This is a genomic window from Occallatibacter sp., from assembly GCF_035317045.1.
Classification (GTDB): domain Bacteria; phylum Acidobacteriota; class Terriglobia; order Terriglobales; family Acidobacteriaceae; genus Telmatobacter.
The window spans coordinates 1-230686 of the sequence record NZ_DATHHT010000018.1 but is presented as its reverse complement, the minus strand read 5'-3'; the positions used below and the strand labels follow the sequence as shown (position 1 = coordinate 230686).

General features: G+C 58.4%; 193 protein-coding genes, 2 tRNA genes and 1 riboswitch (1 of these 196 cut by a window edge). Of the genes, 122 read left to right on the top strand and 73 right to left on the bottom strand.

Annotated features, from left to right (window positions below; genetic code table 11):
• On the top strand, positions 1 to 850 hold the 3' portion of the coding sequence (locus VK574_RS08205) for a hypothetical protein (protein ID WP_472799350.1). It extends 104 nt beyond the left edge of the window; 850 of the gene's 954 nt are visible here — the last part of the coding sequence; its start codon lies off the left edge, out of view; it ends in the stop codon at positions 848 to 850.
• Between the two features lie 70 nt (positions 851 to 920).
• Here the strand turns inward: VK574_RS08205 and VK574_RS08200 are convergent, their stop codons facing one another.
• The 4 genes from VK574_RS08200 to VK574_RS08185 all read right to left on the bottom strand — a co-directional run bounded on the left by VK574_RS08200 (position 921) and on the right by VK574_RS08185 (position 4871).
• Positions 921 to 2735: a bifunctional diguanylate cyclase/phosphodiesterase gene (locus VK574_RS08200; RefSeq protein ID WP_472799349.1), complete on the bottom strand. Its 1815-nt coding sequence runs from the start codon at positions 2733 to 2735 to the stop codon at positions 921 to 923.
• Positions 2736 to 2864: 129 nt separating this feature from the next.
• Positions 2865 to 3245, bottom strand: coding sequence for a hypothetical protein (locus tag VK574_RS08195; protein WP_472799348.1), 381 nt, complete (start codon positions 3243 to 3245; stop codon positions 2865 to 2867).
• Positions 3242 to 4384, bottom strand: a complete 1143-nt coding sequence (lpxD, locus tag VK574_RS08190) for a UDP-3-O-(3-hydroxymyristoyl)glucosamine N-acyltransferase (RefSeq protein WP_472799347.1) — start codon at positions 4382 to 4384, stop codon at positions 3242 to 3244. Before lpxD ends, VK574_RS08195 begins: the two co-directional genes overlap by 4 nt.
• On the bottom strand, positions 4335 to 4871 hold the full coding sequence (locus tag VK574_RS08185) for a DUF6982 domain-containing protein (protein WP_472799346.1): 537 nt from the start codon (positions 4869 to 4871) through the stop codon (positions 4335 to 4337). Before VK574_RS08185 ends, lpxD begins: the two co-directional genes overlap by 50 nt.
• Before the next feature lie 164 nt (positions 4872 to 5035).
• Between VK574_RS08185 and VK574_RS08180 the strand changes: the two genes are divergently transcribed.
• Together VK574_RS08180 and VK574_RS08175 are read left to right on the top strand one after the other, a co-directional pair.
• Complete coding sequence (locus VK574_RS08180) at positions 5036 to 7033, top strand: tRNA nucleotidyltransferase/poly(A) polymerase family protein (protein ID WP_472799345.1); 1998 nt, start codon at positions 5036 to 5038, stop codon at positions 7031 to 7033.
• Between the two features lie 87 nt (positions 7034 to 7120).
• Complete coding sequence (locus tag VK574_RS08175) at positions 7121 to 8563, top strand: C45 family autoproteolytic acyltransferase/hydolase (protein WP_472799344.1); 1443 nt, start codon at positions 7121 to 7123, stop codon at positions 8561 to 8563.
• A 13-nt stretch (positions 8564 to 8576) separates the two neighbouring features.
• Here the strand turns inward: VK574_RS08175 and VK574_RS08170 are convergent, their stop codons facing one another.
• The 5 genes from VK574_RS08170 to VK574_RS08150 form a co-directional block, all read right to left on the bottom strand.
• On the bottom strand, positions 8577 to 9596 hold the full coding sequence (locus VK574_RS08170) for an alpha/beta fold hydrolase (protein ID WP_472799343.1): 1020 nt from the start codon (positions 9594 to 9596) through the stop codon (positions 8577 to 8579).
• 7 nt (positions 9597 to 9603) lie between these two features.
• Positions 9604 to 10356, bottom strand: a complete 753-nt coding sequence (locus VK574_RS08165) for an outer membrane lipoprotein-sorting protein (protein ID WP_472799342.1) — start codon at positions 10354 to 10356, stop codon at positions 9604 to 9606.
• Positions 10353 to 11015, bottom strand: coding sequence for an ABC transporter ATP-binding protein (locus VK574_RS08160; protein ID WP_472799341.1), 663 nt, complete (start codon positions 11013 to 11015; stop codon positions 10353 to 10355). The genes VK574_RS08165 and VK574_RS08160 overlap by 4 nt, the downstream gene beginning before the upstream one ends.
• Positions 11008 to 12075: an ABC transporter permease gene (locus VK574_RS08155; RefSeq protein WP_472799340.1), complete on the bottom strand. Its 1068-nt coding sequence runs from the start codon at positions 12073 to 12075 to the stop codon at positions 11008 to 11010. Before VK574_RS08155 ends, VK574_RS08160 begins: the two co-directional genes overlap by 8 nt.
• Positions 12076 to 12432: 357 nt before the next feature.
• Positions 12433 to 12756: a zinc-ribbon domain containing protein gene (locus VK574_RS08150; RefSeq protein ID WP_472799339.1), complete on the bottom strand. Its 324-nt coding sequence runs from the start codon at positions 12754 to 12756 to the stop codon at positions 12433 to 12435.
• 486 nt (positions 12757 to 13242) lie between these two features.
• On the opposite strand from VK574_RS08150, the gene VK574_RS08145 reads away from it, so the two are divergent.
• The 7 genes from VK574_RS08145 (at position 13243) to VK574_RS08115 (ending at position 19079) form a co-directional block, all read left to right on the top strand.
• Positions 13243 to 13545, top strand: a complete 303-nt coding sequence (locus tag VK574_RS08145; protein WP_472799338.1) for a hypothetical protein — start codon at positions 13243 to 13245, stop codon at positions 13543 to 13545.
• A gap of 118 nt (positions 13546 to 13663) precedes the next feature.
• The gene (locus VK574_RS08140) at positions 13664 to 14527 is read left to right on the top strand and encodes a ferritin-like domain-containing protein (RefSeq protein ID WP_472799337.1); all 864 of its coding nucleotides are present in this window, start codon (positions 13664 to 13666) and stop codon (positions 14525 to 14527) included.
• A 200-nt stretch (positions 14528 to 14727) separates the two neighbouring features.
• The gene (gene bufB / locus VK574_RS08135; protein ID WP_472799336.1) at positions 14728 to 15636 is read left to right on the top strand and encodes an MNIO family bufferin maturase; all 909 of its coding nucleotides are present in this window, start codon (positions 14728 to 14730) and stop codon (positions 15634 to 15636) included.
• A complete protein-coding gene (locus VK574_RS08130) occupies positions 15633 to 16541 on the top strand; it encodes an HvfC/BufC family peptide modification chaperone (RefSeq protein WP_472799335.1) in 909 nt (302 codons plus the stop codon). The genes bufB and VK574_RS08130 overlap by 4 nt, the downstream gene beginning before the upstream one ends.
• Positions 16542 to 16611: 70 nt before the next feature.
• Positions 16612 to 17322, top strand: a complete 711-nt coding sequence (locus tag VK574_RS08125; protein ID WP_472799334.1) for a YqjF family protein — start codon at positions 16612 to 16614, stop codon at positions 17320 to 17322.
• A gap of 77 nt (positions 17323 to 17399) precedes the next feature.
• Complete coding sequence (locus tag VK574_RS08120) at positions 17400 to 17906, top strand: DoxX family protein (protein ID WP_472799333.1); 507 nt, start codon at positions 17400 to 17402, stop codon at positions 17904 to 17906.
• Between the two features lie 51 nt (positions 17907 to 17957).
• A complete protein-coding gene (locus VK574_RS08115) occupies positions 17958 to 19079 on the top strand; it encodes a glycosyltransferase (protein WP_472799332.1) in 1122 nt (373 codons plus the stop codon).
• 59 nt (positions 19080 to 19138) lie between these two features.
• On the opposite strand, the gene VK574_RS08110 is transcribed toward VK574_RS08115, so the two are convergent.
• The 5 genes from VK574_RS08110 to mutS form a co-directional block, all read right to left on the bottom strand.
• Entirely contained in the window at positions 19139 to 22093 is a 2955-nt protein-coding gene (locus VK574_RS08110; protein ID WP_472799331.1) for a TonB-dependent receptor, read from the bottom strand.
• A gap of 100 nt (positions 22094 to 22193) precedes the next feature.
• Complete coding sequence (locus VK574_RS08105; RefSeq protein WP_472799330.1) at positions 22194 to 23375, bottom strand: DUF5666 domain-containing protein; 1182 nt, start codon at positions 23373 to 23375, stop codon at positions 22194 to 22196.
• A gap of 370 nt (positions 23376 to 23745) precedes the next feature.
• Positions 23746 to 24915 carry an anhydro-N-acetylmuramic acid kinase gene (locus VK574_RS08100; RefSeq protein ID WP_472799329.1) on the bottom strand — a complete coding sequence of 390 codons (1170 nt, stop codon included), beginning with the start codon at positions 24913 to 24915 and terminating at the stop codon, positions 23746 to 23748.
• A complete protein-coding gene (gene nagZ, locus VK574_RS08095) occupies positions 24912 to 26078 on the bottom strand; it encodes a beta-N-acetylhexosaminidase (RefSeq protein WP_472799328.1) in 1167 nt (388 codons plus the stop codon). Before nagZ ends, VK574_RS08100 begins: the two co-directional genes overlap by 4 nt.
• The gene (gene mutS / locus VK574_RS08090; RefSeq protein ID WP_472799409.1) at positions 26075 to 28726 is read right to left on the bottom strand and encodes a DNA mismatch repair protein MutS; all 2652 of its coding nucleotides are present in this window, start codon (positions 28724 to 28726) and stop codon (positions 26075 to 26077) included. The genes nagZ and mutS overlap by 4 nt, the downstream gene beginning before the upstream one ends.
• Positions 28727 to 28945: 219 nt before the next feature.
• On the opposite strand from mutS, the gene VK574_RS08085 reads away from it, so the two are divergent.
• Positions 28946 to 29596: a class I SAM-dependent methyltransferase gene (locus VK574_RS08085; RefSeq protein ID WP_472799327.1), complete on the top strand. Its 651-nt coding sequence runs from the start codon at positions 28946 to 28948 to the stop codon at positions 29594 to 29596.
• Here the strand turns inward: VK574_RS08085 and VK574_RS08080 are convergent, their stop codons facing one another.
• Positions 29597 to 30601: a Vgb family protein gene (locus tag VK574_RS08080; protein WP_472799326.1), complete on the bottom strand. Its 1005-nt coding sequence runs from the start codon at positions 30599 to 30601 to the stop codon at positions 29597 to 29599.
• Positions 30602 to 30706: 105 nt separating this feature from the next.
• On the opposite strand from VK574_RS08080, the gene VK574_RS08075 reads away from it, so the two are divergent.
• The 5 genes from VK574_RS08075 (at position 30707) to VK574_RS08055 (ending at position 36213) form a co-directional block, all read left to right on the top strand.
• Positions 30707 to 31543, top strand: a complete 837-nt coding sequence (locus VK574_RS08075) for a cytochrome C assembly family protein (RefSeq protein WP_472799325.1) — start codon at positions 30707 to 30709, stop codon at positions 31541 to 31543.
• Entirely contained in the window at positions 31540 to 32919 is a 1380-nt protein-coding gene (gene hemA / locus VK574_RS08070; protein WP_472799324.1) for a glutamyl-tRNA reductase, read from the top strand. Before VK574_RS08075 ends, hemA begins: the two co-directional genes overlap by 4 nt.
• A complete protein-coding gene (gene hemC, locus VK574_RS08065) occupies positions 32916 to 33869 on the top strand; it encodes a hydroxymethylbilane synthase (RefSeq protein WP_472799323.1) in 954 nt (317 codons plus the stop codon). The genes hemA and hemC overlap by 4 nt, the downstream gene beginning before the upstream one ends.
• Before the next feature lie 140 nt (positions 33870 to 34009).
• Complete coding sequence (locus tag VK574_RS08060) at positions 34010 to 34801, top strand: uroporphyrinogen-III synthase (RefSeq protein ID WP_472799322.1); 792 nt, start codon at positions 34010 to 34012, stop codon at positions 34799 to 34801.
• A gap of 17 nt (positions 34802 to 34818) precedes the next feature.
• Entirely contained in the window at positions 34819 to 36213 is a 1395-nt protein-coding gene (locus VK574_RS08055) for a PQQ-dependent sugar dehydrogenase (RefSeq protein WP_472799321.1), read from the top strand.
• Positions 36214 to 36224: 11 nt separating this feature from the next.
• Here the strand turns inward: VK574_RS08055 and nth are convergent, their stop codons facing one another.
• A complete protein-coding gene (gene nth / locus VK574_RS08050; RefSeq protein ID WP_472799320.1) occupies positions 36225 to 36983 on the bottom strand; it encodes an endonuclease III in 759 nt (252 codons plus the stop codon).
• A 93-nt stretch (positions 36984 to 37076) separates the two neighbouring features.
• On the opposite strand from nth, the gene VK574_RS08045 reads away from it, so the two are divergent.
• On the top strand, positions 37077 to 37886 hold the full coding sequence (locus tag VK574_RS08045) for a TIGR03435 family protein (protein ID WP_472799319.1): 810 nt from the start codon (positions 37077 to 37079) through the stop codon (positions 37884 to 37886).
• 28 nt (positions 37887 to 37914) lie between these two features.
• On the opposite strand, the gene hemQ is transcribed toward VK574_RS08045, so the two are convergent.
• The gene (gene hemQ / locus VK574_RS08040) at positions 37915 to 38742 is read right to left on the bottom strand and encodes a hydrogen peroxide-dependent heme synthase (RefSeq protein WP_472799318.1); all 828 of its coding nucleotides are present in this window, start codon (positions 38740 to 38742) and stop codon (positions 37915 to 37917) included.
• Between the two features lie 332 nt (positions 38743 to 39074).
• Between hemQ and VK574_RS08035 the strand changes: the two genes are divergently transcribed.
• The 4 genes from VK574_RS08035 (at position 39075) to VK574_RS08020 (ending at position 42154) form a co-directional block, all read left to right on the top strand.
• A complete protein-coding gene (locus VK574_RS08035) occupies positions 39075 to 39713 on the top strand; it encodes a DedA family protein (RefSeq protein ID WP_472799317.1) in 639 nt (212 codons plus the stop codon).
• A 108-nt stretch (positions 39714 to 39821) separates the two neighbouring features.
• Positions 39822 to 41165 (top strand): inositol-3-phosphate synthase, encoded by a 1344-nt coding sequence (locus tag VK574_RS08030; RefSeq protein ID WP_472799316.1) that lies wholly within the window; start codon positions 39822 to 39824, stop codon positions 41163 to 41165.
• Between the two features lie 266 nt (positions 41166 to 41431).
• Complete coding sequence (locus VK574_RS08025) at positions 41432 to 41632, top strand: Flp family type IVb pilin (RefSeq protein WP_472799315.1); 201 nt, start codon at positions 41432 to 41434, stop codon at positions 41630 to 41632.
• A gap of 324 nt (positions 41633 to 41956) precedes the next feature.
• Entirely contained in the window at positions 41957 to 42154 is a 198-nt protein-coding gene (locus VK574_RS08020) for a hypothetical protein (RefSeq protein ID WP_472799314.1), read from the top strand.
• 23 nt (positions 42155 to 42177) lie between these two features.
• Here VK574_RS08020 and glgX read toward each other — a convergent pair whose 3' ends face one another.
• Both glgX and VK574_RS08010 read right to left on the bottom strand, forming a co-directional pair.
• Positions 42178 to 44319, bottom strand: a complete 2142-nt coding sequence (gene glgX, locus VK574_RS08015; RefSeq protein ID WP_472799313.1) for a glycogen debranching protein GlgX — start codon at positions 44317 to 44319, stop codon at positions 42178 to 42180.
• 65 nt (positions 44320 to 44384) lie between these two features.
• Positions 44385 to 46478: a PP2C family protein-serine/threonine phosphatase gene (locus VK574_RS08010; protein ID WP_472799312.1), complete on the bottom strand. Its 2094-nt coding sequence runs from the start codon at positions 46476 to 46478 to the stop codon at positions 44385 to 44387.
• Between the two features lie 302 nt (positions 46479 to 46780).
• On the opposite strand from VK574_RS08010, the gene VK574_RS08005 reads away from it, so the two are divergent.
• From VK574_RS08005 to accC, 7 genes are all read left to right on the top strand, one after another.
• Positions 46781 to 48193: a M48 family metallopeptidase gene (locus VK574_RS08005; protein ID WP_472799311.1), complete on the top strand. Its 1413-nt coding sequence runs from the start codon at positions 46781 to 46783 to the stop codon at positions 48191 to 48193.
• A gap of 213 nt (positions 48194 to 48406) precedes the next feature.
• Complete coding sequence (locus VK574_RS08000) at positions 48407 to 49432, top strand: tetratricopeptide repeat protein (RefSeq protein WP_472799310.1); 1026 nt, start codon at positions 48407 to 48409, stop codon at positions 49430 to 49432.
• Positions 49433 to 49689: 257 nt separating this feature from the next.
• Complete coding sequence (locus VK574_RS07995) at positions 49690 to 49953, top strand: helix-turn-helix domain-containing protein (protein ID WP_472799309.1); 264 nt, start codon at positions 49690 to 49692, stop codon at positions 49951 to 49953.
• A gap of 43 nt (positions 49954 to 49996) precedes the next feature.
• Complete coding sequence (locus VK574_RS07990) at positions 49997 to 51148, top strand: FG-GAP repeat domain-containing protein (RefSeq protein WP_472799308.1); 1152 nt, start codon at positions 49997 to 49999, stop codon at positions 51146 to 51148.
• An 81-nt stretch (positions 51149 to 51229) separates the two neighbouring features.
• A complete protein-coding gene (locus tag VK574_RS07985) occupies positions 51230 to 52297 on the top strand; it encodes a M24 family metallopeptidase (RefSeq protein WP_472799307.1) in 1068 nt (355 codons plus the stop codon).
• 38 nt (positions 52298 to 52335) lie between these two features.
• Positions 52336 to 52818: an acetyl-CoA carboxylase biotin carboxyl carrier protein gene (gene accB / locus VK574_RS07980; RefSeq protein ID WP_472799306.1), complete on the top strand. Its 483-nt coding sequence runs from the start codon at positions 52336 to 52338 to the stop codon at positions 52816 to 52818.
• 138 nt (positions 52819 to 52956) lie between these two features.
• Entirely contained in the window at positions 52957 to 54309 is a 1353-nt protein-coding gene (gene accC / locus VK574_RS07975; RefSeq protein ID WP_472799305.1) for an acetyl-CoA carboxylase biotin carboxylase subunit, read from the top strand.
• A gap of 147 nt (positions 54310 to 54456) precedes the next feature.
• Here accC and VK574_RS07970 read toward each other — a convergent pair whose 3' ends face one another.
• Positions 54457 to 55878 (bottom strand): pyridoxal phosphate-dependent decarboxylase family protein, encoded by a 1422-nt coding sequence (locus VK574_RS07970; RefSeq protein ID WP_472799304.1) that lies wholly within the window; start codon positions 55876 to 55878, stop codon positions 54457 to 54459.
• Between the two features lie 202 nt (positions 55879 to 56080).
• Between VK574_RS07970 and VK574_RS07965 the strand changes: the two genes are divergently transcribed.
• The 6 genes from VK574_RS07965 (at position 56081) to VK574_RS07940 (ending at position 64501) form a co-directional block, all read left to right on the top strand.
• Positions 56081 to 58441, top strand: coding sequence for a c-type cytochrome (locus VK574_RS07965; protein ID WP_472799303.1), 2361 nt, complete (start codon positions 56081 to 56083; stop codon positions 58439 to 58441).
• Between the two features lie 55 nt (positions 58442 to 58496).
• Positions 58497 to 59942 (top strand): MBL fold metallo-hydrolase, encoded by a 1446-nt coding sequence (locus tag VK574_RS07960; RefSeq protein WP_472799302.1) that lies wholly within the window; start codon positions 58497 to 58499, stop codon positions 59940 to 59942.
• 74 nt (positions 59943 to 60016) lie between these two features.
• Positions 60017 to 60514, top strand: a complete 498-nt coding sequence (locus VK574_RS07955) for a DinB family protein (RefSeq protein ID WP_472799301.1) — start codon at positions 60017 to 60019, stop codon at positions 60512 to 60514.
• 117 nt (positions 60515 to 60631) lie between these two features.
• Positions 60632 to 61273, top strand: coding sequence for a thiamine phosphate synthase (locus VK574_RS07950; RefSeq protein ID WP_472799300.1), 642 nt, complete (start codon positions 60632 to 60634; stop codon positions 61271 to 61273).
• A 79-nt stretch (positions 61274 to 61352) separates the two neighbouring features.
• Complete coding sequence (locus VK574_RS07945) at positions 61353 to 62921, top strand: APC family permease (RefSeq protein ID WP_472799299.1); 1569 nt, start codon at positions 61353 to 61355, stop codon at positions 62919 to 62921.
• 41 nt (positions 62922 to 62962) lie between these two features.
• Positions 62963 to 64501 carry an amino acid permease gene (locus VK574_RS07940; RefSeq protein ID WP_472799298.1) on the top strand — a complete coding sequence of 513 codons (1539 nt, stop codon included), beginning with the start codon at positions 62963 to 62965 and terminating at the stop codon, positions 64499 to 64501.
• 71 nt (positions 64502 to 64572) lie between these two features.
• Here the strand turns inward: VK574_RS07940 and VK574_RS07935 are convergent, their stop codons facing one another.
• Positions 64573 to 65001, bottom strand: a complete 429-nt coding sequence (locus VK574_RS07935) for a BrxA/BrxB family bacilliredoxin (RefSeq protein WP_472799297.1) — start codon at positions 64999 to 65001, stop codon at positions 64573 to 64575.
• A gap of 109 nt (positions 65002 to 65110) precedes the next feature.
• On the opposite strand from VK574_RS07935, the gene VK574_RS07930 reads away from it, so the two are divergent.
• The 4 genes from VK574_RS07930 (at position 65111) to trxA (ending at position 69328) form a co-directional block, all read left to right on the top strand.
• Positions 65111 to 66172 carry a UDP-N-acetylmuramate dehydrogenase gene (locus VK574_RS07930; RefSeq protein WP_472799296.1) on the top strand — a complete coding sequence of 354 codons (1062 nt, stop codon included), beginning with the start codon at positions 65111 to 65113 and terminating at the stop codon, positions 66170 to 66172.
• 95 nt (positions 66173 to 66267) lie between these two features.
• Entirely contained in the window at positions 66268 to 67623 is a 1356-nt protein-coding gene (gene thrC, locus VK574_RS07925) for a threonine synthase (protein WP_472799295.1), read from the top strand.
• Positions 67620 to 68546 (top strand): homoserine kinase, encoded by a 927-nt coding sequence (gene thrB / locus VK574_RS07920; protein ID WP_472799294.1) that lies wholly within the window; start codon positions 67620 to 67622, stop codon positions 68544 to 68546. The genes thrC and thrB overlap by 4 nt, the downstream gene beginning before the upstream one ends.
• A 422-nt stretch (positions 68547 to 68968) precedes the next feature.
• Entirely contained in the window at positions 68969 to 69328 is a 360-nt protein-coding gene (gene trxA / locus VK574_RS07915; protein WP_472799293.1) for a thioredoxin, read from the top strand.
• Positions 69329 to 69383: 55 nt separating this feature from the next.
• Here trxA and lexA read toward each other — a convergent pair whose 3' ends face one another.
• Positions 69384 to 69989, bottom strand: coding sequence for a transcriptional repressor LexA (gene lexA, locus VK574_RS07910; RefSeq protein WP_472799292.1), 606 nt, complete (start codon positions 69987 to 69989; stop codon positions 69384 to 69386).
• Positions 69990 to 70292: 303 nt separating this feature from the next.
• Between lexA and VK574_RS07905 the strand changes: the two genes are divergently transcribed.
• The 16 genes from VK574_RS07905 (at position 70293) to VK574_RS07830 (ending at position 85373) form a co-directional block, all read left to right on the top strand.
• Positions 70293 to 71288, top strand: a complete 996-nt coding sequence (locus tag VK574_RS07905; RefSeq protein ID WP_472799291.1) for a GGDEF domain-containing protein — start codon at positions 70293 to 70295, stop codon at positions 71286 to 71288.
• A 269-nt stretch (positions 71289 to 71557) separates the two neighbouring features.
• On the top strand, positions 71558 to 72298 hold the full coding sequence (locus VK574_RS07900) for a response regulator transcription factor (protein WP_472799290.1): 741 nt from the start codon (positions 71558 to 71560) through the stop codon (positions 72296 to 72298).
• Positions 72299 to 72377: 79 nt separating this feature from the next.
• The gene (locus VK574_RS07895; RefSeq protein ID WP_472799289.1) at positions 72378 to 73697 is read left to right on the top strand and encodes a sigma-54 dependent transcriptional regulator; all 1320 of its coding nucleotides are present in this window, start codon (positions 72378 to 72380) and stop codon (positions 73695 to 73697) included.
• 27 nt (positions 73698 to 73724) lie between these two features.
• On the top strand, positions 73725 to 74081 hold the full coding sequence (locus tag VK574_RS07890; RefSeq protein ID WP_472799288.1) for a flagellar basal body rod protein FlgB: 357 nt from the start codon (positions 73725 to 73727) through the stop codon (positions 74079 to 74081).
• A 27-nt stretch (positions 74082 to 74108) separates the two neighbouring features.
• The gene (gene flgC, locus VK574_RS07885) at positions 74109 to 74576 is read left to right on the top strand and encodes a flagellar basal body rod protein FlgC (protein WP_472799287.1); all 468 of its coding nucleotides are present in this window, start codon (positions 74109 to 74111) and stop codon (positions 74574 to 74576) included.
• 16 nt (positions 74577 to 74592) lie between these two features.
• The gene (gene fliE / locus VK574_RS07880; RefSeq protein WP_472799286.1) at positions 74593 to 74910 is read left to right on the top strand and encodes a flagellar hook-basal body complex protein FliE; all 318 of its coding nucleotides are present in this window, start codon (positions 74593 to 74595) and stop codon (positions 74908 to 74910) included.
• 65 nt (positions 74911 to 74975) lie between these two features.
• Positions 74976 to 76604: a flagellar basal-body MS-ring/collar protein FliF gene (fliF, locus tag VK574_RS07875; RefSeq protein WP_472799285.1), complete on the top strand. Its 1629-nt coding sequence runs from the start codon at positions 74976 to 74978 to the stop codon at positions 76602 to 76604.
• A 95-nt stretch (positions 76605 to 76699) separates the two neighbouring features.
• Entirely contained in the window at positions 76700 to 77752 is a 1053-nt protein-coding gene (gene fliG, locus VK574_RS07870) for a flagellar motor switch protein FliG (RefSeq protein ID WP_472799284.1), read from the top strand.
• Positions 77749 to 78537 (top strand): FliH/SctL family protein, encoded by a 789-nt coding sequence (locus VK574_RS07865; RefSeq protein WP_472799283.1) that lies wholly within the window; start codon positions 77749 to 77751, stop codon positions 78535 to 78537. The genes fliG and VK574_RS07865 overlap by 4 nt, the downstream gene beginning before the upstream one ends.
• A complete protein-coding gene (locus VK574_RS07860; protein WP_472799282.1) occupies positions 78534 to 79847 on the top strand; it encodes a FliI/YscN family ATPase in 1314 nt (437 codons plus the stop codon). The genes VK574_RS07865 and VK574_RS07860 overlap by 4 nt, the downstream gene beginning before the upstream one ends.
• A 3-nt stretch (positions 79848 to 79850) precedes the next feature.
• On the top strand, positions 79851 to 80336 hold the full coding sequence (locus VK574_RS07855; protein ID WP_472799281.1) for a hypothetical protein: 486 nt from the start codon (positions 79851 to 79853) through the stop codon (positions 80334 to 80336).
• Positions 80337 to 81242: 906 nt separating this feature from the next.
• On the top strand, positions 81243 to 82118 hold the full coding sequence (locus VK574_RS07850) for a hypothetical protein (protein ID WP_472799280.1): 876 nt from the start codon (positions 81243 to 81245) through the stop codon (positions 82116 to 82118).
• A 65-nt stretch (positions 82119 to 82183) separates the two neighbouring features.
• Positions 82184 to 82660 (top strand): flagellar hook capping FlgD N-terminal domain-containing protein, encoded by a 477-nt coding sequence (locus VK574_RS07845; RefSeq protein ID WP_472799279.1) that lies wholly within the window; start codon positions 82184 to 82186, stop codon positions 82658 to 82660.
• 73 nt (positions 82661 to 82733) lie between these two features.
• On the top strand, positions 82734 to 83744 hold the full coding sequence (locus VK574_RS07840) for a flagellar hook-basal body complex protein (RefSeq protein ID WP_472799278.1): 1011 nt from the start codon (positions 82734 to 82736) through the stop codon (positions 83742 to 83744).
• Positions 83741 to 84268 (top strand): flagellar hook-basal body complex protein, encoded by a 528-nt coding sequence (locus VK574_RS07835; RefSeq protein WP_472799277.1) that lies wholly within the window; start codon positions 83741 to 83743, stop codon positions 84266 to 84268. Before VK574_RS07840 ends, VK574_RS07835 begins: the two co-directional genes overlap by 4 nt.
• A gap of 241 nt (positions 84269 to 84509) precedes the next feature.
• Positions 84510 to 85373 (top strand): alpha/beta hydrolase family protein, encoded by an 864-nt coding sequence (locus tag VK574_RS07830; protein WP_472799276.1) that lies wholly within the window; start codon positions 84510 to 84512, stop codon positions 85371 to 85373.
• A 17-nt stretch (positions 85374 to 85390) separates the two neighbouring features.
• Here VK574_RS07830 and VK574_RS07825 read toward each other — a convergent pair whose 3' ends face one another.
• Entirely contained in the window at positions 85391 to 85831 is a 441-nt protein-coding gene (locus tag VK574_RS07825) for a PaaI family thioesterase (protein ID WP_472799275.1), read from the bottom strand.
• Complete coding sequence (locus tag VK574_RS07820) at positions 85828 to 86802, bottom strand: threonine dehydratase (RefSeq protein WP_472799274.1); 975 nt, start codon at positions 86800 to 86802, stop codon at positions 85828 to 85830. Before VK574_RS07820 ends, VK574_RS07825 begins: the two co-directional genes overlap by 4 nt.
• A gap of 41 nt (positions 86803 to 86843) precedes the next feature.
• Here VK574_RS07820 and VK574_RS07815 point away from each other — a divergent pair, with 41 nt between their 5' ends.
• Complete coding sequence (locus tag VK574_RS07815) at positions 86844 to 87197, top strand: c-type cytochrome (RefSeq protein WP_472799273.1); 354 nt, start codon at positions 86844 to 86846, stop codon at positions 87195 to 87197.
• A gap of 32 nt (positions 87198 to 87229) precedes the next feature.
• On the opposite strand, the gene VK574_RS07810 is transcribed toward VK574_RS07815, so the two are convergent.
• Together VK574_RS07810 and VK574_RS07805 are read right to left on the bottom strand one after the other, a co-directional pair.
• Positions 87230 to 89710: an ABC transporter permease gene (locus VK574_RS07810; RefSeq protein WP_472799272.1), complete on the bottom strand. Its 2481-nt coding sequence runs from the start codon at positions 89708 to 89710 to the stop codon at positions 87230 to 87232.
• Positions 89703 to 92144 carry an ABC transporter permease gene (locus VK574_RS07805; protein ID WP_472799271.1) on the bottom strand — a complete coding sequence of 814 codons (2442 nt, stop codon included), beginning with the start codon at positions 92142 to 92144 and terminating at the stop codon, positions 89703 to 89705. The genes VK574_RS07810 and VK574_RS07805 overlap by 8 nt, the downstream gene beginning before the upstream one ends.
• A 319-nt stretch (positions 92145 to 92463) precedes the next feature.
• Between VK574_RS07805 and miaB the strand changes: the two genes are divergently transcribed.
• The 23 genes from miaB (at position 92464) to VK574_RS07690 (ending at position 109427) form a co-directional block, all read left to right on the top strand.
• On the top strand, positions 92464 to 93783 hold the full coding sequence (gene miaB, locus VK574_RS07800; RefSeq protein WP_472799270.1) for a tRNA (N6-isopentenyl adenosine(37)-C2)-methylthiotransferase MiaB: 1320 nt from the start codon (positions 92464 to 92466) through the stop codon (positions 93781 to 93783).
• Positions 93784 to 93805: 22 nt separating this feature from the next.
• Positions 93806 to 94294, top strand: a complete 489-nt coding sequence (locus tag VK574_RS07795) for a bifunctional nuclease family protein (protein ID WP_472799269.1) — start codon at positions 93806 to 93808, stop codon at positions 94292 to 94294.
• A gap of 846 nt (positions 94295 to 95140) precedes the next feature.
• Entirely contained in the window at positions 95141 to 95416 is a 276-nt protein-coding gene (locus VK574_RS07790) for a hypothetical protein (protein WP_472799268.1), read from the top strand.
• 429 nt (positions 95417 to 95845) lie between these two features.
• Positions 95846 to 96025 carry a hypothetical protein gene (locus tag VK574_RS07785; protein WP_472799267.1) on the top strand — a complete coding sequence of 60 codons (180 nt, stop codon included), beginning with the start codon at positions 95846 to 95848 and terminating at the stop codon, positions 96023 to 96025.
• Between the two features lie 202 nt (positions 96026 to 96227).
• Positions 96228 to 97034: a helix-turn-helix domain-containing protein gene (locus tag VK574_RS07780; protein WP_472799266.1), complete on the top strand. Its 807-nt coding sequence runs from the start codon at positions 96228 to 96230 to the stop codon at positions 97032 to 97034.
• Between the two features lie 28 nt (positions 97035 to 97062).
• Positions 97063 to 97404: a hypothetical protein gene (locus VK574_RS07775; protein WP_472799265.1), complete on the top strand. Its 342-nt coding sequence runs from the start codon at positions 97063 to 97065 to the stop codon at positions 97402 to 97404.
• Positions 97405 to 97631: 227 nt separating this feature from the next.
• The gene (locus tag VK574_RS07770; RefSeq protein ID WP_472799264.1) at positions 97632 to 99017 is read left to right on the top strand and encodes a protein rep; all 1386 of its coding nucleotides are present in this window, start codon (positions 97632 to 97634) and stop codon (positions 99015 to 99017) included.
• A complete protein-coding gene (locus VK574_RS07765) occupies positions 99014 to 99451 on the top strand; it encodes a hypothetical protein (protein WP_472799263.1) in 438 nt (145 codons plus the stop codon). The genes VK574_RS07770 and VK574_RS07765 overlap by 4 nt, the downstream gene beginning before the upstream one ends.
• 259 nt (positions 99452 to 99710) lie before the next feature.
• Positions 99711 to 100478, top strand: a complete 768-nt coding sequence (locus VK574_RS07760) for a hypothetical protein (RefSeq protein ID WP_472799262.1) — start codon at positions 99711 to 99713, stop codon at positions 100476 to 100478.
• A gap of 10 nt (positions 100479 to 100488) precedes the next feature.
• Positions 100489 to 100926 (top strand): lysozyme, encoded by a 438-nt coding sequence (locus VK574_RS07755; RefSeq protein WP_472799261.1) that lies wholly within the window; start codon positions 100489 to 100491, stop codon positions 100924 to 100926.
• Positions 100926 to 101468, top strand: a complete 543-nt coding sequence (locus tag VK574_RS07750) for a hypothetical protein (RefSeq protein ID WP_472799260.1) — start codon at positions 100926 to 100928, stop codon at positions 101466 to 101468. The genes VK574_RS07755 and VK574_RS07750 overlap by 1 nt, the downstream gene beginning before the upstream one ends.
• Position 101469: 1 nt before the next feature.
• Positions 101470 to 102138 (top strand): hypothetical protein, encoded by a 669-nt coding sequence (locus tag VK574_RS07745; protein WP_472799259.1) that lies wholly within the window; start codon positions 101470 to 101472, stop codon positions 102136 to 102138.
• Positions 102138 to 102794, top strand: a complete 657-nt coding sequence (locus VK574_RS07740) for a hypothetical protein (protein WP_472799258.1) — start codon at positions 102138 to 102140, stop codon at positions 102792 to 102794. Before VK574_RS07745 ends, VK574_RS07740 begins: the two co-directional genes overlap by 1 nt.
• A 294-nt stretch (positions 102795 to 103088) precedes the next feature.
• Positions 103089 to 104096 (top strand): hypothetical protein, encoded by a 1008-nt coding sequence (locus tag VK574_RS07735; protein WP_472799257.1) that lies wholly within the window; start codon positions 103089 to 103091, stop codon positions 104094 to 104096.
• 9 nt (positions 104097 to 104105) lie between these two features.
• Positions 104106 to 104429, top strand: a complete 324-nt coding sequence (locus VK574_RS07730) for a hypothetical protein (RefSeq protein ID WP_472799256.1) — start codon at positions 104106 to 104108, stop codon at positions 104427 to 104429.
• Positions 104429 to 104806, top strand: coding sequence for a hypothetical protein (locus VK574_RS07725; RefSeq protein WP_472799255.1), 378 nt, complete (start codon positions 104429 to 104431; stop codon positions 104804 to 104806). The genes VK574_RS07730 and VK574_RS07725 overlap by 1 nt, the downstream gene beginning before the upstream one ends.
• Positions 104807 to 105257: 451 nt before the next feature.
• Positions 105258 to 105617: a hypothetical protein gene (locus VK574_RS07720; protein ID WP_472799254.1), complete on the top strand. Its 360-nt coding sequence runs from the start codon at positions 105258 to 105260 to the stop codon at positions 105615 to 105617.
• A gap of 5 nt (positions 105618 to 105622) precedes the next feature.
• Complete coding sequence (locus VK574_RS07715) at positions 105623 to 105880, top strand: hypothetical protein (protein WP_472799253.1); 258 nt, start codon at positions 105623 to 105625, stop codon at positions 105878 to 105880.
• Between the two features lie 8 nt (positions 105881 to 105888).
• Entirely contained in the window at positions 105889 to 106596 is a 708-nt protein-coding gene (locus tag VK574_RS07710) for a hypothetical protein (RefSeq protein ID WP_472799252.1), read from the top strand.
• Positions 106596 to 106844 (top strand): hypothetical protein, encoded by a 249-nt coding sequence (locus tag VK574_RS07705; protein WP_472799251.1) that lies wholly within the window; start codon positions 106596 to 106598, stop codon positions 106842 to 106844. Before VK574_RS07710 ends, VK574_RS07705 begins: the two co-directional genes overlap by 1 nt.
• A gap of 43 nt (positions 106845 to 106887) precedes the next feature.
• Positions 106888 to 107067 (top strand): hypothetical protein, encoded by a 180-nt coding sequence (locus tag VK574_RS07700; protein WP_472799250.1) that lies wholly within the window; start codon positions 106888 to 106890, stop codon positions 107065 to 107067.
• A 17-nt stretch (positions 107068 to 107084) separates the two neighbouring features.
• Positions 107085 to 107684, top strand: a complete 600-nt coding sequence (locus VK574_RS07695; RefSeq protein ID WP_472799249.1) for a hypothetical protein — start codon at positions 107085 to 107087, stop codon at positions 107682 to 107684.
• Positions 107685 to 107750: 66 nt separating this feature from the next.
• The gene (locus VK574_RS07690; RefSeq protein WP_472799248.1) at positions 107751 to 109427 is read left to right on the top strand and encodes a glycosyl hydrolase family 28-related protein; all 1677 of its coding nucleotides are present in this window, start codon (positions 107751 to 107753) and stop codon (positions 109425 to 109427) included.
• A 517-nt stretch (positions 109428 to 109944) separates the two neighbouring features.
• Here VK574_RS07690 and VK574_RS07685 read toward each other — a convergent pair.
• The 7 genes from VK574_RS07685 to VK574_RS07655 all read right to left on the bottom strand — a co-directional run bounded on the left by VK574_RS07685 (position 109945) and on the right by VK574_RS07655 (position 120103).
• Positions 109945 to 111837 (bottom strand): winged helix-turn-helix domain-containing tetratricopeptide repeat protein, encoded by a 1893-nt coding sequence (locus VK574_RS07685; protein WP_472799247.1) that lies wholly within the window; start codon positions 111835 to 111837, stop codon positions 109945 to 109947.
• Between the two features lie 609 nt (positions 111838 to 112446).
• Positions 112447 to 113502 carry a dihydrodipicolinate synthase family protein gene (locus VK574_RS07680; protein ID WP_472799246.1) on the bottom strand — a complete coding sequence of 352 codons (1056 nt, stop codon included), beginning with the start codon at positions 113500 to 113502 and terminating at the stop codon, positions 112447 to 112449.
• 53 nt (positions 113503 to 113555) lie between these two features.
• Entirely contained in the window at positions 113556 to 116843 is a 3288-nt protein-coding gene (carB, locus tag VK574_RS07675) for a carbamoyl-phosphate synthase large subunit (RefSeq protein WP_472799245.1), read from the bottom strand.
• A gap of 21 nt (positions 116844 to 116864) precedes the next feature.
• On the bottom strand, positions 116865 to 117275 hold the full coding sequence (locus VK574_RS07670; RefSeq protein WP_472799244.1) for a carboxypeptidase-like regulatory domain-containing protein: 411 nt from the start codon (positions 117273 to 117275) through the stop codon (positions 116865 to 116867).
• Between the two features lie 80 nt (positions 117276 to 117355).
• The gene (gene carA / locus VK574_RS07665) at positions 117356 to 118489 is read right to left on the bottom strand and encodes a glutamine-hydrolyzing carbamoyl-phosphate synthase small subunit (protein WP_472799243.1); all 1134 of its coding nucleotides are present in this window, start codon (positions 118487 to 118489) and stop codon (positions 117356 to 117358) included.
• A gap of 74 nt (positions 118490 to 118563) precedes the next feature.
• On the bottom strand, positions 118564 to 119172 hold the full coding sequence (gene lepB / locus VK574_RS07660; RefSeq protein ID WP_472799242.1) for a signal peptidase I: 609 nt from the start codon (positions 119170 to 119172) through the stop codon (positions 118564 to 118566).
• Positions 119173 to 119203: 31 nt separating this feature from the next.
• Positions 119204 to 120103, bottom strand: coding sequence for a TraB/TrbI/VirB10 family type IV secretion system protein (locus VK574_RS07655; protein WP_472799241.1), 900 nt, complete (start codon positions 120101 to 120103; stop codon positions 119204 to 119206).
• Positions 120104 to 120229: 126 nt separating this feature from the next.
• On the opposite strand from VK574_RS07655, the gene VK574_RS07650 reads away from it, so the two are divergent.
• The 4 genes from VK574_RS07650 (at position 120230) to VK574_RS07635 (ending at position 123856) form a co-directional block, all read left to right on the top strand.
• On the top strand, positions 120230 to 121384 hold the full coding sequence (locus tag VK574_RS07650) for a serine hydrolase domain-containing protein (RefSeq protein ID WP_472799240.1): 1155 nt from the start codon (positions 120230 to 120232) through the stop codon (positions 121382 to 121384).
• Between the two features lie 101 nt (positions 121385 to 121485).
• Entirely contained in the window at positions 121486 to 122466 is a 981-nt protein-coding gene (murQ, locus tag VK574_RS07645) for an N-acetylmuramic acid 6-phosphate etherase (protein WP_472799239.1), read from the top strand.
• A 286-nt stretch (positions 122467 to 122752) separates the two neighbouring features.
• The gene (locus tag VK574_RS07640; RefSeq protein ID WP_472799238.1) at positions 122753 to 123268 is read left to right on the top strand and encodes a hypothetical protein; all 516 of its coding nucleotides are present in this window, start codon (positions 122753 to 122755) and stop codon (positions 123266 to 123268) included.
• Between the two features lie 255 nt (positions 123269 to 123523).
• A complete protein-coding gene (locus VK574_RS07635; protein WP_472799237.1) occupies positions 123524 to 123856 on the top strand; it encodes a hypothetical protein in 333 nt (110 codons plus the stop codon).
• Positions 123857 to 123935: 79 nt separating this feature from the next.
• Here the strand turns inward: VK574_RS07635 and VK574_RS07630 are convergent, their stop codons facing one another.
• The gene (locus VK574_RS07630; protein ID WP_472799236.1) at positions 123936 to 125168 is read right to left on the bottom strand and encodes a dipeptidase; all 1233 of its coding nucleotides are present in this window, start codon (positions 125166 to 125168) and stop codon (positions 123936 to 123938) included.
• Between the two features lie 379 nt (positions 125169 to 125547).
• Here VK574_RS07630 and VK574_RS07625 point away from each other — a divergent pair, with 379 nt between their 5' ends.
• Positions 125548 to 126039, top strand: coding sequence for a hypothetical protein (locus VK574_RS07625; RefSeq protein ID WP_472799235.1), 492 nt, complete (start codon positions 125548 to 125550; stop codon positions 126037 to 126039).
• A gap of 120 nt (positions 126040 to 126159) precedes the next feature.
• On the opposite strand, the gene VK574_RS07620 is transcribed toward VK574_RS07625, so the two are convergent.
• Complete coding sequence (locus VK574_RS07620; protein WP_472799234.1) at positions 126160 to 127602, bottom strand: sialate O-acetylesterase; 1443 nt, start codon at positions 127600 to 127602, stop codon at positions 126160 to 126162.
• A 363-nt stretch (positions 127603 to 127965) separates the two neighbouring features.
• On the opposite strand from VK574_RS07620, the gene VK574_RS07615 reads away from it, so the two are divergent.
• From VK574_RS07615 to VK574_RS07600, 4 genes are all read left to right on the top strand, one after another.
• The gene (locus VK574_RS07615) at positions 127966 to 128397 is read left to right on the top strand and encodes a hypothetical protein (RefSeq protein WP_472799233.1); all 432 of its coding nucleotides are present in this window, start codon (positions 127966 to 127968) and stop codon (positions 128395 to 128397) included.
• Positions 128390 to 128821, top strand: a complete 432-nt coding sequence (locus tag VK574_RS07610) for a DUF6526 family protein (protein ID WP_472799232.1) — start codon at positions 128390 to 128392, stop codon at positions 128819 to 128821. The genes VK574_RS07615 and VK574_RS07610 overlap by 8 nt, the downstream gene beginning before the upstream one ends.
• 138 nt (positions 128822 to 128959) lie before the next feature.
• Positions 128960 to 129103 (top strand): hypothetical protein, encoded by a 144-nt coding sequence (locus VK574_RS07605; protein WP_472799231.1) that lies wholly within the window; start codon positions 128960 to 128962, stop codon positions 129101 to 129103.
• A 41-nt stretch (positions 129104 to 129144) separates the two neighbouring features.
• On the top strand, positions 129145 to 129717 hold the full coding sequence (locus tag VK574_RS07600) for a hypothetical protein (RefSeq protein ID WP_472799230.1): 573 nt from the start codon (positions 129145 to 129147) through the stop codon (positions 129715 to 129717).
• A gap of 53 nt (positions 129718 to 129770) precedes the next feature.
• Here VK574_RS07600 and VK574_RS07595 read toward each other — a convergent pair whose 3' ends face one another.
• Both VK574_RS07595 and VK574_RS07590 read right to left on the bottom strand, forming a co-directional pair.
• Positions 129771 to 130478 (bottom strand): metallophosphoesterase family protein, encoded by a 708-nt coding sequence (locus VK574_RS07595; protein WP_472799229.1) that lies wholly within the window; start codon positions 130476 to 130478, stop codon positions 129771 to 129773.
• Positions 130475 to 131296 carry a nucleotidyltransferase gene (locus VK574_RS07590; RefSeq protein WP_472799228.1) on the bottom strand — a complete coding sequence of 274 codons (822 nt, stop codon included), beginning with the start codon at positions 131294 to 131296 and terminating at the stop codon, positions 130475 to 130477. The genes VK574_RS07595 and VK574_RS07590 overlap by 4 nt, the downstream gene beginning before the upstream one ends.
• A 175-nt stretch (positions 131297 to 131471) precedes the next feature.
• Here VK574_RS07590 and VK574_RS07585 point away from each other — a divergent pair, with 175 nt between their 5' ends.
• Both VK574_RS07585 and VK574_RS07580 read left to right on the top strand, forming a co-directional pair.
• Positions 131472 to 132239 (top strand): hypothetical protein, encoded by a 768-nt coding sequence (locus VK574_RS07585; RefSeq protein ID WP_472799227.1) that lies wholly within the window; start codon positions 131472 to 131474, stop codon positions 132237 to 132239.
• A 135-nt stretch (positions 132240 to 132374) separates the two neighbouring features.
• Positions 132375 to 133256 carry a hypothetical protein gene (locus VK574_RS07580; protein ID WP_472799226.1) on the top strand — a complete coding sequence of 294 codons (882 nt, stop codon included), beginning with the start codon at positions 132375 to 132377 and terminating at the stop codon, positions 133254 to 133256.
• Between the two features lie 10 nt (positions 133257 to 133266).
• Here VK574_RS07580 and VK574_RS07575 read toward each other — a convergent pair whose 3' ends face one another.
• The 3 genes from VK574_RS07575 to VK574_RS07565 all read right to left on the bottom strand — a co-directional run bounded on the left by VK574_RS07575 (position 133267) and on the right by VK574_RS07565 (position 137565).
• Positions 133267 to 135231, bottom strand: coding sequence for a cytochrome b/b6 domain-containing protein (locus tag VK574_RS07575; protein WP_472799225.1), 1965 nt, complete (start codon positions 135229 to 135231; stop codon positions 133267 to 133269).
• A 206-nt stretch (positions 135232 to 135437) separates the two neighbouring features.
• Positions 135438 to 136301 carry a formate dehydrogenase subunit gamma gene (locus VK574_RS07570; RefSeq protein WP_472799224.1) on the bottom strand — a complete coding sequence of 288 codons (864 nt, stop codon included), beginning with the start codon at positions 136299 to 136301 and terminating at the stop codon, positions 135438 to 135440.
• Positions 136294 to 137565: a cytochrome c3 family protein gene (locus VK574_RS07565; protein WP_472799223.1), complete on the bottom strand. Its 1272-nt coding sequence runs from the start codon at positions 137563 to 137565 to the stop codon at positions 136294 to 136296. Before VK574_RS07565 ends, VK574_RS07570 begins: the two co-directional genes overlap by 8 nt.
• A gap of 324 nt (positions 137566 to 137889) precedes the next feature.
• Between VK574_RS07565 and pyrF the strand changes: the two genes are divergently transcribed.
• Complete coding sequence (gene pyrF, locus VK574_RS07560) at positions 137890 to 138660, top strand: orotidine-5'-phosphate decarboxylase (RefSeq protein ID WP_472799222.1); 771 nt, start codon at positions 137890 to 137892, stop codon at positions 138658 to 138660.
• Between the two features lie 125 nt (positions 138661 to 138785).
• Here the strand turns inward: pyrF and VK574_RS07555 are convergent, their stop codons facing one another.
• The 4 genes from VK574_RS07555 to VK574_RS07540 form a co-directional block, all read right to left on the bottom strand.
• Positions 138786 to 138965 (bottom strand): hypothetical protein, encoded by a 180-nt coding sequence (locus VK574_RS07555; RefSeq protein WP_472799221.1) that lies wholly within the window; start codon positions 138963 to 138965, stop codon positions 138786 to 138788.
• Positions 138966 to 139114: 149 nt separating this feature from the next.
• A complete protein-coding gene (locus VK574_RS07550; RefSeq protein WP_472799220.1) occupies positions 139115 to 140473 on the bottom strand; it encodes a hypothetical protein in 1359 nt (452 codons plus the stop codon).
• Positions 140474 to 140584: 111 nt separating this feature from the next.
• Positions 140585 to 141625, bottom strand: a complete 1041-nt coding sequence (locus VK574_RS07545) for a lysostaphin resistance A-like protein (RefSeq protein ID WP_472799219.1) — start codon at positions 141623 to 141625, stop codon at positions 140585 to 140587.
• 94 nt (positions 141626 to 141719) lie between these two features.
• Positions 141720 to 142565, bottom strand: a complete 846-nt coding sequence (locus VK574_RS07540) for an acetyl-CoA carboxylase carboxyltransferase subunit alpha (protein WP_472799218.1) — start codon at positions 142563 to 142565, stop codon at positions 141720 to 141722.
• Between the two features lie 218 nt (positions 142566 to 142783).
• On the opposite strand from VK574_RS07540, the gene VK574_RS07535 reads away from it, so the two are divergent.
• Positions 142784 to 144607, top strand: a complete 1824-nt coding sequence (locus tag VK574_RS07535; protein WP_472799217.1) for an amidase — start codon at positions 142784 to 142786, stop codon at positions 144605 to 144607.
• Between the two features lie 7 nt (positions 144608 to 144614).
• Here the strand turns inward: VK574_RS07535 and VK574_RS07530 are convergent, their stop codons facing one another.
• The 4 genes from VK574_RS07530 to VK574_RS07515 form a co-directional block, all read right to left on the bottom strand.
• A complete protein-coding gene (locus tag VK574_RS07530; RefSeq protein WP_472799216.1) occupies positions 144615 to 145292 on the bottom strand; it encodes a TetR/AcrR family transcriptional regulator in 678 nt (225 codons plus the stop codon).
• A gap of 2 nt (positions 145293 to 145294) precedes the next feature.
• Positions 145295 to 146044, bottom strand: coding sequence for an ABC transporter permease (locus VK574_RS07525; RefSeq protein WP_472799215.1), 750 nt, complete (start codon positions 146042 to 146044; stop codon positions 145295 to 145297).
• The gene (locus VK574_RS07520; RefSeq protein ID WP_472799408.1) at positions 146041 to 146820 is read right to left on the bottom strand and encodes an ABC transporter ATP-binding protein; all 780 of its coding nucleotides are present in this window, start codon (positions 146818 to 146820) and stop codon (positions 146041 to 146043) included. The genes VK574_RS07525 and VK574_RS07520 overlap by 4 nt, the downstream gene beginning before the upstream one ends.
• Before the next feature lie 121 nt (positions 146821 to 146941).
• Complete coding sequence (locus VK574_RS07515; protein WP_472799214.1) at positions 146942 to 150805, bottom strand: alpha-amylase family glycosyl hydrolase; 3864 nt, start codon at positions 150803 to 150805, stop codon at positions 146942 to 146944.
• A 463-nt stretch (positions 150806 to 151268) separates the two neighbouring features.
• On the opposite strand from VK574_RS07515, the gene VK574_RS07510 reads away from it, so the two are divergent.
• Both VK574_RS07510 and VK574_RS07505 read left to right on the top strand, forming a co-directional pair.
• Positions 151269 to 151358: transfer RNA gene (locus VK574_RS07510), tRNA-Ser, on the top strand.
• Positions 151359 to 151495: 137 nt separating this feature from the next.
• The gene (locus tag VK574_RS07505) at positions 151496 to 153286 is read left to right on the top strand and encodes an ABC transporter ATP-binding protein (protein ID WP_472799213.1); all 1791 of its coding nucleotides are present in this window, start codon (positions 151496 to 151498) and stop codon (positions 153284 to 153286) included.
• 7 nt (positions 153287 to 153293) lie between these two features.
• On the opposite strand, the gene VK574_RS07500 is transcribed toward VK574_RS07505, so the two are convergent.
• Positions 153294 to 154349, bottom strand: coding sequence for a hypothetical protein (locus tag VK574_RS07500; protein ID WP_472799212.1), 1056 nt, complete (start codon positions 154347 to 154349; stop codon positions 153294 to 153296).
• A gap of 146 nt (positions 154350 to 154495) precedes the next feature.
• On the opposite strand from VK574_RS07500, the gene VK574_RS07495 reads away from it, so the two are divergent.
• Genes VK574_RS07495 through VK574_RS07485 form a run of 3 tightly spaced genes read left to right on the top strand, consistent with a single transcriptional unit; the run spans position 154496 to position 157147 of the window.
• On the top strand, positions 154496 to 155614 hold the full coding sequence (locus VK574_RS07495) for a phospholipase D-like domain-containing protein (RefSeq protein WP_472799211.1): 1119 nt from the start codon (positions 154496 to 154498) through the stop codon (positions 155612 to 155614).
• Between the two features lie 17 nt (positions 155615 to 155631).
• Positions 155632 to 156219, top strand: a complete 588-nt coding sequence (locus VK574_RS07490) for a hypothetical protein (RefSeq protein WP_472799210.1) — start codon at positions 155632 to 155634, stop codon at positions 156217 to 156219.
• 19 nt (positions 156220 to 156238) lie between these two features.
• Positions 156239 to 157147, top strand: coding sequence for a metallophosphoesterase (locus tag VK574_RS07485; protein WP_472799209.1), 909 nt, complete (start codon positions 156239 to 156241; stop codon positions 157145 to 157147).
• Between the two features lie 17 nt (positions 157148 to 157164).
• Here VK574_RS07485 and VK574_RS07480 read toward each other — a convergent pair whose 3' ends face one another.
• Positions 157165 to 158541, bottom strand: a complete 1377-nt coding sequence (locus VK574_RS07480) for an FAD-containing oxidoreductase (RefSeq protein ID WP_472799208.1) — start codon at positions 158539 to 158541, stop codon at positions 157165 to 157167.
• A 165-nt stretch (positions 158542 to 158706) separates the two neighbouring features.
• Between VK574_RS07480 and VK574_RS07475 the strand changes: the two genes are divergently transcribed.
• On the top strand, positions 158707 to 159231 hold the full coding sequence (locus VK574_RS07475; RefSeq protein ID WP_472799207.1) for a Dps family protein: 525 nt from the start codon (positions 158707 to 158709) through the stop codon (positions 159229 to 159231).
• Between the two features lie 92 nt (positions 159232 to 159323).
• Here the strand turns inward: VK574_RS07475 and VK574_RS07470 are convergent, their stop codons facing one another.
• Together VK574_RS07470 and VK574_RS07465 are read right to left on the bottom strand one after the other, a co-directional pair.
• Positions 159324 to 161780 (bottom strand): ADOP family duplicated permease, encoded by a 2457-nt coding sequence (locus VK574_RS07470; protein WP_472799206.1) that lies wholly within the window; start codon positions 161778 to 161780, stop codon positions 159324 to 159326.
• 388 nt (positions 161781 to 162168) lie between these two features.
• Positions 162169 to 163398, bottom strand: coding sequence for an amino acid deaminase (locus VK574_RS07465; protein WP_472799205.1), 1230 nt, complete (start codon positions 163396 to 163398; stop codon positions 162169 to 162171).
• A 120-nt stretch (positions 163399 to 163518) separates the two neighbouring features.
• On the opposite strand from VK574_RS07465, the gene VK574_RS07460 reads away from it, so the two are divergent.
• The 5 genes from VK574_RS07460 (at position 163519) to groL (ending at position 170117) form a co-directional block, all read left to right on the top strand.
• The gene (locus VK574_RS07460) at positions 163519 to 164973 is read left to right on the top strand and encodes an N-acyl-D-amino-acid deacylase family protein (RefSeq protein ID WP_472799204.1); all 1455 of its coding nucleotides are present in this window, start codon (positions 163519 to 163521) and stop codon (positions 164971 to 164973) included.
• Positions 164974 to 164994: 21 nt separating this feature from the next.
• Positions 164995 to 166344, top strand: coding sequence for a GntT/GntP/DsdX family permease (locus VK574_RS07455; protein ID WP_472799203.1), 1350 nt, complete (start codon positions 164995 to 164997; stop codon positions 166342 to 166344).
• 192 nt (positions 166345 to 166536) lie between these two features.
• Complete coding sequence (locus tag VK574_RS07450) at positions 166537 to 167502, top strand: glycosyltransferase family 2 protein (protein WP_472799202.1); 966 nt, start codon at positions 166537 to 166539, stop codon at positions 167500 to 167502.
• Positions 167503 to 167988: 486 nt separating this feature from the next.
• Positions 167989 to 168300: a co-chaperone GroES gene (locus tag VK574_RS07445; protein ID WP_472799201.1), complete on the top strand. Its 312-nt coding sequence runs from the start codon at positions 167989 to 167991 to the stop codon at positions 168298 to 168300.
• A gap of 146 nt (positions 168301 to 168446) precedes the next feature.
• Positions 168447 to 170117 carry a chaperonin GroEL gene (gene groL, locus VK574_RS07440; RefSeq protein ID WP_472799200.1) on the top strand — a complete coding sequence of 557 codons (1671 nt, stop codon included), beginning with the start codon at positions 168447 to 168449 and terminating at the stop codon, positions 170115 to 170117.
• A 160-nt stretch (positions 170118 to 170277) separates the two neighbouring features.
• Here groL and VK574_RS07435 read toward each other — a convergent pair whose 3' ends face one another.
• From VK574_RS07435 to VK574_RS07425, 3 genes are all read right to left on the bottom strand, one after another.
• Positions 170278 to 170442 (bottom strand): hypothetical protein, encoded by a 165-nt coding sequence (locus tag VK574_RS07435; RefSeq protein ID WP_472799199.1) that lies wholly within the window; start codon positions 170440 to 170442, stop codon positions 170278 to 170280.
• 371 nt (positions 170443 to 170813) lie between these two features.
• Entirely contained in the window at positions 170814 to 174953 is a 4140-nt protein-coding gene (locus VK574_RS07430; protein ID WP_472799198.1) for a carboxypeptidase-like regulatory domain-containing protein, read from the bottom strand.
• 307 nt (positions 174954 to 175260) lie between these two features.
• The gene (locus tag VK574_RS07425) at positions 175261 to 177774 is read right to left on the bottom strand and encodes a TonB-dependent receptor (RefSeq protein WP_472799197.1); all 2514 of its coding nucleotides are present in this window, start codon (positions 177772 to 177774) and stop codon (positions 175261 to 175263) included.
• A 30-nt stretch (positions 177775 to 177804) separates the two neighbouring features.
• Positions 177805 to 178059: riboswitch (cobalamin riboswitch) on the bottom strand.
• 437 nt (positions 178060 to 178496) lie between these two features.
• On the opposite strand from VK574_RS07425, the gene VK574_RS07420 reads away from it, so the two are divergent.
• The 3 genes from VK574_RS07420 to VK574_RS07410 are packed head-to-tail and all read left to right on the top strand — an operon-like array spanning position 178497 to position 184354.
• The gene (locus VK574_RS07420; RefSeq protein WP_472799196.1) at positions 178497 to 179714 is read left to right on the top strand and encodes an efflux RND transporter periplasmic adaptor subunit; all 1218 of its coding nucleotides are present in this window, start codon (positions 178497 to 178499) and stop codon (positions 179712 to 179714) included.
• 3 nt (positions 179715 to 179717) lie between these two features.
• Positions 179718 to 182942, top strand: a complete 3225-nt coding sequence (locus tag VK574_RS07415; RefSeq protein ID WP_472799195.1) for an efflux RND transporter permease subunit — start codon at positions 179718 to 179720, stop codon at positions 182940 to 182942.
• Positions 182939 to 184354 (top strand): efflux transporter outer membrane subunit, encoded by a 1416-nt coding sequence (locus tag VK574_RS07410; protein ID WP_472799194.1) that lies wholly within the window; start codon positions 182939 to 182941, stop codon positions 184352 to 184354. Before VK574_RS07415 ends, VK574_RS07410 begins: the two co-directional genes overlap by 4 nt.
• A gap of 44 nt (positions 184355 to 184398) precedes the next feature.
• Here VK574_RS07410 and VK574_RS07405 read toward each other — a convergent pair whose 3' ends face one another.
• From VK574_RS07405 to VK574_RS07395, 3 genes are read right to left on the bottom strand one after another with little or no spacing between them, the layout of a single operon-like run.
• The gene (locus VK574_RS07405) at positions 184399 to 185454 is read right to left on the bottom strand and encodes a hypothetical protein (RefSeq protein ID WP_472799193.1); all 1056 of its coding nucleotides are present in this window, start codon (positions 185452 to 185454) and stop codon (positions 184399 to 184401) included.
• On the bottom strand, positions 185429 to 185899 hold the full coding sequence (locus VK574_RS07400; protein WP_472799192.1) for a hypothetical protein: 471 nt from the start codon (positions 185897 to 185899) through the stop codon (positions 185429 to 185431). Before VK574_RS07400 ends, VK574_RS07405 begins: the two co-directional genes overlap by 26 nt.
• A complete protein-coding gene (locus VK574_RS07395; RefSeq protein ID WP_472799191.1) occupies positions 185874 to 186710 on the bottom strand; it encodes a winged helix-turn-helix domain-containing protein in 837 nt (278 codons plus the stop codon). The genes VK574_RS07400 and VK574_RS07395 overlap by 26 nt, the downstream gene beginning before the upstream one ends.
• A gap of 213 nt (positions 186711 to 186923) precedes the next feature.
• On the opposite strand from VK574_RS07395, the gene VK574_RS07390 reads away from it, so the two are divergent.
• From VK574_RS07390 to VK574_RS07375, 4 genes are all read left to right on the top strand, one after another.
• Complete coding sequence (locus VK574_RS07390; RefSeq protein ID WP_472799190.1) at positions 186924 to 187715, top strand: hypothetical protein; 792 nt, start codon at positions 186924 to 186926, stop codon at positions 187713 to 187715.
• Positions 187716 to 187763: 48 nt separating this feature from the next.
• Entirely contained in the window at positions 187764 to 188093 is a 330-nt protein-coding gene (locus tag VK574_RS07385; RefSeq protein WP_472799189.1) for a hypothetical protein, read from the top strand.
• 39 nt (positions 188094 to 188132) lie between these two features.
• On the top strand, positions 188133 to 190145 hold the full coding sequence (locus tag VK574_RS07380) for a hypothetical protein (protein ID WP_472799188.1): 2013 nt from the start codon (positions 188133 to 188135) through the stop codon (positions 190143 to 190145).
• Positions 190146 to 190240: 95 nt separating this feature from the next.
• A complete protein-coding gene (locus tag VK574_RS07375; protein WP_472799187.1) occupies positions 190241 to 190621 on the top strand; it encodes a DUF3592 domain-containing protein in 381 nt (126 codons plus the stop codon).
• A 16-nt stretch (positions 190622 to 190637) separates the two neighbouring features.
• Here the strand turns inward: VK574_RS07375 and VK574_RS07370 are convergent.
• Positions 190638 to 190714 (bottom strand) — tRNA-Arg (locus VK574_RS07370).
• 120 nt (positions 190715 to 190834) lie between these two features.
• Between VK574_RS07370 and mtgA the strand changes: the two genes are divergently transcribed.
• The 3 genes from mtgA (at position 190835) to VK574_RS07355 (ending at position 194331) form a co-directional block, all read left to right on the top strand.
• The gene (mtgA, locus tag VK574_RS07365; RefSeq protein WP_472799186.1) at positions 190835 to 191542 is read left to right on the top strand and encodes a monofunctional biosynthetic peptidoglycan transglycosylase; all 708 of its coding nucleotides are present in this window, start codon (positions 190835 to 190837) and stop codon (positions 191540 to 191542) included.
• Positions 191543 to 192116: 574 nt separating this feature from the next.
• On the top strand, positions 192117 to 193256 hold the full coding sequence (locus VK574_RS07360) for a tetratricopeptide repeat protein (RefSeq protein WP_472799185.1): 1140 nt from the start codon (positions 192117 to 192119) through the stop codon (positions 193254 to 193256).
• Positions 193240 to 194331, top strand: a complete 1092-nt coding sequence (locus VK574_RS07355; protein WP_472799184.1) for a multiheme c-type cytochrome — start codon at positions 193240 to 193242, stop codon at positions 194329 to 194331. The genes VK574_RS07360 and VK574_RS07355 overlap by 17 nt, the downstream gene beginning before the upstream one ends.
• Before the next feature lie 169 nt (positions 194332 to 194500).
• Here VK574_RS07355 and VK574_RS07350 read toward each other — a convergent pair whose 3' ends face one another.
• Together VK574_RS07350 and VK574_RS07345 are read right to left on the bottom strand one after the other, a co-directional pair.
• Entirely contained in the window at positions 194501 to 198049 is a 3549-nt protein-coding gene (locus tag VK574_RS07350) for a carboxypeptidase-like regulatory domain-containing protein (RefSeq protein WP_472799183.1), read from the bottom strand.
• 531 nt (positions 198050 to 198580) lie between these two features.
• Complete coding sequence (locus VK574_RS07345) at positions 198581 to 198805, bottom strand: DUF2905 domain-containing protein (protein ID WP_472799182.1); 225 nt, start codon at positions 198803 to 198805, stop codon at positions 198581 to 198583.
• A gap of 89 nt (positions 198806 to 198894) precedes the next feature.
• On the opposite strand from VK574_RS07345, the gene VK574_RS07340 reads away from it, so the two are divergent.
• The 4 genes from VK574_RS07340 to VK574_RS07325 all read left to right on the top strand — a co-directional run bounded on the left by VK574_RS07340 (position 198895) and on the right by VK574_RS07325 (position 208387).
• The gene (locus VK574_RS07340; protein WP_472799181.1) at positions 198895 to 200055 is read left to right on the top strand and encodes a potassium channel family protein; all 1161 of its coding nucleotides are present in this window, start codon (positions 198895 to 198897) and stop codon (positions 200053 to 200055) included.
• A 128-nt stretch (positions 200056 to 200183) separates the two neighbouring features.
• On the top strand, positions 200184 to 202025 hold the full coding sequence (locus tag VK574_RS07335; RefSeq protein WP_472799180.1) for a phosphoenolpyruvate carboxykinase (GTP): 1842 nt from the start codon (positions 200184 to 200186) through the stop codon (positions 202023 to 202025).
• 328 nt (positions 202026 to 202353) lie between these two features.
• Positions 202354 to 206949, top strand: coding sequence for a glutamate synthase large subunit (gene gltB / locus VK574_RS07330; protein WP_472799179.1), 4596 nt, complete (start codon positions 202354 to 202356; stop codon positions 206947 to 206949).
• Positions 206942 to 208387: a glutamate synthase subunit beta gene (locus tag VK574_RS07325; RefSeq protein WP_472799178.1), complete on the top strand. Its 1446-nt coding sequence runs from the start codon at positions 206942 to 206944 to the stop codon at positions 208385 to 208387. Before gltB ends, VK574_RS07325 begins: the two co-directional genes overlap by 8 nt.
• A gap of 224 nt (positions 208388 to 208611) precedes the next feature.
• On the opposite strand, the gene VK574_RS07320 is transcribed toward VK574_RS07325, so the two are convergent.
• The 7 genes from VK574_RS07320 to VK574_RS07290 form a co-directional block, all read right to left on the bottom strand.
• Positions 208612 to 209322 (bottom strand): VTT domain-containing protein, encoded by a 711-nt coding sequence (locus VK574_RS07320; RefSeq protein WP_472799177.1) that lies wholly within the window; start codon positions 209320 to 209322, stop codon positions 208612 to 208614.
• Positions 209319 to 211118, bottom strand: coding sequence for a glycoside hydrolase family 15 protein (locus VK574_RS07315; protein WP_472799176.1), 1800 nt, complete (start codon positions 211116 to 211118; stop codon positions 209319 to 209321). Before VK574_RS07315 ends, VK574_RS07320 begins: the two co-directional genes overlap by 4 nt.
• Before the next feature lie 8 nt (positions 211119 to 211126).
• Positions 211127 to 211897, bottom strand: a complete 771-nt coding sequence (locus tag VK574_RS07310; protein ID WP_472799175.1) for an SDR family NAD(P)-dependent oxidoreductase — start codon at positions 211895 to 211897, stop codon at positions 211127 to 211129.
• 272 nt (positions 211898 to 212169) lie between these two features.
• On the bottom strand, positions 212170 to 212508 hold the full coding sequence (locus VK574_RS07305; RefSeq protein ID WP_472799174.1) for a DUF1634 domain-containing protein: 339 nt from the start codon (positions 212506 to 212508) through the stop codon (positions 212170 to 212172).
• Between the two features lie 62 nt (positions 212509 to 212570).
• The gene (locus VK574_RS07300) at positions 212571 to 213413 is read right to left on the bottom strand and encodes a sulfite exporter TauE/SafE family protein (RefSeq protein ID WP_472799173.1); all 843 of its coding nucleotides are present in this window, start codon (positions 213411 to 213413) and stop codon (positions 212571 to 212573) included.
• A 36-nt stretch (positions 213414 to 213449) separates the two neighbouring features.
• A complete protein-coding gene (locus VK574_RS07295; RefSeq protein WP_472799172.1) occupies positions 213450 to 214559 on the bottom strand; it encodes a hypothetical protein in 1110 nt (369 codons plus the stop codon).
• A 64-nt stretch (positions 214560 to 214623) separates the two neighbouring features.
• On the bottom strand, positions 214624 to 214959 hold the full coding sequence (locus VK574_RS07290) for a DUF3175 domain-containing protein (protein WP_472799171.1): 336 nt from the start codon (positions 214957 to 214959) through the stop codon (positions 214624 to 214626).
• Between the two features lie 338 nt (positions 214960 to 215297).
• Between VK574_RS07290 and ku the strand changes: the two genes are divergently transcribed.
• Both ku and ligD read left to right on the top strand, forming a co-directional pair.
• Positions 215298 to 216182 (top strand): non-homologous end joining protein Ku, encoded by an 885-nt coding sequence (gene ku, locus VK574_RS07285; protein WP_472799170.1) that lies wholly within the window; start codon positions 215298 to 215300, stop codon positions 216180 to 216182.
• Between the two features lie 2 nt (positions 216183 to 216184).
• Positions 216185 to 218905: a DNA ligase D gene (ligD, locus tag VK574_RS07280; RefSeq protein WP_472799169.1), complete on the top strand. Its 2721-nt coding sequence runs from the start codon at positions 216185 to 216187 to the stop codon at positions 218903 to 218905.
• Positions 218906 to 218963: 58 nt separating this feature from the next.
• Here the strand turns inward: ligD and VK574_RS07275 are convergent, their stop codons facing one another.
• Both VK574_RS07275 and VK574_RS07270 read right to left on the bottom strand, forming a co-directional pair.
• A complete protein-coding gene (locus tag VK574_RS07275) occupies positions 218964 to 219962 on the bottom strand; it encodes an oxygenase MpaB family protein (RefSeq protein WP_472799168.1) in 999 nt (332 codons plus the stop codon).
• 49 nt (positions 219963 to 220011) lie between these two features.
• The gene (locus VK574_RS07270; protein WP_472799167.1) at positions 220012 to 220791 is read right to left on the bottom strand and encodes a S24 family peptidase; all 780 of its coding nucleotides are present in this window, start codon (positions 220789 to 220791) and stop codon (positions 220012 to 220014) included.
• Between the two features lie 156 nt (positions 220792 to 220947).
• Between VK574_RS07270 and VK574_RS07265 the strand changes: the two genes are divergently transcribed.
• The gene (locus VK574_RS07265) at positions 220948 to 221505 is read left to right on the top strand and encodes a response regulator (RefSeq protein WP_472799166.1); all 558 of its coding nucleotides are present in this window, start codon (positions 220948 to 220950) and stop codon (positions 221503 to 221505) included.
• 53 nt (positions 221506 to 221558) lie between these two features.
• Here VK574_RS07265 and uvrA read toward each other — a convergent pair whose 3' ends face one another.
• The 3 genes from uvrA to VK574_RS07250 all read right to left on the bottom strand — a co-directional run bounded on the left by uvrA (position 221559) and on the right by VK574_RS07250 (position 227311).
• On the bottom strand, positions 221559 to 224531 hold the full coding sequence (gene uvrA / locus VK574_RS07260; protein ID WP_472799165.1) for an excinuclease ABC subunit UvrA: 2973 nt from the start codon (positions 224529 to 224531) through the stop codon (positions 221559 to 221561).
• A gap of 865 nt (positions 224532 to 225396) precedes the next feature.
• On the bottom strand, positions 225397 to 225576 hold the full coding sequence (locus tag VK574_RS07255) for a hypothetical protein (RefSeq protein WP_472799164.1): 180 nt from the start codon (positions 225574 to 225576) through the stop codon (positions 225397 to 225399).
• A gap of 172 nt (positions 225577 to 225748) precedes the next feature.
• Entirely contained in the window at positions 225749 to 227311 is a 1563-nt protein-coding gene (locus VK574_RS07250; protein WP_472799163.1) for a glycoside hydrolase family 1 protein, read from the bottom strand.
• Positions 227312 to 227773: 462 nt separating this feature from the next.
• Here VK574_RS07250 and VK574_RS07245 point away from each other — a divergent pair, with 462 nt between their 5' ends.
• The 3 genes from VK574_RS07245 to VK574_RS07235 all read left to right on the top strand — a co-directional run bounded on the left by VK574_RS07245 (position 227774) and on the right by VK574_RS07235 (position 230009).
• Positions 227774 to 228196 carry a tetratricopeptide repeat protein gene (locus tag VK574_RS07245; protein ID WP_472799162.1) on the top strand — a complete coding sequence of 141 codons (423 nt, stop codon included), beginning with the start codon at positions 227774 to 227776 and terminating at the stop codon, positions 228194 to 228196.
• A gap of 199 nt (positions 228197 to 228395) precedes the next feature.
• Positions 228396 to 228878, top strand: a complete 483-nt coding sequence (locus VK574_RS07240) for a hypothetical protein (RefSeq protein WP_472799161.1) — start codon at positions 228396 to 228398, stop codon at positions 228876 to 228878.
• Positions 228879 to 229106: 228 nt separating this feature from the next.
• Positions 229107 to 230009, top strand: coding sequence for an energy transducer TonB (locus VK574_RS07235; protein WP_472799160.1), 903 nt, complete (start codon positions 229107 to 229109; stop codon positions 230007 to 230009).
• Positions 230010 to 230686 lie beyond the last annotated feature (677 nt).

Here is a 230686-nt window from a genome sequence, read left to right as displayed (position 1 = left end):
GCACGAAGTACAGCAGCTTGTCGTGATTGACTATCGCGCGATGCAGAACTCCAACACTGCCATGGAACTGCGCGACCGCGTCATGCCTCCGGATCTGAAACAGTTTGACGAGGCCATCCGCAAGTCTGGTCTGAACGACAATCACGACGTGGACGAACTGGCGTTTGCGCTGTTTCGTACCGGTACGTCCAATGACAGCCTCGAGACTGTGGGCATTGCGCAAGGGCAGTTCGACGTGCAGGGCATCATGGCGAATTTTCGCAAGCAGAAGGTCCAGCCCAAGCTCGTGCGCACCAACCGCGTCTTTCCGCTGGCGCACACCGGCATGGTTTTGTGCTTCTTCGATCCCTCAACCATGGTGTTCGGAAGCATGGAGGCGGTGAGGGCCGCGCTCGATGTGCGCGACGGATATGCTGCGGGAATGCTGACCAACGGGCCGATGATGGAAGCGATGCAGTCGGTCGATTCGGAGCCATTGTGGAGCGTGTTGGACAAAGCCGGCACCGAGATCATGATGAAGGCGGTGCTGGGAGAAGCGGGATCAGTAGCGGATTATGAATCGGTGCGGAAGCGGCTGGATTCGTCGTGGTACGGCATGAATTTTCAGCACGGTGTGAAGTTCGACCTGACCATCTCAACGGGCGATTCATTTGCCGCGGCCACGGTTTCATCGCTGCTCTCTGCAGCGATCGTCTACAAGAAAATGAGCGGCGACGAAACGGAAAAAGCGGCGCTGGCGGCGACGGACATCAGCTCGAGCGCCGGGCAGCTCAGCATCCACTTTGCCACTTCGGACAACGACTTCAACAGCTTGTTGAAGTCCTCGTTGTTTCAGAGCATGGTGCACTGATTCTCACGATTCGGCTGGGAAAAGCAGTTTTGGAAACGGGGGCTTCGGCTCCTGTTTTGCTTTGACTTTGTCAGCTGGCTTTGCGTGAGGTTTCAGGCTCGTCCTCAAGGTAGGCACCGCAGACCCAATTACGCCCCGCGTGCTTTGCCGCATAGAGAGCCTTATCGGCGAGTTGCATCAGAGTTGAGGGACGCTGGCCAGGGGATGGAACGATGGTCGAGCAGCCGACCGAGATCGTGACGCAGCCGAGCGGATTGGTGTTATGGGGAAGTTTTCGGTGCCGCACTTGCGAGCCGATTTGCTCCGCGACCTCGATTGCGCCGGCGGCAGGGGTATTGGGAAGGATGACGGCAAACTCCTCGCCCCCGATGCGCGCCACGAGGTCGCCAGGCCGGAATACAACGTCCTGCGCAGCTTCTGCAATTTGCTTGAGACAGACGTCACCGCGCGGATGCCCGTACGTGTCGTTGTAAGACTTGAACCAGTCGACATCCAGCAAAAGGAGCGACAGAGGCAGCTTCTCACGCAGGCAACGCCGCCATTCGCTTGAGAGGCACTGGTCGTATCGACGTCGGTTGGCGAGATGTGTAAGGGCGTCTGTAAGGGACAGCGCCTCGAGAGCGGCATTGGCAGTCTTCAACTCCAGTTCTGCTTTCTTGCGGCGTGCGATATCGCGCACGACGTTGAGAATCCCTATCGAAGCGCCGGTCGTGGGATCGCGCACCGGGCGAAGATTCGCTTCGACCCAGACGAAGTCCCCGCGTTTGTTTCTCGCGCGGCACTCCAGCAAACCGCCGTTGCCCCCCGATCGCAGATCGCGAAGCATTCTCTCAGCCCTGCCGCGATCATCGGGATGCACCAGAGAGAGACTGGTCGTCCCCATTAATTCATCGCGCCGCCATCCACCCCACGTAGCAGCGGACGCTGATACGTAACTCCGATTTCCATCAAAGTCGGCCAGGATGATCACATCCCTTGAATTCTCGGTGACAAGATTGTGAAGCGACACGATCTCGCGGAGGCGATGCTCCGTAGAGCGCAGCGCATCCAGCACCGATGCGGCGGCGAGGACGAGAAACATTCCCGACGCAATATAGAGCTGCAGCAGGATTGTCGGCCCAACTGAAAATGCCGAGCCCATCTGCGCGAAGGGTCCGAGCCCGTGGATGGTGAACCAACTTCCCACTGCATTCACATACAGGGTGCTGATCGAAGCCCAGCCAAGGCCAAATCGAAAAAGAATCAGTGCCACGGTGGGATAGATGAGAATGATAACCGGCACACGCACCTGGCAGAACGAGACAAGAGTGATCGGGATCAAGGCGGCGGGCAAGCACCAGTAGCTCTTCCAGCGTCCCGGCTGCTTCAGGTGCGATGAGAAAAGAGAAACACATGCAGGAGCGACGACAGCGGTTCCGAGTCCGTCTGTCGTGATCCACGAGAGCAGGGGATACCAGGGCGACCCTCTCATCCAAAGCCAATATGCTGTCGCGAACACGATGGCGGCCGCAGTCGGAGCCGCCAAAACCGCGCATGCTGTAAACCGGAAGAGATAGCGCTGATCGGTGAAGCGTGGCAATTGTGTTGAGCGTTTGCGGAGCAGGAAAGCGGACAACGCAACTTCGGCCACATTGAGGACGCTGAGCGCGATGCATTTCGGCCAACCGTCGGGATTTACGGCAAGCCCGCCCAAGAGTATTGCCGCAAAGCCCGCGGTGAAGTAGTGCTTCCACAGCCACCTTGGTGCGAGAAGGAGGTAAGAAAGCAAAAGGCCGTTGGCTACCCAGACAAGGTTTCCGCTATCATCCAGACCGACGGCGACGGTTGCCGCGAAGATCGCTCCGAAGCATCCACTCAGGCGCAGGGCAAGACCATGTCGACGCAAGAAACGCCGAGCATTCGTATGAGTGCGAAGCTTGAGGTGCCGACTCAAATTGATCCCCACTGGACTTATCGGCCTTAGTCGAACGGGAATGAATGAGCTTGAGGAGAGCCTGCGATGACAAGTGATTCGTTAGTGTCGCGGATTTAAAGCTGGATGAAATTCTGCTTTCCCGTCGGGCAGCAAAACAATCTGAATGCTGCCTTCCTGCTCTTCGTAGAGGGTCGGTCCTTTCACGAGTACCTGGCGGCCGTGGGCAGCCGTGTACTGCACGGTGATGGGTGCGCTGTCGCGGGTTTGAATTCGATGATGGACTACGGCGTCCGCCGCCAGCGTATCCACTCCAAAACTTGCGGTGGGGTAATCAACTTCAAGTAGTGTGATGGTGCCGCCGGTGCGATTTTCGACGGTGGCTTCGATGTGATAGGAGTGGCATCCGGCTGCGACGATCAGTAGTGCCGACGCCGATAGTGCCGTGCCGACTTTTTTCCGGAACCGCGCAATACTCTTCATCCCTTTTCCTCGCCAGGGCTCGAAGTGCTGTCTGCGGGAGTTGTTGCCGCGACGCGCTTTTCCAGCCGGTCCAGGCGTTTCAGCAATTCGGGGAGGCGCTGAAAGACCGCTACGGCACGCAGCCAGATGCGATTGTCGAATCCCGGCGATCCGGAGATCATTTTGCCCGGCGGCACATCGTGGCTCACTGCCGACTGCGCGGTCAGAATGACGCCGTCGCCCACGCTGCAGTGCCCGGCGATACCGGTCTGCCCGGCCAGAATGACGTTGTTGCCGATGATGGACGATCCGGCGAGACCAGTCTGCGCGCAGACGAGTGTATCGTTGCCGATGCGCGAGCCGTGGCCGACCTGCACGAGGTTGTCGATCTTGCTGCCATTGCCGATCTCTGTTGCGCCGACGGTCGCGCGATCGACGCAGGCATTGGCCTGGATGTCGACGCGATCGCCGATGCGCACCGGACCAGACTGCGGAGTCTTTTCCCACTGGCCGTGATCGTTTTTCGAAAAGCCAAAGCCGTCGGCACCGACGATCGCGCCGTTTTCCAGCGTGACGTTGTCGCCTAGTTCGCAGTTTTCGCGTACGACGGCATGCGCGTGGGCGAAGAATCGGCTTCCTGCTTTCACACCAGGATAAAGCACCACATGGGGCAGCAGAGTCGCATGTGATCCAAGTTTCACGTTTGGACCGATGACGACGTAGGCCCCGATATGCGCTCCATCGCCGATCTGCGCGGTCGGGTCGATGACGGCGGTGGCGTGAATGCCGGGCGGATAGGATGGTGGCTGGTAAAAGAGGGCCAGAGCACGGGAAAACGCGTGGTAGGGATTTTTGATGCGGAGGGTCGCCGCAGTTATCTCAGGAAACTCCGGGTCGACCAGAACGGCTGCGGCGCTCGTTTTGCGCGCGAGCCCGGCGTATTTTGGATTGGCAACGAAGGTGATTTCGGAGGCTCCGGCATCCTCAATCCCTTTTACGCCAGTAATTTCCAGTTCCGCGTCGCCGCGCAGTTCCGCGCCCAGCCGACTTGCAAGCTCGCCAAGTTTCATCGTGGAGATTGTAACGGAGTTGGCTGATTGTTCTGCGCGGCTACTCGGATTCGGGTTCAGCAGGGAACAGCTCGGGCTGGCCTTCGGCATCGCCGGTCTCTGGCTTGCGCTTTCGGCCGGTCGCGCCGATCAGGCCCACAACCTCGAGGGTCTGGATTGCCTGGCGGGGGACATAAATGCGCTGGGTGTTCGAACGCGTGTCGGGGGGCGTTAGCAGGAGACCGGCGCCTGAGACCAGTGAACGGTCGTTGGCGGTGATGCCCTCCAGCTCGTCCCCGTCGTTCAGGGTCATGCGCAGCCATAGCCCCGCCGCCCGGGGTCTGACAGTGAACTTTTTCTGCAGCAGGCGTTCTGGATTGGTTAAGTCAGAACTTGAGGAAAAATCACGCACATAGCAGACCCACTTCACCGCGTCCCAGGCAACGGTAAGCACCTTGCCCGAGAGGTCGAGGACCTCCAGAGCCGGAGCGTCCTGCGCAAAAACGGCACCTGCATAGCCGGCATACCACTCGCGGGAGAACTTGCGCACAATCACCGGCTTACGAGCGGAGCCCATGGCATGGATTGTCGCATGCAAGCGCGCATCCGCGCTCTCAAAAGTCGCAGAAATGGTGCTGTTCCTGCTGGCCAATCGAAGAAGATTGTGATAAGGTACTGGTTTGCAACCTCTGCCATGGCCTGCCATAAGCATAACGTCATCAGAGACTTGCCTTTGGTTTTGCGTGTGGAAGCAGGAACGGAATGCCCGACTACATTTACCTTCTTGAGAACCGGCTTTCAGCCGATCAGCAGAATGCTCTGCGGCAGTTACGCGAAGTGTGCCGGGAAGCCGGAAACCTCCTTTTTTTGACCGGCGACGCAGTCCGCGATCTGACCAGCGGCCACGCGGTTCGTGACATTGAAGTCGCAGTCCAGGGCAACGCGCTCAAGCTGAAAAAGGCGATCGAAAAGCTCGGCGGCAAGACCTGGGGTGAAGACGACGCATCGCACTCGCTGTACCTCTGTTTTCCCGGAACAGTCAGGGTAGACGTGGTGAGCACCCATCGCCGCGAGTATCCCAAGCCGGGAAAGCCCGCCTACCACTTTGCTTCGATTCAGGACGACCTGCGCCGACGCGATTTTACGGTCAACGCCATGGCGATTTCTCTGAACGAGGGCTCGTTCGGGCTTCTGATGGACCCCTTGAACGGAGCCGCCGACATCGAGGCGCGCACCCTTCGTCTGGTTTCAAATTACGGATTTCTGGAAGAGCCGGCGCTGTTGATCCGCGCCACGCGCTACATTGCCCGCCTCGGGTGGGACCTCGATCCTCGCACGCTGCAGCGCTATGAGAATGCGAAGGCTGAGAACGTAATCGAGGCCCTTTCGACGCACGACCACAGCCAGGAACTCGAGCAGATCGGACATGAGGATGAAGCACTGAAGGTGCTGCGCGCGCTCGAAGCCGAAGGCTGGATGAAGATCCTGTGCGCCACGTGGACCGCGGCCAAGGCGGATGAAGAAAAGCTGACGGCGTTGCACGATCTGCGCATCCAGCTGCAGATGCAGGGCGTACACCCCGATATGTCGGCGGGGCAGATGCAGTTGCTGACGGCGAAGATGGCACCGAAGGATGTTTCTGGGCTGAAGAAGCAGTTGCTGCGGCCGGGATTTGTGGAGGAATGGAACAGCCTGGACGCGCTCGCCAGCGGCTTTGCCAAGGTGCTGCTGAACAAGTCCAATGCCACGCCTTCGGCGAGCTACAAACTTTTCACCACCTACGATCCCGAGGCGGTGCTCTGGCTGGGCTTCACCAGCAAGGAGAATGCCGTCAAGGCAAAGTACGAACTCTTCCTGAAGACATGGCCTGAAGCGCGGCAGCGGATTCCCTATGCGCAAATGCAGGAGATGCGGATTACGCCGGATCTGGCGACGTACAAAGATATTCTTCACCAGATTTTCCTGCAGTTGATCGATGGCGGGTTGAACACGCCGGAGGAGATCAAGGCTTTTCTGGAACCGCATTCTCCGCCCGCTCCGCCACCGCAGATCACGATCAAGCGCACGCGCGCGAAGCGCAACGTGGAGAAGGTCAAGGAAAAGGCTTTCGACGAAGACGACGAGTCTGAAGACGGAGCCGAAGAGGATGACCTCGACGATATTGGCGGCGGCGATGAAGAAGAGATCGATCTCGGCCTGCCGATGATCAAGGGCGATGCGCTCGACGAAGAACTGGGTGAGGAGGACGAAGCGGAATCGGACGAAGGCGACGCGGGCGACGACGAAGATGAAGAACCTGTGCGCAAAGGACGCGGCAAGCAGGCCCCGAACGCGAAGCCCGACAAAGCAGCACACAAGGCTGAGGATGCGAAGGGCAAAGCGGGCGGTCAAAAAGCTGCGCCTGTGGCAAAGTCTGCAGCGACGGCTAAGCCCGCACCTGCACTGAAAGTGAAGCCCGAGCCTCCTAAGGCGGAGAAGGCCAAGATAGCCACGCCTCCACCGGCAGCGAAAAAGCCGGTTCCAGTGCCAGCCAAGCCTGCGACTGTCGCGAGGCCGGCACATGCGGCCAAGCCCGCAGCAAAGGCTCCTCAAAAAGCGCCCGTCAAGGCAGCCCAGGTAAAGGCGCATGCCAAGCCCGCGCACAAAGCGGTTCCCGCAAAGAAGGCTGCTCCAGTCGCCAAGGCAAAGCCGCATGCAGCCACCAAGCCCGCTAAAGCGATTGCGAAGAAGCCGGCGCCCAAGGCCGGTAAGAAGCGCTGATCAGAAATGGTGCGGGCAGGCAACGGCGCTTGCCCGCGCGGCAAGCTGCTATTCTCGATGCACAATCTCGACATCGGGAGAACCCGGATGGCACGACTGCTTCCCCGCATCTCATTTCTCTGTCTGCTCTGCATGCTGCTCACGTCGGCTGCTCCCACGTTTGCGAAGCGCATCGCCCCCGCTAGTTCTTCGGTGGAAAGCAGCGGTGCGGGTTATCGCTTCGATCGCGGCGGATGGAAGTATGTGCATCTTGAAGGGACACCGGAAGAGATTGGGTTTCAGCATGGGCAGTTGCTCGCTGCGGAGATCGCCGACCTGGTGAATGTGTTGAAGGTCGAGTCGAAGCATGACACGAAGCGGGATTGGAGTTTCTATCGCGACGCAAGCCGCAAGATGCTCTGGCCGCATGTCGGCAGCGAATATCAGCAGGAGCTGACAGGCATCGCAAAAGGCGCGCAATCGAAGGGCGTGAAGCTCGACGTGTGGGACATCGTCGCGCTGAATGGCGGCATCGAGCTGCCAGAATATTACGTTCCGTGGCTGAACAAGAACGAGCACGCGATGAATGCACCGGTGATTCGCCCGGAGGGGCACTGCTCCGCTTTCATTGCGACGGGCAGCTATACCAAAGGCGGCAAGATTGTTATCGCGCACAACAACTGGTCGAGCTATGCCGACGGTGAACGCTGGACCGTGATGTTCGACATCAAGCCCGCGCACGGCCACCGCATGGTGATGGATGGAGAACCAGGCGTCATCACCAGCCAGGACGACTTTGGCGTGAACGATGCGGGTCTCATCATCACCGAGACGACGATCACGCAGTTTATCGGATGGAATCCTGAGGGCGTGCCGGAGTTTGTGCGCTCGCGCAAAGCGATGCAATATGCGAGCTCGATTGATGAGTATGTGTCCATCATCAAAGAGGGCAACAACGGCGGCTATGCCAATGACTGGCTTGTTGGCGACCGCAATACGGGCGAGATTGCATACCTCGAGCTGGGGTTGAAGAATACTCCGCTGTGGCGCACAAAAGACGGCTACTTCATCAGTTCGAATTTCCCGCGAGATCCTGCATTGATCAAGCAGGAGACGGATGGTTTTGATTCGTCCAACAAGTCTTCGTCGATGAATGCACGGCATTTGACCTGGGAGCGGAAGATTGCAGCCAGCAAAGGCCAGATCGATGTGGATCTGGCGGAGCAGTTTCTTGCGAATCACGATGACAGTTATACCGGCAAGACGGGCGCGGATGCGCGCACGCTCTGTGGACACATTGACGTGGATCCTAAAGGTGTTCCTGAATGGGGCGATCCGCCGTACTATCCCGATGGGGCTGTCACGGGAAAGGTGACGGACTCAGATCTCGCGGCGAATCTCTCACTGATTGCGCGCGCGGGGCACCCGTGCGGTGAGGATTTCCAGGCCGCGCCATTCTTTGCCGCGCATCACGAGTTCGACTATCTGAAGCCGGTTCTCAAGGATATGAAAGCGGGCCCGTGGACTAAGTTTTCAGCGGGCGAGAAGTAGTCTTGCTACCATCTCAACTTACGGCTTGAGGATCGTGCGCCATCACCATTTCGAAGATGGATTGAACGACAAGGTCGGGCTGGTCGAGATGAACCCAATGACCGCTCTCCGCGGCGATCACCTGCTTCACATTGCTACCGATCCTGTTGATTTCTTCGTCGTCCAGGGGCGTTGATTGTCCCGGCGTCAGCACGAGCACGGGAATGCGTTCGATGGGATCGGCGTTGCACATTTCGACCACGGTTTCAGGGACGGCCTGGATATGGCGGCGCATTCCTTTGTAGAAGTCGGGCCTTGACCAATGCGCGGCGATGCGGGGCCGGATTTCGCCTGGCATCTTCGCCAATTCACCGGTTACGCGACCCAGCACATGTCGACCGCCGTCGCCGGCAGCGTTTGCCATGCGGCGTGCGAGGAATCCGGAACCGCAAAGAGCAGAGGTTACCGCAAGACGAGCCAGTCCGATGTGCGCAACCGGGACCGCATAGCGCAGCCATCGAATCGCACGATTGAGAGTGGCCTGCTGCCCGGCATTGATCGGCGGCCACTCGCAACAGCGCATCGGATCGACGAGCACAACTCCGGCAACCTGGTCGGGATAGAGAAGCGCGAAACGGCGCATCACCATGCCGCCAAAGGAATGGCCGACCAAAACGTACGGTGGGTAAATGTGCGCGCCTTCGAGCATCCGGTGAAGCTCGGATGCGACGTTCGCGGGCGTGCGCTCAGTGCGCGCTGGGCTGCTCCATCCAAGGCCGCAGCGATCGTATCCCACGGCACAACCGAATTGAGAAACTTCCTCCTGGATGGTGCACCAGTTGAGATGAGTGGCGGCGATTCCGGACTCGAAGACTACGGTGGTGCTTCCACTCCCTCTCTCGACTACAAACAGGCTTTGGCGATTTCCGATTTCGATCCATCTGCCGCGGCTTGCGTAACGCAGGCGATCGCGGCGCGTGGCGACGAATTGATAGGCGCAGCCGAGAATGAGGAGCGCCGCGAGAAGGCCGATTATCAAGAGAAGTATGTGCATAGCGACGCTAAAACTTCAGAAGGCTCTCCGCATTGAAATCTGTTGCCTTGAGATTCGCTTTCGCAGCACCCCGTTCGAGCAGGAACAACGTTGATCCATTTTGTCCCTTCAGCTTGCTTTCAATCTGGCTGGCGGACCAGACTCCGCTCACATGCCGCAGACCGATAAAGTCGATCTCCTCGATCGCGCCGGTTCCGTTCAACGTTTTCTCTTCGTGCACGGGGAATGCGATGGTGTGGTCAAGCCAGGTACGCACTTTGGAATAGCGGGTGCGATCTTCCGTGCCAGGGCTGCTCGTGAGCAGATCGCAATCGCGTGCGCCGTATTTTGCGTTTTCCATTGTCTGGTCGGGCCAGTAGAACTGTGGATCGAGCAGATCCTCGTAGCTGAAGGCTGGGCCGAAGAGTTCGCTTGTCCATCGGGCGAAGGGGAGACTTGCAAATTCCTTGTCGCCCTGATGCGCGATCTTCATCTGGACTTGTCCGTTTGCCCGCAGTTCCATCAGGACGCGCAAGCGCTGGGGCGGCGGGGAAGTGACGTCGAGCAGTACTCGCAGGACACCGGGAAACCAATGCGCCTTCACGGTAACGGAGAAGTTGGTACGGGCGCCTTTGGCGTCGACGCGCACGATGTGCCCGACAATGCGATAGTCGGCAGCTTCGATGCGCTGTCGGGATGCGGCCAATACCGGCCGCGCATCCGCGCCGTGCGCCAGAGTCGGCAGCAGGAGGGCAAGGACCGCAGCCCAGAGAATCTTCATGCTTCGATCCTGCCGTCGCGAATGCGAATGTGGCGCGGTGCCGATGCGGCGATTTCGTTCTCATGGGTTACAACGATCAGCGTCATGCCTCGATCCTGCTGGATCCCGGTAAGGATTTTCATGATGCGTGCGGAGTTCTCGGAATCGAGATTTCCCGTTGGCTCGTCGGCGAGGAGGATGCCGGGAGAATTGGCGAGAGCCCTGGCGATTGCCACGCGCTGGCGTTCGCCGGCTGAAAGCTCACTGGGCCGATGATCGAGCCGGTTCTCCATTCCGACTTCGCGCAGCAGGGTCTCCGCTCGTTCTACGTGGTGATCTGCTCCTTTCGCTGCCAGCATTGGCACCTGTACGTTCTCGATGGCACTCAACGTGGGGAGCAGATGGAATGCCTGAAAGATGAAACCGACATGACGCGACCGATAGTTATCGGTGTCGGACGCGGAGCCCAGGGGGGAATTCTGGAAGAGCACTTCGCCGGTTGTAGGGGAATCCAGCCCTCCGAGCAGGTGCAGAATCGTGGACTTGCCGCTTCCGCTAGGGCCGCTGATCGTGACAAACTCTCCGGCGGTGATGGAGAGGCCCACACCGCGCAGCGCTTCGATGCGTCCGCCATCGTAATGCTTGGTTACCGCGCGCAGTTCGAGCTGCGGACTACTCATAGCGAAGCGCCTCAACCGGAGACAATCGAGCGCCGCGCCACGCCGGGATAATGCCGGCAAGAAGCCCGGCGGCAATCGCGATGGCGAGAGCTTCAGCCAGGACGGGGAAGGGAAATGAAGCGGAAACGATGCTTGCGGTCTGCGGGAGGTGCGCGAGTATGCGCAGAGCCAGCCATCCGAATCCAATGCCCAAAAGTCCTCCTGCCATCCCAAGCGCAGCGGCTTCTAGTTGAATGAGGAGCAGAACACGCCGGCTGTTCCATCCAAGAGCGCGCAAGACTCCTATTTCGCGCGTGCGTTCGAAGACCGACATAGCCATGGTGTTTGCGATACCGAGAATGCCGATCAGCAATGCAATGGACGATGTGCCCCAGGCGGTGGCATGTGCCAGCAAGACGAGCTGATTGTTGCTGGCGCGCTCAGCGGCGGGAACGGCGCGAACTCCTGGCAGCGCCGACTCGATCAGACCTTGCGCTCGCGCCATGTAGTGTTCTGGGGATTCTCCGACAGGCGCGGGTTTGAGCCGGACATGGAACGCGGTGACCTTGCCTTCGAGGCTGCTGAGCTTCTGCATCTGATCGAGCGGCATGATGACTGCGCCCGCCTCGAGCGCTGAGCCGCCATGAAACACGCCGACTACGTTGAAATTGGCTCCCTGAATCTCGAGAGAGTCGCCTACATGCTTTTTCAGGCTGTCTGCGAGCAGGTCTCCGAGGAGGATCTCGGGCTGGCCGTCGTGGAAGCGCGTGCCCGCGGTTATCGATATCGCCGAGAACTCAAACGAATCGGCCTTCCACCCATAAGCGATGGCGTTCACGTCGGCTGTGAGACCCATGAAGTTGAATGTCATGGGTGCGGCCTCAGCAATGACGGGCAGCGTCTGCAACTTTGCTCCGACGGATTGGTCAATCGTAGTGTTGAGAAACGTTTCTGCAACGACCGCGATGTCGGTTCCGCTGTTGGCGTACATCTGACGCCACGCTTGTTCGAACGCGCGCGAGAAGCCTACAAGGCAGACAAACGCACCCATGGCCATGCCGATGCCGGCCAATGTCAACACGGTTCGCAGGCGCCTACGCCAAAGGTTCTTCCAGGCGAACCGGACAAAAGTCAGTTGAGTGGCCATGCTGGTTGAAGGATATCGGGGAATGAGTCGAGTCGGCACGGAATTCTGCTGTTTAGCGGCCGCTTCCGCAACGATGCGCGATCCGCGGTTCCGCCGAAGCGCAGATCCACGCGGTCAATGGATTGTTAAAGGTTTATAAAAACGGAAAAAGCGAACACAAGGACGGTCCTCAAGAAACAGCAACCGAGACCGTAGCCGGTCCTGCTGTTTGCATTGTGTCTCAACTTGCGTTGTCGGGCAACCAAGAGAGCCGGCTCCGACACCCCAATGGAGGCATCGGAGCCGGGATCTCTAATAGCGTCCCGAGCGGGCGCCGCTGCTGCTGCCTTTACGTGCCTGGTAGCAGTCCCGGCAAAACACCGGGCGATCGCCGCGTGGTTCAAATGGAACAGTGGTTGGCTGGCCACAGCCGGAGCAGATGACAGGTGTTCCATGGGATGGAGCCGGACGATACCCGGAGCCTCCCCCACCTTGTTCGCTCTTCTTTGCCTGACGGCAAGGCTTGCAGCGCTTGGGGGTCGAATAACCGCGTTCCTGAAAGAACGCCTGATCCGCAGCGGTGAACGTAAAATCTTGTCCACAATCACTGCACGTAAGTTGAATATCTCCGGCCATGGCTCTCCTCGTCGCGATTGTACATACGGGTTGGTAAATTTTATATAAGAATCTTGCTGAATGCCAAAAACTTACCGTTGCCATTTAAACGATTTAGCGGGTCGGCGTGCCCCTGCCGCTACAGGCATTCGCGGCTCAGTCGCAGGATCCTTGCCGGCAAATCCTTACTCTTTCTCCTGGAATTGCAGTTTATTGACCTTGCCTTCCTGAATCGTCAGTCTGGTTTTCGCCGAGCGTCTCCCACGGTTCAAAGCAGCGCGACAAACCGGCCAATCCAAAGTCCTGCCTGGCCCGTTCATAAGACAAAGGAACCGGTGCAAAGAATTTCATTTTCAGCGAGCCCCCTTTCCTTGTAACCTTTCGCGCATGCCCGCACGCCTAGAGTGCGTGCCCCAGATTGTGCGGCATTTGTGCTTCCCGGTAGGTGCCGCGTTGTGACAACCCGGCGGATTCCCCGCCTTAACCCCCCAGCGAGGTCTATCTCACATGAAGAATCAATTCAGTGCAATGCTGCTCACCGCTGCTCTCACCGGTCTGATGGGTGGAACCGTCGCGGCTCACGCGGCCACCACGAGCTCGAATACAAACAACCCGACAGTCAAGGCGGCCAAGGCCGGCTTGCGCTATGCCGGACAAGACAAGCCTGCCAAACACTCCTGTAAAGGCAAGAACGATTGCAAGGGTCAGGGCGGCTGCAAGTCCAGCGACAACGGCTGCAAAGCCAAGAACAGCTGCAAAGGCAAGGGCGGCTGCGCAACCGACGGCTCCAAGATGCCGAAGTTCGTCTAAACAGTTCTCCATCGCCGACGCGGCGGAGAGGCCGGAGCATCTCCGCCGCATCATCTCAAGCGATTCCTTGGTAGGCACTGGGCTTGCGCGAAACCCAACCTAGCGAAGGAGAACCAACATGAGTGTTTCTGAAAACAGCATTGAAATCCCAGTTGAAACGTGTTCCCCCGGACTTTCGAGGCGTTCTTTCTTTGAGCACGCAACTCTCGCGAGTACGGCGACCGCCTTGGGGCTCTTCGGACTTGCCGGTACCGTACGCGCATTTGCAGATCAACCAAATCCGGGCCATGATCACATCAAAGGCGCGACCGGTACCAGCGGCGACGTGGATATCCTTTCAGCTGCAGCTATTGCCGAGGCTCTCGCGGTTGCAACCTACACCGGCATCGTCCGCGATTCCGGGTGGTTTACCCGCATTCCCGATGACGACCAGGGTTACTTTCATGCGGCACGCGAGGAAGAGATGTCGCACTATCTGCTGGCCTCATCGGCAACTGGGAAAGATTCTCCATTTACCACCTTCTACTATCCGAAGGGCATGTTCTCAAACGCACAGGTCTCACTGAATACGTTGGTCAGTCTTGAAGATGCGTTCATTGCTGCCTATCTCGTGGGGGTGCGCTACTTCAGTACTGCCGATTTGCGCGTTACGGCTGCACGCATCATGGGAATTGAAAGCGATCATCGCACGCTGGCGCGCGCTGTTTCAGGCGATGTTGCCACGCAGGATGGCGGGCCGATTAAAAGAATCACAGGGCTCCAGGGAGTCCCGGAGAAGGTGGATCCACCGAACAATAACGGATACGAACGAACGCTGTGCCTGACCAATATCAGCCAGGCAGTAACAGCGCTGCTTCCATTTGTTGACAAGGCACACGCACATGCAGCGGGATTTGACATCGATCGTCCACGCACCTTTGAACCCTTCAACCCTCATTTGGCCACGCCGCTTGGTGACTTTTTCTCGTTCACCGGCTGCTGAAGAAGCTGTCATGAAAAATTGCGAGAAATCGAGGTCAGCGTTTGCGGTTCCAGCGTGGCGTTGCCCTCGAATCTCTTCACTTACACCGTTTCAATGTAGTAGGATTCGAGAATCCTCAAGGAACGTCAAATGAATTGAGGTCAGTCAATCTTCAAAGAAAGCTGAGACTTTTGTTCAGCTATTCCCCTTGACGAATATCTATGGCCGGCAATCGTTTCAATGCATTCCAGAACCACGGCGTCGGAATTGGTTTGCGCATTCCGCATTACCAGCACATTTTTTCGCGGAAGCCCGTGGTCGACTGGTTTGAAGTCATCTCGGAAAACTTCATGATCGATGGTGGCCGACCGCTGGCTATGCTCGATCAGATACTCGAGCGCTATCGGGTCGTGCAGCATGGCGTTTCGATGTACTTCGGATCGGTGACCGAACCCGATCCGGAACACCTCAAGCGGCTCAAGACGCTTGTGCGGCGTACCGGCACTCCGTGGCTCAGCGATCATCTTTGCTGGGGCTCAGTCGACGGCACCTATACGCATGACCTGCTGCCGCTGCCGTACACCTGGGAAGCCGTGGCGCGGACGGTCGAGCGCGTTCGCAAGGTGCAGGACTTCCTCGAGATTCCCGTCGCCGTTGAGAATGTCAGCTCCTACGCTGCTTTCACGGCTTCGCAGATGACGGAGTGGGAGTTCCTGAATGAAGTGGTGGAACGCGCGGACTGCGGCATTCTGCTCGACGTGAATAATATTTATGTCTCCTCGGTCAATCACGAATTCGATCCGATGGTGTATGTGAATGCCATACCGGCGCATCGCGTTGCGCAGATTCATATCGCGGGTCACTCGAAATACGAGAAATACATTCTGGACACGCACGACCATCCGGTCATCGATCCGGTATGGAAACTGTATGCACGCGCGATCGAACGCTGCGGCCCGATGCCGACGCTGCTGGAATGGGACGATCACATTCCAAGTTTCGACGAGGTGCACGCAGAGGCCCTGAAGGCGAATCGCTACCTGCAGAAATTTGCAAGGACGGGAAGCACGACTGCTGTCGCTGGACATGATCCAAAGGCATGGGAAACACATGTGGAGGCGGCTCAATGAATTCCCAAGCCATGAGCCTCGCCCAACTGCAGCGCGAAATGGCGCGCGCTGTCATGATGCCGCTGACCCCCGATGAAGAGATGCGTCGGGAATCGCCCGATGGCCGCTCGATGGACCAGGTGGCCGCATCCATCATTGCACCAAACAGCCGGCTCAGTTCCTTTGAGCGTCTCGAGATTTACAACCGGCAATACTGGTATCGTGTGCTGGGCGCACTGGCCGAGGATTTTCCGGCGTTGCGTTCGGTCATCGGCGCCCGTGCGTTCGAAGCGATGTCTGTGGCGTACCTCTCCGAGCATCCCAGCCGATCGTTTTCGCTGCGCAATCTCGGCTCGCATCTTTCGGAATGGCTCAAGAAGAATCCGCACTTTGCCGGCAGGCGCGCGCGCCTTGCGGAAGACGTGGCGCGGATTGAGTGGGCATTCGTGGAAGCTTTTGACGGCGCCGAACGCGATCCGCTTACCCTGGAACAAATCTCCACACTTGACGGCGACTCGCACCTCGCGCTGCAACCGCATCTACGGCTGGTCGCACTGGATTTTCCTGTCGACGAACTGGTGCTGAATCTTCACAAGAACGAGAAGCGCCAGACGAGCGAAGCGGGCGTTCGCCATGAGGACGATGAAGAGGCTCCGGCGAAGCTGCCGGCCCTGCGATACAAGGCGACCTGGCTGGCAGTCCACCGGGTAGATTTTTCGGTCTACTATCTGCGTATTCGACGCGAGGAATTCCTGACACTCGCCGCCATCCAAGCTGGAATTCCGCTTGCGCAAGCCATCGAGACGGGTGTTACCAGTTCACGCGTACCCAGCGGGAAGCGGCCACAACTGGTCGGGCAGTGGTTCAAGAGCTGGTCAGAACTTGGCTGGATGTGCGCACCCGATATTGAGGGGCTGCATTCCTGAGCATCAATGCTGCGAGAAATTTCTGGTAACTCATCGGCGGGCACAGATTGCCCTTAAAAGCAGAATGACGATGGCCCGGCAACGCACCTTCCTCACTGCGGAATGGAAGAACCTGTTGATGCTGAACTATGCCGTCGATCCGGCGCTGCTGCAGCCGCTCGTTCCGGCGGGTACCGAACTGGATCAATTTGAGGGCAAGACGTATGTCAGCCTCATCGGTTTCGAATTCAATAAGACACGCGTATTTGGCAGGGCAATTCCATTTCACCAGTCGTTCGAAGAAGTGAATCTACGATTTTATGTGCGGCGCTCCGGGAGGAGAGGCGTTGTCTTCATTGGCGAACTGGTTCCCAAGTTTGCGGTGACGGCGATCGCGAAGTTCGTGTATGGTGAGCGCTATTCGTGCGTGACGATGGCGCATCGGATCGACAAGAGCAACGGAATCACGACCGCGGCGTTCTCATGGGGATCGAGTTCAGATCGGTGCACGATCTCTGCCGAGACATTGGGCGATGGCTACCTGCCGCAGGAGGGTTCGCTTGGCCAGTTCATCACCGAGCACTACTGGGGATACGCGGCGCAAGGGACGGGCGGCACGCTGGAGTACCAGGTGGAACACCCGCAGTGGAATGTGAGCGACGCAAACCGGGCATGCTTCAGCGGGAATGCGGAGAAGTATTTTGGCGCCGAGTTCGCGAGGGTCTTGGGGAAGGCACCCGATTCCGCCTTCCTCACCGAGGGTTCGGGCGTGACCGTCTTCAAGGGAGTGCCAATTCGGTGATACGGGCGACTTCTGCCGTGTCGCCAAAGGCCCAGGTAAATGCAAGGGCTTCCAAGCCCTGAGCGATTGGAAAGGGAATGATGAGCGGCCTCGTAAACTCCGTAACCAAACTCTACAATGGCTTTGCCTCGGTTCTGAACCGGCTGCAAAGTCCGCTTCTGCTGGCGATTCGCCTCTATTGGGGCTACCAGTTCATGCAGGATGGATGGGGAAAACTGACGCATCTCGACAAGGTCACCGATTTCTTCACTAACCTGAATCTACCGGCGCCGCACATGACCGCGCTGGCGGTTGCGCTAATTGAACTCTGCGGCGGATTCCTCTTCACATTTGGGATTGCTTCGCGTCTTACTTCCTTGGTTCTCTTCGTCAATATGACGATGGCTTACTTGAGCGTCCCGGACGATCGCGTGAATTTCTCTCACATTTTCTCGAAACCCGAGGACTTCTACGGAGCTTCGCCCTACACATACTGGTTCGCAGCGCTTCTGATACTCATACTTGGCCCGGGCGTGTTTGCGGTGGACACGCTGCTGAAACGATGGATCGGCACACGGGGTGAGCCTGCGCACACGGTTTCGTGATCGCATCGCGCTATCATCTCTTGATTCATTGAGTCACGGACTCAGGAGACCATGCGCATCGCCTACATGCTTACTTCGCTCGGCTTCGGGGGCGCCGAACGACAGGTCGTCGCACTGGCAGAGCGCATGGCAGCGCGAGGACACCAGGTCCTGCTGATCGTGCTTCGGTGTCGTGCAGAGCATGTATGGCCGACCAATGTTGACGTGGTCTACCTCGACATGAGCAAGAGCCCTGCGGGCGTTGTGAGCGGACTGGTCCGAGGCAGGCGCGTTCTGTGCGACTTTCGACCGGATCTCGTGCATTGCCACACATTTCATGCCAACATGGCCGGGCGCCTGCTTTGTGTTGCGGGCGCATTCCCGAGGACTCTTTCTACAATTCACAACGTATATGAAGGCCCCTGGCATCGCACGCTCGCCTACGGGCTCACGGACCGCCTGGCGATCCACACCACGGCAGTCAGTCGCGCCGTCGCAACGCGCAGCATTGAATCGGGTGTCGTTGCGGGGAGCAAATGCTCTGTTCTCACCAACGGAATCGATGTTGCGCTCTTCGCGAAAGATGGTGGTCGCAGAGATGCGATGCGAACGGAACTCAATGCCGGCAGCAATTTCATCTGGCTTGCCGCAGGCCGTATCGCTGCCGCCAAAGACTATCCGAATCTGTTGGGAGCATTTGCGCGGGTACTTGCAGTAGTTTCTCAGACGCGCCTATGGGTGGCCGGGGAAGGGAGCGATCAGGAAGGAGAGCTTGTTCGCAACCTCGCGGCTCAGGAAGGGCTCACCGAGCATATTGATTGGCTCGGCTTGCGCGACGAGATGCCCGCTGTATTCGATGGCGCTGACGCATTTGTGCTGGGCTCCGCATGGGAGGGAATGCCGCTGGTCGTGGGTGAGGCGATGGCGATGGAGAAGCCCGTGGTAGCAACGGATGTGGGAGGCGTCCGCGAACTGGCCGGCGATGCCGGGATGATCGTTCCGCCAAACGACGCCGGCGCGCTTGCGGGAGCAATGCTTTACGTCATGCGCAAGTCGCAGGAAGAGCTCAGCGTCATGGGCGAGGCCGCGCGCGCGCGAATTCGCAAACATTTCGACATGAATGCGAAGGCCGCAGAATGGGAAGCGCTTTATTCGCGGCTGCTGGCGATGCCCGGTAGTCTCCCGATTGCTTAACCGATAAAAGCAAGAGGCCGGAGCAAAGAAGCTCCGGCCCTTTTGCTAATGCTTTGCAACTAGAACGCAAAGACGGCCTGGAAGAAAATACGTCTCGAGGTCGAGCCGCCGGGACCGGAGTAGGGTCCGTTTGCGAGGCTTGTCGAACGACCAAACTCGCTTGCTCCCAAAGTGCCAATCGGTGTTCCGTAATTGACGTTGTTGAACATGTTGAGTGCCTGGGCACTGAACGTCAGGTTGAATTTACGCCCTGTTCCGGCCGATCCCATCATGCCGCCTGGGCCGCCACCACCGCCGAGTCCGCCGGGGCCGAGTCCGCCGCCAGGACCGCCGCCGCGACCACCACCGCCGCCACCACCACCGCGGCCGCCGCCTGGTCCACCGCCGGGCCCGCCGCCTGCAACTCCGGCGGCCGCTTCCGTCTTTGGTCCAACGCCGATGGTTTTGCTGAGGCGCAGGTTGAAGGCAATACTTGGTGGTCCAGATCCAAGATTCATCGGCACGAGGGAATCTCCCTGGCCGGGATCTGCATTCAGACAACCGAATTGTGTCTGGAAGTATTGCTCGCTGCCTGCGGTGCACAGCGAGGCATCAGCGAAGGACGGCCGATTGTTGAGAAACTGATCGCCCGTCAGGTCGTTGCTTGAGACTACGTTGTAAGGACGTCCGGTGCGGGCAATCAGGAACGGGTTGAACCGGAGCGCCCATGGGCCGGTGTAATTGCCCATGAGGAAGATATTGCTCCGGGACACAAAGCTTGCGCGGCCGTAGTCCTGACTCAGGTTGTAGGAGTTCGAAGCCATTCCGCCGGCATTGTCAGTGTTGGCAAACGACAGGTTATAAAACCCGAAGAACCCCAGCTTCGGCGAAATGCGCGCATTCACATTGAGAATCATCTGATTCTCTTTGAAGATTGCTTCGGGATAGTATTCCTGGATGATTCCCAGGCTTGGATTCAAGCGTGGACCCGTGGTGCTGTTGTAGAACGTTGTTCCCGGCAACGGAGAGTAGGGATTGGCATCGCGTGTCACCATTTGATGCACGCCAAAGGAGCGAAGGTAAGTGCCGGTCATCGTCACGGTCTTGGTAACCTGCCGTTCGAGGCTGGCTCCCAACTGTTCGGTATAGGGCGAATGATAGGTGGGCGAGATCGCCACCAGGGTGCTGTCGGCCGTTGGCGTAAAGGGCGCCGCAGGCTGGCAGGCCGTGAAATCCAGGTTATTCAGGTCGGATCCGCTCAGGCAGGCTGGCGAATCCACCGAGGTTTGCACCTCTCCGGCGTTTACGCCTTGTCGCGTTGCCGCCAGGAGATCCCCAATGGACAAGCGATCATAGAAAATGCCGAAGCCGGCGCGGAGTACGGTCTTGGCAGGCTTCTTTCCCTTGGCGTCAAGTGCGTACGCGAAGGCCACGCGCGGCGCCCAATCGTTGTGGTCAGAGATATGGTTCTGCGTCTCCCACCGCAAACCGCCGGACAGCGTGAGGCGCGGATTGACCTTCCAGTCGTCCTGCAAGAACAGTGAGCCGTCGAACAAGTTCGAAGTGTAGGCGGTGCGGCCGGCGGTCACGCTCAAGTTAACGAAGTCGCCCGCAGGCAGTGTGGACAGGCTCTGGCCCTGAGCCAGCGCATTCAGCGCATCCACATAGCCCTTCTCTGTGAAGACCAAGGAGCCATTCCGGTTTGCAAATGAGGCATTGGCGTCGCGATTGTCGCGCAACCAGGCGCCAAACTTAATGGTCTGCGGTCCGGCGGTCATCGTGGTGTAATTCTGCAACTCGAGATGATCCTGATGATCATTGGACGACTGTTCCGAGGAGCCGCCGCCGGTGAAGTCGCCGGCAACGATGAGTGTTGGCAATTTGCTCACGGGAGAAATGGAATTGAGTTCGCGCCGGTATTCAAAACGAGTCTCGTTGACGATGTGGTCGTTGATGATCTGTGAATCGCTCAACTGGAGCGTATGTTCGGTTGATGTCGTTGTCATCGATTGCGACGGAAGCTGTGTAGACCCGATGTCGCCTGACTCGGAATCATAAAAAAACTGATAGCGCACCGTGAGGGTGTTCTTTTGTCCGAGCTGCAGATCGAGGCGCGGAGACACGTTGATGTGGTTGTGGGGATTCGCGAGCGCTCCCGATGCGCGGGTGCTGGAGATCGAATAGAGTCCAGACGTCGGATCCTGTACGGCAGGGAAGTAGTTGAAGATCGCTTCGTCATGGTTATCGCGCTGCTCCATGCTCATGAAGAACGAAGCAGTCTTGCTCAACGCGCCGCTGATGGTTCCGTTGTACTGGATCCGGTAGTACGAAGGAACATTGGGAATAAACGGGCTCCCGGTGTTGGTCGCGCTTTGATTGCCCATCAGAAACACCTGGCCGTGCAGCTTGTCGGTGCCGGGCTTGGTGAGGATCTCGATTCGGCCGTACCCCAGCTTGTCAAACTCCGCCGAGAACGGGTTTTGATTGATGCGGATTTCGCGAATCGCCGACTTGGGCGGCAGTTGGCCGCCCGTAAAGCCATCGATATAGATCTGGCCGCCGTTCGGTCCGGCCGAAGGTCCGGCGAGCGCAGTGAGCTCATTGGAAAGCTCATCGGGATCGTCGGAGAGCGCATCGAGGTCCTTGTCTTTCAAGACGAGAGAGCTGGCATTCGCACCAGCTTCCACGCTCACCGTCGGAGTTTCATCGCTGACAGTAATGCTTTGCTGCTCGACTTCAATCGCCATGGCGATATCGACGCGTTTGACTTGACCTGCTGTCACGGCGATGGCTTGCGACTTGAAAGCCGCGAATCCGGAATAGTCCGCACTCACGATGTAGCTTCCGGCTGCAAGACCTGTGATTTCGTAGGCTCCGCTTGCGTCAGCGGTGGCGGTGCCGACCGTCTTTCCACTGGTTGAGGTGACGGTCACTTTGGCGCCGGGGATCAATGCGCCAGTCTGGTCGGCGATGTGGCCGTGAATGGTTGCCGTCGCAGCGGGCGCCGATTGCGCGTGCGCAGTGAGGCTCGTCAACCCAAAAGCCAACGCAACTAAAAAATGAAGGAGATGAAAAAAGCAATGATGTCTTGAATACACGTATTCCTCACTCAATTCCTGCTGATTGCAAAACTGTCTATTGTGTTCCCGCTTCTTCGCCGCCGCCGGAGCCCATGCTCCAGTTGGCGAGCAGATCACGTGAAGCGTCGGGGCTCTCAAGCAACGGCTCTACTCCCGCCAGCAGCTTGATCGCGGTAACATCGTCCGTGCCCTCGGTAGACACGAGCATCACGGCTTCGCCCTTCTTCAAATCGCCGAGTTGCACGGCGGGTGCGCGATCAAGCGCCTGCGACATGCCACCACCGGTGCGGCGACCCTGTCCTGCTCCCATTCCACCGCCCTGTCCGTTCGAACCTTGCGGTCCACCAGCGCCGCTGCCCTGCGGACGAGCTGCGACTGAGGTGCCGCCGGCCGGCGCGGCTCCGCCCTTTAAACGGGCTGCAATCATCTTTGCCATCATGTCGGGCAGGCGGCGCATATCTGCATCCGGCGTGATATGCACCGTGACGTTTTTCTTCGTCGCCAGATCCTTCACCGTCAAAGTTGAAGCACTTGTATCGATCGCAGTCACCAATCCTGAAACATTTCTGAAACTGCCAGAAACCACTTGCGCGGCCGTGATATCCGTTCCGTCGGCGTTCTTCTGACCAAGCACCTGAAACTGGTCACCTGGATGGATCGCGTCCAACGGCGCGGGCTGCGCATCGGCGAAGCGAACCGAAGTTGATGCGTAGCGCTTGAGGACAGCGTCTTTGCGGATGTGAACCGTAACAGTCTTGGCGGTTGGTCCTGCGCCGGTTGTCAACAGAACGAGGCCCGAGGCCGGATCAACGCTCTTCACCAGGCCGCCCGTTCCATTGCGCTGCCATTCTTCCTGGTCCTTTTGCTGCCGTTGCGCGATGTCCGTCTTCTTCATCGCTACGATCTGAAGCGCCTGCGGAGTTGCGCTATTCGGGTCGAGTTTCACGAGCACGCGGTCGCCTGCGGCAAGCTCGGTCAACTGGATCGTCGCCGCAGCGCTCAAGTCCTTCTGCCCCGGCTCAAGCTGCTTGATTACCGCGGTTGCAGAGACTTCCACCTGCTTTGAGTCGCCGGCGTCGGTCTTCACGGTGATCGTGTTTCCGCTGATCGCAGTAACAGTACCCACGAACTTCGCCGGGGCCTGCGCATCGAGCTTGTTGCATGCGATTGCCAAAACGAACAGGAGAAACAACCGCCCCGTCGCGACCGCAAATCGATTCCAATTCCTGCTCTTCATTGATCTCTCCGCGCATCCACAGTCGAGTCGCTGCGCTGTAATCGTTATCTGTTTCTGTAGACGAGTCAGCGGCGCAAAAGGTTGAGAATTGGTGCGAAACTGTGAAGCCATTTTTGCGAAGGCAAGGACGAGCGCTATGTGGAACCAATCAAGGCACTTAATTGAAGCGGCTCTTAAGGAAAACTTAAGCTCCAGCTCGTCGTGAAGGGAGGTGTGGCGCGCAAATGTGCGGGAACGGATGCCGATGCGGAGCGACGTGGTTATGGATTTAGTTCAGGGGCGTAGATGAAAGACCAGCGTGACGGGAGTGCTCTGTTTTCAGCTTTTCGCGAGCGCCGGAGTGAAGAACGGCGCAGCAATGCACAGCAGCTTACGCATAGCTGAACTGTCCCAGGATGACGGGTCGTTTGGCGCCGGTCGCGGAGGGCACATTTCCCGGGAGGTAATGCCAGGTCATCCACGCCATCAGGGCGAACGCTGCGGCTTCTTTTGCTTCGGCGGGCATGCCGAACTGCTCTGTCGTCGATAGGGTGCAACCAAGCGGGCCGAGTTTCGCCTCGAGCATTTTCATCAAGGTCGGGTTGCGCGCGCCTCCGCCGGAAACGATGTAGTCAATTGGCTTGCTTCTCATCGTTGGCAACACGAAGCTCTCGAAGCTTCGCGCAATTGTTTCCGCAGTGAGCGCGGTAGCCGTTGCCAGCGCATCTTCGGGTTTCCGGCTGTGGCGGCGACAGGCTGCGAGAAAGCTCGCAGCGTACTCGCGCCCAAACTGCTCGCGTCCTGTTGTTCGCGGAGGCTTCAGCGCGAAGTAGCGATCGCGCAACATCTCCTTCAGGACCGGGACAAGAATCTGACCCTTTGCTGCGGTCGTTCCATTGCGGTCGTAGTTCTTGTTGAAGAGCTTCAGTGCCAGCGCATCGATCACCATGTTGCCGGGGCCGGTGTCGAAGGCAACTATCTTGTCGCTGTAGGCGCCAGCGGGAAGGGCAGTCAGATTTGCGATGCCTCCGATGTTCTGTAACACTCGATTGCGCCTGGGGTCGGAGAACATGACGTAGTCGAGGAGAGGAACAAGCGGCGCGCCCTGTCCGCCGTTGGCCATATCGGCAGTCCGAAAATTCGAGACGACGGGAACACCGGTTTCCGCAGCAATTATGGCAGCCTCACCCGCCTGCCACGTGCAGGCAAAACTCTTGTCCGCGTAGGATGCGGGACGCGCCTGGTGGTAGAGCGTCTGGCCATGGCACCCGACTAGATCGATTTTGATTTTGTGTTGCTTGATTGTCGCTTTCACCGCTTCGGCGTAGGCGATGCCGAGCCGCCAATTTAACTTTGCGAGTTCAGCAGTCGTCGTGGACTTTGCATTCATCGCCGTCAGAACCGCTCGACGCAGTGCCGGCGGATAGCGGAATCCCCGATGCACCAGAAGCGTCAGGTTCGGCCGTCCCCTGGCAGGCGCGATTTGGACGACTGCAACATCGATCCCGTCCGCCGACGTTCCGCTCATGATGCCGGCCACGATCATCGGCTTCAGTTTCACGAAGCCTCCGCGGGAGAGGCCGCTCTGGGTGCTGCGTCGGCCGCGGCATTCGTTATGGTCGTTACGATTCGGTTGAAGTCGAGAATGTTTTTGCGCAGCGCTTCGAGCCTGGTCGCGTTGAGCGGCGGCGCGATACCGCGCGCGTAGAGTCGGGCGCGCTTGCGTGCGGCATCCCGCGCGGTGGTCATCAGCACTTTGCGAAAGGCCGCCGAGCGCTCGCTCTCGGAAACCAGCGCGTCGTAGCTGCGCAGAATCAGCTCGGGGCTGTGGCAGATTTCGAGCAGGTCTGATCCGGCGCGGATGGCCGCCACCGCCGCTTCTTCGACGGGCAAGAATTTCAAGATGCCACCCATCTCCAGATCGTCGGAGAGAATGATGCCTTTGTAGCCGATTCGTTTGCGCAACGTTTCCGTGATCCAGAATCGCGAAGCGCTGGCCGGTTCGTTCTTGCCCGGCGTGTGCGGATACGCGGCATGATTCATCATGATCATCGGCATCGCCCGGTGCAGCTCGCGATAGGGAACGACATCCTCATCCCACATCTGCGGCCAAGAACGTTCAATCGCGGGCGTTACGAAATGCGTATCGCCGGCCGCTCCTCCGAGTCCCGGGAAATGCTTGCCGCAACTGATGACTCCGTGTGCGGCGATGCCGGCCAGAAGGTCGCGCGCGTATGCGATCACCTCCGCGGCATTCGCGCCGGCTGTGCGCGAACCGAGGACTTCGGCCGCTTCGGGCAATGCAAGATCGACCACTGGCGCAAGCGTGGTGTTGAACCCGAACGCCTTCACCGCGCGCGCAATCAATTCGCCGTGCTGCCGTGGTAAAGAACCGGAAGCGCGTTGCTTTTTCGGGGAGGAACTGGGAATGCGTGCGGCGGCAGCTACGGCCTGCGCCGACGCAATCGGCGCCAGCGCATCGCGCAGACGATTCACCGTTCCACCTTCCACGTCAACGCAACGAATGGCCCTGGGGCAGCAGAATCCGGTGGCCTCTTCAAGCAGTGCGCGCGTCTGCTGCGGGTCCTTGATGTTACGCCGGAAGAGAATGACGCCACCTGGACGCACCAACCCGAGCCAGGCGCGTTCCAGCGCCGTCAACTCCGTTCCGCCCAGTCCCACCACCAGCAGGCTTCCCGCAGCCTGGCGCACCGTCATTGTCATGATTTTTCCTTGAGCTCTTGTTGAAGCTCTTCGAGCAGATTCAGTGCCTGGAGCGGCGTGAGCGCATTTACATCCACCGCCTCGACGCGATCGACGATGCGCTGCGAGAGGGGCGTGAAGATGGTCAACTGCATAGGCTCGGGCGCGGTTTCAACTTGCACGCTCTGGCGCTCCTGCTTCTCGTGCTGTCGCAATACATGCTTCGCGCGTTCGATTACGGCCGCGGGCAATCCCGCCAACTTTGCAACCTCGATGCCATAGCTTTTGCTCGCCGCTCCCGGCTCGATAGTATGCAGAAAGACGATGCCGCCCGCGCCTTCCTTGACGCCGACACGCAGATTGCGCACGCGGGGCAGCTTTTCGGCCAGCATGGTCAGTTCGTGATAGTGGGTTGCGAACAGGGTGCGTGCACCCGTCTCCGCGTGGAGATATTCGACCGTGGCCCACGCCAGTGATAGCCCATCAAACGTTGCGGTGCCGCGTCCCATCTCGTCGAGCAGAATCAGCGAGCGCTTCGTTGCGGTGTTCAGAATGGTTGCCGTCTCGGTCATCTCCACCATAAAGGTGGAGCGGCCGCGCGCCACGTTGTCGCTGGCACCGATGCGCGTATAGATACGATCCACCAGCCCTAGCCGCAGACTCTGCGCCGGAACGAAGCTGCCCATCTGCGCCATCAGCACCAGCATCGCGGCCTGGCGGAGATAGGTGCTTTTACCGCCCATGTTTGGGCCTGTAATCAGCAGAAGGCTCGGGCCGTTCTCGTTGGCGTTCAGATAGAGATCGTTGGCAATGAAGCGCCCTTCGCGCGTGTCCTCCATCCACTGTTCGATCACAGGATGTCGCGCCGCGACCGCTTCCAGCACAGGCTCCTCGGTCAGCACCGGGCGCGCGTAACGGCGCAGCGCCGCGAGGTGGGCAAAGTTAGTCAGCAGATCCGCTTCGGCAACCGCAGCCGACGCCTGCCGGATTCTGCCGGCGGCCTGCAACACCTTTTCCCGAAGCTCCGCAAGAATCCGTTTCTCGATATCGATGCAGCGGTCGTGCGCGGTCAAGATCTTGACTTCGTACTCTTTCAGCTCCGGCGTTGTAAACCGCTCTGCATTCACCAGCGTCTGCTTGCGTTCATAATCCGCCGGGGCCAGGGCGAGGTTTGATTTCGTGATCTCGATGTAGTAGCCGAAGACGGAGTTGTAGCGGACCTTCAGCGACCCTATCCCTGTGCGCGCGCGCTCTCGCTCCTCGATCGCTGCAATCGACTGCCGTCCCGTCGACGAGATGGCTCGCAGGTCGTCGAGCTCTGCATCGACGCCGGCGGCAATCGCTCCGCCGTCGGCCATGGTCAGCGGAGGCTCCGCCACCAGCGTCGAAGCAATGCGTACTGTTACATCTTCGAGCGTGTCCAGCCGGCTAAGCAGTTTCCGCCAGCACGCAGCCTGCATGGCCTCGACGGCGGACTTCAATTGCGGCAAACGCGCAAGGCTGGCGGCCAATGCACGCACGTCGCGTGGACCGGCCGAATCCAGACTCAGGCGTGCCAGCAAACGCTCAAGATCGAGGATGCCATCGAATGCCCGCCGTACTTCTTCGCGCTTGAGTAGATCGGCGTGTGCCTCGGACACGGCCTCATAGCGCGCGTTCAAAACTTCGGCATCGATCAAGGGCCGCAGGATCGTCGCACGCAGCAGGCGCTTCCCCATTGGCGTCACGCAGGCATCGAGCGTACGGAAGAGAGTGACTCTCTCATCCTGTCCAGCGAAGAGTGGTTCGACGAGTTCAAGATTCCGCACCGTCACCTGGTCGAGTTCGAGTGCGGTCGAATGCTCCTGAAACTTCAGCGAATCGATGTGCAGCGCTTCGTTTTTCTGCGTCGTGCGGACGTAATGCAGAACAACGCCGGCGGCAATCGCCGCGGCCTCATGCCCGATGAGCCCGAAGCCTTCGAGCGACCGCACCTGCAGTTGGCGTTCGACAAGCGGCACCGCAAAGTCGCGCGTCCATACCCAGTCTTCGACGCGGGTACGCGCGACGATGTTTTCGAGGGCCCCCGGCGTCTGGGCGCTCGATGGCAGCAGCACCTCGCTCGGCGATGCGAGCGACAGGTCCTCCAGGGCCTGTTGGCGTGCCTTCGGCCCCTGAAACTCCGCTGTACGAAACTCACCTGTAGAAACGTCGAGCAGTGCCACCGCGCACACTGTCTGTTTTTCGGGACCGCTTTCGAAATATGCCGCCAGAAAATTGTTCCGTTCCTGCCCAAGCGCAGGGTCGAGCGCCGTCCCCGGCGACAGCACGCGGGTGACTTGGCGCTTCACAATCTTCTTGGTGAGTTTCGGATCCTCCATCTGGTCACAGATCGCGATCCGATAGCCCTTGCTTAACAGCCGTCTCAGGTAACCTTCGACCGAGTGATGGGGAACGCCGCACATCGGCAACTGCCGTTCCCGGTCGCGCGCTGTCAATGTCAGTTGGAGTTCGCGGCTTGCTGTGACCGCATCGTCGTAGAACAGCTCGTAAAAATCGCCCATGCGAAAGAAGAGGAGCGCATCAGGGTTCTCCCGCTTGGCGGCCGACCACTGGCGCATGAAAGGAGTGGGCTCGAGCGACTTCGCGCCGGCCTTGGTGGCCGACGCGTCGGGGTGCGCCAATTCCATCTCGTCAGAGGCAGGGGGAGACAGCGGCGGCGCCGCGGATTGAAGATCTGCGGGTTGCACGATAGCCTACAGATTATCGTGGTGTCACTGCTCCGCGCCCTGTGCAGAACGAGGAGCAAACCGGCTGGTTCCGAATCGGCACCTAAATACCAATCCCACGCCTTGCCCTCTCGACATTTGTGGTCGTCTGGACGACTCAGCCGGTTTAAGATTTTTCGCATGACGGATGCCGCTCCCCGCGCTAATCAATGCCGTAAGCCGAGCGGATGGCTTGGGCGTATCGTACTGCGCAACATGAACTCCCGGCACTCCGGTGTCACGGACTGGGGTCTCGCACACTTCATCGTGGGCAGGGAGTCCATCGTGCTCGACGCAGGTTGTGGCGGTGGACGCACAATCAGCAAGCTCGCGATTGCGTCGGAAGGGGGCAAGGTCTACGGAATCGACTACTCCGCTGATAGCGTCGCCGTTGCCACAAAAATCAACGAGGCGGCCATTAAGGCGGGAAAAGTTGAAATCGTCAATGGATCAGTTTCGCAAATGCCGTTCGTCGCGGATTTGTTCGATCTCGTAACCGCTGTCGAAACCCACTTCTTCTGGCCCGATCTGCCAAACGATGTCCGCGAAGTTCTCCGCGTCCTCAAACCCGGCGGGACCTTCGTCCTGATCGCAGAAGTCTACAAAGGCGCCAACACCGTTACAGCACGCCTCTGCGAAAAAACAGCCCCACGAACGGGCATGACCCTGCTCACTCTCGACGAGCACCGGACGCTGCTCGAAACCGCTGGATTTCGCGAAGTTGCGGTAGCGAGCGAGCCCAGCAAGGGTTGGGTCTGCTGCATCGGACGGAAGAGCACCAGCGCCGGCTGATCAGCGGCCCGATGGGGGAGAGGGAATCCGCCAGATCTTTCCACCCTTCAAATCTGTCAACCAGACTGTGCCAAACGCATAGCGGACGCTATCCCCACCGTCGCCATGCCACTGCGCCACAACCTTGTTCGTCTTTACGTCGATCCGGGTCAACGGAAACTCGGTCTCTGTGGCCCACACCGAACCTGCGCCAAAGGTGATTTCGCCGCCATGTCCGGGAATCCCCGCCGGAATGCTTGCCAAGAGCTTGCCGGTCTTCGCACCCACGCGGGAGACTGTTCCGTCGCCTTGGTTCAGCACCCAGATCGACCCCGCGCCGAAAGTCAGAAACCGCGGCTTCGGTCCAACCGGCGTGGAACTTAGGACGTTATTCGTTGCGGGATCTACTCGGATGAGCGCATTGCCGGCATTCGAACTGACCCAGACCGCGCCGGCCGCAAAAAGGGGATTGAACGACCCGGCTGGAATGCGGATGGTCGCTACGATCCTGTTCGTTGCGGGGTCGATCCGCGTCAGCTCGCCCTTGGCCGAGGTCACCAGCCAAACGCTTCCGGCACCCGTCGTAATGCCGCCTTCGGAATCTGCCGGCACAGCCGGAACGATCGCCTGCGGCGCTCCGGTTTCTGCATTCACACGAACCACGGTCTTGTCGCCGCAGCTTGGAATCCACAGGCTGCCAAAGCCTACCGCCAGCCCCGAACATGGCTTGTGCACGGTGATTGTCTTTCCCGGCTGGTTTGTTTTGGGATTGAGCCGAACCACGCTGTCGGTTTTTTCGCTGGTTACCCAAACTGCGTCCAAAGTCGCTGTCAGCCAATCGGGTTCGCCTTTCACGACAAAGGTGGCGGCCTTTGGGAGTTTCGTCATGGGGTGCTGCACGCCCGGCCTCTGGACGCCGGTCTTCTTTGGAAAGCTGGATGGCTGGCCCGCAACCGCCTGAGCCGTAAAGACCAACAGGCAAGCCGCTGTGCAGAGGCCGATTACGTGTATTGCGGTCCTGATCACTTTAAGTTCCTTGGGAACAGATCACAGCCATCTGGTTCGCCTGATCCGTTACGGTGATTTGGATCACAGTATACTGAGAGCTAAGGCTTTAGATTTGAGTTCGGCATGCATCTCCTCTGGCTCAGAGTCGCGACAATCTTATACGCGGCCGCAAGTGTCACGATTTTCCCCGCCGTGCTCAATTCCTCAGAGCGAGCACGACGGTGGTGCGTGCACCTGGGCGGCATGGCCTTCTTCTTTCATTTCGTCTCTGCCGTAGAAATGCTTGTCCAGGCCCATCGCTGGGTTCCGGTTGGCGCCCGCGAAGCTGAATCTTTGCTTGGGTTTGCCGTTGCCGGCCTGTTCTTTCTGGCGTGGTGGCTTTATGACGCGATCTCGCTTGGGGTATTCGCCCTGCCCATCACATTCTTTCTGGTCTTTGTTCCGGCGCTGGGCACCCGCGGTTATGCCTTCCCCAGTGAAGGTGTTCGGACAAGCTGGCTGATCGCACACATTACCGCACTTTTGGCTGCTTACGCCGCACTCGGATTCAGCCTGCTGGCATCGCTGCTTTACCTGGTGCAGGAACGCCGGCTGAAAGCCAAACACAAATCCACTGACGGCTCCTGGTGGATACCGCTGGACTGGCTGCCACCGCTCGACACCCTGGAGCGCATCGCCCACGCCATGCTGTTGTTCGGCTTTCCGTGCATGACGGTTGGCCTCATTCTGGGCGCCGTACTGGTGCAGGAGACCTCGCTGGGCGCGTCCTACTTTGTAGACCCCAAGGTGCTTGCTTCCTATGCCATGTGGGGACTCTACGTCCTGCTGATCTTTCTGCGTCAGTCTGCCGGCCTGCGTGGGCGCAAAGCGGCTTATCTTTCCGGCGCGGTATTGATCGTGATGCTCTGCGTGTGGGCGGCCAACACCGTGAGCCACGTCCACAGGTTCGGTGCCCCATGAGCGAGATCGTTCTTATCGGGGTCAACCACAAGACCGCGCCCATCGAGTTGCGCGAGCGCATCGCCATCTCCCGCGACGAGCTGGCCGACGTCACCCGCGCCCTTGCTGCTCAGCCCGGCGTGAGCGAATGCATGATCGTTTCCACCTGTAACCGCGTGGAGATGCTGGCGGCGGTTGAATCGCCGAAGACGGACCTCACCGCATTTCTCAATAACCATTTCGGTCTGGATCGTACGGTGCTTGCTCCGCATATCTACGAACATCGCGATCAGCAGGCCGTCCGCCATCTCTTCCGCGTCGCGGCCAGCCTTGACTCCATGGTTGTCGGCGAGCCGCAGATCCTGGGCCAGGTGAAAGAAGCATTCGCCACCGCGCGCGCTGCCGGCACTGTTTCAGGCCAGCTCGAACACCTGCTGCAATCCGCCTTTGCTGCCGCCAAGAGGGTCCGGACCGAAACTGCGATTGGATCGAACTCCGTTTCGATCGCGTCGGTCGCGGTGGAACTCGCCCGCAAGATCTTCGGATCTCTGCAGGGGCGCACCGTTTTCCTGGTCGGTGCCGGCAAAATGAGTGAACTCGCCGCACGCCACCTGGTGCAGCAGGGCGCCGGAGCTATTCTGGTCACCAACCGCACTCTCGAGCGTGCCCGGCAGCTCGCCGAGCCTTTCAAGGGCCGCGTTATCCCCTTCGATCAACTCCACGAAACTGCCACCGAAGCCGACATCGTGATCAGCTCGACCGGCGCGCCGCATCCGATCTTCCGTCGCGAACACGGCCAGCAGTTCATGCATCGCCGGCGCAATCGGCCGATGTTCTTCATTGATATCGCCGTTCCGCGCGACGTCGATCCCGCGATGAACAAGGTGGAAGGCATCTTTGTCTACGACATCGACGACCTGCAGGCCGTTGCCGCCTCACACATCGCAGAGCGCCAGACGCAGGCGGGCGACGCCGAGGCGCTGATCAACGCCGAGGTCGAACGCTTCCACCAGCGCCGCCGGGCCGTCAACGTCGCTCCGGCGATCGTCTCGCTACAACACCAGGCCGAGGAGATCCGGCAGAACGAATTGAAGCGCATGCATGCCAAGCTGGGCGTCCTCAGCGCCGAACAACTCGCCGCCGTAGAAGCGCTTACCCGCGGGCTCGTCAACAAGTTCCTGCATCCACCAATGCAGGCACTGAAGCAGGCAGCGCGCGAAAACGACTCAACCCGCGTGGATGCACTCTGCGAAGCGTGGTCGTTGCCGGCAGTGTCGGAGGCGGAGGCGAAGCCGCTTCAACCACAATCGGAATCGGTTCCTCCTGCCCGTGCCGCAGACGAGAGCCCAAGCGCGGAGCGCCGCCAAAGTGAACACAGTGCAGTAGGTGGCAAATGAATCTGCGCATCGGCAGTCGCGGCTCGCAACTCGCGCTTTGGCAGTCCAATCACATCGCTGCGCTGCTGCGAGCGCGCGGTCACTCGGTGGAAATCGAAATCATCAAGACGACCGGCGACCGGCTGCAGGAAGTGACCTTCGCGCAGGTTGGATCCAAGGGAATGTTTACCAAGGAAATCGAAGATGCACTCGCTGAGGGTCGGGTCGATCTGGCGGTGCATTCGCTCAAGGACCTGCCGACGGAACTTCCCGCACCGTTTATGCTGGCCGCGACGCCGCGGCGGGTCGATCCGCGCGACGTTTTGGTCTCCGTCAAATATCACAGTCTGCACGCGCTGCCCAAGGGCGCAGTGGTGGGCACCAGCAGCCAGCGACGCCGCGCCCAAATGTTGGCCATCCGGCCCGACATTCAGGCCGTGGAGTTTCGCGGTAACGTGGACACCCGCCTGCGCAAACTCGCAGAAGGCCAGGTTGACGCTATCCTGCTGGCGGCCGCCGGTCTCGATCGGCTTGAGAAGACCGAGTGGGTGCGCGAACGGCTGGAACCGAATCATTTCTGTCCTGCTGCCGGGCAGGGTTCGCTCGGGATTGAGGCTCGCAAGGACGATGCCAGGACCATGGGCGCGATTGCCTTCCTCGACGATCCAACCACGCGCTTCGCGGTTACCGCTGAACGCGCCGCTCTTGCCGCACTGGGGGGAGGTTGCCAGGTTCCCATTGGCATCCATTGCCGCGTTGCGCCGCAGGACGAAGCAGGGGAATGGCAGGAGATCTTCGCTGTCGTGGCCGACCCGGCCACCGGCAGGGCGGTTCGCATCCATCACGAGTCGCGCCGCTCCGAAATCGGGCCCGTTGCCCTCGGCCAACTCGCCGCTGAAATGCTTCTCGAAGCCGGTGCAGGTCAGCTGCTTGAATCCACCGCCAATCCTCCCGCTGGCGCTTCCGCGTAAGATTATTCCGTCACACGGCGTGAGGCTTTTGCAGTCTCAGGCCTTTGGGCATCTGCCAGTGGATCCATGGCGGAACGGCGAAGAGGCATTCGCCCGGAGAGCAGATTGAAGATCGGAATCGAACTCACTGGAGCATCCGCGTGACCGCGCCTCCCCTTGCCGGACGCCGGATTCTCGTGACCCGCGCCGCGCACCAGGCCGGCAAGCTGAGTGGAGCACTCCGCGCCGCCGGTGCTGAACCCGTTGAGGTCCCTGTCCTGGAAATCCAGCCACCCTCAAGCTACGTACCGCTTGACCTGGCACTCCGCAGTCTCTTCAGTTACGACTGGCTGATCCTCACGAGCGCCAACACGGTGCGCGTCATCGCGGAACGCTCCATCGCCCTCAAGATCCGGCTCCGTGATCACGGACCGCACATCGCGGCAATCGGCCAGGTCACGGCAGAGGCAGCGCACCACGCGGGACTTCACGTTACCCTCACGCCAGAAAGCTACGTTGCCGAAAGCATGGTTGCCGCGCTCGGCAGTCGCGTTCAAGGCAAGCATGTGCTACTGGCCCGAGCTGCTGTCGCCCGCGACATCATCCCCGACGCGTTGCGGAATGCCGGAGCCGTGGTCAACGTGGTGGATGCCTATCAGAACGCGATCCCCGCGGCGGCACCCGACCAACTGCGCGCAGCCCTCGCTACGCAGATCGACGCTGCCACCTTCGCCAGTTCCTCCAGCGCCACACACCTTGCTGAGGTTGCCCGTGCCGCCGGCATCGCTTTTCCGTTTGCCGGGGTCAAAGCCATCTCGATTGGACCGGTGACGAGCGGCACTCTCCGCGAACTCCGCTGGGAACCCGCCGCCGAAGCCACACCGCACGACATCCCCGGTCTCATCGCCGCGGCGGTTTGCGCGCTCGGCGAGGACTCGGCAGCCACGCGCTGAAGATTTAAACTCCAGTTATGCGTTCGGCGTTCATTCGCTCATGTGCTGGCCTGATCTTCGCCGCTGCGGCTGCCCTTTTCTGCAACGCACAACAACGACATACGCTGGTCTACGCGCCGGGCAAGTCGATCACGCTTGCATTGCCTGCCCCCCTCGACATCAACATTGCCGCAACTGGGCTCAAGCGCGTTCGCTTCTTCGCCAAAGCTCCTGACGGCCGCATCTTCGCCACGGGGATGCAGGATCTCTCCGATAACCGCCGCGGATCAGTTTTCATCCTCGACGGCTGGAACCAGAAGACGCATACCTTTGCGAAGGTCACGCACTATCTCGATCACCTCCGCAATCCCAACAACGTCGCCTTCTGGACCGACGCCGCAACCGGGCAGGGCTGGCTCTATCTGCCGCTCACCGACAGGCTCGTGCGCTACAAATACAACTCCGGCGATAATGCGCCTTCTTCTCCGCAGGAGACGTTGATCAAGTTTCCCGACTACGGGCTGAACTATAAATATGGCGGCTGGCATCTCACGCGGACCGTGGCCATGGCAAAAGTGGGCAACGACACGCGGGTTTTCGTGTCCATCGGATCATCCTGCAATTATTGCCAGGAGGATGAGGTGCTGCGCGCGTCGGTCGTGAGCATGGATCCGGATGGGAAGCATCAAAAGATTGAAGCGCAGGGACTGCGCAATGCGGTCGATCTGCAGCAGGTTGACGAGATCGATGGCGGGATGATCTTCGCGACCAACATGGGCGATGACCATCTGGGCGACAAGCTGCCGGAAGATACGTTCTTCGAACTCAACATTGCAGCGAAGCAGCCGCCGAACTACGGCTGGCCTACCTGCTATTTCGCCAATGGCAAGGCGGTTCTCGACAAGACACCGCTTCCAACCCTGCGTGACGCGCGCGCAGAAGGCAACGCGGATCCCAAGCCCCGGAGCAATGACTCTGTCTACGGAGAACAGAAGAGCGTTGCGGCAGCAGGTACAAATCTCAGCGCGGGAGGAGGGCAAAAGCAAAGCCTCGATCCCAACGCTGATTTAGGTGCTGCCCCCACAGCGCTCAAATCGTGTGAACTGGTTCCGGCTGCGTACACCAGTTTTGCGGCGCACAGCTCGCCACTTGGCTTCGCGTATTTTTCACAGGAGAATAGCGCGCTGCGCGACAGTTTCCTGGTTGCATTGCATGGCGCCAGCCATCCGCAGATTCGCTCCGGCTATCGCCTCGTGGAGTTCACGCTCTCCGACCGCAAACCGCATGACTTCATTACCGGCTTTCTGACACTCGAGAATGGAAGGGCGGTCGTGCACGGGCGCCCCTGCGGAATTCTGCGCGTGGACAAAGACAGCTTTCTGCTGTCGGACGATTATCTCGGCCTCGTCTATTTCATCCATCCGCACGGATAAGAGCGCGCGATTCAGGACGACCAGGTTTTGTCTTTCGAGTGGCAAAGCTGCTCGAGGTTGCACTTGTCGCACTTGGGTTTGCGCGCGATACACACCTGACGTCCGTGGTGAATCACCTGATGCGAAAAACGAATCCAGTGATCCTTCGGAAGGATGCGCATCAGGTCCTGCTCGACTTTTTCGGCAGTATCGGATTTGGTGAGGTCGAGCCGGTGCGCGATGCGGAAGACGTGCGTATCGACAACTATACCCTCGGCCTTGCCGAAGCTCACGCCGAGGACCACGTTCGCCGTCTTGCGCGCCGCACCCGGAACGGTGATTAACTCGGCCAGCGTCTCAGGAACCTTGCCGCCGAACTGTTCGGTAATCTTTTTTGCGGCACCGTTGATCGACTTCGCTTTGTTATTGAAGAACCCCGTGGTCCGGATAATTTCGATCAGTTCCGGCAACTCCGCCTTCGCCATTGCCGCCGGAGTAGGGAAGCGCTTGAACAACTCGGGAGTCACCATGTTGACGCGCACATCCGTGCACTGCGCCGAGAGAATGGTGGCGACGAGGAGTTCCCAGGGCGTCCGATGCGTCAGCGCGCACACCGCATCGGGATACGCCTCGTCAAGGGCCTTCAGAATCGCGGCGATGCGCTCAGGAGCGAGCGCAGCGCGCTGTGATAACGTCTTTATCGAAATGGCGCCGGGCAGTTTCGGGGTCGATCTGCGCGGGGAAGACGCCTTTTTGGCAGCTGTCTTTTTCAATGTCTTTTTTGTAGCCATAGTCGCGAGGATTCCTGCTGATCCATGGTACTAGAGACTTGCAAAGCCGATCTCGTCTCGAAACCGGTTCGCGGTGCGCGTGCCTGCAGATTCTTGCTCTCAATCTTCTTTGCGCTGTCACTCGCCGCCGTCAGTGTGCGTAGCGCGAGAGCGCAGACTAAGCCTGCTGTTGCCGCTGCTGACGAGACTCCTCACTTTGAAGTAGCAGCGATCAAGCCGAGCAAGCCCGATGACCGAAACCAAAGCTGGCACGGTTCAGCAGACCGGATTCTCATCGAGAACTACACGCTTCGACACTTGATCAAATCCGCATATGGTCTCAAAACCGACGCCCAGGTTCTGAGTGGCCCGGACTGGCTCGACAAACAGGCATTCGACATCAGTGCAAAGATCGATGAGACCGAAATCGCGAAGATGAAATCGATGGATTGGCTGGCGAAACGACGAGAACAAAATGCGATGCTTCAGTCGCTGCTGGTCGAACGGTTCGCGCTGAAGGCGCGCCTCGATCAACGGAAAATGCCGGTTTTTGCGCTGGTGATCGACAAGTCCGGCGCAAAACTCACTCCCACTTCGCCTGAGGCGGCCGAGAAAGGCAACCATATCTCCACCACGAACGGGCGCATGATCGCGATCGCAACTTCGATGGATGCGTTCGCAGACGATTTGGACTACCAGCGGGAGACAGGCGGCAGGATGGTTCTCAACCAGACCGGGCTGACGGGGGAGTACGACTTCAAACTCAACTGGGCGCAGGACAATGGCGATGGCACCACTGCCGATCCTGCGTTGCCCGGCCTGTTCACTGCGCTGCGGGAACAGCTGGGCCTGAAGCTTCAACCTGAGAAGGGCTCCGTTGAGGTAGTGGTCATCGAGAGCGCAAACAAGCCGGCATTCGATTGAAGCTGAAATCGGCTTGTGCGAATCTCTCTTAGAGCTTTCCGTTCAGCCACTCGCCCAGCTTCTCTACCGGGAGCCGCAGCGCCAAATAGAACTGCCCGAACAGCGCATACACCGCACTTACTTCATCGAACCGCATCTCGTAGATCAGCTTCTTGAAGACGACTGGATCATCGGCGAACAGGTCTACGCCCCATTCCCAGTCGTCCATCCCGATCGAGCCTGAGATGATCTGCTTTACAACATCGCCGTAACGACGACCGATCATGCCATGTTCGTGCATCATGCGCTGCCGTTCGGTAAATGGCACCGTGTACCAGTTCACCTTCTCGCCGCGTTTGCGGTCCATGGGATAAAAGCTGAGGTACTTCGCATCGGGAATGGAAGGGAAGAGCCGCGGCTTCATGGCCTCTGCTCCGCGTTTGAGCGACGCTTCGACTTCAGCATTCCACTCCGGCGTGTGGTTGTCGAAACCCTTGGCCGACGCTGCTTCATACGTCTTCCGGCTCGACTCGTACAGTCCCAGTTCGACGACGGAAACGTAGGAGTGCGTCGGGATCAGGAAGTCGTAGAAGGCGGTCTGCGCCAGTTCCAACTCGACCTGGTTCAGCGCTTCAAAGGAGTCGCGAAAGTGAATGAGGATCAGGTCTCCCTTGTGTCCCAGTTCCGAGAAGAGTCCTGTCTGCACCCTTCCATCGTTTGAGTGTTCAAGTTGCAGGAACGCCGATGTAAAGTCCGCCACCATCTTCGAACGATCGGAGTCGGCGCAGGCGCGCCACGACTTCCAGTCAAAGCGAAAAAACTGATGCAACAGCGCAGACCCCTCAAGGGTAAGCGGAACAGGAGGAAAGTCAGGCAACGGAAACACCTCGGACGTGCGTTCGAATCAACTCAATCGTAGCAGGATATGAAGCCCGGGCCTGAAGGCCCTGCGCTGCGCGTCACATCTATTCAGTGGTCTCGACAGGCGCGGGAAAAGTCGATTTTTGATTCGGATCGTCGCGCCCATGCCGATTTTGTTGGCCTTATCGGCATGACTCAAGCCACCTCACGAACGAAGTCCTGTCCGCGGGGATCCCGGAAAGTCATGCCTTGATACAAAGCCCGCTTCGACGGTCTTTCCGCAGCCTATGAAGGCTTATGTTCCATCCGACTTGACCGGACTCAAACCTATATACTGATAAAGAGCCCATGACTGAACGCATTTTGCCCTTTTTGATTCACTTCGTCACCCAGGTCATCGGCTCATTGGGATACGCAGGCATTGCCGCATTGATGGGCATCGAATCGGCCTGTGTCCCGCTCCCGAGCGAAATCATCATGCCCTTTGCCGGCTATCTGGTCTACACCGGCCGGTTCAGCCTATTCTGGGCCGCCACCGCGGGCGCGATTGGCTGCAACCTCGGGTCCGTAATCGCTTATTGGGTCGGCGCTGCGGGTGGACGTCCGCTCGTGATGCGCTATGGTCGCTGGGTGCTCATGAGCCACCACGACCTCGACCGGATGACACACTTCTTCGAGAAGTACGGCACCATCACCGTGCTTGTGGGCCGGTTGCTGCCGGTGGTCAGGACGTTTATTGCATTTCCCGCAGGCGTGGCAAGAATGCCCCAGTTGCGGTTCCATGTTTACACCTTTATTGGATCGTGGCCGTGGTGCTTTGGCCTTGCCTACGTCGGCATGAAGCTCGGAGAAAAGTGGCACACAGATCCAAGATTCGAGCAGGCTTTTCATCGCTTTCACCTGGTGGTGGAGCTGGGTCTTCTGGCCGCTGTCATCTGGTTTGTATGGAGCCATATCAACCGCTTCCGCCAAGCCAGTGAGGCGTGATGGGCGCGGCTCGGAATGTCCGCGGCCTGCGGGAGTACACTGTTGCGTCTGCGTGAATCGAAATTTTTGGAATCGTAATGCAATCAAAGGAAGGTTAGGAAAAACGAAATGAGCACTACAGAACAAGGCGGCCCGAAGACCGCTGTTACGAAGCCTGAGCCCGCCAAGGGCAAGCTTGGAGTCATGGTCGTTGGACTCGGCGCCGTGGCCACCACGATGATCGCCGGCGTTGAAGCAGTCCGTCGCGGTCTTGCCAAACCGATCGGCTCTCTTACCCAGATGGGCACGATCCGCCTCGGCAAGCGGACCGACAACAAGTCGCCGCTGCTGAAAGAATTCGTTCCTCTCGCGAATCTGAATGACGTCGTCTTCACCGGATGGGACATATTCGAAGACAACGTCTACGAGAGCGCCGCGCACGCCAAAGTGCTCGACAAAGACCTGCTCCAGCAACTGAAGCCCTTTCTCGAAACCATCAAGCCCCTGCCCGCAGTTTTCGACCAGTACTACGTCAAGCGCCTGCACGGCACTCACGTGAAGAAGGGCAAGAACAAACGCGACCTGGCGGAGCAGGTGCGCTCCGATATTCAGGCCTTCAGGAAGACGGTCGACCGCGTCGTCATGATCTGGTGCGGCTCGACAGAAATCTTCCTCGAACCGTCTGCCGTTCATCAGTCCATTGAGGCTTTTGAACAAGGCCTCGAGTCGAATGATCCCGGCATCGCTCCATCGCAGATATATGCCTATGCCGCTCTTACTGAGGGCGTACCGTTTGCAAATGGCGCACCGAATCTGACCGTCGATGTGCCGGCGATGATCGAGCTTTCAAAGAAGCACGCGGCGCCCATCTGCGGCAAGGACTTCAAGACCGGTCAGACCTTCATGAAGACTGTCCTCGCACCGGCATTCAAAGCGCGCCTGCTCGGCGTTTCCGGGTGGTACTCGACCAACATCCTCGGCAACCGCGATGGCGAAGTCCTCGACGACCCCGAGTCGTTCAAGACCAAGGAAGAGTCCAAGCTTGGCTCGCTCGAATACATCTTCCAGCCCGAGCTCTATCCCGATCTCTACAAGGATATCTTCCACAAAGTCCGCATCAACTACTACCCGCCGCGCGGCGACAACAAGGAAGGCTGGGATAACATCGACATCTTCGGATGGCTCGGCTACCCCATGCAGATCAAGGTCGACTTCTTGTGTCGCGATTCGATCCTCGCCGCACCCATTGCGCTCGATCTGGTCCTGTTCCTCGATCTCGCCAAGCGCACACCATCGCTTCAGTCCATCGGCATCCAGGAGTGGCTCAGTTTCTACCTCAAGTCTCCGCAGACGCGCGAGGGCCTGTATCCCGAACACGATCTCTTTATCCAGTCGATGAAGCTGAAGAACACACTGCGTCATATCATGGGCGCTGACCTGATCACCCACCTCGGCCTCGAGTACTACGACTAGTCACCCACGGAGGACTGGCCGTCCAGGCGACCGCCGCCCCTTGGTCGGCAAAAGCCGAGAAACAAAGCCCCATCCGTAGAGGTTGGGGCTTTTCCTTTCGCATGTTGAATTTAAGCCATTTCAGGGCAGGGAACTATGGTCCATGGACCCCCGGCATCTGTGCCCAACTCTCCGGAAAGCGTTTAGTTGATGCATCGGGGCTGTGGAATTGGGTGCACATGCGGCGCAACTCGCCGACAGATTGCATTCACGATAGGGGACACAGAATGCAAGACCTCATCCTGAAACTCTATGCTGCTGCAAAGTTCGTGCTCGATCGCACCGAGGGCCAAGGCATGACCGAATACGCGATGGCCATTGGCCTGATCGCTTTCGGCTGTATCGCCGGCGAGGCCGCCGTGGCCACCAGCGTGAATCACATTTTCGTTTCCATCGGAACGACGATTGTGAACGGCGTCACCCACTAGCGACCGAAGCCAGGTTGGTATTCCGCGCTCTCTCTGACAGTGCGCCTGGTCGCGTCCGGCTATCGTCTTCGGCTCCTTCCTTCTCGAGCTCTGTGCGGCCCATAGTGCTCGCTCCGCCTTTGCTCCATCCTTCAAAGCGCAATTCGAGCCCACCGCCATCACGCTGCCACTTTTGTAATCTCTTTCTGAATTACCCTTGTCATCTCATCCCAGGTCATCTTTGTTCCGATCTCCTCTGTTGAAAGCAAACTCTGGTTCGCACGAGATGTTCGTGGTTGAAGGCTTGCATTTTCGTGGTATTTACTAGAGAGCGAGAGGAATCCAATGCCCGAATTTATCCGCAGCCTTTTCCCTCATATCACTGCAAAGTTGCTCGACGAGACAGGACAGGATCTGGTCGAGTATGGACTTACGATGGCCGTCGTCGCCCTGGGAAGTGTCGCGGGAATGAGTGCTGTCGCACAAAGCCTGAATCAGATCTTCCGCGCCGCGGGAACCCTGCTGACCAGTTCGATCTCCTAGCGGGAATCAATTCGCTTCCCCCATCAGAGTTCTGCGTCGCTGAGGAGTTTCAGCGCTCGGCCCCCCACGATCACCGAAGCGCGGACGGACGTATTCGCAAACGGATCGGCAATGTTTTCGGTATCGATCACCTGGCGCCATGGCTTCCCTCTCGGCGACTGAGGCAGTTTGAATTCAACTCCCTGATCAGCGGCATTAATCAGTAGCAGAAAGCTGTCGTCGATGATCCACTCACCATCCTCATCGGACACCTGAAGGGTGCAGCCGTTGAGGAGCAGGGCTATGGCCCGTGTCCAGCTTGCGTTCCATTCCTCGTCCGATACTTCGTTGCCGTCTGGATTGATCCACGCCGCATCCTTCTCCAAAAGCACAACCGAGCCGTCTGAGCGCCTGCGAACTTCACGGTCTTGAAAGAACTTCCGCCGGTGCAGATTAGGATGCGCGAGGCGAAGCTTGATGATATGGCAGGTAAATTCGCGAAGGCGCTTGCGGCTCTCGTCGAGATTCCAATCCATCCACGTCAGTTCATTGTCCTGGCAGTAGCAGTTGTTGTTGCCCATCTGGGAGCGCGCCACTTCATCTCCGCCGGCCAGCATCGGCACTCCCTGCGACAGCAACAGCGTTGTCAAAAAGTTCCGCATCTGCCTTTCGCGGAGAGTATTGACCGCAGGGTCATCTGTCGGTCCCTCGACTCCCATGTTCCACGAGTCGTTGTTGTCTGATCCGTCGCGATTCTCCTCGCCGTTGGCCTCGTTATGCTTCTCGTTGTAGCTCACCAGATCGCACAGTGTGAATCCATCGTGCGCAGTAATGAAGTTGATGCTCGCATAGGGCTTCCGGCCGTCGAACTGGTAGAGGTCGCTCGATCCCGTGAGCCGATACGCAAAATCGGACAGCTGCCCCGCATCGCCCTTCCAGAATCTGCGCACAGTGTCGCGATATTTCCCGTTCCATTCCGCCCACAAAACAGGGAACTGGCCTACCTGGTATCCGCCTTCGCCCACATCCCATGGCTCGGCGATCAGCTTCACTTCGGCCAGCGTCGGATCCTGATGGATCGTATCGAAGAATGACGACAGCTTGCTCACGTCGTGCAGTTCGCGCGCCAGCGTGGCCGCGAGATCAAAGCGAAACCCATCCACATGCATGTGCGTGACCCAGTAGCGCAGCGAGTCCATAATCATCTTCAATACTTGCGGATTGCGCACATTCAGCGAATTACCGGTGCCGGTATAGTCCATGTAGAACTGCGCATCGTCCTGCATGACTCGGTAGTACGTCAGGTTGTCGATGCCTTTCCAACTTAGCGCCGGCCCCATATGATTTCCTTCGCAGGTGTGGTTGTAGACCACGTCGAGAATCACCTCGATGCCTGCCGCATGCAGCGCCTTCACCATCTCCTTGAATTCGCGCACCTGGCCGCCGCGGTCGCCGCAGGAACAATAGCGCGCTGTGGGCGCGAAGTATCCCAGCGTGTTGTAGCCCCAGTAGTCGCTGAGCCCCTTCTCGACGAGATTCCCTTCATCGATGAAGTCGTGGATGGGCAGCAGCTCGACCGCGGTAATGCCGAGATTCTTGAGGTACTCGATGCTGGCCGGATGCGCGAGTCCCGCGTAGGTGCCGCGAAGGTTTTCGGGAATGTCGGGATTCCGGAAGCTGAAGCCCTTCACGTGCATTTCGTAGATCACGGAGTCCGGCAGCGGAGTTTCCGGTCGGAGATCGTCCGACCAGTCGAATGGATCGTGAATCACGACTGACTTCGGCACTCCACGTGCGCTGTCCTGCCCGTCGATTTTGAGCTGGTCGCCCGCAGCGACCTCGTAGGGAAAGACCGGCGCCTTCCAGTCAACTTGTCCCGCAATCGCCTTGGCGTAGGGATCGATGAGCGATTTTGACGGATTGAAGCGTACGCCGTGTTCGGGATCCCACGGCCCAAACACGCGGTAGTTGTAAAGCTGTCCCGGCTTGATGCCGCTGACAAACCCGTGCCAGACGAATGCAGTTCTTTCAATGAGCTTGACGCAGTCTGTCTCATTGCCGTCAGGGTCGTAGAAACACACGTCCACGCGCTCCGCGCCTTCTGAGAAGAGGGCGAAGTTCGTGCCTTTTCGATGAGCAGTCGATCCCAAGGGGAAGGGCTTACCGGGCAGCAACGTTCGGCTCATTATGAGCTTCGATGCACGCGGCTTAGGAGCCGTTGTTTGTCGAGGTTTCGAGGGCGAACAGATTGCTACGCCGCCATAGCCTTTGCCAGGCGCCGGATGGTGAGGACCGTAATGTCGTCTTCCTGTCCGAATGCTTTCGCTGCATCGGCAATATAAAACGCCGATTGATTGCTGAGATTGTGGACGCGATCGAAGCCGAACAATTCACCCGATCCAAGCCTTGCTTCGACCACACCGTCCGACATCATCAGCAGCCTGTCGCCCGGATGCAGGTAGAGTCGCACCTCGTCGTAGGTCACATCGGAGATCACGCCAAGCGGCAAGCCACCCGGCAGGCGAACCTCCTGCGTGTTCAGGTAGGGCGGCAGATGCCCGGCATTTGCCACAACGACCTCGCCGTCGGGCCCGAACCAAGCTACCTGGCAGGTCGTAAAGCTGCTTCCGATCAGCACGCGATTGAGCGACTCGAGAATGCGCGACGGGCTTTTCACTTCAGAGCGGCGCAGTGCGCCCATGAGCATGGAAACATTCATTGCGGCCTGCAGGCCGTGGCCTGCCACATCGCCGAGGATCACCAGCAATCCGCCGTCCGATGTCGGCTCGATATGGAAAAAGTCTCCGCCCACTTCATTCGCCGGGTTGTACACAGAGTCCACCTCGTACCCTGGTGTCTCGATCTTCTCGCGCGGAATCATCAGCTCCTGCACGCTGCGTGCCGCGGCCAGCTCACCGCTGGCACGCTCCTGCTCGTGGTGAATGCGGAGGAAGCGCACGAAGATGATGACGATAATCGCCAGCAAGCCGGTAAAGTCGGCGATTGCCGCGAAGTGAATAGGAATGGGTCCGGCCTGGATGGTAAGCGGGGACTTGTAGCTGCCGCCCCCGAAGTTGCCCATACCGCCGGTCAGGATCGGCTCCGCTATTCCCACCATGGTCAGCACAAGGGGAATCAGCAGCAGACCAGCTTCGAAGTTGCGTTTGATGGTGGCAACGATGAGGGTCAGGAAGACGAAGATTGCCCAGCCAATCATCCAGAAGATCGCGCAGACAAATACGATAAGGAGCACAACGCCGATTGCCTTGTTATGCCCGACCGTCAGAATTGTCGGAGCGATAAAAGCCAAAATGGGCGACGAGTAGCGCAGGCCCTTGATATACCAGCGCCGCTTCAGCGCCAGAAACGCCACAAGAAATTCGAAATACAGATAAGCGGAGATGAAAAGCAGTTGAAGATACAGCGCACCGTACCAGATGTTGTCGAGACGAGCCGAGCTTCCGGCCTGATCAATAATGCCGATCGGTACCTGCACCAGTTCGTGAAGCGCCAGCCACAGATACTCAGGATGACCTTTCTGGGTGAAGAAGAGCGTGACCAGAAAGACCGATAAGAACAAGAGCAGGATCGCGATCACCAGCCGCGGCAGCCGCTCAAACAGCGTCCGCACCGACCAGAGCTCAAGTGTCCTGTCGAGATCTTCACGGTTGCCGAGACGAAAAGTCCGGTTATAGAAGAAGTTGGTGTAACCGGTAAGGCCAAACGGGATGTAAAGCGTGCGAACCGCAAGCGTGAGCGAAGTCTCCGACGCAGGAATGTCCAGGTTGTAAAGGCGCGAGATCTGCTGGTATTTGAAGCTGTCCCCCGGATGCGGACCCTCCGGCAGAATCAACTTTCCGTTTGCATAGACATCCGCACCCGGGCCGGCATTCGTAAAGTTCATAGAGGCGCTTTGGGTGACTGGCAGCTCGATCAGCAGCGCGAGGGGTCCATGGTTCGGCTCAAGCTTCAAGTGGAGCCGAAACCATGCATACTTGTCCTCGCGGTCAGGATGGTCGGGATGGTCAGGTTCGTCCGACGGCTCGGTTACATCGGCGATAGTGCCTTTTCCGTTACGAACCGCCCAGCCGGAGTCGTCAAAAGCGGGGTTTGCTGCCGCAGGATCAGCAGAGATTCCAACCCGCCAGCCCCTGTCGAGAACGAGTGGTGAACCAAGACTGGAGGCATCGATAATCGAAGGAGCCTGTTCTGGTTTGGAGGGAACCTCGGCCTTGCGCGCGTGCCCGAATCCCGGAAAAGGCACTCGCGGATGCGTTTGTAGCGCAAAGGTTTGCACCGTAGCCAGCGTGAACACGGCAATGGCCCAAAACGATACCCGGCGCACATCTCCTCCAGAAATTCTTCGTGTTCTTCAATTTAATGCAGAGGGGTACGATGGCCCAAACAAAGTGGGCTTTTCGGCCAATTTCAACCTGATACCCCTCCGGGACGGGCGAGCGCGGCATTGGCAGGGAACCAGAGGCGGGGTTTACCCTTGCGAAAATGTTGTAAACCCGGCTGCCAACTCGGCGCATACTAACGTCTAATGACTAGAGCGAAGCGGCAGAAGTACGGGCAGTTGCATCGCAATGAACAGTGCAAACCGGCGAGTCAAAAAGTCACGAAGTCAGGTCCAGAGGTGAGGTCATGACGGCAGCATTCAGCAGTTTCAGGTCGGGAGTTATCGCAGCATTGGCGTTGGCCATGGCCACCGCGGTGAGCGCGCAATCCACACCTCAGTCGACGCCGGCGAGCGACCCGACGGCAGCCCCACCGGCTCAGACCACCCCGCAAGCGAATCCCCCGGCGACCACAACACCGCCTGCAACCGACCCTTCGGCGAAGCCCTCTCCCGGCACGACCCCGGTAGGTGGCGACACGCCTGCCCAGCCCGACGCCAACACCGGCAAAGCGCCTGCGCCGAAGGATAGCGCGGCCGCTCCCGATTGCGTTCCGTCTGATGACACAAGCGACAAGAAGGATAAGAAAAACAAAAAGAAGGATAAGGACAATCCCTGCCCCGCAGGAACCGAGCCCGTCAAGGGGGACGTGGCCGCGGCCAACGTCGATCCCGAAAAAGTGGTCGATGTGGGCAGCAATCCCACCAAGGTGAAGCCGGGCAGCATCGATGACGTGAGCGCCGTGGGCAATCGTGACATTGGAGGGCGCGGCTTAGGCAACTGGTATTCCACTGACACCGAGATCAAGATGGGCAAGATGTACGCCACCGAGATCGAGAAGAGCACGAAGTTCATCACCGATCCCACTGTCACCGAGTATGTGAACCGCATCGGCCAGAACATCGTCAAGAACTCCGATTGCAAGGTACCCTTCACGATCAAGGTCATTGATTCGGACGAAATCAACGCGATGGCTCTTCCCGGCGGCTTTTTCTACGTGAATTCAGGCCTCATCCTGAATGCCGACGAGGAAGCTGAAATCGCGGGCGTCATGGCCCACGAGATTGCCCACGTCTGCGCCCACCACGCCGTGCGCGAGCAGACGCGCATGAACTACGCGCAGCTCGGCACCATCCCGCTGATCATGATGACCGGCTATAGCTGGACTGGCTATGGTATCTATGAAGCCGTGCAATTCGCGGTTCCGATGACCTTCCTCAAGTTCTCACGCGACTTCGAGGCCCAGGCTGACTTCCTGGGCATCCAGTACATGTATCGTTCGGGCTACGATCCCCAGGCCTTCATCACGTTCTTTGAGAAGGTGCAGGCACTCGAGAAGCGTAAACCAGGTCTGGTGGCCAAAGCCTTCTCCGACCACCCCCAGACTCCGGATCGCATCCTGCACTCGCAGGAAGAGATAGCCAAGATATTGCCCGCGCGCGATGAGTATACGGTCACAACGTCGGAGTTCGATGACGTGAAGGCCCGGCTCGCGCGGATCGAAAACAAGCGCCGCCTGATTGACACCAAAGACAAGAACAAGCCCAGCCTGCGCCGCGCCAGCACCGGCGATACCAACACCAACCCTAATGGCCAGGCCGGCGACAACAGCGGCGATGACAGACCAACGCTTCACCGCCGCGACGATCAAAATCAATAAAAGCAGAACTCCTTCCTGGGAAGAAACGCCGCCGAACCTTCGGCGGCGTTCTTGTTTTTCCACCGCTGGGACAGGAAATTAGCGACTTTCAGTCAGAATGCGATTGCATCCACTTCGATTTCCGGGGTACAGTTCCTCCAATCTCACAGAATTTATGCCCCGCAACAGTTCCATTTGTCGCGGGCAACATACCTGAGTCCTGGAGGTCGGTCCATGCGCACCCCCGCCCATGCCTCACGGCCGGCAGCTACCGCAGCTGTAACGATTCTTGTCTGCTCTCTTGCACTCGCCCAGCCAACTCATGCACAGGAGTCCTCTCTCTCGCCTGCAGCCGGCTCAGCATCGATGCAACTGGCTCCCGAAGTCGAAATCAGCCTCGCCGGACTTGAAGCGAATCTCATGGCAGCAATTGACGCGAACGACCAGAAAGCCCAGGCGCTCGCACTGGACACGATCGGCGCTCTGTATTTCACTCACGGCAACCCGGCTCAAGCCCTGAAGCATTTTCAGCGGACGTTCGCGATCGTGCACAAGCTCGATGAGCCGATCGCCGAAGCAACAGCACTGTCCGACATTGGCGCCGCGAACTTCGCGCTTGGTCGCAATGAGGAAGCGCTCGACGCCTTCAAACAGGCGCTCCCTATCTGGCACAAGATGGGGAATTCAGATCACGAAGCCGCAATTCTCGGCGATATTGGCGAAGTCTTTCGTGCGCTCAACGATCAGGACGAAGCATTGCACTTCGACCAGAAGGCCCTGCCGTTGTACGAAACGGCCGGCAACCGCAACGGCCAAGCCGCGGTGCTCAACAATATAGGCCTTGTCTACTACGCGTCGAAGGACAAGAAGAAAGCGCTCGATGCATTTCTCAAAGCATGCGAAATGTATCACTCAGGCATGAATCTCTCCGGTGAAGCCAATGCACTGAATAACATTGGCGGAACTTATAACGCATTCGGAGAAACCAGGAAGGCACTTGATCCGTTTCAACAGGCCCTCGCGATCCAGCGTCAATTGGGCGACAAAAAAGGCGAAGCAACCACCTTGAACAATATGGGCACCGCTTACTCGCACCTGGGTGACGGACAGCGCGCCCTTGAGCTTTACGAGCAAGCGGAACCCGCCTTCCAGGCCGCAGGCGACGAGGTCGGGGCGAATACGGTGGCGAGGAACATCGAGCAGTTGTACGTCGACCGCCGTAAGCGCTCTTCTCCTGGAGAAAAACCAAAAGAGCGTTAGTGAGGGCTCGGGTTGATGCTTCGGCTGCCGGCGGGCACCATCTGGTTCACCGGTCCAACCCTTAGGGTGCGGCTCATCCGGCAAACACCACAGGTTGCGGTTTCCCGGCCTAACAATCACGTCCTGAAGCGGTTAGCACCCATCGGTACCGGGCAATACGCGGAGAATCCCCGAAAAACCCTTGAATTGCCAGGCAAAACCGCGATATAAACAGGGACACCGGCTCTCCTGCCGGAATCCCGCCTGGGGTGCCAGTCATGCGAAGCTCCGCCGCTCGATCCAACCTCCTTGTCCCTGAAATCCGCGAAGTGATGGATATACGCCAGGCGTCGGACTACCTAGGCATCTCCCCCGACACTCTCTACAAGTACGCCTCGGAGGGATTTGTCCCGGCTTTCAAGCTGGGGAATCGCTGGCGCTTCAAGCGCTCGCGCCTCGATGAGTGGATGGACCGCCAGTCGGAAATCCAGGCTGCCGAGTTCAATCCGGAGATGAAGAAGCCCGTCAAGCCCGCGATGTAACCGGGGCGCGTGATGTGGTCGCCTTCAAGGGAGGACAAGTCCCGTGAAGATCGTTTTGGCGACAACTCTGATTGTCGTACTGGGCTTCCTCTCAGGCGACTCAGCCTCCCGAACTCCCCAATTCCACCAAGTCTCCATTCACGTCGATCGCGGGCCGCGCTGGATTGCTGTCGCGGATGTGAATGACGACGGAAATCGCGATATTCTCGTGGCCAATGCGGATGCAGGCAGCGTCAGCGTTCTATTGGGCGACGGGAAGGGCATTTTTCATAACGCGTCTGGGTCACCTGTTGCTGCAGGGCATCTTCCGAACGACATCGCCGTCGCAGATATGAACGGAGACGGGAACCTGGATTTGGTGATTGCCAATCATCAGTCCCCCTATCTCACGATTCTTCTTGGAGACGGGACAGGAAAATTTGCGCCTGCACCCGGCTCGCCTTTTGATGTTCACTCGAATCCACATCCCCACGGTGTAGCTGCGGCGGATTTCGACGGCGACGGCAAACAGGATGTAGCAACAGACAGCTGGGGCTCCAATCAAATCGAGTTGCTGTCAGGCAACGGCAAAGGTGGACTTCGCCTGCCGGGCCACTTCTTTCCGGTGGGTCATCGGCCCTATGAGCGGTTGCGCACTGCAGACTTCAATCGCGACGGACATCCCGACATCGTTACGACAAATCTCGATGACGGGACGGTTTCAATTCTGCTCGGCGATGGAAAAGGCGGATTCGCTGAAGCACATGGCTCGCCCTTCGCGGCTGGAGCCAAACCGTGGCAGGTGTTCGTCGATGACGTCAATCATGATGGAAATGCGGACCTCATCACCATTCCCTATCAGCGCGACATTAGCAGTGCCTCTGAAAACGGAGTGACCGTGCTACTCGGAAACGGTCACGGATCGTTTTCGCCCATGTCCGGATCGCCACTTCCGTTAGGCGAATGCCGAGGAGCCAATGGTGTGACTGCCGGCGATCTTGGCAGCGGCAAAATCGTGATCGCGGTTGCGTGCGCGGAAAACAGGGAATTGATGTTGTTCGTGCCAGATGCTCAAGGGCGGTTCACCTCATTCCCGATCCCTGCAAAGGGCGGGTGGGGCGGCATCGCGATTGCGAAGCTGACCAAAGACAACCGCAGCGAAATCATTGCTGCCGACAATAACGACGGAACAATCACAATCTATTTTCCCGACTGAGATCGTGCAACGCGCGAGGTATTTGAGGTGCAAGGGCGCCGTGATATACCTTTCCGGATGGATCACGCACGCAGAATCGGGATGTTGCGTCGCCGCATAACGAAGGCTGGTCTTTCCAGCCTGCTTGTCACCCATCTTTCCGATGTTCGCTATCTCTCGGGATTCACCGGCTCCAGCGCTGCCCTTGCCATTACGCGGCGCAGCGCACGCCTATTCACTGACGGGCGTTACAAAACGCAGGCTAACGCGCAGGTGCAGGGAGCACAGGTTGAGATTGTTAGCGGCCCGTCCGCCATCGCGGCGGTGCAATGGCTGGCCGCACAACCCGGCGCCGAGTTCGCCGGCTTCGATCCGACCCACACCACGGTCGCCGAACTCACCCGCTTCCGCGCCGAGTTGCCGTCAAAACTGCGCCGAACCTTTCTCACCGCTCTTGGCGCTCCCATGATTGAACCGCTGCGTCTCGTCAAGGACGAAGATGAACTGAAGCTGATGTCGCAGGCAGCATTGGTCGGCTGCGAACTCTTCGAGCATATTCTCACCATGATCCGGCCCGGTATTCGCGAGGTCGATATTGCCGCGGAACTCGAATACCAGGCGCGACTCCACGGTGCGGAGGGCATGAGCTTCGAAACGATCGTTGCCTCCGGAGAACGTTCCGCAATGCCGCACGGAAAGGCATCGACCGCTCAGGTGCCGCGCAGAGGGTTCGTAACCCTCGACTTCGGTATAATCCGGGAGGGCTACTGCTCCGACATGACCCGTACTGTCTGCCTGGGCAAGCCAAAGGCAGAAGAACGAACCGCTTACGAAGCAGTACTGGAAGCGCAGGAGAGAGCGGTTTCCGCCGTGGCCGCCGGCGTTAGTTGCGCGGAAGTGGACGAGGCGGCGCGCAGCATCCTCCGCGAGGCGGGAATGGCGGATGCATTTTCGCATTCGACTGGCCATGGAGTCGGATTGGAGATCCACGAGTCGCCGCGAGTGGGGGCGGGACAGAAGACAAGGTTGCAGACGGGCATGGTTGTTACCATTGAACCCGGAGTGTATTGGCCGGGCAAGTTCGGCATTCGCATTGAAGACATGGTGGCCGTGACGCAATCCGGTGGCCAGGTGCTTACGCCGGCGCCCAAGGCTCTGATCGAACTTTGACTCGTTGACGCGCAATTGTGCGCAGGCAAAAGGAACGAATGAAACCACAGGACATCAAGGATCTTCAAGAACTGATCGAGTTCCTCAAAAAATATCAGGTTGCCGAATTCGACCTCGAGCGCGGCGATATCAAGATCCGGCTGAAATTTTCGCAGGCTGTGGCGCCCGCTGCCAGCGTTGCCGACCTGGCCCGGCTGGTAGCCGCGGCCCCGCCGGCCACAGCGTCTCCAGCGGCACAGCCCGCCGCAGTTCCGGCCGCACCTGCCGATCCCGATGCAGGCCTGCACATCGTCAAATCGCCCATCGTCGGGACTTACTACGGCTCGCCATCACCAGGCGCATCGCCCTTTGTCTCGCCCGGCGATCGGGTTGAAAAGGGCCAGGTGATCTGCATTGTTGAAGCCATGAAGCTGATGAATGAGATCGAAGCCGACGCTTCGGGCGAAGTGGTGAAATGCTTCATCAGCAACGGCCAGCCCATCGAGTTTGGTCAGCCCCTGTTCTCGATTCGCGAAGGTTAAAACAACAGCGGAGCGAACACCGCCAGCGGAGTTAGCGGTGTTAGCGCGCAAAAGCATCCCAAAGCAATAATGCTCTTTGATTGAATCGGCAGTTCCTGACTCCGCTAACTTTGCTACCCCTGATTTTTAAGGTTCTCAATGTTTCGTAAGGTCTTGGTTGCCAATCGCGGTGAAATCGCTCTGCGCGTGCTGAATGCGTGCCGCGAACTCGGAATTCGTACTGTCGCCGTTTATAGTGAGGCCGATCGCAATTCGCTTCACGTACGCTTTGCCGATGAAGCGATCTGCATCGGTCCGCCGCGCCCCGCCGATAGCTATCTCAACGTGCCTGCCGTCATCTCTGCCGCAGAAATTGCGAACGTTGATGCGATCCATCCCGGCTACGGGCTCCTCAGTGAGAACGCGAACTTCGCCGAAGTCTGCCGTGCGTCCAATATCAAGTTCATCGGACCGCCACCCGAAGTGACACGCCTGATGGGCGAAAAAGAAAAGGCCCGGCAGGCGATGAAGGAAGCCAAAGTTCCCATCCTCCCCGGTTCCGATGGCGTGCTCGCCACCGCCGAAGAAGCCCAGGATGTCGCCCGGGACATCGGCTATCCCGTCATCCTCAAAGCCAAGTCCGGCGGTGGTGGACGCGGCATGCGCATCGTGCGCACCAACGAGGAACTGCCCAACTTATTCCATGCCGCATCCACTGAAGCCGCCAACGCCTTCGGCAACGGCGAACTGTACATGGAAAAGTTCATTGAGCAGCCGCGCCACATCGAGTTCCAGATCCTCGCTGACGAACACGGCCATGTCACAACCCTGTTCGAGCGCGAGTGCTCGATCCAGCGCCGCCATCAGAAACTGATCGAAGAGGCACCTTCGCTGCAGGTCACACCTAAGATGCGCGAGGAGATCAGCAAGACTCTGTGCCATTGCCTCACCGAAATCGGCTACCAGAATGCCGGCACTGTCGAGTTCCTCATGGACGAGGACGGCAAGCTCTACTTCATTGAGATGAACACGCGCATCCAGGTGGAGCACCCGATCACAGAAGCCATTACCGGGATCGACTTGGTGAAGGCGCAACTACGCATTGCATCCGGCGAGCGTCTCAGCGCCATTCTGCCTTCAAAGATCGAGATGAAGGGCCACTCCATCGAGTGCCGCATCAACGCCGAGCACCCCGTGAAGTTCACGCCGTCAGCCGGCAAGATCACAGCGTTCAATGTTCCCGGCGGCAACGGCATCCGCGTGGATACCGCGCAATATGCCGAAGGCGTGGTGCCGCCTTACTACGATTCGCTCATCGCAAAGCTCATCGTGCACGGTGTCGACCGCGCCGAGGCCATCGCCAAGATGGAGCGCGCGCTCTCGCAATTCGTGGTGCAGGGAATTGACACGTCGATCTCGCTCCACCAGGAGATCTTCGCGGATGAGGATTTCCGCGCGGGCAAATTCGACACGAAGTTCATGGAGCGGTTCCTGGCCCGTCGGCAGGGCTAGTTTCCCTTCACTTCAGCCCATAAGGAGTTGTCATCTTGAGCGCAGCGCACCGAGTCGAAAGACCTGCCAAACACGCGACCTGTTTTGAGCTGAGATAACAGCGGCCTTCAGGCCGCTGAATACCACTTTCCGATGGGGAGAGGGCCTTCAGGCCTGGACCTTTGCAACCGATCGGCACTCCTCTCGCAACAACGCCAGCAACTGATCCATATGCTCCTCGCGCGTCCGAAAGTTCACTGGATTGATCCGGAACCACATCTTTCCCTTCAACTCTGTTGTTCCGATCCAGAATTTGCCGCTCTTCTCCACGCGCTCCGCAACGTCCGCGTGCAGTCTCATCGCATCGGATTCGGGTACCGGTTTATACCGAATGCAAATCGCGGACATGGGTGGATTGCTTGCCGCTTCGAACTCCGCATCATCCTTTGCCAGCGCGTAAAGATGTTGCGCCTGCCGCACGTTGTTGTCGATCCACTCGCCAATCTGCCGCCCGCCATACCGCTTGAAACTCATCCACACCTTCAGGCTGCGGAACCGTCGCGATTGCTCGAACCCATGCACGTAGTACTGGTACCGCTCCTTCGCGCCCTCCATCTCATCGGTCAGATATGCCGGCTTCATACCGAAAGAAGCCGTCAGCCTCTTCTCATCCTTAACCAGGACGGCTCCCGCATCGAGCGGCGCATAGAACCATTTGTGCGGATCGATGGTTATGGAATCCGCCAATTCAAGGCCAGCCCCATGCAGAGCGAAATCACGCGATAGCAGCATTCCGCCTCCGTAGGCTGCATCGGCGTGGAGCCACATGCCCTCCCGGTCGGCGATCCTCCTAAGCGTGCGGATATCATCGACGGCTCCCGTGTTGGTCGTTCCAAACATACTCACAATGCACATTGGCCGGATTCCATCCCTCTTGTCCTTCTCAATCGCGGCTTCGAGGGCGTCGATACGCACGCGAAACTCCACGTCGGTGGGGATCGCCCGATACGCGTTTCGTCCCAGTCCGATGGCATCGACTGCCTTGTCGACCGAGACGTGTCGCTCTTCTGAACCATAGATAGCCCAGCGATGCTGCACGCCGTCGTGTTGCGCGCGATCGCCCGAGGCCCAGTCGCGGGCCAGCTTCAGCCCGATGAAGTTGGCCATCATGCCGCCGCTTGTCAGGTTGCCTCCGGCCTGCTTGCCGTAACCTGCAAGATCCGTAAGCCAGCGCACGGTCTGTCTCTCCATCGCAACCGCCGAAGGCCCGATCGAGTAGACGCCAAGATTCTGATTCAACGCGGAGCAGATAAAGTCCCCAATCACTCCCACCGGATTCGGTGACGGCGTGATGAGTCCCATATATCCGGGATGGCCAACATGCGTGCAATAGGGAAGAAGCTTCTTCTGGAGTTCCTGCAATAGCTCTTCGAAGGGCTCAGGGTTGTCGGGCAACGGCTCTTCAAAGAGTCCATTGATGAACTTCGGATCCGCATCTGGGAAAACGGGCTTGTCCTCGATGCTCTCAAAATATTCCGACAACAGATCCACGACTTGATGTCCAAAAGTCTGGAATTCCTTCGCGTCCATTGGCCCTCCTGAATTTCGAGTGTAATGGAAACCCCAGAGCTGATGCCGCTGCTCGACTCCGCACCCAACGCGCAACCTCACCCGCCTGTCCGCATGCGCCACCCGAGCGTGTATTCTTGACCAGCCGAGCCAGATTGGGCCCGCCATCCGAATGCTTCCTGTTTCTATTCTCCGATTCGCAATTCAATCCGCAATTCTGTCGTTGGTCGCATTTGTTTCCGCGCCGATCTGTCTCGCGCAGTCGCAGACCGGATGGCCCGTCTACAACGGAGGGCTCGATGGGGATCACTACTCAAAGCTGACCCAGATCAACCGCGACAACGTGCACCTGCTCCAGCAGGCATGGAGCTACGATACCGGTGAACAGGGCGCAATCCAGACAAACCCACTCATCGTGGGCCGCACACTTTACGCCTATACGCCGAAGACCGAAGTCATCGCGCTCGACGCCGTCAACGGCAAATTGAAGTGGAAGTTCGACTCCGGCATCGTTGCCGGCCAGCCTGCGCGCGGCGTTACCTACTGGAACGACGGCCAGCGCGGTCGTATCTATGCCGGGGTGATGAACTTCCTGTTTTGCCTCGACGCCGAGACCGGCAAGGTCATCACGAGCTTCGGTGAGAACGGCCACATCGATCTGAGGAAAGGCCTCGTGATCGACGGTTTGAAAACGGACTTCAGCGCTCTCTCGATTGCGCTCACCACGCCGGGCGTCATTTACAAGGACATGATCATCGTCGGCGGACGCGAGCCCGAGGCGCATCCCGCACCGCCCGGATACATACAGGCCTTCGACCTGCGCACGGGGCAACTACGCTGGGTCTTCCACACCATTCCGCTGCCCGGTGAGCCTGGCTATGAAACATGGCCGAAGGATGCCTACAAAAATGCAGGCGCGGCCAACAACTGGACAGGCATGACGCTCGATGCCGAACACGGCATCCTCTATGCACCCACCGGTTCCGCGGTGATGGACTTCTATGGCGGCGATCGCCTCGGCAATGACCTATACGCCAACTCGCTGCTCGCGCTCGACACCAAAACAGGCAAGCGCCTCTGGCATTTCCAGGGAGTGCACCATGACATCTGGGATCGCGATTTTCCCTCGCCTCCCGCACTCTTCAGCGTTGAGCACAACGGCAAGCGCATCGACGCTATCGCGCAGACCACCAAGCAAGGATATCTCTACCTCTTCAACCGCATCACCGGCGAGCCGCTCTTTCCGATCCACGAGCTCAAGTATCCGCCGAGCACTGTTCCCGGCGAATTGACTTCCCCAACACAACCCAAGCCTGATGCACCCGAACCCTACGCGCGCCAGCAACTGACCGAAGACACTCTGACCACGCGTACGCCCGAAGCGCATGACTGGGCCGTCAAAACCTTTCGCACCTTTCGCAACGGTGGCCAGTTCTATCCTTTCGCGGTTGGGCAGCAGACGATCATCCTTCCCGGCTTCGATGGCGGCGGGGAGTGGGGCGGGCCCGCCATCGATCCTGTACATGCCGTTATCTACATCAACGCGACCGAGATGGCCTGGACCGGCGGCCTGGTCCCGAGCAAGGCAGGCAGTCCCGGCGAAGCTGTGTATCAGAGCCAGTGCGCCATGTGCCACGGCATCGATCGCGCCGGCGCGCCTCCGGCCTTTCCATCGCTGGTCGACATCGAAAAGCGCATGCCCGCCGATAAGGTGATCGACAAGATTCACCAGGGTGTTGGGCGCATGCCGTCGTTTCCGAATATCGAAGGCAAACGTCTCAATGCCCTCGTCTCCTATCTCCGCAGTGCAGGTGCGGCTGCCCCGCCGAAGGAATTGCAGGCTGCTCCTGCAGCCGAAAGCACTGCCAAGACAGCAACCGATCCGGCGGGCGCGAAGGCCTACAGCGAGGAGTGCGCAGCCTGCCACGGCGATCACCTCGAAGGGGTCGCACCATCGCCGCCTCTCGTTGGCCTTGGCGCACGCATGAACGCGGCGCAAACCACCGACATCATTCAGAAGGGCAAGAACCAGATGCCCGCGATGGATGTGAAAGGCTCTGAACTCGAAGCTCTGCTCCGTTTCCTCGCAGTCGCTCCGGCCGTGAAGCCGCAGGAGGCAAATCCGGAAGAGTGGTCGAATAAGTACATCTTCACCGGCTACCGCAAGTTTCTTGACCCCGACGGTTACCCGGCCATCGCGCCGCCGTGGGGAACGCTGAATGCCATCGATCTCAAAACCGGCAGGTATCTCTGGAAAGTTCCGCTCGGGAATTACCCCGCGCTCGCGGAGAAGGGAATGACGAACACCGGCACTGAGAACTACGGCGGCCCTGTGGTGACTGCGAGCGGCGTGCTCTTTATCGGTGCCACAGTCTACGATCACAAGTTGCGCGCCTTCAATACCCGCGACGGCAAATTGCTTTGGCAGGCCGATCTGCCTTTCGCCGGCGTGGCTACGCCCTCGACGTACATGATCGACGGCCGCCAGTACGTCGTGATCGCTGCGAGCAATGCGCGCACACCCAGCGCTCCGCAAGGCGGAGTCTATGTGGCATTCGCTCTTCCAGACACTTCGCCGAAATAGCCCTGAGATTCATGCTGACCGCTGCGAAAAGCCGGTGCTAGACTCGCAGGAGCCCATGATCCTGAAACAGTATTATCTCGGTTGCCTCGCGCATGCCTCGTACCTGCTTGGCGACGAACAGAGCGGCATCGCGGTGGTGGTCGACCCGCAGCGCGATATCCAACAGTATGTTGCGGACGCCGAGAAATTCGGGCTGCAGATCCGGCATGTTTTTTTGTCGCACTTTCACGCGGACTTTGTGGCAGGACACCTCGAGTTGCGCGATGCATGTGGCGCCAAAATTCACCTTGGCTCACGCGCGCAGGCGGAATACGCTTTCGTTCCGATGAATGATGGCGACACGCTCGAGTTTCCGGGCATGCGTCTGCAGGTGCTGCATACGCCCGGTCATACGATCGAGTCCATCTCGATTCTTGTATTCGATCTCGTCAAAGACAAAGCGAAACCGTTCGCCGTGCTCACCGGGGACACCCTCTTCATTGGCGACGTAGGGCGGCCTGACCTGCGTGCCTCCCTGGGCTGGACTGCGAATGAACTTGGCGGCCACCTCTATGACTCACTGCATAGCAAGCTGCTTCCGTTGCCCGACGAAGTGCTTGTCTATCCGGCACACGGAGCAGGTTCGCTCTGCGGCAAGAACCTTTCGTCTGACACGGTGTCGACGCTCGGCGATCAGCGCCGCTTCAACTACGCGCTCAAGCCGATGAGCAAGGAAGAATTCGTCCGGCTCGTGACCGCGGACCAGCCTGACGCACCCCCCTACTTCACATACGATGCCATCCTTAACACGCGGGAACGCGCCACACTCGATAAGGCACTCGAGGAAGGTCTAAAGCCGGTCGAACTCGACGAGGTTCTTCAACTCGGAGATAAGGGGGCACAGATTCTCGACGTGCGGGACCCGGCCGAATACGCCAAGGGCCATCTCGCGGGAAGCATCAACATCGGCCTCGGTGGACAGTACGCGACGTGGGCAGGCACGATCCTCGATCGCGCCAAGCCGATTTTGATCGTTGCCGAGCCGGGCCGCGAGCAGGAAGCTGCTCTACGCCTTGGCAGGATTGGGTTCGATCACATAATGGGCTACCTGCGTGGTGGCATGGCCGCGCTCGCCGACCGGCCCGACCTCGTCTGGCCAACGGAGCGCACAGGCGTTCTCATCGCGGCTGAGGAACTGGAGACCGGTGACCCGCCTTTTCTGCTGGACGTCCGCGGACCCGGCGAATGGGAAATGAAGCACATCAAGGGTAGCGTCAATTTGCCGCTCAATCACCTTCAGGAGCGCCTCAACGAAGTGCCGCGCAACCGACGGGTCGCGGTGCACTGCGCCGGCGGCTATCGGTCGTCTATCGCTGTCAGCATCCTGCACCAGCACGGCATCACTAACCTGACTGAAATCGCTGGGGGTCTCGCGGCGTGGGATGCGGCAGGTTTGCCGGTCATGTCGGAAACGGTGCAGCCGAGCGGGAATCCTGTTCACAACAGCAAAGAACCAGCTTAGATAATTATCGCTTTTTCTTCGCCTTTTCACAGGCACATGAGTTATGCTGACTTTCGCAACATGGAGGTTGCAACATGGACTTTCAAAAGGAACTTATTGCTGAGTACGACCGCGAGGCTGCCAGCACCCGGAAAATCCTCGAGGCTATTCCCGATGACGCCGATTTCGCCTGGAAACCCCATGCCAAGTCTGCCGCGCTGGGCGGTCTTGCTGGCCACGTCAGCGACACGACCGGTGATTGGGCTGTTCACACCCTTACTACCGATCGGCTCGATTGGTCTCCCGACATGAAATCCGAAACCCCGAAAACCAAGAAAGAACTGCTGGCGCGCTTTGACAAGCAGGTGGCGGAGGCCAAACCTGCGCTGGCAGCCATGACGCCCGCCAAATGGGATTCAAACTGGAAGTTCGTTGCTGGCGACCAGACCTGGATTGACGACACCAAGTACAACGTCTGGCGGACCTGGGTGCTCAACCACCTTGTCCATCACCGTGCACAACTCGGCGTCTACCTGCGCCTGCTTGATAAGAAGGTTCCCGGGATGTACGGCCCATCCGCTGATGAGATGTGAGAAGAACAGGGATTGGGGAACAGGGAATAGGAGGCCGGGATCGGACGGAATCTCGCCGAATCTCCGGCCTTTTTGCACGCAGGGCAGGCATCCGCTTGGCGGCTTTATCCTTGGTTCATGGAGTTTTCCTTTCCGAAGGTGTATCCGATTCTGGATTCGTCGATCATTCCATCGGCGCGGCGGGACGAGTTCCTCCACGAACTTGGATCTTCGCTGACTCGTGCCGGCGTGACGCTGCTCGAATACCGGAACAAAAACGGCGCAGACGAGGTGATTCTCGCCGACGCCAGGATTTTGCGCGCAGCGCTGCCTCCCGGAGAGGTAAAGTTGATTCTCGATGACAGGGTTGATCTGATTGATGCAACTGGATTTGACGGCGTGCATGTAGATGACGGAGATCGGACGCCTGCCGAGGCTCGCCGGCTGCTCGGACCCGACAGAATCATAGGCACCTTTGGCGGAAGTGACTCGCTGCTGCCCGGGATTCTGAAGGAGCCTGCGGATTATTTCGCGGTCGGCCCGGTTTTTGCAACGAGGACGAAGAAGACAGAGAAGGCGCCCATCGGCGTCGAGGGCGTCCGGCGGCTGCGCGAACAAGCCGGCCCCGATGTCATTCTAAGCGCCGCTGCCGGAATCACGCTCGAAACCGCAAAGGCTGTGCTCAACGCGGGTGCAAACATGGTTGCCGTAGCGGAAGCGATCTTTCGCGCGCAAGAGCCGGCGACGGAGTTCCAACGGTGGATTGAACTGCTCGGATGAAACGGGTACGCGGGACGGGCGCTGATTCGCCCAAAAATTACGCGAGACAATTGCTTTAAATTCAGATAAAACAAGCCCAGTGGCAACTCCCAAACTCACTTCTGATGTCTCAGCCGCAGCAATCCCCGTAGCGCCCAAAATGGTGCAGACGCTGGGATTGTTCAGCTCAACCGCGCTCGTTGCCGGCTCCATGATCGGGTCCGGCATTTTTCTTGTGGATGCAGAAATCGCGCGCACCGCTAACTCACCCGCGCTCGTCCTTGGCGCCTGGGTCGTTACCGGAATCCTGACGGTTATCGGCGCTCTGAGCTACGGAGAACTTGCCGCCATGATGCCCAAGGCCGGCGGCCAGTACGTCTATCTGCGCGAGTCGCTCGGGCCACTGTGGGGATTTCTTTACGGCTGGACGTTGTTTCTCGTGATTCAGACCGGGACTATTGCCGCAGTTTGCGTGGCTTTCGGCAAATTTCTCGGAGTTTTTTTCCCCTCAATTTCAACCACGCATTGGCTGTGGCATATCGCCCATGTTCCGCCTATCAAAATCGGACCGATGGTTTTGGGAAATATGGAAATAGGTGTCAACACTGCCAACCTCACCGGTATCGTCATCGTGTTCTTCCTGGCCTTCGTGAACATGTTTGGCCTGAAACTGGGCGCGCTGATCCAGAATGTGTTCACGTCTGCCAAAGCGCTGTCGCTCGCGGCATTAGTGCTGCTCACTCTCACTGTGGGGCGCAATGCGACCGCGATGGCCGCGAACTTCGGCGATGGCCTGGGCGAATTCTGGAAGAATGCTGGATGGGGCGCGATGCATCCCGTGCAGGTTGGAATCGGCGGGCCAATCGTTTTTGTAAATCTGCTTGTGATCCTCGCCGTGGTGCAGGTGGGTTCGCTTTTCTCTGCCGATGCCTGGAACAACATCACCTTTACTGCAGGGGAAGTGAAGAACCCGCGCCGCAACATTCCGCTCTCGCTCATTATGGGCACCGGCTTCGTGGTCACGGTCTACTTCCTCGCCACCCTCGGATACCTGATGGTGCTTCCAATGCACGGCGATCCGCACGGTGCGACAGCATTGGCGCGCGGCATGCAATTTGCCTCGGAAGATCGTGTGGGAACGGCAGCGCTGGAAGTGATATTTCACTCCGGCGGCGCGTACCTGATGGCCGCGGCGATCCTGGTTTCTACATTTGGATGTGCCAACGGCCTGTCGTTGGCGGGCGCGCGCGTCTACTACGCGATGAGCCAGGACGGCCTCTTCTTCAAATCCGTCGGCAAATTGAGCGAGAAATACAAGACACCGTCGGCAGGGCTTTTTGTGCAGGCCTGCTGGACGGCGCTGCTCTGCGTGTCGGGCTCCTACAGCCAGTTGCTCGACTACATCATCTTCGCCGTGCTGGTGTTCTACATCCTTACGATTCTCGGGCTATTCGTTCTGCGCGTGAAGCAGCCGAATACCAACCGTCCCTACAAGGCGCTCGGCTACCCGGTTCTGCCCGCGCTGTACATCGTCATGGCTTCCTGGATTTGTATCGTACTATTGCGTTACAAGCCCCAATACACATGGCCGGGCCTGGTTCTTGTTCTCCTGGGAATCCCGGTGTATCTTTTCTGGTCGCGGCGTTCGCAACCTCGAACGCAGGAATAGCAAACCGTACCTAAAGCCTTTGTGGAGGATGTCCCTCACTCATGTCCAAATTGCTACGAATCAAACCGATGTCGATGCTGACCCAAGAGGCCGCGGAACAGGGCGAACACACACTCAAGCGCTCGCTGGGCGCGCTCAATCTTGTCACGCTCGGCATTGGAGCAGTCATTGGCGCGGGCATCTTTACGCTCACCGGCCAGGCCGCAGCTCTGCGCGCAGGTCCTGCCGTGGCACTGAGCTTTGTAGTGGCCGGATTGACCTGCGCGTTTGCAGGTCTGTGCTACGCGGAATTCGCTTCGATCATTCCGATTGCTGGTTCGGCTTACACCTACGGCTATGCAACGCTCGGTGAACTGGTGGCATGGATTATTGGCTGGGACCTTTGCCTGGAGTACGCCTTCGGCGCATCTACCGTGGCGTCGGGCTGGGCGGGCTACTTCAACAGCCTCCTGCAGCAATTCCATATCTATCTTCCTCCGCAAATTACAGCTACCCCGGGCACGACGCTCGTTTTCTATCATGATCAATGGCTGCAGTTGATGTCGCTGCCTCCGGGCGTGAGCGATGCAGGCCTGCCGCACGCGACGGGAGTCGTCAACCTGATTGCCGTTGGCATTGTCATGGTTATCACTGCGATTCTGGTGATCGGCATCAAGGAGTCAGCCAACTTCAACTCCGCCGTCGTAATCATCAAGGTTACGATTGTGTGTATCTTCCTGGTGATTGGCGGCTGGTTTCTGTTCAAGCATCCTGAAGTCGCGAAGATGAACTGGCATCCGTTTGTGCCTCCACAAGACCAGAATGGAAACTTCGGCTGGGGTGGAATTCCAAAGGCAGCGGCATCGATCTTTTTCGCGTACATCGGTTTCGACGCGGTCTCGACTGCGGCGCAGGAAGCAAAGAATCCCAAGCGCGATATGCCGATCGGCATTCTTGGATCCCTGGTGGTCTGTACGATCCTTTACATCCTGGTGTCGCTTGTACTGACCGGGCTCGTGAGCTACAAGACGCTGAACGTGTCGGCGCCTGTTGCGCTGGCGATTGATGCGACCGGGGTTGGCTGGGGATCGCTGCTGGTGAAGATCGGCGCGGTGTTCGGGCTCGCTACGGTCATGTTGGTCATGTTGCTCGGCCAGACGCGGGTGTTCTACTCGATGTCAAAAGACGGACTGTTGCCGAAGTGGGCTTCAGCCGTGCATCCAAAATTCCGCACGCCGTGGATTACTACCATTGTGTTTGGCTCGTTCGCAGCCCTAATGCCGGCGTTCTTCAACATCGATGTTCTCTCTGAACTCGTCAACATCGGCACGCTGCTCGCTTTCACCATTGTGTCGGCCGGCGTCTGGGTGTTGCGGGTGCGCCATCCGCATATGGAACGTCCATTCAAGACGCCTTTTGTGCCACTTGTGCCGATTCTGGGTATTCTCTCCGCGGTTTACCTGATGACGCGCTTGATGCTCTTCACATGGGAAGTCATGATCGGCTGGCTAGTTATCGGACTGATTATCTACTTCGGATATTCGCTGAAACACAGCAAGGTGCAGCAGATGCCGGTTTCGCGGGCTGTGGACGGAGACTGAGTTCCAATCCTCTGCAAATAGCAACGGCCTCCTTTGCAGGAGGCCGTTCTGTTTGGGAAGAGAATCGTTCGCTATGCCGAAGTCTTGGCGCAGAACTCGTCGAAGGCGCGAACGAGTTCGCCGGCAATCTGCTGCGCCGTGGCCTGCTCGATCACAAAGCGCTGCATCAGGTAAACCAGCTTGCCGTCGCGCAGAATCGCAATGGCCGGCGAGGTCGGCGGATGGCCTTCGAAGTAGCTGCGCGCCTTTTCTGTAGCTTCGCGGTCCTGACCGGCGAAGACGGTGATCTTGTGATCCGGCGCATTTGCTGTGTTCGAAAGCGCCAGCCGGACACCGGGACGCATTTTGCCTGCGGCGCATCCGCAGATTGAGTTCACGACCAGCAGCGTTGTTCCGGGCTGCGCAAGAGCGGCGTCCACGTCCTCAGCGGTACGGGTTTCATTGATTCCGGCGCGGCTGAGTTCTTCGCGCATGGGGATGACCATAATTTCTGGGTACATGTAACCTCCGGCAAGGGGATCTTGCGGCTTGTGGCCGATTGCCTGTTTCTATTCTACAGAAGACCGTAGTCGAGCCCTGGGATGTGCGCATTGGTGTAGCCTTGCTTCGATGCTCATTGAAGAGAACAAGGAGCTTGCGCCGCTCACGACCTTGGGCATCGGCGGACCGGCGCGGTGGTATGTCTCCGCAGGAACCGAAGCCGATATCGCCGATGCGGCGGCATGGGCGCGCGGAGAAAGCGTACCTCTTTTTGTGCTCGGCGGCGGCAGCAACCTTGTTGTAGCCGATGCAGGATTCGACGGCTTGGTGCTACACATTGCGCTCAAAGGGATTCATGCTCAAGCGGGAGTTGCGGGTTTCAATGAGCGGGTTTACAGGGTCGCGGCCGGAGAAGACTGGGACCAGTTTGTGCAGCGAACCGTTGAGGAAGATTGCGCCGGTCTTGAGTGCCTGGCTGGCATTCCCGGCACAACAGGCGGAACGCCGGTGCAAAACGTTGGAGCCTACGGGCAAGAAGTCTCCAGAGTGATCGATCGTGTGCGGGCCTTCGACTTGCACGAGCAGACCTTTGTAGAGTTCACCGCCACCGACTGCGCTTTCGCCTATCGACACAGCCGCTTCAATACAACGGATCGCGGACGGTATGCGGTATCGCGCGTCGACTATCGGCTGAACCTTCACGGCAACGCCATGCTGAAATATGCGGATCTGCAAAAGGAATTCGCGACCAACACCACGCCCGGGTTGCGCGAAGTTGCCGAGACAGTCCGCTCAATCCGCCGGTCCAAAGGGATGCTCATCGTCGAAGGTGATCCGGACAGCCGCAGTGCCGGCAGCTTTTTTAAGAACCCGATTGTAAATGCGGAGGGCGCGGCTGCGGTGGCGGCGGTGGTCGGTGAAGAACCTCCGCGCTTTCCCGCCGGGCCGGGCAGGGAGAGTGCGGTGAAATTGCCGGCCGCGTGGCTGATCGAGAAAGCCGGATTTACAAAGGGGTATACGCTCGGCGCTGCAGGAATCTCAAGCAAACATACGCTCGCGCTGGTGAATCGCGGCGGAGCGACCGCGGCAGCGATCCTGTCGCTGGCCGATAAGATCCGAGATGCCGTCGAGAGGCAATTTGGAATTCAACTCCAGATGGAACCCATGATGCTGGGCTTTGATAAGTCCTAATTTTTCGCATCTTCTCGCCATGCAGGATGCCGCAATGAACAGCAGGGCGTGCGCGGCGAGCGTCAGCCGAAGCTCTGTTACGCTAACACCAAGGCATGAACGACAATCTGCACACATTACGGTGCTTCGGATGCGGCGTGCGCATCGCCGGCCCGGAGGCTCGACCCGACTTCCGGTGCGCGGAGTGCGGCGATCTGTTTGAAGTGGAGTACGCAGGCTGGGGCCATCGGCAAGGGCACGACAGACCTAATCCCGGAGCGTTGAAGTGGCTTTGGCGCGAGCGGCGCTGCTCCAGCGAAGCGCTCGACCAGAGTGGCGTCTGGCGGTTTCGCGAACTGCTGCCGATCCTCGACAACTTCGGCAACGCAGTCAGTCTGCACGAAGGCAACACCCCGCTCTATAAGTTGAAACGCGCAGCCAGTGCGCTGGGGATCGACCAGCTTTTTGCCAAGCATCAGGGCATGAACCCGACAGGATCTTTCAAAGATACCGGCATGACCGCAGCCTTGAGCGTCGCCCGCGAGCGCGGATTCACGTGGGTGGCGTGCGCATCGACGGGAAATACTTCTGCGGCCATGGCAGCCTATGCGGCACGCGCAGGGCTACGAAGCCTGGTATTGATTCCCGAGGGCAAGATTGCCTGGGGCAAGCTTTCGCAGGCCATGGATTACGGCGCAATCACCTGCCAGCTCAAGTCGGACTTTGATGGATGTATGAGGGTCCTCACGCAGATCGTGAAGGAAGCTCCGATCTACCTGCTGAACTCGGTAAACCCCTATCGTCTCGAGGGACAAAAGACGCCGGCATTCGAAATTGCCGAAGCCTTCGACTGGACCGTGCCCGATCACCTCATCGTACCCGGCGGAAATCTGGCTAACAGCTCGGCACTCGGTAAAGGGTTCAGGGAACTGCATGAGCTTGGCTTGGTCGCGCGCATTCCGCGCATCTCCGTAGTTCAGGCGGAAGGTGCCAATCCGCTTGCCCGAAGCTTCGCTGCAAACAATGGCGAGCGCATGGAGCCGGTGGAAGCACATACGCGCGCAACGGCCATTCGTATCGGAAATCCCGCGTCGTGGCGCAAAGCCGCGCGTGTCATCAAGGACACGGGTGGGTGGTGCCTCGATGTGAGCGAAGCAGAAATAGCTGTTGCCAAAGCCGAACTCGGAACTGAAGGTCTGGGCTGTGAACCGGCCTCGGCCGTGACGCTGGCTGGGCTTAAGAAGCTGCGCGCCGAGGGCAAGGTCGCCGCCAGCGACACTGTCGTTCTCCTGCTTACCGGGCACACGTTGAAAGATGCGGATTACACCATCAACTTTCATCGTGGAACCTTGCTTGACGAGCAGGAGGTCGCGGGTCTTCAGCCGGAGATCGCACAGTTACAGCGCGATGCGGTGGTCGTCGATGCCACACCGTCTGCCGTGCTCGCAACGCTGAAGGGATTAGCTGGATGACCGGCAGCACAAAAACCTTCAGAATGCGGCTGCCGGCGACATCGGCCAATCTCGGCTCGGGATTTGATGCAGCGGCGGTTGCATTGAATTTCGCTCTTCAGATTCAAGCAGAGGAAGCGGAGAAATTCTCAATTGAGGCGAGCGGCCTGGATAGCAATCAATGCTCCCGGCTCGAGAACAACCTCATCCTTGGAATTTACAAGCGCATTCTTGAATCAAACGCAAAGCCCGCGACGCCGCTCGCGATCCGAATGCACAATGAGATCCCGCTGGGAATGGGATGCGGTTCCTCGGCTGCCGGCAGGCTTGCCGCAGTCGCTCTCGCCGCACACTTCGGCGGGCTTGGCTGGTGCGACGAACAGATTCTGGAAGAAGTATGCGCGCTGGAAGGGCATCCGGATAACGCCGCTGCGTGCTGGCTCGGCGGATTTGTAGCAGCCGCGAATGAGGGCAGAGCGGTCCATGTCGCCCGCGTCGAACCGCCCGCTGCCTGGCGCGCCATTGTCGTGCTTCCGCAGGACTCGCTTGCGACCAGCAAAGCCCGGGCTGTGCTTCCGGCGAGTTATCCGAGCGCGGACGTTGTGGCGAACATCCAAGCCGTTTCGATGCTGGGACTGGCGTTTGCACAGCAGCGAGGAGACCTGCTGCGCGTGGCAATGCAGGATCGGATTCATCAGCCATATCGAGCTGAAATGTGTCCGATGCTGCCAAGGCTCCTCCCGCTGGCCGGGATGAACGGAATTCTCGGGGTCGGCTTGAGCGGCGCAGGCCCGTCGGTTCTGGTGATTGTCGAGTGCGATGCGCAGCTCGCTGCAGCGTCGGAGTCGATCTTGCGCGCGATTGGGAGACTCGCCGAGCCGAGGCTTCTGGCTTGCTGTTTTGATGCCTCGGGCGCGAGACATTCACTCAATCTTGAACCGTGATTTCCTCGCGGTTACAAGCCTGCAGCTTGTTCACTGAGCAGTAACCCTTGCGGTTAAGAGATAACTGTGAGGTAAATCACCGAATTTAGATTACCTAACCGATTACCTAAGTTTCCTTGATATTGAACTCCAGACCACCTAAATTCGCACCGTGGGCAGTTCTGGGGGAGGGCTGCTCTAGCGCCCGTGGTCCGACAACGGATCCGGGCGCTTCTATTTTGATTTGAGATAAAACGATTGGCCTCGTCAGCCCAATGACAGAGACTTTTGCGAGGGGTAGCTGCTTCGGGGTCCGTTCGCCGGTTGGCCGCTTTGGGTCGGATTGCGACTTTATAACCCCCTGGAGCATCTTATAGAGGCGCAGTTTCCGTTAATCTATAGAGGTTAATCTATAGAGATAGCGGGGCAGGACAAGGAGAAACATGGCAGGTGTGGGTGTTTTAGAAGTAAGTGATGCAACATTCGAGCAGGAAGTGCTCCAGAGCGAGCAACCCGTGCTGGTTGATTTCTGGGCGGTCTGGTGCGGCCCATGCCGCGCGATCGCGCCCATCGTGGATGGCGTTGCGCAGGCCTACGCCGGCAAGTTGAAGGTGGCAAAAGTGGATGTGGACCGCAATGCAGCGACGCCCTCGCGCTATGGAATTCGGGGAATTCCGGCACTTTTGTTCTTCAAGGGCGGCAAAGTGGCCGACCAGGTTGTGGGGTACGCACCACAAAACGTGATCGAAGAGAAAATTCAGCGCCTTTTGGCTGCAGAGCCTTCTCGCGTAGTTGGCGCCTGATTCATGAAAAAGCCCGGCAATTCGCCGGGCTTTTCTCGTTTGGACAGCAGAATTTTCAACGGTATTTGCGCAAAACCCCGAGTACCCGGCCCTGGATAGCGACATGTGCGGCCGGTACATAGATCGGGTCCATTTCCACGTTTGCGGGCTGCAGTCGAACCATCTGCCCTTCGGCGTAGAAGCGCTTGAGGGTTGTCTCTGAGCCGTGGACCAGCGCAACGACGATCTCCCCCTGCCGCGCCGTGCGCGTCCGCTCCACGAGGACGTAGTCTCCATTGATGATGTGCTCATCGCGCATCGAATCCCCACGAACTTCGAGCGCAAAAACATCGCGATTGCCGACGACGTCGTGAAGCGAGATGGTCTCAGGATTCTCAGACGTCTCCACCGGCAACCCGGCGGCGATGCGGCCGGCGAGAGGAAGACGGTCGCTGGTTCGATTGCGCGCGCCAGGCGGCAGCAGATCGATGGAGCGGCTGCGATTGTGGACGCGGTCCAGCAGTCCCTTCTTCTCTAAATTCGTCACGTGTTTATGCACGGTGGCCAGGCTCTTCAAGTTCATTCCCCGTGCAATTTCCTCAAAGGAAGGGGAATAGCCGTTACGGGACACGAACGATTCGAGAAAATCGATGATCTCTTTTTGCCTTCGAGTGACAGCCATGGGCGGATTATAGCGAAGAAAAAGCGAATTGCAAGGAAAGTTTTTGTCTTCTATTCCCCACGGTGTCTTCTGTGCCACGAAAAGTCAGATTTCTGGCTTTCGAACTGGCGTAGTGGGCTGAGGGTGATTTGACTTCTTTCCTCCTAATCTCAAGAAGCTCCTTGCCCCTGCCGATGAAGACAGTAACGCAATCCTTCGCAGATTTGCCAACCAACGGGTGTGCATGGGGGCTACCTGGTGATTTCGCTGAAGAAATACCTCGATTCGGACCCGGTTCGGGGTCGCAGCGCGGAGATTGAGTCCGTGTTGGAGCCATTCTCGATTCTCCTTTCCGCTTATCGCGGCCTTCTCGCGGACATTGGAGAGTGCGGCGAAAGCGTTTGCCCAGACCTCAGTACAGAACTCAAGTCGAGCCTCATCCGGATCGACGAAGAGTTGGGGGAACATTCGGACGTGCCCGGAATTGCACGAACCAGGTGTACTGTCGATGATCTGCTGCAGGACTGGGGTAAGAAGACTGCCCGGCATTACCTCGACAAGGCAGGCGAAGTAAAAGACCTGTTGCTGGTGATGGCGCGAACCGCCGAGTCCTTGGGTCACAAAGACGATCGCTATGCGCACCAACTCGATTCCGTCACCGCTCAGTTGAAATCGATCGCCAGCTTCGACGACATCTCGAAGATGCGCGTATCGCTCGAAGAGAGCGCTCGTCAATTGACGAGCTCTGTCGCCCAAATGTCGGCCGAGAACAAGTCAGTGATCGATCATCTGCGCGCGGAGGTCTTGACCTACCAGGCAAAACTTGAAAAAGCCAATCACCTCGCTTCGTGCGATGCGCTGACAGGACTCGGTAGCAGGCTCTGGATCGAAGCCAGAATGCAGCGGCGCATCGAAGCGGGATCTTCCTTCAGCGTTCTGATGATCGATATCAAGGAATTCCGACGCGTGAACGCTGAATTCGGACGCATGGTCGGCGACCTGCTACTGAAGGAATTCGCAAGGGAGTTGCGCTCATCCTGCCGCTTGTCAAGCCTTGTAGCCCGCTGGACCGGCGTCACGTTCCTCGTCGTTCTTGACGGCGCGGCAAGCACTGCCAACGCGCAAGCTGAACGTTTGCGGGGGTGGATAGGCAGGCCATATCTGATTCCGGGGAGGCCTGGGCATGCAAGCGTCCGACTGGATGCTTCGATTGGTTGTACAGAATATCGGAAAGGCGACACAGTGCAAGGAATTCTGGAGCGTGCGGATGCCGCGCTGTGTATCGGGCGCGAACCGGCTGAGCAACGAAGAACCGCCTGAGCAAGACTCATCGACGTTGTGCGGATCCCGAGGTTGAATTGCTTCGCGGTCGAATGGCAGGCGCATTGTACCCGCCATCACAAGTCAACGTTTGCAATCCTGTCCCGGGAATTTCCCAACCTCCTCCTCCATTCTGAAAACCCTCCCGATTCTTCTCTCATCCGAATCTTGAGTTCTCTCTCACTTCGCGAGAAGGTAGAGATGTTCCGCAGGTTAGCACCTTCTAAGTCACTCGGCGGGACGAATGTACAGAGCCGGGAGAAGAGAAAATGAGGCTGTTGATCGCCGAGGATGACGAAGCGCTGAGTCTGTTTCTGTGTCGAGGACTCGAAAGCGAAGGCCATCACGTGCACATCGTTCACGACGGCGCCACAGCTGTCACGGCCTTCCGCGACGAATCGCCCGACCTGACCATTCTCGATCTGAATTTGCCTGTCAAGGATGGGGAAACTGTCCTCGCTGAGATCCGCCAACTAAATGTGGACTTACCCGTGCTTGTGCTCACAGCGCGCCATGAAATAGATACGCGCGTCCGCTGTCTCGACGGCGGAGCAGATGACCTGATGACGAAACCGTTCAGCCTTTCTGAATTGCGTGCGCGCTGCCGGGCGCTGCTGCGCCGCAAGCGGGAAGGACAGATTGAATTGCGCGCGGGCGATCTTGAGATTAGCCGCCTGGATCACTCCGTGCGCCGTGCCGGAAGGCTCCTGAATCTCACGAACAAGGAGTTCGCGCTTCTTGAGCACCTGATGCTCCATCGCGGCCGCTGTGCATCGCGCGTGGAACTGCTTGAAAGTGTCTGGAACATGGAACCCGCGCAATCGACCAATATCGTCGATGTCTACGTGAATTACCTGCGCCGAAAGCTGGCGGATGTTCCGCCGGGACTTCTGATTCGAACAGTTCGAGGCCAGGGATACATGATCCCTTTCGAGGCAGAAAGTGCCGCTTGCTGCGCAGCGTTTTACGGCGCAGCGGACGTGCCTCAGTTGACAGCGGCACAAGCATGAGTAGCGGATTGAAACTTCATACGCAGGGGGATTGGAAATGGCAGCAACAGCGGCATTAGTCTCACCGGCAAGTTCACGGATGCGAGCCCGTACCGCATTGGTGGCGAGTGCCGACGGCAGTTTCCGGCAACGGCTCAGCGCAATACTGACAGGTTTGCGTTGGCGGGTGCGCGAAGCAAAGAGTGGCGCGGAGGCCTGGGGAGAGGCGATGGATGCGCTTCCGCAGGCGATTATCGTGGACTCATGGCTGCCCGATCTGGATCTCGGCGAATTCCTGCGCGAGTTCCGCACGGCCTTTCCGCAGGTGGATGTGGTGACCTCAAGCAATGTAACCACCTTGGAGAGTGCGCCCGGACCCCATCGCCAGGAAATTCTCTATGCTCTTCGGAGCGTACAGGAGACGGATACTGCCGCCTGGAATACCGCTCCTGTCCTTGACGACATCGCAGACTTGGAGCCGCACAGGACCGCGCTGAGAGCTGGCGGGCTGCTCGAAAGACCTCCGGCAGTGGAAGGCGGCAGAATTTCCGGCAACCTTAACTCTCAAAAAGATTCTGGTGCAAAGGATGGTGCCGACCGACGTTTGCAGCCGAGGCCGGTATCGGAGAGCGCCCGGATTCCGGACCTGATTGGCAACTCGCCCTGCATGCTCGAGATCAGCAGACGCATTCGGCTTGTTGCGCCCCGGACCACGCCGGTATTGATCGAAGGACCCAGCGGCACGGGCAAGGAGGTGGTTGCCGAATCACTGCACAAGCTCTCCGCGCGCAGTCGCCGGCCGTTTGTGGCCATCAATTGCGCGGCCATTCCAGAGGCGCTGCTGGAAGCCGAGCTGTTCGGCCACACGCGCGGGGCGTTTACCGGCGCGGTGCACGGCCGCATAGGACGCATCGAAGCTGCCGACGGAGGAACTCTGTTCCTGGACGAGATCGGAGAAATGCCGCTGGGCCTGCAAGCCAAGCTGCTGCGCTTCGTCGAGTGCGGGGAGTTGCAGCGTGTCGGGGACAACGAGAACGCAAAAGTGGACGTGCGGATCATCGCCGCCACGCATCAGCCGCTCGCTCAGCACACCCAGGCGGGAAGTTTTCGCGCCGACCTCTACTACCGGCTGGCGGTCTTTCTGGTGCACACGCCTGCTCTGGCGGAACATATCGAGGACCTGCCCCTCCTGGTCGATCACTTCCTGGAGCGAATGGGCCGCGAACGGCCGGTCAAACGATTGGATGAAGCGGCAATGGCGAAGCTCATGGCGCATTCGTGGCCGGGAAACGTGCGCGAACTGGAACATGTACTTGAACGCGCAGCCATTCTTGCGGGCGAGGAACCGGTATTGAAGGCTGCTGACATTGATTTTGGGGAACCGACGATTCGCGGCGCCGAGGAACGACAGGCAAACTGAGCTGACTACATCGGAGGGGAGTCGCCTATGCATATCGAAACACAATTGAGCGACCAGCTCGCTCGCTATCTGGACCTGGCAACGAACGAAGCCAAACTGACCGCCGCCAACATGGCCAACATCGATACACCGGGTTATCGAACCGTGGGGTTCGATTTCGAGACGGAGATACGCAATGCGCTCGCGAGCGTAGATGCGCAGAAGGCCCTGCCAATCCATGTGAAGGAAGTGGACGGCCTGATCTCACGGCCGGATGGCAACAACGTTTCGATGGATCGTGAGGGACTAAACCTCGCGGAGGCACAACTAAAGTTCAAAACCGGAGTCGTGTTGATGCGTCTCGAAAACCAGCGCGTCATGGACGCCATACATGCAGACAAGTAACGGGCAAGTAGCGGGCGAGGTGCGGCAATGAACCTGTTCGGATTGATGGATACTTCAGGGTCGGCGATGCAGGCCGAGCGAGCGCGCGCTGAAGTGGTGGCTGCAAACATGGCCAATGCCGAAACCACGCGAACCGAATCCGGCGGTCCTTATCGTCGGCAGCATGTCGTGTTTGCCGCCAACCCAGCGGATGAGAACTTTGTCAGTTCGTTTGGCGCGGCGGCAGAAAAGACGCTACAGCCCAGGAGTGCCACCGAGCCGCCGGGGGGCGTGCATATTGCCCAGGTGATCGAAGACAATGCTCCGGCGCTTAAACGATATGATCCCGAGCATCCGGATGCCGGCCCGGATGGCTACGTGTCCTATCCCGACATTAACCCGCTCACAGAGATGGTTGATCTGATGGGAGCGACACGTGCCTATGGGCTCAATAGTTCGGCGGTACAAGCAGAGAAGGGCATGATCTCTTCAGCGCTCGATATCGCCAGGTCGTAGGAACGAAGAGGTAAAAATGATCACAGCCATTCAGACCGCCAACCTCGCAAGCGCGGGGTTATCGGGCTCCCATGCTGCGTTACCCACCCAGGGCGCAGTAGCGTCTGGGGGAGCGTCACCTTTCGCCGATTTGCTCACCGATGCGGTCAGCAATGTCGGCAATCTCGAAGACCAGGCGCGCCATGCAGTCGACGGACTGATGGCGGGTTCCGGCGTCGACGTACACCAGGCCATGATCGCGAGTGAAAAAGCCAGCATGGCATTCGAAATGGCTCTCGCCGTCAGGAACAAGGCGATCCAGAGCTATCAATCCGTAATGAGCATGCAGTTCTGATATTGCGCATACCCAATCGATAGCGCTATGCAAATGCGGCGTCCAATGGAAACGGGAAAGGAAAGATGGCTCCTCCTGGAACACAATTGGAGAAACGGGGACCCCTCGGCGATGCTGGGCCGATGGCCGCCGGTGCTGCGGCGATCTGGACCCGCGCACGCGTCGGCTGGGCGACCATGTCCCCACAGCAGCGCCGCTGGGCGATGACCGCTGGCGTCATGCTTGCGGCATTGCTGGGAGGGCTTTTCTGGTATGGCCTTCGTACCGACTGGCGCACGCTGTATGCGGGCCTCGATCCGGAAGACGCCCGCCAGGTTGGACTGACGCTGACCCAGGGACAGATTCCCTACGACGTGGCTGACAATGGCACGACGTTGCGAGTACCGGCTGCGCAACTGGACAAGGCGCGTTTGGCCACTGCGGCGAAGGGCGTGAAGAGCGGCCGCATGGGATTCGAGCTGTTCGACAAACCCAACTGGGTAGGTTCTGAATTTGACGAGCAGGTCAACTATCAAAGGGCGCTCGAAGGGGAACTTGAGCACACGGTCGGGTCGCTTGCCGACGTCGAGTCAGCCCGGGTGCATCTCGTCCTGGCACACGATTCGCTGTTTCGCGAGCAGGATCGTCCCGCTAAAGCCTCGGTGGTCCTCAAGCTCCGTCATGGAGCGCTCGCCGATGGCGAAGCGGATGCCATTCGCAACCTGGTCGCATCGGCAGTGGATGGGCTCGGCGCCGATCATGTGGTCCTCGTCGATTCCTCGGGCCGCCTGCCTCTGGGACCGAAGACGCCTGGGGCATTGCAGCTGAGTGCGGAGCAGGCCCTGGAAGAGAAATTGATTTCCACGCTTGAGCCCGTGACGGGATCCGGCAACGTCCGCGCTTCGGTGACATTGGACTACGATCCCGATGCGCTCGAGGAAACGAGGGAGAGCTACGATCCCACCCAGTCGGCAACGCTTTCGATGGAACGTACCGAGCAGACAACCGGGGGGCAGCCGGTCGCCGCCGGAGTTCCGGGAACCGCTTCGAATGCGCCGAATTCCCAGTCGCTTCCGGTGTATCCGAAGCTGGCTTCGCAGCCTCAGACGTCGAAGACGGAATCTGGTACGTATGGCGTCACCAAGTCGGTTCGGCACCTGGTTGAAAATCCCGGCAAGGTACACAGGCTTACCGCGGCAATCGTCGTGAATGACCGGCTGATGCAGGAGTCCGGGAAAGGAGCCGCAGCCCGCTGGCAGGGCCGCTCGCAGGACGAACTGAGGAACCTTACATCGCTGGCGCAGGCCGCAGTGGGGTTTGACGCGTCCCGAGGCGACGTGGTGACCGTGCAGGATTTGGCCTTTGAGGAAAATCGGGCCCAGCCTCCTCCCTCCATGCCTGCGCAGATGATGTCAAGAGTGGAGGCTTCACCGCTGCTCGTGAAATACCTGACCCTGCTGATCGGTCTCATGGCTGTGCTCGTTTTTGGCGTACGCCCGGCCCTGCGAAAGGCCTTAACCGAAGTGAAGAGCGTATCTCGTGAACTCCCCGGAGCTGTCGCTGCCGGACGATCCGCATTGCCACAGCCCGAGGTTGCCGTACCCGATCCCGGACACGCCAGAGCCCAGGAAATCTTTCAGCAGGTTACCAGTCAGCTAAAGCAGGAGCCGGCGCAGACTTCGCGGCTTTTGCAAAGCTGGATTCATTCGGAATAGCCGAGGCCGAAACGCGGAGAATTACCAGGGTTGATTGATCGGGATTCAAGAGAGAGCAAAGCGCGATTGGGAAACATGGGGAAAGGAGGAGAAACTTGGTTGGAGAAGGCGCCGATTTTGCAAGACCCGGGCAGGGCAAAACCGCGAGTCTGAGCGGGGCGCGCAAAGCCGCAGTACTGCTGATGGCAGTGGGAGAGGAGCTTGCCAAGGAGATCCTCCGCACTCTTCCTGAATCGGATGTGGAACGCCTGACAGAAGAGTTCGCCAACCTGCGAGGCATTACTCCGGAAATCACCGCTGCTATTCTCGAAGAATTCTGGGAACTGCTGGAGACCCAGGGCTTCATGGTGCATGGAGGTTTGGACTATGCCAGTCGCCTACTTGCAGAGACCTTTGGGAAGCAGCGCGCGGACGATTTGATGATGCAACTGCGCCGCGCGCAGGAGGCCGAACAAGGCAACCTCGCCAAGCTGCAGCGCACCGACCCCCAACAACTCGGCAAATTACTCGACGCCGAACATCCCCAGACCATCGCACTGGTGCTGGCTCATCTCGACCCCAAGCGAGCCTCGCTGGTGCTGAGCAACCTGAGCGAAGAGCACAAGGTTATTTCCATCCAGCGCCTGGCCGCGATGCGGCAGTTCTCTCCCGAAATGGCGCAAAAGGTGGCGCACATCCTGCATAGGCGCCTCGAAACCGTCGGGGACAGCGGCCGGAAAAGCTATTCGGGATTCAAGGCCGTTGCAGACCTGATGAACCGCCTGAATGCGGAGGAGTCGAAGCGCATTCTCGAAGTCATTGAAGAAGGACAACCGGAGTTGGCACTCAGCATCCGCAACCTGATGTTTACGTTTGAAGACCTCGTCACGGTGCCACCTGCGACGATCCGCGAGATTGTCTCCGGCGTCGACAAGAAGCAGTTAGCCATGGCGCTGCGCGGAGCCAACGAAGAGCTGCGTGCCGCAATCTTCAAGGCGATGAGTGCGCGCGCCGTGGAGATGCTGAAGGAAGATATGGAAGTTCTCGGGCCGGTGCGATCACGCGAGGTCGCCCAGGCACAGCAGGAGATTCTGAACCTTGCGCGACGCCTGGAATCAGAGGGCAAGGTGATTCTCAAGCTCGAGACCGGCGATGAGATGCTTGCTTGAGTGACAGTCGATTGAAGGGAATGGGCAGCGTGCGCAGCCGAACAGCATCGCGAATTGAACTATTCGATTATCCGGCGAGCAGCAAGCCGCTTCCGGTGCTGTGGGACGAACTGGTTGAGGTGGGCGCCGAATTGCGAGACCACAACATCGACGACAAGGCTGGACTTGCTAACCCGGATATGCGGTCCATGGAGTCATCGCCCGCCACCGCCGAACATGCGATGCGAAGTTTCGAAGCTGGTCGAGAGAAGGGAAGCCGGGAAGGTCGCGAGGCAGAGGCGCTGGCGCAGCGCGAGTTATTGCGGGAGGCAGAGAAGAAGGGGGCGGAGCAAGCTGCACATCTGGCCAACCAGTTTGCGATCGAGAGAGACCGATTCCTGCAGACCGTGGAACATGAGGTTGTTAAGCTCGCGCTGGCCATCGCGGCGCGCATTCTTCGCCGCGAAGCTCAGACAGACCCTCTGTTTCTGGTGGGAGCGGTGCGCGTGGCGCTGGGACAGCTTGCTGCAACACTCGAGGTTCGGCTGCGTGTCCCAGCCATGGATGCTTGCCTTTGGGCCGAGACGTTGGCACATATCCCGAATCTGAAGGTAAAACCCGCTGTGGTACCCGATGAATCCATGCATGCCGGTGACTGCGCCATCGAAACCGGTATGGGCTCGGTGGATCTTGGTCTACCTGCCCAGCTTCATCAGATCGAGTGTGCATTATTAGATGAAGCACCTGCGAATGAGGAAGGGATTCGCGGCGGTCCTGATGCGAATCGACAGGAGGTGCAGGTATGAGTGGCGTTCTGGATCGCTACGCGTCTCGCGTGCAATCGCGGCAACCCTGGCGTTGGCGCGGGCAGATCGTGGAATCCCTTGGCCAGACTATCGAGTCGATCGGACCGGTGGTCGCCGTGGGAGAGTGCTGCGAGATTGAAGATCGCCTGGGTACAAGACACCTCGCCGAAGTGATCGGATTTCGAGGATCGAGTGTCCTTGCAATGCCATTGAAGACGGCCGAGGGGGTTCGCTTTGGAGATGCCATTTATGCCCTTGGTGCGGGCCCTGAAATCACGGTCGGGGACGGTGTAATCGGTCAGATTCTCGACGGCATGGGCGTTCCCTTGGATGGAGGACATATTCGCGGCAAGACGGAGAAGCTGGCGCTTGCAGGCCCTTTGCATTCGCCCCTCGATCGCGTGCCGATTCAAAGTCCCCTCGGAACAGGAATCAGAGCTGTGGATGGGTTACTCACCGTGGGCCGAGGACAGCGTATCGGCATCTTCGGGGGATCGGGCGTGGGCAAGAGCACGTTGATCAGCATCATGACGCGGAACACCGAGGCGGACGTCACGGTGGTCGGCCTCGTGGGCGAACGCGGCCGCGAGGTTCGCGAATTCATCGAGAGTACGCTCGGTCGAGAAGGGCTCTCGCGGTCTGTGCTTATCGTTTCCACCTCTGATCAGTCTCCGCTCATGCGCATGCGGGCCGCCATGACCGCCACCGCCATGGCAGAATACCTTGCCGGGAAGGGAAGAGCCGTTCTGCTGGTACTGGATTCTTTGACGCGCTTTGCCATGGCTGCGCGTGAAATCGGATTGGCGGCAGGCGAACCTCCCACGGCGAAGGGCTACACTCCCTCTGTGTTCAGCAGGCTGGCCAAACTGGTCGAGAGAGCTGGAAACTTTCGCACTGGCTCGATCACCGCCTTTTACACTGTGCTGATGGAGGGAGACGACCAGCAGGACCCGTTGGTGGATGCAGTGCGCTCGCTGCTGGATGGCCACGTTGTTCTCTCGCGAAAGCTAGCTACAGAGGGCTGGTATCCGCCGATCGATCTACTTGATTCCATCAGCCGGTTGATGCCTGCGGTCACGGAGAAGGGCCACCGTGAACATGCGGCTCTCTTCCGGCGAATGATGGCGGCTTATGCGCGCTCAGAGGACTTGGTGCGAATCGGAGCCTATAAGCCGGGCGCCGACCCTGACCTTGACAGGGCTCTTCGCGCCCGCACGGCGATGAGAGACTTCATGATGCAGACGCCGGCGGAGCGTGTAGCCTATGCGGATTGCCGGCTTCAGCTCTCGGCATTGGCCGGGGAGATCTAGCCCATGGCCCCTTCCAAAAGCCTGCACCGTTTGCTCGGAATTCGGCAGGCCGAAGAGGAACGCAGCGAGTCAGAGGTGGAGACGGCAATTTCAGAACTGCAACGCCTGGAATGGGCCCACGTGACGGCGCACGAACGGAGGACGCGCGCCCGCGCACTGGTGGCTTCGAGCACGCAAACCGGAGAGCTGATGGACAGGATCGCTGGTTTGCAGGAGATGACGACGACCGATCGACTGCAGCGAATGCTCGCGGAGATGATCGACGCAGCAAGAAAGAAAGCAGAATACAAGAGGCTGGAATTGTTGGCCAGGCGACTCGCGCGACGCCAGGTTGAAACGCTGGTGGACGCGAAGTCGGTCGAGGCCAGGGCAGAGTCAAATCGGAAGACCCAATCAGAGCTCGACGATTGGCATCGATCCCAAAGGATGCCAGCGATGCGGAAAGCCAATACCTCACGCTCCAAGTCTGACATTCCTCTAACCAAGTGACAATTGATTTGGCATGTCATCTGCTCCGACACCGGCATGAGCGGCGCGAGCAACATAGGCGGAACAGACGTACAGAAACAGGGGCCGGATTTCGATCGCAAAATACCCGCATTTCAGCTTCAAAGCCATTCTGCATCTTTGACCATCGCTTCGAATCCAGGAGTGCGAGTGGCCGATGACGCCTTTCGTCAGGGGTAGACGGCAATCGTTGGCGCATTGCGTGCGCCTGAGAAGGCCGGCTACGTCATTTCTGTCAAAAAGCCCGCTGCGGTTGCTGCGGACGAAGGTCGACCACTCAAAGATACAGCCGCGTGCGTGACCGGCGCACTCGTCCCTGCAAGCGCCTCGACTGCGAATTCCACTGCGCCGCGTTTCGGAATTGTTCCGCAAATCTCGCCTCTGCAAGATGCAAGTTACGCGGATTCAAATCACCCTCCGGCAAAAGGGAGCGCAGATGATTTCGCATCTCATCCGCCGAAGTCTTCGCGCAGGAGTGATCAGTCTGCTGCGCGACAGAATACGGACGTTCAGACTACAACCGCGACCGCGCCTAATTCCGAGGTCCTGATCTTACAGCCGAGTGCGCCGAAGCTCGGAGTTCAGCCGTCCACGAAGGACATGCCGCAAGCGGGGTTCTCCGCACCGGAGTTCCTGAATTGGAAAGGGAACTCGCAGGACTCTCAGGTTGACGTGACTGCATCGACAGCTGGTACGGGGCCGTCATCTGTTACGGACCGACGACCAACCGGCACGACAGCGGTCGACGTCAAGAATGAAGAACACAATGTGGCGGCCACCCTTTCGTCTCAACTTTCGTCAGAGCGCACAAGTCAGGTGCCCGACGATCCGAGCCAACATGTCCCCCCGCGGAAGTCCACCGCCGGTGTCGAACAACCAAAGCCGTCAATGCCAAACGAACCATCGCTTGGGGCCATCTCGAGCAATCCGACAAGCGCGGCTTTTGCGAGCGAGACTTTCATAAACTCGGGCGAAGCTACGGACGCCACTCTCGAACGGGGCGCGCAGATTAAGCAGCCGTCGACCGCCGCGCTGAAAAAGGATTCAGCACATCGCGATCGGGCCGGCATCGGTGAAACGTCGCTGAACTCTCCGGCTAAAGACGTAACGGCTCCTTTGATCCTGAATCAGCCTGTTTCAGACGCAGGTGCAGCCGCTCTCGGGCAGACGCGTGGTGGTCCACTACCACCGTTCTCGGCGGCATGGATGGCATCGCCACCGGGCCTTGACTCACCCGCCATGCCCGCTGGAAAGACGGCCCCAGTGCACGAACCCTTTGCGGTCATGGATGCAGGTATGAACGATGGCGCTGCCGGGTGGATTCGCGCGGACAGTCACCGGGCTGAAGCGGGCTTTCAAGACCCGACCTTGGGATGGGTGAGTGTGCGCGCGCAGGCGAGTGCAGGCGGCATTCACGCAGCGATCATGCCTCCGTCCAATTCTGCCGCGGAAGTGCTGAGCGGCCATCTCGCGGGCTTGAATGCCCACATGGCAAACCACTACGAGCATATGAATGCGGTCACTCTTTCAGCCCCTCTCACCGGGTGGAACAGCCACGACACAGATCGAGAACTGGCCCAGGGAAATGGCGGAGGTCCGGGCCATGGCGGTCAGCAGCAGGGGCAAGAGAATTCCGGACCAACGACGTTCGAGTCGATTCGGCAATTCTCCCATGGCCTTCTGGAAGATCGGACGAGCACCGAACTCCCGGTATTCACCCCGGGCATGGATCTGCGGGAACGTCATTTCTCTGCCGTGGCGTGACCTCTGAAAGCAGGGCATGGGTTGAGGATGAACAGACAAGAGAGGATCGAAAGGTAGGACACACTATGGCAGCGCAGATGAACCCGATCTGGAACCAGATTCTAACGGCGCACGAAACCAACAGTGCGACGCCGGCCAAAAGCCGGAACGCGATGCTTGACCGGAGTCAGGACACGAACCCGGTTAACGGCGGATCCGGCAACGCTGGCAGCGACTCCGCAAGCATCTCGGCAAACGATTTTCTTACATTGCTGGTAACGGAAATGAAAAACCAGGACCCCACTGCCAATACAGATCCAAACGAGTACATCAATCAACTGGTCCAGGTAAACAGCCTGGAGCAACTCATCTCCATCAACCAGACCCTCACCACGGATTCCTCCGCGACTCCCACCGGTGGCGCCGTCAAAGCAGTCGGCTTTCAGCAGCCGTCGAGGAGCCCTTCAGCGCCGCTTGCAGGAGGCAATCTTACGGTCCCCGAAACCAACCCAGCGGCTCAACGAGTCGCGGGCGCGTTGGGCATTAATACCAACAGGTTGTGAACCGCATTCGTCTTCGCTGTCTACCATTCACCGTCGGCACACAAAGCCGGAGTTATCGCAGAGGAGAATCAACATGGCAAGCTTTTACATTCCGCTTACGGGTTTGAACGCGGATTCGACCGCACTGAATACGATTGCGAACAATTTGTCGAACATGAATACGACCGGCTACAAATCGCAATCTGTAAACTTTTCCGATCTGTTCTATCAGCAGGTTGGAGAAGCGGGCTCCGGCGATCCGATCCAACGTGGTTCAGGGACGCAGGTGTGCTCCATCGAAACAGACTTCTCCAATGGATCGCCTAATACGACGAATGTGGATACGAATGTCGCTTTGCAAGGGAGTGGATTCTTTGTGGTCGGCAGTGGGAACAATACTCTTCTGACCAGAAATGGCGATTTTTCGCTTGATCTCAATGGAAACTTGATCACCTCAAGTGGGCTCAACGTGATGGGGTTCCCGGCCGCAAATGGGATTGTAGATGCCAACGCTCCGCTCGCTGCTGTACACATCCCGGTGGGAGAGGTAGAGCCTCCCAGCGCAACAACCAATTTCGAAATGACAGCGACTCTGAATTCAGCTGCCAAAGTGGGTGACAGCCTCTCCGGCAAGATCCAGGTCTACGATTCGCTGGGCAACGATTATCAAGCCCAGGTGACCTATACCAAGACCGCGACCAACACGTGGTCGTACAACGTAACGCTGCCCGATACGCTCGCTGCAAACAGCAGCAGCGTGGGAGCTGTAAACACGCAGATCTACAACTTCGGTTCGAGCGGCGGGGTCGTAGCAACCGTCGATCCGGCCACAAACCTGACGATTACGGGGCCCAATGCGGGCGGTGTCTCGACGACTATTAACGCGCCGGTCGTCACTCCCGGAGAGTCTGTCAGCACGTACGCTACTGATATGCGGAATGCGTTGGGCGCGGCAGGCATTACCGCAACTGTGACCCCAACTGCTGCAGGCCAGTTGACGATCAGCGGAGCCAACATCACTACATGGGGAAGCGTCATTCAGGATCCGGTAGCTTCAGCGACGGCCACGGGCTCGTTGACTTTCAATTCGAATGAAACCTGGTGAGCCCTTCGGCTGACGTCACCGGCATCAGTTTCTCAGGGCTCTCCGACGGCGCCACAAATATGAACATGACGTGGAACCTGTTTGGAGCCGATGGGGCATCCACGTTGACCCAGGTAGTGGAACAGGCGTCAGCCGTCTCATCCTCAACGCAGAATGGCTTTGCCAGCGGAAACTATAACGGCTTTACAATCGGCTCGGACGGAACCGTGACGGCGACCTTCAAAAATGGGCAGAAGCTCAACGTCGGACAGTTGGCGCTCGGGAATGTCGTAAACCTTCAGGGGTTGCAGGACACGGGCGACGGCGACTATGCAACCACATTGGCCAGCGGTACCGCGACCATCGGAGTTTCGGGCACCTCCGGGCTTGGATCCATGCAGGGCGGAGCGTTGGAGGCCTCGAATGTGAACATCTCAGCTGAGTTCTCTGAACTGATCATTGCCCAGCGTGCTTTCGAGGCAAACTCGAAGGCCGTGACAACCTTCGACACGGTTACGCAGGAAACCATCAACATGATTCACTAACGCCTTCCTGGGTTGGGGAGAAGGCAATGTATGTGAAGACGCCGGGCTACAGAAGCATCTAATTCTGCGGACCGGCGTCCTTTGTCTTTGCATTGCGCTTTGCTCGTGCGATTCAAAATGTACACTGGCTATACTTCGATCGCTTCCCGGTTCATGACTACATAACCTGCCGCGCCTTGTATGTAACTCGATGCGCGCGCGGCAACGGACTGGAGGCATGAAGGAGGAGAGGATCTCTCAAATGCGCGCTCTATATTTCGCCGTCCTGGTTTTTGCGTGTTCAGCCGTGGTCTCAGGACAATCTGTTCCTCCCGCGATCTACACTGACCCGCCTGCGGACGTAAAACATCCCGCAGCCATGACGGTGCTGCATATTCCCAGCCACGGACAGCTTATCAATGGCGTTGTATATGCTCCGGCGGGCGCGGAACCGCACCCCACAATCGTTATCTGCCACGGACTGCCTGGAAACGAAAAAAATCTCGACCTCGCGCAAGCACTTCGTCGCGCCGGTTGGAATGCGGTGACCTTCAACTACCGCGGCTCCTGGGGTAGTCCCGGATCGTACAGGTTTGCGCAAAACCTTGAAGATGCCGATGCCGTCCTGGCCTATTTGCATGAGCCATCGAATGCCGCGAGGCTCGGGATCGACACCAAACACATCGTCCTCGCAGGCCACAGCATGGGCGGATGGGTAACGGTGATGACCGCCGCGCACGATCACGGTTTAGCCGGCGTAGTCCTGATCAGCGCCGCGGATATGGGCCAGCTCGGCAAAATGGAACACACAAAGCTGGTTGCGGAGATGGCCGACAACATGGAAGGCCTTGCCGGTGTCACTGCGGAGTCGATGGCAAACGAAGATGCGCAGAACGCCAAAGCCTTCGAATTTGCCAACGCCGTGCCCGGGCTCAAGGATGTGCCCATGCTTGTTCTGTCAGCCAACGATGGGCTGGCGCCGCAGACTGACGCCCTTGTCCATGCCATCCAAGCCGAGGGCAACCGCAACGTCAAGGCGATCCACGCAGAGACGGATCATGGCTGGTCTGATCACCGAATCTTTCTCGAGAGCACGATCATCGAGTGGCTCTCCACGCTGAAGTGAAGCCTAGCCGACCCGGGTCAAACGGGCTTTGGGGGACGCACTTCGATAAACAGTCCCTTGCCATGCGCAAGGGCATGACCGTCGCTGCCGAAGATTGTCGCTTCAGCCCAGTGCTTCCGTCCCTCGTCTTTGACGACGCGGCCCTCCATGCGAATCTGCGCACAGGACGGAACGGGCCGCTTGTAGTCGACTTCGAGATGGCGTGTCATGGCCGTGAGTCCGCGAGCGCGAACTGCCTTGCTCATTGTCTCGTCGAGCAACGTGGCGATGATCCCGCCATGCAGGAAGCCCGGATGGCCTTCGAATTGATCCGGAATGACGGCAGGGCAGACCACCGTTCCGTCCGCCGCCAGCAGGAAATCCAGTTGAAGACCTTGCGGATTGGCTTCGCCGCAGCCAAAGCACCGATTCTGCGCGGAGTGCGCGAGAGGCGTCAGGTTGTCGAAGTGCGGTCTCATCGTTGCACCGACTCTTCCACTAGCACGCGCGCAAAAACATCCGCATCGACATTGCCCCCGGTCAGCACGATGCCGATCCGCTTACCGCGATTCACATCCTGTTCTTTCAGAGCTCCCGCCAGCGCCGCTGCCGCCGCGCCCTCTGCAACGTTGTGCGTGTCCTGATAGAGAGCTCGCATCGCCGCTTCAATCTCGGCGTCGGAAACCTCGATGATGCGCGCCACGTTCTGCCAAATGATTTCCATGGCCATCGGATTCGGCGTTCGGCATGCAAGGCCATCCGCGATCGCTGTTTGTGCGGGAGCCTCAACGACTTTTCGCTGCATGAAGCTGCGCGCGTAGGACGGAGATCCCGATGCAACCACTCCGACGATCTCTGTTGTTAGCCCCAGAGCGTTGCGTGCAGCCGACACGCCGCAAATGGAGGATCCCAGCCCGATCGGCACATAGACACGGGCCAGCGGCGGTGCCGATTGCAGAAACTCGAGCGCATACGTCGCCGTCCCCATCACCAGGCGTTCGTGAAAGGAGTCGACCATGACGAATCCGCGATCGGTGGCAAGCACGCGCGCATATTCGAGCGACTCTTGAAAATCCTGACCGTGTTCTACCAATTCTGCGCCCTGCGCGATCATGGCGCGGTTCTTCTCGATGCTGTTGCCGTGCGGTACCACGATCACGCACGCGACTCCGTGCAATCGGGCCGCCATGGCAACACCTTGTCCGTGATTGCCGCGCGTTGCCGCAATCACGCCCCGCAGTTCCGGATGCGTTCGTTTGAGCCATTCCATATACAACATGGCGCCGCGAATTTTAAATGCGCCCACGGGGGTATGATTTTCATGCTTCACCCACACCTCCGCATCCAGCCGGCGATTGATCAGCGGCCAACTGTATTGCGGAGTAGGCGGCATATAACGGTAGAGGACATTTTGAGCCCCGCGGATCTGCTCCAAAGAGGGAAGCGTCATGGCTCAAGCATATCGAACCTTGCGCCTTAAAATGGGACTGGATGATTCTTCAGAGTTCTCCTTCAATTCTGTTGCTGACGGCCGGCATCGCTCTCACCTTCACAGGCTGTCGCAGCGCCGAACCGCTCACACCTCAGCAGGCAGAAGGGAAGCATCTCTACGAAGGACGCTGTGCACACTGCCACCGGGACAATGATCTGGCGCTCAAGAAAGTCCCGCCCGACTTGCACGCCGTTTTCAGCAGCGCGAAGCTTCCGAGCGGCGCGGCCGCCACTGACGCCGATGTCCGGCAGGTTGTCCTCGCCGGAAAAGGCATGATGCCGTCCTTCAACGGTCGATTCGACGAGGAGCAGATGTCAGCGCTGCTCGCCTACCTGCACACCGGGCTTCGCTAAGTACGTTTCGAGCGACCACCTCGGCCGTCGTCTTACTCGTAGCGGATTGCTTTCATAGGGTCAAGACCCGCCGCGCGCCACGCGGGGATCATGCAGGCGACTGTCGCCACGAGCGCGAGAACGCCGGTTGCCCCGAGCAGCAGTAGCGGATCGCGTGCGCTCTCCGCTGCCCAACTGGCCATCACCTTGTTGAGCGCGAGTGTCAGAGCAACGCCAGCCACGATCCCGGTCCCCACACTTGCTACTGTGGAGCGAAAGACAATTCCGAGGACGTGCCCCTTCTTCGCGCCCAACGCGATTCGTATGCCGAATTCATTGGTGCGCTGAACAACGGCGTAGGCGACCACGCTGTAGAGCCCCACAGCGGCAAGTGCAAGCGCCAGTGCCGCAAATGCTCCAAAGAGCCAGGCGACCAACTGTCCGCGTGCCCATTCAGGTGTCGCCGAAATCCAATGTTCAAGGTCGCGTACGTTGGCGTTTGTCTGTTGATCTGGATCGATCGAATTGACCGCCGCACGCACTGAATGCAGCAGAGATAGCGGTGGGACGTCAGAACGAACGAGCATCTGCGTTCCCATGCCCATTGCCACGGTGTAAGGAACGAACACCTCGGGTAGGATTGGCTTGGAAAGCCCCTGGTCCAGTTTGTCGCCGACCACGCCCACAATAAGGAAACCGTCCTCGGCACCGGGAGCAATCAGGAAATACGGCGCATCCGGTTTCAGATCCGGAACCTTGAAGGTGTGCCCAACGGCGTCGCCGGCAGGAAAGTAGCGTCTCACAAAGTTCTGATTGACCACTGCCAACCCTGCACCGCGACGAGTCTCAGCCTCGTCCCAGATTCTCCCCTGTATCAGCGGAACCCTCAGAGCTGGAAAATATTCCTTGCTGACCAGATTGAAGCGGAAGGACTGATCCGCAGAGGACGGCTTACCGACAATGTCAAACTTCACATTGAATCCATTGTCCGGCGGTGTCGCGTTGCTGGAGACCGCAGCCAGCTTCACACCGGGAACATCCGACACTTTTGCGAAGATCTGCTCGAAGTAAGCGGCCCGGTCAGGCCAGGTCTTGTACGTGCCGTCATGAATTGGAATTCCAACCGACATGATGTTGTGCGGGTCGTAACCCAGCTTCATATTCGCAACGCGCAGAAATCCTTCGATTGCCGCACCCGCGCCCGCCATCATCAGCAGGGTCAGGGCAATCTGACCACCGATAAGCGCCGCATGCATTCTGCGTCCCTTCGCATCGCCAGTCGTCTTGCGCGTATTCGCCTGCATGACCTGGCTGACTTCGGGCTTGGAAAGCTGGAGCGCCGGCCAGAGACCGAAGAGGAGTCCTGTGCTTACCGCGATGAGGATACAGAAAATGAGCACCGGCAAATTGATCTGGATTGCCGCTTCGTGTGGGAATGAGAACTGCGGAAGGTTGGCAACAATTACCGCAACAGTCTTATAGGCAAGGACAAGTCCGAGGCCCGCGCCCGTAAGCGACAACAACAAGGACTCCGTTAGCAACTGGCGCACAATTCTGCGCTGGCTCGCACCGATCGCAGAGCGCACGGCGAACTCGTGCTGGCGGGCTGTTGCGCGCGCGAGCAGAAGAATGGAGACGTTGCCGCAACCAATCATCAGGAGTAGCGCGACCGCTCCAAACAACAAGTAGAGTGTTCCGCCCAGTTGCTTGACGAAGTCCTCATTCAGGCCAACGACATGAAGATGAAGCTTGTCCGGAGGGAAATGCTTTGGTGTGTCCTTCGCAAATTGGAAGATAAGCGGCTCGAGCGCGGCATTCGCCTGCGCGTGCGTGATTCCCGGCTTCAGCCGGACGCCGGCATAGAAGGATTTCACTGGATCTCCGGTGATCTTCAGGGGCAGGTAAACATCGGCATCACCCCAGGTAAATCGCGATCCGGAGACCCCAATAATTGTGTAATTCTTGCGGACCAACTGCAGCGTTTTCCCCAACACGGTCGTATCGCCGTTGAAGTGCCGCTGCCAGAACTTGTATCCGAGTACAACAACCGGCTGCGGATCTTGTCCGTCTATCGCATCGGAGGGTTGAAGGCCGCGCCCAAGAGCCGCCGGCACTCCGAAGAAGTTGAAAGCATTTGAACTGAGATAGACGCCTGCCACGTCTTCGGGAAGGTCCGCACCGGTGACCGTCAAACTCCAGTCGTCCTCAACGAATGTGTCTTCGACGACCGGGGACTTGCGCAACTCCTGCCATTGCGCGCCCGTCACGCCAAAGCCATTCAGGTCGCCCGACGGCATGGTGAGTCGCATGTGGATCATGCGATCCGGCGCTTTGTAAGGATAGGGGTCCATCAGGATCGCATAGACCACGCTGAACACTGCCGTGGTGGCCCCGATGCCCAGCGCTAGTGAGACGATCGCCGTGAGCGTGAATCCGGGCATCCTGATCAGTTGCCGGAATCCGAAACGAATATCCTGGTACACGGTCTTCATCAAAAGCTCCTTCGCCAAATCGGCGGGAATCAACTCACTCATAACGAATTGCATTCATGGGATCGATCGAAGCTGCTCGCCATGCCGGGATCACGCAAGCGAGTGACGCGACCAGCGAAAGAGTAAAAGTCGCGCCGAGTAACAGCAGGGGATCGCGCGAACTCTCCGCAGCCCAGGCAGCCATCACCTTGTTGAGGGCAAGCGTCAACACCACTCCAGCGACAAGCCCCGCGCCGACGCTCGCCACTGTCGACCGGAAGACGATTCCCAGGACATGACCTCGCTTCGCTCCCAAAGCGATGCGAATTCCAAATTCATTCGTGCGTTGCGCCACGGTGTAGGCAACCACGCTGTAAAGCCCCACGGCTGCGAGGGCAAGCGCCAGAATCGCAAATGCGCCGAACAACCAGGCAACAAGCTGACCCCGCGCCCACTCGGGCTGCATCGTGATCCAGTGCTCAAGGTCGCGGACGTCACTGTTCGTCTGCTGGTCAGGGTTGATTGTGCTTACGGCCGTGCGAATGGCATGCAGCAGCACCATAGCCGACCCATCCGAGCGGACAAGAATCTGCGTGTAACCTGTCAGCGCCACTGTGTATGGGGCAAAGCCTTCGGGCACAATCGGCTTGGCGAGCCCATCGTCGAGCTTGTCGGCCACTACTCCGATGATCAACAATCCGTTTGCTGCACCGGGTGAAGTCAGAAGAAATGGGGGAGGAGACTTCAGGTCCGGCAGTTGAATGACATGTCCAATGGCATCGCCGGCAGGGAAGTAGCGGCGCACAAACGTCTGATTCACGACAAGGAGAGCGGCGCCACGATGGCTCTCATCTTCATTCCAGATCCGCCCTTGAATAAGAGGAATCCGCAGAATGGGAAAGTACTCCTTGCTCACGATATTGAATCGGAACGGCTGATCCTGCGCCGAGGGTTGGCCCACAATTTCAAATTTGAGAGGAGCTCCATTCGAAGGCGGCGTTGCATTGCTTGAGATCGCCACCATCCTCACCCCGGGAATTTGCGCTACCTTTGCCGAAACCTGTTCAAAGAAAGCTTCCCGCTCAGGCCATGTCTTGTAAGCACCCTGGTGCACAGGAATACCAACGGACATGGTGTTGTGCGGGTCATAGCCCAGCTTGGTATGCGCCACGCGCAGGAATCCTTCGATCGCTGCTCCAGCTCCCGACATCATCAGCAAGGTAAGCGCAATCTGGCCGCCAATCAGAAGGGCGTGCGTTCTGCGGCCTCTCGCATCGCTCGTCGTCTTGCGCGTGTTCGATTGCATCACCTGGCTGACCTCAGGCCGCGACAGTTGCCAGGCCGGCCACAAACCGAACAGAACTCCGGTGCCCACGGCAATCACGATGGAAAAGATGAGTACAGGCACATTGATCTGAATTGCGGCCTCATGCGGAAACGAAAACTCCGGCAGATTCGCAGCAATCACGCTCACTGTTTTGTAAGCAAGCACAATCCCAAGCCCGGCGCCCGTAAACGAAAGAAGCAGCGCTTCGGTCAATAACTGGCGAATGATTCTAATCCGGCTTGCACCGATTGCCGAGCGCACCGCAAACTCATGTTGCCTTGCGGTGGCTCGTGCCAGCAGCAGAATGGAGACGTTGGCGCACCCGATCATCAGGAGCAGGGCAACAGCACCGAACAACAGATAGAGCGTGCCTCCGAGATCCTTCACAAATTGTTCGTTGAGACCAACGATATCAAGTTGGAGTTTTCCCTGCGGAAAGAATCTTGGCGTTTGATGCGCAAACTCATCGATCAGCGGCTGCAAGGCTGTATCGGCCTGCGCGTGGGTTATGCCCGGCTTGAGTCGAATCTCAGCGAAATAGTTGATGGTCTGATCTTGCGTAATCTTTAGCGGAAGATAGACATCCCCATCGTTCCACGTAAAGCGTCGCGCGGCCACCCCGACGATGAGGTAATTCTTGTGATCCAGTTGGATGCTCTTGCCCAGAACGCCCGGGTCAGCATTGAAATAGCGCTGCCAGAACTTGTAGCTGAGAACGGTTACGGTCTGCGGATCCTGCCCATCGATCGCGTCGGAGGGTTGCAATCCGCGGCCGAGCAAGGGCGGAACACCCAGAAATTGGAACGTATTCGAACTGACGAGGGCCGCCGTCACATCCTCTGGAAGATCGCCGCCCGTGATCGACATGCTCTGTGGACCCGAGATAAACGAGTCCTCCACCACCGGAGACTTGCGAAGCTCCTGCCACTGCGATGGAGCAAGGAAGACGTAGTTTCCCACCTCTCCCTTGGGAGTAAGCAACCGCAGGTGGGCCATGCGACTTGACGCGAAATACGGATAGGGGTCCAGCAGCACGGCATACACCACGCTGAAGACCGCCGTAGTAGCGCCGATGCCAAGCATCAGAGACACAATCGCCGTAAGTGAGAACCCCGGCGTCTTGACGAGTTGGCGGATAGCGAAACGGATATCCTGAAACACTGTCGTCATCGGGACTCCCTTCATGTTGAACGAGTCAAGGGAAAGACGCTCTTGCACTTCAATTGCCTGGAAAGGAAAAGCCTCCGAGAACACTCCGGCGCCCGCGCAACCCCAGGCGCTTCGCCTGTAGAAATGCACGTACAAGCCCACAGGCAGCTCTACGTAAGTCGTTGATTCAATGTTCCGAAGGATGAACAGCCTGCGGAAACGATGTGCGTTTCTGTGTCATCGTGTTCAGAATTGGACGGTTTCGCACCGGTATCGCTTGCGCGCCGAGTAGTCCCGGCCAATCGTCGCAAGTTCTGAATGCCTTATACTCAGACTTGCCATGGCTTCCGAAAAGACCTTCTACCTCGAGACTTTCGGATGCCAGATGAATGCGCATGACTCCGAGAAGGTTATCGGCACATTGCTGCATGAAGGCTACAGCCAGGTCGAAACCGAAGAGGAAGCAGGCCTGATCCTCTACAACACCTGCTCCATCCGCGACAAAGCCGAACAGAAAGTCTTCAACCGCCTTAACGACTACAAGAAGCTGCGCAAGGCCGGCAAACGCTTCGGCGTGCTCGGCTGCGTCGCGCAGCAGGAAGGCGAGAAGATCTTCGAACGTGCGCCGTACGTCTCGCTCGTCTCCGGTTCTGCCTCCTATCGAAAGCTGCCTGAGATGCTCAGCCGTCTTGAGGCCGGCGAGAACCGGATCACGGGCCTCGACGACCGGCAAACCGACGAGACATTTGAGACCGAATTCACTTCGCGCCAGAATCCCTACCGCGGATACATCACCATCATTGAGGGCTGCGACAAGTTCTGCGCCTACTGCGTTGTCCCATACACGCGCGGCAAAGAGCGCAGCCGCGGATCGTTATCCGTGCTCGCAGAGGCGCGACGCATCGCCGACCAGGGATATACAGAGATCCAACTTCTGGGCCAGAACGTCAACAGCTATCGCGATCCGGAAGGGAAGTTGAGCTTCGCCGAACTGCTCGCCGCGGTTGGCCAGGTTCGGGGCATCCGCCGCGTTCGCTTCACCACCAGCCATCCTCGCGATTTCACCCGCGACATTGTCGAGGCTATCGACTCTTACCCGACGCTGTGCGATCACGTGCATCTTCCGGTACAGTCCGGCTCCTCGCGCGTGCTCAAAATGATGGCCCGCGAGTACACATCCGATTGGTACCTTGAGCGCATCAGTTGGATAAAGGCGGCGAAGCGCAAAATCTCGCTTTCCACCGACATCATCGTCGGTTTTCCGGGCGAGACCGCCGACGATTTCATTGAGACGATGGACTTGCTGCAGGAGGTCCAGTACGATTGCGTTTTCGGTTTCAAGTATTCTGGCAGACCCAACACGCCGGCGCTCACGATGATCGACTCTATCCCTGAAATCGAAAAGGCGAAGCGGCTGCAGCACGCGCTCGATCGGCAACGTGAGATCCAGAGAATGAATTACGCCAAACATTTAGGCGAAGAGATGGAAGTGATGGTTGAGGGAGCCCATCCGGCACGCGGCCAGATCGCCGGCAGAAGCACGCAGAACAAGCCGGTCAACTTCACGACTCCTGTCCCCATTGCCCCCGCTCCCGGCTCGTATGTGAAGGTGAAAATCACAAACACTTTTCCCAACAGCCTGGTCGGTGAAGCCGTCTAAACGTCTAGCGAAGGGGGAAGCCATGGACATCGAAGTCCGAATCCGCGGTTTGATGATGGACCCATCCACCAATATGCCGATCGTCGTCCTGAAGGACGTCGGCTCCGATACCGTCATGCCCATCTGGGTTGGCATCTTCGAAGCCAACGCCATCGCCATTGAGATTGAAAAAGTGTCTGCTGCACGTCCCATGACGCATGATTTGGCGAGAAACCTCATGCGCCACATGAATGGCCAGTTAGATAAGGTAGTTATTACAGAGCTTAGGGACGATACATTCTTCGCTGTCCTGTGGATTCGCCAGGACGGGGAACTCATCACACTGGACGCGCGGCCCTCCGATGCGATTGCATTGGCGTTGCGTTCCGATTGTCCGATTTTCGTTTCGGAGCAGGTGATGCAGTCAGCAAAGCTGAACATGGCTGGCCCGCCAGAAGGCCCTACGGCAGAAGAGTTGCGCGGATGGCTTGAAGGTCTGAACGATGAAGACCTTGGCCGTTACAAGATGTAGGGAAGAGCTCAGAGAACAATTCAATAACCATAAATATAACTAGAAGATAGCACTACGTCGCCAATCATTCACTTTCACTATACAGAATATCTGTTATCGGACATCAAGGGTCACCCGTGCGGGGGATTGGTGATCGTTGGCACCTCTGGCAGGCTTCTCGGTAACAACCTTAGTAACTACAACCATCGTGTCTCGGCCTCCGGTTTCGGAAACTTCGGGCGCTTTCGAGCGAGCCGAAGTAGACGGGCGAACTGGCCTGCAGTGGCTCAAAGCTGCGATTGCACATTGCGACTGTCACGCTGGGACGGCATGGCGTAGGCTGAGTGATCCCCGTCAACGCTATGCTCCGGAGCGCCTGTTCTGGCTGGAAGTCATTCGCCTACTGACGGACGTTCTCTTAGCTGACCCGCAGGAAATTCGTTTACATTCAGCGTCTCCCCTCCTCCATCCCATCCGGCACGAATTATCGGGCGAGCCTGAGTACCGGACATGGCGCCGCGATTCCCTCGCTCGCGCCCTGGTCAACGAAAACTCCAAATTCACGGATGCGAAGCTCCTCTCGCACCTCCCCAAACCCAAGCTCGCCCGGATGCTGGCCGAAACCCGGCTCGCGGCTCGGAATGCTCGGAGGGCGCACGCGTGAGTCATCGCGGCATATCCCGGCATGCTTCGCAATCGTTTGAGGAAATCGCCGCAGAACTAGGGATCACGCGCGATGAGGTTTTCAGCGCCTATCGCTCAGGCATTCGAAAGATCAAAATGCGCAAGGAAATTTCGATCCTGAGAGCACTTTCAGCAGCGCTCGACGAGCTACGCATGCAGCGGCGTAGGGGAAAGACGGCTTAGATGACATTCATTGGTCGCATCAGCGACGGACTCAAAGCAGGCTTCCGGGGCCTCAGACAACGCCTGAATGCTCACGTCTGGATGTTCCGGAATCCATTTGCCAAGCGCCGGGAACCGGTAGGCACGGTCGTTTCAGGCCTCCGCTCCCGGCGCACTCCGGTCTATCGCACCCCGGTCTACATGCGCAAGGCGCTCGGCTGGTACGGCGGCAATTCTCACCAACGCAGAATCTGGCGACGCATGTTCATGCGCCCGAAAGAAGTCGCAGCGGTCTAGACAACCAGCGACGGACGGGAGCGGGGCGCGTCCCCCATAGGCGCGCTCCGATTCCGAAGAAAGGAGGCCACATGGCACCTATCAAAAACTGTTGTTTCCCAGATTGCTCGGTCCAAGTGGACCCTCCTCACATTTGCTGCATTCATCACTGGCACCTTTTACCACCTCGTATCCAATCCGAGGCGCAACTCCGCATACGTGCCTGGAAGTCACCGGGCGACGCGCGGTCATTCGTTGCGGACTGGGTTCGGCTCAACAGAAAGGCTACGCGTAATGACCCCATCAACGTCTGAAACCGTCCCGCGTCATGCTGCGGCGGTCACCCTTCTAACGCAGCTCGCAACCACGCTTTTCCAAAAGGCAATGGCCGTCCCTGAATCGGAATGTGAAGTTTTCTGGGAACGGTGGGAATCCCTGCGGCGAATCGCTATGAGCATTGCGATTCGACAGTCCATTCATTTCTCGCCCGTCGATGAGGCGGAACTGGATGAGGCCCTTCGCATGGCCGTCAACGTAGGCGGTCCGAACGAGTATCACCTGGTCGAGCAATTTAACCGCCTCCTCGAAGCCGAAATCGCCGAAATCAATCGAAGGGCGGTCACAGCTTGACGCCTACCCGAGAAACCGAAACCGCGTTAGATATCCTGATGCAACTTCACTATCTAGGTCAAGAATCGCTCGAAAACTTGCTCCATTCGGTGATTCACGAGCTTGAGTGCAAGGGCGGATTTCGCACTCAGGACACGAAAACTGTAGCGCTGTTTGCTGCTGGTTTGTGTCCAGTTAAGAACACGAGTGCGGGAGGAATATTTTGACTCCTCGGGATATGTTCCTGATTCGCACCGGGCGGCATCTGCGCAAGGCTCGGAGACGCGCTCATCTTAACGGCACTCAGGCAGGCGCGCGGATTTCTGTCCATGCAAACACTGTCTACAACTGGGAAGGCGGCGTTGCGCGCCTCAGCCTGTTCGAATTCGTTCGCTACAGCGAAGCGTTGAACAGGAAACCCACGGAATTGCTTTCGGAGATCCTCACGCCCGCAACACAAAAGTCTGTGAATGCCGGCGCGAATCCGCCATGTCATTCGGGGCCGCGCGCTCAACGCTGCGACCACGATGGTCCGGGCGGCTTTATGGGACACACCTGTCACCTTGGAGGAAACATCATGAGAAAACTCGCACTTCTAATCCTCGCCTTCGCTGTCTCTAGCGCGTGCTTCGCAGCCGGCCAAACCGCAAGCGTGAATCATACGATCACGTCAAATTGGAACCCCGCAGCTACCACCGTATGCACTTCCACCGTCACGAGCAGTTGTGAGAATGGACAGACTCTCACGATCACTCCCCCCTCAGGCGCGCCTACGACCATCGCATCATGCGCGACTGCAGGGCTGGCCGCTAACTCTCCCTGCCTCAGTGTCGGCTCTGCTTCCTTTGTCTTTACACCTGGAGGCTTCCTCGCCTGCGGCACTTGGACCGTCACCGTGGTGACGAATGGATTCGACCAGAACGGAATCGCTGCTACTTCTGTCCCCATATCCGCGACGGTGGTTGCGGCTTGCCCTTTAGCCCCGTTCACCATCCCCCCGGCCACCAACCTCGGGGCAAAAACGCAGTAACTCGCTAAAAAACACAAGGGGCAAGACATTGAGCAGGGATAAGAAGCTGTTCCCTCACCGTCGCGTTTGCGACGTGTGCGGAATTGAAGCACTGAAAGGCGCAAAGGCCTCTGAGGGCGCGCCGAATATCGTCGCGATTTCGATGACGATCTATCGGCGCGGCCTCGGTAAGGGCCAGCTGCGCGCGGCTGGCAAAGTTTGTGCCTGCGAAAAGTGCCTTACTTTCGCGCTGGCTGATGGTGACTCCCCTCAGGCCTTCGGAATGCTCGGCTCGCTGCTGCAGCGAATCTCTGACTGCTATAGCGGCCTCCTCGAGGACGACTCACCCGAAGAGACGGAGCAAATTCAGGGCGAGGAGCTATTCGCATGACGACTCACGCGAGCGCGGTCATGGAAAAACGGATACCCCCCTCCCGTCCCGTCCGTCTGGGGACCCGTCGTAGGCGCGCGCCGAAAGCGCGCGCGGCTTCGGAGACGGGGGCTTCGCGCTCGACAGAACGTCGAGCCCCTTCACTTGATACTGGAAATCAACTAGCAACAACTGTTAAGCAATGGCTGCGCGAGAACGAAACCGAATGGGATAGCTATAGCGCGCAAATGTCTTTGCATCAAGAACTTCTGCGCACCGTTAAGAAAATCTGGCAGAGACATGCGCGTGCGGCGAATGACGAGGTTTCTAGGGCATGGCGTGCTTCCTATGATGAAATTTGGAAAACACAGGGAGACGAAGACGCTCCGACGCGTCATAAGCGCATTGAGGCATGGAGAAAAGCGAATCCGCCAGTAGGCTCGAACGCTCTCGCGGTCCGATGGGAGAAGCAATACTTCCAGCTTTCCCGCTGTCAGACGGAGTGGATCGGCTACAAATGGGCCTGCTGCGGTGACAGGACGCGCGCTATAGCGGTTCCAGTGGGCTGTAATCACCGTCTCTGTCCCCTTTGCGCCTGGAATCGCTCTAGGAAGGCGCAGATTCGCATTAAAAGCCTGTACGACCGGCTCACCCATCCCGTGCTGATGACGTTCACGGTTCCGAATCTCCCAGAACTCCGTAAACACGATTTCACGATGTTCCGGCAGAGGCTTCGCAAGTTCATTGCGCAGCACAACGGTATTTTGGGTGGCGTGTACTCGCTCGAAACGACATATAACCGCAAGGCGAAGACGTGGCACCTGCACGCGCATGTGCTCGCCGATTTCGCGACATCTCTTCCCTCCCTGTATGTCGAAGAGGACGGGCGTAAGCGCCGAAACTACGTCGATTTCGAGTGCGAACAGACTCTCGCCTTTACGGCGCTCAAATGGCGCCTCGAGTTCGACTGGCTCTGTCTTTGGTCGCAGGCATGGGGCAAGATGCCCGCGATTGACCCTCCCGCGCGGCGAATCGAGAAATGGCGTATGCAGTGGGAGGACTATAACTACGAATTCTCGAAGTGGGTCGCAGCGAAGCGCGCGCACTCAACCAAATGGGCAAAGGCATGGAACGCGCGTATCCGGAAATATCAGCCGCGCACCGATTTAGACCCGTTGCAACTGCGTGAATTCCAGAAGTGCGAGGCATGGAACCGCGCCAATACGCGCGTCATCGACCTGAAGCCTGTGACGGACCGCGACGGCGCCTGTAGGGAAGTTCTCAAGTACATCTGCAAAGTTGCGGATTTCGGCGACTACCCCGATGCAGTTGAGGAATTCTGCAACGCGGTCAAGGGCGCGCGCCTGATTCAAACATTTGGAAGTTGGTACGGCTTCAATATCGAGGCCGACTTTAATACGGAGCACCTCGATGATTGGGGTTCTCCAAAATGCAATTGTGGGCTGAATATGCGCGAGCGCATCGGCATTTTCAATTCCCGCGATGTGGAGATGACTAACGAGGGGCGCTGGCTTCTGAAACGCAGCGTTCAAAACCATCAATGCGGAACAGTTCTCCGCCCAACAATTCGGGCGCTTGGGCGACCCGAAGGAGAGGTAATTTTCCAGCTATGACAACCACCGCAGCAGCAGTTCTCCAAAAACGCGAGGCGCCCGCCTTTATGCGGTTCGCTGATGGCGAATCGATTTCAGGCAAGATCATCGCGCTCGATAGTTTGCTCATCAAGGGCAAGCGAGTTTCGAAGTACACTGTCGAACTCGGAAAGGCGGTCTGGGAGGGCGGAAAGATTATCGAATTTCAGAAGGGCGCCGGTCGCGTCTCATTTCTCGGCACCGTGAAAATCGACGAAGTAATCACCGAGGAAGATGTCAAGCGATACGCAGAGATCATCTGCACGGGGGAAGACAAGAGCGTCAGTCGCGGAGACCGATTCATGCAGCTTTTTGATATCGCTCTCTCGACCGGTCCGATTTCATGGGGTGTCGTGAGCGACAAGGCGCGCGTGGTCGACGGGACCGAGATCACAGACGAAGATATACCGTTCTAGGTACCTTGGTACATAGGTACGCGCGGCGTGAAAAAGCGCCGCGCGTGGGGGGTGTGAAAGGTGAATAGAGATTTCTGGATTGTGATAGTGCTCATCGTTTTGGTTGCGCTGCTAACGGGCGTCAATCTCGGCATGGGCAAGAACTGAGGGCGTATGGCAACGTGCAAAAAATGTAAGGCGACCGTCGAGAAGTTCTCAAAGAACGCTCGCGGCTGTCTCGTGGGGAAGTGTCCCGAATGCAAACACTGGGGGAATCTCGATGGAAACGACGGCGACAGTGGTAACGGCTCCAAAAAAGCAGCGGGGACCGTACAAGAAAAGAAAGTCAAAAGCAAGTCCACCAAAAAAACAGGAGGGCGGACAAAACAAACCCCTCCCTCCCCCGATAGAGACCGGAGCAGCGGAACAGATCCAATCGAAGCCGCAGTCAGCGCAGTCCGATCCTTCGTCCGCGACCTCTTTTCGTGAGCCTTCACCCGGCGAACCTCTGACGGCGGAAGCTGAACAGATTCTTTCTGGGCTGTCTGACGCGATTCCGGACGCGGGTACATCGGGCGTGCGCATCACGGAAGACTACGACCCTCTGGCCGATCTCGCGGGCAATGACATTTGCGACGAGAAAAGCGCGGCGAAGCTCGTCGGGATATTCCTCGCGGGCGTCCGTCGCATCCGGCATCGGGAATGCTATCGCCTGGATGATGACGGACTCGCCGAACTTGGCGGCGCGTGGAATCCCGTCCTCAATGGCCTCTGGCGCAAATATGCTCCCGCGCTCTTGCTTCGCCTGAACTCCTCCGTTCCGGATTTGTTCAAGGCGATGCTCGCGACCGGGTTCGCTCTCGCCCCGATGATTGCGGAGGACCTCGCGGATTCGCCCGTGGAGAAACAACAGAAGCAACGCGCGCCGGAACCGCGTCAGCGCGCGTGGCAGCAGCCTGCAGGACGCGGTGCGAGCGCTCCGAAGGTTCAACCCATAGACGACTTGCCTCCGGTGCCTCCAGTGGCCTCAGGGGTCAATTTCGATTAGAGAGGGATATATGAACTTGAGCGATCAAGGGAAGCTCTTAATAAAAACATCCGAAGGACTGAGACTGATGCCCTATTCCGACTGCGTTGGAAAATCGACCATCGGTTATGGACATCTGATTGGTCCGACTGAAGACTTTGCATCCGGCATCACGTTGGCGCAAGCGGAACAGCTTTTCGACTGGGACGTGGAGCGCGCGGAGGGCATTGTCTCGCGAGAATGCAAGGTCCCGCTTACGCAGGGCGGATTCGACGCGCTCACGGATTTTTGTTTTAACCTCGGCGACCGCCTGCAGGGTTCAACCTTGTTGCGGTACTTGAACGCGGGCAATTATGCGGAGGCTGAAGCACAGCTTCCGAATTGGTGCTATGCGGCCGGCAGGCCAAATCCTGCATTGAGGGCGCGCAGGCTTCTTGAACTCAAGGAATGGCAGGGGGAGGCAGCCTGATGCGATACGAAGAAATCAGGGATCAGATTCGCACTGGCGATATTCTCGCGTGTCATGGCGTCGCGACAATCTCAAAACTCATTGAGGCGACGACCAGCCATCACGACCCGGAAGCGTGGAGTCATGTAGGGCTTTTTGTCTGGGTAGGACAGGGGCTTTTCCTCGCACAAGAATACGAGGGGGAAGGGTTCGGGATCTATCCGGCCTCGCAACTGATTGCGAAGTTCCAAGCGGCGGGCAGCTCGTGCAGCGTGGGGCGCGCGCCGAAGCTCGTCGTCGATAACTCATCGGCGATTTTCTCTCTCATCGAAACTTACCGGACGACTCCGCACCTGCGTCCCTACGGGTACGGTTCCCTGCTCCGCATCCTCGTCGACAAGGAATTCCATCACAACGAGGATCCGGATAAAGTGCAGGCGGTCTGCAGCATCTTCGATCAGCAGGCATGGGAGAAGTGTGGATTCACATTCGCGCGTCTCTTCGCTCCTGAAGACTTCAAAAGTGTAGTTGAGCAAATCATTCCAATCGACAAGGCGGCATAGCATGTACATCGACTCAAATCTGCAGGCGATTAGTCCATTTATCTCTCACGTTCAATCTGACGGTTCACAAATCGGCGGGATTGACCCACTCGACTATGGCGCGACACCCATCCCCGGCATGCCTCGCGCTCTCTTGTTGCGCACGAGCGGAAACAGCGACAAAACCGGCAAGCAATATCCGGCGTGGCTCTGGTCAACGGCTCCGCGTCCCATCCTTCCGAATACGGGACGGTTCCAGATGAGTTATGACTTTAGGATTGGGGGAAACCTGCAGGGCGCGAACGTCTTTGAGACGGACACGATTCTGATTGCGGTTTGCGCGGATGGAGTGAAACGCAAATTCAACCTATCGCTTCAGCGTCACATCGCAACGGGCCAGATCGATATTGGCAACTGGACGGATACCACGCTGCGCGCGGGCGCGCTCTCCCAGAACACGAAGCATAAGGTCGTCATCTACTACAGCTTCGACCTCACCAAAAACGTGTGTTCGGTGCTCGCTTATTCCTGCGACGGGATTCCACAATCGGTACCGGCTAATCTCCAGAACATGCCCGCGACCCAAAGCACCTGGGCGGTGGGAGCGATTCCTCAGGTGCAACTCGGTTCTCTTCCGAACGGCCTGCCGTGGCAAGTGAAGTTAAGCAAGCTCCGCTATCGGTGGTTTTAGTGCGCGGTTTTATCGATGGGGAATATCAAGACGGCGAGATTCGCGGGTGTGGCTTCATCGCTGGCGTGCGGGGGATGGGGAAGACGACCGAAATGGGGCGCCTCCTCTCCCTCTGTACGGGCGGCGTGCTTTTCTTTGACCCGCTGGCGCGCCATGAACACGTGTTGCCGGGACGGAGGCTCATTCATCACTGGGTAGAGCTAGAAAACTATCTGCGCGTCAATCGAGGGCGTCGCTTCCGGATCATCTATCAGCCGCGCGGGGGATCGATCGATGAGCATTTCAAGGGCGTAGCTGCATGCGTTCGCGCGTTCGGCTGGATGATCTTCGCAATCGATGAACTCGACATGCTCTGCGGCGCTCGGTTCGGGGACGCTCGGATGCCTCAGGAGCTTTACGACCTCGTGAACTATGGTCGCCATGCGCGTGTCTCGATGCTGGCGACGGCGCGCTACCCCATGAGTGTCGCGCGTGGTTTCACTTCGCAATGTGCGACGCTCCGTCTTTTCTACATGCGCGAAAAGAAGCACCTGCAGTACTTCGAAGAGTACATCGGGGAGGAAATTTCGCGCCTCCCTTCCCTGCCCAAATACCACTACCTCTTTTGGGATGGAAGCGAAAATTCCCAAATCTTTATGGCAGGACGTGCGCTATAGCGCGAAAGTTTTGAGAAATACTCCGATTCCCCCTCCAAATTGAATTACGCATAGCTGGCCTCCTGCCGGACGTACCGAGGTGGTGCGTCCGGCTCTTTTTTGTTCCAGCCAACTCTGAAGGGGGAATTCATGAAGCTGACTCATATCGCTCTTTTGTTCGGTCTGATGTTCGTCGCAATTTGGGCGAGCAACAATGTTCCGTTCATTAACAAGTACACGTCGTAACTCAACCCCGGCGAAAGTAGAAACTCGCTGCGTCTGCGTGGGCAACTGACACGAGGAGAAATTTATATTATGGCTTTTGAAGATAGAACTAATCGGGCGCAATACCCTGTGCAGGGTTCCACGCCTGTGATTTTCACGATTCCCCCGGGCGGCAAAGTGCTGCGCGGCAACATCGTCGTTGCGGGCAACGTCGTCATTTCAGGCGGCACAACCAACGGCGCGATTGTTGGCGAGGGCGGTCCTATCAACATCGTGAACTGGATCAAAGTCACTGCCAACCGTGGCGCGAATTCGCGTTACCCCGGTGGGCGCATCGTTGACTGCGATCCTCGTTCCCTCCTGCGTTACGCCATCACGGAGCACAACGGAAAGTTCATCGGCGAACAGTCCGGCTCAGTGCTCGGCAGCGGCGCGGCAGGCACCTATCCGATTTACCTCAGTATCCCGATTTACTGGGCTGATGGCACACTGCGAAACGAGATTCAGACCGCACTCAACTGCGATTTGCTCGACTCGACAGGGCGCCCGGTCTATAGCTCGGTGCAGGTGGAAGTCGATTTCGTGAACTCGCTTGCGACGATCTTCTCTGGCAATGACCGCGTGTTGAACACATCCGGCCTCACCTGCCAATGGGAAGATGACCGGCTCTCCATCGCGACGGATACGGTTCCGATTGTGCAGGAAACTCACATCCAGCAAATCGGCGCAGCGAACCGGCGCATGCAGGATTTCGGTTTGCCGCAGGATGGTTCCTTCCTGTCCTGGCTAATCATGACGGAACAGGGCGCGGCGGCTTTGCTCGCGGATACGATTCTGAATCGTGTCACGCTGCAGTCGCCCACCTTGAACCTCGATGAGTACGCGCAGGATATCCGTCAGCGCATGTACGAGGACAACTGGTACGACCCCGCGCAGGCGGCGGCAGGCCAGTTCTTCTTGGACTTCACTCACGGTCTGCTGCAGAACACAAACCCCGCTCCGGGCTTTAACGTGCGTTACGACGTGTTGAATCCGAGCGGTGCCAACCTCGACCAATTGCGCGTCTATACTCGCCGCGCATTCGCGCTTCTGTCCTAAGGGGGACGGTTGAGGCTCCTGTTTTTTATAACCGCGGTGGTACTCGTCTGGCTCGCGTTCTCAAAAAAGGGCGCGGGCCAATCGAGCGCAGTTGTGAACTATCAGGGGAGTGCAGGTGCGAACGAGCTTGACGACGCGAACGCGAACATCGGCGTAGGCGCCCCTCAGGGTACCAGCACGCTTGAGGATTACGCGAGAGCAGCGCTTCAGACTTACCTACCGGGCGGTGAAGTTGTCGGCATGTCTGATGCGGATTTCTTGAACTATCTGGAGTACGCTCCGGGGATTCCGGTCGCCATCAAGGGACCGCGAAACGATGACGGGGGAAGCTGATGGCACCGACAGGCCTCACCAATTCGAAGGAAGATAATCTCGGAACCGCAGCGGGCAACATGGTCGGACCGCGCGGCGCGATCTTCGCAGTTATCCAGATCACCTTTGCGGCCTCGAACCAGCCGATACAGTTTCCGCAGTACCTTGTGCCTCTCGGCTGCAGCGTAAGTCTGCGCGGGGATAGCGGCGTGGGTGCCAACGCTGCGATTGTGTTCGCGGCGGCAAACCCTAGCGCTCTTCAGCCTGGCGGAAGACGAGCCAGCATCACTCCGGATACGGAGATCACTTACCCGGTCGATAACGTCGGGCAAATCTGGGCAATGGGTACGGCGGGCGATGGGCTACTCGCGACGATTCGCGGGGGAGCAATCGGTTAGGAGGAACGATGGGTATCGTAATTAGCTTGGAGAGGCTTTTGGCTCTCGTACCAAAGAAGAGGCGCACGAAACGGAAGTCGCGACGCAGGCGGAAGGCGAACGGCGAGTTTAAGAAAAAGCGCTAGTCACCGACTGTGATCGTTATCGAGTTTGCTCTTGGCTGACTGAATACGGGAGGCACCCTGAGATCGCGAATGAAAAGGTCGGAAGGATCATCGAAAGTGCATCGGATTTGGACGGTCGAATCAGCGTGGCACGGGCCAGCCGCAACCTGCACAGGATATTCAGTCCGAATCTCGACTACATGATAGGCGCGGTTTTCAATGTTGAGAGTTTTTCCCGGCAGGACGGAATAGGTTTTCGAGTGGTTTTCTTGAGGGCGGGCAACAAGGCAAACCATAAGTAAAGCAGTGATCGCTATAGCGTTTTTCATGATCGAGAGTGTACCAGAATGAGCCTAGAAAAAGTCGAAGACGAAGTGATCGGCGGGGTACTTTTGGTTGCACTTTTGGCGCTTGCCTATTTCGCATTTAGGGCATGGAAGGGGCTTGACGGGTCGGGCGGCGTAATCGTCCAGTTGCTCAAAAAGCTGTGGAATGCGGTAGATGGAGTGTTTTCAAAGTCCGTGGATGCTCTAACCATATCCCCCCTCAGCGGTGAGTGGGGGAGCGGGGTTGACTCAGTCCATACCGGCTCGACGCTCGGGCCTTCCACGGACCCGCTAAGCACTTCAGACTATGCGCCCGATGAATCGATAGATGAGGAACCATTGCAGTCGGTTCCCCTGCCTAGTTCTCCGTTGGGAGGTTAGAAGCAATGAAGGAATATTTAAAGTACGGTGTCTTCATCTTGATTGGCTATTTTGTCCTCCGCTATGTCGGAGGCATCTTTGCGAACGTCAACGGCTCGATTCAATCCGGCACGGACTTTCAGCCGCAGTATCCCGGTTACCCGTATGGCATCGTGACCCTTCAACCTCAGAGCTTCGTGCAATCGCCCGCATCATGGCGCGCGCCCTACAGGGGCGGCGGCTGGCGCGCGCGTAAGGGCGTTGCCTGGGTACCGGGTCAATAAGGGGAATCATGGCGAAGACCAGCACAAATCAGACTCTCATTGTCGGCGGCGTCGTCGTGGTCGGCGGGTACTTCGCGTTGAAGTACATCAGCAAGAATTTCGGAAGCGGCGGAAACGGAACGACGCTCACCGGACCCGCTGGCGGCGGTGCGTATGCTCCCCCCTACTATCCGGATCAGCAGCAGCAGCCGCTGCAGCTTCCGAAGATCCAATTCGGCGGCGGGAACGGTGCGGGGCCTGCAGGGCACGACCTCACCGAACCGGAAGAGCAGTTGCTTGAGCTTCGCGACTTTCAGGCGGCAGGCAATCAGTTGCTCGCACAGAATGCGCCATCGTATCTCGCGGCCGACAACGCCGCAATTCTCGCGGGAAGCGATCATGTAGCGGAGCAGCCTCTCGCGCTCGATTCCGGAAAATCTTTCTTGGATTTCTTTAATGCTGGCGGAACGGCAAGCGATTTCCTTCCCTCCGGATCAATCGGCGACGCGAGTTCCTCTGAGTACGTTGGCTCTGATTACGGCGGCGACTATGGCGGCGACTACAGTGCCGATGGAAGCGGCGGGTCGAGCAGTTCCGATTACAGCGGTTACGGCGCTGGCGACGCGGGCGGATATTCCGACTACGGCGGCGGCGACGGAGGCAGCGGCTACGACAGTGGCAGTTTTAACGATGGGCAGGGCCAAGACTATTCGAGCACTGACGGGGGAGGGTACTAGTGGAAAACAAAATCATGAAGACGGTCGCGCAGCTTGGAGTTATTGCGGTGGCGATCTATGTTGTCGCGACTCTCCTCGGGCGGTCTGAGGAAGCGACGTTGCAGGCGAATGCGCGGAGTAACTATCGCTTGAAACATCAGCCGCGCTCGAACTCAAACGTTAACTACGCGACGAGCGTGGTCGTTGCTCCGAAGGCAGAGGGCGCGCCTTATTTTCAGCCCCCCGTTCAACCATTGACGCGTTATTAGGGGGAACGGTTTGGATGCCGAGCAGCTCAGGCAACATGACAAGATGTACCGGGATTTGTACGAGGGGAGCGGCATAGGAAACCCCTCCATCACTACGCGACTCTCGGTTGCGGAGGACAAGTTGGAGCGAATTCTCGATAGCATCAAGGGCCTCAAATGGTGGGCGATGGGGATTATCGGCTCCGCGCTGGGCGAGGCTCTCGTTCACATCTTCAAGCACTAAGTCAAAGAGGGAGAACTATGAACATTTTTCAAACGATCATCAAGGACGCTCAATCCATCGCATCGAAGGTTGAGAAGTTCCTCGCCGAAGTTGAAGGCGCTGCCCCGACAATCGAGCGCATTACAGCATCGACTCTGCTTGTCGTGGGGCCATTGCTTCAAACCGTCGTCACGATGACCGCTGGCGCGCCTACTGGCGCTCTCGTGGGTGGCGTCATCGCGCAGATTCAAACGAAGCTCGCGGCGGTAAGTCAGTTGACGAGTGCGGCGGGAACATCTGGAAGCGTGTCTGATCTTTTGGCGGGCGTAAGTTCCGATCTTTCCGACCTCGATTCCGTTGCGGCCATCAAGGACCCGAAGGCGCAGGCCAATCTCGCATTGGTCATCAAGGACGTGGAAGCACTGCTGGCAGCCTACAAACCGGTTCCAGCGGCTTCGGCTCCTGCGCCTACACCAGCACCGGCTCCCGCTCCCACGCACCTGCACCTGGCCCCCCAGGGTCCGGATCCGGCTCCCGCGCAGGCAGCTCCCGCACTTGAAACGGAAAAGGTTCCTGCGGCGGAAAGTGATTCGGCTCTGCAGGCGGGACCTGGGCTGCATGCACTCTTCACTCAATAAGCAGTTCCCTCCCTCAAAACCGGGGCGCACTTCGGTGCGCTCCGTTACCCCTTTCGTGAGGACACAATGAAGGCACGAATTTTAATCATCCTTGCAGTTCTGTTGGGGCTGTCGGTCGCATTGAACGCGCAGGATGGTCAGTTGCATGCGAAGGCATTTCCGGGCAGAGACGTAGGGACGATGGCGACGAACGCGCTGGCAGCCTGCCCGCCTACCCCGGCAGTCCCCTGCTATGTCATCCTTGACGCGTCGCTGGCCGCATTTGCTCCCGGCACCCTTCCCACTCCCGGTGCGAATCAATTCATCGTGGACTTCCGGACCGGATGGCCTGGCGGCGGCTCAGGAGGTTCCGGAGCGGGATCATCGTCAGGGCAAAGCGCGTTTAACGTGAAAGACTTTGGAGCTAAGGGAGACGGCGTTACGAATGATTGCGCGGCAGTCACGAGCGCGAATAACCAGAAAGAAGCCGCTGGCGGAGGTATCCTGTTTTTCCCGGTCGGAACCTTCAAGCTTGGAAGTTCCTGCCATTTTACTTTCTCGAATCCGACCGTAGTCAGGGGCAGCGGCCCGTGCTCGGTTTCAATCGGATTCACCTGTCCCTCGATGATTTCTAGCTCCGATCCTACCGGTGTGCTTTTCACTTCCAACTCGGATGTGACGACCTTCGATAGCATCGGACTCATCAATACGTCCACTACGACGGCAGGCGCGGCCGTGCTCGCAAATGGCGCGAATTACTTCTCTGTGGTCAATTGTCAGAACTCCTCCATTGGCAGCTTTTGGGACGACTGGGATGCATGGGTGGGAGGTGGGTGGATCATCGAAGGATGCAATTTTTATAACCCCGGAAACGATGGCATTTCGATCCAGAATTTGCGCAACCAGGACTCAGGCGACTGGGTCATCAAAGATTCGTTCGTTATCGGCGACCAAAGAGCGGGAAATTCAGGCGTCAACGTCATCGGCGGCAACGCTGGAGTGATCGACAATGCAACGATCCTCGGCGCTCCTAGCTCTCCGGGCATCGCGAATGGTGTTCTCATCAGCGCGTGCTATTCGAGCAATAATTCTTTGACGATCAGGAACAGCACGATTCAAGAAATGCAAGGTCCTTCGGTGAATTTGAACGGATGCTCCTCTAATCTGTTCAGCAATGTGCAGGTGATCAACAGCGACCTCGCACCTGTCGGCTTTTTCCCCGCGATTCTAGGCCAATATATCAATGGCCTCTACGTCGAAGGTGGCCAGCTCGCAGCCAGTCCGGGCCAAGCGAATATTGTCCTCACCAACTCGCAAAACATCAAGGTGCGCGACTATCTTCGAAACTTCGGAAATACCACGCCGAACAGCTACACCACGACGACCAACATTGACGACACTTCGCTTCTGAACCTTTCGCAGCAGCATGGCTCAATCGGCTTTTCGACCGGAAATCTAACCTCGGTTTCAACGACGCAGCTCTTCTCCACTTTCCTGCAAGAGATAGATCAGCCCTTGAGCGCTGTGGTTGTGGTCGCGTCGACGTTTACCTGCAGCGGAAATCCCACGGTTCGTTTAGTCGATTGTGGAACGGGCGCAACGTGCTCGCCCGGTACCACGGTTCAATCGGTCGCAGTCTCGGCAGGAAATACGCCGACCGGAAATACATCGACGGCAACACTGCTCGCGACCCACTTCTACGCGTGGAACCTCAGCGGGGGAACCTGCACGGCTCTCACTTTGAGCGGCAGCGCCACATACTAAAAAAGATTGGAGAATGCGCAATGATGGGCTTTAGCTCACTTGCAAAATTGGCTTCTGGCGGGATCGGGCCGGACGAGATGGCGAAGCTCTTGAGGGCGGCGGGAATTGATTTGGAGATGGCTCCAGTTCCCCTCTCGGAGGCTTCCGGCTCGTTTACGGAGCTAGCGCACGCGGTAAGGGTTCCGGGCGCTACGGTCCATCGAATGAGGGGCAGAATGAAGAACGGCGCGCAATTGGAGGCGTTGATTATTTTGGTTCCCTCTCCAAAAGGGTACGAGAATCCCACAAAAGAGGTACTTGCAATTGGGCTTCCTGTGACCGTATAGTTGCTCTCAGTTTTCAGCTATAGCGCGGCAAACCTCTGACTTGACGATAATATCTGTTATCAGACGTAGGCAATATGCTGAAATCACTGCACCTTCCTGTCCCTATGGCGGAAACCGGCCATTTGCAGTCAAGACATACGTTGGGCGTGATTGAGTTCGTCGATTCCCGCTCCGGACGTGAAGTGCAAACCCTAATACGCTACGCCGGTCTTCTGAACGATGGAGCGAAAGCGAGGATCCGAGCGGACAAAGTCGTATGCGGGATCCCCCTGGATCCAAAGAGTGTCCGTGGCACGCTGGCGGTAGCCCTCCTCGAGGAGAGCGAGCGTCTGCTCTTTGTCACCAAGCTGCGCGTAATAACTAGCCAACTCGACAGGAGAGACGTAGTGCCTTTCCGCCTGGAGAAGACGCCGGTCGAGCTGCCAGCGAACAAAGCCACGGACACCGCCCTGCTCGTAGGCACGCCGCAGGTTCGCGGCCGACTGATGGTCTCCCATGAGAATGTGCCATCTTGCCCAGCCGTCCACGGCTTCCTTGTAGTTGCCCATACGTCGCCGTATTTCCATCTCCAGACCGATGAGATTGGGATCGTTGGGATTTGCTTCCAGTCGAAGCCGTATCTCTGCCAATGTCGCATCGAATTGGCGCGTGTATTCGTAAAGAGACGCGAGAGCGTAGGGCCGTGAGAATGGATCAATTTCCATCGCCTTCTTTCCCAAATCGATGGCTTCTGCCTCACGGTTGGCCGCCTGCAGCACACAGGCGCGCAGGTAATACAGATCCCCGTCCTGCGGACTGAGGCTAATGGCGCGGAGAGTCTCTCGGTCAGCGTCTGCCCAATCCCATCGATCGATGAGGAACATGGCACCCATGGCCCGGTGCGCTTCCGGCAGGTCCGGATCCAGTTCGAGTGCGCGTTGCGCTGCCTGCTCCTCTGGAACGATGCTGGTGCGGGGATCGAGAACATCGCCGGCGATACCCTCCCCGTAATAGTCTGCGAGTCCCGCCCAGGCGAGCGCATAATCGGGCTGAAGATCGATCGCTTTCCGAAACCAGGGCCCGGACTCCTCCATGTGGGCGGTGAACCAGAGGTACCTGCCGTGCAGGTAGGCGTCATGCGCTGCTGGGCTCACATAACGGACGGCCTTTATGGTCGGAACCGCACGATACAGTTGCTTCGCAACGGCTTTGGCCGCCTCGTCCGGCAGCGCTGCGACGTCATTGGCGCTGCGGTCATAGCTTTCGGCCCATAGATGTGAATCAGTATCTGCCCGAATGAGCTGAAGAGTCATGTGGACCTGACCGTTGGCGCGTGAGATGGAGCCTTCCAGGATACCGTCGACATTGAGGGCCCGGGCGATCTGCGACAGTGGCTTGCGTGCACCCTTGTACTGCATCACGGATGTGCGCGAGGTGATGCGGAGGGTGGAATCCTTGGCCAGCATGGTGATGAGCTCATCGGTCATCCCATCGGCAAAGTATTCCTGACTAGGGTCGCCGGATAGGTTGTCGAGGGGGATGACGGCGAGCGAAGCGATGGCGGGCTGGGTATTGCGATGAAGAAGGCGCGCGGGAAGTGGATGGGGCCCGAGTGTAACAGCTAAGACTGTGATGAAAACGGCGGCACCCACGGCCATCCCTACCCAGAGACGATCCGATCTAGCTGCCGGAACGGGGTCGGCAGCCGAAGGTGCTTTTACTGGATCGGAAGCGATCGTGGCAACGGTGTTGGGCGCAACCGCTTCGGGCTCCGCATTTTCAATAACGGTGATCGGTGCGATGAAGCGGTATCCGATGCCGATCACGGTTTGGATGAACTTGGGATCTTCGGAGTCGTCACGCAGAAGGTGCCGGAGTTTACGAATAGCGGTGTTGATGCCGTGCTCGGTGTCGACAAAGACGTCGCTGGACCACAGATGCTGAGCAATTTCGGCGCGAGTGACGAGTTCGCCTTTCCGCGAGGCGAGGAGGATGAGTAGCTCCATGGGTTTGCGTTCCACACGAAGGGCCCGGCCGTTGCGGAGCAGCTCAAATCGGCTGCAGTCGAGCCGGAAATCGGCGAATTGAAGAGTCGGACTGCGCACGGGCCCCTCTGCGTCCGAGATAAACATAGTCGTTGTCCAAGGATAGCGCGTACCTGGTTGGGTCTTAGGCAGATAGTGCTTCGCCAAATCAAGACCAGGAGTTTTAGCACGTCTTTATTGCACCCCTCGTTTCTGTCCGTCAACAAGGGTCACCAATTCGGAGCCGCCAAGTCCCCGTCATCTTCCGAGCGCCTTCCCTTCGCCGTTCCTGTCAACCCCCGTTACTTTCATTTCTCACCCAACCCCAACAAAACAAACGAAAGAAAAACCTCGCCGGATTTGCAGGTAATTTCCCCCATTTGGCGCACAATGAATTTGTGTGGGAATGTATCCATCACATTTCAAAATTTCCGCTCGAATCAATAAATCGGAATTGGGAAACTGCGCGATGGACTTGGCTCTAAGCCCTTTATTGAGGAACCTCTACAGCTACGTTCAATCGGAAGAAACCTTTGCAGACAACCTTCCCGTCAAGGCGCTGAAAACAAGTACTTTTCTAAAAGAGGGGGGATAATACCCCCGGTGCAAGGGCTGAGATCGAATCAACCAGAGTGGCGGGTGTGCGGCACGCAGCTGAACAACTGAGTCGAGTCTGAGCGGAGTGCGTGCCTAGTTCCGGATCTCTGCCAGCAACTCCTCCACCGCCGCCTTCTGTTCGGAGGTCAAAGGCAGCAATGGCTGCCGCGGGTATCCGCCATAGTATCCGTTAAAATCGCAAGCGTACTTCACCCCGGCGATCCCCATTTCGGCAACGATCTTCTGGTTGGGTGTGGCGACACTCGACTGCTTGTCTGCAGCCAATTTTGCATCGCGATCTTTCCAGGCGAAGTACACCTCGTAGCATGCTTCCGGTGCACAGGCTGCAAATCCGAGAATGGCACCGGACGCGCCCGCCTCGAGCGATGCCAGGATGTTTGCGGCTGAGCCAGTGAGCACTTGGAATCCAACTTCCCTGCTTCGCGTCTTCAACGGCGTCGCGGGAGGAGCCACCGCAATTGCAGGTCCACCGGCAAGATCGCCCGCCGACACAAATGTCGCCGGAAGCGTTACCGCAGCATTCAGCATGCGGGCGGTCACAGCCTCAAAAACGGGAGTGACGGTGACGGTGCGCCTCGTTACGCCACGCGTGGCTTCCACAATTCCCTTGATGCAGTCCAGGCTACCGCTCGAATCCTTGATGGCGATGATGTTTGGATGATGGGCGAGTTCAGCCACCATCTCGACCGGGATCTGGTAAGGCACGCAGCGCGGAATGTTGTAGAGTACGACCGGCAGCGGCGAGCGGTCCGCAATCGCCCGGAAATAATTTTCGACCACAGACGGCGTCATTTGCGTGGAATAGTAGGTCGGTGTCCGCACCAGCACGGCATCGTATTGAAAGTGAGCCGCCGTCTCTGCCAATTCGAGTACCGCATGCAGGCTTTCGCGGTTCACGCCTGCAATTAGCACCTTCTCAGCGGCTGCAGCCTCGACCGCCGTGCGCAGCACGTCGCGCGTTTCCGCATCATTGAGCGCCGGCGCCTCGCCCGTGGATCCGAGCACCACCATTCCCGCAAGCTGGCTCCGCGAGTACCGGGCCACATTGGCCTCAAGTTTGCGGTAGTAGACCCGCTCGTCGGGATAGAACGGCGTGGTGACGGCGGCAAAAACACCTTCGATCAACATGACTCTATTTTAGAGGAGGCGAGTCAATTCCCTTCTCGCTTCCCTCTCCAGATTCAGTCGACCTTCAAGGAGTGCAGGGTTTGCAACGCATAGACCGTGATATTGTGCTGCTGCATCGCATCGATGCCTTCCACTGCGGCTTGCGCTGCGGCGATGGTTGTAATCGTGGGCACGCGTGCCAGCACCGCAGCCCGGCGAATTGCCTTCTCGTCGAAGAAGGTGTCTTGCCCGCGCGGCGTGTTGATGATCAGCTGGATGCGATCGCCTTTGATCAGGTCAACGACATTCGGCCGACCCTCTTTCACCTTGAATACGCGCTCAACGCTCAACCCGGCACGCTCCAAGACGTTCGCTGTGCCCTCGGTGGCAACCATATGGAAGCCGAGATGCGCGAATCGGCGGGCAAGTTCAACCACCGCAGGCTTGTCGTGATCGTTGACCGTGAAGAAAACAGTGCCACGCGCCGGCAGAACCTGTCCGGCCGAAAGCTGTGCCTTCGCAAATGCTTCGCCGAAGGTCGCAGCCACACCCATCACTTCGCCGGTCGACTTCATCTCCGGCCCGAGCACGGTGTCAACGCCCGCAAACTTCGACCACGGAAATACGGGCGACTTCACGTAAAAGTGTGTTCCGGTTTCAAGATCCTTTTTTGAAGCCAGCTGGTCCGGCAGCAACTCGCGCAGTTTGCGCCCGGTCATGAGACGCGCACCAATCTTGGCCAGGGGAATTCCTGTCGCCTTTGAAACGTACGGCACCGTGCGCGAAGCCCGCGGATTTACCTCAATCACGTAGACATGATCGTTTCCATCGCCGTCGCGTTGAATGGCGAACTGCAGATTCACGAGTCCCACAACTTTGAGCGCAAGCGCGAGCTTGCGCGTATGCTGTCGAATCGTCTCGAGCGTCTCCTCGCGAATGCTGACCGCGGGAAGCACACACGATGAGTCGCCGGAGTGAATGCCGGCCTCCTCGATATGCTGCATGATCCCCGCGATGATCACATCTTCGGAATCGCACAGCGCATCGACATCCACCTCGACCGCATTTTCAAGGAAGTGGTCCACAAGCACCGGGCGGTCCTGCGAGTACTCCACCGCCTGTTTCATGTATTCGGCCACTGCCAGTGCGTCGTAGGCAATCACCATCGCGCGGCCGCCAAGCACGTAGCTGGGACGCACGAGCACCGGGTAGCCGATGCGTTCGCCAACGGCAAGCGCCTGTTCCACGCTGGTTGCCGTACCGCCGGCGGGCTGCGGGATATCAAGATCTTCGAGCAGCTTCCCGAATTGCTTTCGGTCCTCAGCCAGATCGATCGACGCAGGCGATGTGCCGATGATCGGTACGCCGGCTGAGAGCAGACGCTGTGCGAGATTGAGTGGAGTCTGACCGCCAAACTGCACGATCATCCCGATCTTCGCGCCCGACTGCGCTTCATGGTTGTAGACGGCGAGCACATCCTCCAGAACCAGCGGCTCGAAGTAGAGACGATCGCTGGTGTCGTAATCCGTCGAGACGGTCTCGGGATTGCAATTCACCATGATGGTTTCGTAGCCATCGTCTTTCAACGCAAATGCGGCATGGCAACAGCAGTAGTCAAACTCGATGCCCTGCCCGATGCGATTCGGCCCGGAACCGAGGATGATGATCTTCGCCTTGTCGGTCGGCGGCGCCTCGTCTTCTTCGTCGTAGGTCGAGTAGAGATAGGGTGTCATCGACTCGAACTCCGCGGCGCAGGTGTCTACCAGCTTGAAGACGGGACGAATGCCTTTGCCCTCGCGCAGTTCCCTCACCTGCTTGATGCCCTCGTGGCCTTCGAGCTTCCACTCGGTGGCGATGCGCTCGTCGCTCAGGCCGTAGCGCTTCAGCTTCAAAAGCTGCTCGGCGCTGATTTTGTCCGGCGTGATTTCCTGAAGAGATTGCTGCGCCAGCGTCACTTCGCGAATCTGATGCAGGAACCACGGGTCCATTCCGGTGAGCCGTGCCACTTCGCGCACGCTCATGCCGCGTTCAAAGGCGAAGCGGATATAGCCTAGCCGTTCCGGGCGAGGCGTCACCAGCATTTGCGTCAGGCGCCGTGGCTCTAGAACTTCCGTGCCGGTTTTCTTTCCCGTCTCAAGCGCCCGCCATGCCTTCATCAGCGCTTCCTTGAATGTGCGGCCCATCGCCATCACTTCACCGACGGACTTCATCTGCGGTCCGAGCGTGTCGTCCGCACCGGGAAACTTCTCAAACTGCCACTTGGGAATTTTGACAACAACGTAGTCGATGGTCGGCTCGAAGCAGGCAGGCGTCTTGCGCGTGATGTCGTTGGGAATCTCATCGAGCGTATAACCCACAGCAAGCTTCGCCGCGATCTTCGCGATGGGAAAGCCTGTAGCTTTCGATGCCAGCGCCGACGAACGGGAGACACGCGGGTTCATCTCGATCACGGTCATGCGGCCATTGGCCGGATTCACCGCAAACTGCACGTTGGATCCGCCCGTTTCGACGCCGATTTCGCGCATGACGGCGATGGCCGCGTCGCGCATTTTCTGATACTCGCGGTCGGTGAGCGTCTGCGCGGGGGCGACAGTGATGGAGTCGCCCGTATGCACGCCCATCGGATCGAAGTTCTCAATCGAGCAGATAATGATGACGTTGTCGGCGAGGTCGCGCATCACTTCGAGCTCGTATTCTTTCCAGCCGAGGACGCTTTCTTCGATCAGGCATTCATGCACAGGAGAAAGATCGAGGCCGCGTGCCAGGATCTCCATCAGCTCTTCGCGGTTGTAGCCGATGCCGCCGCCCGATCCGCCAAGGGTAAAACTCGGGCGAATGAGAACCGGAAAACCGATCTTGCTTGCGAAATCGAGGCCATCGCGAAGATTGTTGACCAGCGCGGACTTTGAAACGTCGAGGCCGATGCGCAGCATGGCGTCTTTGAAGAGCAGCCGGTCTTCGGCTTTTTTGATGGCCTCGAGCTTGGCGCCGATCAGTTCAACGTTGTAGCGATCGAGAATGCCGGCGTCTGCCAGATCGACGGCCAGGTTCAGGGCGGTCTGTCCGCCCACGGTGGGTAACAACGCGAATTTACCGGAGCCTTCGCCGAGCAATGCCGCCTCGATGCGGATGATCTCTTCGACGTACTCGCGGGTCAGGGGTTCAATGTAGGTGCGGTCGGCAAGGTCGGGATCGGTCATGATGGTGGCCGGGTTCGAATTCACCAGTACCACCTCATAGCCCTCCTGCTTGAGAGCCTTGCAGGCTTGCGTGCCGGAGTAGTCAAACTCTGCCGACTGCCCGATCACGATCGGCCCCGAGCCGATTACGAGAATCTTTTGAATGTCATTTCTGCGTGGCATTCTTTTCTTCGCTTCCCTGACTTAACGTCGGTTTCTTTTATGAATTTCACGGTCGAAGTCGTGCTTGTTGGTCAGGATCAAGGAACACTCATCCTGGCAGGCTCCGGGGCCTAAAATCACGTAAAGCTTTTTCCGCTCCAGTGCTGTCACTACCTCATCTGTAACTACGATCTCTCTGAGTGCAGGCGCATACTCTGTTCGCGCCACTTGAAATGTATACGGCCCCTTAACATGCTCGAATCGGAACCATCCGGTCTTGTCGGTTCGCGCCTTCAACGCGATTTTCCCGTCCCTCGACAGCGTGACTTCTACATCCACTGCCGGATGCCCCACGGGGTTCACGACGTAACCATCAACATGCCCCAGGCGTTCCGGACCAGGAATGTCGACCTGCGCACTTGAGGTTCCGGCGACTGTTACGTAGACAAGCATCCAGAAAGCTGCGCTCAAAAAACAGCGGAGCCAAGGCCCCGCCGGTCTCGCCAAAATCGCCGGTAAAGATTCCCTTCGCTTCATCCCTTCCACTCCTCCATCATTTTGCGGAAGTCGCGGAACAGATAATGCGAGTCGTGCGGTCCCGGTGCGGCCTCTGGGTGATACTGCACGCTGAAGAGCGGCAGCGTCTTGTGCCGCAGTCCTTCGAGCGTATTGTCGTTCAGGTCTACGTGTGTCAATGCAACGTCGTTGGCGTTGATCGAGTCAGGATCGACGGCGAAGTTGTGATTGTGCGCCGTGATCTCAACTTTTCCCGTCGTGTTGTTGCGCACGGGATGATTTCCGCCGTGGTGCCCGAACTTCAGCTTGTAGGTCTTTCCGCCAAGCGCAAGTCCGCAGAGCTGATGTCCCAGGCAGATGCCGAAGACCGGCACGCGGCCCATCATGTCGCGTATCGCCTGCACCGCATAATCCACCGGCTCTGGATCGCCTGGTCCGTTCGAGAGAAACACACCGTCCGGCTTCATCGCCATCACGTCGACCGCCGTCGTCTCCGCCGGAACCACGGTTACGCGGCAACCCTCGCGCGCGAGCATCCGCAGGATGTTCTGCTTGATGCCGAAGTCGTACGCAACGACGTGAAGCGTTGGCTTGTCCACCGCGGACGGCAACAGCGGATCGTTCCCCTGATAGCGCGGGTCCGACGCGTCGAAGGTGTAGGACGCCTTTGTCGAAACCACCTTGGCGAGGTCCGTCCCATCCATCTTGCGAATTCTTCTGGCCTTTTGGACGAGCGCATCGACATCCGAACTCTCGGTCGAAATCACCGCGCGCATCACGCCATGGGTGCGCAGATGACGCACCAGTGCGCGCGTGTCGATCTCTGCAAGCACCGGCACCGAATAGCGCTCCATATACTCGTCGGTCACCTGCTCGGAGCGCCAGTTAGAGCCGATCGCAGAGAATTCACGCACGATCAGGCCCTCAATATAGGGTCTGGCCGACTCGTTGTCTGCCTGGTTCGTGCCGTAGTTGCCGATCTGGGGATTTGTAAGAACGACGATTTGACCAGCATAGGAGGGATCGGTAGCGATTTCCTGATAGCCGGTTAGGGAAGTGTTGAAAACTACTTCTCCCTGGCATTCGCCGGGGTGACCGTAGCCTTCGCCGCGGAAGATGCGCCCGTCTTCGAGCGCAAGGATCGCCTGCATCGCCTCTCCGAGGAGTGGATTCAATCGATTTTAGCAGGTTTCAGCGTGCAGCGCCGGACGTGGAAAACGCGATTCTATTTCACTTCACCCACATCCTTGGCCGGCCAATAAACGAATACCGCCTTGCCATAGATGAGGTCGCGCTCCACGACTCCAAATTCCCTGCTATCCGATGAGATTGACCGGTGGTCGCCCATCACGAAATAGCAGTCGTCGGGAATTACGGTCGCCGTATATGAGCGCGTATCGCGGTACATCGGAGGGACGTACCTCTCGGCGAGAGCCTTGCCATTCACCCATACCTGTCCGTGATCGATGCGGAGGATGTCGCCCGGGAGCGCAATTACGCGCTTGATGTAGCTCTTCTCCGGATCACGCGGATAGTGAAACACGACCACATCGCCGCGTTCGATCGACGAGATGTGGTAAACGAACTTGTTGATGAAGAGCCGGTCGTGATCCTCGAGCCGCGGAAGCATGCTGGTGCCTTCGACACGGACGGGCTGGTAGAGAAAGAGGATGATCAGAACAGAAACGCCGGCAGAGATCAGCAGATCGCGAAGCCACAGGCCGAGGCCCAGCCCGGCGTTTTGCTGCGCGGCAACCGGTTGCGCTGCCGCTCCAGGCATTGCAGTTGGGGAAGAAATCTCAGTTACGGCCGGTCCTTGAACGTTTGTCGACATCTCTATCTCGAATTATTAAATGCCACGGAGTTTAACTGCAACCCAAACCTCCCGGCGGGCATATGAGCTGTGGATGCCCCGGCTTCTGCATTGGCCGTGGCTGGCTCGGAGAAGGAACCATGGCGGGCGCCGCTCCGGGTGCCGTTCCTTCAGCGAGATTTTCTTCTTCCAGGATCAGCGGCCTCTGCAACACCATCTCGACTTGAGTCCCTGCTTCGATATTGACGTCGGCGCCGCGTGTGAAGAGCGAAACCAGGCCGACCGCTGCAAGTCCCGCGCCAAGCCCACCAAAGCTGCCGGCGAGCGGGTGCCCCCCACCGAGGCCGGCAATCGAGCCAACCGTGGCGCCTGTCGGCAGTGCAATCTCCGCAGTCTTGGCGGCGTTGCGGGTCTTGTCCGTGTCCTGTTCGATGGTGCCTTCGCCGTCCTTTACTTTCTGCTTGCTGGCGCCAGGCAGGCCGCTGACGACTCCAGGAATCTCAACTACGGTGCCATTTGGAAAGATGATGGAGGTGAAGTGCATGTCGAGCTGCGCTCTTCCCTTCACATGGCCTGCGCGCGTCACGCGGTCAACCACGCCCTGCACAAAGACGCCGGAGGGGATCATCACTCTATTCCCCACTACGACAGGAAACGCCGACGCCAGGTAAACACCATCGCCGGCCCTGGCGCTTTTCGAATTCAACGAACTGCGCAACTGCAGCAGGACCTTGGTTCCGGCCGGCACCGCGTACGTCTTCTTTGGTGCACTTGCCGTGTCCGCGTTTATTGGCGCTACCGGTACGGGATCGGATATTGCGGGTTGGGAAGCGGCGGCCTGCACGCCGTCGGCTGGCGGAGGCGTTTGAGCCATCACTGTTCCCAACACGCCGAATTGCATGGCCGCGGCCGATAAAAGCGTCGCTGTCAATCTCTTGCTTCCGAGACGCATTTATTCCTCCCGAGTGCTCTTATAGAGATAGACGGACAGTTTTGCTGCAAAGATAGCTGCCCAAACATTTTTCAATGAACACTATTTCAGAGTACGCTAAATTCGTGAGCATTGGAGAGGCGAACCATGAATCCCGAGAGCACACATTCTTACGCGAGTATCGCCGATATGCCTGAGCAATCGGAGCGATTTGCGGGCGTTTACAAGGTGCTCCAGAATGCCATCGCCACGCACGCCTTTCCGGGCTGCGCATTCGGGGTATTTGCGGGCGGCGAAACCGTTCTTGAAGACGCTCTGGGCCGCTTTACCTACGAGACGGAGTCCCCGTCGGTAGAGCCGCATACGGTCTTTGACGTCGCCAGTATCACCAAGGTCGTTTCGACGACTGCGGCCGCCATGCTGCTCTACCAGCGCGGGCTGCTCGACCTGGACATGCCCCTGGGCGAACTGCTTCCCGGCTTCGTTGTTGGCCGCGACAGCGCAAAACTCGCACGCCTGGTCACGCTTCGTCACCTGCTGGCGCATAACTCCGGCCTCCCCGGCTACGTGGAGTTCTTTCGCACGGTCGCAACACCCGCAGAGCTTTATCGCGCATGCCTGGAACTACCAGTCGAAGCGGTGCCCGGCGAACGGAGCGAGTACTCCGATCCCGGCTTCATTCTGCTGGGCAAGGCGCTGGAAGTCCTGACTCGGGAGAATTTGGCGGTCTGGGCACAGAAGGAGGTTTTCGGGCCGCTGGGGCTCACAGCGACGTTATTCTCTCCTTCGATTGCGCAAAGGGCACTAATTCCGCCGACCGAAATCGACAATACATTCCGGCACAGGCTCATTCAGGGCGAAGTGCAGGACGAGAATGCGTGGATTCTGAATGGAGCCGCCGGCCACGCTGGCCTCTTTTCCAACGTGGCGGACCTGCTTCGGTTCGCAGCTGAGATTCTCGCTACATCCGACAATGGCAGCCCGCAAAACGCTTCGGCACTCTTTACCAGCGATACGGTCGACTCTTTCGCAATGCCGCAGGGTCCTGAAGGTGCTTCGCGCGCGCTTGGCTGGGACACACGATCCAAAGAATCGTCTGCTGGACAATACTTCTCGGCCCATTCGATCGGGCACCTCGGCTTCAGCGGATGTTCCCTTTGGATCGATCTCGACGCCTCAGTCACTGCCGTACTGCTTACCAATCGCACCTGGCCCGATCGTCAAACCCAGTTGATCAGGGAGGTCCGTCCAGCTTTTCATGACGCGGTCAGGCTGGCGCTGTCTGACGGACAAGCCCTCTGATTTGAAGAAATTCAATGACATAAAAGTGACATTTCCTCTCGCCATATTCTGGAGCGGCTTGCCCAGATTGCAGATACAATAGATTCTGGGGACAGACTTTGATGTTAACCAGTACGACGACGCATGAAGGCGCCGGCGCTCACGGGAAAGAGGAAACCAAGTCGGACCCGGCTTCCCTCCTCCAGCACCTGACTACCGAAAGCCAAAATGAAGCATCTCAAGGCTTTGACACCAAGTCGGCGCTGGAGATAGCCCGCATCATCAACCACGAAGACGCCAAGATCGCCACAGCGGTCAAGAAGGCTCTACCGGAAATCGCAGAGGTTATCGATCACGTGGCGCGCAGTTTGCGCGACGGCGGCCGCCTGATCTATATCGGTGCCGGTTCGAGCGGCCGCATTGCTGCTCTTGATGCCTCTGAGTGCCCCCCCACCTACTCGACAGCTCCGGGACAGGTGCAGTACATCATGGCCGGCGGTCCCAAGGCCCTGGCCTCCGCCGTCGAGGTCAACGAAGATTCCGAGGAACTCGGGCAGCGCGATATCGCGCGACGCCGTCCCACCCGCAAGGATGTTGTGATCGGTCTCTCCGCTTCCGGCCGTACACCTTATGTGGTCGCCGCTACCGCTTACGCACGCGCGCGCGGAGCATATACGGCCGCGGTTACCTGCAATCAGGGGACCCCCGTGGCTGAAGTTGCCGATATCGCCATCATCGCGGAGGTTGGCGCCGAAGTGATCTCCGGCTCAACCCGTATGAAGGCTGCCAGCGCACAAAAGATGATCCTCAACATGATCACCACCGGCGCGATGACGCGGCTTGGCTACGTGTACGAAAACCTGATGGTCAACGTACACATGCAGAACTCCAAGTTGGTAGAGCGCGGCATTCGCATCTTGATGAGCGCCTGCAAAATCGACCGCGAAACTGCCGTGCAGACCATCAAAAGCGCCGGCCGCAGCGTCCCGGTCGCGCTGGTCATGTTGAAAGCCAAAGTCGACAAGCCTGAAGCCGTCCGCCGCCTTGCCAAATCCGACGGCAACGTCCGCCTCGCCATCGAGGACAACGTCCTCGAACTCTAGCTGCTGTCGTCCACCGCCGACCAGGCGACCATTGATCTCCTTCCCTTACCGTTCATCAGCGTCGCTTTGTCCCTGTGACGAAGAGGCAGGTGAACGGAAAGACCAATCATTCCCCGAGGAATTCGGGTACCTAGGTTGTACCGGTAAGGCGCGAAGTTGTATTTACGGTTGGTTGTCCGGGGCGTGTACTGATCCGATCAGCAGAGGTCGGTGGCCGGGTTTTTAAAATCCGGATGGGTTCCGTTGCCGCGGCCTCGAACAAAGAGAATTTAGAGGGAGGTCATCGATGAAGGCACGGCTCATCTTCCACGGGGTTGCGATTCTCATGCTTCTGGCCACCATTGCTGCAGCACAAACGCCCGGAAAACCTAAGACAGCACCCGCTGGGCGATCTGCCGATAGCGAAGCGACAAGCGAGCGAGCCAACGGCCGCGAGGTGTCTAAAGGAATGGCTAAGGGACGCCACCTGCGTCAGCCGATGGTGATTGCCGCAGACAAGTCGCTCGGTTCCGCGCATGCCACAGAGTCACTCGTCGCGAACACCCAGGCAGACAAGGCCAGGGGCGGCCAGATGCAAAGCGCATCGGCAAATCTGATTTATAAGGACAGTAAGATCGCCAGTAGCAATCCGCTGTATGAATCGAAGGAGAGGCAGGCTGCTTCCAGTTCCGGTGCGAGCCACGAGGTCGTCGAGTACAAGGATCCGGAAGATATGACCACACACGATCGTCCGGGAAACAACAAGACTTCAGAGATCAAGCCATCCACGGCCTCCGCCACCAGCACCCCACCAGGAAAATAGGATCGTCGAGCCTTGACCTGAAGAATGTGCGCCGGACCAGAAGCAACACGGTCCGGCGTTCCGCATTTTGCAGTCAAGAATTTCTAACTAAAGCATTTATGCCCCGTTGCACCTTCGTGGGAGGAGGGGCTGCGCAGGTTGTATTTACCGTGACCCGGTGCGTCGGGTGTACTAACACCAAATAGCAGGGGCCGCATGAACGGTTCAGCCCCTCGTCCACCTGGCGTACTTCGCAGGTCTTTCCGGGAGTTGTACATGAAATCACGGATTTGCTTTTATTTTGCCGCCGTAGTTGCCTTGGTTCTCTTTGTTGCCTCGCTATCCTCACACGCCACTGAACGGCGCGATCCGCTGATTGTGCCGGAAGCGCAGCAGACGCAGGGTGCCAAGACAGCGCACTCCAATCACGCGAAGGGCTCGCAAAAGAAGCCTGCGACCAGGAACGCGCAAAAGCCGAAGGCCTCGAGCGCATCTGCCGACAAGAGTAGCGATCAAGACGCGAATACGCCGTTTGAAGGCAAGGACCAAGCGGTTTCGGAGAGTTCGTCAGGCTCTGGCAAGAGCCCCCGCACGAGAGCGGGTAAATAGTCCCGCGGCACAAGCAGAAAACTTACACTATCTCAATTGCGACTGATGGAAGCAGTCATCGCAAAGAGCCATAGCAATCCTATTTCGGCTGCTTCTCGAATGGCTGCTTATCGGTGATGCGCGGACGATTTTCGGCCTGCAGCTCTTTGCTGACGTTTTCAATCTCACGGAAAACGCGGAGGAGGTTGCCGCCGAGAATCTTTCGGCAGTCTTCAGCCGAGTAGCCGCGCTGCATCAGCGCAGCCGTAATTTTGGGGATGTCGCCGGGCGAGTCGATGCCTTCGGGAAGCTGGCCGGTGACGCCGTCGAAGTCGGAGCCAAGTCCAACGTGATCGACGCCAGCAATCTTGGCGATGTGGTCGATGTGGTCAATGAGTTCGGAGAGTGGCGGACGCGGAATGCGATCGGCATACTGGCGCTGCAGCTTCTCGATCTCGTCTGATGGCGCTTCCTTCCCGTCCGCCTTGTACTTATCCTTGAGCGTCTGGACGGCCTTGTTGACTTCGGGCTGCTGCGCTTTTTGCGCGTCGCGATATTTTTGCGAAATGAAAGCCGAATAGAAATTGACCTGCACCACGCCGCCCTTGGAGCCGGGACCGCCGGAGTTGGCGACTGCGCGAAGCATGTCATCCGTCATGTTTCTCGGTGCGTCACAAAGAGCGCGAGCGGCCGAGTGAGAAGCGATGACCGGAGCGCGGGTGATGATCAGGGTCCGATAGAAGGTGCGATCGGAGACGTGGGAGATATCGACCATCATGCCCAGCCGGTTCATCTCATAAACGACGTCTTTGCCGAATTCGCTGAGGCCTTCCTTGGTGTGCGGGACAGAAGTGTCATTGATATCGCCAGATGAGTCGGCCCAGCCATTGGAGTTGGACCAGGTCAGCGTCATGTAGCGCACGCCAAGCGAATAGAACTGGCGCAGCAGTGCAAGAGAGTCTTCGATGGAATGGCCGCCCTCGATTCCCATGAGCGCGGCGATCTTGTGCTCGCGGTGCGCGAGTTCGATTCCCTCCGGTGAGGTCACGAACATCATTTTGTCCTGGTGCTTTGCGACCTGCTGCTTGACGGCGTCAATGAGGACGAGCGTGCGGCGCGCGAAGTGGGCCTGGTTCTGCACGGGATCGACCCAGATGGAGAAGAACTCAGCGCCGAGGTTTCCCTTTTCAGCGGCTTCAAGGTTCCAGTTGCCGCCATTCAGCGGATCGCCAAGGTCGTAGTTCTCGTCCACGAATCGCTGTGGCGTGTCGGCATGCGTGTCGATGATGATGGCAGAGCGTTCGACTTGTTCGGAAGAAAGTTTTGTAGTCATTTTCGAGGAAGTTTTGGGTGTAGTTTGTGCGCACAACATTGCCGGAAGTGCGACCACCAGGGAGGCAAGCAAAGCACGAGTCCGCATAGGCTTGGGATGAGTGTACTAAGGAACAGGGAATAGGGACCAGGGATTAAGGGAGTGACGGGCGGTCCGAAGGAGTCCTTACCGATCCGGTTTCGGGTCGAATAGGGCGGTGTTGTGTCGGCTGTGGTTATCGACATTCGACAGTAGACTGGGCGAAATTTGGAGGCTGCGTGCAACCACTTGGTAACGTAGAAGGCCTACCGAAAAGGCGGATTCTTGTTTTTCCGGGAGATAGAGAGTGCTAAAATTCATCCCAAATCATCGCTTATTGCACCGAAAGGGGTTAACGGGGATGCGTTCTTTTCGCCACTTGTCCGTAATGGCTGCTGTTGCCGCACTTGTGTTCGGTTCCTCGCTGCGTCTGGGAGGCCAGAGCGCGGACTTGCCGGATACCGCTCCGATTGCCACCATCGGGGCTGGATCGACCGTTGCTGTGAATACCGAAGTGATTCTGCCTGCAAACCAGGGAACGATTTACTTCCAAGGCGGCGCGATTACGACCTGGGAGCAACTCGACAAGAAGTCCCCGAGCTGTCGGCTCTCGACCGTCGAAAGCCCCGCGGTGCGGCGCCTGGTAGCGGGCCGGAAGATTGTCATTACGGGAACGCGACAGAACAATGCGAGCGTCAACTTCTATGGCGACGTCCTCGAGTTTCAGGAAGACGCTACGGTAGGCGAAATGCAATGCGCTCCCGGCCACAAGGGATCGATGTCGATCGGTGAACTGAAACAAGTGTTCGGAGGGATCTTCTCCCTGCTTCAGGCGCCGCCGATCGTGGGATAGCCAAGTTCCGAGTTCTTAGTTCGGAGTTCAAAGTTTTCTTCAGGAGTGAGAATGGCCCGGCTTTTTGAGCTGGGCCATTCTGCGCTTGGGCCCATTTCAATGATGAGAATTGGGGTGGCACTACCGTTCTGAGGTGAAGGGCGAGGCGGGCAGGCCTTCGCTGTTGAAGAGATTGCACTGAGGGCTGTTGGCCCAGCCATAGCGGATTCGGACAGGTACGGGCACGTCGGGACTAGAGGCGACAACGGTCGTGCCGTCGATGGTTGCAGTGGCGGGAACGTAGTGGCCGTCTCTGCCGGCGATTTCAATGCCGGTGGCCGCACCGCCCCGGGCCGTGAATCCCGCAGCGTGATCGAAGTATGCGCGAATCGATGCACCTTCTGGCGTAGCCTCGCGGAACACGGGGCCGGAATACTCGACTGTTTCGCCGTAGGTAAGGGCGCGGGCTCCGCGGGCCAGGCGCAGGCCGACGTCGAGCTTGTCAGTGGGATGGACGTCGGTGGGATTGCCGATGTCGATGGTGACGACCAAGGCGGTATTGCGCATGGCGAGAGTGCGCACCTGCTGTTCGCGCAGTTCAGCCCAGTCTTCGAGAGGCGTGGAGGTGAAGTTGGAGATCTGGACGTAGAGAAATGGAAAGTCTCCGACGCCCCACTGGCGACGCCAGTCTTCAATCAGCGTGCGCATGATGCGGTCATAGGAGTGAACGCGCGCGAGGGCGCTGTTACTTTCGCCTTGGTACCAGATGACTCCGCGAATCGGCAGCGGCGTGAGCGGCGCGATCATGCCGTTCCACAGCAGCCCCGGCCCCCAGCTGTTGAGCGGTGGATGCCATGGAAACTGCGGAATGGGCTTTCCCGCGGCTTTCGCTTCGGCAATCTGGCGCTGCTGATCCTTTTCATCGGCGACGGCATCGGCGGCGGTATCGGTCATTTTTCCGCGGGAGACGAAAACGGGCGCAAGCGATGCATCTTCGCCAAGAGCTGTCAGGCGTACCCAGGACTCGCCGACCGTTCCGCCCCAAGTGGCGTCGATGACGCCGACCGCTGCATGCTCGCGCGCGGCGATGTCGCGGGCAAAATACCACGCGACTGCAGAGAAATCCTTCGCAGTCTCGGGAGTGGAGAGCGTCCAGCCGTCAGTGTCGGCGTCAGGCATGGCGTAGTCGGAGCTGCGCTTGCGAATCATCAGCAGGCGAATCTGCGGATTTGCCGCGTTGGGTAAATCCTGTGCGGCGGTGGCGGCTCGACTCAGAGGAAACTCCATGTTGGACTGCCCGGATGCGACCCATATATCGCCGACCATGATGTCGTCGAGGATGATGGGCTGTTCAGGAGCAGCACTGGCTCCGGTGGCAGGAATTCCTTTTACGGTGAGTTGAAATGGCCCGCCGGCAGGCCCGGGCTTGAGGTAGATGTTCCAGTGGCCGAGCGGGTCAGTCTCCGTTCCGCGTGCCTCACCGCGGAAAGAGACGCTGACAGGCTCGCCCGGCGCTGCGCTGCCCCATACGTGCACGGGCAGATCCCGCTGGATGACCATGTGGCTGGAGAGAATTCTCGGCAAAGTTACCTGAGCAGATACAACAAGGGACGGAAATAAAAGAACGACTGGAATGATTGATATGCGCACAGAAGCCTCACGCTGTGAAGATCGACCGAAGTCCAGAGCACACCGATGCTCACTCGTTTCGGAAAGAGAACGTTATCAGAGCCGGACGGGGTTCGCCAGAAGGTATGGTCGGCGCGACATTCAAGTGCAACTCGTGTCGAAGCAATCGACCCATTGGCGCGTGTGGTGTTCCTGTGTTGGAGTTGGCTTCAAAACACGCGAAAGCCGGCAGACTACGGGTGATTGGGACAGAATCACAATCTGCTGAACCAGTATTTTCCGCGGATATTCCAGCGCAGCATCTTTCCGGATGAGGGGATGACCACCCCTAAACAGATCACATACAAGCTGGAGCGTTACGCGCGCAAGCACCCTGAGGTTCATTTGGATATCTTTGAAATCCCTCAGATTCCCGGGTATCGCCGCATGAGCCGATCAAACAAGAGCATTTCGGAGTCGCTGATTACGACTGCGTATGCTCTACCAATTGCGATCGTGAATCCTTACCTCGCCGGTGGGCTGTTCGTCGATTACGTTGTGCGCGGGCGCTATCACCTGATTCCGAACGACCTGACCAAGCTTGCGCCCGACGATCTTGAAGCGTTGACATCTTCCGGTTCATCCACTGAGAATCCCCTCAGCGCAAGTGTCCAGGTCCACAGCGCCGCTGCTGCCGGCGGCAGAGCGGAGATGCCCTCCGCGGCGACAGCCAACTCCGGCCTGAAAGAAATTGTGGACACGCATGAGTGAGACCCAGAGCTTGAAAAATCACGCTCGATTCGACCCCTACTATCACTTCTTCATTTTCGCGCTGTACCTGGTGAACCTGGTGTATGCGGGTTTCCACCTGTACCGGCAACCGAGCCTCTCTTCGGGGTGGTACCTTGTGCTGTCACTGGCTGTGATCGTGCCGATTTTCAAGCTCCGCACCTATCCGCTGAAAGTGCAGGACAGGGTCATCCGGCTGGAGGAGCGGCTGCGGCTGCAGGCGCTGGCTCCGCAACAATGGCACGCACAGATTTACCGCCTCAAGGAAAACCAGTTGATCGCATTGCGGTTTGCCGCCGATGACGAGGTGGTGGAGCTTGCCAAGCAGGCGCTTGAACACAACCTCGACCGCAAGCAGATCAAGGAACGGATCAAGAGTTGGCGGGCGGATGAGTGGCGGGTGTGAAGTCGCATGCGCTGGCGGGCATCGCCGCCCGGAGTGGGGTTTGACCTCAACGCGCAAAGCGAATCGGGCGTAAAATAGAGAGCATGAGGCACAGGGTTGCAGCCGTTATGGTGGCCATTGCTCTAGCGTTGCCAGTGTATGGGCAGCATGGCGCGGCGCGAGGCGGGTTCGCAGGACACGGCGGATCCGCAGGTCACGCAGGGTTTGCCGGACACTCCGGTTTCACAGCTGCTCGCGGAATTTCGCGACCTGGGTCTTTCTCTGGACAACGAGGATCCGTAAGACCATCACTTGGGCGATTGGGTGCGCCGGGATTTCCGGGGATGCGAGTTCCCTCTCGCGGTCCGGGATTCGCAGCACATCGGCCTCAGTATCGCCCTGTTTATGGCGATCGCTCCGGACGTTGGAATCGGGATCACGACCGCAGACGTGGACCACGGTTCGCCGGATTGTATGGCTATGGTTATCCGGGTTGGGCTGGGTACCCGTATCCTTATGTGATCGATCCGGGATTCTACGACTGGGGAAATTCAGGATATGGATCGGACAACTCCGCAACTCAGGGTTACGCGGATGCGGCTTCCAATGCCGGCTACGATGCCGGGCCTGAACCGATGCAGGATCCGGCACCGGTCGCGGACGCTCGGATGCCTCGGCCCGCCTATGCCGGGTCGAATCCTGCGCCGGAGCCAGAGAAGGCGATCACGGTGATCTTCAAAAACGGCCGCACGCCCGAGACGATGCAGAACTACATGGTGAACAGCAGGGCTCTGACCGATCTGGATCAAAAGCGTTACGAGCAGATTCCGCTGGATCAGATTGACATTGCGGCAACTGAGCAGGCGAACCGCGCTCACGGATTGGTGTTCCAGGTTCCCACCGCATCGCGTGAGTGATCTGGATTTCCTTCGACGCATTTCTCCGCCAAGGAACTAAATTTCGAAATTCATTATAGGTCGAAGAGCGCGAAGGGATGCTCTTCGCCGCGCCGGCGCAAGATGGGCAGCGCGACATTGCACACGCGGACTCCTGATCTGGTCTCCGCGGAGAAAGTGCCTTTGTGCGCGTGTCCGTGAAGCGCCAGCATTGGCCTGTGTGTCTCCAGCGCGCGCTCGAGACGTGAACTTCCCAAAAACGCGAATATGGGTTCAGGCTCGCCGGATATGGTTTCCTTGATGGGCGCGTAGTGGGTGATGGCGACTTTCTTGTGCGCCTGTATCTGCGCGAGGCCGTAGTCAAGCTTGATGGCCTCGCGTTCCGCAATCTCGACGAAGGTCTTGATTCCCTGCTCGCCAAACGGCATCAACTCGTACGGTGAGAAACCGCCGCAGAAGCCCTTCGTGCCCGCGAAGCCCACGTCCGCGATTTCGTGACAATGTCCATCGAGCAGGTTGACACCGACGAGGCGGAGCATTCCGGCAAGTTCGTCCTGATGACCACTCTCGTGGTCGTGATTGCCAAGGACCGCGATGATGGGAATGCGAATGTGTTCGAGCAAGGCAAGAACGGTGCGCATCTCCTCCGGCATGCCGTGGTTTGTAAAATCACCGGCTACGACCAGAACGTCTGCAAGATCGTTGACCGGCAGGAACTGGTGGACATCGCGCTCGTGGTTTTCTGCGACGAGATGGATGTCGGCTACTGCTGCCAGCCTCATTCCTTGCTCCTGGTCGTGTTGATCTCCTGCAGTGGATGCGGGTAATTCTCGCAGAGTTCGCGGTAAAGGTCGCGCTCTCCCCACTCATTCACATCGATCGCGAACATGCGGGGATCGATGAGGGTACCGCGGAAGGACTGGCTGGCCTGGGGCGCGGTGATGGATTTCTGGAAGCGTTCGATAAAGTCGCCCCAAATGGATTGTGGGATGTCGCCGGTGTATGCCGGATAGATGTATGCGAACAGAACGAGCTCTCCAAAAAGCATCTGCCAGTGCGGATCGGTCAGCTTTCGAAGGCGGTCCCAGTCCAGCGTGCGGGCGCAGGCTTTGAGCAAGTGCGCGATGTCGGCCCCATCAAACCGTTCTCGACGCGTGACAAAGAGCTTGGAGGCGATCATTTCTTCCGCCGGAAGAATTTTGCAGCGAATGCCAAGGACAACGTCTTGCTGCGCGCGATCTATCCAGGATTGCTCGACGGTGAGGGTCGCGTTGCCGACGCCGGTAATGAGGTCGACAAAATATTCGCCGTGACGCGCCTTAGCCAGCCAGACGGGATCCTGCACGTAGGTCTCGAAACCCTCTTGCACGAGGACCTCGAAGGCCCGGGGAACAGCGTCGGGCGGCACCACGAGATCGAGGTCCTTGGTGGTGCGCCAGATTTTGGTGTGGTGATGAAAGGCGAAGCCCCCGCTCACGGCGAATGGGACACCGGCCCCAAGCAGTCCGCGGACGACGCCCTGGTAGCATGCATAGGCATCGGGAGCCCATACAGGCTCTTCTGAGGACGTTATGGGTAACTCTGCACCGTCTTCCGACATAAGCTATTTCGATGCAGAGTGCGGTGTTGTGTGAACCAATAATCCAGAATTACTGATGAACGCAGGACGCTGGCTGGTCTGCGGCGCCTTGTTACCAAAATGAGGTAACGAGATGCGGCGCGGCTAAATATTTGGTGCTCCTCGGTCGATAATATGAACATCCAAGGAGGAATTCGTGTCTTCCGCGAATGTATTGGTTCTGGCTGGCATTCTTGCGGAAGCGCTATTCCTCGGAATTCTGGTGCGGAGGCGCTCGTACAAGTCGCTTCCGATCTTTTTCTCCTACATTGCCTGGGGCTTGGCCGGCGACAGCACCGTGCTCATCCTGCGCACTGTCCTGCACAATCAAAATCTTGACATCTGGGTCGCGGAGACGTTTATAGACTCGGTCTTTCAGTACGCCGTTCTGATTGAGTTGGCATGGTCGATTCTGCGTCCCATCCAGGGTTCATTGCCGAAGGGTTTTCTGCCTGGGGTGTCGATCCTGATCGCCGCGGGCGCCGCGCTTGCTTGGCCTCTTTGCGCTCTCAAGGATTCGCCCGGATACGCATGGGAATGGCTTCTCGCCCTTCACATGCAAAGATCCTTTGCCGTCTTGAGGATTCTGTTCTTTATGGTGCTGGCGGGGTGTAGCCAGTTCCTGCGCATCGGCTGGAGGGATCGGGAACTCCAGGTTGCTACAGGGCTCGGGTTCTTTTCGCTGGTAAGTCTCGCCGGAACCATGGTGCACTCTCACCAGGTTTTTGGGTTGCACTACTACTATGTGGACGTCGTCGTCGCGGGGAGCTACCTTGTGTCCCTTGTCTACTGGGTCGTCAGTTTCGCTCAGCAAGAGGCAGCACGGCGCGAGATGACTCCGGCGATGGAAGAATTTCTGCTAGGTATGGCCAAGGTGATGCGGCGGCAACGGACTGAGTTGAGCCGCCCAACGATCAGTTCCTGAGCCGTTTCGCCGACGTGCTTTTTCTCATCTTCACGCAACATTCGAGATTCCACTCAGCCGCACTTCCCTACACGGCTCTGGATCACCGGCGCCCACCGTTGAATGGCGCTATGATTTGCTCGGAGCATGGCTCGTGTGGCAGAGGCGGTTGGTGTGAGGGTGTCCGGGATAGTCGCAGTTCTCCTGCTTGGCTGGGCGGCGACAGGTCTGTCTGCCGATAGTTCAGAAGTGACTGCCGACGAGGCTCGCGTGCTCGAAAGCGCGCGCGCACTGGCGCTTGCATACACGCAGAATCTTCCGAACTTCATCTGCACCCAGGTCACTCACCGCGAAGCCCAGGACCAGATCACCTTCGGCACAACGTTCAATGGGGCGAGTTCTTCGCGAGGCGGAGCCGGGCCGGCCGGTGCGCCGCACGACTCCGGAGGCATGCAGAACGTGATCGAAGAACGGCTGACGTTCTTTGACCAGATGGAGCATTACGAAGTGGTCGCTGTGAACGGCAAGAAGGCAGACGGGCAACAGCACATGCAATTCGGAGGGGCCATCAGCGCGGGTGAATTTGGCAGCGCGCTAAACAATCTGTTCGATCCGCGGGCACATGCCGAGTTTTCATGGGAAAGAGCGGCGAGTTTGAACGGCCGCAGCGTGGACGTCTTCAAATTTCATGTTCCCAGCCAGAACGGCACGATCGTACTGGACCGGGACACAGGCCAGAAGATTCTGGTGGCCTCCTCGGGAAGACTTCTCGTGGACAGTAAGACCTTCGAAGTGGAGCGAATCAGTTCATCGCTGGAGTTGCCGGTCGGCTTCCCCATCAAAATGGCAACGATTGAGATTACGTACAGGCCGGTTGAGATTGCCGGCAAGACCTACAATTTACCGAGCCGTTCCGAGGTGCGCATGAAAGACAGTGTGCGCCTCTACGTCAACGAGATTCAGTTTCGCGAGTACCACAAGTTCGGAGTTGAGTCGACGATTCACTATGACGGGCCGCCGTCGACGCCGAACCCCTGACAAAAGCGCCTCAGTGCTTCGGTTCTCCTGAATTCTGACCGCGGGCTGTCTCGGATGAGTCTGCGCCGCGCAGCGACTCCGTGTCGAGCGCATGCTCTTCGCGATAGTGCTCTATCGGCATCTTGCCGTCCCACCATGCCCAGTTCATCGGGTAAACATCGGGATCGAAGAACACCTGGTAGAAGTGCCACACCACGATTGCCAGCGTGGCGAGAATCGCTTCGTAGAAGTGTACGGCGGTGGCTACATCGACCCACCAGCGCGCCAGCAGATTGCCAACCCACACCTTGGCCCACATCATGATGCCGGTGACGCCCATAAGGCCGGTGCCCCATACGAGCGCCCAGTATTCCGCCTTTTCGCCATATGTAAAACGGCCGAATTGCGGTTTCTTCTTGCTCAGACCGAGGTAGTAAAGCATGGCGCCGAGGGCGTCCTTGCCGTCTTTCGGACGCGGCGCAATGTCGAGAAGAAGCCGGCGGCCCTCCCGTGCGATGGCCAGATAGAAGACGTGGTAGAAGCCGGCGGCGATTAGTGCGACTCCGGCAATGCGATGGACAATGCTGCGCAGGTGTTCGCCCATGCCGAGGACTTCGGCAAACCAGGAATCTGGAAACTTGAGCGCGAAGCCGGTTGCGACGAGGATGATAAAGCTTGTGAGCAAGATCAAATGCTGCCAACGCTGGTTGGGGCTCATGCGCTGCATCATCGGGTTCTGCATGTGTCGCCGGGCCGCGGCCTTGCTGCGCCAGATGATGAAGTTGTGCAGGAACATGGCGCCAATGACGGCGAGGATGAGAACGATATAGAGGATGCGCACCCAGCGCGTTATGACTGAACCGATGTCTTTGGGGTGTACTCCGTCGGCCATGTGCACGGGTGTGAGGGTGAACTTCTGGGTAGCACCTTTGTGACATCTGCCGCAGGTAGCGTCGAGGTTGCCCTTGTTGATTGTGGAGTGTGGATCTTTCGATGGCAGAATGTTGTGCACGCCATGGCAGCTTGAGCAATTTGCGGCGACCACCGAGCCGCCTTCTGCGGCGAGGCCGTGGTAGCTGTCCATGTACGTAGAGACGCGATTACCCGGAATGCCGAATTCGCTGGAGAGACGTACGCCCTCGTGGCACCGGGCGCAGGTGTCGCGCGAAAGATTCTGCTCGGACACGGGCGAATTGGGATCGTTATGCGCCTTGATGGAGTGAATGCCGTGGCAATCCGTGCAGACGGGCGAGAGATTGTTGCCCCGCGCGATGGCCTGGCCATGAATGCTTTGATTGAAGGTCTGCGTGATCTCAGCGTGACATTTGCCGCACGTGTCGGGGACATTGAATTTCGAGATCGGCGACTTGGCGTCATTCGCGGGGCTGATCGCGTGCGCACCATGGCAGTCAGTGCAGACGGCAGCTTTGGTTGAACCTTTTTCCGTGGCACGACCGTGCACGCTGTCCTGATAGGAGAGGAAGGGCTGCGTAGTCTGGCCGTTGGACTCCATCAGGAATTTCTGGCCGTGGCAGCGTCCGCAGGTGTAGGGAATATTGGCGTGATTCACCGGGGAATCTGGATCTCCGCCGGCCAGCACCTGGTGGGCGTTCCCGTGGCAGTCCTGGCAATTGGCGGCTGTTCTGCCGGCGGCGGTGATCTTTGCATGTGTGCTGTGCGCGTAGGCGCCCTTAGCGTCAGCATGGCAATCAGCGCAAAGGACCTTTTGGGGAGGCGTGTCGTGCGCCAGGCTCTTCACGTCCTTGTGGCAGTCCACGCAAGCCAGCTTCATTGAACTATGGATGGAGTGCTTGAGTTTTTTTGCGTCGGTGAAGAGGGAGACTGACTTCCCGTTGACGTCGGTTGAGAGCGTCGAATCACCGTGACAGGTAAGGCAGTCTTCATCTTTCAGCTTGTGTTGGGCGCGAGTGGGGACAACCGAGCCCAGCAGAAAGAATGCGAACGTACAGAGCAGGATTCTGCTGGAAACTTTCACGCTATCAAGGAGACGCTCCCGGGCTCTGTGAGTTCCGTGATAAGAATCACAGGTCGATGCGAAACGCATCACAGCGAATATTTTTGGGATTGATGATGAGGCGTGACCAAAGCCATACCCCTGATACAAGTCTGTCTGCACAGTGACAGGCGAGAGTGATCGGACGTGAAAGCCATTGTGATGCTACACGGCCCGAAAACTGCTGCTTAGCTGAAATATGCAGTCAGCGTCAGCACCAGCAGGGTTAGGCCGATGACGATCGCTGTAAAGCCGACGATGCGGGAGCCGTTGACGAACCAGGGTGCAGGGGCGGTGCCGAGGCGCTGTTCCAGTTTGCCTTCGCGCACCATGCGTGCGTATTCCTGCGGGCGCTTGTGCTTGAATTCCTCTTCACTCTCGACGCCGGTGAAGATCACCATGTCCATTGGAAAGCTGTCGGGACGTAAATGTGTGTTGACGAAGTGAATGGAAAAGATGAAGAGAATTGCGAGCAGGCCTTCTTCGCTGTGAATGACGAGTGCGGCGTTGAGCGCCCAGCCGGGGAGAAAGCGCGCAAAGAACGGGGCGAACCACATGGCGTAGCCGGAAAAGCCGATCACGATCATTCCCCAGAACACCGCCCAGTAATCGAACTTTTCCCAATAGGCATAGCGCTCGAATTGCGGCTTGGGGCCGAGGCCGAGCATCCAGCGCATGTGGTTGAACATATCTTTCGCATCTTTCCAGTTGGCGACCATCGAAGTCGCGCCCCAGAAGATTCCCTTTTCGCGGCGGAAAAGGCCGCGGGTGAAGATCTCTTTGACATGGATCAGAAACGCGACGCTGAGTACCAGCGCGCAGAATTTGTGAAAGAAGAGAATGGCTCCAAAGCCGCCAACAGCACCAGCCATGCCGCGCGCCCAGAGGCTCTCGCTGAAGCGCAGGGGCAGTCCGGTTCCGGCGAGGCCGAGGAACGTGCTGAAAAGCACGAGGTGAAGATAGCGCTGCTCGCGCGTGAACCGGTTAAAGAAGCGACCGCTCGCTGTTTTCTTAACTTCAGTTTCGACAGGTGCTAGTTCCAGTTCAAGCATCTTTGCCTCCATTTGCCGACTTTTTCCTGACTTGGTCGAATCGGGAACGAATCAGCCACAGAATGGTGTGAATCACGAAGAACGTAAGAGTGCTGACCAGGAGTAGGTTCATAAACAGGCGCACGAAGTAGAGAGCCGGGTTAAGGTGCCGGTCATGCGCATTGGCATGCGGCTGGTATTGCACGAAGCTGAGGTTTGCGCCGGCGTGGCAGCGGCCGCAGGTCTTTACCAGGTTGGCCTTGTTGACGGGCGAGCGCGGATCCGATGCGGGGTAAATCTCGTGTGCACCGTGGCAATCCCAGCAGCGCGCCGTCTCCACGTAGCCGCCGAGCGAACCGAGTTGCGAGTGGAACGTGTCGCGGTAGGTGGAGAGCTTCTCTTTGTGACAGGAGCCGCAGATCGGTGTCGACTGCATGCGGAATGCGGATTCTGTCGGCTGCAGGATCGCATGCGCGGTGTGGCAATCGGTGCATACAGGCGCCTTCAGATTTCCCGAACCAATAGCGTGGCCATGCGCACCGCCCTGGTAGTCGTCGTTAATTTTGGCGTGGCACGTGCCGCACGTCTTGGGGATGTTCGCCTTGTAGGTCGGACTCGCTGGATTGTTGTGACTCAGAATCCCATGCGATCCGTGGCAGCTCTGGCAGTTGGCCGCTACCAGCAGGCCTTCCTTGCTGAGCGCAAAACCATGGATCGAATCCATGTAGTGCGGGTAGACGCTGGGCAGACCCTTCTTGCTGGCCATGGCGCCGTCGCTGTGACATTGGCCGCAGGTCTTGGGCACGTTGAGCGGGTAAACGGCGGAGCGGGAGTCGGTCTTGGGAAAGATCTCATGCGCATTACCGTGGCAGCTGGTGCAGGGATGCTCCTTCGAAGACGAGTGCACGCTGCCGGTGAGCTTTGAGGCTTCGTCGGCGTGGCAGGTTTTGCATTCGACCTTGGCGATGTGATCGGGATGCGGGTACTCCTTGATGTCGGTGTGGCAATTGTTGCATTGCAAGCTTCCGTGCATGCTGGCACTGAACTTGCCGCCATCGACCGCAATGCTGTGGCCGGCTGCGTCTTGCATGGTCTTGTCGCCATGGCAAGCCAGGCAATCCGCTTGCGCGGCAAGCCGGTGGGGCAAAGCAAGCAAGATCATGGCCAGGAGGCCGAGCGTGACGGCCCTGTGTCGTCGAGCTGTCTGGAGCAAGCCGAAGATCCACTCGGCTGGACCGATAAAAATAGCAATGAAGTACGAAACGATTCGTGCGGCTTTGGTCATGCGGCCGTATCTTCCTCCATGGTGCGTCTGCAGTTGCATTTGCGCACATGGCTTCCCTCAGCGAATTTCTCCGCTTGTTCGGAAAACTCTGACGGGGATTGCATCTTCGAAGAGACTCTCTTTGTGTATTGGCTGGCAGTGATAGTTGTCACAACTGCACGACATACAGGGCACATCAAAAGATTTCGCAATGTGACGCGAGCCACTTCGCGGTGGATGAGAGAGGCTGATTGCCCATCGGCGGGTTTTCAGTGAGGATTCGCCGCGGGAAATTTGCAGCCGGCACTCCCATCGCCGAGTTGGGAACCGGGGTACGATTGACGTATGCACTATTCCGAGAGCGCTGCCGCTCGCGCCAAGGTCGCCAAAACCGTAATGAATGACCCGATTGAGCTTGCGCGCCAACGCCTGATCGTCGCGCTCGATGTGCCTGACGCCCGGTCGGCCATGCGCCTGGTTGCGGAGCTCGAGGGCACCTGCTCGTGGTTCAAGATAGGACTCGAGTTGTTTGTAGCCACCGGGCCCGCTGTGCTGGAACCAATCGTCGCGCGTGGGCACAGCGTGTTTCTCGATCTCAAACTACACGATATTCCCAACACGGTCGCCGGCGCGGTTCGCTCGGCGGCAGCGTTTGGCGTGCGCATGCTGACCGTGCACGCGGGCGGCGGACCGGCAATGCTTACTGCGGCGAAAGCTGCGCTAGCCGGTATCGCGCATCCACCGGAGCTGCTGGCGGTGACGGTGCTGACCAGTATGGATGGCGGGCAGTTGCTGGCAACGGGCGTTGATAGGCTGCCCTCGCAGCAGGTTGAAGTGCTGGCGAAGATGGGCATCGGCGTCGGAATTCGTGGCTTCGTCTGCTCGCCGCAGGAAGTTGCTGCGGTTCGATCGCTCACGGGACCCGAGGGCGTGCTGGTCATTCCCGGGATTCGGCCGGCAGGGGCAGCGATCGGCGACCAGAAACGTGTCGCAGGGCCCGCAGAGGCACTGCGGCTGGGCGCCAGCTACCTCGTGGTAGGACGGCCGATTACGCAGGCACCGAACCCGGCTGAAGCAGCCAGGGCCATTCTGGAAGAGATGTCTGGAGCACTATAAGAATCAAGCTTGACCACGGCACCGACCCCACCCTTTCGCCCTTAATCGAAAGACCTGCGCCTCTGCAAAATGTGAAAAGCCCAGCGAGTGCCGGGCTTCTCAAAAGGTGAGACTTGACTTACAACTTAAAGTTTTTCGTAGAAGTCGCAGACTGAGCAGGAGATATAGACTCCGCCAGGCGCGCCGCGCTCGCGGTCCTTCACGCGCTTGACGATGCGCGTCGGTTTGCTGCACTTGGGGCAGTCGGTGGACTTCGTCGTATCCATTGACTTCTTGCGGTCGCCTGTTTTGGCAATTTTGGCCATTGTCGGGTGTTTCTCCTTTGAAGATTGTCTCTGCACACACGCGCAAAATTGCTGCACGCGGCTTCAACGGCGCGGTCGATGAACTCACCCCTGCTTGCAATTGTTGGCGGGAGGCAGCCGGACTCGCTGCTCCTAGTTTACATCAGGACTCAGTGCGGCTGGGGCGCGTCAGCCGGCGGAGAGGCCGGCGCAGTTGATGACGCGCTGCCGTCGGGCTTGGGCTTCGTTGCATCCGGCTGCGTGTCCTGCTGCGCATCTTTTGTCTTATCGGCTGCTTCGGCCTGCTTGGCCTGGTCGGCGCGACGGGCGGCTTCGACGTCGGGATAGTCATCCGGCTTCTGCGTCGGGAACTGCACCGGCTTCATGGCACCCGGCTGATTCTGTCCTGCGTTGTCGGGTAGCTTCTCTCCGGGCGCGGTAAGGGTAGGCGGAGGCGCTGGAGCCTGCGTGTCAGGGTCGCGCTGGACGTCGCCCATCTTGACCGTGCGGGTTTTGGGCGCATCGGCGGCGACGAGGGGCGAGCCATCCGTACGCATCATTCCCTCGACTTCATCTTTGTCGAACACGACAGGCTGCTCACCAACCTTGGCGATTTCAACGCGGATGACGCGATTTCCATTGATGCGAACGAACTCGACAGGTTTGGGAGGCGCACCGTAGATCCACTCCTCGAAGGGCATCTGTCCTTCGACCTCCCGCACTTTGCGCTCGGGCTGGCCAAGAGCAAAGAGCACCATGTCGGTGGTCATGCCGACCATCACGTCGTGACCCAGAATTGCGCTCTTGAGCTTCTCTGGAAGCGTGTCAGTGAACGCCTCGATGGGAGTCTTAACGCCGAAAGAGATAAGGGGCGCGAGTAGCGCCTCAACCTCGGTACCGGTCAGTTCGGGAATGTGGCCTTTGAATTCCAGCGTGAGACGGGCTCCCGTGGCGGGGTTGCCGTCGTCCTGCACAACGGGATTCATGGCTCCTCCGCCGCCCAGCTCGATGTGGCGCAGAAAGCGATGCTTCAGGTCGGGGCCGCCATTCAGCGCGAAGATGATTTTGTTGTGGTCAAACTTGATATCGGTGAGAACCACACGGTCCCCGGGCTTGGCGCAGATTCCGAATTCCGTCACCATGTCGAGATAGGGCTCACCCGCCGGAACCAGCTTTCCGTTTGCCTCCAATTTCAGGCCTTTGTGCCCCATGGGAAAGGGGCGCATGGCAAATCCCTGTTCGGCCTGCAGCATACGGATAAGTTCGCTGCGGGTCTTCGCATCCAGTTCAGACTGCGTGAGGGGAACATTGGTGGGCTTGACCTGGGCGTAGCGCCGGTCGACCGTCCCTGTTCCGTTTCCCTTATTCGCTCCGCTATGTGTATCAATGGTGATGGCTTGTGCCGATGCCAGGACGCCGCTACAGGCCAGCGTCAGTGCGCAGACGCCTGCGATGCCGTGCCGACAAATTACTGCAAAATGGCGAGGGGTAGCTACTGAATAGGGGGATGTGGGCAATGGCCTGATCATGGGCGTCCTCCCATGGCCGCGCGGGGCGATGAGCCAACAGTAGTTCTAATCAGCCACAAAGGTCAAATCGAAGGTTCGAACCGAAGCATAAGGCCGATGAGCCGGGCGGATTCAGCGAGGATCTTCGGAGCCGGCTGCTGCTGTCTCTGATGCGGGCTGGGCTGGCGCGGGTGGCGCGGCTACCGTAAGAATCTGGATCAAGGCGGGCACGGGCGGCTCCGCGGCGGGGCCCATGGCAGTCTCATGTTGGCGACGGGCCGCCGCATCCAGATCGACGGGAATTCCGCCAGGCACAATGACAGGCGCGTTGTAGCGAAAATCAAGATCGCGAGTTACGCGGTGGATCACGGGAAACGCCGCGAGAAGGACGAGGCAGGCGAACCAGCTTGCGTCGAGGCCGAAGCCGCCCCCAGTAAGCCAGAACGGTCCCATTGGATTTCCCTCAATTACCGGAGAGTGGCTGCTGACGCCGCTGACAGCCAGGCCGAAGACAAGGGCCTGCGAGGCCTTCCAGGCAAAATTAAGACCCCAACTCAGCCAAAGAGCGCGCGTGCGCAGATAGGCAGTTGTGAGCAGAAAGCTGAAGACAACGGAAATGGCGATGCTGGCATTCGTGGAACCAGGCTGCAAGGCGTGGACGATAGCATAAAACAGGGCAAAGCCAAACGCCGCACCCGACGAACCCACCACCGCGGAAAAACGCTGAAACCCATAACCGCGAAAAGCAACCTCTTCACCGAGCGTGAGGAGGGCGAAGTAGGCCGCGTCCGTAATCAGCCAGGGCCACGCTGAAGGCTGAGTGGTGACGACGATAGCGATGCCGCCGATGACGACCATGGCGAGAACGCAAGCGACTACTGCGCCCCAGCCGACCGCCATGCCAACGCCGATCTCGCGAGTCCAGCCGGTACGGAGGGGCAGACCCTGCGCAGCGATCGACCCCGACTGCCGGTCGAAGAGGGATCCGAATGCGGCATAACCGAGGATGAGCAGCGCTGCCAATAGAAACTGTTCAATCAGTGGTTCCCACGCATCGTGATGAACGCGCACGGCCAGTCCACGGGCGAAGGACCGCGCCACAAAAAAATAAAGGACCGCTGCGACGAATTCGAGATAGGCGCGAAACTTGCCGCCGCGTACGGGTGCACTCATCGCGATCTCCCTTGATCAAGCGCAAATGTGTGGACGACGAACATTGGAGATCGGCAGATATCGTGCTCAATGGGCTCGCGAAACGGCACGCGCACTAACTTTCTGTGTAGCACTGGGCGATGTTACGGAACTTCCGTTGACGGGCCGCGATAAGAGCATCGACAGGCATGGCTTTCAGTTCTGCGAGGTGCTTCTGGATCGCTGAGCCTACCAGCCCGGCTCCGACAGGGTGATCGGTATGTGCGCCGCCGGGTGGTTCGCTGATGATCTCGTCGACGCAGCCGAGCGCGGCAACCTCCGGCGCCGATATGCGCATGGCTTCAGCAGCTTGTTGCTTGTGCGACGCGTCGCGCCACATGATGGCCGCGCAGGACTCCGGCGTAATGACGAAGTACAGCGCGTTTTCGAGAATAAGCACGCGATCGCTGACGGCTAGCGCCAGGGCTCCGCCTGATCCGCCTTCGCCGCTGATGATGGAGATGGTGGGGACGCGCAACCGCGCCATTTCTCGAATGTTGCGCGCGATGGCTTCCGCCTGGCCGCGCTCTTCCGCGCCAAGTCCGGGATAAGCGCCGGGAAGATCAATCAGGCTGATGACGGGGCGGTTGAATTTCTCCGCAATTTTCATGCAGCGCAGCGCCTTGCGATAACCCTCGGGATGCGGCATGCCGAAGTTGCGCTTGACCCGCTCTTTGGTTGAGCCGCCCTTCCGGTTGGCAATCACCAGCACTTCGTCGTCGCCGATGCGCGCCATGCCGCAGGCTACTGCGGCGTCGTCGCCAAAAGCGCGATCCCCGTGAATCTCGCTGAAATCCGTGAAGATTCGCTCGATAAAGTCCATGGGATAAGGCCGCTGGGGATGGCGAGCCGTCTCAATTCTCTTCCACGCAGGTGAAACCGGCTGCGGGACGTTGGTGGAACCTGATGGTTGTTCGCTCATCGGTAGTCGGCAGCGGCTGGGACACGAACGACCCTCCTGCCCCGCATGCTGCTCATTAGTGATTCTACGGGGCGGCGCTGCGTTGGACAAATCTTTGCTGGAATCAAAAGATTAGATTGAGGACCGAGCGTGTGCGCCCGTCCTCTGATATGCGCAGAGTATATTGCTTCTAGTCTTGCCGTATTTATCATTTCGATTTGCGTTCGAACAAAGGAAAAATGACCCAGACACGAAGAGATTTCCTCGCTGCAGGTGCGCTTGGAGCGTTGTGCGCGGCGCTACCGATTGACGCACAAAGTGGAGCACAGACCCCGGCCATACCCGCCAACCAGCAGACACCTGGAGCGCCAACGGCATTCGGCACTGCGCCGCCCGTGGGTCCGGAAGTGGCCGCGGCGACATTTGCCGAAGCAGAGAAACTGGTGCAGATCGAGATGTCGCTCGCCGACCGCGCGCAGGCTGCGGGCAACTGGCGCGAGGCGATGGCGCCGCTCTATGAACGCAGAACCGGACCGCGGAAGATGATGCTGGAAGAAGGACTCGCGCCGGCTACCGTTTGGAATCCCATGTTGCCGGGACTAGCGCCGGGCAAGTCCGGCCGCGGCGAGAGCTACTACATTCGCAGTGCCGATCCACGCGCGCCGTTTCCCGCTAACGATGCGGACATCGCGTTCTCTTCGGTTGCGCAGCTCTCGCGCTGGATTCAATCGCGGCAGATTACATCGGAACGGCTGACCAGCATCTACCTCGATCGACTGCAGCGTTTCGACCCGAAGCTGCATTGCGTCATTACGTTCACGCGCGATCATGCGCTCGATCAGGCGCGACGGGCGGACGCTGAGATTGCAGCTGGGAGATATCGCGGTCCTTTGCACGGGATCCCGTGGGGTGCGAAAGACCTGCTCGATACAGCCGGCATTCCGACGACCTATGGCGCCGAGCCCTATCGGAATCGCGTTCCGAAGAGAGACAGCGCAGTCGCAGAGCGGTTGAACGCGGCGGGCGCAGTGCTCGTCGCAAAGCTGAGCCTCGGAGCGCTGGCACTGAACGACATCTGGTTCGGCGGGCAGACGATGAATCCCTGGCTGCTCGAAGAAGGTGCGTCCGGATCGAGTGCCGGCCCGGGCGCAGCGACAGCTGCAGGCTTGGTTGGCTTCGCGATCGGTAGCGAGACCGGCGGGAGCATCGTGAGCCCTTCGATGCGCTGCGGTGTTACCGGACTGCGCCCGACCTATGGACGTGTTGCGCGCACCGGTGCGATGACGCTTTGCTGGTCGCTCGACAAGTTGGGGCCGATGGCGCGGCATGTCGAGGACACGATCCTGGTGTTGAGCGCGATCTCCGGGCCGGACGCGGGCGACATGGCCAGTGTTCCTAGTACCCTCGCATTCGATGCCAATGCCAAGGTTGCCGGCCTGCGCGTCGGCTACTTCCCTGCCTGGATGAAAGAGACACCGGCGACCGATGTCGATCGAGCGGCGCTTGACGTGGTAAAGAAGCTTGGGATGGAACTCGTCGAAGTTTCCCTCCCGGACTGGCCCTATGACTCGCTCAATGTGATCTTGTTTGCTGAAGGAGCCGCAGCCTTTGAAGAGCTGACGCTCGCGCATAAGGAAGCCGAGTTAAAAGCGCAGGTTCCCGATGCGTGGCCAAATACTTTTCGGCAATCGCGATTTCTTTCGGCGGTGGATTTTGTCCAGGCAGACCGCATGCGGCGCAAAGTGGCCCTGGAAATGGCGCGCCTGTTCTCGCAGGTTGACCTGCTGCTGGTGCCCTCGTTGCGCGATGAAATTCTGGTCATCACCAACAATACCGGGCATCCTTCGCTCACCCTGCGCGCCGGGTTCGTCGAAGTGTCGGAGGCACGCAGCGACTGGGCTCCCGATCCGCAGCATCCGTTGCCGAAGTTCTCGCCGCCACGCAGAGTGCCTCACGGAGTCACGCTGATCGGCAGGCTCTTCGATGAAGGCACACTCTGTGAAGCGGGCTTGGCGCTGGAGCGTGCCTTTGCCGTTGCGTCTGAGCGGCCGCCGGGATTCTGAAAACCAGCTAGCTAATGAGGGCTTTCGGCTTTGGCGTTCTCCAGGAGGCGGTCTTCGACACTGGGTTCTGTTTCTTGATTCCCGCTTTTTCGATATGCTCTCCGCGAACCTGGCTGTATGCACGCCAGAAGGCCTGTGCAGTCACGGGTCCGAGATCAGGCGCATTGGCCTGCTGGTCCTTGTGAAAGACGTGCGCATAGAGCATCGGGCCGAGGAGCAATGCCATGGCAGCCTCGAGATCGAGATTCGGCGGGAGGACACCGCGGGCGATACCTCGACGCAACACGCGCTTGAGACACTGGCGCGGTGGTTCCATCACGCGATGCCGCCATGCCTTGCCGAATTCCGGATGAAGTGCCGAGTACGCGATCATCGACGGCATCATGCGATTGCGCGCGTCGTCGAATTTGTCGGGCGGCTTGCGCGTGAGCACAGTTGTCAGGTCGCGTTGCAGGTCGCCGCTATCGACATCCTCCGGCTCGCGGTCGAGACCGTTGACCATCAGCATCACTTCCAGCAGCAGGGCTTCCTTGTCGACCCAGTGGTTATAGATGGTGGCCTTGCTCACGCCCGAAGCCTGCGCGATGGCGTCCATGCTGGTGGCCTCGATGCCGCGCTCGGCGAACAAACCAAGCGCGGCGTTGAGGACCTTTTCGTGAGCTTCCGTGCTGCGCGATCGGGCCATGGCTAGGCTTCAATCTTCGAGAAGCGCCAGGCACCAAACACCAGCAGGACGGCGCCGACACAGACCAGCACGATGAAGTCAAGACGTGGATCGAACGCCGCGTTGGGCGCGCCCAGCACATTCCGCATTCCGTCAATGCCGTACGACAAAGGATCGGCGCGCGTGATGTATTTCAAGACGTTTTTCGTATCGCTCAGCGGAAACATCGCTCCCGAGAGGAAGTAAATGGGCAGAACAAGGAAGTTCATGATGAGTTGAAAGCCCTGCATGTCCTGCAGGCCCGAGCCAATTGCCATGCCCAGAGCCGCAAAGAGCAGCGCGATCAGCACCATGAATCCAAGAGCGAGGGGGATGGCGGACAGATGCGCGGGCCGAAAACCCGCGAGCAGACAGATCACCATTACCAACAGGCCCTGGATGCATGCCACCGTAGCTCCACCCAGAGTGCGGCCGATCATGATCTGGAGGCGCGACACCGGCGCGACCAGTGTCTCCTTGAGAAAGCCAAACTGGCGATCCCACAGAAGGCCAAGGCCCGAAAAGATTGACGAGAACAAGACAGACATGCCGATCACACCGGGCGCAATGAATTGAAAATAGTCGCCATTGCCGGCGCGTTTAAAGACAGGTCCGAGGCCGAACCCGAGTACCAGCAGGTACAGCAGCGGCTGGCCGAGCGACGCGATGATCTGCGCGCGCGATCGCGTGTAGCGTTTCAACTCCCGCAGCCAGAGTATGTAGATTGCGCTCATCGTTTGCTCCACATTTTTGCAAATTGCCGTAATTGGTCCGTTGAATTTGCGCTTTCATCGCGAATATTCGAACCGGTCAGTTTCAGGAATGCGTCTTCCAGCGATTCACTGCCGGTCTGCTCCTTGATCTCCTTCGGCGTGCCCTGGGTAACGAGTTTGCCGTGATCGATAATGCCGATGCGATGCGCCACCCGGTCCGCCTCGTCCATGTAGTGCGTGGTGAGAAAGACCGTGACATTCTCTGCTTCGTTCACCTTCTTCACGTGGTTCCAAAGCTGGTTGCGGCTCTGCGGATCCAACCCGAGTGTGGGTTCATCGAGGAAAAGAATTCGAGGAGTATGCAGAAATCCGCGGGCAATCTCGAGACGGCGCTTCATTCCTCCGGAGAACTTCTTCACCTGGTCATTGCGACGCTCCCACAATTCGAAGAGGTTGAGCAGTTCTTCCGTTCGCTGTTTCCGGACTTTGTGTGGGACATGATAGAGCACGCCGTGAATTTCCATGTTCTCCAAAGCGGTGAGTTCACCGTCGAGACTTGGATCCTGGAAAACGATGCCGAAGCGCTGGCGTGCGTCGTTTTGCCGCTTCTGCGGATCGAGGCCATCCAGTTCAATCGTGCCGCTAGTGGGGCGCAGCAGCGTGGTAAGCATTTTGATGGTGGTGGTCTTCCCTGCTCCGTTGGGACCAAGGAAGGCAAATATTTCGCCGGCGGCAACGTCAAAAGAGACGTCGTTGACGGCTGTGACAGTGCCGAATGTTTTTACGAGGTTTTGCACCCTGATCAATGTGAGCGACCTCCGGGGGCGCGAAATTCAATACTGAACGGTTTAGTTCAGTTTGTCAATGAGTTTGTCCACATTCGACGAATTAAAAATCGATCGACGTCGTCCGTGAGAATTATCTGTTTGGCTTTGTTGGAACTTCTTCTGCACTCTTCAAGGGGTTGGCGAGCGACTCGCTTTCGGCAGCCTTCTCGGCTTTCGTCGCTTCCCTGCCGGCGACTGGATTCTTCTCAATCGGATTCGGCGACGTTTGGGGTTTCTTCGCGTCGAGACCGAGCATCGTCTGCAGGCGATAGCCTGCCTTGTCCGCTGCGGCCGAAGCCTCATGCACCTTCGTACTGAGTGTGCGGACTTCAGACTTGCTCGGCGAGGGCTGGCCGGCAATGCTCAGCAACTCCGGCATCTGCAGCCACCATAACAATTCTCCGTAGGGCTCGCAGACCACGTAGGTACTCTCTCCCGCATCGTGCACCCCGGTCAGCCAGCGCACATCCGGGTCAGACCAGAGCTCGCGCGGAATTCCGCAGACGAGGGGCTCTGGAATTTCCGGGACCGTCGGCGTTGCCGGATGGTCTACGCCTTGCGCTACTTTCGGCTCGGCGGTTGGCTTCGAATCGGTTTTCGCCTGCGGCACAGACAACTCTGCTTTGTCGGTCGCCGTTCCCCTGGCAATCTCTGCCTGTGCTAGAAGCACGACTTTGATCCTTGCAGCCGCACGCCAACCTGCTTCCCCTTCGAAGCCGAGAGCTTTGAACGCTTCACCCAGCGGCTGACGCAGGCGCAGGTGATCGAAGGCCTCGAGCGCGATCTGTTCCGGCTTTTCGGCGTCGATCGATTCAGCCAGCGTCTCCAGCGCACACCACGCGATGATGGGAGCCCACATGGCCGTCGCCGTCAACTGCGGACTGGGACTGGGCAGCACGCGCCGCGCGGCTGCCGTCCATGGCTGTGGGAACAGGGCTTCGACTACAGGAATGCGCATGGCCGCTGCGAGCCGTTCGCGGAACGCCGGACCCAGCAGTCCCGGCATGGTCAACTCCGCTTGCCTACCGGTACGTGTCCGCCACGCCTGCTGCGCGATGCGCACGAAGACCTCACATCGCTTCCATGCGACATTGAAGAGTTCGCTGCGCTTGCGATTCGCCTTGCGATCGATGGCGGCGCTCACGCTGCCGTTCCCTGCGGTGGTGCGCGGATGTTCGGCCATGTCCGTCAACAGGCGAATCGTGTCCTGATCGAGGAGAGACCGCAGCGCCTGGTACATCGGCTGCAATTCCATGTCGATGAGCGCATCTTCGAGACTACGTACTCCGCGGCCATTGAGTTGATCGCACAGACGGTCCCATGGATGCTCGGCCGTTGCCCACTTCTCGTGCCAATCCATCAGGACGTGGCACTGATAGGCATGCAGATGGAACGTCAGGCCACGTTCGTCGAATTCATGTGCGCGGCGCAGGTATTCGAGACCCGTAAGCATGTCGCGGTAAGCGAGAATCGCGCCGGAGTCTCCCGCAAATCCGAGGCCATCGCCAATCCTGCGCTGACGCAGTTGTGCGTTGCCTTTATCGGCGTAGGCGGCGGAGTTGTGGATGGTGCCCTGCGTTTCGCCGTAACGATTGTTGTAAACAATGAGCGCACGCTCGTTGCCGGTGCGGTTGGAATAGGCGAAGACATTTTCGTCCACAGAACCGGATGCTTCGAAGAAATCGTAGAGCAGAAAGTTGTGGCTCTCGGCGAAGACCCAGCGGCGCTTCAGAAGCGGAGCGATCTCGCGCTCGTGGCGTTCCACCAGCCAGTGGTCTGGCGTCTCATCGTAACGCGGGCGATAGTACTCCATGCCGTACTTTTCGGTGAAGCCTTCGATCTGGCCGTGGCCGAACATCGGTAACCCGGGCAGCGTGGCCATCAGAGCCGTCACGCCGAAGCACTTGTCTCCTTTGCCGAACTGGTCAATTGCTGTTCTTTCATCAGGATTGCTCATGAAGTTCACGTAACGCTTCATGATGTCCGGGTCGAATTCCAGGGTGTTCTTGATGACGGAACGATATTCGGCGTTCTTCTCGTCGCGCAGCATGTTCATGAACGCGCTGTTGTAGACCCGATGCATGCCCAGGGTGCGAACGAAGTAGCCTTCCATGAGCCAGAAAGCCTCGGCGAGCAGCAGCGTGCCGGGCACTTCGGCGGCCACACGGTCGACCACTTCGCGCCAGAATTCATGCGGCATGTGTTTGTTGAATTCCGCCTGGCTCATGCTGTACTCGGCACGCGATGGAATGGCGCCGCTCGACCCCGGCCCCGGAAACCACAGGCGATGAAAATGTCGTTTGGCCAGCGTCATGGCGGCGTCAAAACGAATTACCGGAAACAGTCGCGCCACATAAAGAATGGTCTGGATCACCTGTTCGCGCACGGCGGCATTCAGATAATCGAGCTGCGCGGTGTCGTTCCAGGGAAAGCTGGTGCCATCGTTGCCGTGATAGATGAAACGCGTCTCGCCTGTCCACTTGTCACGGCGACGAAAGACGACGGCCGCGTCAGTCTGTTCGAAGTAATGGTCTTCGATTTTGATTTCGACACGGCTGTCATGCGACAGATCGGGACCGTTGAAGCTGTATGCCGGATACGGCGACTCGTTGCGCGAGATGAACCACTCGGGATGCTCGATTACCCACGGCGAATCGATGCCCATGTGGTTTGGCACCATGTCGCTGGCGAGACGAATCCCTTTGTGATAACAGCGGTCGCGCAGCGTGATGTAAGCCGGCTCTCCGCCCAGGTCTTCGGCAATCTTGTAATCGAAGAGCGAATAGGCCGATGCTACTGCGTCCTGGTTGCCGCAAAGCTGCTTGATGGTCTTTGACGCGCGGCTGCGCTCCCACACGCCGATCAGCCATAGCGAATTGATACCGCGATGGGCCTGCGTGGCCAGTTCTTCTTCCGGGATCTGATCGAGCCGGTGGATGTGACGGCCGTACTGCTTGCCGAGCTGAGCGAGCCACACGTAAGTGCTTTTGGCGATCAGGACGGTGTTAGGCATCCACGCTGTATCGGGGCTGAACTTCTCATATTCATGCGCGGGATCGCCAAATGTCGGCACCTGGGACTCGCTCACGATCGATGGCCATTGCTGCGTTCCCTGCTCGCGCCGACGGCGTGCGGCCTCTTCGGCTGCAGTCCGGGCTCGCGCTGCATCGGGATTGAACTGCATCCAGATGGCCAGCTCTTCTTCGTGCAGAACTTCGCCGCCCATCATCAGCAGCCGATCCATCGTGTCGCCCAGCAGCGGCCGCCACAGCTTGCGAATTAGCGCCAGCTGCTCGCTGAGCGAAGCCGGCGCACCGCTCGCCGGAGCGCGCAGCAAATCGAAAAGGCTGATCGCCGTCGCTCCCTCGACCGGAATGAGCGGACGCGTGGCGAAGTACTGCGGAAGCTCCTGCGTCACCTGCCGATAGACTGTCTTCTCGGCCAGCGGCTTGTCTTCAAACAGTTCTTCAAACTTTTTGAAAGCCTCATTGCGATTAGCCGACCAAAGGAGCAGCAACTCCTCAAGGGCTGCCTCGCGATGCGATGTGATGCCGGTTTTGCCGTTCAGCCATTGCCGCGGAGTCTCCTCCCCGCGCATCACGCTTTGACCGGGGAAATGCTCTACAAAGGTCAGCAGCATGGTGTCGAGTTCGCGCGATCCTACGCGGCCGGCAAACCAGTCGAGCGCGGAGGTCATCACTTCCGGATCAAACTGCTCGCGGTAGCGCGCCATCAGCACATGGCTCGCCTCGTCGATTAATCCCATCGCCAACAACTGTCCGGCGTGCACGGCCAGATCCGGATGCTTATCCGCCTCGCGCACCAGGTTCATCTGGTGGGCAAAGGCGCGACAGGCCGCCACGTTGGCAAACACCACGTTGCCGTTGTAGGAGAAAAGCGACTCCGCGAACCTGTAACGTTCCCGGGCCTTTCGCGAGATGTGGAACTCCATCATCTGAGTTTCAGTTCCCCAGCAAATGCCGTGCAAGACGTGCAATGTGAATTCCCGCAGGCTGTTCTTTCCGTGGCTTTTCGAGCCATCCTGCCGGGTCAAACGAGGCCAGAGAGTAAAGTAACATCTCGCGGCGACCGATGGCTGCCGGCAATCCTGTAAACCTATCTTGCTCAATGCCGCGCTCGCGCAACCGTCCCTATCCCGATTGCCTGTCGTCCGCAAAACATCCGCGATCCGCATCCTTCATTCGGCGCGGAATCGAACGCGGAGCGGCTCCAGTATTGCCACCTCGGCATCGACACCGGTAAACTTAGGATGCGCAATCGCATCGCAGCCGCGACTTAGTTGCTGGGGAGTGTCCCAGCCTGCGAAATCCGACCGTATGCGATCGCTGCCGCTTCTCGCCATAGATCGCCGGCCGCCGGGCCCAAGCGTCGTCTTTGAGATGCGGGCTACAAAATGCGGAGAGGTGGCAGAGTGGTCGATTGCGCTCGCCTCGAAAGCGAGTGAGCCTTTACGGGCTCCGGGAGTTCGAATCCCCCCCTCTCCGCCAGAATTTCTTCCCGCCAAGTCCAAGCGTCCAGCCAAACGCCACAATTCAGGCGCCAAAAGCCAGGCAGAACGTCGGATCTTGACCTTTGCGCATCCAAATTATTTATGAATTCTCAGGCGCTCGATGGAAAGCCAGGCTTGAGCATCCTAGAAGTTTTACGTCCGCACCGGCGGGAGCTTTGGCTGGGCTTGCTCGCTATCGCTGGAGAAAGCATCGCCGGCCTCCTTGAACCGTGGCCGCTCAAGATCGTTCTCGATGACTTGCTCCAGGGCAAGAACCAGCATGGCTGGCTTCATAAATTAATTGTAGCCACCGCAGGATCCGCTCCGCGTAACATTCTCATCTTCGCCTGCATCGCTGTCCTTGTCATTGCCGTCACGGACGCGATGTGCACATACGCTGAAAAGTACCTCACCACGAACGTAGGCCAATGGATCGCCCACGATCTGCGGCGGACGATTTACACGCATGTCCAACGTCTCTCCCTTGCCTATCACGATCAGAAACCGACTGGGGATCTCATCAGCCGTGTAACCGTCGACATCGACGCCATCCAGACCTTCATTGTCTCCGGTCTTCTCGGAATCCTGGTCGATTCCCTCACGCTGATCGGCATGATCGTTGTCATGTTCTGCGTGAACTGGCAATTCACGTTGATAGCATTGGCGGTCGTTCCGCCACTCTTTTTCATCGTCAATACCTACACGCGCAAGGTAAAGAGGGCGTCCCGGGAAGTCCGCAAAAAAGAAGGGCGGATGGTTTCGCTTGTATCCGAGGTAGTGTCTTCGATCCGCGTCGTCAAAGCGTTTTCACGCGAAGACTACGAAATCCGCCGTTTCGAGGGCGAGAGTCTCGAGGCAGTCGAGGCTGCTCTTGCAGCGCGTTCGCTCAAAGCACGCCTGGTTCCCATCGTTAATATCGTTACGGCTATCGGAACGTGCGCTGTGCTTTGGTTCGGCGCGCAACTCGCGATGTCCGGCCATCTGGCTCCCGGGTCGATGGTCGTGTTCATCTTCTATCTCGGCAAAATGTACAAGCCCATGCAGGACATCTCCAAAACCATCGATGCCTATTCAAAGGCCTCGACCGGTTTCGAGCGCATCCAGGAGATCCTGCGCAGCGACGATGAGGTTCACGACGAACCCAACGCACGCAAGGCACCTACCTTTAAGGGCCAGATCGATTTCGAGCATGTGGAGTTTTCCTACAAGGAAAGCGAGCCTGTTCTAACCGACGTCAACATGCACATCGACGCAGGCGCGATGGTGGCGCTTGTAGGGCCCACGGGCGCCGGCAAAACCACGATCATCAATCTCATCGCCCGCTTCTACGACCCAACCGCCGGAGTAGTCAAAATTGATGGCAAGGATGTCCGCACATTTACGCAGAAATCTCTGCGCAGCCAAATCAGTTTTGTTCTGCAAGATACTGTTCTCTTCAGCGGGACGATTTGGGACAACATCGCCTACGGCTGCCCTGACGCATCCCAGGCGCAGATCGTCAAGGCTGCAGAAACCGCCAATGCCATGGAGTTCATTGAGAAACTGCCGCAGAAATTCGACACCGCCGTCGGGGAACGAGGAGTGACCCTCTCGGGCGGCCAGCGTCAGCGCATTGCGATTGCGCGCGCCATTATCCGCAGGACCCCGATCCTCATTCTCGATGAGCCGACTTCAGGCCTGGATGCAGCGTCAGAACAGCTCGTCGTAGATGCTCTCGATCGACTTATGGAAGGCAAGACCTCCATCGTCATTGCTCACCGGCTCTCCACCGTTCGGCGCGCCAGCTGCATTTTCGTCATTGACAATGGCGCCATCGCGGAATCAGGCACACACGACGAGCTGCTGCAACGCGAAGACGGGGTCTACAAGAAGCTTCACGACATTCAGGCCAGCCTCGATGAGGCGCCTGCGGAAGTGTCTGCTTAATCGGAAGTCACAACGCCCCGAGTTCCAGGATGCGCTCCTCAACCACTCCGACATATGCGTCGATTTCGTCGGGCGGAAAATGACCCGCGCGGAATGCGTCCACCAGCTGCTGGTGGTTCAGCTGTTTCAGCAGCGAACCAATCCATCGCGCATCAGCGATGGGAACGCCTTTGCCAATCCATTCCAGATCGCGCCGCATCTGGTACTGCCTCGCCTTCACAGCCAGGATCTTCGTCGGCGCTGCCGGGGATCCAAAGTCGACCGTGCCATCGGTCTGATGCGTAATGAACTTCGATCTCTGAAATGTGTCCACATCTCCCTTTGAACGATCCCTGGTCCAGCTCAATCCATTGGTGCCAAACGTCGCGCCAATGTCGCTGGCGAGAAAGATCTCCCGATCCGATGATTTATCGGAATAGACGGCGTTATTTACGTCCTTGAGATCCCAGTTGTTCATTACTGCCATCATCACGCGCAGCCCATTGAATTCCCTTGAACCGGTGAATGGATTCTCCTTCCACATCCATGTCCCAATCTTCTTTTCCTGGTCAGGCCTCTTTTCGAAGCGCGCATCTTTGATCTCCCCATCCCTGGCGTGCTTTCCCCCGCGTGCAAGATGCAGCCCTTCCACACGCGCCGTGCCTATCACATAGTCGTCGTTCACGAAGTAGCCCACTGCCCACAACAGCCGCGAGGCAACAACCTCGGGCCGCGCCTCATCGCCCAGCTTCACGCGCCATTTCGTGCCGTTTGCATCGCGTGCATCAAACTTGGGATTGGTGCCGCTCATGTCTTCTGATTCGAACTTGAATGGTGCTGCCGGCTGCCCCTCTTTGCCACCTTGCCCTACATAAAGATCGAGCGCCGCGATTGCTCCGGGATCATGCCACAACACCGGACTGTGCAGTCTTGCTGTGTCCACTGGCTTGTCATTGTCGTGGGTGAGATTGCTGGTAGTCTGTGCGGATGGCTGGTCAGCCGACTGGCCCCGCGCTCCGTGGACCGGCAGCAGAAACAGGGTCAGGATCGTGATTTCGCTCAGGAAACCGTGGTTGCACTTCATTCTTTCTCTCCTTGCTGCAACTACGCTCTGCCGTTAGAAGCGTCCGAACGATTCAGAGGCTGCCCGCCCGCTTCAAAACATCCTCCTGGGCCCAATCTGCATCTCCAGTAATAAGAATCTGTTGCAGCATCCCCAGGAGAGACCGAGTGAAGCTGCTCATCCAACCGGACAACGGGATCAAACCCCTCCTCGACGGTCTGCGAAAAGCCAAAAAAAGTATCCGCATCCTGATTTTCCGTTTCGATCGTGTTGAAATCGAAAAGGCGCTGGTCGCTGCCGTTGGCCGTGGCGTTACCGTTCAGGCTCTGATCGCACATACCAATCAGGGCGAAGAGAAGAATCTTCGCAGGCTTGAGATGCGGCTACTCGGCGAAGGAGTCACTGTCACGCGTACTGCCGATGACCTCGTCCGCTATCACGGCAAAATGATCATCATCGATGACAAGGTGCTTTATCTGCTCGGCTTCAACTTCACGCACATGGACGTCGACCTCAGTCGTTCGTTCGGCATCGTCACCTCAAAGAATAGTGTGGTTAAAGAAGCCATTCGCCTCTTCGATTGCGACTCCAAGCGCCGACCCTATAAGAATGCCAAGGACGACCTGGTTGTAAGTCCGGTGAACGCACGCAAGCAGCTCACCAACTTTATCGCCGGCACCAAAAAGAGGCTCCTGATCTACGAGATGAAGATCAGCGATCGCGACTTCCTCAAACTATTACAGAAAAAAATCTCAGCCGGCGCCGAAGTGCGGGTTCTGTCGCGTGCCTCTGCCAAGGGCGGCGACATCCCGGTGCGCCGCCTTCCTGCGCGATTGCACCTTCGCGCTATTCTGCGCGACGGCAACTCAGCCTTCCTTGGCAGTCAGAGCCTGCGCAAGCTGGAACTCGAAGCACGGCGCGAGATCGGAGTTATCTTCCGCGATAAGAAAATCGTCAAACAGATGGAAGCGGTGTTTGAGAAAGACTGGAAACGTTCCGAGCCCGTTATCGAGGACACAAAGCTCGCCTCCGCGCTCGTTGTGCCCGCTAAAAAGGTGGCCAAGGAGGTTGCGAGGCAAATCTCTATCAAACCTGTCCTCGAGCAGGTGCTCGACAAAGTCATCGACGCCAAGGATTCAACGCCTTTCGAGCCCGAAGAAGTTGCGCAAACCGTGCGCGAAGCCTTTCACGACGAGGTGCAGGACGCCGTTCAAGATGCGCTCAAAGACGCGGTCGCGTCCGCGGCGATGAGCGAGGCCGCCAAACCCGCCGAGAAAGGTAAGTAGATCTGCAGGGGATACATATGGTTCGGAGTGTTCGTTTCTGTCTTCAAATCGCCACCGCCCTGGCGGCATTGACCATAACGCCTGATAAGGCTATGGCCGCGCAAACGGCTTCGGCTTCTCCTTCTGAACAGAAGGTCCTATCGGATTTCAGCAAGCAGGCAAAAGACTACATCAGCAAAGAACACGCCCTCGCGGCCGACAAGATGAAGCCGACCTCTGACGTTTCCAAATTGGAACAGCAACGCAAGCAACTGCGCGATGCCGTGCAGCAATCCCGTCCCAATGCAAAGCAGGGCGATTTCTTTACGCCCGAAGCGGCGAAAACCTTCCGCAAGCTCCTTGCCGCTGTCCTGAAAGGTCCCGATAGCGGGAAAATAAAGTCCAGCCTGAATCACGCTGAACCCGGCGCTCCGGCCGACTTCCGCGTAAACGCCGAATTCCCCAACCAGGATGGCCAGCCGATCCAGTCTGTTCCGCCAACCGTGTTGAAAGCTTTACCTTCATTACCGAAGGAAATGGAATATTGCATCGCCGGAACTACATTGGCGCTGCGCGATTCGAGCGCTAATTTAGTCGTTGATTTCTTACCCAATGCGCTTCCCTGAATTAAAGGTTCACACTCCGATGCGTATCGCACAATTTCTTTTTTTGGCGCTTCTCGTTGCTTTCTATCCAGGATTGCCAGGCGATGAAACGCCGCCACTGCTTTCTCAGCCGACAGCAGCTAATGCGCCCGATGTTCGTCTTCCTTTGAAAGACGGCTCTGTGCGATGGGCGGTGATAGGCGACAACGGCACAGGCGAGCGCCCCGAGCTCGAGGTTGCCAAGCAGATGCAACGCTACTGGTCCGTTGTCAAGTTCGATTTCGTTACCATGGACGGCGACAACATCTATGGCGGTCATTCTCCCCGCGACTTCCAGCTGAAGTTCGAAGAGCCGTACAAGACTCTGCTCGATGAGAATGTGAAATTCTACGCATCACTCGGCAATCACGATGATCCGCAGATTGAAATCAACTACAAGCCCTATAGCATGGACGGCAACCGCTACTACACGTTCCAGAAAAAGAACGTGCAGTTCTTTGTGCTCGACAGCAACTACATGACTCCACAGCAGCTCTCATGGCTCGAAGACAAGCTGAAAAGCTCAAATGCAAAATGGAAGATCGCCTATTTTCATCATCCCTTATTCACGTGTGCAAAGTACCACGGCCCGGACATTGATCTTCGCAACGAGCTCATGCCGCTTTTTACGAAATACGGCGTGAATGCAGTGTGGAGCGGCCATGAACACGTCTATGAGCACTTGAAACCGCAACAGGGTATCTACTTTTTTCTCGAAGGCGAATCCGGAGAGCTGCGCTACCACAACATCAGGACCTCTTGCGATCTCGATGTAGTGAATCTCGATACCGACCGCAGTTTCATGCTCGTCGAAGTCGATGGCGACCAGATGTATTTCCAAGCCATCGCTCGCTCCGGTGTGACCGTTGACTCCGGCCAACTGGCGCTTCAGACCGCAACTCAAAAGTGAAACTCAATGCGCTCGAACTACGCAAGCGGCTTCAACTCCCCGAAGGTCGTCGGAATCAGTTCCGCCACCGTGGGGTGAATATGCACTGAGTGCGTCAGCAGTTCCGCGGGCTGGCGAGCATACATCGCGGTCAGAATGCAGTGAATCGCCTCATCGCCTCCCACCCCAAACACCGTGGCCCCGAGAATCTGTTTTGATTCTGCATCCACCAGCACTTTGATGAAGCCGGCGGTCTCGCTTTTTTCAATCGCACGGCTTACTCGAGTCATCGCACGGACCGCCATCAGCGCCGGCTTTCCGCTCTTGCGAACCTCGGGTTCCGACATGCCTACCCGCGCAAGTGGCGGGTCGATATAGACTGCCGATGCCTGAATCCGGTCGCTCACCTTCCGCGATGCTCCCTCCAGGAGGTTGTCGGCGACGATTTCATAATCGTTGTACGAGGTATGCGTAAAGGCGCCGCGCCCATTGCAATCGCCCAGTGCGTAGATGCCCTCAACATTGGTCTGCAATTGGTCATTTACGCGAATGTACCCGCGTTCATCGGCATCAATTCCAGCCGCCGTAAGATTCAGATCGTCAGTGTTCGGCACGCGGCCCACCGCCAGCAAAACGTGCGAACCATTCACGTGGGGGGCGCCCACACTGCACTCCAGTCCCACTGTGACACCGCGGTCCCGCCGTTCGAGATGAATGCAGTTGGCGTTGAGCCTGACGTCGATGCCCTCCCCTGCGAAGATCTCCTGAATAATTCCCGATGCGTCCTCATCTTCGTGACCTGCGAGTCTCTCGCCTTTTTCCACAATGGTGACGTGGCAGCCAAAGCGTCGGAAGATCTGCGCGAACTCCAGGCCGACATAACCGCCGCCGACCACGACCAAATGCTCCGGCAACTCATCGAGCGTAAGAATACTCGTGCTGGTGAGGAACGGGACGACATCGACGCCAGACATCTTCGGCACTGCGGGGCGCGCACCGACGTTGAGAAAGATCTGCTCTGCCTTGTAGTCCTCTTCGCCTACGGACATCGTGTGTGGCCCGGTGAACCGGGCCTGTCCTCGGATTACGGTGCAATTCGGTGTACTTCCGAGCCACTTCTCCAGGCCAAACCGCGACTTGGACACGATGGCATCCATGCGTGCCTTCACGACAGGCCAATCCACCGTTACCTGTCCCGTTTTCACTCCGAAATCCGCCCCGCGCCTTGCGAGATGCGCCGCGTGGGCGCTCGCCACCAGCGCTTTGGTCGGAGTGCATCCCGTGTTCACGCACGTCCCGCCCAGCAGATGCCGCTCGACCAGCGCCACCTTTCGCCCGGCTTTTGCCAGACGAGCGGCCAGCGAAGGCCCTGCCTGGCCCGCGCCGACAACGATCGAATCAAAATGCTGCGCCATCTCAAACCTCCCGAACTATCCAGACCTCTTGAAAGCCGTCAGACGTCGGATTTATCGTAGCGTCACGTCGCGTGATTATGATGCGAGATTGTTGAAAACTGCCGTTCAGGCTTCTGCACCCTTCACCCCCCGGCAAACATCTCAAAACAAGAAGGAGATTTGAAAATGACGTCAAGATCGGCACTTGTGGAGCACCAGAAGGCTCCGCTGACCACCCCTTCCGACATTGATCCGAAAGCTGTAAAAGAGATCACCGGCGCACTCAACGCACTGCTCGCCGATGTATTCAGCCTTTATCTGAAGACCAAGAATTTTCATTGGCATATGAGCGGACCCCACTTCCGCGATTATCATCTGCTGCTCGACGACCATGGAGATCAGTTATTTGCCATGACCGACGACATTGCGGAACGGGTGCGCAAGATTGGGGGTACAACGATTCGCTCCATCGGCCACATCGCGCGGCTGCAACGTATTCGCGACAATGACGCCGACTTCGTAACTCCCGAGGATATGCTGGCAGAATTGCATGAGGACGAGAAGGCGCTCACTCTCAGCATGCGTTCGGTACACACCCTCTGCGATGATGAGGGAGACGTGGCCACTGCGAGCCTGCTTGAGAACTGGATTGACCAGGGACAGCGCCGCGGCTGGTTCCTGTTTGAAGCAACCCGGCATTCTCACGGCTGAGTTTGATTGAACTCACGTTTTGCGACAGAATCACGAATCCATAAGCGCGTTGCCGGCTGCCGGGATACAACAGACCCGACCGCCGGCACGCCCTATTCCGCCCTCAGCGCCTCGACCGCGTTGACGTTTGCCGCACGAGCCGCAGGCACTGCGGATGCGATCACGGCAGCAGCCAGGATGGTAAACGCTGAGGCCACAAATGCCAGTGCGCCGGGTTGATGAATCTCCGCTACATATTTTCCCGCAATCGCTGAAAGACCGAAACCAAGCACCACGCCAGCCGTAACACCGATCGCGGCAATCGCCAATCCCTCCACTAGAACATTGGTGAGAATATTGCGCCGCTGGGCGCCAAGAGCCATGCGGATTCCGAATTCTCGCGTGCGGCTGCTTACCGAGAACGCCAGCACACCGGCAACGCCCACCACCGAAATCAGCAGCGCCACCGCGGCGAATCCGCCAAAGACAACTGCGTTCAATTTATCCGGAGTCAGCACTTCGGCACGTACGTCGCCCAGCGTACTGGCCTTTTCCACCGGCTGGTCTGAAGACACCTCGTGAATGGTGCGGCTGATTGCGGGCAGCAGCGTGTAGGGATCGCCGTGCGCGCGCACAAAGAGCCGACCGTTCCAGCCCTCTTGTTCAACAGGCTGATATACGGTCATCGCGGGCGAAGGAATAATGTTCTCGTCATCAAAATCCGGCACAACGGCGATGATGCGGCGCGGCTCAGTGCTGATGCCGATAAATTTCATCACGCCGTCGGTCCACCACAGCTTGCGGTTCAGCGGATTCTGCCCTGGATAGAGCAAATTGGCGAGGCTCTGGCTGATGATGACCACGCGCTCTGCTCCTTCCTTGTCGCCGGGATTAAAGTCGCGCCCCGCAACAACGGGCAGGCCGAAAGTCGCAAAGAATCCCGGAGAAACCGATCGGAATTTGGCGCGGTAGTCCTGCCCATCATTGCGCCGTGCCCCCTGCGCGGCAAAGGTGAAAGCAATGTTCAGCCCCTGGTCATCGCGCCACGGCGCAACAAATCCGGAAGAAGCATGCTCCACTCCCGGCAGCGCACCGACCCGGCGTTGCACTTCGCGATAAAACTCGCTGACCTGCTCCGGCGTTTTGCCATACGACAGCACTGGCAGATTCACCGCCAGCACATTCGCGGAGTCGAAGGGTGGTCGCGTTTCTTCGAGTACGAAGAGCGTCTTCATCAGCACACACGCCCCTGCCAGCAGCAGAAACGACGCCGTAATTTGCGTTACGGCGAAGACGCGAAGCCTTCGACTGCTGCCACCCGCCACCCTTACGCCGCGCGCCGAGAGTCCTCCCTGCGCGCCATTCGGCGAAGGCAGCCGCGGTACATACGCTAGAAAGACTGCCGCCACCAGTGCCAGCGCGATCCCAAACCACACCAGGCTGAAATCCAGTGTCAGGTCATTGGCGCGCACCGAGAATCGCGCGGCATACCGGCCGAGCACATTCACCATTGGAATCGCGAGCAGAACGGCCGCGATCGCCCCGCTGCCGCATAGCACCAGCCCCTCGGCCAGAAGTGATCGCCGGATGGCGCGCGTGCTTGCGCCAAGGGCCAGGCGGATTGCGAGTTCCGATTCACGCCGTACGGTCCTGGCCAGTACGAGGTTGGCGACATTCGAACTCGCAATCACAAATAGCAATCCGGAAGCCGCGAACAATATCCACAAAATCGCATTCGCCCGCTCATTGATCTGGTCGTGCATCCGTGTCACGTCGATCTGGTAGTGATCCTCGGCCTTGTATACCTCAGGGTGAGCCGCCGTCATCGCCGCATACACAGCACGCAACTCAGCCCGCGCCGCATCCACCGTTGCCCCTGGAGCAAGCCGCGCAAAAACCTCGGTCATGCGGTGCTCGCGGCCGGTCACCATCGTCGCCGACAGATGATGCGGGCTCGTCACCACGTTGGCAATAATCTCGGTTGCCACCGGATACGGCACCGACGGCTCAAGCACTCCAACGATCGTTGCGGAACGGGCGCCCATGACGCCTTCAAGCCGCACTTGCTTGCCAAGTACGCTGGGGTCGGAGTGAAGCGAAGACTTCCAGAAGTGATACGTCAACACCACTGCACCCGCAGCGTTCTGTCCGTCGTCATTGGGGCCAAGCAGCCGACCCAGGACCGGCTTCAGGCCCATCACCTCAAAGTAGTGTCCATCGACTACACCCGCCGGGATCTCCCGCGGTGTTCCCAGCCCCACCACGGTAAAGTCGATCTCTGAAAAGGTACCGAGTTCCTGGATCGTCTTCAGCTTGCTGCCGATATCGCTGATCTCGGGGATGGAGAAGGTCGCGTTTGTCTGGCCAAGTCCCAGCGCGCTTTGGCGCAGGTAAAGCAGGCGGTCCTCGTCGCGATTCGCGAGAGGCCGTAGCAGCACCGCGCGCACCACGCTGAAGATGGCCGCGTTAGCGCCGATTCCCAAGGCCAGAGTGAGCGCCACTGTGAACCAAAGAGCGCGAACGCGCCGCAGGGAACGGATAGCAATCTTAAGATCATGCAGAAAAGACATTCGTGAAGACCTCCGAGGGGAATCGGACTCGATCACATCGTACTACTTGACGTTTCCACCAGGAACTGCGCCCCTTCGATCTGACCGACGGGCAGTTATCCTTGCTGATGGCGCTCAATCGCCCTGAGCCTTCGCCCGTGGGCCCGGTCGCTTCCCTTCTGGCAATGGATCGAACCACCCTCACCGCGGCTTTGAAGCCGCTGGAGCGCCGCGGCCTGGCAACGCACTCACGAAGAGATTGAACAGCTTCCTCCGGCGTCGATTGGAACGCGCTGCGCCAGAACCTCCACGCCATCTAACTTGCCCGAGAAGCCCAGTGGCTGCCAATCGAGATGTTTCGGTCCGGACCAGAAGCGACTTGAATCGGACAGAAGACAATGGGCCAATTCTAGAAATACGTCTGCACCACATCCACAACATTGTAGGCCTCGTCCAGAATCGGCAAGATCCTCCATTTATCGAATGTCAGGCATGGGTGAGAAATGTTAAACCCGACCATGTCTCCCACGCGCACATCGTCTCCCGCCGCAATCTTCAGGTATGAATGCTGATCCATCATCTTCGTCGTTTCCCAGTGCGTCGGAGTCGCAATGGGCTCATCCCTTCCCGGCCTGAAATGAAGCGCCGGCGTCGGTAGTCCGGAATCGAATGCCGCATCGCGCCTGCCCATGGTCACAACGGCGAGTTCGTCCTCGGGAGTCGACTGCACGTACGCCCATATATGCAGCGCCGGCACCAACCCCGACCGCATCTCCCGCGCTATCGAATTTGAAGCCAGAATGCGTTTTTGCTGCGTCTCATAGTTGCCCACATCGTGCGTCAGGTAGCAGCCAGGCCGCAGCACAATCTCCACCGCATCGCCGAAGCCCGCCGCGGCAAACTCCTCGGCCACCACGTCGTACCATGCCGATCCCGCTCCCGAAAGCAGGGCCGGCCCGCGCGCGAATGCTTTCCGCTCCAGTAACGACCGGGTCACGTCGCATGCTCGCTGCATAAATGCGCGAATGTCTTTCTCCTCTTTCAGTACGCCTTCGTAAAGCTCCACGCCACAAAGTTGAATCGTGTTGTTCCATTGGGCCAGGGCACCCAGCACCTGCTCTATTTGCGCATCGTCGCGAACACCGCAGCGGCCGCCGATCACGCCAAGCTCCAGCAGCACATTCAGTCGAAGCCCGAGAGCGGAGAAGAATTTCCCCAGCATCTCCACACCGGCCGCCGAATCCACCAGGCAATAAAACTCGAACTCTGCATCACCAAGCAGATTCGCAATCATCTGCATGTTCTGCCGCCCCACAAGCTCGTTGGCCATCAGCACGCGATGCACTCCATGCGCATGCGCCACCATTGTCTGGTGCGCGCTGGCCAGCGTGATACCCCACGCGCCGCCATCTAGCTGCATCTGAAACAGCCGCGGCGCCATCGTCGTCTTCCCGTGCGGCGCCAGCCGAACCTTGTACGCGTCCATGAAGCGCTGCATCCACGCGAGATTGTGCTCCAGCCGATCGCGGTACAGCACCACTGACGGCAGGCTCAGGTCCTCGCGCAGCAGATTCCATCCAAGCCGCACAACTTCTTCGGCCGAGGAATCCGCCTTCATCGAGCCCAGCCCCTTGTTCAAGCAGCCGATTCGCGGTTCCGCGTGCGTTTGTGACATGTTTTCGGGAATGACTCACCTCTTCTGCACGCGGCATCTCGAACCCGCACCCGCGACCATAGTCTATATTCTGAGTCAGCCTAGATGCTGAATTGCGACACACTCATACGCAACGCGACGGTGCTCGACGGCAGCGGAAACGACCCGCTGCTCCTTGATGTTGCGGTGCTCGATGGCCGCATTCTTGAAATCGGCGCATACCTCCATTGCAACGCACCGCACATCATCGAGGCCGACGGCCTCTGCCTCGCACCCGGCTTTATCGACGTACACACCCACGACGACACCAGCGTCATTGAGACACCCGCGATGCTGCCCAAAATCTCGCAGGGCGTCACCACCGTCATCGTCGGAAACTGCGGCATCAGCGCCTCGCCTGTCCACCTCAAGGCCGACCTGCCCGATCCGATGAACCTGCTTGGGAAGCGGGAGTACTTCCGCTATCCGGCCTTCGCCGACTATGTTTCCGCACTCGAAGCCGCGCGCCCATCGGTCAATGTTGCCGCCCTCATCGGCCATACGTCACTGCGCAACAACTGTATGGATCGTCTCGACCGGACTGCAACCAACGAAGAGGTTCAGCAGATGCGCGCCGAACTTGCCGCAGCTCTTGCATCCGGCGCTCTCGGCTTGAGTTCAGGCCTCGCGTACTCATCAGCCAACGCCGCCAGCACCGATGAATTGATGGCGCTCGCAAGCACGCTGATCGGTGCACACAGCATTTACGTCACTCACATGCGTACTGAGACCGACGCCATCCTCGACGCGATGGACGAAGCCTTCCGCATCGGCCGCTCCGGCCAGTCCCCCGTCGTCATCTCGCATCTCAAATGCGCCGGCATTGCAAATTGGGGCCGCAGTAGCGAGGTCCTCGACGCGCTCGAGCGTGCGCGCACTTCTCAGCACATCGGCTGCGACTGCTATCCTTACGCCGCTGGATCCAGCACACTCGACCTCAGGCAGGTCGACCCGGACGTCAAGATCGAAATCACCTGGAGCACGCCCTTCCCCACAGCCGCAGGCCGGACGCTCGCCGACATCGCTTCCGATTGGAACCTTTCGCAGGTCGATGCCGCAGGACGTCTCCAACCGGCCGGCGCCATCTATCACAGCATCGACGAAGACGACATGCGCCGCATTCTCGCACACCCCGCTACCATGATCGGGTCGGATGGTCTGCCGTGGGACCAGCACCCCCATCCCCGCCTCTGGGGCGCATTTCCGCGCGTCCTCGGCCGCTACTGCCGTGACCAAAAACTGTTCTCGCTTCCGCAGGCGATTCACAAGATGACCACCCTCCCCGCCCGGCGCTTCGGTCTCGCCCAGCGTGGAGCTGTTGCGGAAAACTACTGGGCTGACCTCGTTCTCTTCAATCCTCACACCATTGAGGACAGCGCTTCCTTCGCCGATCCCATTCGCCCCGCCCGCGGCATCGAACGAGTCTGGGTCAACGGCATGCTGTCGTACACTGCTCAAGGACTCACCGGAAATCGCGCAGGCCGCTTTCTTCCTCGCGGCGCGACCGAGTGGCTCCAATGAAGCGCGGGAATTGGCCTGCCGATGATCGATCCTCACAGTATCTTTCTCTTGCTCAGCGCGCTGGGCGCCGTCATCGGAATCATCCTGCTCGTCACTGTCCTCAAACTCAACCCGTTCCTCAGTCTGCTCCTCGCCTCCCTCGCTCTCGCAATCGTCTCGGGAATGCCGATGTCCGGCGTAATCCATTCTTTTGAAACCGGAGTCGGCGGTACTCTTGGCCACATCGCTGTTGTAGTCGCGCTCGGCACCATGCTCGGTAAAATGATGGCCGAATCCGGTGGCGCTGATGCTATTGCACTCACTCTGATCCGCGTCTTCGGCGAAAAACGACTCCCCTGGGCGATGATGGTGATCGGCCTTATCGTTGGCCTTCCCGCATTCTTCGAAGTCGGATTCGTCCTTCTCATCCCCATCGCTTTCACCGTCTCGCGCCGCACCGGAACCCCGCTGATCCGCGTCGCCCTGCCCCTTGTCGCCGCTCTTTCCGTCGATCACGGCCTGGTGCCCCCGCATCCCGCCGCCCTGCTTGCGGTCAATACATACCATGCTGACGTGGGCCGCACCATTTTCTACGCTCTGCTCATCGCCATCCCGACCGCCGCGCTCGCTGGACCTCTGTTTGCAAAAGTCATTGCCCCCTGGATCAAGGTGCCAACCGAAAATCCGATGGCCGATGATTTTGCCGATCACAACCCGGAACGCACTCTCCCGGGATTCTGGCTCACCATCGGCAGCATCCTTCTTCCCGTCGCATTGATGCTCATCGGGAGTTGGGCCGATGTCTTTGCGGCAAAAGGCAGCCTTGCAAACGAAGCCATTCGCTTCATCGGTAATGACGACATCGCCCTCCTCATCGGCGTTCTCATCAGCTTCATCACGCTCGGAGTGATGCGCGGCGTAACCCGGGAAACAATCCTTCGCTTCAGCAACGAGTGCCTCGCACCCACAGCCACCATCACGCTCCTTGTCGGCGCGGGCGGGGGCTTCGGTCGCGTGCTCCAGGACAGCGGCGTCTCTCACGCCATGATCGACATCGCGATGCAGCGGCACCTTCCCTTGCTGCTCCTTGCCTGGTTGCTTGCCGCCCTTATGCGCCTCGCCACCGGCTCTGCTACCGTGGCGATGACCACCGCAGCCGGAATCGTTGCCCCCATCGCGCTGCAAACGCCAGGCGTTTCCCCCGAACTGCTTGCCATCGCCACCGGGGCCGGTTCCCTCATCTTTTCGCACGTCAACGACGGCGGCTTCTGGCTGGTGAAGGAATACCTGAACCTCAGTGTCACCGAAACCATAAAGTCGTGGTCTATCTGCGAAACGATCATCTCCTTCGCGGGTTTAGGCTTCGCCCTTCTGGCATCCCTCGCCATCTGACCCATCACTTCGCGTGCACGATCAGGACACCGCCCCTGAGTTCTGTCGGACGCCCGGATCGTTTCTTCCGGCACCAGAAGCTGCGAATACGCAAATCCTTTCAGGTTCTTTGAGATAATGAGTTGTGCGAGGTTCTTCGAAATTTCGTATGCCGTCTCGTAAGAGCACCCCACGGCCAGGCCAGAAGAGCGCTTGGAATTGGAACTTGAGGTCTGTGGATTGAACGCTCCAGCGAGTGGCCTCGCTCAAAGCCCGCTTATTCCCTGTTGCAAGGAAGCGACACTGACTGTAACTGTTGTCATTTGCTCAAGAAACCGCCCTGGCATGTTGCGGGAATGTCTTCGGGCCGTCGCTCGGCTGAATCCAAAGCCCGATCTGGTTCTAGTCGTCGACAACTCCCAAGGCAACAAGGAAACCGAAGAAGTGACCCGGGAATTCGGCGCTCGATACACGATTGAGCCCGTCGTGGGGTTGAGCCGAGCTCGCAATCGCGGTCTGGCCGAGTGCAACACCGACATCGTGGCCTATCTCGACGACGATGCCATCCCCGCGCCAAACTGGCTCGGCATCCTGATGGAACCGTTCGCTAATGAGCGGACAGCTGCTTCGACCGGCAGGGTTGTTACCCCCATCTCCGACTGCGACAAGCCAGAGAGCGCGCGCATCCTCAGCAACAACGATCCCCACTGGTTCGAAATCACGACTTTTGGCGGCATGGGTCTTGGCAGCAACATGGCGTTGCGCAAGAGTGCGTGCAATGGTCGAACCATGTTCGATGTGCGCCTTGGCCGTGGTGCACCTTTTCAAATCGGAGAGGAATCCTATGCCTTCGCCCGACTGCTCTCGGAAGGCCACAAGGCCGCTTACCTTCCGTCCGCAGTTGTCTTTCATCCTCGCTTGAGCCGCGACACCATTGAGCACGAAGCGCGCAATTCCGTCACCTACTGGCTTCTGCTGTTCAGCGAATTTCCTCGACAGCGAATGGATCTAGTCCGATTTCTTATTCGGCGTCTTCGGCGCAAACCGCTCGACTGGCCACGCGATCCGCAAGAGGCCGGTGAGATCGTAACCAGCGGTTGGCGTGTCCTGTTTAAGGCTTCCATCACCGGTCTGTGGCTCTTTCTCAGCACTCCGAAAAGCGGAAAGTCTGACGGTTAAGACTGCGCTGATCAGGCCCCCAACAGTCCCTGAGCGCGACAAAGCCAGTGGGTTCGCCTCTGCTGCATCGAGGCTCCGTCGAGTCCGACTCCCGCGTGAATTTCTTGTAGTGGCGACAATTTTTGACAACCGAAAATCGTGCTAAACGGGAATGAGATGGGCAACTCCCGGGATGTTTTCCGGTCCATTTGATGGGCGAAGTAGCTAATATATCAATGAGTTGCTTGCGAATAATGAATTTTGAGCCATACTCTACGAGATTTGAGTCACTTTCACTAAGATTTAACGCATCCTCCTCTTGACAAACGGACAAAGCGCTCCTATCTTTAGCAATTGGAAGTAGTGAGTGCTAGCACCCGCTTCATTCAAGTGCTCGTCTCACAAATTGGCCTCCTGTGAGGCCGTCGTTTCCAAGAACCTATCACCCAATCCAACCAAGTCCGCGGCCGGCAGATAGCCGTTCGCGGGTGAAGGAGAAGCGAAGCAATGGCAGCAACATCGGTTACCACGACCTTCACCCCGCTCCATGATCGTATCCTCGTCCGCCGTGTGGAAGAGGGAGAAACGGTCCGCGGGGGCATCATTATCCCCGACAGCGCAAAAGAGAAGCCCCAGGAAGGCGAAGTCATCTCCGTTGGCAAAGGCAAGTCGAACGATGAGGGGAAGGTATTCCCTCTCGACGTCAAGGCCGGCGACAAGATTCTCTTCGGCAAGTACTCCGGCACCGAGATCAAGATCGACGGTGAAGAGTTCCTGATCATGCGTGAAGAAGAAGTCCTCGGCATCATCAAGAAGTAGTTGTCCAGTGGTCAGTGAACAGTGCACAGTGAACCGACTCTTGGCACTCTGCTCTGACCAACGGCTTCCACTATCAAATTGCATTACGCAGACAAATACTGATCACTGTTCACTGAACACTGATCACTGTTCTTTAGGAGAAACGCATGTCAAAGCAGATTCTGCACGGTGAAGATTCCCGTCAGGCGATCTTGCGCGGCGTCAACACGCTCGCAGACGCCGTGAAGGCGACGCTCGGCCCCAAGGGCCGCAACGTCGTAATTGAAAAGAAGTTCGGTTCCCCTACCATCACCAAGGACGGCGTGACGGTTGCCAAGGAAATCGACCTCAAGGATCCGATGGAAAATGTGGGCGCGCAGCTCGTCCGCGAAGTCGCCTCCAAGACCTCCGACGTTGCCGGCGACGGCACCACCACCGCAACCGTTCTGGCCCAGGCCATCTTCCGCGAAGGCGTGAAGACTGTTGCCGCCGGCGCCAACCCCACCGCTCTGAAGCGCGGCATCGACAAGGCGGTCACCGCCATCATCGGCACCCGCGACAAGGATGGCAAGTTCATCGACCACGGTGCACTCGGCAAGCTCTCCAAGCCCGTCGATGAAGGTTCCGTTGCCCAGGTCGGCGCAATCTCTGCCAATGGCGACCAGGAAATCGGCGACATTATTGCCCACGCCGTCAAGGTTGTCGGCAAGGATGGCGTCATCACCATCGAAGAATCGAAGACCATGCACACGGGCCTCGAGACTGTCGACGGCATGCAGTTTGATCGCGGCTATCTCAGCCCCTACTTCGTCACCGACGCCGAGCGCCTTGAAGTGGCTCTCGACGATCCCTACATCCTGATCTATGAAAAGAAGATCAGCGCGATGAAGGATCTGCTTCCCCTCCTCGAGCAGGTTGCTCGCGGCGGCAAGCCCCTCTTGATCATCGCCGAGGATGTTGAGGGCGAAGCTCTCGCAACCCTCGTGGTCAACAAGCTGCGTGGCACGTTGAACGTCGCAGCCGTCAAGGCTCCCGGCTTCGGCGATCGCCGCAAGTCCATCCTGGGCGACATTGCCATCCTCACCGGTGGCAAGGCCATCACCGAAGACCTCGGCATCAAGCTCGAAGGCGTCAAGCTCGAGGATCTCGGCAAGGCAAAGCGCATCACCATCGACAAGGACAACACAACCATCGTCGACGGCGCCGGCAAGGCATCCGACATCGAAGGCCGCGTGAAGGAAATCCGTTCGCAAATCGAGAAGACCACCTCCGACTACGACAAGGAAAAGCTACAGGAGCGGTTGGCCAAGCTGGTTGGTGGCGTTGCCATCATCAAAGTTGGCGCTGCCACTGAGACCGAGCTGAAGGAGAAGAAGGCTCGCGTCGAGGACGCTCTGCACGCGACCCGTGCGGCCGTCGAAGAAGGCATCGTCCCGGGCGGCGGCGTCGCCCTGGTTCGTGCCACTCCCGCGGTGCAGGCCCTCATCAAGACCCTGGAAGGCGACGAAAAGATCGGTGCGCAGATCGTGCTCCGTTCGCTTGAAGAGCCGCTGCGGCAGATCGTTGCCAATGCCGGCGAGGAAGGTGCAGTCGTAGTTGCCAAGGTGCTCGAGTCCAAAGACCAACACTACGGCTACAACGCTGCGACCGGCGTCTTTGAAGACCTGGTGAAGGCCGGCGTCATCGACCCCACCAAGGTCACCCGCACTGCCCTGCAGAACGCGGCCTCGATCGCTGGTTTGCTTCTGACCACCGAAGCCCTGGTCGTCGAGATTCCGGAGCAGAAGTCGGCTCCGGCAGGCGGCGGTCACGGTGGCGGCATGGATGGCATGTACTAAACCACCCCAGCGACGAAGACACGTCACCGGGACCCGGGGACATCGACTTCGAAGCAAATTCAAAAGGCCTCCAGCTTCGGCTGGGGGCCTCTTTGTTTCAGAATCCTCGGTTCAATAGGCGCTCCTGGCAGCCGAAGCCGCCATCGAGCATCCCCAATCCTCAGGCGATCTGGCGGCGAACTTCGTTGATCGGCGTCGGAACACTAACCGGAGTCGCCTTGGGCCGCGCAGCTTGAAGCCATCCGGCCGAGAGCCATTTCTCCGGAACGACGAACTCCGAGAATCCGCAGTCCAGGCAAATCTGAACGTCGGGCTGAGGGGACATGGGCGGATGGCTCATCGTACGGGGAGCGTTGCGATAGAGCCGGATTTCAGCAGGGACCGTGGACAGGGCCCCGGACTTGCACTTGGGACAAACCATTGGACACCCCAGAAATTTGTTGACCTGTGGAAAAACCCACTCTAATTCGGGTTCGGACCTGAGAGCAACAAAAATAGTGCACTGGATAAAACTTTTGGCAGGGTTTTCATCGGACCCTTCAGGATTTGCCCTCCGACGGTTGTTTACGAGCCTCTCGCACAATGGGTGAATCCGGTCTCTCTGTTCGGCCCGCTTCCTCGGCCGCCCTCCTTCGGGCCCAAAACAAATCGGGAGCCCGAAGGCCCCCGATCCGCATGATCCCGTTGAATTGCGGGTTAATAGGTGATGTGGATACCCATGGTAAAGGCGCGGGCACCCCCGATAGTCCCGGTAACCGAACCCCAGTTGGCGGCATTGTTCGGGCAGGCGGTTGTACCCGTAATGTAAAGATTTGGGTTGCAGTAGGAGTCGCCGTTATTCAGAGTTAAAGGAAGCCGCGTCGACTTCCCAGAGCCGGATGCGAACGGCACCTCATCCAGGTTGGCCAATGCCGTCTGTTGATCCCCCGGATTGTTCGACGTCACAACCTGACCGAATCCAAGGAACCCGCGGAATGCACCGCAGTTATTATCACCGCCAAAAGCGGCAATCGCACTGGCAGAGCACCCGTTATTCTGGCGAAACTGTGCCTGATTCTGCGGGACATCGAGGCTGGTCGTATTGGTGAGGTTGAAGACGTTGAGTTCATATTGAGCCCTGATTTTCTCCGTGATCCTGAACCCCTTGCGGACAGAAAGATCAAGACGCTTCTGGGGCGATTGCCGGAAGATATTGCGCTGTCCCACGTTGAAGGCCGTCTGGTAGATGTCCGAAGGATCATTCCCGGTTGAGATTGGAATACCATTCGTACCCGGTTGTAGGTAGTTGATCGCGATCTGCGAGGGGTCAAGGGTTGGAATATAGGTGCCGCCCGGTCCGCGGAAGGGCCCCTTGTTGCCGGTGAATGCAGTCTTGGGATGCTTCGGGTCCTTGATGCCCATCACCGGGTTCATCAGGGTTGGGAAGTTTCCGAAGTTGATGCTTCCTACCGCGCCATAGAACTCATAGAGCGAATACGGCTCGCCGCTCTGAAGAGTAGTGATTCCCGTCAGGTGCCAGTCGTTTGTGAAGTAGGATGCAAAGTTGTGCGTCTTGACGGCATTGGGAACGTCCACCTGGAAATTGGCGGTAAATACCTGGGTACGGTCAAAGTCCGACGATGCCCAGGAGTCGCGCAAACGCGTCGGGTTGTCGCCTGTGAAAAACAGACCGATATCGCTCTGTTCGTCGAGGGAGTGGCTCCACGTATAGCTGCCGCCGACCTGGAAGTGGTGCGAGAGCCTCTTCTCTACGTGTGCCTCCAGGGCGTCGTAGGCCGAAACGCCAACGGTCTTGAAGTCCGCGGCATTGGGACTATAGCCCACAAACGGCGTCCTGAAGTCCGTGTTTCCGGCGTCAAACGTGTTCCAGGGCTCAACGGAGATCGGGAGATAGTCAAAATCAGGGGGACCATTGTCTTCGTTCTGGTTCATGACTTCCATACCGTAGCTTGAATTCTCGCCCCAGATCGGGTTGGTCGCTGTAGCGATGCCCGGCTCATTGATCGGAATCGGGATCACGGAATGACGGCCGCGATTACCTGTATATCCAAGAGAAACAGCGATGGAGTTCGTTGGCTGCCACTGCACGTTCAGTGTGTAGTTGATTGTGTACGGCAGCACGTTCCCCTTGTCGTAAATGCCGAAGTTGAGCGGTGAGGTGCAGAGGAAGAATCCCTCCTGGGATTGCACACCGCTGCAGTTCTTGCCAAATTGGGCGAAATGGCCCGAAGTGGGTTGTCCGGTCATCTCATTCAACTGAGCCTGCAAGGCCGCACCCACAACATTTGGGTTTGAGCCCGGCGGCGTGTAGATGCCACCCTGCGCCGGAGTGTTGAAGGCAAGGTCTCCCATGGGGTTGGCGAGCGTTAGACCAGTATCCGAATTCGAGGTAGCGACACTGACCAGGGGAGAAGATTCTGTCACACCGAAGGGGCCGCCGATGGAACCACCCGCCGGCTGCGAGAGATAGGTGAATAGTTCGCCGCGGTCATAGTACAAACCGCCGCCACCACTGATAACAACCTTGCTGTTGAAGGCCTTGGGAGACCAGGCGAAACCAATGCGAGGCGAGATGCCCCACTGCCGTCCGTTCAGCGTTGAGTCGGAAATGCCCTTTGTGGGGTTCTCCTTATTGTTGCCGGCAATGACGAATCCGGAATTGTTAACGGTGAATCCTGTTGTCGTAGTGCCGGTTACGTTGTACAGCGCCGGATCGAAATTGGAAATATTGCCGAACTTTTCTGTCATGCCGCCGTGGTAGTCATAGCGGACACCGGCAGTGATGCTGAGATTGGTCATAGCCTGCCACTTGTCCTGCACATAACCGCTGAGTTCGTTGGTACGGTAGTAGCGATCCGCATTGTTGCGCTTCGTAACGGGATCGATACTCTGCACGACAGTTGCGCTTTTCACTGTGCCCTGCAAAAAATTATCAAATCCGCTTACGACAACCTGTGCGTGACCGGTGCGGTTATTCGTGATGTTCAGTTGGGTGTAGCTGTATCCACCACCGGCGACAATGGTGTGCTTGCCGGCCGTGAAGATAACGTTTGTGGAAGGATTCAGGCGGTTCTGGTAGTAACCCATATCCACGAAGGCGCCGGGCACTCCGGCCGGGCCGGCGTACATGGGCGGGGCGTACTGGTCGTTGAAGGCGAAGTTATTCACCTGCAGTCCGGGCATAAGATTTGCCACAAGATTATCTGTTTGCGCTCCTGAGACACCGAGATTGCCGCCCGCAAATGCCTGCGTGTAGTTGCTGAATGAGCCCATCCGAACAAATCCGAGGCGCTGTTCCCAATTCAATCTCGGACTGAGCTGAATGGTGTTGCCAAGCGAAAAGACCTGGGAACCGTTATGTTGCGTAACGGGGAAGCCCGCTATTTCTGAGAATCCAAAGGGACGGGTCACCGGTGCGTTCTGGTAGAAGTACTTCGCCGAGATACGATCCGTCTTGGTCAGGTCGTCGTCGAGCGCAATCGTCGCGAGATCTGACTTCAAGCGCGCAGTCCCAACCAGAATGACGTTCGGCACGCCAAATTCAAAGGGTGAACTGGACTGAGCCGAAGGAATCAGGAACTGGCCATTCGACAGTTTGGTGTTCAGCAGTGTGGCCGCAACTGGATCGATCGCGACAGTTCCGGTGCCTCCCCAGGAAGCATCGGCATTCTCAAGCCCCGTCGTGCTGCGATCGTCCGTCAGGCCGCTCGGAACCGTCATCTCGGAGAGACCGGTACCCTGGTCCTCATTGATGCTCCGCTGGTAGGCAGCGAAGAAGAAGAGCTTGTCCTTGATGATTGGACCGCCCGCCGTGATGCCTCCAGTCCAGCGGCGGAGCCACGGATTGACCAGCGTTTTCGGGAAGACGCCGATTCCCTGCTGGGTCAGTTGATAGGCCTGGTTGAAGAAGAACGGCGAAGCATTCATCAGGTTGTTAGCGTAAGCGCCGTAAAACTGTCCATGCCAATCGTTCGTGCCGGTCCCGGTATTCACGTCAATCTGCGCACCGCTCGTGGCGCCCTGCTGCGCGTCGTACCCTGAAGCGTTCACACGCAATTCCTGCGTGAACTCCGGCGGAGGAGAAGGCAGGCTATTGCCGTTCGAACCGTAAACCGATGTGCCTACTGAAAATGATCCGCCCACCGTAGGCGCACTGCCGATATTGAAGTTGTAACGTTGCGAGCTGGAACCCGAAGAGCTCTTGCCGTTAAACAGGTTGGTCGAGTCGACGCCGTTCACCTGGAAGGTGTTCGATGTGTCACGCTGTCCATTCGCCCAGATCGGCTGGTTGCCAAGGCCCGCATTCGAATCGAGATTCGAAAGCAACTCCGCATTCACGCCCGGCGACAAAACGGCAATCTGCGTAAAGCTGCCTGTTGCCAGTGGAGTCAGATCGATCTGCGCGCTATCCAGCGTATAGCCGTTCGTTGCATCCGTCGCATTCAGCAGCGGCGTTGCCGTCACTTCCACGGATTCCGAAACCTGGCCGACCTTCAGCGTTGCATTCGCCGTGGTCGCACGCGCCTCTTGAACCGGCACCCCTCTCAGCTGAGTGGTTTCAAACCCGGCATGGCTTACTTTGACCGAATACGTGCCGATCGGCAGATTGAATACCTGGAAGAACCCGGTGCCTTGGGTCGTGGTTGTCGTCGAGTAGTTGATGGCCGGGTTCGTGACCGTCACGGTTGCCCCCGGCACCGCCGCTCCCGACGGGTCGACGATGGTTCCGTTCAACGATCCAAGTGTCTGCTGGCTTATTCCATGCTGTGAACAGATCAGCACGGTCAGGCACACCAGACCGAATTGAGCGACACTCCTCCAAGAAAGTCGATTCATTTGGTCCTCACGCAAAGTTTGTGTTTGGTCTGTTAAGGGGAAAGCGGCGCTACCGACGCCGCAACGGGCCTCCGATGTTGAGAACTGTGACTTGCTAATAGAACTATGAGGGGAAAGATCAGATTAGGAATAGTTTGTGACAAGCGGGCGTGTTTTGAAAGAGAATTTCGGGTGACAACCGAGGATTCCGGACCCATTCTGTGGAAAAGCTGGGTCAATCAACTGCCAAATCGTAGGCCTGTGGAGGCCCTCTTCCCTGCCGCCGCAGCCCCACCTTGCTTCAGCGGCAGGGCTTTCCGCGTTCTTTCTACCGCCGGGCAGACGGAGTGACATTCGGCTTTTCTTTGCCCCACTGGAACTTCAACCCGACCCGAACGCTGGCCGGCAGGCTTACGTAGCCGATCGGCGCAATGTGCTGATTGTTGGTCAGGTTCTCTGCCAGCGCATAGAAGCCGACCCAATCCCGCAGCCGAATGCTGCCTCCAAAATCAAGCTTCGCGTAGCCATGGTCGAGGTTGCGATTAGGCAGCAGCAGGCTGTTGCCGCCGTTCATGTCAAGGCCGCCCAGAAAATCAGAATCGTCTGAACGGCTCGCGAATGCGGAGTTCAACAAGACGGTCAGCCAGCTATGCGAGTAGCTCGCCGTAAAGAACCCTGTGTGCGGAGGCCGCCGGAATGGCCGCGCGCCCTGCAATGGCGAATCCGAACCAACCGGAATGCCGTTAGCAGTCGGCACCGGTCCCAGCAGATTCACGTCGTCGTTTGTGTATGAATGCTGAATCACCGCGTCAAGGTATGTGTATCCGCCGCGGAGAAAGATGGACCGCCCTATCCCGCTCTCCACCGTCGTCTCGAGACCCATGGCACGAAACGCCTCTGAGTTCAACGTAAGCTCAAACGCTCCATCCGCCTGCAACTGCTGCTCCAGCAGGTTCTGTTGCGCTGGCGACAGGCTGGGCAGCAATGCGGGAATCAGGTCCAGCCCCACGTACTCGATCTGCTTGCCAAACTCGTTGTGAAAGAAGCTCGTCTTGAAGATCAGCCGCTCGCTGAAAAACGCCTGCTCCACTCCGCCTTCATAGGTCCGTGCGGTCGGCGCGCCGATCGGCGTAATGTGCAACTGCTGAATCGTCGATTGCCCGCCATTCTGCGCAAGAAAGCTGTAGAGCGAATAAAACTGGTCAGTCAGCGACGGTTCCCGCACGGCATCGCCGTAGTTGAACATCAGGCGCGTCCCGCTCAGCACGCCCTTCTTCGGCCTGAATGCATAAAACGAAACACCTGCCCGCGGCGTGGTCTGAACGCCGAACAGCGAATAGTGCTCCAAGTCTCCGCCCAGCGTGTAGAACAGTCGATTCTTGAAGTCGCCGTGCACTGCCGCACGATAGTCGTAGTTGCGACGCTCCACCGGCGGGTAGAACGCGCTTCCCGGCTCCGACCCGCGTTCGTCTTCATAACCGAATCCAATTTGCGCAGTCAGATGTGGAGTGACCGTGTAGTCTCCCTGATACACCAAAGCATCGCGGTTCGACACAAGCTGGAATCCCTGCGGATATGTTCCCGCGAAATCCATCAGCGCGCGCCCGGTCACCGCGTATCCATTAGCGCCGGTGATCGTCACCAGGTCGCCAAAGCTGTCGCCGAACGTATCGAAGACGCCAGCACCGGTCTGTTCCCACAGGTTGTACTGCTCGCGCTTGCGGGTTGCGCCGTAACGAGCCATGTTGTGGAAGTCTGCGGTGGTCTGGTTATCGATCGACCCGCTGATGTACAGATCCTGATCTTTCTCCGTGGCGTTGTCCGCCAAATGGTGAAATTCCCATGTGCCCGGAACGCCGGTTCCATCTACACCGTAGTGGAGCGTGCCGCGAAGCTGCGTTGAGCCCGTCGGTTGAAATCCCACATTCGCTGCCGCTGTGCCCAGGTGATATTCATCGTGCGGCAGGTCATTTGCCGTTTGCAGCCAGCTGTAGGCGCCCAGGTAATCGAGCTTGCCGTAGGTCCCCGCCGCTTCCAGTCGTTCCCGCGAGCTCTCAAAATTTCCCCAGTCCCCATGAAAGATGAGCGAAGGAAAACTTGTCGTCCCATGCGGAGTCGTCATGCTTACAACACCACTCTCCGCATCTGCTCCGTACAGGCTTGAATTCGGCCCACGATAGACCTCGCTCCGCTCCACGCCCGTTGTGGACAGCGGACCGAAATCAAATCGCCCACCGAGATCACCGGCATTCACGCCATCGATCAGCACAAGGTTGTCGTCCGAGTCTCCGCCGCGCACAAACAGCGAACTCTGCGCGCCGCGTTGTCCCGCCTGCGCTACAAACGTTCCCGGCATCAGCCTGAGCGCACTCACCAGGTCCTCGTTCAGCTCCAGTTCGTTCGGACCGATCACACTTGTTGCTGCGCCCGTCTGTGCCTGCGGCGTCGGAGTGCCCGTGGCCGTCACCACGATCGATTCGTGCACCCACTCCGGCTCAAGCACGAGATTGCGTTCGATACTGTCAAGCTGGCCGGCGTAGAAGCCTGGCGTTTCAAGCTGGCGAAATTTCGTGGCCGAAACCACCAGAAAGAACCGGCCGCGCAGACCGGTCATGATCTGAAAACTGCCATCAGCCCCTGAAACCGCGGACCCCACGACCTGTCCGTTTGCGAGGAGGTCGACCGTGGCCCCGGTCACCCTGGCGCCGGAAGCGTCGGAAACCACACCGCGGATCGACGCAGCATGTGCCGCAACTGCAAAACACGCAAAAAGAATCAGTGCCCCGACACGCAGGGCAAATTGGCGACCGGAAATCAAGCGCTGTAGCGTAAGAAATGACATGATGGCTCCTCCGTTCCCCTCGGAACGCAAGCGGGTTGAGCGCACAGGACCGGTCTCCTGACTCGCGCCACGCCGGGTTCCAACGACAAGTCTTCGCCGTTGGCCGGCCTCCAGCCACCTTCCCGGAGCTATGCTCCAGTGGTCTCATGAGAGCCTTCGCCCATCTGGGCGAAGAACTCTGGCTGGTCTCCTCGTTCGACGTCAGTCGAACCAGAGGCGCTCACAGTTGCGGGGCAGTGGCGGAGTCTCACCGCCTTCCCGAGCATCCTGACGATTGCGGTTGTTGACTGCACGGCCCCACGGTCAGAGCCGATGATGATGTCACGAACACAATTTCGATGACATCAACTTTTATAAATGGATCAGGGCACGAAGTCAAAACTGAAGCCTTGCAAAGAAGACCCTGCTATCGAACTGCGCGGCTATCGAATTCGAACCGTCAACGATCCCTGCAAGAAGACAAGGACGCTGTCGTGCATGGCTCGCATGCTTCGGTCGAATTGCGCTGATGCAGTACGCTGCTATCCCGGTGCAAATATATCTCGGAAATATCCGAGGCGATTACCCGCCAGCCAGGGACAAGCTATGCGAAGTTCCAATCCGCCCACCTTTGTGAATCCGCCGTCGCGATAGCTTCATCGAAGTTGAACACGCATACGTACTGGATGCGACGCGCACGACCCCATCAGAGAGCACATTTCAAACGTGAACGGAGTCTTGGCATGACCGTGTGGCAACGCCGCAGCATCGGCGCATTTTCGTTACCTACTGCAATCGCAATAAGTTTTCTGGGCATGCTCCCGATTGGCGCGAGTTTGCTTTCAGGTTGCGACAACGGTGCCAACGCCGCATCAACCGGTGCTCCGCAAGCCATGAAGGTTACGGTTGTGAAGGCGAAACAGACCGATGTGCCGGTAGCCGGCGAGTGGGTTGGCACTCTCGACGGTTACGTGAATGCCCAGATTCAGCCGCAGGCCAACGGCTACTTGATTCGCCAGGATTACCGCGAAGGCTCCCAGGTCCAGGAGGGCCAGGTGCTCTTCGAGATCGACCCACGCCCATTTCAAGCTGCACTCGAGCAGGCACAAGGGCAACTCGGACAGGCGCAGGCACAGTACGCTCTCGCCCAGATCAACGTGAAGCGCGACACCCCCCTGGCAGATGCTCGAGCAATTGCCCGGAGCCAGCTTGACAACGAGGTTCAGCAGCAGGCCCAGGCGCAGGCAGCCGTGAAAACGGCAGAAGCCGCGGTGGCAACCGCAAATCTCAATCTTGGATTCACGAAAGTGAGATCGCTGATTACCGGAGTAGCAGGCCAGGCGACAACCCAGGTCGGCAACCTCGTCAGCACCCAGTCGATTCTCACCTCGGTTTCACAACTTGATCCCATCAAGGTCTATTTCTCCATCAGCGACAGCGAATATCTTGCGTTGACGAAGCGTGCAGGCGTCAGAGGCAGCGACCTGCTTCACGGAGCGTCAAAGATCCCGCTCACTCTGACGCTCTCCAATGGCGATGTCTATCAGCAAAAGGGTCACGTTGTTTTTGTCGACCGGCAGCTGAATTCACAGACAGGGGCGATTCGCATTGCGGCTTCTTTTCCGAACCCCGGCAACATCCTCCGCCCAGGCCAGTTTGGCCGCGTAAGAGCCGAAACCGAAACGCTGCACGATGCGATCCTTATTCCGCAAATCGCAGTGACCGAATTTCAGGGTCAGGAACAGGTTTACACCGTGGCCGCGAACAACAAAGTTCACGTGAACAACGTAAAACTTGGTCCGCAATATGGCGACAACTGGGTGATTGAAGGCGGCCTCCCCGCTGGCTCCCTCGTCGTGGTTGACAATCTTCAGAAACTCCGCGAAGGCGCGCCGATCAATCCGCAGATTTCGCTGACGCAAGCCGGCGCATCAGCGCCGCCGCAACCGTCGGGCAGGTAACTCATGTCAAAATTCTTCATCCGTCGCCCGATCGTGGCGATTGTCATCGCGATCCTCACGGTCGTCATCGGCGTTGTTTCCATGCTCACGCTGCCGATCTCGCAGTATCCCAACATCGTTCCCCCAGAAATTCTGGTCACGGCTACCTACCCTGGCGCCGACGCCAAAACGGTCAGCCAGGCTGTGTCCACGCCCATTGAGCAGCAGATGAACGGCGTCGACAACATGATCTACATGAACTCCGTCAGTGCCAACAATGGCGTGGTTCAGTTGTTCGTGGACTTCGACGTCAAGACGGATCCAAATATCGACCAGGTGCTTGCGCAGCTCCGCGTCGACCAGGCGCAATCGCAACTTCCCGCGCAGGTGACGACCGCCGGCCTCACCGTGCAGAAGGCGCTCACTTCCCCGCTCATGCTGATCGCCGTCAGCTCTCCCGGCGGCAAGCTGAGCCAGGACTTTCTTACCAATTACGCCATCATCAACCTGCAGGATCAGATTGCGCGCGTGAAGGGCGTTTCCCGCGTGCAGGTCTTTGGTGGCCAATACGCGCTGCGCGTTTGGGTGCAGCCTGACAAACTCGCCAAGCTGGGCGTTACCGCAACCGATGTAATCTCCGCCATCCAAACCCAGAACAACGTCAATCCCGCCGGACAGATCGGCGGTGAGCCCATTCCGCAAGGACAGGAATTCACCTACACGGTTCGCACCCAGGGGCGCCTCGTCAAGCCCGAGGAGTTTGGGAACATCATCCTCCGCGCCAACCCAGATGGCTCCATCCTTCACCTGAAAGATGTAGCGCGAATCGAGTTGGGCGATCAGGCCTACGGAATCTCAGGCCGCTACAACCAGGCGCCCGCTGGCGTCATGGCCATCTATCAGTTGCCCGGCTCCAATGCAGTAGAGACCGCGGCTGCCGTAAACAAACGCATCAAGGAACTCTCCGCCACTTTTCCGCCGAGCATCACCTACAGCGTCCCGCTCGACACCACAAAGGCTGTCACGTCGGGCATTCGCGAAATTGTGTATACGCTGCTTGAAGCGCTCGGCCTCGTCGTGATCGTCGTCTTTGTCTTTCTCCAGGGATGGCGCGCCACTCTCATCCCACTACTCGCGGTTCCGGTCTCGCTTATCGGCACGTTTATTATCTTTCCGGCGCTCGGCTTTTCCATCAACACTCTTTCCCTCTTCGGTCTCGTGCTCGCCATTGGCCTTGTGGTTGACGACGCCATCATCGTGGTTGAGGCCGTTGAGCACCACATCGACGAAGGCATGGATCCAAAGGCCGCGACCGAGAAAGCGATGGAAGAGGTGGGCGGTCCCGTGGTCGCCATTGCCCTCATCCTCGCTGCTGTCTTCATTCCAACTGCCGCGATTCCTGGCATCACCGGCCGCATGTATCAGCAGTTCGCCGTAACCATCGCGATCTCCGTTCTGATCTCGGCCTTCAACGCGCTTACGCTGTCGCCAGCACTAGCTTCACTGCTTTTAAAGCCACGAGACGCGCAACGCAAGCCCGGCCTGCTCGGCAGAGGGTTCGAGCTCTTCAATCGATTCTTCCGCCGCAATACAGACGCCTTCGTCGGTACGTCCCGCGTCCTCATCCACAAATCTGCAATCGCCATGCTCGCCCTCGTGCTGGTTGGCATTGCGGCTGTCTATCTCGGCAGCAGCCTTCCCGGCGGGTTTATTCCAACTGAAGATCAGGGTTATATGTTTCTCGCGTTGCAACTCCCTGATGGAGCTTCGGCACAGCGCACCGATGCTGCACAACAAAAGATCACGGACGCATTGCTCAAGACACCCGGCATCGAGGGCGTTATCGCCGTCACCAACTTTTCGCTCCTCACGCAGGTCCAAAGCACTAACGCAGGATTCTTCTTCGTCAATCTCAAGCCCTGGGCTGTCCGCAAGAGCAAGCAGGAACAGCTCGAGTACATTCAGGCGAATTTGCAAAAGCAACTCGCTGGCAATCCCGATGGAATCGCATTCGCATTTCCGCCGCCATCCATTCCAGGCATCGGAACATCCGGTGGCGTCACCATGATCCTCGAAGATCGTTCCGGCTCCGACGATCCAACTACGCTCACCAAGAATGTCTTCGCATTCCTTGGCGCGATTTCAAAACGGCCTGAGATCGCCGCGGCCATCCCCTCTTATCAGCCCGCGGTGCCACAGCTCTTCGTGGATGTCGACAAGGAAAAGGCGCTGCAGCAGCAGGTCGATCTCTCCAACATCTACACCACGATGCAGACCTTCATGGGCGGGTACCTCGTCAACTACTTCAATCGTTTCGGCCGCCAGTGGCAGACATACGTCGAAGCTGAAGGTACTTCACGCACAAACATCGCAAACATCGATCAGTTCTATGTGCGAAGCGCCAACGGCAGCCAGGTCCCGCTCAGCTCGCTGGTGAATGTCAAGCAGATCACCGGCCCAGAATTCATCTACCGATTCAACGAGTTCAACGCGGCGCAGCTCAACATAACTGGCGCGCCTGGATACAGCTCAGGCCAGGTACGAAAGGCCCTGGAGGAAGTCTTCAAAGAGACCATGCCGCCCGGCGCGGGCTTCGACTATTCCGGCATGTCGTTCCAGGAGCAGCAAGCGGAACAGGGAGTGCCATCGTGGGCCGTGTTCGGTCTCTCGCTGATATTCGTGTTTCTCATTCTCGCCGCGCTGTATGAAAGCTGGACGTTACCCTTCAGCGTTCTACTCAGCACGCCTGTTGCAATCCTCGGTGCGTATCTGGCGTTGCACGCGCGGCACTTCGAGAACGACATCTTCGCGACCATCGGTCTTGTCATGCTCATCGGACTCTCCGCAAAGAACGCCATCCTCATCGTGGAGTTCGCGAAAATGAACTACGAGCGCGGCGAGAGTATTTGTGATGCAGCGCTCGATGCCGCCCGCCTCCGCTTCCGTCCCATCGTCATGACCGCCCTCGCCTTCATCGTCGGCTGTCTCCCCTTGTGGGTTGCAAGCGGATCAGGTGCTGCTTCCCGGCGGATCCTCGGTACCGTCGTCGTGGGAGGCATGACGCTGTCTACAATCCTCGGCCTGATCTTCATCCCCGTCACGTTCGCGGTCGTCGAGTTCCTTTCGCATCGCTTCGTCCGAGGTGGTCGGGGCACCACAATGGATTCGATGTGTGGCCCCGGCGTATCTTCGGGCCAAGCCGTTGCGCAGATCGGTACTGAGCCCGGCACGGAAGGAGGCCAGGCATGATTACATTCTCAAAGTTATCGAAGATTGGCTTGCTCGCCGCTGCAACCGTCTTTCTGGCCGCGTGCAACGTTGGACCTAAGTATGTGCGCCCCAGTGTCACAGCGCCACCGGCCTATCGCGGTGCGGATAATGCCGCGGTCGCGACCGACGCCAAGGAATCTTTTGGCGACGAACAATGGGCCGCTGTCTATCACGAGCCTGAGCTTCAGGAATTGATTCGCAAAGCGCTCGCCAACAACTACGACGTCCGTATCGCTGCCCGTCGAATCCTCGAACAGCAGGCCCAGGTCGGGATCACGCGTTCGCAGCAGTTTCCAACAGCTACCGTCGGAGGCACGGCCATTGGGGCAACGTTGCCGTCTTCCCTCGGTACGCAGATCCCAAGCCCTCTTGTGAACGGTTCGATCAATGTTTCAGCGGCGTGGACACCAGATTTCTGGGGTCTCTATCGCAGGCAGACCGAGGCAGCCCGTGCGCAGTTGCTGTCGCAGGTTTGGGCCCAGCGCGCAGTCCAGTTGACACTCGTACAGCAAGTGGCAACGGCATATTTGCAGATTCGCGCGCTCGACGCTCAACTCGAGATCACCCGCGAAACCATCAAGGTTCGACAGGACTCGGTTGCTCTCACCAAGACTCTCGAGAGTGGAGGTTCGGTCCCGCTCTCCGACGTACGCCAGGCCGAACAACTCCTCTACGCTGCGACATCCGAGGTGCCTCAACTCGAAGAGCAGATTCAGCAGCAGGAAAATGCGATCGCGTTTTTGCTGGGTGAAAACCCTGGCCCCATCGCCCACACCGATCCCACTGCGCTGGCGCCACCACCGCAGGATCTTCCTACCGGTCTGCCTTCGCGTCTGCTTGAGCGGCGCCCCGATATTCAACAGGCCGAAGCAACCCTCATCGCCGCCAACGCTCAAATCGGCGTTGCACGCGCTCAGTTTTTCCCCAACTTATCCATCAGCGGCTCCGGGGGCGTAGGGGGCGACAGTCTTTCCAGCATCTTTGACCCGGCCGGGAAAACCATCTACGGCATCGGCACCCTCACGCAACCGCTATTCGAGGGCGGAAAGCTGCGCGGCCAGCTACAACTTTCACAACAAACCAAGGAGGAGATGGTCCTCAGCTATCAAAAGGCGATTTCAGGCGCATTCCGCGATGTCTCCAATGCACTCATCGCTCTCAACAAGCAGCGCGATTATCGCGAGCAGCAGGAAAAGCTCGTTGAAGCCGCAAAAGACGCTACGCGCCTGGCTCGCATTCGGTACCAGGGCGGATCAACCGGCTACCTTGAAGTTCTGACCACCGATTCAAATCTCTATGCTGCCCAACTGACTCTGGTGAGTGCTCAGCAAGGTGAGGCCCTCGCCCTCGTCCAGCTTTACAGCGCGCTTGGCGGCGGCTGGCAATCCTGATGCAGTGATGGGGTGACTCTGTCTGTTTTCCTTCAGATCGATCGTTACTTCGGAGCGCGGTCAAGCTGAGATACCAATGACTCGAGCGATTGTCGCTGGTATTGCTCCGCATTCGGTCGCGTAAAGACGGGAGTCACATCGTGCACGTACGACTCTGCACCCTTGTAGTCACCGTGACGATACGCGATCTGGGCCTGCAGCAGCTTTACGCCCGCCCCCCAGTCCGGGTCGCCCGCCAACTGAGCGACGACCGGAATATCAATCTGGCTGAGCAGCTTGCTCGCCTCGTCCAACTGATCTATTCCGATGAGGCATGCGGCGAGCGTGGATGCCACTCCTCCGGTCAGTCCCGCGCGAGGCCCAAACGCCTTGTTTGAAGCCTCGAACGCTTTACGAGCGTCGGCAACTCCCTCGGGAAATCTGCCAGACCGGCACATGGCGAGCGATGCATCCGACAGGGTGGCCACCGCGAAGAATGAAAGCGGGCCTTGCTTCTTGACTGCCAGATCGTAGATCGACATGTCGTCTCGAATTGCATCATTCCACATTCCCAGGCTTCCCTCCGATTGAGCCCGGGTGGTGAGCAACTGCATCGTGAGTTCGTGGTCGGGACCGAGTGCGGCCACAAAGGCCGGGTAGATCGCGTTCGCCTCTTTCACCGCTTCCGCATTTTTGTTCTGGATCATGTAGGCCTGCGCGAGATTCAAACGCACACGCAGCACACTGGGACTCTCCGGTCCGGTGACGCGCGCAAACTCGAGAATCAGTTCGCGGAACGTCTGCTCCGCCTTCGCCCCATCGCCCAAACGAATGTAGGCGAATCCAAGACGCTGCTTGAATGTCAGGCGGGCCGCCTCATCAAACACGGGCAGCGCGTCAGCCTCCTTCACCGCAAGTTGAAAATCTTCCGCGGCCGCTTTGGCATTGTTGTCGATCAGTGCAACCATCCCCTGCGCCGAAGTGAGCCAGACAGTCGCCTCCGGACGGGGACGCGGAATTTTCGCGAGCAATGCTTGTTGATCGGCAAGTATCGACTTTGCGAGTGGAAGCGAACCCTTTTCATAGCTGCGCGCTTCAAGCGTGACGCGCTGAAGTTCCACAATGATCGCATCCTGCGATAACTCTCCATCGCCTCTGCCGAAAAAGGGTTGCCGCGTGTTCGTATTCCTGGCGAGCGTCAGCATACGCGGTGCGATTATCCAGTGCGCGCGCAATCGTCTGATGCAGGCGCGCCGCTACCATCGGCTCGTCCTTGAACTGGCGGTCGATTCCAGGCGATGCCTGCTTGATCGCATCGGTCAGCGATTCCGTTGCTTTTCCGCTCAGGAATGGATTGCTCCGTCCCAGCAAATCATCCGACAGAAACTGGTTGATCGACGTCGCAATTGCAGTCTGCCGGTTGGCGTGATCGCGTTCGCGCGCTGCGCCCCGGTAGAGAATCAGGCTCACTGCCAACCCCGCAATCAGCGCCACACCCGCGAGCACAACCCATGGTGTGCGCGCACGTGCTTCCGCCAGCTTACGATCCCGAAATCGACGGCACAATCAGGATGTTGGCCGGTTTCAGGTCCTTGTGCAGGATCCCGATTCCATGCGCATCCGCAACCGCCCTGGCGATGTCGATGAGGATCTGCAAACGCATAGCGAGCGGCACCGCCCTCAAACCACCTTGCCCCTCGGCCCATTCAGCGAGATTGGGCCCGGCATACTCGCTCTCGATGAAGTAGGGGGAAGCCTCGAAATTCCATTCAAGAATGCGAATGAACTCCGGCCGTTCCCCCAGGGACTCATGCAGAAACCGCGAGATCGTGATCTCTCGCTTCAGTCCTCTCAGACGAATCCCGTCCGAGGCGAATTTAAAGACGCGCTGCACCCGCGTCTTGGGGTTCTCGCCGATCCAGACTTCGCTCGATCCAGAGCGCTCCAAGGCGCGTGCGAGCCGCCACTGTTCCCTCCGCGGTACAAGATCTCCCGCCCGGAAACCCAATTCCGGTCCAGACATCGCCGCAACCGTCTTGCAGTACACCGGCACGGCCAGGCGGTAGCCAACCCGCGGCACCGTCAGGATGACCTGCTCGTCCCCCATGACTTTGCGCAACTTCGAAACCGCAGTCGCGAGCGATCCGTCCACAACCATCACCGATGGCCAGACTGAATCCAGTAACTCCTCCTTCGTTACCACCTCTCCCGAATGGAGAAGCAACTGAAGAAGCAAATCGAGCGGCTTCGATTCGAGTTCGACCGGCTTGCTTTTCACGCGCAATTCCCGGCGCAGCTCGTCGAATTCGCAGTCGGCAAATCGCCAAAGGCGCGCTGTACTCTCCTCCAGTCCAACCGCAGGGCCCTTGAGATTCACGGGGTTAACTCCTCTTTAGAGTTCTTGAGAATTCCGTCAGGACACGAGAGGGGAGACCAGTGCAGGCTTGCGTTCCATCAGGGCTGCTCTGGATTGAGACATTCTGCCACATCCAGAAGGCCGGCGACACAAATATCGGAATTGAATCGGCTTCCGGGCATGCAAGGCAATTCCTTGCCCCGCTGCCTGACGACACTTCTCCAGGAGGGAATCGTGACGAAACGTGGAAAGATCCTGCGTGATACAAGTACCGGACCAGGATTGGTCTGGGTCGAACAGCAACAATACCCGTTTTCATTGGGTGCGCAATGGCGATCGGCAACGCCTCCTGCCGCCGGCATGACCGTGGATGTAGAGTTCGCCACAGAGGGCGGCGTGGCTGCCGTTACACCGGTCAGTGAATCGCAGATAGCCAAAGAGCAGGCTGAGGCCATGATGAACACCGCCCGCGAAAAAGGCGGAGCTGTAGTGTCCTCGGCAATCGCCCGATTCGGACTCCCGCTCCTTATCGCAACCGCTCTATTAGTTGTGGGCTGGTTCTTCCTCAGCGCGGTATCGGTTGAGGCAATGTTTGGAAAGATCAGCTTTACGTTCTGGCAGATGCTTGGGTTCCTGAACAGCAATAATGCCCTGGAGGCGGTGTTGCAGGGCCAAGGCGGACCAAGCGCCGGACTCTACGGATTCCTCGCCATCATCGCCCTGCTCGGTCCGTTTGTTCGCTTCTTCTGGAAGGACGCGCGCGCTCACCTCGCAGGCCTCCTGCCTCTCCTCTTCATGATGTTCGTTGGAATCATGGTGCGAAGCAGCCTTCACAGCATGACCGGCGGCTCTGTCGACGGCCCGTTGGCCGAGATGCAGCGCCAGGCACAGGATGAAATGATGAGCGCCATCAAGATTGGCTTCGGGGCGTATCTCTCGCTCCTGGTCAGCCTCTATCTGGCAGCCATTGCAGCAAAACAATTTCTTGCTGCCAGGGCTGCGAACACACTGCAGCCTCCCCAATAGGCGCCGTCGCCACCGTCGATTTCAAAAACCGAAAGAGGAGGTTGCACCATGAAGTTCAGATCGTCCATCTCGTTCCTGGCCGTCGCCGCAGTGAGCACCGTATTCGCTGCATCAGGCTGTTCTTCAGGTTGTTCTTCGGGTGTCAGGGGCACGTACTCTGACACCATGGGCGCAGTCATTCTCGAGTTGAAGGCGGGAGGCAGCGCCAACCTCACCTTCGGCGGGCAGGTGGCCGACTGCACCTATAGTTCGAGTGGCAAGACGATCAACTTGAATTGCAAGGGAGACGCGGACCCGACGGTCTTCACCATTCACGACGACGGTTCGTTGACAGGGCCACCGGGAAGCTTTATGCCTATGCTGCGCAAGCAAAAGTAATTGGGACACGACTTCAACTGGCTTCGGAGACTTCTCAAAATGAGGCGACTTCTTTCGTTTCTCGGCGGCAGGATGTTTTTGCTGATGATCCTCGGCTTTCCCCAGCTCATGTTGTCGCAACAAAGCGTGCTGCAGTTCAATGTCCCCTATCAATGCCCGGACGGAGCAACCTACGTCATTCACAAGTGCGAAAAAGGGCCGAAGTTCGAAGCCTGCTTTTACCAGCGGAACCAGGATTCCGAGCGCTACAACACTCGCTCGCAGGTCGAAAATCAATTTCGCACTTGCACGGTCATCGGAAAACCGTCCCCCGCTTCCCCGGCGGGCGCGCAGCAATCCTCCGGGTTGCAGATCAACACGCCCTACCAGTGCGCCGGCGGACTCGTGCTCACGCTCTTCCAGTGTCAGAAGGAGAATGGCCAGGACTACTGTTTCGTCAAGGTCGAGCAGAACGGAAAATTCCTCATGCAGGTTCCCAAGCTGCGCAGCGAGGCCGAGCAGCAGCTCAAATCCTGCCAGGCAGGCGCCACACTCAATCCTCCGTATCTCAGCGAATTTCCCAATGTCAACCGTGTCATCCAGGGCATGATGGCCGGCTCCCCCAGTGAAACCGTCCCGCGCTCAATCGGCGCGCTCTATCAACTCAGCGAGGTCATTCAAACCCTCGCGCAACAGCGCGGCGGAGGCCTTCTGCCCGACGAAAAGAAACTGCTCGATACCTACAGCAAGGCCACCTCAAATCTCATTACCGCAGGCGCGAAAGAACTGCCCGGACAGAAACTCGACCTCGCTTCGAATCCATATCACTTTAATCGCACCGATCCGCGATTCGGATTCGAAGGCATCTCAGTGTGGGTGACATTTCTGTCTCCAACTTTGCAATCGCAATTCGCTCAAATCGTCGGCGGCAACAATCCAACTTACAACGCGAAAATTGCCGTCGAGCGGCAAAATGCAATGAAGGGATTGAAGTCTGACATGGAAGCCGCTGAAGCCGCTGCGAAGCCGATGCCCAAGGACGCCGGCTCCGTGGCGATGCGCAAATGCATGGAGTCCGGCCGAAGCGATATGGAGTGTCTCGGTGAAGGAATGAAAGTCGGGCTCGTGGATCTCGACGGCGGAAATCCCCTGGCCGGAATTCTGCCCGAAGTGAAACCTGGCCTCCGCTTGAGCGGCGTATATGCAGCCGGTACTTTCAATGTGCAATTCGACCAGTCATCCGTCAGCGTGGGTTGCGGGACCCTGATCGAGCAACCTTACCTGTACTCAATTGAGCGCAACGGAACCCAGCTCGCAATCTCTATTCCCATTTCGCCACGGCCCCTCGTTCTTTCCTTCAAGCCGGACGGACGACTGGCCGGCCCCGGCACAATCGATGTCGCGGGCCGCGTTGTCGCCGGCGGCGCCGTTGCCACCACGAACACAAGTTACGAAGCCCAGACGCAAACCACCACGCAGCAGCGACAAATCGACGCCAATGACGTGGCGAACTACTCCGCCGACTCGGTTCACCAGAATGGGATGGAATACTCCGTCGATACGCCTGTCACTTCGACATCCTATAACGCGGTTCCCGTTCATCATTACAGCGTGCCCACTGCTCCCAAAACCGAACGCTGTAACGTGACGACCTTGCCGCCGACCGGCTCCACCGTAAAAATCTCCAGCGCGCTCACGCAGCTTTTCGGCACCCAGGCCAGCAAGTCTGCAAACACCGCGCCCGGACTCCGACTCACCGGCACCTACGCTCAGCCGGGCGGCCTGACCATCGAATTTCGCGATGATTCCGCGACCGTGGAATGCGGAGAGGCTCACACCGCGGAGGCCTATTGGGTGGCTCCCGCCGGAAACGACTTCGCCGTCAAACTACAGAACGGCGCGACTCCCCTAGTTCTGACTCTTCAGCCCAACGGAACGCTCGCCGGATCGGGCTCAGTCGAAATTGCGGGCCGCCGTATCGTTCGATCCGACAACAACGACGGCGTTCACAACTTCGTGCCCGTCAATGCCCACTGCACCGTTGGAACGCTCACACCGCATAGCGGGAGCTAGGCCAACCCGACGGCTGAAACAGTCAGTAGATCCATCTTTCACACAGAGAATGTCAGGCGACTGCGACCGAGGGGGGTGAATTGGAAGCGCAAAACATGTTCTGGTTCACGATTTCCATCCTCTTTTTGACTGGTGTAGCTGCACTGTGGCTCCGAAAGCGGTTGCGCATGAAGCAGGCCCGCTCCTGGCCGACAGCAACTGGAGCCGTCGCTGCAACCTCGGTAACCTTGAGATCCGGCGGAGCACAACCGGGATCAGCCGCCTACTATGCCGAGATCCGATACTCCTATGTCGTCGCCGGCCAGAACTATCCCGGCACTCTTCGCCAAAGGTTCATCTTGAAAGGTCGTGCGGATAAATGGATTGAAAACTATGCAAACTGCAAACAGCTGACCGTCAGATACAACCCTCGCAAAACCAAAGATTCCCTCCTGCTCGCCGATGACCTTGACGCGCCCATCTCATCATCAAATTAAGGGGAATCGCAGAGAATGGTGACCCCGGGCCGATTCGAACGGCCGACCTGCGGTTTAGGAAACCGATGCTCTATCCATCTGAGCTACGGGGCCACTGCGCACAAACAAACTATCAACAGGTTAGCATCTCAAACGTTTCGAGCCGCAGCCGAAGCGGCCGCTTCCAGCATCGCCGCACGAGCGCCAACACGGCCTCGGCTATTATCCTGATTCGTGCCCGCACAACCAGCCCTGCGAAACAAAACCCCGACACGGAGCGGCCTTCTCAGGTCCCTTGTTCTCGTGCTTGGCCTCGGTTTCGCTCTAGTTTGGTCGTTTGCCGTGCTCATGCTTCTCGTGGTCCGGTGGATCGACCCACCCACAACGGCCGTCCACATCGAGCGTCGCCTGCAGGCCTGGATTCACCATACGCCCTATCACGAACGCTACAGGTTTGTTCCCCTCAATCAGATCTCGCCCAATCTCCAACACGCTGTCGTCGCTGCAGAGGACGCGCGCTTCTACCAGCACCATGGGTTCGATTGGCACCAGATCCAGATCGACGCCGAAGACGATATGGAGGGCGGCCGTATGCGCGGCGCGTCTACGATCACGCAGCAACTCGTGAAGAACCTGCTTCTCGGCACGAGCCGCTCCATCTTCCGCAAGGGCGCGGAATTCACACTCGTGCCAGTTGCCGAACTCATTCTGGGCAAGCAACGCATTCTCGAACTCTATCTCAACGTCATTGAATGGGGTCCTGGGATATATGGTGCGGATGCGGCGTGCCGAACTTACGACCGAACCGCGCCCCGCAATGTTGGCCGCGAACAGGCCGCGCGCCTCGCTGCCATCCTGCCGGCCCCCCTGAAGCGACGGCCCGATCGCATGAATCGATATAGTGCGGTTATTCTTGAACGGATGCGCGAAATGGGCTGGTAATGCTTCGCGAGTTCCTCGTACGCCGCTGAAAGCAAATAATTTGCGGCAATCATCTCGGACAGTGATCCGCGTCCTGCGGTCTCCGTCCGAACTCCCCAACCTCTACGCGCCCCCCTAAAAAAAGGAAAGCCCGCCGATTAGCGGGCTTACAAACAGCAACACGTGCTTCAAACAATGCAGGTGACGCCGCAAAGCGCCACTCAAAGCCGAAAGGCAAACACTTGCTCTATCAATAGCCTAGGTCCGATCCCAGGAAAGCCAATACACCCTTCGACCTATGCCGATAGCACTCTTTGGGCCACCTATGATCCTAAATGGTGCTCCATCTTTGCACATCCCCAAGATGAAAGCGCCAAGCTTTAGGCTTATTAGTCAAGCATTTGCACGCATTTCCGCATGCATAGTCTCATATTCCCAACCCATCCTCATCCACTTTAGTGATCCCCCTCGGCAAACCTGTCGGCGTTATCACCTGCTACCATGTCCCTCGTGGTGCGAAATTCCTCGCGGCTGGCGATGGTTTTGCTCCCCATTCGTCCTACATCACAGACTTTGCAGGGCATCCCAGGAGAACGTGGCAATCTCCGTCTTCCCCAGCGCGGCCGCCCGCGGCCTCTTGTTCCTCTTCCTGATTCCCACGCTTCCCTTCACGCGTGCGATTGCCGTCGCGCAGGACACATCTGCCCTGCAGTCGCCCGCGCAATTCGACGACATTGCCGCCCGCGCCGCCGCTGCCCGCGACCAACAGAACCTGCCCCTCGCCATTCAGCTCTACTCTCAGGCCGAGCAGATCAAGCCCGACTGGCAGGAGGGCTGGTGGTACCTCGGCATCCTGCAGTACAGCTCCAATCAGTACCCTGGCGCAATCGATGCCTTCACCCATCTCCTCCAGCTCGTGCCTACGGCCGTCCCTGCTATGGCGCTGCGCGGTCTTTGCGAATTTGAAACCGCCGCCTACGATGACTCGCTCCGCGACCTCGAGCAGGCTGTCGCTCACGGAGCCCTGAATCAGCCGCGCAACGAACAGATCATTCGCTACCACCTGGCACTCCTGCTTGCCCACGCCGGCCGCTTCCAGGAAGCGCTCGACCAATACCACTTCTTCGCCGAACACCAGGTGGCCGACGTTCCGGATCTGAAAATCGGAATTGCCCTTGCCGGAATGCGCGTCGCCTCATTTCCAAGCGACATCGCCGCGCAAGGCAGGGAAATGTATCAAGCCGCGGGCAACGCTGGATACGTCTTCCTTTCTGGCGACAATGAACAGGCCGACGATCTCTTCACAAAGCTCTTCGCTCAATTCCCTTCTACGCGAAATCTTCACTACTTCTACGGATTCCTCCTCTTTCCGCACGATCCCTCGCTCGCCATCGATCAGTTCCACACCGAGTTAGCCGTCAATCCCACGAACGAAACTGCCAATGCGCTGCTCGCTCTGACGCTCGTCATCGCGGGCCGCTTCTCTGACGCTCTCGCCCCGGCGCAGCGCGCTTATGCCAATGCCCCCGACATGGAAATGGCCCAGCTCGCCCTTGGCCGGTCGCTCGCAGAGACCGGCGATATCAAACGTGGCGGAGACTTGCTGAATCAAGTCATCCAACGCGATCCCAATAACCTCGAAGCCCACCTCGGGCTCGTCTCCATTTACTCCCAGAGCGGAAACCGCGAAGAAGCCGCGCACGAGCGAAAGGTCTGCCGTGATCTGGCAAAATAGCGCACGACCGGAGACGGTGTTCGCCTGTTCTACAGCTGCAATGGCGTTGCTGTGTACATTGGCTGCGCCGCATGTTGTCATCGCTCAGCGCGCCAAGCAATCGAGTGCTCCCGTCACTTGCGCGACCTGTCACAACGGCGTTGCAACCGATTTCGCAACTGCGCCCATGCGGCATGCCATGGAGCCTCAAGGCGTGAACCCGGCTTTGAACGCACACCCAGATTTAGCCACCAAGATCGGTGGCTATACGTACGCGGTTCAGACCAGGAACGGCCAAAGCACCTACACCGTCTCCGATGGAAACGGCACGCTCACCGTCCCGATCAAATGGATCTTCGGGCAGCACTCGCAAACCTGGGTGCTCGAAAAAAACGGCCACTTCTATGAGAGTCTCGTCAGCTACTTTCCGCGTGCCAACGGCCTCGCGATTACGCCCGGAGACCAGATCATCACTCCCCACAATCTGACCGAAGCAATGGGCCGTCAACTTCCCCTCTGGGAAACACGCACTTGCTTCAACTGTCACGGCAGTGGAATCACTCCCGGCGAAAAGCTCGTCCCCGCGAAAGTCATACCTGGACTGGATTGCGAGCGGTGCCATGCCGGTTCCCAGCAGCACATGGCCGACGCGGCGCAGGAGAACTTTAAGACGGTCCCTCCATCTCTCAAACACCTCGATGCCGAACAGATCTCCGACTTCTGCGGACAGTGTCATCGCACCTGGGACACCGTGATGCGCAACAAATGGCACGGTCCCGCCTTCGTGCGATTTCAACCCTATCGTCTCGAAAACAGCAAATGCTTCATCGGCAATGACCCGCGCATCAGCTGTGTGGCCTGCCATAATCCGCATCAGCCGGTAAACCACGACGCTGTTTCCTACGACGCGAAATGTCTCGCCTGCCACGCTGGGGCCAAAGTTGCATCGATGCCTCCCAATGCAAAGTCCTGCCCCGTAGCCAAAGACAAATGCACAAGCTGCCATATGCCCAAGGTGGATTTACCCGGTGGCCATGCGCAGTTCACCGATCACTACATTCGCGTGGTACACGCCGGCGAACCGTATCCTGAATAGTCGCTGTCCACGAATTGCCTGGGAATGTGCTTCCATCATTCGTTCGGAATTTTGAAGCCTCACTCTGATTTACACATGCGTCGGCGTCGTCAGATTGTCCGCAATCTTCATGTCAAAAGAAAAAAAGGCGCGGCAGCCGAAGCCACCGCGCCCTATGTTCAAGTTCGAACTAGAAGATTAACTTGCCTGCGAGTTCGAAGGTTCTCGGATCCTGCACACCGCTCACTTCGCCAAAGTCGCTTCCCGTGATGTTGTTGTGGAAGCCATTGAACTGGGTGTGGTTGAAGGTGTTGAAAGTCTCAGCGCGGAACTCGAAGCGTGTGCGTTCAGTAAACGCAAACGACTTGTAGAGGTTGGTGCTGAAGTTGGTGCGGCCGGGGCCTACGACGACGTCCCTGCCTGCGTTGCCGAAGCCCAGGTTCGGGCCGCCGTTCCACGCTGCCGCCGGCTGCGAGAATCCGGCCGGAGAGACCCACTGATAAACGCTCTTTGAATCTCTCGTCTTCGGATAGCTCACCTTGCCGCTGAAGTTGGGACGGATGGTGTAGTTGCCGCCCAAACCGACGGTGTCAGATCCACCATCGCTCGGGGCGTTGTTACCGGCCCAAGGCAGACCAGACTGCGAGATAACCGTACCCGAGATCTCCCATCCGCCAAGGATGCTATGTGCCAAACCGGTGGAATGAGCGAAGATCGGGAGCTGGTACACGTAGTTCATGTTGAGGATATGACGGCGGTCCAGCGATCCGGAACCCTTGTCATACTCGAGGTTGAAGGGGTTGGTTGACGTGTTCAAGTCAGAGCTACCCACTTCATCATCAATCTGGTGCGAATAGGTGTAGTCGACTTCAAAGCTCAGGCCATGACGACTCTGTTGACGCAGTCCAACCTGCAGACTGTTGTAGGAAGTCGTCGCAATGTTCGACTCTTCATTGATGCCGTTGAAGCCCTGATAGGTTCTCAGCATCGTGGTTTGCGCTCCAGTAAGGCTACCCGCGCCAGCCGCTTTCCTGGTGGCCATCGGGGTGCTCAACGGGAACGCGTTAATCGGGAAAATCACGTTCTGATGCCATCCCACGTTGCCAACATATTGGCTGGCGAGGATGAGTGACGGAACGATTTCACGCTGCACGCCCAAGCTGAACTGCGCAACACCTGGTGCGGGATAACGAGGATCGATCGTTGTCATGCCTTGCGGCACTACCGGCAACTGAGACGCAGATAATGATGCGCCGGTCTGCCAGCTCTGGAACGGATTCGCGAAGTTTACATTGCTCAGGCTAGGCGTATTCGAGAACGGTGCCGCCGTCGCGATGTTGTATACATCGTTGCCCTGCATGCGCTCAAAGAACGTGCCAAAACCGCCGCGGAGGATGGTTTTGCCGGTTCCCGTCAGGTCATAGGAGAACCCAACGCGCGGCATGTAGGTCTTGTAGAAGTTCTTGGTCATGCCGCTCGGTGTTCCGCCCTGGCCGGCAATCGTTACACCGTTCAGGTAGAACTGCGCGCCATCGAAGGTCTGCAGTCCTGCGCTAACACTCCCGCACCCTCCCGTAACCGCCGTGCAGAACGCACCGGTTGAAGGGTCGATTGTCGGTGCCAGCCCTGCCTGGTACTGCTTCGGATCGAAGCTTGCCAGGCGATTGTTCCGTTCCCACGCATGCGGCAAAGCATCATAACGAATGCCGTACTGCACACTCAGGCGGCTTGAGAGATGCCAGTTGTCCTCTGCATACCCAGATACCGTCTGGTTTACATAGTGGCGGATGTCCTGGTTCTGCAACTGCGAATAGCCGGTGCTCAACCCCAACAGGAAGTCGATGTATGAGTCGCCAGTGAGGTTCGCCGTGGTCGGGGCGTTCTTGGTGGTATCCCAGTTATCGCTGAAGTTGAAGTAGCCGTTGGTATTGCCGAATAGCTGCTGGTTCTTGATATAGCGGTTGTACCCGCCGCCGAACTTCATGCTGTGCTTACCGTGCGTGACCGAGAGACCGAACACCTCTGCATAATCAAACGCGGCGTTCTTCCAGGGCTGAGACCACGGATCGAATTGTGTACCATACGAACCAAGGTTCACGCTGGGCAGACGATTCAGTGCATCAGCCGACTGACCAAAGAACGATTGCCCAGTCCAGCCGGATGGCTTCACGTATGCATTACCCGAAGGAAGAATGCTGATCTTGTTGCCGTCAAAGTTGAAGGCGGCCTCAAGCAGAACGTTGGGCGTCAGAGAACCGGTCAGCTTGATGACCGAGCTCCACGAGGGGTTGCTGAAGTTTGAGCCAACCGTCGGATAGTTGTCGCCGCTCCAGATAGAAGTGGCATACGTCTGTCCCACCGAGTCACCAATGTAGTGGCCGAACAACTGCCACTTGTCGTTGATGTTGTGGTCGATGCGGAACAGATCTTCGCGAACGTTGGTCGGCTGTTTCGCGGAGTGTGAAGTGAGGTCGCCCGCACTGTTCGCCTTCGGAATCGCGCCGACTGCCATGAACTGCAGCGCGGCATTGTCAACAAACAGGGCTGCCGGGATTACGTTTCCAGGAAACGCCTGTCCGGGAACCAGCTTCGTCGACGCACCCGCGTTATAAGAGGCGATCGCGGCCGCAAGAGCTGTGCCCTCAGCTGGATTCGGAACCACGATCTGATGACCAGCATTGAATGCCGGAGCCACGTAGGTCAGGTTCTGCGGAGAGGTGATGAAGTTCGCAGCAGGAATGGTGTGAATACCAGCAGGAGCACTACCCTGGATGATCTTGCGCCATTCTTCGTTGTAGAAGAAAAATGTCCGCTGCTTGTTGTTGTTGTAAACGTGCGGAATGTAGACCGGTCCGCCAATGTTGCCGCCAAAGATGTTCAAACGCAGCTCAGGCTTTGTAGCTCCCGGCGCGTCGAAGTAGTTGTGCGCCTGAATAGCATCGTTGCGGTCGAATTCAAACAATTCGCCGTGAAACGCTTGCGTGCCTCTCTTGATCGACATCGAAACCGTGCCGCCCGAAGAGATGCCGTAGTCCGGAGGATAGTTGCTGGCCATTACCTGGAACTCGCCCAATGCATCCTGAGATGGCATCATGGACGACTTGCCGCCCGATCCGCGGTCATACGCTTCGCCGCCGTCTACCAACCAGATGTTGTGAGCCTGGTTGAGGCCGTTGAAGCTGATGGCGAAGCTCGAGCCCACCGACGTCGGCATATTCATGTCGGGAAGGTTGCCGCTCACGCCGAGGCCTAGCGTAGCAAGTGCAACTACGTTGCGGCCGTTTGTTGCTAGTTCGGTGATCTGCTGCTCATTGATCAGCGTACTCACCACGTTTGAATCGCTCTGGACGGTCAGCGCATCTGCGCTCACAGTCACCGTCGTCGACTCCGAACCAACCGTCAGCCTGGGATCGACACGGAATGTGGCGGATACATTGACGACGATTCCACTCTGCACAAATGTCTGGAACCCTTTCGCCGTAACCGTCATGTTGTAGTTGGCTGCATTCAGGCCGGCAATCTCGTACAGACCCGTTTCGCCGGTAATCGCAGTTTTTGATGCGCCAGTGGCTGGATCGCTAAGAACAACCCTCGCTCCCGCGATGACAGCCCCAGATTGATCCGAAACGATGCCGGTGATGTTTGAATTGGCCTGCGCAAAAACTCCCGCGCATGCCAATGCAAAAAACAGCGGCAACAGAATGAACCTGTAGCTCGTGCGTTTTGCTTTCACGTCCATATGACTCTCCTATTTCCAGTGGTAATGCTTGTTAATTTCAGCCCGTGAGAGGGTCTTCTGATTTTGCTCATTCCGAAGGCTCGGCTTTTCACCGATCTTGAAAGTTCCTTCGTTTGAGCCGCACTCTCCTCGGTGGCGCTAGGCCCTTACTGGCGATTGGCTTTTTAAGCTCATCTCCTGAGCTCATGCCATTGATCGGCTGCCCGCATACAAAGCGACGCAATCTCACACATCTCAAATGGCCCTGCCGAAATATTTCTCAGCCGAAAGGCTCAATGGCTAGGCCCTAAGAAAAGCCCGGCTAAATCGTTTCAGTAGACCGTCAACCACGCTATCGCTAATGGCCGTGTGAGGGTGTGTGATGATCGTCACGGATCAATGGTCGAGAGTTCACATTGCACCCATTTCGAAATGGCGCGAGCGGTTGCATGTACCTGTCTTATCAACAGATAGCGTTTACTGTTGAGATCCCTGGGAAGTAGGTATCGAGGAGCGACGACCCGGCCGTTTGTTTCGAGATCAAGGGGCGTTTCAGCGGCGAAATCGAGAGATCAGATAGAAGAGGATGGAAAGCACCACACTGATCAATATCGAGGTCCCAAGGGGAAAGAGGACCGTCACGTTCTTTCCCCGGTAGGAGAAATCCCCAGGCAGCCGACCCAGCGGCAGTCCGAGGCGTGCCGCAATCAGCAGTGCGGCTCCAATTACAAGCAGCAGGAGACCGAGGCCGAGAAGCGCTTTTCCAAGTTCAACCATAGGGCTCGGAGAGGCCTTGACTCGGCTAGGATACGATAGTCGGACGTTGCGCAATCGGGCGCCGGGAAGAGCGCCGCCGAAGGAGGTCAATGCAAATCTTCACCATGTTTGTGGGCATTCTCTGTTTGTTGGTCGTCCTGCTCGATGCCTTTCAAACCATCATCCTGCCGCGCCGGGCTGCGGGACGCCTTCGGCTTACGCGCATCTTTTACATCCTTACCTGGATTCCCTGGAGATTCATTGCCGTCCGCATCCAGCACCCGCGGAAGCGCGAGACCGCCCTCAGCTTCTACGGTCCGCTTTCACTCATCTTTCTTCTCGTCGTCTGGGCCTGCGGCATGGTCTTTGGTTTCTCCCTCGTCTATTACGCCCTCGGCAGTCCATTCACTGACTCTTCCCGTCCCATCGGATACTTAACCGACCTGTACGTCAGCGGCACCAATTTCTTCACGCTCGGTCTCGGGGATGTCACTCCACATGCGTTGATCGCGCGTGTCCTCTCCACCTGTGAAGCCGGCACAGGCTTCGGCTTTCTCGCCATCGTCATGGGCTACTTCCCGGTCCTCTACGGCGCATTCTCGCGGCGCGAAGTCAGCATCTCTCTCCTCGATGCCCGTGCCGGTTCCCCACCAACCGCTGCCGAACTTATGCGTCGCCACTCCTTCGATGGAGCAGAAAACGCTCTCGCCACGCTTCTTTCCGAATGGGAGCGATGGTCTGCTGAACTACTTGAGAGTCATATCTCCTATACCCTGCTCTGTTATTTCCGGTCGCAGCACACCAACCAAAGCTGGCTCAGCGCACTCACCACCATGCTCGACACATCTGCTCTGCTCATCGCGGGCGTTCAAGGACATGAAGCCCGACAGGCGCAACTCACCTTCGCGATGGCTCGTCACGCCATAGTCGATCTCGCCCAGGTCTTCTCGATCAAGCCAAACCAGAGCTTTCCCGACCGATTGCCGCGCGAGCGCTACGAACAGCTCTATCAATTGCTCTGCCAGAGCGGCGTCAGTGTCTGCCGCGACGGCCAATCCTATGAACGTCTCCGCGATCTTCGCGCCCTATACGAGGGTTATGCCGTCGGCCTCAGCGAACAGCTGTGCATGCCACTCCCACCCTGGATGACCGAGCATCCCCACAAGGACAACTGGCTCGCCGTCGCCAAGGTCCGCGACCAGGCTGAAGCCGCCAATCCGGAGCCAAACACCATTGCCGAAGTCATTGACCGGCACCACCACGAATTCTAGATCACTAATTCCCTGCGGCGCACTACGATAAACTGTTGCGTCCAAGGTATCGGGATTCTTCCACTTTCACTCAAGCTATAGTTTCTGTAGCCTGTAAGAGACAGGCAGCGCAGGAGAACCATATCAATATGAAGCAATCCGTTCTCAACCACGAGCCGGCCGCTCTCCAAACACCGCCAACAACCAATAAGCACCTGATTCGATGGGTCGAAAAGATGGCCGAGCTCTGCCGCCCCGACTCCATCCATTGGGTCGACGGGTCCCAGGCGGAATACGACTTCCTCTGCGATCGTCTCATCGATGCCGGAACCTTCACGCGCCTCGATCAGAAAAAATGGCCGGGGTGCTACTATGCCCGCTCTGCTCCGAACGACGTCGCCCGCGTCGAAGACCGCACGTTTATCTGTTCCCTCTCGCGCGACGCCGCCGGTCCCACCAATAACTGGGAAGACCCCTACGTCATGCGCCGCCGCCTCAAGCAGCTCTTCAAGGGCTGCATGCAGGGCCGCACCATGTACGTGCTCCCCTTCAGCATGGGCCCGGTAGGATCGTCCATGTCCGGCATCGGCGTCGAACTCACGGACTCAGCCTATGTCGTCGTCAACATGCGCATCATGGCTCGAATCGGCGCTCCCGTTTTCGCTGAGATCGACAAGGACGAAAAGCGTGTCGTTCCTTGCATGCACACCGTGGGTGTGCCGCTCAAGCCCGGCCAGCAGGACGTTCCCTGGCCCTGCAACGACACCAAGTACATCGTCCACTTCCCTGAGACCCGCGAGATCTGGTCCTACGGTTCCGGCTACGGCGGCAATGCCCTGCTCAGCAAGAAGTGTTTCGCGCTCCGCATCGCGTCAAACATCGCGCGCGACGAGGGGTGGATGGCCGAACACATGCTCATCCTCGGCGTCGAAAGTCCCGATGGCGAAAAAACCTACGTCGCCGCCGCCTTTCCATCCGCCTGCGGAAAAACCAACTTCGCCATGCTCATACCACCCAAGTCCATGCACGGCTGGAAGGTGTGGACAGTCGGCGACGACATCGCGTGGATCAGACCCGATACCCATGGCCGCTTAAGAGCCATCAATCCTGAATACGGGTTCTTTGGAGTCGCTCCTGGAACGAGCGTGAAAACAAACCCCTCGGCAATGACGGCACTCGCGCGCAACAGCATATTCACCAATGTCGCGCTCACTCCCGACGGTGGAGTCTGGTGGGAAGGCATGACCGACAAGCCGCCGGCCGAATGCCTCGATTGGCACGGAGAGCATTGGACACCTGCCATCGGGAAAAAGAACGGCACCACCGCCGCGCACCCCAATGGACGCTTCACTGCTCCCGCCTCGCAATGCCCCACCATGGATCCTGCCTGGGAGTCTCCTGAAGGCGTTCCCATCAGCGCAATCATCTTCGGCGGCCGCCGTTCTCATACTCTCCCCCTCGTCTACCAGGCCTTCAACTGGTCCAGCGGCGTCTATCTCGGCGCCACCATGGGCTCTGAGACCACCGCTGCCGCTGCCGGCGCCGTTGGCAAAGTCCGTCGTGATCCCATGGCAATGCTTCCCTTCTGCGGCTACCACATGGGCGACTACTTCCGTCACTGGATCAAAATGCAACGCGGCCTCGACGTCACTCCCCGCATCTTCAACGTGAACTGGTTCCGCAAAGACGACAACGGTAAATTCCTCTGGCCCGGCTTCAGCGAAAACATGCGCGTGCTCCGCTGGATCGTCGAACGCGTGCAAGGCCATGGCCGTGGTCGCGAAACGGCCATCGGCTGGGTACCTCGCTACGAAGACATCGACTGGACCGGCCTCGACTTTCCGCGCGAAGCCTTCGACGCTCTCATGACCGTCGACCGCGCAGCCTGGCGCAAGGAAGTCATCGCCCACGAAGAGCTGTTCATCGAACTCCACGATCATCTCCCCCCAGAGATGATCTATGAGCGCGAACTCCTCATTTGCAAACTCTGATCATTCCACGGGGAGCGAAATCACGACGTTGCGCGCACCGGGCTTGCAGCCGAATATGCGTCGGGGCTTTCCAGCCCCTGCATCCGTTGCCCTTCCACGCGTGTGGAAAACAAAGCCTTAATTCGGCCCATTCCGTAATTCGGGAATAACGGAATCGGAATTCAGATATAGTAGAGAGTTCAGCACTATCCCCATGTGTCTGGGCCTGCCACGACGGGCCCCTCAGAACTACCCCGGCGAATTCCATTGGAAAACGCCTCGCTGATTGTGTCTTTGCCGTTCCTGACCGCTGAAAACGCAGAGCGACATCATTCATAAGAAGGTAGCCATGCAGATATCGGATCAACGCCATCGCTTTCCCAAACCTCAGGGCCTCTACCATCCACGCAATGAACACGATGCGTGCGGCATGGGCCTCGTGGCCAGCATCAAGGGCGAAAAAAGCCACGACATTATCCGCAAGGGCCTCGAGGTGCTCATCAACCTCACCCATCGCGGCGCGGCAGGCTGCGATCCGGAGACTGGCGACGGTGCAGGCATTCTCATCCAGATCCCTCACGTCTTCTTCGCGCGCGAGTGCGGCGAACTCGGCATCCAGCTCCCCGGCCCCGGCGCGTACGGCGTCGCCATGGTCTTCCTTCCGGTTGACAAGCACAGCCGCCTTCAGTGTGAAGGAGTTTTCGAGCGTATCGCCGCCGCGGAAGGCCTGAAAGTCTTAGGCTGGCGCGACACACCTGTCAACGGAGACGCCATCGGCCGCGAAGCCCGTGCCTCGCAACCGTACATAGAACAATTCTTCGTTGGCTGTCCGAATGGCATGGATGAGGACACCTTCGAGCGCTTGCTCTACCTCGTCCGCCGCCGCACCGAAAACGAGATGGCCGCCTCCGACATCGAGGGCAAGGACGACTTCTACGTCCCCTCCTTTTCCTGCCGCACCATCGTCTACAAGGGCCTTATGCTGGCGCCGCAGATCGAAAAGTTCTACTTCGAGCTGGCCAATCCCCTCGTCACCAGCGCCCTCTGCCTCGTCCACCAGCGCTTCTCCACCAACACCTTCCCAAGCTGGAAGCTCGCCCATCCCTACCGCTATGTGGCCCACAACGGCGAAATCAACACCATCCGCGGCAACGTCAGTTGGATGACCGCCCGCCAGTCGATTCTCGACAACCCGCTCCACGGCGAAAAAATCAAGGAACTCTTTCCCGTCATCATGCCCGAGGGCAGCGACTCCGCCTCGCTCGACAATGCCGTCGAATTCCTCTTCCAGTCCGGACGTTCCCTTCCCCACGTCATGGCCATGCTCATCCCTGAAGCATGGGCCGGCAATCCCGACATGGATGAAGACAAGCGCGCCTTCTACGAGTACCACGCATCGCTGATGGAACCATGGGATGGCCCTGCCGCCATCGCCTTTACTGACGGACGCGTCGTCGGCGCCACACTCGACCGCAACGGCCTCCGCCCCGGCCGCTACTTCGTCACGAAAGATGATCTCGTTGTCCTCGCCTCCGAAGCCGGCGTTCTCGACCTCCCCGCTGAAGACATTCGCAAGAAGGGCCGCCTGCAGCCGGGCCGCATGTTCCTCGTCGACACGGTCCAGAAGCGCATCATCTCCGACACCGAAATCAAGAAGAGCCTCGCCGCACGCCAGCCCTACGCCGACTGGCTCAAAGAGCAACAGGTCTCGCTCGATTCCCTGCCCGAGCCGTCGCGCGTCATCGCATCGAATCCCGAAACCCTTCTGCGCCGCCAGCGCGCATACGGCTACAGCGAAGAAGACCTTCGTCTGCTGCTCGCTCCCATGGGCGCACGCGGCGAAGAGCCTGTCGGCTCGATGGGCACGGACACGCCACTTGCCTGCCTGTCAGACCGCCCGCAACCGCTCTTCAACTACTTCAAGCAACTCTTCGCCCAGGTCACCAATCCGCCCATCGATCCCATCCGCGAAGAACTCGTCATGTCGCTCATCAGCTACATCGGCACCGAGCGCAACATCCTCGACGAAACTCCCGAAAACTGCCACACGCTCAAGCTGCCGCACCCGATTCTTTCCAATCGAGATTTGGAAAAGCTCCGTCGCGTCTCCTCCGGCGATCTGCTCGCCACTACGCTTCCCGCTCTCTTCCGCGCCGAGGATGGCGAACCCGGCCTGCGTCACTCGCTGGAGGAACTCAGCGCGCGCGCCGCGCATGCCGTCGCTTCCGGATACACGCTGCTCATCATCTCCGACCGCGGCGTCGATCCCACCTACGCGCCCATCCCAAGCCTCCTCGCCATGGCCGCTGTGCACAACCGCCTCGTCAAAGAGAAGACCCGCACCCAGGTCGCCCTTATCATCGAGAGCGGCGAGCCTCGCGAAGTCATGCACTTCGCCCTCCTCATCGGATACGGCGCCAGTGCCATCAACCCCTATCTCGCTATCGAGACGCTGCACGACCTCAAGCGCCGTGGTCTCCTGCCCCATAACGTCTCCGCCGGTCACGCGGAAAAGAGCTTCATCAAAGCCATCAACAAAGGCCTGCTGAAAACCTTCTCCAAGATGGGCATCAGCACCCTGCAAAGCTATCGAGGCGCCCAGGTGTTCGAAGCCATCGGCCTCAACGACGACCTCATCCAGACCTACTTCCCGCGTACCGCATCACGCATCGAAGGCGTCGGACTCGACGTGCTCGCTCGTGAAGCGCAGATGAAGCACGCCTACGCCTTCCAGCCCCTCACCGACTCTGAGACCGAATTGGTTGTCGGTGGCCACTATCAGTACCGCGAGGGCGGCGAGTATCACCTGCTCAATCCCCTCACCATCAGCAAGCTCCAGCATGCGGTTCAAGCCAACAGCGCAACCACTTTCCAGGAGTACACCGACCTCCTCGATCTCCAGAACCGCACCCTCTGCACCCTGCGCGGTTTGCTGAAACTCAAGTACGCCGTCAAGCCCATCCCGATCGAAGAAGTTGAGCCCGCCAAGGAAATCGTCAAGCGCTTCACCACGGGCGCCATGAGCTTCGGCTCCATCAGCAAGGAGGCCCACGAAACGCTCGCCATCGCGATGAACCGCCTCGGCGGCATGTCAAACACCGGCGAAGGCGGCGAAGAGGAATCGCGCTTCACTCCCGATCCCAACGGCGACTCTCGCCGCAGTGCCGTCAAGCAGGTTGCCAGCGGCCGCTTCGGCGTCACCACCAACTACCTCGTTAACGCTGACGAGTTGCAGATCAAGATGGCGCAGGGTGCAAAGCCCGGCGAAGGCGGCCAGCTCCCCGGTCACAAGGTTGACGATGTCATTGCCAGGACACGCCACTCCATTCCCGGTGTCGGACTCATCTCGCCGCCGCCGCACCACGACATCTATTCCATCGAAGATCTTGCGCAGTTGATCTACGACCTCAAGAACGTCAATCCGAAAGCCCGCATCGCCGTCAAGCTCGTCTCTGAAGTCGGCGTCGGCACCGTGGCTGCCGGTGTTTCAAAGGCGCACGCCGACGTCGTGCTCATCTCAGGTGACAATGGTGGAACCGGCGCATCTCCGCTCAGCTCCATCAAGCACGCCGGCCTTCCCTGGGAACTCGGCCTCGCGGAAACCCAGCAAGTGCTGCTGCTCAATGACCTCCGGGGCCGCATCAAGGTTCAGACCGACGGCAAACTCCAGACCGGACGCGACGTCGTCATCGCTGCCCTTCTCGGCGCCGAGGAATTTGGCTTCGCCACCACGCCCCTCATCGCCATGGGCTGCATCATGATGCGCAAGTGCCACCTCAACACCTGTTCCGTCGGCATCGCCACGCAGGACCCGGTTCTCCGCGCCCGGTTCACCGGCCAGCCTGAGCACGTCGTTAATTTCTTCTTCTTCATCGCCGAACAGGTCCGCGAGCACATGGCTAAACTCGGCTTCCGCACCATGGACGAGATGGTAGGCCGCGTCGACAAGATCGAAGCCTCACTCGCCGACGCTCACTGGAAAGCCAAAGGCATCGATCTCTCCTCGATCCTCTACGCGCCCACCGTTCCCTCGCGCGTGGCACGTCGCAAGATACAGGCGCAGGATCACGGCCTCGATCAGGCTCTCGATCACGCCCTGATTGCGAAAGCCGCGCCCGCCCTCGAGTCAAAAACACCCGTCACCGGCAACTTCGCCATCCGCAACGTCCACCGTACCGTCGGCGGCATGTTGGGCGGCCAGATCGCCCGCCGCTACGGGTCAGCTGGGCTTCCGGATAACACCATCCACTTCAAGTTCGAAGGCTCGGCCGGCCAGAGCTTCGGCGCATTTGTTCCCAACGGCGTCACCCTCGAACTCGAAGGCGACAGCAACGACTACCTCGGCAAGGGCCTCTCTGGCGGACGCATCATCGCATATCCGCCGAAGACCTCTTTCTTCCTGCCCGAAGAAAGCATCCTCGTTGGCAACGTCGTTCTCTACGGCGCCACCAGCGGTGAAGTCTTCCTCAACGGCATTGCCGGCGAGCGCTTCGCCGTCCGCAACTCCGGCGCCACCGCTATCGTTGAAGGGGTCGGCGATCACGGCTGCGAATACATGACCAACGGAACCGTCGTCGTGCTCGGTACCACGGGGCGCAATTTCGCCGCGGGCATGAGCGGTGGCCGCGCCTTCGTGTTTGATGATCAGGGCGACTTCTCCACGCGCCGCTGCAATAAAGCCAGCGTCGATCTCGAGCCGCTTGAAACCGAAGCGGACATCGCCGAAGTCCGCGCCCTTCTCGAGCGCCATCGCGATTACACCGGCAGCCCGCGCGCTGCGTGGATTCTCGAGCGCTGGGCCGACGCGCAGCCGAAATTCATCAAGGTCTTCCCGCACGAGTACAAACGCGTGCTCGGTGTCGAACGCGTCGACACCATCTACTGTCCGCCAACAAACGCAGCGCCTCAGGCCGAGGCGGCAGCCCAAGAGGTGCAGCATGGGTAAAGTCACAGGATTTCTCGAAATCGAACGCGAACAGGCGACACGCCGAAACATCGAAGAACGCGTGCAGGACTGGTTCGAAATCTATCAGCCATTCCCTGAAGAAAAGCAGCGCGAGCAGAGTGCCCGCTGCATGGACTGCGGCGTCCCCTTCTGCCATACCGGCTGCCCCGTCAACAACCTCATCCCCGATTGGAACGACCTCGCCTACAACGGCCGCTGGCAAAACGCCATCCGCCGCTTGCACGCCACCAACAACTTCCCCGAGTTCACTGGCCGCATCTGCCCCGCACCTTGCGAAGCCTCTTGCGTACTCGCCATCAATCAGCCCGCAGTCTCTATCAAGCTCATCGAACGCAGCATCGTCGAGCGCGCATGGGATGAAGGTTGGATCCAGCCCGAGCCGCCTGAGCAGAACACCGGCAAGCGCGTCGCCGTCGTCGGCAGCGGCCCCGCCGGCCTCGCCGCAGCCCAGCAACTCCGTCGCGCCGGCCATTCCGTCTCCGTCTACGAAAAAAACGATCGCGTCGGCGGCCTGCTCCGCTATGGCATTCCCAACTTCAAGCTTGAAAAGCACGTCCTCGATCGCCGTCTCCAGCAGATGCGCGCCGAAGGCGTCACCTTCCTCACCAACGCGCATGTGGGCGGCAACGTTCCCATCGAATCTCTCACCGGACACTACGACGCCATCCTGCTCGCCGGCGGTGCCGAGCATCCGCGCGATCTCACGATTCCCGGCCGCGAACTTAAAGGCATTCACTTCGCCATGGAGTTCCTGCCCCAGCAGAACCGTCGCAACGAAGGCGACTACGTTGATCCGGCCATCTCCATCAGCGCTGCGGGCAAGCGCGTGCTCATCATTGGCGGCGGAGACACCGGCGCAGACTGCCTCGGCACCACTCATCGCCAGGGAGCAAAGAGCGTGCACCAGATTGAAATCATGCCCAAGCCGCCCGAGACCCGCGCATCGTCAACGCCGTGGCCGCTCTGGCCCTTGCAACTGCGCACTGAAGGCGCGCACGAAGAAGGCGGTATTCGCGACTGGGCCATCAACAGCGTCCGCTTCACCGGCGATGAGAACGGCAATGTGAAACAGGTTCATGCCCTCCGCGTTGGTCCGCCACCGAAGTTCGAGCCCATCGCCGGCTCCGAGTTCACCCTCGACGTCGATCTGGTGCTTCTCGCCATGGGCTTCCTCGGTCCAGTCAAAGGCGGCATGATCGAGCAGTTGGGCGTCGCCCTCGACCAGCGCGGCAACATCGCCACCAACGCGGAATACATGACCTCCGTCGATGGCATCTTCGCCGCCGGCGACATGCGCCGTGGTCAGTCGCTCGTAGTCTGGGCCATCGCGGAAGGCCGCAAAGCCGCAGCAGCCGTCGACACTTACCTTGCAACCAAACAGCCCACAGCGCCCATGCTCAGGCACGCGCGGGCATAGCCCGCTAGCGCTGTCATTCCCACCAACGTAGCCTGTGTTAGTGCTGTCATTCCGACCGACCAACGGGAGTGGAGGAACCTGCAGTTGCACCTCCTCCTCACACCGCGAAAGCGACACGAAGTCCACCGGCCTTGTCCCAATTTCCGGTTGGCTCAACTCCAAACTGCGTTCCGCGAGACAACAAAGACAGGGAATCCCGGTCCACCCTGCATTCCGTTTTCCAGCTACTTCTTCACGCGATTCCCTCGCCGATACTTCCACACCCCATACAGCGCTCCCACCACAAGCAGCGAAATGTAGCCGACGAGTATCGGCATGCTCCAACCCTTCAAATCCTTCTGCCAGAAATTGATCACCACGCGCCCATACTTGTAGCCCACCCATGCCACCGCGCCATAGCGCACTGCGCGCGCCGTGCAGTACGAAATCAGAAAACGTCCGCGTGAAAATCCCAGCGCCCCGGCCGCAAGCAGAAACGGCATCAACGGCACCGGCGGAGGCAGCAGGGAGGCCAGCGCTACTGAGAGCAATCCATTCCGCTTCACCCAGCCCTGTACGCTACGCACAAAGCGCCCCTTCCCCAGTCGATCAAGCGCGGCTTCGCCTCCCTTCTTCCCCGCAGCCCAGGTGGTATAACCGCCAATGACCGACCCCACAAACGCGCATGAACCAAACAGGATTGGCGAGCCAGCCGACTGCGACCGAAACGCCGTCAAGAACAGCAGCACCAGGTCCGTGCTTCCCGGCAGCGGTATCGGGATTACCGACGAATCAACCACCGCAAGCGCGAATATCCCCACGGCACCCAGGTGCATCAACCAGCGAAGCGCGTGTGATGATCCCCCCTTCGCTGCAGAAGGATTGGACGCAGGGTCAAGAAACGAAGCTGCGAACGCCATCCACTTCGCCGAAACCGGGCCCACCGCGATTCTCAACTCTGGCCCTGCCGACGCGCACGCTTGCCCACGCCCGCCATACCTTCAAGATCGAATGCCGCATTCAGCAGCGCGATATGCGAGAACGCCTGCGGAAAGTTCCCCACCAGCCGTTTCCCTTCCGTGTCGTACTCCTCCGAAAGCAATCCCAGGTCGTTCGTCAGTTTCAGCAGATCCTCAAACAGCTTCCTTGCCTCCGGCTCGCGCCCAACCGCTTTCAGGCTGCTCACCATCCAGAAACTGCAAGCGAGAAAGACACCCTCTCCCGGAGGAAGTCCATCGTCCGCCTTCGAGGTGTCATAGCGCAGCACCAACCCGTCCCGCATCAGCTCGCGCCTGATTGCCTCCACGGTATTCTGCACTCGCCGATCCGATCCCGGCAGAAAACCCACCAGAGGCATCTGTAGCAGCGATGCATCCAACTCATTCGATCCATACGCCCGCACAAAACAACCGCGCTCTGCGTTGAACCCACTCTCGCAAATCTGCGCATGAATCGCGTCTCGTATCGACTTCCACTGCTCAATAGGCGCCTTATAGTTCATCTGCTCCGCCAGCAGCACCGCGCGATCAAACGCCACCCATGCCATCATCTTCGAATATGTAAACTGCTGCGGGCCTCCGCGCGTCTCCCATATCCCCTCATCCGGCTCCTGCCAAATCGTCTCCAGATGCTTTAGCAGCTGCACCAGCACCCTGAAGTCATCTTCCGAATGCCTTCCCACCTTGTGTTGCGCGTGAAAAAAGCAGTCCAGCACCTCCCCGTAGATGTCCAGTTGCACTTGCATCGACGCCGCATTGCCGATCCTCACCGGCTTGGAATCTTCGTACCCCGGCAGCCAGCCAACTTCCCACTCCAGCAGTTGCCGCTCGCCGCGCAGACCGTACATGATCTGCACCTGGTCGGGGCTCCCCGCCAGCGCCCGCAGCAGCCAATCCTGCCAAGCCTCCGCCTCGTCGATGTAGCCTGCATTCGAAAGCGCCAGCAGCGTAAAGGTCGTGTCCCGCAGCCAGCAGTAGCGATAGTCCCAGTTCCGCACCCCGCCAATGCACTCGGGCAGCGACGTCGTCACTGCCGCTACCACTCCTCCCGTGGGCATATAGGTCATCGCTTTCAGCGTAATGAGAGACCGTTCGATAATCTCTCCATACTTCCCCTCGTATTGCAGAACCTCCGTCCACTCCTGCCAGAAGCTCTCCGTTTCCCGCAAGGCACCCTCTACATCCTTGCCACCCGGATCGTCCTCGTAAGAGAGCCCATACGCCAGCGAGAACCGGACACGTTCCCCGGCCGCAACCTTGAACTCCGCCAGCGTCTTCAGATTCTCGCCCCGGGTCTCGACTGAAGCGCGCAGAATCGCCAGATTTGGTCCCGCCACCGCGCGAACTCCGTTTTCCAGCGCTGTCACCCATGGCACCGTCCGCCCATAATCGAACCGAAGAGAGAGTTCCATTCCCATCTGCACCGTCCCGCGCAACCCCTCCACGATCCTCATCACATTGGAGTGCGCGTTCCGCACCGGCATAAAGTCCGTAAGGCGCACCGCGCCCTCGGCGCCTTCAAACACCGTCTCCACAATCAACGTGTGCTCGCGATATTTCCTTGTCGTCTTCCATTCACCGTCGCATGGTGCAATTTTCCAATAGCCGTTCTCGTCCGTGCCCAGCAGCTTCGCAAAGCACGCCTCAGACGAAAACGTTGGCCAGCAGAGCCAGTCAATTGAGCCGCTCTTGTCCACCAGCGCCGCCGTCTGGCAATCGCCAATCAATGCGTAATCTTCAATCCTGGAAGCCATATCTCGGTTTATTGTTCTCGATAATTGCGCATCAGTCCGCCATCCACCACAAACGTCGAGCCCGTCACATATGCCGCATCGTCCGACGCCAGAAAAGCCACAACGCCCGCTACATCATCCGGCGTGCCCATCCGCCCCAGCGGAATATTCTTGAGCAGCGCATCCAGCTTGGGCTTGTCCTCGAGCAGCGATTTATTGATCGGCGTCACAATCGCACCCGGCGCAACATTGTTCACCGTAATGCCCAGCGGGCCCAGTTCAACCGCAAGATCCCGCATCAGCATCCGCAGTCCGCCTTTGCTGCAGCAATAGGAAGCGAACCCCGGAAACACCATGTCCTCATGCACCGAGCTGATGTTGATCACGCGCCCCGGCTTCTTCGCATCGCGCAGTCGCCGCACAAACGCCTGCGTAAGAAAAAACGGCCCGCGTAAATTCACCGCCATCACCTGGTCATACTCTGACTCCGCCGTATCCCAGAAGTCCGACTTCTTTTCCATCCCTGCATTGTTTACCAGGATGTCCGCAGAACCGAACTGGCTCCATGCCGTATCCACCAGGCACTCCACATCATTGATGCGGGTAACATCGGCCAGAACAATCTTGCCCTCGCCGCCGGCCTTCTCAATTGCCTCTTCCGTTTCTCTGGCACCGTCGGGATTTCCCACGTAATCGACGATCACCTTGGCGCCCTCGCAGCCAAGCCGCTTCGCAATTCCCTGCCCGATCCCCGAACCCGCGCCGGTAACAATCGCGACCTTTCCCTGAAATCGCTTCATCGCTCCCCCAAACCAAGAGAAAAGAATGCCTGTTCTTGGCATTAGATGCGCAATCAACGGAAAGGCGCTGATTGCCTTACGAAAGCTCTGAACCTGGGGGTGGTGAGGGAAGAATCCGCCGTGAAAATTCAGACATCGGCACGAACGAGGGGTGCCCCATCCAAGCTCCGCTTGGGTGGGAAAGCACGATCTAACCAGCAGTGACCTTTGATCTTTCCGATGTCGCGCATTGACATCTATGACCGCTTTACGGCATTCCCGCAGTCACCACTTCATTGCGATCGAATAAATCCGAACACCAGCACCGCCAGCACCACCGCACTGACCGCAATATAGAGCTTATCCCGCTCGATTCCGAATGCAATCAGCGCAAACACCACCCGCGCCACCGGCGTCGCGATCAGCAGCAGCACAGCCAGTTGAATCACGGCCGCGGAATCGCCCGCCACTACTCCCTTGAGCACTCCCCCGACATGCCGAAGCGCCTGCGGCTCGCTCTTGAATATCCGGTAATCGGGAGTCGCCGTATGATGCGCCCGCACGTACAGAACTCCGCCCGCCAGCATCACAAACGACGCCAACAGCACCCCAACCTGGAGCAAACGCCCCATGATCGTCTCCATCGTGCGGTCGTTGAAATGGCTTTCGCGTCGTTCCGGCAACGGCTTCTCTCTCAGAACCACTTCGTCACCCCGTTGATAATCATCTCGACCCCCAAAGCCAGCACCACGAACGTGAACACAACGCGCAGCACTCCAACATGCGCCCGCACCAGGTAGCGCGCGCCGATCAGCGAACCGGTCAGTACCCCCAGCATCACAGGAAAAGCCAGTCCCGGCGTGATCAATCCACGATGCAGATAGATCCCCGCACTCGCCGCTGCCGTCACCCCGATCATGAAGTTGCTCGTCGTCGTCGAAACTTTGAAGGGCACCTTCATGATGCGGTCCATCGCCAGCACCTTCACCGCTCCCGATCCGATGCCCAGCAACCCCGACAGCGCTCCCGCAACAAACATGACGCTGAATCCGCCTGGAATATTCTCGACTTCATATTTGCAGCGCGAGCCATCCTTCCTCGGAAAATCGCCGGAAAGCCTCAGCCTGTCTGACCACGGGCTTCCTTTCGTCAATGGCGGAACAGGCTTGCACACCTGCTGCCACGACAAATAGGAGGAGTACAGCAGCACAACACCAAAGATGATCGCCAGCGCCTGCGTGTGCACCACCGTCGCCAGGTATGCTCCGAGGATCGCCCCCAGCGTGGTGGCCACCTCCAGAAACATCCCGATCCGCACGCTCGAAAATCCCTCGCGCACATACGCCGCCGCAGCCCCCGACGACGTCGCAATCACCGAGATCAGCGACACCCCAATTGCATAGCGAATGTCCACATGGAATCCCAGCGTCAGCAACGGCACCAGCACCACGCCGCCGCCCAGCCCCGTGAGCGCCCCTAGCAGGCCCGCCAGCAGTGCACCAATAAAAAGAAGCGCCGTAAACGTCAACAATGTCATAGAGAAATATCGATCAATTCAGCCCTTGCATTCTCACTACAACGGCTTCCCCCGAAACAAATAAAACAATTCGATCAGCAGAATCAGCACCACAGTAAACTCCAGAAAAAACGCCCGGCTCTGATTGAACTGATCCACCATATAGTTGTACAGGTCCTCGGCCGTTTTCACCTTGCGCGATACCAGTTCCTTGTAGTCCGGAACGCCCACCTTGGCCGCCGCCAGCCTGTACAGCCGCGCCGCAAACATGTCGCTCAAAAACTTGATTGCGTTATCCGCCCGCTCTGTCAGCTCCGCCACATCCAACAGCGTGGTGTGCAGCGTACGCGCCGATTTCGCCATCCGCCAACGCGCAAAGACTCCCGTCCGCTGCTCCAGCAGCGCGTATGCTTTGTCCAGAATAGCCGTCAGCAATTCGTCGTAATGCCGAAACTCCAGCAGCTGCGAATTCGCATACTCCAGCAGTTGAATCGCCGTCTCCGCGCCCGCCGAGCTGTCGTAAAGAAACGCCGCATTCCAACCAATCACCGTCAGATCGTTCGCATAATACGAAATCTGCGAATGCAGAACCTCGTTGCACTCTCCCGCAGACAGCTGCATACGGTCTCCGCGAACCACCTGCGCAATCTCCAGCCCGTGGTCCCGAATCAAGTCCGAAGCCGGCGGTCCTCCCGGCGCCTCGCTCACATGAAAAATGAAGTAGTCTTCGCTCAGCCACCGCGCAGCCGGCCGAATCATCGCTGCCGCACATTGATCCAGCCTTGCCCTTACCAGCGGTTCGGCTCGCGACGCAAAATCGATATCCCACACCCACCGGCTCGCCAGTTGCACCAGGTTGTCCCACCCGCCTGAGAACGGCAGCTGAAACACGACGCTGACCACGCCATAATCGTAGTACTTGATTACGCCTTCCAACCGCTCTCCGCTGTCGAGTTGCAGCGCCTCCAGCGGTTCCACCACCGGGGGCCGCTCATAGCGCACGTACGCCGGCGCACCGTGCTTCATGCTCGGCTGCTGCTGAACCGTCCGCTCCCTCACGTTCCTCAGGAGATCCAGGCGCAGTTCCTCGCACACGTCAAACTGGATCAGCACAAGAACTGAGCCGTTCAGCAAATTCGTTGCGGTCGTTGGGGAGGTATTCGGCACCTACAAGCGCATGGTAAAGCATCGCACCCGCGTCTCGCGTCAACAGCAACCGATCTGCGCGCTGCTAATCGGCGCGCGACCTGGCCTTCTCCCGGGCGGCTTTCACGCGTTTCGAAAGCAGCTTCTTCGCCCTTTCCAGTTCCGCTCTACGCGACTTGCTGAGCCCTTTTCCGGCCCGATTGATGAAATAGGTCAGCATCCGCATTCCCGACCCCGGCCCCTTCGGCGAAACCTTCTTCGACGCCAGTTGCCGTGCGATCGTCTCAGCATCCTTCGTGAACAGGCCTTCCTGCGGATACGTCGAAACCGTCTTGACCTTGCTCACCCACTTCCGCTTTGACCCGGCTCCAGAGCCGCGCTTCTTTGCTCCAGACCTGCGCTTTTCTGTTTTCGTAATCAATGCGCGCTCCCTAATGCCTCTTGAAATATTGAACGTCGCGCTCGTGCTTCTTCGCCTTCTCCAGCGTTGAAAATGTCCCGAGGTTGCGCCTCTTTCCTGTGGAGACATCCTTCTTCTTCGAATACAAACGAAATTCTCCGGATTTGAGTTTACGAATCATGCGACCTATGATGCGTTAGTCGTCAGTCCTCGCTGCCTGAAATCGTTCTTCCGCAGACAGCCTATCGAAGCCAGCCTTAAGACAACTTGCCTTTTGGCCGCTACATCGAACGACCTAGGGTGCGAGAACCGGGCATCGCCGAATGCTCACTACCGGTGCGGGCACCCAGGAGGCAGGCATGGCTGGACGTCCATTCTGGTCTGGGCAACTTCGAATTTCACTCGTATCCTTCGGCATCCAACTCTTCCCTGCCACCAGTGCCACATCTGAAATCTCTTTCCATCAGATTGATCGCAAGACCCATCAGCGCGTGCACCATCTCAACGTCATCAACGGCGATGAGCCGGTCGATAACTCTGACATCGTCAAAGGCTACGAGTACAGCAAAGGCAAATATGTGATCGTCGAACCCGACGAGGTAAAGAAGCTTCGCCTCGAAACACAGAATACGATCGACGTTGCGCAATTTGTCGACGCCAGGGAACTGCCCCCAGCCCTTTTCGAAAAACCCTACTTCGTCGTTCCTGACCCCAAGGGTTCCCTCGATGCGTTTGCGGTCGTTCGAACTGCCATGCTGCAGGCCGACAAAGTTGCCATCGGCGAAGTCGCGTTCGGCGGCCGCGAGCACCTGGTCGCCATTGCCCCTGCGCCCGGGAAAAACGCCCGCGGCTTTATGGCCTACACCCTGCGCTATGCCGAGGAACTGCGCGACGCCAGGGACTACTTCGGCAGCATTAAAGAACACGCCGTCGACAAAAAGCAGCTGGCTCTCGCCAACGATCTCATCCGCGCCCAATCCGCGCCCTTCCATCTCGACGATTTCAAGGACGACTACGAAGCCGCGCTCCACGAACTCATCAATGCCAGGCGCAGCAAGTCGCCTCTGCCTGTCGCCGAGTCCAAACCCAGACCCAAGGTCATCAACCTTTTGGACGCTTTGAAACGCAGCGTCAGCGAGTCGGGCCGCGAGCAGAAACATCCTAAATCCTCTGCGTCTTCACGCTCCTCGAAGAAAGGCCCTACACTAGTCAAGTCTCGTAAACGCTCGCGTAAGGCCGCATAACCATGGCAAAGGCAAAGACCGCCTCTCGCAAGAAAGATCCAGCCAGTGTGCTGGAAGACCAGCTAAAGCGATACCGGGAAATGCGGGACTTCAACGTCACCGCCGAGCCCCGCGGAAACAAAGGCGCAATCCAGGCTGCCTCCCAAAGCGGTGCGCTGCCCTTCGTCGTTCAGAAGCACGCAGCCACCCGGCTCCATTACGATTTTCGCCTCGCCTGGAATGGCGTGCTCAAAAGCTGGGCCGTCGCTAAAGGCCCCAGCGATCTCCCCGCCGACAAGCGCCTCGCCGTTCAGGTAGAGGATCATCCCATCGAATACGGAAACTTTGAAGGCACAATCCCCAAGGGCCAGTACGGCGGCGGATCCGTCATGCTGTGGGACTTCGGCGAGTGGGAGCCGGTGAAGGATTATGCCGACGTCGATCGTGCCCTCGCCGAAGGCCATCTCAAGTTCGACCTCAAGGGCCAGAAGATGCATGGCCGCTGGGCTCTCGTCCGCATGCACACCCACGATGCACGTCCCGGCAAACCGAACTGGCTCCTCATCAAAGACCGCGACGAGTTTGCCCGCACCGAAGATCAGCCCTCCCTCACCGATCGCTTCCCTGACAGCGCGATCAGCAACCGCACCATCGAGCAGATCGGCAAAGACAGCGACCGCGTCTGGCACAGCAATCGGCCCGCTGACCAGCAAACCGAGGCAACCAGGCGGCCCACGTCTCAGAAAAAAAAGACGAAGTCCAAACCGTCCTTCACGGCATCCCTCAAGTCAGCTCCAAAGGAAAAATTCCCAAACTTCATCGGCCCGCAGTTAGCCCGGGCCTCCACCGCTCCGCCCAGCGGCGATGGCTGGGTCCACGAACTCAAACTCGACGGATATCGCATTCAAATCCAGGTCCGCCCCGCTGGCGACTCGCGTAAGAAACGCGTCTCGCTCCTCACGCGCAAAGGCCTCGACTGGACGCATCGCATGCCGACCCTCGCGCGGGCCGCCGAGCAACTGCCCTGCGAAAGCGCCGTCCTTGATGGAGAAGCTGTCGTCCTCGATGAGAAAGGCGCCACCAGTTTCGCGGATCTGCAGGCGGCGTTTCAGGAAGGCGCAAACGTCAGCCTCACCTACTTCGCCTTCGATCTATTGCACCTCGACGGCCACAACCTGCGCAATCTGCCGCTGCTCGACCGCAAAGATCTCCTCGAAAAGCTCCTCGCCGGACTCGATGACGACGATCCTATTCGTTTCAGCGAACACTTTGCAGCGGACGGCAAGAAGGTCTTCAACGAAGCCTGCAATCTCGGTGCCGAAGGCATCGTCTCCAAGCTCGCATCGGCTCCATACTCATCCACGCGCGGCAATTCGTGGATCAAGTCAAAGTGCTTTCAGGAACAGGAATTCGTGATTGGCGGCTTCACCGATCCCTCCAATGGCAGCACCGGCATCGGCGCCCTGATCATCGGATATTTCGAAAACGGCAAATTACATTACGCCGGCCGATCCGGCACCGGCTTCACGCAAAAGACCCAACAGACCCTGCACAAACAACTCAACGACCTCGTGCAAACCAAGTCACCCTTCGCCGATATACCGAAGGGCGTCTCGCGTGGTGTGCACTGGGTCAAACCCGAACTGGTCGCGCAAATATCCTTCTCCAACTGGACCCGCGACAACCTCATCCGCCAGGCCGCATTCAAAGGCCTCCGCGAAGACAAGCCTGCCAAGGAAGTCGCCCGCGAAAAAGCCGAGCCGCTCGAATTAACGAAATCGTCCCCAACACATCCAGCAAAGTCTGCACCGGAATCAAGCAAAGGCCGTAGCACGCATGTCAAAGCCGTGAGCGCGTCGAAGACTGATCTCCCCATCACCCATCCCGACAAAATCCTCGACCCTGAATCCGGGATGACCAAGCTGATGCTCGCCAACTACCTTGTTGCGGTGGCCGATCACATGTTGCCCCACGTCTCCGATCGCCCCCTCAGCATTCTCCGCTGCCCTGATGGCGCTGCAAAGCCCTGCTTTTTTCAAAAGCACATCGGCATGGGAGTTCCCCACGGCATCCGCAGCGTACCCGTTCCCGACAAAAAGGGCGGGCCAACCGAACAATACCTGACCCTCAACTCGCCGGAAGGTCTCGTCGGCCTCGCACAGATGGGTGTGCTCGAAATCCATCCCTGGGGATCCAAAAACGACACCCTTGAAAAACCAGACCGCATCATTTTTGACCTGGACCCTGACGAATCCATCGACTGGAAGGTGCTCGCGGCAACCGCAAAGGAATTCCGTACCCGCCTCGATGACCTCGGACTCCAGAGTTTCCTTAAGACCACCGGCGGCAAAGGTCTGCACGTCGTGGTTCCCATTCGCCCCGAAAACGAGTGGCCCGCCATCAAGGAGTTCGCGCACAACGTTGTTCTTGGAATCGAGCGAAAGAACCCAGGCCTTTACGTCACCAAGATGACCAAGGCGATCCGCAAAAACCGCATCTACCTTGACTATCTCCGCAACGATCGTGGTTCAACCGCCATCGCTCCCTACTCGACGCGAGCCCGATCCGGCGCCCCTGTAGCACTGCCGCTCGATTGGAAGGAACTCAACACCAAATTCCGCCCAACTTTCCACGTCACAGATTTCAGTTCGTGGAAGAAACGTCTCAACACCGATCCCTGGGCCGAGATGCCTGCAGCCAAACAGCGCCTCACCACCAAAATCATGCGCGCCGCAAAAGACTGAGCAGTCTTGTGCCTGCGATCGCTCCGTTGTGCCGGATAAACAGGTGGATGAATAACCGTTAATGGTTGGCAGAGTCCGTTGTATTCGGCGCGAAGGGCATACGAGGCTGGCCGATCCAGAAGCGGTTGCTCCGACGGGTTATGAAACCGGCGGCGCGGTCGTCGATGCGCGCCTGTGCTTCGCGATAGGGACCGACGTAGCGCAGGAAGGCTGGAAGTTTCGTGTAGATGCGTGGGAGAAAGTCCATGGCTCTTTGTGCGCGTCTTTGATCCTCAGGCTCAAAGGGTAGCGCAAACTCCTCGCGGAAACGCGGCGGCAGCCACTGCGCAGTGAGCGCCTGATACCAGCGAGGAATGGGGATGCTGGAACCTGCGCCGGTCATGATGCGTTGTGCCATCGCGCGGGAGCGATCGTCGACGCCGAGAGCCTGCGATGCGGTCATCTCATTGACGTAAACCTGGAAGCACGGCCAGTCCGCGGGTAGAGCTTCGGGCGGCAAGCCGAAGAGGCCGGCGAGGATTTTCGATTCGGCGTAATAGGCTGCGAGTTGGGCGTCGTCGAGCGGGGGAAGCACCGATTGATATGCGGTGACGGCGCTGTCAATGAGCGTGGCGTAAACCCAGAGCAGCGCGGGGAGATGAAGTGCCTGATAGCGTGAGCCCTTGGAGTAGCTGGCCACATCGCCGGGGAGTTCGCCGGTGATGACGGTGTGACGTTGATAAAGCGAGCGAGCGGCGCGAAAGGCCTGCGGAGCCGAGCCGAAAACCATGGTGAAGACGACCCGAAAAGTGCTGTGAAAACGCACAATGGGCTTCGCGAGCAGAGAGGAGTGCTGATCGAGGGCAACTGCCACCCAGGGATGTGCAAGCTGCAACAGGGCCGCGCGTCCGGCGCCGAGAAAGAGGGCCGATTCACGACTAACGCGCCAGGTGGCGGAGTCCGCACCGAAGACGCCTTCGATGGGATTCCTGACGCGTGCCTGTGCGGCTTCAATATGGCGCTCGAGATCTTGGCGTGAGACGGCGGCAGAGAACTCGTCGGTAACGGAGGACGGCATCAATTGATTAGATGATCGCCTGTGAGAGGCGAAATGTCACCGCTGGGAATCAGGAGTCGTATTTGGCGTCCTTGGAGATCCACCAGAGGACTTCGCCGAAGATCTTCCATTTTGTGGCGTTACTGACGTCGAGAGGAAGGTACTTGGGATTCGCGGAGACAAGAAGGTCAGAACCGACGAGGCGTTGCAGGCGCGCTACCTTGAAGCCGAGATCCCGATGGGCAACGACGACCAGCTTTTCATTGAGTTGGCTGCGCTCAGTGACGGCCGTGTCGATAAAGAGGATCGAGCCGGAAGGGATGACCGGAAACATGGAGTCGCCGGCAACATGCACGCTGATCATGTTCTCAGGGTGTGGGCACCAGGCGAGCGGAGCCAGCAGCACGTCTTCGACCTTGGCCTGCGAGAGGCGCACGTTCTCGTGCGGGGGGACGCGGTCGCCGAATGCGGAGACGTTCATGAGGGGAATGGCCACCGCATTGGCTTTGCCGCTGAGGTGCTGCGAGACCTTTTTGGTGGTGATGAGGTTGAAATCTTCGAGGGTGGTGCGGATGGAGGAGAGCGTTTGGCGAAGGCTCGCGTCGGGGAGTTCGGAGGTATCAATGCCGGCCCGCTCCCAGAAGTAGGCGCCATCAGGTCTGCCGGCAAGGTTGCCAAGGGCGACGTAAGTCTCCGCCGTGGGTTCGTTTTTTCCCGCGAGCCATCGCGAGACGGTTGCCGGTGAAACGCCGAGGCGGTCTGCGAGGCCAGCCTGGGTGAGTGTCAGTCCCTTCAACAGTCGCCGAATGCGGTCGGACCATTCGCGGGTTGTCGCTTCAAGTTCATCCATCAGTGGGGTTCTGGACGCTCCACAACTAATTCCATCAGTGCAATTGCTTCAATGAAATCAATGATTTATCGTCATCCGAGGTATACTAGCAGGCTTTGGTGCGCATCGTAAGCCAGCATGGTGTGCAGGGTTTTACAATCGCGTTCCGCGGCAGAGATGAGTGAGAAGCGCGCGGAAACGGGTAACGACGGCCTGGGGGGCCCAGGGCAAAACGGTGACACTTCGCTGCTCGATTCTGACGCATCTGAATCGGTTCCGTCCAACGTTGTGCAGGGATCAGCGATGCCTGAATGGGGTAGTGTGCCGGAACTGATGGGCGTAAAGGGTCGGCGGCGCATTCTGATTGTCGATGACGAATTGGCGATTGCCGATACATTGCAACTGATCTTCCAGATGCAACGTTATGACGCACGCGTGGCCTACACGGCCGAACGTGCCGTGGAACTGATTGCGGAGTGGCAGCCGGAATTGGCGATATTGGATGTGATATTGCCGGAGATGAACGGGATCGATCTGGCAATTGTGATTAAGGCAAACCATCCGACGTGCCATGTGATTCTTTTCTCGGGCCATACGAATACCGCAATGTTGCTGGAAGAGGCAGTCAGCAAAGGGCACAGCTTCGAGGTGCTGGCAAAGCCTGTGATGCCGGACCTGATGCTCGAGCGTGCATCTGAACTTCTGTGTTCGCCGGATGATCCGGCGTATGACTGATCTGAATTCAAAATTCCAAAACTGCAGATGACTGCGTGTAATGCCTGCGCGGTTCAAAGCACCTTCGCCAGCCACTCCCCCGTGTACGAGTGCAGATTGCTTGCGACTTCCTCCGGTGTTCCCTCCGCCACAATGCGCCCGCCGCCTTCGCCGCCCTCCGGCCCCAGGTCGATCACCCAATCTGCGCTCTTGATCACATCCAGGTTGTGTTCGATCACGATCAGCGACCCGCCGCCGTCAATCAGTTTGCGAAACGCCGTCAGCAGCTTCGACACATCATCGAAGTGCAATCCCGTCGTCGGTTCATCAAGGATATATAGCACCCGGCTCGCCTGCGATGGCTTGGCACTCGCGTTCGCCGCTCGAACCTGCGATAGGTGGGCCGCCAGTTTCACACGCTGCGCCTCACCGCCCGACAGCGTCGTCGCCGACTGCCCCAACCGCAAATAGCCAAGCCCGATCTCATCCAGCACGGCGAGCTTCTCCAGCAGCCGCATCTGTCCCGCAAAAAACCGCAACGCTTCCTTCACTGTCATCTGCAGCACTTCGTGAATGTTCTTGCCCTTGTACTGCACCTCAAGCACCTTGGCCTGGTAGCGCGTGCCGTTGCAGTCCTCGCACGGCAGTTCCACATCCGCCAGGAACTGCATCTCCACCGTTACCGTTCCATCGCCTTCGCATGTGTTGCAACGACCGCCCGGCACGTTGAATGAAAAATGTCCCGGGGTCAGCGAAAGCTTCTTCGCATCCGGCTGCGACGCAAATAGTTCGCGAACCAAATCAAATCCCTTGATGTAGGTGATAGGATTCGACCGCGGCGTACGTCCAATTGGCGTCTGATCTACCAGCACCACATCGTTCAATCTCTCAACACCAGTCAAAGAGCGAAAAAAACTGGAAGGGTCTCCGCCATCAGTCTGTCCCAGCGCCCGCGCCACCGCGCGATACAACACCTGGTGCACCAGCGTCGATTTCCCCGATCCCGACACACCCGTGATCGCCACCAGCATGCCCAGCGGAATCTCCACACTCAGCCCGTGCAGATTGTTCGCCTCCGCGCCCTTCAGCACCAGCTTCTCGCGCCCCGGCGCACGTCGCCGCGTCGGCACTGGAATCGAAATCTTTCCCGAGAGATACTTCCCCGTTAGCGAATTCGGATTCGCCTCGATCTCAGCGAGCACGCCCTCGGCCAGCAGCTTGCCGCCAAACTCACCCGCGCCCGGCCCCAGATCCAGCAGATGATCCGCCGAGCGCAACACATCCGCATCGTGTTCAACCACAACAATGGTGTTCCCCAGGTCGCGCAGCTTTTTCAGGATGCGAATCAGCCGCGCCGTATCCCGCGTGTGCAATCCAATCGAGGGTTCATCCAGCACATACAACGTCCCCACCAGTTGCGATCCCAGCGAAGTCGCAAGCTGAATCCGCTGCGCCTCACCGCCCGACAACGTCGAAGCCAGCCGGTCCAGCGTCAGATACTCAAGCCCCACCGCATCCAGAAAACTCAACCGTTGCTGCACCTCTTCCAGAATCGACCCGGCAATCTCCTTCTGCATTGGCGTCAACGTTAGCCCCGCGAAAAACTCCTTTGCCTTCGCAATCGTCAGCGCCGCACTCTGGCAAATATTCAGCCCGTTAATCCGCACCGCACGCGCCTCAGCCCGCAGCCGCTGACCTCTGCACTCCGGACACTCCGCATACCCGCGATACTTGCTCAGCATCACGCGCACATGCAGCTTGTATTTCTTCCGCTCCATTTGCGCAAAGAATCCGTGCACGCCCTCAAACGCGCCTTTTCCCCGCAAAACAACCTCGCGCGCCGCCTCGCTCATCTCGCGCCACGGTACATCCATCGGAATCCCCAATGCCACCGCCTGCTTCTTCATCTCCGTAAACCACGACCGATACTTTGGCCGATTCCACGGATCGATCGCACCGTCGTTGAGGCTCAGGCCCTTGTCCGGAATAACAAGGTTCAAATCGTAGTCAACGGTGTTCCCAAATCCCTGGCAGCGCGGACAGGCGCCAAACGGATTATTGAAACTGAACAGCCGCGGCTCCGGCTCCTTTCCCGGCCGATGACAATTCGTGCACTCATACTCCCCCGAGAACCGATGCCTGCGAGTTCCCCGCGTCTCACGGGTGCCCCCGGTCTCGCCTTTGAGACCGGGGAGAGCACTGCCGCCAATCTGGCTCTCCTCTCGCGGCTTCTGCGCCTCTTCAAAAATCACCTCGCCCGCTTCGCGATACGCAATCTCAGCCGCGTCCACAATGCGCGCACGGTTCTCGGCGTTCACCACAATCCGATCCAGGAGGACAAACACTGGAGCTGTAAAGTCGATATCGATCAACGATTCCGGCGTCGAAAACTCGTAGATCTGCCCGTTCTGATAAAGCCGGTTGAATCCCGCCCCCCGCAGCTTCATGAGCCGCGCCTTGAGCCCTTCGCTCATCGGATCCGGTACAGCCGCCGATGAACTCTTTGCGCCGGCCTTCGCCTTCGTCCCCCGCTTTGCCGGCTTGGCCGCCTCCACTACTGGCATCTCGTACCGCACCGGGAACAGCGCATTCAGCCGCGTTCCCTCTCCCAGCGCCAGCACGGTCTCGGCAACCTCGTCCATCGAATTCCGCTTCACCAACCCGTCGCAGAAGATGCAATGCACCTCTCCGCAGCGCGCATATAACAGCCGCAGATAGTCGTAAATCTCCGTCGCAGTCGCAACCGTCGACCGCGGATTCCGCGTCGTGTTCTTCTGCTTGATCGCAATCGCCGGCGCCAGTCCGTCAATCTCATCCACATCCGGCTTTTCGATCCGCTCCAGAAACTGCCGCGCGTACGCCGACAACGACTCGACATACCGCCGCTGCCCCTCGGCATAGATCGTGTCAAAGGCGAGCGAACTCTTGCCCGATCCCGATACGCCACTGACTACCGTCAGCTTTCCGTGAGGAATCTCGCAGGAGATATTCTTCAGATTGTGGGTCCGCGCGCCGCGGATGACGATCGCGTCGTTCGATGAAGTCAATGGGAAGACACCGGGATGAAGGATTATTCCGGCCGCGTCACTGAGGCCTCAGAGAGGCTCAGGACGCAACCAGCCATTCTTCATTATAAAGCGCAAGCCGGCCGCATCATCGCGAGCCCGCACGCCGAGGATCAGGTCCTGTCGGTGTCCTGGTAATTTCTGCCTGAAAAAGTGGGAAAGTGGTCGCGCGCCACACGCTGAACTCTTCAGCATCCCCGGCGTTCTTTCAATCCCGGGCCGGGCGCGCATACACAAGAGAAGCAGAACCCTAGGCAGCTAAAGCCGAACCCGCGTGGACAGAAGCCACCGCAAGGGCCGGTAAAGAGTATTCCGAATCAATCATTGTCTCGTTGGAACGGTTCAGAATGGCCGAGAGGCTCATCAGAACCTCCGACGCACACGCAGGACACTGATTGGCATTGTTCCCAATCGAATTACAGTCCTGGCAAAGATACGCGCTAGTTAACGGGAAGTGCTGGAGCATCAGGTACGACGCAACATCGCCCGGTCGTCTTGTAGCGGTGGAAAGCATATGTCACCTGGTGTTCGGGGATTTGCGGGGTCAACTGCACCTCGCATGTACTGTTAAAAGGATGCCCCACTTTGGGCCAAAGATGCTCTCCCCATCAGTGATTCCAGAATCACGAAAGTGGAATTTTCAGGGTTACTATCCCAGTCAAAAGAGTTACTTAGGGACATGAGACCTTCGTGTTCCACGATGCCCCGAAGGTACCAGCCGGTTTTGCAAACCAAACCAGCCAGCGACTTTACAAATCAATTTATTGTTCGAATATTTGTGACGGGATCACGGTCAGCGACGCCAGCGGAAAGGTTACCCCGCCGGCAGCGCTAACAGTACGGTCCTCTACTTAGTAAACGGCTTCTGCTGGTTGTCAAACTCCTGCTCCCGCTCGGCGCCCTTGTGGGCCAGTTTGTCCGCTTCCCGTTCCGCCCTTTCCTTCTCGTCGGGAACTGCATTGATTCGTTCGTCCATTGGGGTCGGATTCGGACGATCAGGTATATTCATATTCGTTTCATTCGCCATGGTTTCACACTCCAGGCAATTTCGATGCAGAACTCCAGGATTGAAGATGCACCACACAGAACCTCCGAAGGGAGCCATCGAAAGTAGCCCGGAGGAATCGCAGCGCACCTCCTGGGAAAGTTCGCGATCCGAAAGAGCGTCACGGGGGCCGCCCGAAGAGCTACTGTAAAACCTAAGCCCCCAGCTTCCCCGTCGCCGCCACCCGCCCGTACCACAGCCCTGAATCCTTTACCGTGCGCTTCTGATCGCGATAATCCACGTAAATGAGACCGTAGCGCTCGGTGTGGCCGTTCGCCCATTCAAAGTTATCAATCAGGCTCCAGGCATGAAATGAGCGGACGCGGGCACCGTCGGCAATCGCTCGCGCCAGTTCAGCCAGCTCTTGCCGGAACCACTCGATGCGACGAGTGTCGGGCACACGGCCATTCTCTTTTGCGTACGGTGCATCGAGATAGCCACAACCGCTCTCAGTGATTTCGATGATGGGGTGGTCGTACTCCTTCGAGATCTGCGTCACCAGGTCGTACATGCCGCGAGGCCAAACCTCGAGTCCAGACTCGGTGAGCGGACCCTCCGTTGGCATCTCCGCCCGGAAGCGTGTGTACGGATCGCGTCCGGTCGCAGGGTCAGCCTCGATCTCGGTGCCGCTGAAACCGCCCCCGCTAAACGCCTGCACATGGCTCGCGTCGGAAACAATGCGGCGTGTGTAGTAGTGGAAGCCGACCCAATCGAGCGGCGCGTGCATGATCTTCTCATCGCCGGGCTTGACCCCCATCCGCTCAAACGGAGGCTCTCCCACAAACGCGTTGGGATACCGCCCCTTCATCGCCGCTTCCAGGAATAACACGTTATTCATCGCGTGATAGCGAGCCGCGGCTGCGCGGTCCCCCTCGGAATCGGTCTTGGGATACGCCGGGCACATCCCGTAAGCACTGCCCACTGTCGCTTTCGATGATGCCGCCTTGATCGATCGAAGTGCCTGCGCCTGCGCCAGGGCCAGGGTGTGCGCTGCCTTCAGAAAATCGTCGAAGTTGGCGCGACAGGGCGCAAGCGCCCCAACGCCATATCCCATGTAGGCCACCGACCAAGGCATGTTGAACGGCGCCCAGATGGTGATGCGATCTCCAAGATGCTTGGCGAGGATGCCCGCGTAGTCTGCGAAATATCCGGCCAGGTCGCGGTTTGGCCAGCCACCCTTCTCCTCCAACGCCTGCGGCAGATCCCAGTGACAGATGGTGCAAAACGGACGCAGCCCTTGCTCGAGCATGGTGTCGAGGAACTTGCTGTAGTGATCGATGCCTTTCATGTTGGGCGCACCGGTTCCCGTGGGCTGGATCCGCGGCCAGGATATCGAGAACCGATAGCTCTTCTGGTTAAGGCGTTTCGCCAGATCCATGTCCTGCGCATAGAGATGGTACTGATCGCAGGCCACATCCGCGGTTGTTCCGCCTTTTACCTTTCCTGGAGTGTGCGTAAATCGATCCCAGATCGACTCGCCCTTACCATCCTCGTTCCATGCGCCCTCAACCTGAAAGGCAGCGGTGGCCGTGCCCCAAAGAAAGCCATCCGGAAAACGCGCACTTTCAATCTCCGCCCGAGGCACCACGCCCGGAACCTGCGCCGCCTCAACCATCGAGCCCCTTGGCTCAGAGCCCGCAGCGTGCAGACCTCGACCCGACAGAACCGCTCCGCTCGCAACGGCCAATGAACTACCCAGAAATCGACGCCGATCCATGCGTTCCATCCCTCCAGGCCGCCCACGGTACCATCCGCCCACCTCCCAGGTCAAACGTTTGACTAATGTGCGCGACCGAATCTCTCTGTCCTCCCCAGGGAGAATGTCATTCCAAGCGAAGTCGAGGAACCTGCAGTTGTCTTTCAAATCCTTCGCATCGAAAAAATGCCAACTTCCGAAGGGACGGTTAATCACCAACAACAGCAAGATTGCGTGTCATGTTGAGCGCACCCGGAGTGCAGCGAAGGGGTAGTCCTCTCGCTTGTCGAGAAGGAGGAATTCACCCATCGATTCAATCTGCGCCCTGATCCGCTCGGCCGGGCACTCACAGCCGCGCGACGCGCAATCGAGTTCGCGCCATCGAACCACCTCGCGTACCACGCACTCGCGGCCGTCGAATTCTTCCGCAAAGAAATCCAGAGCTTTCAAATCGCAACCGCGCGGGCTATCAACCTGAATCCCATGGATGGATTCACGCTCGCGTATCTCGGATTTCTCACCGCCTATGCTGGTGATTGGGAGCGAGGGGGCGTTCTGTCATCCACGGCGCGCAGCCTGAACCCACACCACCCGGGCTGGTATTGGTTTGTGCCATGCTTTGATGCTTATCGAAAGGGCGAATACGAAGTTGCTTTGGAATTTGCTCGCAAAGCGAATATGCCCGGCTTCTGGCGCACCAATCTGGCTGTTGCGGCGGCATGCGGACAATTGGATCAACGTGAGGCTGCGGGCAATGCCTTACGGACTCTCCTTGTGCAACGCCCTGACATCGGAGATGCGCCTCGCGAGGGATTGGCAATTTGGTGGCAACCGGATATGGTCGAACATCTCGTTGACGGCTTGCGCAAAGCTGGCCTCAAGGGTCGATGGACAAAACCCGCGTAAATTCGACTTGGCTCCCTCGGCTTAAACGATGAATCCGGCAGCTTCAGCAACATTCATGCTCGCGAAACTGTGTTCCGGGAGGATTGTGGGCAATCCGTACTTTACCAAATGGTAAAGTACGTGTGGACGGTTAATCAACCGCAACGGCAGTCGCGTGTTAGCTTCCCCTAGCCACTTGCTAGACTGAGCTCTGAACGCGATGAATACGAAAAGTGAAGAACTCCTCGCCGCGCTTGATCGTATCGACTGGTTCACGTGCGTTGGCCTGCGTGATCTCCAACCGGCGACGATGCTCAATTCCTGGAAGGAGGCAATCGCCTTTGCCACCGACCATCGTGATTGGGAATCCTTTCGTTTAGAGCGACGCAACGAGCTCACCGTCTTCCTTCACAATCACGCGATGGAACGTTACCGAAAGTGGAACGAGATTACTGCGGACCTAAAGAGGTCTATCGAGCCTATGGTGAGCCGCAAAATTACAAACGTCTCCGCTGCGCACAACCTGCCCAAAGCTTTTGAACATTGTGTACGGTGGGATACCCTCGGAGCTTGCATGGAGGCCGAATACAGCGATCTTCGCCCCCTCGGCTTCTATACGGAACTGGCCGCTGTTTATATCAAAGGGCACTTTCCATGCGGATGGGACGGCCTCTATCCCTCCGGCAACTTGCTCATCTATTGACCGGTGCGCCTGTCTCTCACCGAAAGCTCCCTCTACCACGATTTTGCACCAAAAATAGTAAGGGAAGGTTGGACGGTGATACGGGAATAATGCCCAAAATCGGCCACCACCACAGCGTTAGCGCCTTAACTACGTATAATCGCGACCATGAATCGGGGAATAGGGATTTCTATCTGCGCCTTGGGACTTGTGTGCAATATGGCCGCTTCTCAGACTTCTCCATCTGGTATGCCAACGCAGTTGACCGTCGCTCGCCACACGTTCTTCGATTTCGGTCCCCCGAATGATTTCTACGAAATCATCAACGTTGCACCAAATGGAAACGAGCTTTCAGTCCAGAGAGCACTCGTGACTCCACCAGGCATTGCCTGTATTCAACCCGCGAAGGTTGAACTCTCCTCTGGGATTCTCCACGAGAGCATGGAGGAACTGCTCCAATCCAAGAACCCCTGTGCAATCCCTGAGAAAGAACTGCGCCGGGAGCGACAGCGCTGTAAGAAGTGCCTTGTGTTTAGCGGTGTGGATGTGACGATGCAGGTGAATTGTGCCGGGAAAGACCGACAGATTCGTACCGATATTCTCGATCGAGATCTGTTCGATTCAGCATCAAAGACACCAAAGAACACCTCATGGAGCATGGCCGTTTTGCAGAGACTCGACAGCACACTCGGTCCCGGAGTGATGGATAAGCCCATCTTTTCTGTAGACACGACACAGCCCGCACAGCCTGTACGGGGAAATCTCATTGATCAGATTCTTGCCGGTACTTTCGATCCACTGTTCGGACCGCAGACGAAAGTTTCTGCAATCGCGCAGGATGCCGCAAAAGAACCTCCTCCGCCACCTACGATTCAAATCGAGACAGTTTCACCGTTTGCGCCGCTTTTGCCAGAACTGCCGAAGTACCCGCCCATCGCAAAACTCGCACGTCTAGAGGGATTGGTTCAAGCGACATTCGAGGTGGGAGAAGATGGGGTCATTCGGAACATCTCGTTCGTTAGCGAACCGCGACTTCGGATGCTCCAGCCAGCAGTGAGCGAATCCATCTCAAAGTGGAAGTTTTCTCAATCCGCATGGGGCAAGAATGAGAAGGCTTCCATTCGGTTTCAGCTGAACTGCAACCTCCCTTGAGCGTCGGTCCCTAAGTGGCCGATTCCCGTAGTGCTGCGAAAGCATATTCGTGGTTGTTGGTGTGTGGTGATCGATCCGGAAGTAATGCCGATTTAGGGCTCTTCGCCAGCGATAAAGCTGTCGAGGATGGTGGCATCAAGTTCCTTACGCTTGCTCATGTCAAATGTGACTTGGTCTATTGGAATCGATCCAATGCAAGCCATTCGCGTATTGCCGAGGAACTCCGGAGAACAGACCGGTCGCGAATCGTCAGCTGACTCAGGGACTATATAAATTGAGTACTCACTGGGGTATTCATCAAGTCCCTCATCAAAGGCGCTCTGCAGTAAAAAGCGCCTTCCCCGATAGCGAAGTGAAATGCATCGGGGCACATCGCAGAAGCCGCCGTATATGAAGGGTGTCATTTCGGCCATTTCTGATGCCCCTTTTCTCAAAACAGGGTAGCACCGTGAGAATCTCTGCGTTCCTGGTGTGTTGTTTGAATGATAAGTCGAGGAGGAGCACGAGGGTGTTACAAAGGCTGAACTCAGCTGCGCGCTGATTCAGAGAACTACCCACGGAGGCTCCTCAGAGACATATGTATTACATCGGACTTGATGTTCACAAGAAGACGATCAGCTATTGCGTGAAGGACGCGGCCGGCAAGATCCACAGTGAAGGCAAGATCGGATCGACGC

Excerpts from the sequence above, each read along its gene's own strand:
- VK574_RS08195 (WP_472799348.1), bottom strand. The coding sequence starts at position 3,245 with ATGAAGAGTATTGCGCGGTTCCGGAAAAAAGTCGGCACGGCACTATCG.
- lpxD (WP_472799347.1), bottom strand. The coding sequence starts at position 4,384 with ATGCCGAAGGCCAGCCCGAGCTGTTCCCTGCTGAACCCGAATCCGAGT.
- VK574_RS08180 (WP_472799345.1), top strand. The coding sequence starts at position 5,036 with ATGCCCGACTACATTTACCTTCTTGAGAACCGGCTTTCAGCCGATCAG.
- VK574_RS08175 (WP_472799344.1), top strand. The coding sequence starts at position 7,121 with ATGGCACGACTGCTTCCCCGCATCTCATTTCTCTGTCTGCTCTGCATG.
- VK574_RS08170 (WP_472799343.1), bottom strand. The coding sequence starts at position 9,596 with ATGCACATACTTCTCTTGATAATCGGCCTTCTCGCGGCGCTCCTCATT.
- VK574_RS08165 (WP_472799342.1), bottom strand. The coding sequence starts at position 10,356 with ATGAAGATTCTCTGGGCTGCGGTCCTTGCCCTCCTGCTGCCGACTCTG.
- VK574_RS08160 (WP_472799341.1), bottom strand. The coding sequence starts at position 11,015 with ATGAGTAGTCCGCAGCTCGAACTGCGCGCGGTAACCAAGCATTACGAT.
- VK574_RS08150 (WP_472799339.1), bottom strand. The coding sequence starts at position 12,756 with ATGGCCGGAGATATTCAACTTACGTGCAGTGATTGTGGACAAGATTTT.
- VK574_RS08145 (WP_472799338.1), top strand. The coding sequence starts at position 13,243 with ATGAAGAATCAATTCAGTGCAATGCTGCTCACCGCTGCTCTCACCGGT.
- VK574_RS08140 (WP_472799337.1), top strand. The coding sequence starts at position 13,664 with ATGAGTGTTTCTGAAAACAGCATTGAAATCCCAGTTGAAACGTGTTCC.
- bufB (WP_472799336.1), top strand. The coding sequence starts at position 14,728 with ATGGCCGGCAATCGTTTCAATGCATTCCAGAACCACGGCGTCGGAATT.
- VK574_RS08130 (WP_472799335.1), top strand. The coding sequence starts at position 15,633 with ATGAATTCCCAAGCCATGAGCCTCGCCCAACTGCAGCGCGAAATGGCG.
- VK574_RS08125 (WP_472799334.1), top strand. The coding sequence starts at position 16,612 with ATGGCCCGGCAACGCACCTTCCTCACTGCGGAATGGAAGAACCTGTTG.
- VK574_RS08120 (WP_472799333.1), top strand. The coding sequence starts at position 17,400 with ATGATGAGCGGCCTCGTAAACTCCGTAACCAAACTCTACAATGGCTTT.
- VK574_RS08115 (WP_472799332.1), top strand. The coding sequence starts at position 17,958 with ATGCGCATCGCCTACATGCTTACTTCGCTCGGCTTCGGGGGCGCCGAA.
- VK574_RS08105 (WP_472799330.1), bottom strand. The coding sequence starts at position 23,375 with ATGAAGAGCAGGAATTGGAATCGATTTGCGGTCGCGACGGGGCGGTTG.
- nagZ (WP_472799328.1), bottom strand. The coding sequence starts at position 26,078 with ATGACAATGACGGTGCGCCAGGCTGCGGGAAGCCTGCTGGTGGTGGGA.
- mutS (WP_472799409.1), bottom strand. The coding sequence starts at position 28,726 with ATGGAATTGGCGCACCCCGACGCGTCGGCCACCAAGGCCGGCGCGAAG.
- VK574_RS08085 (WP_472799327.1), top strand. The coding sequence starts at position 28,946 with ATGACGGATGCCGCTCCCCGCGCTAATCAATGCCGTAAGCCGAGCGGA.
- VK574_RS08075 (WP_472799325.1), top strand. The coding sequence starts at position 30,707 with ATGCATCTCCTCTGGCTCAGAGTCGCGACAATCTTATACGCGGCCGCA.
- hemA (WP_472799324.1), top strand. The coding sequence starts at position 31,540 with ATGAGCGAGATCGTTCTTATCGGGGTCAACCACAAGACCGCGCCCATC.
- hemC (WP_472799323.1), top strand. The coding sequence starts at position 32,916 with ATGAATCTGCGCATCGGCAGTCGCGGCTCGCAACTCGCGCTTTGGCAG.
- VK574_RS08055 (WP_472799321.1), top strand. The coding sequence starts at position 34,819 with ATGCGTTCGGCGTTCATTCGCTCATGTGCTGGCCTGATCTTCGCCGCT.
- nth (WP_472799320.1), bottom strand. The coding sequence starts at position 36,983 with ATGGCTACAAAAAAGACATTGAAAAAGACAGCTGCCAAAAAGGCGTCT.
- VK574_RS08035 (WP_472799317.1), top strand. The coding sequence starts at position 39,075 with ATGACTGAACGCATTTTGCCCTTTTTGATTCACTTCGTCACCCAGGTC.
- VK574_RS08030 (WP_472799316.1), top strand. The coding sequence starts at position 39,822 with ATGAGCACTACAGAACAAGGCGGCCCGAAGACCGCTGTTACGAAGCCT.
- VK574_RS08025 (WP_472799315.1), top strand. The coding sequence starts at position 41,432 with ATGCAAGACCTCATCCTGAAACTCTATGCTGCTGCAAAGTTCGTGCTC.
- VK574_RS08020 (WP_472799314.1), top strand. The coding sequence starts at position 41,957 with ATGCCCGAATTTATCCGCAGCCTTTTCCCTCATATCACTGCAAAGTTG.
- glgX (WP_472799313.1), bottom strand. The coding sequence starts at position 44,319 with ATGAGCCGAACGTTGCTGCCCGGTAAGCCCTTCCCCTTGGGATCGACT.
- VK574_RS08005 (WP_472799311.1), top strand. The coding sequence starts at position 46,781 with ATGACGGCAGCATTCAGCAGTTTCAGGTCGGGAGTTATCGCAGCATTG.
- VK574_RS08000 (WP_472799310.1), top strand. The coding sequence starts at position 48,407 with ATGCGCACCCCCGCCCATGCCTCACGGCCGGCAGCTACCGCAGCTGTA.
- VK574_RS07995 (WP_472799309.1), top strand. The coding sequence starts at position 49,690 with ATGCGAAGCTCCGCCGCTCGATCCAACCTCCTTGTCCCTGAAATCCGC.
- VK574_RS07985 (WP_472799307.1), top strand. The coding sequence starts at position 51,230 with ATGTTGCGTCGCCGCATAACGAAGGCTGGTCTTTCCAGCCTGCTTGTC.
- accB (WP_472799306.1), top strand. The coding sequence starts at position 52,336 with ATGAAACCACAGGACATCAAGGATCTTCAAGAACTGATCGAGTTCCTC.
- accC (WP_472799305.1), top strand. The coding sequence starts at position 52,957 with ATGTTTCGTAAGGTCTTGGTTGCCAATCGCGGTGAAATCGCTCTGCGC.
- VK574_RS07970 (WP_472799304.1), bottom strand. The coding sequence starts at position 55,878 with ATGGACGCGAAGGAATTCCAGACTTTTGGACATCAAGTCGTGGATCTG.
- VK574_RS07960 (WP_472799302.1), top strand. The coding sequence starts at position 58,497 with ATGATCCTGAAACAGTATTATCTCGGTTGCCTCGCGCATGCCTCGTAC.
- VK574_RS07955 (WP_472799301.1), top strand. The coding sequence starts at position 60,017 with ATGGACTTTCAAAAGGAACTTATTGCTGAGTACGACCGCGAGGCTGCC.
- VK574_RS07950 (WP_472799300.1), top strand. The coding sequence starts at position 60,632 with ATGGAGTTTTCCTTTCCGAAGGTGTATCCGATTCTGGATTCGTCGATC.
- VK574_RS07940 (WP_472799298.1), top strand. The coding sequence starts at position 62,963 with ATGTCCAAATTGCTACGAATCAAACCGATGTCGATGCTGACCCAAGAG.
- VK574_RS07935 (WP_472799297.1), bottom strand. The coding sequence starts at position 65,001 with ATGTACCCAGAAATTATGGTCATCCCCATGCGCGAAGAACTCAGCCGC.
- VK574_RS07930 (WP_472799296.1), top strand. The coding sequence starts at position 65,111 with ATGCTCATTGAAGAGAACAAGGAGCTTGCGCCGCTCACGACCTTGGGC.
- thrC (WP_472799295.1), top strand. The coding sequence starts at position 66,268 with ATGAACGACAATCTGCACACATTACGGTGCTTCGGATGCGGCGTGCGC.
- thrB (WP_472799294.1), top strand. The coding sequence starts at position 67,620 with ATGACCGGCAGCACAAAAACCTTCAGAATGCGGCTGCCGGCGACATCG.
- trxA (WP_472799293.1), top strand. The coding sequence starts at position 68,969 with ATGGCAGGTGTGGGTGTTTTAGAAGTAAGTGATGCAACATTCGAGCAG.
- lexA (WP_472799292.1), bottom strand. The coding sequence starts at position 69,989 with ATGGCTGTCACTCGAAGGCAAAAAGAGATCATCGATTTTCTCGAATCG.
- VK574_RS07900 (WP_472799290.1), top strand. The coding sequence starts at position 71,558 with ATGAGGCTGTTGATCGCCGAGGATGACGAAGCGCTGAGTCTGTTTCTG.
- VK574_RS07895 (WP_472799289.1), top strand. The coding sequence starts at position 72,378 with ATGCGAGCCCGTACCGCATTGGTGGCGAGTGCCGACGGCAGTTTCCGG.
- VK574_RS07890 (WP_472799288.1), top strand. The coding sequence starts at position 73,725 with ATGCATATCGAAACACAATTGAGCGACCAGCTCGCTCGCTATCTGGAC.
- flgC (WP_472799287.1), top strand. The coding sequence starts at position 74,109 with ATGAACCTGTTCGGATTGATGGATACTTCAGGGTCGGCGATGCAGGCC.
- fliE (WP_472799286.1), top strand. The coding sequence starts at position 74,593 with ATGATCACAGCCATTCAGACCGCCAACCTCGCAAGCGCGGGGTTATCG.
- fliF (WP_472799285.1), top strand. The coding sequence starts at position 74,976 with ATGGCTCCTCCTGGAACACAATTGGAGAAACGGGGACCCCTCGGCGAT.
- VK574_RS07860 (WP_472799282.1), top strand. The coding sequence starts at position 78,534 with ATGAGTGGCGTTCTGGATCGCTACGCGTCTCGCGTGCAATCGCGGCAA.
- VK574_RS07855 (WP_472799281.1), top strand. The coding sequence starts at position 79,851 with ATGGCCCCTTCCAAAAGCCTGCACCGTTTGCTCGGAATTCGGCAGGCC.
- VK574_RS07850 (WP_472799280.1), top strand. The coding sequence starts at position 81,243 with ATGCCAAACGAACCATCGCTTGGGGCCATCTCGAGCAATCCGACAAGC.
- VK574_RS07845 (WP_472799279.1), top strand. The coding sequence starts at position 82,184 with ATGGCAGCGCAGATGAACCCGATCTGGAACCAGATTCTAACGGCGCAC.
- VK574_RS07840 (WP_472799278.1), top strand. The coding sequence starts at position 82,734 with ATGGCAAGCTTTTACATTCCGCTTACGGGTTTGAACGCGGATTCGACC.
- VK574_RS07830 (WP_472799276.1), top strand. The coding sequence starts at position 84,510 with ATGCGCGCTCTATATTTCGCCGTCCTGGTTTTTGCGTGTTCAGCCGTG.
- VK574_RS07825 (WP_472799275.1), bottom strand. The coding sequence starts at position 85,831 with ATGAGACCGCACTTCGACAACCTGACGCCTCTCGCGCACTCCGCGCAG.
- VK574_RS07820 (WP_472799274.1), bottom strand. The coding sequence starts at position 86,802 with ATGACGCTTCCCTCTTTGGAGCAGATCCGCGGGGCTCAAAATGTCCTC.
- VK574_RS07815 (WP_472799273.1), top strand. The coding sequence starts at position 86,844 with ATGATTCTTCAGAGTTCTCCTTCAATTCTGTTGCTGACGGCCGGCATC.
- VK574_RS07810 (WP_472799272.1), bottom strand. The coding sequence starts at position 89,710 with ATGAGTGAGTTGATTCCCGCCGATTTGGCGAAGGAGCTTTTGATGAAG.
- VK574_RS07805 (WP_472799271.1), bottom strand. The coding sequence starts at position 92,144 with ATGACGACAGTGTTTCAGGATATCCGTTTCGCTATCCGCCAACTCGTC.
- miaB (WP_472799270.1), top strand. The coding sequence starts at position 92,464 with ATGGCTTCCGAAAAGACCTTCTACCTCGAGACTTTCGGATGCCAGATG.
- VK574_RS07795 (WP_472799269.1), top strand. The coding sequence starts at position 93,806 with ATGGACATCGAAGTCCGAATCCGCGGTTTGATGATGGACCCATCCACC.
- VK574_RS07790 (WP_472799268.1), top strand. The coding sequence starts at position 95,141 with ATGACATTCATTGGTCGCATCAGCGACGGACTCAAAGCAGGCTTCCGG.
- VK574_RS07785 (WP_472799267.1), top strand. The coding sequence starts at position 95,846 with ATGAGCATTGCGATTCGACAGTCCATTCATTTCTCGCCCGTCGATGAG.
- VK574_RS07770 (WP_472799264.1), top strand. The coding sequence starts at position 97,632 with ATGTCTTTGCATCAAGAACTTCTGCGCACCGTTAAGAAAATCTGGCAG.
- VK574_RS07765 (WP_472799263.1), top strand. The coding sequence starts at position 99,014 with ATGACAACCACCGCAGCAGCAGTTCTCCAAAAACGCGAGGCGCCCGCC.
- VK574_RS07760 (WP_472799262.1), top strand. The coding sequence starts at position 99,711 with ATGGAAACGACGGCGACAGTGGTAACGGCTCCAAAAAAGCAGCGGGGA.
- VK574_RS07755 (WP_472799261.1), top strand. The coding sequence starts at position 100,489 with ATGAACTTGAGCGATCAAGGGAAGCTCTTAATAAAAACATCCGAAGGA.
- VK574_RS07750 (WP_472799260.1), top strand. The coding sequence starts at position 100,926 with ATGCGATACGAAGAAATCAGGGATCAGATTCGCACTGGCGATATTCTC.
- VK574_RS07745 (WP_472799259.1), top strand. The coding sequence starts at position 101,470 with ATGTACATCGACTCAAATCTGCAGGCGATTAGTCCATTTATCTCTCAC.
- VK574_RS07735 (WP_472799257.1), top strand. The coding sequence starts at position 103,089 with ATGGCTTTTGAAGATAGAACTAATCGGGCGCAATACCCTGTGCAGGGT.
- VK574_RS07725 (WP_472799255.1), top strand. The coding sequence starts at position 104,429 with ATGGCACCGACAGGCCTCACCAATTCGAAGGAAGATAATCTCGGAACC.
- VK574_RS07720 (WP_472799254.1), top strand. The coding sequence starts at position 105,258 with ATGAGCCTAGAAAAAGTCGAAGACGAAGTGATCGGCGGGGTACTTTTG.
- VK574_RS07715 (WP_472799253.1), top strand. The coding sequence starts at position 105,623 with ATGAAGGAATATTTAAAGTACGGTGTCTTCATCTTGATTGGCTATTTT.
- VK574_RS07710 (WP_472799252.1), top strand. The coding sequence starts at position 105,889 with ATGGCGAAGACCAGCACAAATCAGACTCTCATTGTCGGCGGCGTCGTC.
- VK574_RS07700 (WP_472799250.1), top strand. The coding sequence starts at position 106,888 with ATGTACCGGGATTTGTACGAGGGGAGCGGCATAGGAAACCCCTCCATC.
- VK574_RS07695 (WP_472799249.1), top strand. The coding sequence starts at position 107,085 with ATGAACATTTTTCAAACGATCATCAAGGACGCTCAATCCATCGCATCG.
- VK574_RS07690 (WP_472799248.1), top strand. The coding sequence starts at position 107,751 with ATGAAGGCACGAATTTTAATCATCCTTGCAGTTCTGTTGGGGCTGTCG.
- VK574_RS07680 (WP_472799246.1), bottom strand. The coding sequence starts at position 113,502 with ATGTTGATCGAAGGTGTTTTTGCCGCCGTCACCACGCCGTTCTATCCC.
- carB (WP_472799245.1), bottom strand. The coding sequence starts at position 116,843 with ATGCCACGCAGAAATGACATTCAAAAGATTCTCGTAATCGGCTCGGGG.
- VK574_RS07670 (WP_472799244.1), bottom strand. The coding sequence starts at position 117,275 with ATGCTTGTCTACGTAACAGTCGCCGGAACCTCAAGTGCGCAGGTCGAC.
- carA (WP_472799243.1), bottom strand. The coding sequence starts at position 118,489 with ATGCAGGCGATCCTTGCGCTCGAAGACGGGCGCATCTTCCGCGGCGAA.
- lepB (WP_472799242.1), bottom strand. The coding sequence starts at position 119,172 with ATGTCGACAAACGTTCAAGGACCGGCCGTAACTGAGATTTCTTCCCCA.
- VK574_RS07655 (WP_472799241.1), bottom strand. The coding sequence starts at position 120,103 with ATGCGTCTCGGAAGCAAGAGATTGACAGCGACGCTTTTATCGGCCGCG.
- VK574_RS07650 (WP_472799240.1), top strand. The coding sequence starts at position 120,230 with ATGAATCCCGAGAGCACACATTCTTACGCGAGTATCGCCGATATGCCT.
- murQ (WP_472799239.1), top strand. The coding sequence starts at position 121,486 with ATGTTAACCAGTACGACGACGCATGAAGGCGCCGGCGCTCACGGGAAA.
- VK574_RS07640 (WP_472799238.1), top strand. The coding sequence starts at position 122,753 with ATGAAGGCACGGCTCATCTTCCACGGGGTTGCGATTCTCATGCTTCTG.
- VK574_RS07635 (WP_472799237.1), top strand. The coding sequence starts at position 123,524 with ATGAAATCACGGATTTGCTTTTATTTTGCCGCCGTAGTTGCCTTGGTT.
- VK574_RS07630 (WP_472799236.1), bottom strand. The coding sequence starts at position 125,168 with ATGACTACAAAACTTTCTTCCGAACAAGTCGAACGCTCTGCCATCATC.
- VK574_RS07625 (WP_472799235.1), top strand. The coding sequence starts at position 125,548 with ATGCGTTCTTTTCGCCACTTGTCCGTAATGGCTGCTGTTGCCGCACTT.
- VK574_RS07615 (WP_472799233.1), top strand. The coding sequence starts at position 127,966 with ATGACCACCCCTAAACAGATCACATACAAGCTGGAGCGTTACGCGCGC.
- VK574_RS07610 (WP_472799232.1), top strand. The coding sequence starts at position 128,390 with ATGAGTGAGACCCAGAGCTTGAAAAATCACGCTCGATTCGACCCCTAC.
- VK574_RS07605 (WP_472799231.1), top strand. The coding sequence starts at position 128,960 with ATGGGCAGCATGGCGCGGCGCGAGGCGGGTTCGCAGGACACGGCGGAT.
- VK574_RS07600 (WP_472799230.1), top strand. The coding sequence starts at position 129,145 with ATGCGAGTTCCCTCTCGCGGTCCGGGATTCGCAGCACATCGGCCTCAG.
- VK574_RS07595 (WP_472799229.1), bottom strand. The coding sequence starts at position 130,478 with ATGAGGCTGGCAGCAGTAGCCGACATCCATCTCGTCGCAGAAAACCAC.
- VK574_RS07590 (WP_472799228.1), bottom strand. The coding sequence starts at position 131,296 with ATGTCGGAAGACGGTGCAGAGTTACCCATAACGTCCTCAGAAGAGCCT.
- VK574_RS07570 (WP_472799224.1), bottom strand. The coding sequence starts at position 136,301 with ATGCTTGAACTGGAACTAGCACCTGTCGAAACTGAAGTTAAGAAAACA.
- VK574_RS07565 (WP_472799223.1), bottom strand. The coding sequence starts at position 137,565 with ATGACCAAAGCCGCACGAATCGTTTCGTACTTCATTGCTATTTTTATC.
- pyrF (WP_472799222.1), top strand. The coding sequence starts at position 137,890 with ATGCACTATTCCGAGAGCGCTGCCGCTCGCGCCAAGGTCGCCAAAACC.
- VK574_RS07555 (WP_472799221.1), bottom strand. The coding sequence starts at position 138,965 with ATGGCCAAAATTGCCAAAACAGGCGACCGCAAGAAGTCAATGGATACG.
- VK574_RS07550 (WP_472799220.1), bottom strand. The coding sequence starts at position 140,473 with ATGATCAGGCCATTGCCCACATCCCCCTATTCAGTAGCTACCCCTCGC.
- VK574_RS07545 (WP_472799219.1), bottom strand. The coding sequence starts at position 141,625 with ATGAGTGCACCCGTACGCGGCGGCAAGTTTCGCGCCTATCTCGAATTC.
- VK574_RS07540 (WP_472799218.1), bottom strand. The coding sequence starts at position 142,565 with ATGAGCGAACAACCATCAGGTTCCACCAACGTCCCGCAGCCGGTTTCA.
- VK574_RS07535 (WP_472799217.1), top strand. The coding sequence starts at position 142,784 with ATGACCCAGACACGAAGAGATTTCCTCGCTGCAGGTGCGCTTGGAGCG.
- VK574_RS07530 (WP_472799216.1), bottom strand. The coding sequence starts at position 145,292 with ATGGCCCGATCGCGCAGCACGGAAGCTCACGAAAAGGTCCTCAACGCC.
- VK574_RS07525 (WP_472799215.1), bottom strand. The coding sequence starts at position 146,044 with ATGAGCGCAATCTACATACTCTGGCTGCGGGAGTTGAAACGCTACACG.
- VK574_RS07515 (WP_472799214.1), bottom strand. The coding sequence starts at position 150,805 with ATGATGGAGTTCCACATCTCGCGAAAGGCCCGGGAACGTTACAGGTTC.
- VK574_RS07500 (WP_472799212.1), bottom strand. The coding sequence starts at position 154,349 with ATGAAGTGCAACCACGGTTTCCTGAGCGAAATCACGATCCTGACCCTG.
- VK574_RS07490 (WP_472799210.1), top strand. The coding sequence starts at position 155,632 with ATGGTTCGGAGTGTTCGTTTCTGTCTTCAAATCGCCACCGCCCTGGCG.
- VK574_RS07485 (WP_472799209.1), top strand. The coding sequence starts at position 156,239 with ATGCGTATCGCACAATTTCTTTTTTTGGCGCTTCTCGTTGCTTTCTAT.
- VK574_RS07480 (WP_472799208.1), bottom strand. The coding sequence starts at position 158,541 with ATGGCGCAGCATTTTGATTCGATCGTTGTCGGCGCGGGCCAGGCAGGG.
- VK574_RS07475 (WP_472799207.1), top strand. The coding sequence starts at position 158,707 with ATGACGTCAAGATCGGCACTTGTGGAGCACCAGAAGGCTCCGCTGACC.
- VK574_RS07470 (WP_472799206.1), bottom strand. The coding sequence starts at position 161,780 with ATGTCTTTTCTGCATGATCTTAAGATTGCTATCCGTTCCCTGCGGCGC.
- VK574_RS07460 (WP_472799204.1), top strand. The coding sequence starts at position 163,519 with ATGCTGAATTGCGACACACTCATACGCAACGCGACGGTGCTCGACGGC.
- VK574_RS07455 (WP_472799203.1), top strand. The coding sequence starts at position 164,995 with ATGATCGATCCTCACAGTATCTTTCTCTTGCTCAGCGCGCTGGGCGCC.
- VK574_RS07445 (WP_472799201.1), top strand. The coding sequence starts at position 167,989 with ATGGCAGCAACATCGGTTACCACGACCTTCACCCCGCTCCATGATCGT.
- groL (WP_472799200.1), top strand. The coding sequence starts at position 168,447 with ATGTCAAAGCAGATTCTGCACGGTGAAGATTCCCGTCAGGCGATCTTG.
- VK574_RS07435 (WP_472799199.1), bottom strand. The coding sequence starts at position 170,442 with ATGTCCCCTCAGCCCGACGTTCAGATTTGCCTGGACTGCGGATTCTCG.
- VK574_RS07430 (WP_472799198.1), bottom strand. The coding sequence starts at position 174,953 with ATGAATCGACTTTCTTGGAGGAGTGTCGCTCAATTCGGTCTGGTGTGC.
- VK574_RS07425 (WP_472799197.1), bottom strand. The coding sequence starts at position 177,774 with ATGTCATTTCTTACGCTACAGCGCTTGATTTCCGGTCGCCAATTTGCC.
- VK574_RS07420 (WP_472799196.1), top strand. The coding sequence starts at position 178,497 with ATGACCGTGTGGCAACGCCGCAGCATCGGCGCATTTTCGTTACCTACT.
- VK574_RS07415 (WP_472799195.1), top strand. The coding sequence starts at position 179,718 with ATGTCAAAATTCTTCATCCGTCGCCCGATCGTGGCGATTGTCATCGCG.
- VK574_RS07410 (WP_472799194.1), top strand. The coding sequence starts at position 182,939 with ATGATTACATTCTCAAAGTTATCGAAGATTGGCTTGCTCGCCGCTGCA.
- VK574_RS07385 (WP_472799189.1), top strand. The coding sequence starts at position 187,764 with ATGAAGTTCAGATCGTCCATCTCGTTCCTGGCCGTCGCCGCAGTGAGC.
- VK574_RS07380 (WP_472799188.1), top strand. The coding sequence starts at position 188,133 with ATGAGGCGACTTCTTTCGTTTCTCGGCGGCAGGATGTTTTTGCTGATG.
- VK574_RS07375 (WP_472799187.1), top strand. The coding sequence starts at position 190,241 with ATGTTCTGGTTCACGATTTCCATCCTCTTTTTGACTGGTGTAGCTGCA.
- VK574_RS07350 (WP_472799183.1), bottom strand. The coding sequence starts at position 198,049 with ATGGACGTGAAAGCAAAACGCACGAGCTACAGGTTCATTCTGTTGCCG.
- VK574_RS07345 (WP_472799182.1), bottom strand. The coding sequence starts at position 198,805 with ATGGTTGAACTTGGAAAAGCGCTTCTCGGCCTCGGTCTCCTGCTGCTT.
- VK574_RS07340 (WP_472799181.1), top strand. The coding sequence starts at position 198,895 with ATGCAAATCTTCACCATGTTTGTGGGCATTCTCTGTTTGTTGGTCGTC.
- VK574_RS07335 (WP_472799180.1), top strand. The coding sequence starts at position 200,184 with ATGAAGCAATCCGTTCTCAACCACGAGCCGGCCGCTCTCCAAACACCG.
- gltB (WP_472799179.1), top strand. The coding sequence starts at position 202,354 with ATGCAGATATCGGATCAACGCCATCGCTTTCCCAAACCTCAGGGCCTC.
- VK574_RS07325 (WP_472799178.1), top strand. The coding sequence starts at position 206,942 with ATGGGTAAAGTCACAGGATTTCTCGAAATCGAACGCGAACAGGCGACA.
- VK574_RS07315 (WP_472799176.1), bottom strand. The coding sequence starts at position 211,118 with ATGGCTTCCAGGATTGAAGATTACGCATTGATTGGCGATTGCCAGACG.
- VK574_RS07310 (WP_472799175.1), bottom strand. The coding sequence starts at position 211,897 with ATGAAGCGATTTCAGGGAAAGGTCGCGATTGTTACCGGCGCGGGTTCG.
- VK574_RS07305 (WP_472799174.1), bottom strand. The coding sequence starts at position 212,508 with ATGGGGCGTTTGCTCCAGGTTGGGGTGCTGTTGGCGTCGTTTGTGATG.
- VK574_RS07300 (WP_472799173.1), bottom strand. The coding sequence starts at position 213,413 with ATGACATTGTTGACGTTTACGGCGCTTCTTTTTATTGGTGCACTGCTG.
- ku (WP_472799170.1), top strand. The coding sequence starts at position 215,298 with ATGGCTGGACGTCCATTCTGGTCTGGGCAACTTCGAATTTCACTCGTA.
- ligD (WP_472799169.1), top strand. The coding sequence starts at position 216,185 with ATGGCAAAGGCAAAGACCGCCTCTCGCAAGAAAGATCCAGCCAGTGTG.
- VK574_RS07275 (WP_472799168.1), bottom strand. The coding sequence starts at position 219,962 with ATGCCGTCCTCCGTTACCGACGAGTTCTCTGCCGCCGTCTCACGCCAA.
- VK574_RS07270 (WP_472799167.1), bottom strand. The coding sequence starts at position 220,791 with ATGGATGAACTTGAAGCGACAACCCGCGAATGGTCCGACCGCATTCGG.
- VK574_RS07265 (WP_472799166.1), top strand. The coding sequence starts at position 220,948 with ATGAGTGAGAAGCGCGCGGAAACGGGTAACGACGGCCTGGGGGGCCCA.
- VK574_RS07255 (WP_472799164.1), bottom strand. The coding sequence starts at position 225,576 with ATGGCGAATGAAACGAATATGAATATACCTGATCGTCCGAATCCGACC.
- VK574_RS07250 (WP_472799163.1), bottom strand. The coding sequence starts at position 227,311 with ATGGATCGGCGTCGATTTCTGGGTAGTTCATTGGCCGTTGCGAGCGGA.
- VK574_RS07245 (WP_472799162.1), top strand. The coding sequence starts at position 227,774 with ATGGATGGATTCACGCTCGCGTATCTCGGATTTCTCACCGCCTATGCT.
- VK574_RS07240 (WP_472799161.1), top strand. The coding sequence starts at position 228,396 with ATGAATACGAAAAGTGAAGAACTCCTCGCCGCGCTTGATCGTATCGAC.
- VK574_RS07235 (WP_472799160.1), top strand. The coding sequence starts at position 229,107 with ATGCCAACGCAGTTGACCGTCGCTCGCCACACGTTCTTCGATTTCGGT.